Source organism: Sphingomonas sp. PAMC26645, assembly GCF_004795835.1.
In the GTDB taxonomy this organism is placed as follows: domain Bacteria; phylum Pseudomonadota; class Alphaproteobacteria; order Sphingomonadales; family Sphingomonadaceae; genus Sphingomonas.
Genome location: NZ_CP039249.1, coordinates 166498 through 392715, shown reverse-complemented (window position 1 = coordinate 392715; position 226218 = coordinate 166498). Strand labels below are relative to the sequence as shown.

Sequence of the window (226218 nt, the reverse complement as noted above, 5' to 3'; positions counted from 1 at the left end):
AATTGCTGTTCTCGCTGTTTGGCGCATTGGCGCAATATGAGCGTGCGTTGACACGCGAGCGGGTAATGGCAGGGCTGGCTGCGGCCAAACGCCGAGGACGCCAGGGTGGCCGACCGCCGATGATCGAGGCTGAAACGCTCGAACGGATTACTGCCGCGCTGGAGGGAGGGGCCAGCAAGGCGTCTGTCTGCCGAACCTTCAAGGTGCCACGCTCGACCTTGCTCGGCACGCTTGCGCGAATCGGCTGGACCGCGCCGGCCAAGATTTAACCGAACGTAGGGAGCGACCAGACCTCTACCGTTCCCAGAACCGCGGCAACTTAGTCTTACATCTTGATGCTCCGGCCCAATGGGGACCGTTTATCAGTACAAATGTAAGAAGCGGCTCAGGCGACGTCTGAGCAATGCCTCAGCTGGCATCCAGCGAAGTCGCGTCAACTATGGCTTGGAACTGACTCATAATTTCAGGATGCCTTGACGTGATGTAGCTCGCGACTTTGTCGTTGCCGATCAACCGCTTCAGGTAGCGCGACGACAGGACGAGTTCGAGGACGTCGTCGCCGAAATTGGAGTCCCGGGCGCGGAAATCGGCATTGAGCGTTTCGAGTTCACGTTCCATCCGCGCCATCTGTTCCGGCGTGACGCCGAGTATCTTCTTCGGCTGATCGGGTTTGGCGAGATCGCACTGACGGGTCGCGGCCAGGATCGCTCGAGCGTAACTGGCGGTGAAGTTGTTCATCGCCGCCATCATCTCGGCTGCAGCAAACTGCTTCTCCGGCTTCAGCTTACGAAGGATGTCGAAGACGACCGCGTTAACGTGCTTGTCCTTGAGTATCTCGACCGTATCGGAGGATATTCTGTCGAGCATGGTCCGTCGGCGGGCGACCAGCGTTTCGTCCATGCCCAACGCCGCTGCGATCATGGCGGCCGGTACTCCGCGATCGAGGGCACGCGTGATCATGTAGTGCTCCTGCACCGTAGCCAGACGGTTCACCCGCTTGTTGTAGGTGAAGGCTTCGTCGTCGTCAGCCACGATGCAAGAAGCCGACTCCACCGACGCCTCGCGCAGCGCATGCAGACGAAGATGGCCATCGAGCAGCATGTGCCGTCCGTTCCTATCGGCGACCGTCACGGCTAGTGGTTCGACGATGCCGATCTCACGCACCGATGTCGCGATGCGGACATAGCGCTTCGATTCGATTATCCGGACCGTCATTGGGCGGACCGGCAGGATCGCGTCGAGACGAAGGTCCAACACCTCGCGAGCGAACGATATCCGGATCGGATCTGTCACGTCGGGTCCCCGGCGATGCCCAAGCGCTGAGCGACAGGATGAGGGAGGCTGGCCAGGCCTTCGGCTCGAAGAAGCGTGACAAAATGTTCGTCCGCCAGCAGCTTGCCCATCGCGCCGACGATGAACGTGAGGCGTCCTTCCGTCAGCGTTGCCTTCTTCACCAGAAGTCGCTGGCGCTCGACCTCTTTTTGGTAGGCGCGGACGAGCGCAGCGGCGGTTGTGGGCTGGCTGCGTTTCGGTCCGGTTCGAACGGACTTGATGCCTTTGCCGATCAGGTTCCGCTGATCGACGATCCTCCGGATCGCGAGAACCTGAGCGCCCGGTAACGACCCCGCTTCGTACGCCTCCGTAAGAGCCCGCTGCACCTGCGCGTCGTCGGCACGGGCGATCTCGGCGGCGATGGTGTGTGGAATGACACCACGTTCAACGGAGTCCAGCAGCCGTTCCTCGCCTTTCTCAAGCAGGAAGTTGATCGTCCAGACGTACTCGGGGCTGAAGCCCACCTTCCGCGCTATCTCCGTATGGCTGTAGCCGCGCTGCCGTAGCACGCCCACTTCGCGGATCAGCTCGAGCGGGGACAGGTTGCGGCGCGCCATGTTCTCGACGAGACTCATCACGTAGCATTCGTCGCGCGTGGCTTCGATGACGATGGCTGGGATCGCGGTCGCGCCCAATTTGACGAATGCCTCCATGCGACCTTGCCCGCAGATCAGTTCGAAGCCTTGGCCGGTTGGTGAACGCCTGACCATGATGGGGCGCTTGAGTCCGACTGCGCGTATGCTTTCGACGAGCTCTTCGAAGACCTTCCGGTTGCGTACCCGTGGATTCAGCACTTCGATCGAGGCGATGGAGATGTCGATGATGTCGGGCGTCACAGCGCGTACTCCACGGCGTGACGGCGCAGCAGGTGGTACAGCGGCGAGAGGTCTTCGGCGCGATAAGCATCGAGCATGATGCCGTTGTCCTCTCCCATGCCAAAACGCGGCTCAGCACCGAGATCAATCCACGGAAGGAGATAGTGGTCCCGCACCGTCCTGTTGTCCGGCGCCAGGCGAACGATGACTGTGATGTCGGGCTGCAGACCAGCGTCGAGGCGGACCCGCCAGCGTAGCGATCCAGCGGCGGTCGTCCGGCATCGAGCGATAACGAGCGCGATCGTCACCTCGTGGTTGACGACGAGCAGATCGGTCGTTCCGTCGACCGAGACATGGCCGCCGACCGCTTCGATGCCCAAGACGGTGCTGGCGACCACCTCGGGGTGCATTAGGCGAAGCTGGCGATTGGTCTCGACGTAGCGGAAGTCGCGGTCGGGGGTGTAGCCTATCAGCTGGTATGCCCGCAGCAGGCTGCCGAACCGATGTCGATAGGCGGCCGTTGATGGCATCGACTCGACCTCGTCGATGATCATGCCCGACAGGACGCCTTTGGCGGAGAGCAGGTCCGACAGCATAGTCAGGAGATCGGAATCGGAGAAGCGCCGGGCGCGCTCAGCGAGGATCGTCTGCGCGGCTTCGAACAGCCCCGGATCGACGATCGCCTCGAACGCACCGGTCCGCCGGATCCACATGTCCGGTGGGTTCACCACGCGCTGCTTCTTCAGTTTAAAGGAGACGCGGTTGTAGACGTTGTTCCCAATGTACTTCTCGTTGCTCAGAATCTGCCTGACGACTGAGCGGGTCCATGACTTGCCCAGATCGGTGACGAAGCCTTCGCCGTTGAGGGCGGTCGCAATCTCGCGCTCCGACCTATGGTCCAGTACGAACCATCGGTATATCCGGCGCACCGTTTCGATCTCGACGTCCGGTCCCGGCACAAGGATGACGCGGTCCGTCTGGAGGCTCTTTTGTTCGCCGGCCGCGAGGAGCGTCTTGGGTTCGTTGCGCTCGTTCACAAGATGTCGACGCAGGCCGTATCCTGCGGGGCCGCCCTGCCGATAGCCCATAGTAATCAGGCGGCACTGCCCCGCGAAGACCTTCGTGGACAGCTCACGGCTGTATTCGCCGGCCATCATCCGTTTGACGGTCTTGATCACGTTCGCCTGGAAGCTGCCGTCGTTGTCGAACTGCTCAGCGCAGTAGTGGACGTGTATGCCGCGTTCCCGGCAGATGAATTCGTAGTAGGCGCTCTCGTCGGCGTCCTGGAAGCGCCCCCAGCGACTAATGTCGTAGACGAGGATCGCGTCGTAGTCGGCCTTGCCGCTCTGCACGTCGTCGATCAGACGTCTGAGCGCATCGCGCCCGGCGATGTTCAGTCCGCTGCGACCTTCGTCGGCGTAGGTGCGAACAATTTCGATGCCCCGCCTGGCGGCATATGCCGCAATCGCTTCAGCTTGGTTCTCGGTCGAGTACTTTTGAAGGTCGGTCGACATGCGCACGTACTGAGCGGCCCGCACCAGCTTCATGTCCGGAGGTTCTTCCCGCACCGCTTTTCCTGACGCTTGTCACGGGCGTGTCGCTCCCGTGTCCGACGGACGTCTTTCTATTCGCGGGAGGATGGAATGTCGTTGTCGGATAAGGACCGAAAACTTCGCGCGGGAGGCGGAAACAAGTTTCCCATTGATCCGGCCGCAGACACGGTGGCGTCGTTCGCCAGCGTCATCGCCGACGCGCTGCGTCGGGATTTCGGCACATCCCCAGCGAAGGTGAAGCATATCGCCCGCCTAACGGGAGCGAACGCGCGGACGGTGCAAAACTGGCTCTATGGGAGGAACGGTCCGAGCGGAGCGGGCCTGGTGGTGCTGATGCGCCATTCGGATGCGGTCATGCAAGCCGTTCTCGAACTCGCGGATCGGTATGAGATTCAACACGCAGCGAAGAGCGAGAAGCTCCGGGGGGAGCTGCGTTCACTGATCACGATGTTGCTGGAGTATCTCGGTCCGGAATGACGCGGATCCCGCAACGAGCATTGACGCGCTGTCGTTGCCAATCGCATCGACCCAATTCCGGGACTGTCGGGCGGAAATTGGTGGCGGCAAATAGTGGATGGCGCTCGCTCGAAGGCGGACGTCGAACCGCGCGACGAGTCGGGTGGCCAAAGCAACTGTGGAATTTCCGTCATTCGGCGTGTTTGACGGCTGAGGCGAGGCGAGTCCGATTCGGACACCCGCGCAAGCTCAAATCTGATCAGATCGCGTTAAGCGAGCGATTGGTGAGCGACGGCAAATCGGTGCGCGAATTAGCCAAGCTGTTCAAGGGCCACCATGCCGAGCTCTGACGGCTTTGACGTTGGCGGCATAATGCAGACTTTCCCGCAACCGACCTATCGGAAGGAATCCTATCTCAACCGCGCCGGACAAATCGGTGTCAAAAATCTCGCTGATCGGTCAAAAGCTCTGTCACTTGATTTTGACAGATCATGATATGTTCTGACGTGAGAGGGCAAGTTCTCGTGTCAAAGGACACGCGTCCCGCCTGAGCGGTCGAGGCAATCCCAAAACAAACGACGAGTTCAACGAGCACCTTGGCGCTTGATGATCCCTGCATGCGTCGACCGGCCGCTCGGTCGGGTAAGCGCCGTTTTGCACTCGGTCGAGTTAGGCGACACGGAAGCTGCTTGCTTGCTCGAATTCGCCTCTGGACATGAGTCCGCCGGTCACGATGCAAGACGCAGTCGGGATGCTCCACGCCGCCTTAGCGCTATGAAATTTGCCCACTGAAGCCAAAGCTAGGTGCTTAGATTGGATGAAACGCTCTCAGCCAGCGTTACCGATAGGGGGGGGGCATCGATTGTTCGACGTCGTTACTTTCACATGCTTGGGGCGCTGATATCCTGGCGTTCATTCCCTTGCGTCGCGCAGCGCTTCCAACTGAGCGAGTCTCACCGGATCGTCGGCTGCGAGCGCCTCTTCGAGATAAAAGTTGTGCGCTATATCTCGCACCACCCGCTGCGCCTCGCCGCTATATTCCTCGGCGATTGCGGCGAAAGCGTCGACCAGCTCGCGTAGAAAATCTTTATCTAAATTTTCGAGCTGGTCCGCTAGCGCTTCCATCATCGTGACGGCCGTATCGAGGTTTAGCTCATCTTCCTCGGCCAGCTCAAGAAAAACGACATAATCCGCAATGATGTGCGCGATCTGGGTAACTATCATGGTTTGACTACCCTTACCTTGATGTTGGTGACGTTCATCCTCTTTAGGAGCTTGAGAGCCTTAATCTTCTGCACAGGAGTAGGAACTTCCCATACTCCAATAAGGCGATGGTGTGCCAAGACTTCTGATTGTCGCGAAATCTGGGGCCGTGCACGTGGTGCGGTGACTATTTTCCATTTCCGGTCGATCACGTAATCGCCCTGGTAACCGGATTTGCCGTCAGCGCAGCACGGACGCCAGTCACCGTTCCCGCCCCGACATCGTAAAGCCCCTGGCGACTCCACCAACGAATTCGCCGACAGGGTTCGACTGGCTACCAGGCGGCGTCACCGGAGCGCGCGCGGGCGGCATTCCGACCGACCCGTGCTCTACCGATCTCCAGCCAACTCCCGCTAGCGGTCTCGCCTGCGACACTTTGGCTTTCGGGTGCGCTGCAGTCGGCGACCCGCGCCTTGGAGCGCGTCCGACATGGGAGGACGTGCGACCGTTCCCGGCGTTAGTCGCATCGCTGTTGCTTGATCCATCATGGCGTCCCGCGCCTGCGAAGGTAAACTGGCCGTCCGCCAAATCTTGCCATGGATTATAATTGAGTTCGAGACCGTCAGGACCCAGCGCCGATGGCACCTTGCCCGTCCGCAACCACCGCAAGAACGCGTTCCGCTCGCTACTGCCTGATGCCTGGACGATGCCATCCCCCGCTGTCTTTGCGGTGAGAACATCTGAGCAACGTTGTCCTACCAGCCGAGCGCGGCGCGAGCGGATCCTGGGATCCGTCTCGCTCGGTCGCGCTTCTGTGTAGCGTGGTGCCCGGAAGAGGACTCGAACCTCCACGACCTTGCGATCGCCAGCACCTGAAGCTGGTGCGTCTACCAATTCCGCCATCCGGGCACGGGGTAGGAGGGCGCCTCTAGGGGAGGGTCGCGATGCTTGTCAACACGCCTCTTGCTGGGGCAAGGGGTTATTCGTGATTGGCAGGCAAAACAAAGTGGACGGACGCGCGATGAACGACAAACTGGTGACGCTGATCGGGGGTGGCGGTTTCGTCGGCCGCTATGTCGCACAGGCGCTGCTGGCGACGGGCGCACGCGTCCGCATCGCGCAGCGCGATCCGCGGCAGGCGTTCTTCCTGAAACCGCTCGGCGGGCTCGGCCAGACGCAGTTCGTCGGTGCCGACGTCACCAAGCCCGAGACGATCGCGCATGCGGTGCACGGCTCTGACGTGGTGGTGAACCTGGTCGGCGTGCTCGCGGGCGATTTTCAGCGTGTCCAGGCGCTTGGTGCGCAGACGGTGGCGCAGGCGGCGGCGAAGGCTGGCGTAGGCGCGCTTGTGCACGTCTCGGCGATCGGCGCGGACCCAGAGTCGGCATCGGCGTACGGCAAGTCGAAGGGGCAGGGCGAGGCAGCCGTGCTGGAGGCGTTCCCCAACGCGACGATCCTGCGGCCGTCGATCGTGTTCGGTCAGGAAGACCAGTTCGTGAACCGCTTTGCCGGGATGATCGCCAAGGCGCCGGTCGTGCCGGTGCTGCGTGCGGGCGCGAAGTTCCAGCCGGTGTTCGTCGGCAACGTGGCGGACGCCGTGGTCGCAGCGGCATCGGATCCCGAGACGTTCGGCGGCAAGACCTTCGAACTCGGCGGCCCCGACATCATCACGATGGGCAATCTCATCCGCTGGATCGCCAAGACGATCGGTCGCAACCCTTCGATCGTCGAGTTGCCGGACTTTGCCGGGGCGCTGATCGCAAAGGGCGGTTTCCTGCCGGGCGCGCCGATCACCAAGGACCAGTGGACGATGCTGCAGACCGACAATATCGTCACTGGCACCGATGGCCTCGCCGCGTTCGGGATCGAGGCGACGCCGCTGTCGACGGTCGCGCCGGGCTGGCTTGTGCGCTTTCGCAAGGCGGGGCGGTTCGGTCGTCGCGCCGAGACGCATGCGGAAGTTCATGTCGCCTGATCCTGCGCGTGCTACCTACCCTTGAGACTGCCCTGACCTACCGCGCCGGAGCTCCCGCTTGACCGAACTTCTCACCGTCATCCTCCTCGGCATCGTCGAGGGGATCACCGAATTCCTGCCTGTCTCCTCGACCGGGCACCTGATCCTCGCGACGCGGTTGCTCGGCTATGATGCGGGGCGCTGGGAGGTGTTCAACGTCGTCATCCAGCTCGGCGCGATCCTCGCAATCGTCGTGCTCTACTGGCGGACGTTCTGGGCGGTCGGCATGGGGCTGTTGAAGCGTGAGCCGAAATCCTGGCTGTTCCTGCGCAACCTCGTCGTCGCGTTCATCCCGGCGGCGGTGATCGGCCTTGCGCTGCACAAGTATATCGAGGCGCTACTTGGGAACGCCGAGGTCGTTGCGATCGCGCTGATCGTCGGCGGCTTCGCGATCCTCGCGGTCGAGCGGTTCGCGCCGCGCAGCGACATCAGCGGCGTGGCGGACATCCCCCTGAAGACGGTAATCGGCATCGGCTTCCTCCAGTGCCTTGCGATGGTCCCCGGCGTCAGCCGCTCTGGTGCGACGATTCTCGGTGCGTTGGCGCTGGGCGTCGAGCGGCGCACTGCGGCCGAGTTCAGCTTCTTTCTCGCCATCCCGACGATGTTGGGGGCAAGCGCGCTCGAACTGCTGAAGAACCGCGATGCGATCGCGAGCGGCGGCGGGGTCGGGCTTGGCGCGATCGCGATCGGCGCTGCGGTGTCGTTCGTCGTCGCGCTGCTGGTGGTGAAGTGGTTCGTCGGCATCGTCACCAAGCACGGGTTCGTGCCGTTCGCCTGGTACCGGGTAGCTGCCGGCTCCGCCGCACTGGTCTGGCTGCTCAGCAAGTAGGACCGTTTCGGCCTCAATAAGCTTTGTTGAGAATTGTTCTTACATATCTTCGCCGATTTGATCGCTAAATACGGCAGCTATGCTGACTTACTGGTCGATTTTACGGTGACAAGCTTTCGACGGCGCAATAACGCGGCTGTCGGAGGCATGTATGGCGAACGATTCGATGCTAAAGTTTGTCGGGCGGGAGCAATCCTATCCGGCAAAGCGCGCCGCGGATGAGCGGCAGGAGGATTTCCGCGAGATCGCGCAGCGATACGCGGTCCAGCCTGCCGAGGAGCAGGCCGGGCGCTGTTCGCAGTGCGGCGTGCCCTATTGTTCGGTCCACTGCCCGCTGCACAACCATATCCCCGACTGGCTCCGGCTGACCGCGGAAGGGCGGCTGCGCGAGGCGTATGAACTCAGCAACGCGACCTCGACCATGCCCGAGATCTGCGGCCGCATCTGCCCGCAGGACCGACTGTGCGAAGGCAATTGCGTCATCGAATTTACCGGGCACGGCGCGGTCACGATCGGCTCGGTCGAGAAGTTCATCACCGACACTGCCTGGGAGAATGGCTGGGTCGAACCGCTGGTGCCGGGCAAGTCACGCGGCCAGTCGGTCGGCGTGATCGGTGCGGGACCCGCGGGTCTCACCGCGGCGGAATATCTGCGCGGGCATGGCTATGACGTGCACGTCTATGACCGCTACGACCGCGCGGGCGGGTTGCTCACCTATGGCATCCCCGGCTTCAAGCTCGAAAAGCCGATCGTCATGCGTCGCGTCGAGCGGTTGAAGGCCGCGGGCATCGTCTTCCACGAAGGCTTTGCGGTTGGTCACGATGCGAGCCTCGACGATCTGCGCCAACGCCACGATGCGATCCTGGTCGCGACCGGCGTCTACAAGGCGCGCGCGATGGACCTGCCCGGCGGCGGATCGAACGGTGTGGTCGCGGCACTCGACTTCCTCGTTGCGTCAAACCGCAAGGGTTTCGGTGACGCGGTCCCCGCATTCGACGACGGCAGCCTCAATGCGGAGGGCAAGGACGTGGTCGTGATCGGCGGCGGCGACACCGCGATGGACTGCGTCCGCACCGCAATCCGCCAGGGCGCCAAGTCGGTGAAGTGCCTCTACCGCCGCGACCGCGCCAACATGCCCGGCTCGCAGCGCGAAGTCGCGAACGCCGAGGAGGAAGGCGTCGAGTTCGTCTGGCTCTCCGGCCCGCAGAGTTTCGACGGCGGCGACGTGGTCTCGAGCGTCAAGGTGCGGAAGATGCGTCTCGGCGCCCCCGATGCGAGCGGCCGCCGCGCACCCGAACCCGATCCCACAGGCGATTATTCGGTGAATGCGGACCTGGTCATCAAGGCGCTCGGCTTCGATGCAGAGGACCTGCCGACCCTGTTCGCAACGCCGGAACTGGGAGTGAGCCGCTGGGGCACGGTGCTGGTCGACGGCAAGACGCTGATGACCTCGCTCGACGGCGTGTTCGCGGCGGGCGACATCGTTCGCGGTGCGAGCCTCGTCGTCTGGGCGATCCGTGACGGCCGCGACGTCGCCGCGACGATGCACAAATGGCTGAAGACCAAGGCAGCCAACGCGAAGGTCGCGGCATGAGCAACGAACAGGGTTTTCCGATGATCGATCAACGCGCCCGTCTCGCCGCTGAAGGCATGTACCGCCCCGAATTCGAGGGTGACGCCTGCGGTGTCGGCCTCGTCGCGGCGACCGACGGGCGCGCGTCGCGGCGTGTCGTGCAGTCCGCGGTCGATGCGCTGAAGGCCGTGTGGCACCGCGGTGCGGTCGATGCGGACGGCAAGACCGGCGACGGCGCAGGCCTGCACATCGACCTGCCACTGCGCTTCTTCGACGATGCGGTCGCCGCGTCGGGCCACAAGGTGCGCCCGAACCGTCTCGCAGTCGGCATGATCTTCCTCCCCCGCACCGATCTCGGTGCGCAGGAGGATTGCCGGACGATCGTCGAGAGCGCGATCATCGAGGCGGGCTACACCATCTATGGCTGGCGGCAGGTGCCCGTCGACGTGTCGGTGATCGGCCAGAAGGCGCAGGCGACGCGTCCCGAGATCGAGCAGATCATGATCGCCGGGCCATTGCCCGAGGAACAGGACGCCGCCGAGTTCGAGAAGACGCTGTACCTCGTTCGCCGCCGGATTGAGAAGCGCGTGATCGCCGCGCAGATCCAGGGCTTCTACATCTGCTCGCTGTCGTGCCGCTCGATCATCTACAAGGGGCTGTTCCTCGCCGAATCGCTCTCCGTCTTCTACCCGGACCTGTGCGACCAGCGCTTCGAGAGCCGCGTCGCGATCTTCCATCAGCGCTATTCGACCAACACCTTCCCGCAATGGTGGCTGGCGCAACCGTTCCGCTGCCTCGCGCACAACGGCGAGATCAACACGATCCGCGGCAACAAGAACTGGATGCTCAGCCATGAGATTCGCATGGCGAGCCTCGCGTTCGGCGACAACTCGGAGGACATCAAGCCGGTGATTCCCGCCGGCGCGTCCGACACCGCCGCATTGGACGCCGTGTTCGAGGCGATCTGCCGCTCGGGCCGCGACGCGCCGACCGCCAAGCTGATGCTGGTGCCCGAAGCCGCCAGCCCGGACATGCCGCCGGAACATACCGCGATGTACCAGTATCTCGCGAGCGTGATGGAGCCATGGGACGGCCCCGCCGCGCTGGCGATGACCGATGGCCGCTGGGCGGTCGCCGGCATGGATCGCAACGCGCTGCGGCCGCTCCGCTACACGCTGACGTCGGACGGCCTGCTGATCGTCGGGTCGGAGAGCGGCATGGTCGTCGTTCCCGAATCGACGATCGTCGCCAAGGGGCGGCTCGGGCCGGGCGAGATGATCGCGGTCGACCTCGACGAAGGTCGCCTGCTCCAGGATCGCGAAGTGAAGGATCGCATTTCCGGCGAGGCGGATTACGCCGCGATGATCGGCGAATTCCACACGCTTGCCGACCTGCCCTCGGTCGAGGACGCCGTGGTGCGCTACGACCGCGCCGAACTCGCGCGCCGTCAGGTCGCGGCGGGACAGACGATGGAGGACATGGAGTTGATCCTGTCGCCGATGGTCGAATCCGCCAAGGAAGCTATCGGATCGATGGGCGACGACACGCCGCTCGCGGTCATCTCCGACAAGCCGCGGCTGATCAGCCAGTTCTTCCGCCAGAACTTCTCGCAGGTCACCAACCCGCCGATCGATCCGTTGCGCGAGCGCCACGTGATGTCGCTCAAGACGCGGTTCGGCAATCTCGCCAACATTCTCGATGTCCGCGACCAGCGCGAGCGCGTGCTGGTGCTCGATTCGCCGGTGCTGACGGGCGAACATTGGTCGCGGCTGAAGGCGCATTTCGGGAATGCGGTCGCCGAGATTGATTGCACGTTCGACGTCGGTGGCGGCCCGGAAAAGCTTCGCGCGGCGATCCAACGGATTCGCAACGAGGCGGAGCAAGCCGTCCGCCAGGGCAAGAGCGAGATATTCCTCACCGACGAGGCGATCAGCGAAGACCGGGTCGGCATCGCTGGCGTGCTCGCGGTGGCGGCGGTGCACACACACCTCGTCCGCCGTGGCCTGCGCTCCTACGCGTCGATCAACGTCCGTTCGGCCGAGTGCCTCGACACGCATTACTACGCCGTGCTGATCGGCGTCGGCGCGACCACCGTGAACGCCTATCTCGCCGAGGCCGCGATCGTCGACCGCCAGTCGCGCGGGTTGTTCGGTGACCTCGACCTCGCCGAATGTCTCCGCCGTCACCGCGTCGCGGTCGAGGAGGGGCTGCTCAAGATCATGTCGAAGATGGGCATCGCGGTCATCTCGTCCTACCGCGGCGGCTATAATTTCGAAGCGGTCGGCCTGTCGCGCAGCCTGGTCAACGACCTGTTCCCCGGCATGCCCGCGAAGATCAGCGGCGAGGGCTATGCCTCGCTCCACGTCAACGCGACCGACCGCCACGAAGCCGCGTTCGATCCGGCGGTGGCGACCTTGCCGATCGGCGGCTTTTATCGCCAGCGCCACACCGGCGAGACGCACGCCTATTCCGCACAGCTGATGCATCTGCTCCAGACCGCGGTCGCGACCGACAGCTATACGAGCTATCTGCAATTCTCGCGCGGCGTGTCCGACCTGCCGCCGGTGTACTTACGCGATCTGCTCCAGTTCAACTTCCCCGCGGAGGGCGTGCCGGTCGACCAGGTCGAGGCGATCACCGAGATCCGCAAACGCTTCGTGACGCCGGGCATGTCGCTTGGCGCGCTGTCACCCGAGGCGCACGAGACGCTGGCAATCGCGATGAACCGGATCGGCGCGAAGGCCGTCTCGGGCGAGGGCGGCGAGGACAAGTCGCGCTTCGTGCCGTACGCGAACGGCGACAACGCCAACTCGTCGATCAAGCAGGTCGCGAGCGGGCGGTTCGGCGTGACGGCCGAATATCTGAACGCGTGCGAGGAGATCGAGGTCAAGGTCGCGCAGGGCGCCAAGCCCGGCGAAGGCGGCCAGCTGCCCGGCTTCAAGGTCACCGAGTTCATCGCCAAGCTGCGCCATGCGACACCCGGCGTGACGCTGATCTCGCCGCCGCCGCATCACGACATCTACTCGATCGAGGATCTCGCCCAGCTCATCTACGACCTGAAGCAGATCAACCCACGCGCACGCGTCTGCGTGAAGCTCGTCAGCTCGGCGGGTATCGGCACGGTCGCGGCCGGTGTCGCGAAGGCGCATGCCGACGTGATCCTGATCGCCGGCCATGTCGGCGGCACCGGCGCATCGCCCCAGACCTCGATCAAATACGCGGGCACGCCGTGGGAAATGGGGCTGTCGGAGGTCAATCAGGTGCTGACGCTCAACGGCCTGCGCGGTCGCGTGCGGTTGCGTACCGATGGCGGGCTCAAGACCGGTCGCGACATCGTCATCGCCGCGATCCTCGGCGCGGAGGAATTCGGGATCGGCACGCTGTCGCTGGTGGCGATGGGCTGCATCATGGTGCGTCAGTGCCATTCGAACACCTGCCCGGTCGGCATCTGCACGCAGAACGACGCGCTTCGCCAGAAGTTCGTCGGCACGCCCGAGAAGGTGATCAACCTGATGACGTTCATCGCCGAGGAAGTCCGCGACATCCTCGCGCGGCTCGGCGTGAAGAGCCTCGACGACGTGATCGGCCGCACCGAGCTGCTGCGGCAGGTCAGCCGCGGGGCGGAGCATCTCGACGATCTCGACCTGAACCCGATTCTGGCAAAGGTCGATGCCGACGATTCGCAGCGCCGGTTCAGCCTGTCGACGTTCCGCAACGAAGTCCCCGACAGCCTCGACGCGCAGATCATCAAGGATGCATCCGCGGTGTTCTCGCGCGGCGAGAAGATGCAGCTGACCTATTCGGTGCGCAACACGCACCGCGCGGTCGGCACGCGACTGTCGAGCGAGATCACGCGGAAGTTCGGCATGTCGACGCTGGCGGATAATCACGTGACGATCCGTCTGCGCGGCTCGGCGGGGCAGTCACTCGGTGCGTTCCTATGCAAGGGCATCACTTTGGAAGTCTTCGGCGATTCGAACGATTACGTCGGCAAGGGGCTCTCGGGCGGCACGATCATCGTCCGCCCGGCAGTAAGTTCGCCTTTAGCGTCGCAGGAGAACACGATCATCGGCAACACCGTGCTCTACGGCGCGACGTCGGGCCGGCTGTTCGCGGCGGGGCAGGCGGGCGAGCGCTTCGCGGTCCGGAACTCGGGCGCGATCGTGGTCGTCGAAGGCTGTGGTGCGAACGGGTGCGAGTACATGACCAACGGCATCGCAGTCGTGCTCGGCGCGGTCGGTGCGAACTTCGGTGCGGGCATGACCGGCGGGATGGCGTTCGTCTACGATCCTGACGGCGTGTTCGCGAAGCGCGCGAACCCCGAAAACATCACCTGGGACCGCGTGAAGTCGCTGCACTGGGCCGACGTGCTGCTCGACCTGGTCCGCGATCACGCGGACCATACCGACAGCAAATGGTCGAAGGGCCTGCTGGAAGATTGGGACCGCGTGGCTCCCCATTTCTGGCAGATCGTGCCGAAGGAAATGCTGACGCGCCTGAGCCACCCACTGGACGACAGCGCGGAGTTGGTAGCGGCGGAGTAACGCCAAACCTCACACCACCCCGGCGAAGGCCGGGGCCCAGTTGGGGGACGTCGCTAACGAAGGACGGCGCTTCGTTACCGCGACCTTTCCAACTGGGCCCCGGCCTTCGCCGGGGTGGTGTAGTAAGTTGGTTTCGCGCAGAGGCGCAGAGGACGCGGAGCTGTATCGTCCGGTACGGGCGCTCTGCACTTCAACGCGCGTTGCAGAAATGCGAGCTTCGCGACAAGCGCAACACCTCCGCGCTCTCTGCGCCTCTGCGCGAACAAATCTAATCGCCACAAACGCCACGCCACCCAACCCGCGCTAGTGACACACCCGCCCCCCACCGCCTAAACGGATGGCATGTGGCAGCTTTATCAATTCCCCCTGTGTCCCTTCTCGCGAAAGGTGCGCCTGCTGCTGGGCGAGAAGGGGGTCGGCTACGAACTGGTGCGTGAATCGCCCTGGGACCGTCGCGACGAGTTCATGGACATGAACCCTGCCGGCCAGACCCCGGTGATGGTCGACGCGTCGCGTGGCGTCGCGCCGCTGATCGATTCGATGGCGATCTGCGAATTCTTCGAGGAAACCGTCGAGAAGGCGGCAATGATCAACGGCACCGCGACCAACCGCGCCGAGATTCGCCGGCTGGTCACGTGGTTCGACACGCATTTCTACCGCGACGTGACCGGGCCGCTGCTCCACGAACGCATGGTCAAGCGTCTCGCGCACCGCACAGCCCCCGACGCGAAGGGCCTGCGCGAGGCGATGAAGGCCGCGGTCGGGCATCTCGACTATATGGATTACCTGCTCGATCACCGGAACTGGCTCGGCGGCGCGACGATGAGCCTCGCCGATCTGGCGGCCGCCGCGCAGATCTCGGTCACCGATTATCTCGGCGGGATCGACTGGAAGGGCCACGACCAGACCGCGCGCTGGTATCGCGGCTTCAAGAGCCGCCCGAGCTTCCGCCCGCTGCTGTCCGAACGGATGGAGTTGATCTCACCCCCGGCGCACTACGACAATGTCGATTTCTGACCAGATCGCGTTCGCGGACTTCGAGAAGGTCGACATCCGCGTCGGCACGATCGTCGAGGCCGAACCCTTTCCCGAAGCGCGCAAACCCGCGATCAAGCTGCGGATCGATTTCGGCGACGAGATCGGCGTGAAGCGATCGTCCGCGCAGATCACCGAGCATTATACGCCGGAGACGCTGGTTGGCCGCCAGGTCGCCGCGGTCGTTAATTTCCCGCCGCGCCAGATCGGGCCGATGATGTCCGAAGTCCTGACGCTCGGCTTCCCCGATGCGGATGGCAAGGTGGTGCTGATTTCGCCGACCGGCCAAGTCCCGAATGGGGGGCGGCTGTTTTGAACCGTCCGGTCGCCGCCTAACTCCGTTCTCCCGCGAAGGCGGGAGCCCAGGGTACCAGTCGAAACGCTCGTGGCTCCTGGACCCCCGCTTTCGCGGGGGAACGGTAGGCGAGGGGAGAATGCCCTCGATAGGCGCCCCTTACTGGCGCAGGTCGTTCTGCGTGATAGGCACGATCTTCACCTCGACGCGACGGTTAGCCGCCCGACCCGCATCGGTATCGTTCGACGCGATCGGCTGCGTTTCGCCGTAGCCGCGCGTGCCGATACGCGCAGTCTGGACGCCGTGGCCCGCCAGATAATCCGCAACCGACCGCGCGCGGCGTTCGGATAGCGTCTGGTTATACGCGTCGCTGCCGGTCGAATCGGTATGCCCGTACACGTCGATGTACGTCTGGTTATACTGCGACAGCGTATCGGCGACCTGGTCGAGCGTCCGCTGGAACTGCGGCTGCACGTTGGCGCTGTCATACGCGAAGGTGATGCCCGACGGGATGTTGAGCACCAGATCATCGCCCTGGCGGATCACCTGCACGTCGGTGCCTGCGGTGCGCGCACGCAGGTCGCGCTCCTGCTTGTCCATGTACGCGCCGATGCCCGCACCCGCGAGACCGCCGATGCCCGCGCCGAGCAGCTTCTCGGTCCGGTCATGCCGTCCACCGACCACATCGCCGAGCAGATAGCCGCCCAGCGCGCCGCCGATGCCGCCCAGTGCGGTCTTGGAGATCGTCTGGCGACCCGTCTCCGGATCGGTCGTGCAGCCGCTGGTGGCGATCAGTGCGGCAATCGCAGCACCCGCGAACATCTTGGTTTTCATAGATAATCTCCCTGAGACGTGATGGATGACGGCATTTCGCCCGATACCGCCGATAACCCGGTGTCACGACGATTGTTCCGCCTGCGCACTGAACCGAGCCTGACCATCTTCGCGGTCCGATGTCGAGTATGCGCCGCCTCGCACGCATCGACGGTTGTGCGACGACGCGTTGTCCTGCAAAGAGCGCCTGAGCCAATGGCACCGCTTCCCCCCTTCCCCTGGATCGACGTCGCGATCATCCTCGCGCTCGTCGCGTTGAACGGTGTGTTCGCGATGAGCGAACTCGCGATCGTCTCCGCGCGGAAAGCGCGGCTCGAGGCGATGGCGCGCCAAGGCAAGAAGGGCGCGCGCGCCGCGCTGGTGCTCGCCGCCGACCCCGGCAAGTTCCTCTCGACCGTACAGATCGGCATCACGCTGATCGGCATCCTCGCGGGTGCCTATTCGGGCTCCAGCCTCGGCATGCCGACCGCCGCGCGGTTGCAGGCGTGGGGCCTGTCCGCCTCGACCGCGGAGACCGCCGGGTTCGCGATCGTCATCGGCCTGACCACCTACGCCTCGCTCATCATCGGCGAACTCGTCCCCAAACAGTTCGCACTGCGCGCGCCCGAGGCGATCGCGTCGTTCATGGCGCCCGTCATGCGCTGGCTCGCGATCGGCACCGCGCCGATCGTGCTGGTGCTCGATTCGACCAGCGCGCTCATCTTCCGTGCGCTTCGGCTCAACCGCGAATCGGAAGAGCACGTCACCGCCGAAGAACTCCACATGATCGTCGCCGAGGCGTCGAAGTCGGGGATCATCGAGGAGCATGAGCGCTCGATCATCTCGGGCGTCGTCCGCCTCGCGGATCGCCCGGTCCGCGAAGTGATGACGCCGCGGACCGAGATCGACTGGCTCGACTGCGACTGGGGCTCCGACGAGATCCGCGAGACGCTGCTCGCATCGCAGCACACCCGCCTGCCGGTCGGCGAAGGCTCGATCGATACGGTCAAGGGCGTCGTCCAGGCGCGCGACATTGCCGCGGCACTGTTCCGCGGCGAACCGATCGACCTGCGCGCGCTGATGCGCAAAGCCCCGGTGGTGATCGACCAGATCGACGCGATGGACGCGTTGCTAGCGCTGCGCGAAGCCGAAGTGCCGATGGCGCTGATCCACGACGAATACGGGCATTTCGAGGGGATCGTCACGCCGGCCGATCTGCTCGCGGCGATCGCCGGCGAGTTCAAGTCGGACTCTGATCCGGACGATGCGCCTTCGGTCGTGGTGCGCGACGACGGCTCGCTGCTGGTGGCAGGGACGATGGCGGCGGACTCGCTAGCCGATCGCCTCGGTATCGACCTTCCCGAGGACCGGGATTACGCGACCGTCGCCGGGCTCGCGCTGTCGGTGTTCCGCCATCTGCCGGGCGAGGGCGAGAGCTTCGTCGAACAGGGCTGGAAGTTCGAGATCGTCGACCTCGACGGCCGCCGCATCGACAAGCTGCTGGTGAGCGAAGTCTAGGCTTGGTGCGGCGCGCGGAGGTTAGATCGAACCCGACGCTTCTACGCATGTACCATCCCGGCGAAGGCCGGGGTCCAATTGGCAAGGCTGCAGTAACGAAGCGCTACCCTAGTTTACTACGTCCCCCAATTGGGCCCCGGCCTCCGCCGGGGGAGGTGTTCGGGGTTAAGTTGCTTGCTTGCCTGGCTTGCGGAAGGCCCGCTGACCCCGCAATCCGTTCGTCCCGAGTAGCTGCTGAGCTCGTCGAAGCGGCGTATCGAAGGACAGGTTCGCGCGCGTAACCAATGCTTCGATACGAGCCCTCGATACGCTTCTGCGAAGCTACTCGGTCCCTACTCAGCACGAACGGGGAGGGGAGGACGACGGGCGAGGATTCGGCTCCGTCCCCTTCTACTGACCGGTTTCGGCCGCGGGCTTCGCATCAATCGCCGGCGTCTCGACCACCGGAGCCTTTTCAGGCACCTCCGAAACCGGCTTGGCCCCAGGCTCCAGATCGCTCGGCACGAAAGGCACCACGCTCGGCGGTGGCCCCGACATCCCCGCCGGATCGCCCTCGACCCGCCCGTGGAGGTGGTCGATCTCCGCCTGCCGCCGGTTGAGATAGAACGACCGCGTCGCCGCATACGGATCCGGCGAATTGTCGTGCAGGTCCTTCAGCGTCTGGTCGAACTCCGACCGGTGATCGAGCGCACCCAGGATGCCCGCCGGGATGGCGTACGCCGTGCTGGTGAACGGCTTGCCGACGGCGACCGGCAGGATCAGGCGATCGATCGCACCTCCCAGCAGGTCACGGATGGTCGTCGGCCCGACCAGCGGCAGGAACAGGAACGGGCCGTTCTTGACCCCGTAATAGCCAAGCGTGTTGGCGAACCCGTTCGACCGCCGCGGCAGGTGGAACGGTTTCTTCTTGGCGACGTCGAGCACGCCCGCCACGCCGATCGTCGTGTTGATCGCGAACCGCCCTACCGTCTCCGCCGCCTTGCCTGGCTTGAACTGGAGCAGGAAGTTCAGGAAGACGATCGGCTCGCGCAGGTTGTAGAGGAAATTGTGGATGCCGCGTCGAATGGGGCTCGGCACGGTCTTCTTGTAGGTCCGCGCGACCGGGCCGATCACCGCGTCGTCGACCTTCTGCGTCACCGCGAACGACTCGGCGTTGACCGCGCGCAGCGGATCGCCCGCAGTTTCCTTGCGGCCGGTGACGATAATGTCGTTGGGCGTCCGCTGGACGGGCGGAGTCCCCAACGGAGCGGGACCCACCGGCGGAATGTCCTGCGTCGGCAGCCCCTGGGCGAATATCTCGATCGCCGGAAGCGACGCGGTCAGCGCAAGCGGCGAAACCGCCATCGCCGCGACGGGCTGGAAGTCACCCGCGAACGGCGACACTACCGCGCCGGGCAGCGCCACGCTCGCACCGACGCCGGGCAACGCTATCGGCGCGGCCGTCACGTGAACGGGGGCAGCCGTCAACAGCATTGCGCTCATCGTTACCAGCATGTGCACTCATCGCCCTGTTATCGGCCGCTCTCCTACATCGAGATGCGACGCACCCGACATGCCCGTCGGCGCGCGTGGAGCATAGAGCCAATCGTCATCCGCGCGTGCGGATCGAGGTTAACCGATCGCGCCGCTATCCCGATCGAAACCGTTCCGCACGAGCCCGTAGCCTAGAGCTTGCCGAACACCGCCTCGAAGCCGGCCTTGTCGCCAGCCGCCAGCAACCGCGCCTGCTCGATCCAGCGATCGCGGCCCATCCGCCCGGTAAAGTTGCCAAGCTGCGCGTCGATGCGCTGCACTTCGCCGTCCGACAGCGCCGCCATCTCGCCGACCGTCGAAACGCCGAGCGCGCCGAGCTGTGCGGCAACTTTCGGCCCGAGCCCTTTCAACTGCGTGACGGGCCCCTCCGCATAGGATTGCGCCGGTGCTGCCGGTGCGATTGGAGCCTCTTCGGACGGAGCTACCGGTGCAAGGGCGGCAGTTTCGGTCGCCGGACTCGCGTCAAAAGGCGACGCAGCGGCGATCGGTTCGTCGGCCAGGCGATCGGGCGCTTGCACCGCATCGTCTTCGCGCGAAACAGGCACCTGTTCGGGTGCGCTGCTTAAGGGCGGTACAGGCGGGGTCGGCTCAGGCCGGGGCGGGGCACGCCGGACCGGAGCGGGGGGCGGCACAACCGGGGCAGCCGCGATTTGCGACTGCGCCTGCGATTGCTCAGCCTTGCGTTCCTGAACCGCGGGCTTTGCCGAAGCCGGCTCGGGCGGAACGCCGGCCTCCTCCGCGTTGGCGATCACGTCGCGCGACGCCTTCACGCGGCTGCGCTTGGCTTTGATGCCCCAGAGCAAGCCGATCACGACGAGGACCGCCACGACGGCGATGATCGTGAAGTGGATCGCGGTCAGCGTGGCAATGCCGTCGGGCAGCAGGCTCAGGCCCGAGGCGGAGGTCGCGGAAGTTTCGTTCATTCCCATACCGTAGCGTCACGCGCGAAGGGCGGCGAGACCTAATCGGCTGGCTCGTACCTGACGATCCTTCCCCGCAAGGGGGAGGTGTCGCCGAAGGTGACGGAGGGGGAGGAAACGGAACAGCGGTTTTGCCTACCTCCCCCTCCGTCTGGCAAGAGCCAGCCACCTCTCCCTGGCGGGGGAGGATCGAGACGCATCACCCGCGCCCGATCTCGCGCCAGCCGATGTCGCGTCGGTAGAAGCCTTCCGCGAAATCGATCGCCTCGACCGCGCGATAGGCGTTCGCCTGCGCCGTTGCGACGGTGTCGCCGGTCGCCGTCACCGCAAGAACGCGCCCGCCGGACGCGACCAACCCACCGTCCTCAAGCCGCGTGCCTGCGTGGAACACAGTGCCGCCTGCGGCCCGCGCGGAATCCAGCCCGACGATCGCGCCACCGGACTTGGGCGTGCCCGGATAGCCCTCTGCCGCCATCACCACCGTCAACGCGGTCTCGGCGCTGAACTGCGCAGGCGGCATCTCGCTAAGCCGCCCTTCTGCCACCGCCAGCATCGTCGCGAGCAGGTCGCCCTGGAAGCGCATCATCAGCACCTGCGTTTCGGGATCGCCGAACCGCGCGTTGTACTCGATGAGCTTGGGCCCCTGCGGCGTCAGCATCAGCCCCGCGTACAGCACGCCGCTGAAGGGCATGCGTTCGGCCGCCATGGCCGCCACCGTCGGCGCGACGATCTCGTCGATCGCGCGCTTCTCCAGCGCCGGCGTCAGCACGAGCGCGGGGCTGTACGCGCCCATCCCGCCGGTGTTCGGCCCGGTATCGCCCTCGCCGAGACGCTTGTGATCTTGCGCGGAGCCGAACGGCATCAGCGACACGCCGTCAGTCAGCACGAAGAGGCTCGCCTCCTCGCCTTCGAGGAATTCCTCGATCACCGCCTCGGCTTCGCCGTCCGCGAACAGTGCGTCGAGCGCGGCATCGGCTTCGGCAGCGCTGAACGCGATGACAACGCCCTTGCCGGCCGCAAGCCCGTCCGCCTTGATGACGACCGGCAACGAGAAGGTGCGGACGAGTGCGATATCCGCCTCTTCGCGCGTCCTTACGCGGACATAGCCCGCGGTCGGAATGCCGGCCCGTAGGCACAGATCCTTGGTGAAGCCCTTCGACCCCTCCAGCTGCGCCGCCGCCTTCGAAGGCCCGAACACCGGAACGTCCGCCGCGCGCAGCGAGTCCGCCAGTCCGTCGACCAGCGGCGCCTCCGGCCCGATCACGACCAGCCCGACGTCATGCTCCCGCACGAACGCCACCACCGCGCTATGATCCGTCGCATCGAGCGGCACGAGCGTCGCAACGCGCGCGATCCCGGGGTTGCCCGGCGCGGCATACAGCGTATCGAGGCCGCGAGATTGCACCAGCTTCCACGCGAGCGCATGTTCGCGCCCCCCCGAGCCCAGCAGCAGGACGTTCATGCCCGATCCCTTTTCCGATGAATTGTCCAGCGACATGGGGCGGCTGGTAGCCGAGCAAGTCCCCGGCGACAACGCACTCGCCATGTCGGTCGGCGAACTCGCCTTCACGCTGAAGCGGATGGTCGAGGGCGAATTTGGCCATGTCCGCTTGCGCGGCGAGATCTCGGGCTGGAAGCGTGTCGCCTCCGGGCATTGCTATATGTCGCTCAAGGACGACCAGGCGGTGATCGACGGCGTCATCTGGAAGGGCAATGCGTCGAGCCTCGCCTTCGTGCCTCAGGACGGCATCGAGGTCATCGCGACCGGCAAGCTCACCACCTATCCCGGCCGCTCGAAATACCAGATCGTCATCGAACGGATGGAGCTGGCGGGCGCCGGCGCGCTGATGGCGTTGCTCGAGAAATTGAAGGCGAAGCTGGCGGGCGAGGGACTGTTCGACGGCACGCGCAAAAAACGGCTGCCGTTCATGCCGAAGGTGATCGGCGTCGTCACCTCGGGCACCGGCGCGGTGATCCGCGACATTCTCCACCGCCTCGAAGATCGCTGCCCGACGCACGTCATCGTGTGGCCGGTCAAGGTGCAGGGCGAGGGCTCCGCCGCCGAAATCGCCGCCGCCGTCCGCGGGTTCGACGCGATCGTCCCCGGCGGCCCGGTGCCGCGCCCCGACCTCGTCATCGTCGCGCGCGGCGGCGGTTCGGTCGAGGATCTGTGGTCGTTCAACGAGGAGGTCGTCGTCCGCGCGGTCGCCGCCTGCACGATCCCGATCATCTCCGCCGTGGGGCATGAAACCGACACGACCTTGTGCGATTTCGCCGCCGACCTGCGCGCGCCGACGCCGACCGCCGCGGCCGAGATTGCGGTGCCGGTGCTCGCCGACCTGCGCCTCACGATCGACAGCCACCGCAACCGTACCGAGCGGTGTGCGCGCCGCCATGTCGAGCGCGGCCGCGAGCGGCTCGATGCGCTCGCCCGCCTGCTGCCGAAGCGCGACCATTTGCTCGGGCCGCAGCGCCAGCGCGCCGACGACTTCGGCCAGCGGCTCGACCGCGGTCTCGAACGTCGCCTGACCCTCGCGCGCGGCAGTCTCGATCGCTCGGGCGCAGCGCTGCGTCCCGCCACGCTGGAACGCAAGCTCGAAGCCAAGCGCGCGCAGCTCGACGCGACGTGGCGTCTCGTCCAGTCGCTCAACCCCGACGCGATCCTCGACCGCGGCTATGCTCGCGTCACCGCGCGGCCTGGCGGCGAAACGCTCGCCTCGGCAACGTCGGCGCGCGATGCTGGGACGCTGACACTCCACTTCCGCGACGGCGTGGTGGACGCGGTGACGGACACCGGCCTTGAGCGTCCGTCCGCCAAAACCTATGCTGCCCCCAAGGCGAAGCCCGCGTCCGACGCCGCGCCGCGCCAGCCGACCCTGCTGTAGAGAAGACCCGTCATGCTGATGTCCAACTCCGACCGCGCCGCGCGCCTGCACTATATGGCAAACGGTTTCCGCGTGCTCAGCCCCGGCGACCACGTCGCCTGCGCCGCGACTGGCCACCGCATCGCGCTCGAAGACCTGCGCTATTGGAGCGTAGCGCGCCAGGAAGCCTATTCCACCGCGACGGCTGCCAGCGAAGCGATGGCCCCACGATGATCCGCGCGGCGGTGCTTGTCCTGCTGGCTGCATCCGGTGCCGCCCAACAAGCACCGCCCTCGAATACCGCGTCCCAGTCCGCCTTCCGCTGGACCGGCACGCTCAGCCAGGGCGGGCTGATTCTCGGCACCGCCCCCGACGGCGCGCGCACGGCCATGCTCGATGGCAAGCCGATCGCGCTATCCCCCGATGGCCGCTTCATCGCCGGTTTCGACCGCGACGCGGGCCCGCAAGCGACACTGACGGCAACACTCGCCAACGGTCGTAGTGTCACGCAAAGCCTCACGATCGCGCCGCGCGCTTGGCGGATCGAGCGGCTGAACACACTCCCGAAATTCCCCGCGCCCGACCCGGTCTTCGCCAAACTGCGTCCGCCGGAACTCGCGCAGATCGTCGCCGCCCGCGCGCGCACCACCGACGCGCAAGGTTGGCGCCAGGCGTTCGCATGGCCGGCGACGGGCCGCATCTCCGGCCTGTTCGGCGCGCAACGCATCTATAAGAGTGAACCCGGCGGCTATCATTCAGGCACCGACATCGCCAAGCCAACCGGCGCGATCGTCACCGCCCCCGCCGACGGCGTCGTAATCCTCGCTGCGGATCACCCCTTCACGCTGGAGGGCAACCTCTTGATGCTCGACCACGGCATGGGCCTCAACAGCGCCTTCCTGCACCTGTCCCGCATCGACGTGAAACCCGGTGATCACGTTCACCAAGGCCAACCGATCGGCGCCGTCGGCATGACCGGCCGCGCCACCGGCCCCCACCTCCACTGGGCGTTACGATGGCGCGACGCCAAGCTCGACCCGATGCTGGTGGCGGGTGTGATGCGACCGTAGGTGACGAGCGCTCAGTTCACCCGTTTCGCCTTCACACCCGGCTGGCCGCCAACGCTTAGCTTGAAACTCCCTAAGGCACCGCGCTTGATGACGACTTTATCGTTTGCCCGTGGACGCCGCGCGATCGTGTAATCATCGGTCTGGATCCATCGCGCGCCATCGGCCAACTGGAAACTCCATCGGCCGGCGCCATCCACCGACGCACCGGCGAGAGTCGTCTCGATCTGCGGCAGGTCGTTGCCGTTGCCGAACAAGCCGGTATCGGGCAGCGTTATCCCAAACAGATTTCGGCGCGTCTCGCGAACTTGTTGCTGGTCGATGACGACGACCGCTTGATCGGCTTCCGCGGTATCCAGCGCCGCCACCGAGTGATCGAAGCAGGCCAGCCGCGCCAATGGTTCGGTCACGGTGCGGCATTGCGTGACGGCAACTAGCAGCGGGGACCGCTCCGCCTTGCGCGGCTTGGACGCCGCGGCCGCAGGATACTGCGCCATGATCAACGAGGTTGAAATTGCCAGAATCGTGATCCGCATGAGCGTCCTACCTCGTTAGCGAGAAGCGTCGGAATAGGCAGCGCCGGCCAGAGCGGCAAGTCCATCACGTGCAGCATGCCGTTACGGCATCGTCCCGAAATTGTGGCCATTGGGTAACATAACTGTCGTAATGCGACGAGTGGCGGCGATCCCGTAATTTTCTTTTGGACAAGGCACCTCTGACTTGCGAGATCGTCGTCAGCTGCGGTCGGGCGACCGCACAATAGATCGTATCGGCCGGAAACGTTCGCCGATATAAAAGGGATAGACCAACCATGCGAAACCATATGTTTCGGGACTGCCTGCTCGCATCGACGATGATCGCGGGTGCTGCGATTGCATTGCCCGCCTACGCGCAGACCACCCCGGCACCCGCGCCGCAGGGCGCGACGAGTGACGACGCTGCAGCATCGACCACGCCGGCGCTGTCCAACACGCCGAGCCAGGACCCAGCTGCTGCCGGTACGGCTGGCAGCGGTGACATCGTCGTCACCGGGTCGCGTATTTCGAATCCGAACCTGACGTCGGCCAGCCCGATCACCGTCGTTAACGCAGCCGAGATCAAGCTGCGCGGTTCCAGCCGCATCGAGGACGTGCTGAACAGCCTGCCGCAGGCTTTCGCGTCGCAGAGCTCGTCGGTCTCGAATGGTTCGAACGGCACTGCCACGGCCAACCTGCGCAACCTTGGCGATCAGCGCACGCTGGTGCTGGTGAATGGTCGCCGCCTGATGCCGGGCGATCCCGTCTCGACCAGCTCGGCCGCGGATCTTAACGTGATCCCGGCGTCGCTGATCAAGCGCGTCGACGTGCTGACCGGTGGTGCCTCCTCGGTCTATGGTTCGGACGCTGTCGGCGGCGTGGTCAACTTCGTCCTCGACGACCAGTATGAAGGCGTCAGCCTCGACACGACCGGCGGAATCTACAACCACAACAACCGCAGCAAGCGCTTCCAGGCGCTGTCGGCCGCCAAGGGTTTTCCCGCCCCGAGTGGTCAGGCCTTCGACGGTACGCAATTTGACATCAACCTGAAAGTCGGCGCCGGTACCAGCGACGGCCGCGGCCATGTCGTCGGCTATATGGGGTATCGTAAGATCGGCGCGATCTTGCAGGGTGACCGCGATTATAGCTCGTGCGGGCTGAACGTGCCTGCTGCCGGCAATGAATATGTTTGCGGCGGATCAGGCACTGGCTTCCCCGCCAATTTCACGCTTCAGGCGCGTGATGGCCTGCCGCGCAACCTGACGCTGGACAGCGCTGGTAACTTAATATCCGGTCAGTCGCTCTACAACGCCAATCCGCTGAATTATTATCAGCGTCCGGACAAGCGTTACACCGCCGGCTTCCTTGCCAACTACGAAGTTAGCAGCGCCTTCAAGCCGTATGCCGAATTCATGTTCATGGACGATCGCACCGTGGCGCAGATCGCGCCATCGGGCGACTTCAGCAACACGACCACGCTCAACTGCAACAACCCGTTGCTGTCCGCGGCCCAGGTCGCTTCCTTCTGCCGTGCGACGAACCTGCTGACCGACGCCGGCACAGTGGCAGGGACTACGGGTGTACCGGCGGCGGTATTCCTGAATCCTGACGGCAGCACCTACAATCGCGCTGCCGTCAACATTGGGCGTCGCAACGTCGAAGGTGGCGGACGTCAGGCCGATCTGCGCCACACTTCGTATCGCATCCTGGCCGGTGCGCGGGGCGATATCGGTAAGGGTGTCTCGTATGACGTCTATGGTCAGTTCGGCAGCACCATCTTCAACGAGGTATATCGCAACGAGTTCTCGATCACCAAGACGACCCGCGCGCTCGACGTGATCGCGGGCCCCGGCGGTGTTCCCACCTGCCGGTCGGTCGTTGACGGCTCGGACCCGACGTGCGTTCCGCTCAACATCTTCGGTGCGGCTCGGATCACGCCGGAAGCCCTCGCCTATGTGCAGCAGAGCGGCTTCCAACAGGGCCAGACCAAGGAGAAGATCGTCAGCGGCTCGCTGACCTTCAAGGGCAGCGAATACGGTGTGCAGTCGCCGTTCGCCTCCGAGGGCATCGCGCTGAACGTCGGTGCCGAATATCGCGAAGAGTCGCTGTCGCTCGAGGTGGATCAGGCGTTCCAGACGGGCGATCTCGCCGGCCAGGGCGGCCCTACCCTGCCGATCAGCGGCGGCTACAACGTGAAGGAGGCCTTCGCCGAACTCCAGGTTCCGCTCGTCAGCGATCGCCCATTCTTCCAAGAGCTGACGGTCAACGGTGGTTTCCGCTACTCGGACTACAGCACCGCCGGTTCGGTCACCTCATACAAGGGCGAACTGGTCTGGGCGCCGGTCCGCGACATCCGCTTCCGTGGCGGGTACAACCGCGCGGTGCGTGCGCCTAACGTGCAGGAGCTGTTCGTTGGCCAGTCGGTGCAGATCGACGGCGCTACCGATCCCTGCGCGGGTCCTGCCGTCGGCGGCCTCGTCAACGGCAACACCGCGGCGCAATGTGCCCTCACCGGCGTCACCGCAGCCCAGTTTGGCGGCATCGATGTCAACAGTTCCGATCAGTATAACGGCCTGATCGGCGGCAACCCGAACCTGAAGCCCGAGAAGGCCGACACGTTCACGGCCGGCGTGATCATCCAGCCAACGTTCCTCCCGGGCTTCACCGCATCGGTGGACGCGTTCCGGATCAAGGTGAAGGACATCATCGGTGTCATCGGTGCCGATACCATCATCAACCAGTGTCTTCAGACTGGCGACGCCGCGCTGTGCGGTGCGATCAATCGCGATGCTAACGGGTCGCTCTACCAGACCACCCGCGGCTTTATCGTCGATACCAACGTCAACGCCGGTTCGTTGACGACCCAGGGCATCGATGCGTCGCTCGGCTACACACTGCGGACGACCAATATCGGTACCTTCGCGCTCGCCGCTAACGGTACCTACACCGACAAGTTCGAGTCGGATAAGGCTGGCGCCAAGTTCGATTGCGCGGGTTATTTCGGTGCGCAGTGCGGGTATCCGCAGTCCAAGTGGCGCCACAGTGTGCGTCTGACCTATACCGCGCCGAGCGGCGTGGGCCTCTCCGGCAACTGGCGCTATCTCTCGAAGACGAAGTTCGAGAATACCAGCAGCAATGCCGATCTTGCGAACAGCTTCTTCCCGCTGGATGCGAGCATCAAGGCGCAGAGCTATTTCGACCTGGCTGCCACAGTGCGGGTTGAGGATAAGTTCACCTTCCGGGCCGGCGCGAACAACGTGTTCGACAAGTCGCCTCCGATCCTCAGCTCGACGGCAACGCCGATCGGCTCGTTCGGTAACGGCAACACCTATCCTGGCATCTTCGAAGGCGCGGGTCGCTATCTGTTCGTTGGTCTGACCATCGATATGTAATCGATCCTTCGGGACCGAAATTGGGGCGGCAGATCATCGATCTGCCGCCCCTTTTTTTGTTCGAAGATGAGCGTGTCAGGCGACTTGCAGCACCAGCTTCCCATCGCCTTCGTCGACCTTCACGGTCGAGCCGTCCTTCACCTCGCCGCGCAAAATCATGTCGGCGAGCGGGTCCTGTAGGTAGCGCTGGACCGCGCGCTTCAACGGGCGTGCGCCGTACACTGGATCGTAGCCCACCCGGCCGAGCCAAGCCCTCGCCGCATCGGTTGGGTCGAGGACGATCTTGCGATCCGCCAGCAGCTTGTCGACACGGGATACCTGGATATCGACGATCGGCGCCATGTGCGCCTGGCCGAGGCGGTGGAACAGGATCACCTCGTCGAGCCGGTTGAGGAACTCCGGCCGGAAGTGCGAGCGGACGATCTCCATTACCTGCGGCTCGACCGACGAGACGTCGTCGCCCTCCGCCATGTTCGCCAGATACTGGCTGCCAAGGTTCGACGTCAGAATGATCAGCGTGTTGCTGAAATCCACCGTGCGGCCCTGGCCATCGGTCAGCCGCCCGTCGTCGAGCACCTGCAACAGCACGTTGAACACGTCGCCGTGTGCCTTCTCGACCTCGTCGAACAGGATCACTTGGTACGGCCGCCTGCGCACCGCCTCGGTCAGCACGCCGCCCTCCTCGTAACCGACATAGCCCGGAGGCGCACCGATCAGCCGCGCGACCGCGTGCTTTTCCATGAACTCGCTCATGTCGATGCGGACCATCGCGCTGGGATCGTCGAACAGGAATTCCGCGAGCGCCTTGGTCAGCTCGGTTTTGCCGACGCCGGTCGGCCCGAGGAACAGGAACGAGCCCAGCGGCCGGTTCGGATCCTGCAACCCCGCCCTAGCGCGGCGCACCGCGGTCGAGACCGCCTTCACCGCATGCGCCTGGCCGATCACCCGCTTGCCGATCGTCGCCTCCATGGCCAGCAGCTTGTCGCGCTCGCCCTGAAGCATCCGCTCCACCGGAATACCGGTCCAGCGGCTGACGACACCGGCGATGTCGTCCGCGGTCACTTCCTCGCGCAGCATCGCGCCCTTGGTCGCGCCCGCCGCCTCGTCGAGTTGGCGCTGCAACCCCGGAATCGTCCCGTAGGACAGCTCGCCCGCCTTGGCGAGATCGCCCGAGCGCTGCGCCTGTTCCAACTCCAGCCGCGCGGCATCGAGCTGTTCCTTGACTCGTGCCTCGGCGTTGATCTTGTCCTTCTCGCCCTTCCAGCGCGTCGTCAGCTCGGCGGACTGCTCCTCCAGATTGACGAGCTCGCCCTCCAGCGTGTCGAGCCGGTCGACCGAGGCGTCGTCGGTCTCGCGCTTCAACGCCTCGCGTTCGATCTTGAGCTGCATAATCCGTCGGTCGAGGTTCTCGATCGCTTCGGGCTTCGACTCCACCTCCATGCGGATCCGCGACGCGGCCTCGTCCATGAGGTCGATCGCCTTGTCGGGCAGGAAGCGGTCGGTAATATAGCGGTTCGACAGCGTCGACGCGGCGACGATCGCGCCGTCGGTGATGCGCACGCCGTGGTGGAGCTCGTACTTCTCCTTCAGTCCGCGCAGGATCGAGATGGTGTCCTCGACGGTCGGTTCGCCGACCATCACCGGCTGGAACCGCCGCTGCAACGCGGGGTCCTTCTCGACGTACTTGCGATATTCGTCGAGCGTGGTCGCGCCAACGCAGTGGAGTTCACCACGCGCGAGGGCGGGTTTCAGCAGGTTGCCCGCGTCCATCGCGCCCTCGGATTTGCCCGCGCCGATCAGCTGGTGCATCTCGTCGATGAACAGAATGATGTCGCCCTCGGCGGCCTTCACCTCGTCGAGCACGCCCTTCAGCCGCTCCTCGAACTCGCCGCGATATTTCGCACCCGCGATCAGCGAGCCGAGGTCGAGCGACATCAGCCGCCGGTCCTTCAACGTATCGGGCACGTCACCATTGGCGATGCGCAGGGCGAGCCCTTCGGCGATCGCGGTCTTGCCCACGCCGGGTTCGCCGATCAGCGCGGGGTTGTTCTTGGTCCGGCGCGCGAGGATCTGGATGGTGCGGCGGATCTCCTCGTCGCGGCCGATGACCGGATCGAGCTTGCCGTCGCGCGCCGCCTGCGTCAGGTCGCGCGCGAACTTCTTCAGCGCATCATAGCGATCCTCGGCGCCCGCGGTGTCGGCGGACCGACCCTGCCGCAGGCCGTTGATCGCGGTGTTCAGCCCCTCGGGCGTCACGCCGCCAGCCTTCAAGGCCTTGCCCGCCGCGGTGTTGAGCGACAGCGCGAGCGCGACCAGCAGCCGCTCGACGGTGACGAAGCTGTCGCCCGCCTTGCTCGCGATCTGCTCGGCCTGATCGAGCACGCGCACCGCATCGTTGTCGATCCCCGGCGTGGTCTGCGCGCCCGAGCCCGACACGACCGGAATCTTCGCGAGCGCCAGATCGGTCTCCGATGTCGCACGCTTGGCGTCGCCACCCGCCGCCTTGATCAGCCCGGCGGCCATGCCCTGCTCGTCTTCCAGCAATGCCTTCAACAGATGCTCGGGGGCGATCCGCTGGTGGTTCATGCGGATCGCGACGGTCTGCGCGGATTGCAGGAAGCCCTTCGCGCGGTCGGTGAATTTGTCGATGTTCATGACGAATTCCTGTGGGATTGGTTCGGTGTTGGCCGAAAGATGGTGTTGTATTTGGGCAACACAAGAGGCGGGCGCAGGTCGGATGCTAGGGCCCGCGCGAGGCATCCGGAATAGCGTTTATTGTCGGTATCGAAGCGCCGCCGTCATCGCTATGTTCAGGTTCGCATGCTATATGCGGCGCGTGTCCACAGCGCTCCCCCATACCTACGCCATCGGCATCGAGCCGGCCGACATCGACTTCATGGGTCACGTCAACAACGCGAACTATCTGAAGTGGGTACAGGCTGCGGTGATCGACCATTGGCAGCGCCTCGCGCCCGCCGAGGCGGTGGCGGGGCACCTCTGGGTCGCGCTCAAGCACGAGATCACGTACCGCAAGCCGGCGTTTCTCGACGACGACGTCATCGCGACGGTGTTGCTCGAGAAGGTCCAGGGCGCGCGCGCGTTCTACGAGACGATCATCAAGCGCGGCGAGGACGTGCTCGCCGAGGTCAAGTCGAGCTGGTGCTGCCTCGATGCGGAGACGCTGCGCCCGTCGCGGCTGGCGAACAGCGTCGTCGAGCATTTCTTCCCGAAGACCGACCCTAAGGACTGACGGCGCTCGGGCGATCGACCCTTAGAAATCGATCGCCATGCCCTTCAGCTCCCAGTCGCCATAGCGCGTAGGATCGCGCGGCTCGGGGTCCTTGTCCGGCACGATCGCCTCGGGTTTCGGCACCGGCGTGTTCTTCGCGAGATATTCGGGTGGCTTAACGTGATCGGGGCGCTGGCCCATCGCGGCTCTCCGGATTTGCGTGTTGGCGTCGTAACCGCCACATGGGCCCTGTCGCGCCGCTTTGCCACAGCCGCCGCGCGACAAACCGAACGCGAAGGACCTTCATATGCCCGACTATACCCACGCCCCCGAGCCGCTCGGCGTCCCGACCCGACGCGCCGCACTCCGCCTGCTCGACGCCGTCCTGCGTCGCGGCGAGTCGCTCGAATCCGCGCTCCCCGCTGCGACCCGCGCGATCCACGGACCCGATCGCGGCCTCGCGCATGCGATCGCCGCCGAGACACTGCGTCGCCTGCCCGACCTCGACGCGATGATCGATTCGGTCACCAAGACCCACCTCCCCGACGATGCGAAGGCGCGGATGGCGCTGCGGATCGCGCTCGTCCAGGTGCTGATCCTCGGCACGCCCTCGCACGCCGCGATCTCGACAGTGTTGCCGCTGGTCGACGGCGGCCCGCGCAAACTCGTCCACGGCGTGTTCGGCACGCTGTTCCGTGCCAACATGCTGCTCCCCGAGGTACCGACGCTCCCCGCGCCGGTCGAACTGCGCTGGGAAGCCGCCTGGGGTGAGGAGATGGTCGACGCCGCCGGGCGCGCGATCGCGCAGGTGCCGCCGCTCGACCTGACGATCGCCGACCCGTCCGAGACCGAAGGCTGGCGCGAGAAACTCGGCGGCGAAAGCTTCATGCCCGGGCATCTGCGCCTGGGTGACCACGACTCGGTTCCCGACATGGCAGGCTTCGGCGACGGCGCGTGGTGGGTGCAGGACATCGCCGCCTCGCTCCCCGCGCGGTTGCTGGGGAAAGGGGAGGGCCATGTCCTCGATCTCTGCGCCGCGCCGGGCGGCAAGACGCTGCAACTCGCGAGCGCAGGCTGGACCGTCACCTCGGTCGACAATTCGCAGAGCCGGATCAAGCGCCTGCGCGAGAACCTCTACCGCACGCACCTGAAGGCCGAGGTCGTCAACGCCGACATCCTCGAATGGGCGCCTGCCGAGCCAGCCGACGCGATCCTGATCGACGCGCCGTGCAGCGCGACGGGCATCTTCCGCCGCCACCCCGATGTCCTCCACCGCGTCCGCCCGTCGATCATCGCCGAAACCGCGGCGTTGCAGGCGCGCATCTTCGCGCGGGCGGCGGACTGGGTGAAGCCCGGTGGCACGGTGGTGTACGCGACCTGCTCGCTCGAGCCGTCGGAAGGCGAAGCGCAACTCGACGCGTTCCTGTCCGCGCGCAGCGACTACACGATCGCCCCGGTAGACCAATCCGAACTCCCCCCCGGCATCACCCCCACGGAAACCGGCACCATCCGCACGCTCCCCGGCATGCTTGCCGACCAAGGCGGCTGCGACGGCTTCTTCATCACCCGCCTGAAGCGCAGCTAATAAATCCTCCCCCGCCAGGGGGAGGTGGCTGGCGCTTGCCAGACGGAGGGGGAGGGCGCGACACCGCAGGTTGCGAGTTCCTCCCCCTCCGTCACCTTCGGCGCCACCTCCCCCTGGCGGGGGAGGATCGACAGGGACTTCGCACCAACCGAATCCCGCGCTAGGACAATCCCATGCAACCCGTCCGCATCGCCCCCTCGATCCTCTCCGCCGACTTCGCCAAACTCGGCGAGGAAGTGCGCGCCATCGACGCGGCCGGCGCCGACTGGATCCACATCGACGTGATGGATGGCCATTTCGTCCCCAACATCTCGTTCGGCCCAGCGGTCATGAAGTCGGTCCGCGGCGTCACCACCAAGCCGTTCGACGTCCATTTGATGATCTCCCCCGTCGACGCCTATCTCGACGCGTTCGCGGAGGCCGGCGCCGACTGCATCACCGTGCATTACGAAGCCGGGCCGCACATCCACCGCTCGCTCCAGCACATCAAGGGCCTCGGCAAGCGCGCAGGCGTCGTGATCTGCCCCGGCACCCCCGCAAAGATGCTCGACTACCTCATGGACATGGTCGACCTCGTCCTCGTGATGAGCGTCAACCCGGGCTTCGGCGGCCAGAGCTTCATCCCGAGCCAGCTCAAGAAGATCTCCGCGATCCGCACGATGATCGAGAAGAGCGGCCGCGCGATCGATCTCGAAGTCGATGGCGGCGTCGACGCTGAGTGGGCGAAACGCTGCATCGAGGCCGGCGCCGACGCGCTGGTCGCCGGCACCTCGGTCTTCCGCGGCGGCCCCGATCGTTATGCCGCCAACATCGCCGCGTTGCGGGGGTGAACGAACCGCGTGATCCCGTGACCGATCCCGCCCCCGACGGGATCGACGAAGGCCGCCGCCTGATCCGTCTCGGCGGCGATAAGGGGCTGTCGCTCGCCGATCGCCTGGCCGAGCGCTTCCACCGCCTGACCTGGCGCACGCCGCTCCACACGCTGCGCCTCAAGGGTCGCTACCCGCTGAAGCTGATCGCGGTCCCCGAAGATCCCATTCTCGGCGACATCGCGCGCGGCACGATGCTGCTGGAGGGCGTCCTCTCGTTCCGCGGCGAGGCACGCGATATCGAGACGCTCGATCTTTCGAAGCCGCTCCCCAAACCCTTCACCGAGTACCTCCACAGTTTCGCGTGGCTGCGTGACCTGTCCACCGTCGCGACCCGCTCGCGCGGCGCACCGATCGCCGAATATCTCATGGGCCTCTGGCTGACCGCGCACGCCGACACGCAAGGCGGCATCGCGTGGCGCCCGGACATGTGGGGCCGCCGCATCCTCTCCTGGACCGCGCACGCGCCGCTGATCCTGTCGTCCTCCGATCAGATCTACCGCTCGAAAGTGCTCAACGCGCTCGCCAAGGGCGCACTCCACCTCGATCGCAACGCCGACAAGGCCTCGGCGGGTGCCCCGCGCATCGCCGCGTGGTGCGGCGTCGTCGCGGCTGGCCTCCTCATCCCCGGCGGCGAGCCGCGCCAGGCATTTGGTGAGGCAGGCTTGCTCCGCGCGCTCGGCACCGGCCTGTTCGACGATGGAGGCTCGGTCTCGCGCAGCCCGGCAATGCTGCTCGACTCGATCCAGCTGCTCACGCTGCTCCAGGAAAGCTACGCCGCGCGCAGCGCCGAACTCCCCGAGACGGTCGCGGTCACGCTCACGCGGATGGTCGCCGCGCTGCTCGGCGTCGCCCACGCCGATCGCGGCCTGTCGAGCTGGCAGGGTGGCGGCCCCGCCAGCGAAACGCAGGTCGCCGCGGTCATCGAAGCCAGCGGCGTCCGCACCCGCCCGCTCCGCCAGGCGCGCGACTGGGGTTATCAACGCCTTGCCGCCGGCACCGCGGTGCTGATCGTCGACGCCGCCCCGCCGCCGATCGCGCGCCTCGTCGAAGGCGGCTGCGCCTCGACGCTGGCGTTCGAGTTCTCGGACGGCCCGGCGCGGATCGTCGTCAATTGCGGCGGCGCACGCGCGGGCATCGCGCAACTCCCGCCCGCGATGGTCGAGGGCCTGCGCTCGACTGCCGCCCACTCGACGCTGACGATCGCCGACAGCAACTCGACCGCTATCCTCGCCGACGGCACGCTCGGCCGCGGCGTCGGCGAAGTCGAACTCAGCCGCCAGGAATCGGACGCCGCCAGCCGGATCGAGGCGAGCCACGACGGCTATGTCCGCCGCTGGGGCTTCCTCCACCGCCGCCAGCTGATGCTCACCGGCGACGGTCGCGAACTCCGCGGCGAGGACGCGCTGTTGCCGCAAGGCCGCAAGCGCCGCGCGGGCCTGTCGCTGTTCGCGATCCGCTTCCACCTGGGGGAGGGCGTGCAAGTCTCCCCCACCGCGGATGGCCTGGGCGCGATCCTCCGCCTCCCAGGCGGTCCCCTATGGCAATTTCGCTGCCGCGGCGGCGCGCTGGTCGTCGAGGACAGCGTCTGGATCGACGCCGACGGCCGGCCGGTCGCGACGCAGCAGCTGATGATCACGGGCGAAGCCGCGGCCGGCGGCGCGAGTGTGAGTTGGGCGCTTAAGAAGGCCTGACTGCCACACCATCGAGATTAGCGCGCCACCCCGGCGGAGGCCGGGGCCCAATTGGGAAACGTCGCTAACCGGGGACGGCACTCCGTTATTGCCACCTTTCCACTGGGACCCCGGCCTCCGCCGGGGCGGAACTACCTTTGTTGAGTGGATCGACAGAGCAGAGGAGCCCTGTTCCCCAACGTCAACCAACGCTAAGGCACCGCCGCACGGCGACCCCCGACGAAAGACCCTCATGACCAGCATCCCGATCAAGCGCGCGCTCCTGTCCGTCTCCGACAAGACCGGGATCGTCGATCTCGGCAAGGCGCTGGCCAGCCACGGCGTCGAACTCGTCTCGACCGGCGGCACCGCCACCGCCCTCCGCGCCGCCGGCTTGGACGTCCGCGACGTGAGCGAACTCACCGGCTTCCCCGAAATGATGGACGGCCGCGTGAAGACGCTCCACCCGATGGTGCACGGCGGCCTGCTCGCGGTGCGCGACGACGCCGGCCACGCCGCCTCGATGGCCGAGCACAAGATCGGCGCGATCGACCTCGTGATCGTCAACCTCTACCCGTTCGAGGCGACCATCGCGAAGGGCGCCGACCGCGACACCGTGATCGAGAACATCGACATCGGCGGCCCCAGCATGGTGCGCTCGGCGGCCAAGAACCACGCCTATGTCGCGATCGTCACCGACCCCGCCGACTATGCGCTCGTCTCCGGCGGCACGACGACACTCGACGACCGCAAGAAGCTCGCGGCCAAGGCCTTCGCCACCACCGCCGCCTATGATTCGGCAATCGCGACCTGGTTCGGCACGGTAGATCAGGCCGAGGAATTCCCCGCCACCCTGCCGATCACGCTCAAGCGCGGCGACACGCTCCGCTACGGCGAGAATCCGCACCAGTCCGCCGCCTTCTACACCGCAACCGGCAGCGTCCGCGGCATCGGCCAGGCCCGCCAGCTCCAGGGCAAGGCGCTCAGCTACAACAACCTCAACGACGCCGACGCCGCGCTCGAACTGATCGCCGAATTCCGCGACGCCGAACCCTCCGTCGTGATCGTCAAGCACGCCAACCCCTGCGGCGTCGCCACCGCAGCCACGCTCGCCGAAGCCTACGCCGCGGCGTTCGCCTGCGACACCGTATCGGCGTTCGGCGGCATCATCGCCGTAAACCGCACGCTCGACGCCCAAACCGCCCGCCAGATCACCGGCATCTTCACCGAAGTCGTCGTCGCCCCCGATGCCGACGAAGGGGCGATTGCGCTGTTCGCTGCCAAGAAGAACCTCCGCCTGCTGCTCACCGGCGACCTCCCCGATCCCGCGCGCCTCGGCTTGACGGCAAAGTCGATCGCTGGCGGCTGGCTCGTCCAGGGTCGCGACAACGGCACGCCGGGTGAGTTGAAGGTCGTCACCAAGCGCCAGCCGACCGAACAGGAACTGATCGACTGCCGCTTCGCCTGGACCGTCGCCAAGCACACCAAGTCCAACGCGATCGTCTACGCCAAGGACGGCAGCACCGCGGGGATCGGCGCGGGCCAGATGAATCGCCTCGAATCCGCGCGCATCGCCGCATGGAAGGCGAAGGACGCGGCAGAGAAGGCCGGCTGGTCCACCCCGCGCACGATCGGCTCGGCAGTCGCCTCCGACGCATTCTTCCCGTTCGCCGACGGCCTGCTTGCAGCGGTCGAGGCCGGGGCGACGGCGGTGATCCAGCCCGGCGGTTCGATCCGCGACGCGGATGTCATCGCGGCGGCGGACGAAGCCGGCCTCGCAATGGTCTTCACCGGCATGCGCCACTTCCGCCACTGAGTTCGAAGACCGCAACGCTTTAACCGTTCCCCCGCGAAAGCGGGGGCCCAGGACCACAAACGGCATCGTTCGTGACCCTGTTCTCCCGCTTTCGCGGGAGAACAGCAGGTGGGGTCGGCCTGCCTATTAATCGGGCACCCGCACCGCGCTGCACAAGTTTTAACCGCAAATTCACCTCTGCCCGCCCCCCGAACACACCCCACGCCTCCACACCGCAACTGGCACGCACATTGCGAGGCACCTCCCGTAACAAGGGGAAGGGGCGCGATGAAACTCGTCATTGCCATCATCAAGCCGTTCAAGCTCGACGAGGTGCGCGAAGCGCTCACCACGATCGGCGTGGCGGGCATGACGGTCACCGAGGTCAAGGGGTTCGGCCGTCAGAAGGGCCAGACCGAGATCTATCGGGGGGCCGAATACAGCACCAACATGGTGCCGAAGATCAAGATCGAGGTGGTCTGCGCCGCCAGCCTGTCCGACCGCGTGGTCGAGGCGATCCAGGCATCGGCGAACACCGGCGCGATCGGCGACGGCAAGATCTTCGTGCTCGACGTCGGCCAGGCAGTGCGGATCCGCACCGGCGAAACCGACGATTCAGCGCTCTGAGGGGGGACGAGATGAAGCATGATTTGAAGAAGGCCGCCGTCGCGGCTCTAGGGTTCGGCGCGACGATGATCGGAGCCGCACCCGCCTGGGCACAGGCCGCAGCCGCACCGGTGGTCGCGCCCGTCGTTGCTACCGTGAACAAGGGCGACACCGCCTGGATGATGACCTCGACGATCCTCGTCCTGATGATGATCCTGCCCGGTCTCGCGCTGTTCTACGGCGGCCTCACGCGGTCGAAGAACATGCTGTCGACCATGACTCAGATCGGTGCCGTCGCGGCGCTCGCGATGCTGATCTGGGTGATGTGGGGCTACACGCTGGCGTTCGGTCCGGACGTGACCAACCCGCTGCTCAGCAACTTCATCGGCAGCTTCGACAAGGCATTCCTGAAGGGCGTCACGCCCGCCTCGCAGGCGGCGACCTTCACGGCCGGCGTCGAGATCCCCGAATATGTCTTCATCTGCTTCCAGATGACCTTCGCCGCGATCACCATTGCACTAGTCCTGGGCTCGGTCGTCGAGCGCATGAAGTTCTCGGCGGTGATGGTATTCGGCCTGGTCTGGCTGACGATCGTCTATTTCCCGATCGCGCACATGGTGTGGGCATCGAGCGGGTATTTCTTCAAGGCAGGCGCACTCGATTTCGCCGGCGGTACCGTGGTCCACATCAACGCCGGCGTCTCGGCGCTGGTAGCCGCCCTGATCCTCGGCAAGCGTATCGGCTACCCGAAGGAGCCAATGGCACCGCACTCGCTGGTGATGACCGGCATCGGTACCGGCCTGCTCTGGGTCGGCTGGTTCGGCTTCAACGCCGGCTCGGCGCTCGAGGCGAACGGGTCTGCCGCACTCGCGATGCTCAACACCTTCGTCGCCACGGCTTCGGCTGCCTTGTTCTGGATGCTTGCCGAGAAGCTCTCGGGTCACAAGGGTTCGGCTTTGGGCTTCTGCTCGGGCATCGTCGCCGGCCTCGTCGCCGTCACACCGGCCGCGGGCAACTCCGGCCCGTTCGGCGCCATCGTCCTCGGCGCGATCGCCTCGCTCGTCTGCTTCATGGCAGTGTCGAAGCTCAAGCCGATGCTCGGCTACGACGATTCCTTGGACGCCTTCGGGATCCACGGCATCGGCGGCATGATCGGCGCGATCGGCACCGCGGTGGTCTACGCCCCGTCGCTCGGCGGGCCCGGCGCTGCGGACTATGCGATGGGCGCCAAGCTCTTCGTGCAGCTCCAGGCGGTGATCGTCACGATCATCTGGGCCACGATCGGCACCACGATCGCGATCTACGTCGCCAAGGCCGTCACCGGTCTGCGGGTGTCGCCGGAAGTCGAGCATGAGGGTCTCGACATCGGCGAACACGGCGAGCGCGCTTACAACTAATCGGTAGCGGGCCAGTCGAGCCCGCACCCACGACGTTCCTCCTGCGGACAACCTTAGCCCGGTGTGGAAACACACCGGGCCTTTTTTGTCCGTCGACCGAAGTGGTACTTCGGTCGAGTTTAGAGGGGTGGGCTAAACCACTTCGTACGGCACGGCGCCGCGGCGGTCGGGATCGACCCGGATCTCGCTGGCAGCCGGCGGAAACGCGCGCTGGTCGCAGTCGGTACGCAGGCAGATGCGGCATGACGACCCGATCGGCGTCGCAATGCCTCCGGTCCCCAGCGCGTCCGCATAGATGAACTCCGACGCGTTCGCCTCTTCGCACCCCAGCGCCACCGCATAGCGCCGCGCCGGTCGCGTGTACGTCTCGGACGGCTTCACCAGCCCCTTCGCCATCGAGACATAGCGGATCCCGTCGGTCGTCTCGATCAGCTGCGTCAGTATCCGGTCGGGGATCGCCACCGCCTCGTGGACGATCCACAACGGACACGCCCCCCCGAACCGTGCGAACTGCAGGCGCGTGGCGGAGTGCCGCTTGGTGATGTTGCCGGCCATGTCCACGCGGCAGAAGAAGAACGGGATGCCCAGCGCGCCCGGTCTCTGCAACGTCGAGAGCCGGTGACACGTCTGCTCGAAACTCGTCCCGAAGATCCGCCGCAACCGGTCGATGTCGTGGCGGACGCTCCGCGCCTCCGTCCGAAAGCGCGTATAGGGCATGACTATCGCCCCCGCCGCGTAATTGGTCAGCCCCGCGGTCAGCAGTGCGCGCGCCGTCTCCGACGCCATCTCCGACGCTGCGACGATCCCGCCGATGACGTCGCCGAACTCATGCCGTGCGACTTGGTGCGCGAGGGAGAAAATGGTGGTCTCGCCCGGCTGCGATCCGTCCAACTGCAAGGTCGCGCCATCGTAATCGCGCAGCGGTGCGGCAAGCGCGCCCGAGATCGCGACCGACACGCCGCGCGCGGCAAGCCTAGCCTCAAGCGACGCGATCCGGTCCGCCCCCAAAGTCTCGCCGATCTCCTCCGCCCGCCGGTCGAGCGCATCGACGTAATTGCCGGCCGCATGAAACCAGTCGCGCACGTCCTCCCACGGCAGCAACCCCGGCGCACCGGACCCCGCCACCAACCGGTCGTCCAGCGCGCGCAACTGCTCCTGCGCGCGCCGATACGCGTCGTGCATCGCGACGAGCCGCTGCGCCAACAATGGCTGGTGCTTCACCGCGCGCCGCACCGCGGTCTCGTCGAGCGCAGGTGCCTCCACACTAGTGTCCGACACCGCCTCCAGCGTCGCGATCAGCAACGCGGTATCGTCCGCCGCGTCGATGCTCCCCCAATCCGCCGGAAACTCGCGCGCCAGCGTGATCAGCACGCCCTCCGTGACCGGGCGGTCGCCATTCTCGATCTGCGAGAGATAGCTGACCGACAGGCCGATCCGCGCCGCCATCGCCGCCTGGCTGATTCCAAGGACGCGGCGCAGGTCGCGCAGGCGGTGTCCGACGAAGAGGCGACGAGCGGGCAAAGTCATATCCCCGCCTAGTTTGCAAACATGCCCCGGACAAGTTTGCAACATTGCATTTGCGCATCGCATCCCGCTCTGTGAAGGCAGTCAGCAGGACGGAGAGACGATGTCATCCACGATCGAAGAGCTTGAACGCCGCCGCGAAGCCGCCAGAGTCGGCGGGGGCCTCAAGCGGATCGCAGCGCAGCACGCCAAGGGTAAGCTCACCGCGAGGGAGCGCCTTGACGTGCTGCTGGACGAGGGATCGTTCGAGGAGCTCGACATGTATGTCGAGCATAACTGCGTCGATTTCGGCATGCAGGACCAGATGATCCCCGGCGACGGCGTGGTCACCGGCTCGGGCACGATCAACGGCCGCCTCGTCTTCGTCTTCAGCCAGGATTTTACCGTGTTCGGCGGCTCCCTCAGCGAACGTCACGCGCAGAAGATCTGCAAGGTGATGGACAGCGCGATGAAGGTCGGCGCGCCGATCATCGGCCTCAACGACAGCGGCGGTGCGCGCATTCAGGAGGGCGTCGCCAGCCTCGGCGGCTATGCCGAAGTGTTCCAGCGCAACGCGCTCGCGTCGGGCGTTGTGCCGCAGCTCTCGCTGATCATGGGACCTTGTGCTGGCGGTGCGGTCTACAGCCCCGCGATGACCGACTTCATCTTCATGGTGAAGGATTCAAGCTACATGTTCGTCACCGGCCCCGACGTGGTCAAGACGGTGACCAACGAAGTCGTGACGCAGGAGGCGCTTGGCGGCGCGGTGACTCACACCACCAAGACGTCGGTCGCCGACAACGCGTTCGAGAACGACATCGAGGCCTTGTTGGCCGCGCGCGACTTCTTCGATTTCCTGCCTGCGTCGAACCGTGAAGGTGTACCTGAGCGCCCGACTGCGGACGAATGGGACCGGATCGAGGAGAGCCTCGACACGCTGATCCCGGCGTCGGCGAACCAGCCCTACGACATGCACGAGCTGATCCGGAAGACCGTCGACGAGGGCGATTTCTTCGAGACGCAGCCGGCACACGCGGCCAACATAATCACCGGGTTCGGCCGGATCGAAGGCCGCACGGTCGGCTTCGTCGCGAACCAGCCGATGGTCCTCGCCGGCGTGCTCGACATCAACAGCTCGAAGAAGGCGGCGCGGTTCGTGCGCTTCTGCGATGCGTTCGAGATCCCGATCGTCACCTTCGTCGACGTCCCCGGCTTCCTGCCCGGCACCGCGCAGGAGCATAACGGCATCATCAAGCACGGCGCGAAACTGCTGTTCGCCTATGCCGAGGCGACCGTGCCCAAGATCACTGTCATTACGCGGAAAGCCTATGGCGGCGCGTACGACGTGATGGCCTCGAAGCACCTGCGCGGCGACCTCAACTATGCATGGCCGACCGCTGAGATCGCGGTGATGGGCGCGAAGGGCGCAGTCGAGATCATCTTCCGCGGCAAGACGCCGGAAGAGATCGCGGAACGTACCGCGGAATACGAGGCGCGCTTCGCCAACCCGTTCGTCGCCGCGTCGAAGGGCTTCATCGACGAAGTGATCCAGCCCCACTCGACCCGCCGCCGCATCGCGCTCGGCCTGCGGAAACTCCGCGGCAAGGCGCTGGAGAATCCTTGGAAGAAGCATGACAACATCCCGCTGTGATCCAGCGGCTTGTTGCATGATGGTAAGCACATTATCATGTCATGCGAAGGAGTCGTGACATGCAGACCGAACGCGTGACGTTTCTGACTACGCCCGACCACAAGGCCGCGCTCGATGCGTTCGCGGCGAACAGCGGCATGTCCGTCGGCCGCGTCGTGCGTGAGGCGACGATGCGGTATATCGCGACACCGGCATCGCGTGACGAGGAAGCCGCGTTGGCATTGCTCGCGCCGGAGATCGAGGCCGCTGTCGACGACATGAAGATGTCCATCCAGTCGATGCGGGAGAATATCGCGCGCACCTGCGCTGTGGTCGATGCGGTGTTGGCGGGCGGAAGGCCGTGAGTGCGGGTGAGAAAGCATTTGGCGTTTTCAAGACGATCCTGACGCTGAAGGATCAGCTCGATGGTCTCGATCGAGACGTCGCTCAGCTTGGCGGGCGGCTCGCGGGTCTTGCCGGTGCGCATGGTGATCTCCGCGATCGGGTGTCTCGCTTGGAAGGGGTGATCGAAGGCGCTGCAATGGCGGCGGCCCAGCAGCGGAGGATCGAGGGATGATCGCGTTTCTTCTGCTTCAAGCCGCAGCCGTGGCGGCACCTGCACCGACCTGGAAGCTCGCAGATCGCACCAATCAGGCGGGCGTGCGCAGCATCTCTGCATCGGTCACCGGCAATGACGGTCTGTCGCGCTTCGTCGTAAAGTGCGACGTGGCGTCCGAGCCGATCGTCTCGATCCAGTTCATCCAGCCGCAGCCGCTCGGGTCAGGCGCGGACAAACCCGTCGCGGTGCGCTTCGATGGCGGGCCAGCATTCACTTACAACTGGCAGTTTCCAGGCACCGGCACCTACGTCACCGATCCCGAGGCGATTACCAGGCTGACCACGTTTCTGGTAAAATCGAAGACGGTACGGGTCGAGACCACCAACGGCGCGAGCTTTGCGGTGCAGGCGAATTTCGTCGCGCCGACCAGTGATGCGATGATTCGGCAGGTGCTCGGTGTGTGCGGTTACACGCTAGGTGTCGTTCCCACGCCGCCACCACCGAAGGATGCGCAATGACACTGGGCCGCCTCAACCATGTCGGGGTCGCGACGCCGTCGATCGCGAAGTCGGTCGAGACTTATCGCCTGCTGCTCGGCGCGACCGCGATCGGCGAGCCGTTCGACCTGCCGGCACAGGGAGTGAAGGTGTGCTTCATCGATGCGCCGAACACGCAGATCGAACTGATCGAGCCGTATGACGAGAGTTCGCCGATCGCAGGCTTCCTGCGCAAGAACCCGGCAGGCGGGCAGCATCATGTCTGCTTCGAGGTCTCCGATATCGCCGCCGCGGTCGCCGACCTGAAGGCGAAAGGCGCGACTGTGCTGGGCGAGCCGCGGATCGGCGCGCATGGCACGCCGATCGTGTTCGTGCATCCTAAGGATTTCGGCGGCATGCTGGTCGAATTGATGGAGACGCCGGGCGATACCGGCGCGCACTAGGAGAGATCTGATGGCCGCGTACGAGCATATCCTGAGCGAACGGCGCGGCGACGTGCTGGTACTGACGCTCAACCGGCCCGACCGGCTGAACGCCGCACCGCCGGCGATGTTCGAGGAGTTGCGCGCGGCGCTGGGCGACCTAGATGGCGCGCGGGCGGTGTTGATTGCGGGCGCGGGCCGTGCGTTCTGCTCGGGCGCTGATGTCGGTGGTGGCGCGCTTGGTTCGGACAATCCGGGCGAGACGACGTTCGCGGCCCTGACCGGCAGCTACAATCCGACGATGACGGCGCTCGCCGACCTGTCGGTGCCGGTGGTGAGCGCAGTGCGCGGGCCGGCGGCGGGGATCGGCTGCAGCCTCGCGCTCGCCGCCGATTTCTGCGTCGCGAGCGAGACCGCGTATTTCCTCCAGGCGTTCGTGAATATCGGGCTGGTGCCGGACGGTGGCGCGTCGTGGATGCTGCCGCGGCTGATCGGCAAGGCGCGGGCGACCGAGATGATGATGCTTGGTGAGCGCGTGCCGGCGGCGAAGGCGCTCGACTGGGGAATGGTGCATAAGGTCGTCGCGGACGACGCGCTCGCCGCCGAGGCGTTCGCCTTGGCTGAGCGACTGGCGGCGATGCCAACGATCGCGCTCGGACTGATGCGCCGGGCGATTACCGCGGCGTACGAAACGGATTACGCAACCGCGATGCAGGCCGAGGCAGCCAACCAGCGCGATGCGCGCGGGTCTGCGGACTCGATGGAGGGCGGCCGCGCGTTCCTGGAGAAGCGCAAGCCGGTGTTCACGGGCAAATGACCTCCGCCTCCGACACCACCCCGGCGGTTATAGCCACCACCCCGGCGGAGGCCGGGGCCCAGTTGGGCAACGACCCATTGGCTGGTGCTGCGCTCAATTACTTCGACCTTTCCAATTGGGCCCCGGCCTTCGCCGGGGTGGTGTTTTAAGCATGACCGACAAGCCCGAATCCGCCCCAACCCTCGCAGACTGGCAGGCCGCCGCTACCAAGGAAGTCAAAGGCGCCGACCTCACCTGGCCGACCCCCGAAGGCATCGACGTCAAACCGCTCTACACCGCGGAAGACGTGCGCGAAGACCCCGGCCTCCCAGGCTTCGCCCCCTTCACCCGCGGCGTCCGCGCGTCGATGTACGCCGGTCGCCCGTGGACGATCCGCCAATACGCCGGCTTCTCCACCGCCGAAGCCTCGAACGCGTTCTACCGCCGCAACCTCGCCGCCGGCCAGAAAGGCCTGTCGGTAGCGTTCGATCTCGCCACCCACCGCGGCTACGACAGCGACCACCCCCGCGTCACCGGCGACGTCGGCAAGGCCGGCGTCGCGATCGACTCGGTCGAGGACATGAAGATCCTCTTCGACGGCATCCCGCTCGACAAGATGTCGGTCAGCATGACGATGAACGGTGCGGTGATCCCGATCCTCGCCTTCTTCATCGTCGCCGGCGAGGAGCAGGGCGTCGACCGGAAACTGCTCGACGGGACCATCCAGAACGACATCCTCAAGGAGTTCATGGTCCGCAACACCTACATCTACCCGCCCGAGCCGAGCATGCGGATCATCTCGGACATCTTCGGCTACACCAGCCGCGAGATGCCCAAGTTCAACAGCATCTCGATCAGCGGCTATCACATGCAGGAAGCGGGGGCGACGCAGCTCCACGAGCTCGCCTTCACGATCGCCGACGGCATGGAATACGTCAAATACGGCGTCGCGTCCGGGCTCGACATCGACAAGTTCGCCGGGCGCCTGAGCTTCTTCTTCGCGATCGGCATGAACTTCTTCATGGAGATCGCCAAGCTCCGCGCCGCGCGCGTCCTCTGGCACCGCGCGATGACGCAATTGGGTGCGCAGGACGAGCGCTCGAAGATGCTGCGCACGCATTGCCAGACAAGCGGCGTCTCGCTCACCGAGCAGGACCCGTACAACAACGTCATGCGCACGACGATCGAGGCGATGGCGGCGATGCTCGGCGGCACGCAGTCCTTGCATACGAACGCGCTCGACGAGGCGATCGCGCTGCCGACCGACTTCTCGGCACGGATCGCGCGCAACACGCAGATCGTGATCCAGGAAGAGACCGGGATGACCAAGGTCGTCGATCCGCTCGGCGGCAGCTATTATATCGAGAGCCTGACGCAGTCGCTGGTCGACGGCGCGTGGGGCCTGATCGAGCGGATCCAGTCCGAAGGCGGGATGGCGAAAGCGGTCGCGGCAGGCTGGCCCAAGGCGATGATCGAGGAAGCCGCGGCTGGGCGGCAGGCGCGCGTCGATCGCGGCGAGGACGTCATCGTCGGCGTCAACAAGTACAAGCTCGCCGAACAGGACTCGATCGAGATCCTCGACGTCGACAACGTCGCGGTGCGGGCAGGCCAGATCGAACGGATTGAGCGGGTCAAGGCCACGCGCGACGAAGCCGCGTGCCGGGCCGCGTTAGATGCCCTCCGCGAAGGCGCGCGAAATCCTCCCCGGAACGGGGAGGGGGACCATCCGCAGGATGGTGGAGGGGGCGTCCCACAAACGGACCCTCTCGCGGAAGCCCCCCTCCGTCAGCCTTCGGCCGACACCTCCCCGAATCGGGGAGGATTTGAGAACAATCTCCTCGCGCTCGCCGTCGACTGTGCCCGAGCCCGCGCCACGCTCGGCGAAATCTCGTCGGCGATGGAGGACGTGTTTGGCCGCTACGGCACGCAACCGACCCCCGTCTCCGGCATCTACGGCGGCGCGTACGAGGACGATGCCCGCTGGACCCGCCTCACCAATGGCGTCGAGGCCACCGAGCGCCGGCTTGGCCGCAAACCCCGCATGCTCGTCGCCAAGATGGGCCAGGACGGCCACGACCGCGGCGCCAACCTCGTCTCGTCGATGTTCGGCGACCTGGGCTTCGAGATCGTCCCCGGCCCACTCTTCCAGACTCCCGCCGAGGCCGCCGCGCTCGCGCTCGAAAAGGACGTCGATATCGTCGGTGCCTCGTCACTCGCCGCCGGCCACAAGACGCTGATCCCCGAGCTGATCGGCTACCTCCGCGAGGCGGGCCGCGCGGACATCAAGGTGATCGCGGGTGGCGTTATCCCCGCACAGGACTATCAGGCGCTGCGCGATGCCGGGGTCCAGGCGATCTTCGGCCCCGGCACCAACCTGATCCAGGCCGCCGAGGACGTGTTGAAACTCCTCGGCCACAACATGGCCCCGCAAGAGGAAGCCGCCGAATGACGACCACTACGCTGATGTCCCCCTCCCGCTCGCGGGAGGGGCTAGGGGAGGGCAGTGCCGCAAACACTGCCGCCGCCGCTTCCGGACAGCCCCTCCCCCGACCCCTCCCGCAGGCGGGAGGGGAGTCTAGAACCGACTGGACGCGCCCGGAAATCGCCGCGCTGTTCGACCTCCCGTTCGACGAACTCATGTTCCGCGCACAGACCGTCCACCGCGCGCACCACGCGATCGGCGAAGTCCAGCTCTGCACTTTGTTGTCGATCAAGACCGGCGGCTGTCCCGAGGATTGCGGCTATTGTTCGCAGTCCGCCTCGTCCGACTCCGGTCTCAAGGCGGAAAAGCTGATGGACGTCGACGCGGTCCTCGCCGACGCCGCGCAGGCCAAGGCCGCCGGCTCGCAGCGTTTCTGCATGGGCGCCGCGTGGCGCAACCCGAAGCCGCGCGACATGCCGAAGGTCGTCGCGATGGTCGAGGGCGTCCGCGCCATGGGGCTCGAGACGTGCATGACGCTCGGCATGCTCGACGCGGACCAGGCCAAGCAGCTCGCCGACGCCGGCCTCGATTACTACAACCACAACATCGACACTTCCCCGGAGAATTACGGCAACGTCATCACCACGCGGACCTTCGGCGACCGGCTCGAGACGCTGGCGAACGTGCGTGACGCTGGGATTTCGGTCTGCTGCGGCGGGATCGTCGGGATGGGCGAGACGCGCAGCGACCGCGTCGGCTTCGTCCACGCGCTCGCCACGCTGCCGCGTCACCCCGAAAGCGTCCCCGTCAACGCGCTGGTCCCGGTCAAGGGCACGCCGCTCGGCGACATGCTCGCTGGCACGCCGATGGCGCAGATCGACGATATCGAGTTCGTCCGGACGGTCGCCGTCGCACGCATCACGATGCCGCTGAGCATGGTGCGATTGTCTGCGGGCCGCGAGAGCATGTCCGAGGCGACCCAGGCGCTCTGCTTTATGGCCGGCGCGAACTCGATCTTCACCGGCGACAAGCTGCTGACCACCGGCAACGCGGGCGACAGCGCGGATGCGACGCTGCTGGCGAAGTTGGGGATGAAGCCGATGGTCGGCGCGGAGCCGATGCGGGAGGCCAAGACATGCTGCTGATTGCACTCCTGATGACTGCGGCTGCTCCGATGCAGTCGCAGGCGACGATGAACGCGTCCGCCGGTACGAGCTATGCTCGGGCGGATGCGGCAATGACTGCGCAGTGGAAGCGGACCTACGCCTATATGAAGGGTCGCGACGCGCAGGATGGGTCGCGCGGCGGCGGGTTCGGCTACGCGGCCGCGCTGCTGGAGAGCCAGCGTGCGTGGCTCAAGTTCCGCGATACGCAGTGCGTGATCGAAGGCGGGCAATATGCCGGCGGTTCGGCACAGGGCATGACGATTGCCGGGTGTCGGACCGACCTGACGCAGGCCCGCACGAAGCAGCTCAAGACGATGATTTGGTACCAATAACCAGTCCGCACCCGGACCGCGTCCGGCAAGACGGCACAGATTAGGGCGAGTGATGTTCAAGAAAATCCTGGTCGCCAATCGGGGCGAGATCGCGTGCCGCGTCATGCGGACCGCCAAGGCGATGGGCATCAAGACCGTCGCGGTCTATTCCGATGCCGACGCGCGCGCGCCGCATGTGCTGATGGCCGACGAGTCCGTCCGGCTCGGGCCGGCACCCGCCGCGGAAAGCTATCTCAAGGCCGAGCTGATCCTGCTCGCGGCCAAGGAAACCGGCGCGGACTGCATCCACCCCGGTTACGGCTTCCTCTCCGAACGCGAGAGTTTCGCGCTGGCGTGCGCCGAGGCGGGGATCGCGTTCGTCGGCCCGCCCCCCAACGCGATCGCCGCGATGGGCGACAAGATCGAATCGAAGAAGCTCGCCAAGGCCGCGGGCGTCAACGTCGTGCCGGGCTATCTCGGCGAGATCGACAGCACCGATCACGCGGTCGAGATCGCCGGCGGCATCGGCTATCCGGTGATGATGAAGGCGTCGGCCGGCGGTGGCGGCAAGGGCATGCGGCTCGCCTACAGCGAACAGGACGTCCGCGAAGGCTTCGAGGCGACCAAGCGCGAGGGGCTTGCCAGCTTCGGCGACGACCGCGTGTTCATCGAGAAGTTCATCGAATCGCCGCGCCACATCGAGATCCAGCTGATCGGCGACCAGCACGGTAACATCGTCTACCTCAACGAGCGCGAATGCTCGATCCAGCGCCGCCACCAGAAGGTCGTCGAGGAGGCGCCGTCGCCGTTTGTCACGCCCAAGATGCGGAAAGCGATGGGCGAGCAGGCGGTCGCACTGGCACAGGCGGTCGGCTATTATTCCGCGGGGACGGTCGAGCTGATCGTGTCGGGGGCGGATACGACGGGGGAGGGGTTCTACTTCCTCGAGATGAACACCCGGCTGCAGGTCGAGCATCCGGTTACCGAGGAGATTACCGGGCTCGATCTGGTCGAATTGATGATCCGGGTTGCTGCCGGGGAACCGCTCGGGTTCGGGCAGGATGACGTGAAGCTCAACGGCTGGTCGATCGAGAACCGGGTGTACGCCGAGGACCCGTATCGCGGGTTCCTGCCGTCGATCGGTCGCCTGGTGCGGTATAATCCGCCCCTCCCGTTCGCCCTGAGCGAAGTCGAAGGGCATGCCCCGAGCGAAGGTGCTTCGACTTCGCTCAGCACTAACGGGGAGGGGGTGGCGGAGTCCGCGGAACCCCGAGTCCGCGTCGACGACGGCGTCCGCGAGGGCGGCGAGGTCAGCATGTTCTACGACCCGATGATCGCCAAGCTCATCACCTGGGCACCCACCCGCGACGGCGCCATCGCCGCGCAGATCGCTGCGCTCGACGCGTTCGAGCTGGAGGGGCCGGGCAACAACATCGATTTCCTGTCGGCGATCATGCAGCATCCGCGCTTCCTGTCGGGCGCACTGACCACGGGCTTCATCGCCGAGGAATATCCCGACGGCTTCCACGGTGCGCCCGCCGACGCCGAACTGCTGAAGACGCTCGCCGCGGTCGCCGCCTTCGCCGCCACGGCAGAAGCCGACCGCGCCCGCCGCATCGACGGCCAACTCGGCAAGCGCCTCCGCCCGCCCGCCGACTGGTCGGTGACGATCGACAAGATCGACCACGCGGTGACGGTCTCGACCGACGGCATCATGGTTGATGGCGAAGACCTCGACCTGGCGCTCGAATATACGCCGGGCGACCGCATGGTGGTCGCAGACGGCCACGGCGCGGATGGCGACGAACACCTGACGATCCGCATCGCCAAGGCCCGCGCCGGCTTCAAGCTTACCGCGCGAGGGGCGAGCCACGTCGCCCGCGTGCTGCCGTCACGTGTCGCACCGTACACCGCGCACCTGATCGAGAAGGTCGCACCCGATCTGTCGAAGTTCCTGATCTGCCCGATGCCGGGGCTGCTGGTGCGGCTCGACGTAGCGGCAGGCGACAGGGTCGAAGCGGGGCAGGCGCTTGCCGTGGTCGAGGCGATGAAGATGGAGAACATCCTGCGCGCTGAGAAGACAGGGACGGTGAAGTCGGTCGCGGCGAAGACGGGGGATAGCTTGGCGGTCGATCAGGTGATCCTCGAACTCGACTGAACGACGCGCGGTCCAGATCTGCCCCAGCCAACGCCCATCCCGCCCCGTCATGCCGGGCTCGTTCCGGCATCCACCGTTCCGCAGGGTCGAGAGAGTTGAATGTGCGGGACGGTGGGTCCCGGCCTCCGCCGGGATGACGGAGGGGGAAGGGGCTGCTTTCCTGCTGGCAATCATGGCGCAGCGGACCGCACGTCTTGTTTCCCCGCGAAGGCGGGTACCCAGTCTGGGCTCCCGCCTTCGCGGGAGAACAAGCAGGGGCGGGAGACGACCGTGTCCTCGGGACGTGTCCCCCCAGAAACCCCACCCCGGCGGAGGCCGGGGCTCAGTTGGGAGCGGCTGATGACTAAAACCGACGCGCCGTTACTTCGACCTTTCCAACTGGGCCCCGGCCTTCGCCGGGGTGGTACATCGGTCGTCGGGTGGGGCGTGTGAGGGGCAGGCGCTCATTCTAAGGCACTGCCGAAAACAGAGGCAGAGGTGCCGGTACCCAAGCCCAACGCCACCACCCCTCCCGTTTCCGGCCCCACCGCTGTACAGCACCCCGGATGACCCTCCTCCGTTACCTCGCCGCGCTTCTCCTCCTAGTCACCGCGCTCCCCGCGATCGCGCAGGACGAGCCCAAGGTCGCGACCGTCGCTGCCAGCCTGACGCAAGCCTCTACCGAGCTCCAGGCGATCGACGACGCCACCCCCGCCGCGCGCGACGACAAGGCGCGGCAAGCCCTCCGTACCCGCGCGCAAACCGTGCAGACCACAGCCGCCGACGCCGTCCGCACGCTCACCCCCGAGATGGCCCTCGTCCAGGCGCGCGTCACCGAGCTCGGCGCCGCCACCCCCGGCGTCGTCGAGGCACCCGAGATCCGCGCGCAACGCAAGCTCCTCGCGCAGAGCCAGTCCGCGATCGACTCCGCGATCAAGCGCGCGCGCCTCATCGGGATCGAAGCCAAGCAGCAGATCGACGACATCGGCGCGGCCGAGGCGGAGGAACTCGGCCAGCAATTGTCCGAAAACACCGGATCGCCGCTGTCGCCGACGTTATGGGCGGCGATCGTGGATCATCTGCCGCGCGACACCGCGCGAATGATGCGGTTCGCCAATGTCGAGGTTCGCCAGTTCGGCGCACGGTTCGACATGCGCGCCGGCACCGGCCTGCTGATCGGAATCCTGACCGCGCTGGTGTTGATTGTGCCGTTGCGGCGCTGGCTGCACGGCGTCGGCCGGCGCTATGCGACCAACCACGCGCCCGGCGGTCGACTGCGCCGCTCGGCCTACGCGCTGTGGCTGGTGGTGATCGGCACCGCGCTGCCGGGCCTCGCCGCATGGGCGATCGTCGCGTCGCTGCGCTGGGCCGGGCTCGTCTCGCCTGCCTGGAGCCGGTTCGGCGCGCTCTTCGTCGGGATCTCGTGGTTCTGCGCGTTCGTGTCGTCGCTCGGCGGCGCGCTCCTGTTGCGTGGCCAGTCGACGTGGCGGCTGCTTCCGATCGGCGACCCGGCGTCCCAGGCGCTGCGGCCGTACACCTGGATGGCCGCCGGGCTGATCTTCTTCGGCCAGTTGCTGATCGCGACCAACACGCTGATCGGTATCAGCGCGCCCGCATCGAGCGCTGCCAATGCGGTCGTCGCGCTGCTGCACATCGTCCTGCTCGGCGCGATCCTGGTAACGCTCGGCCGGTTGCGCGCCGCCGCGCTGCCCGACCCGACGAAGCCCGCGCGCAACACGCTGCTCGCGATCGTCGCGACGCTCGTCTGGCTGGTGCTGGTCGTGACGCTGATCGCCGGGCTGATCGGCTATGTGAACTTCGCGCTGAAGGTCGCGACGTGGTTGCTGTGGGGCACGATCGTCGGTGCGTCGTTGTACCTGATGATGACCTTCACCGACGATGCGTGCCGGACGTTGCTGTCGAGCGGCAACCGTCTCGGGCGGTCGGCGAACAGCGGCTTCGGGGTCGACAACAAGACCGTCGACCAGATCGGCGTGCTGCTGTCGGCAGTGCTGCGGCTGCTGCTGATCCTGCTTGCAGTCGGCGCGGTGATGGCGCCGTTCGGGGCGGGCGTCGGCTCGGCGTTCGAGCTGTTCGGGACGGTCGCGAACGGCGTGACGATCGGCCAGGTCACGATCTCGCCGGGCGCGGTGCTGCGCTCGATCGCGGTGCTGTTCGTCGCGCTCGCGATCATGCGCGGGCTGCAGCATTGGCTGGTGAACAGCTATCTGCCGACCACCGCAATGGATGCCGGCGCGCAGAATTCGGTGATGATGGTCGCGCGCTACGCCGGGATCATCGCGGCGGTGCTGTGGGCGCTCGGCGCGCTCGGGATCGGCATGGAGAAGCTGGCCGTGGTGCTCGGCGCGCTGTCGGTGGGGATCGGCTTCGGCCTCCAGGCGATCACGCAGAACTTCGTCTCGGGCCTGATCCTGCTCGCCGAGCGCCCGGTGAAGATCGGCGACCTCGTCCGGATCGGCAACATGGAAGGCGACGTGAAACGCATTAACGTCCGCTCAACCGAGATCCAGGTCGCGGACCGCTCGACTCTGATCGTGCCGAATTCGGAGCTGATCACCAAGACGATCCAGAACATGACTCTGGCCGCGCCGATCGGCCGGATCCAGCTGCAATTCTCGGTGCCGCTTGAGGAGGATCTGGATGCGGTGCGGACGATGCTGTTCGCGGCATTCGCGGAGAAGCACGAGGTGCTCGACGATCCCGAGCCCAAGGTGTTCATCGATTCGATCGACGCCGGCCGCGCCAAGTTCAACTGCTTCGCGTACGTGGCGAGCCCACGCGACGCCTATCCGATGCGCAGCGAACTGCTGTTCACGCTGCTCCGCCAGTTCCGCGAGGCGGGGATCGAAGTCGGCTCGACCGCGACCAAGATGGAACTGGTCGGGGGCCTTCCCGACTTGCGCTCGGCGGACGAGCGCTCTGGCCCTGCCTGATCATTTCACCGAATAGGGAATCGAGATCGTATAGGCCGTGCCGGCTGCCATCGGCCCTTTCGGATTGAACTGGACCGCGGTGACCAGTCCCTGCGTCACCAAGTCGCCCGCGACGGGCTTGTAGCCCCACACGTTGTTGCCGCTGGCAAAGTCGACATCGTCGCCCGTGTCCGAAGGCGATGCATAGTTGAATTTCAGCCCGGTCGTGCCGGTCGTATCGCCAGCCTGCACGACCGCCCCCGACCCCGCGCCGTCGCCATCCAGCGCCACGCGCAATCCGGCGGGGGTAGGCAGCGTCACGGTCAGCGTATCGAGCGGTACGATGTCCGGATTCGCGATCTTGACGATCATACGCAATTTCGAACCGGGAATGGCCTTGGGATTGTTGGTCGACGCGGACGCCTCCCAGGTGGTTCTCTGCGATATCGAGACGATGGCGCCCATTTCAGCGACCGTCATCCGCATGCTGACGATCCCGCTTGCGCTGCCGGTATCGCTGAGCACGCAGACGTCGAGCCCGAGTACCTTGGCACCAAGCAACGTGCAGAACGACCAGTCCCACTTCACCTCGAAGCTGCCGGTATAGACGCCGGGTGCGAGGGGGGTCGTGCTTCGTGCCTTCAGGTAGAGCGGTACGGCGGCGCGCGTGTTGGTCAACAGCGATGTCGTGCCGTTGATGATGGTTCGCGGCGTGCCGGCGACCAGTTGGTTTTGCCCCCCTGAGTCCGCGGCCAGCAGATAAGTGGCGGTCGCGCCTGCAGGAGATTTCAATGTGTAGACCGTACCGGACTTGACTGTAACGACCAGACTGTCGCCACTCATCAAGGCCAGCAGCGGCGTGGAATTGCAGCCGAACGATCCGGTCATGGCCACGTACGGCATCGCCGATGGAAGCTTGTCGGTCGAGAACAATGCGGCTGGCGAAAAAGTGCCGAGGTCCACCGGCGGTACCGGTGGCGATCCTGCAGGTGGTGTTTGCGTTACGGCACATGCGGCCAAAGCGGGGGTTGCCATCAGACCGAGACAGAGTGCTACGACTCCGGCCAAGCGCCTGATAAAGCGTATTGGCCCCAATCGCCGACCGTGATCGATATTCACCGCGTACCTCGCACCATGCTCACGGCGTAGCGCTAGGCGCGCATTCGTTAATGCGTTTTGAAGAACCGGAAACGGGTGTTTTCGTGTGCCAAAACGGCAGGCGTCGGTCTTGCGAAGGCGCGTAAAACGTTCACAACACGGTGATGACGATCGCTCCTTCCATCGACGGCGCCTTATGAGCGCGCAGCCCCGCACGATCCTGATCGCGAGCGTCGCCACCGCCGCGCTTGCCGGGCTGTTGTTCGGTTTCGATACCGCGGTGATCGCCGGCGTCACCGGCGCGCTGAAGGCGAAGTTCGCGCTCAGCGAGGCGTGGCTCGGCTTCACCGTGTCGTCCGCGCTTTGGGGTACGCTGATCGGCGCGCTGTTCGTGGGCACGCTCGGTGATCGCTATGGCAGCCGCAACGTGCTGCGAATGCTCGCCTTCCTCTACGTCGTCACCGCGCTTGGCTGCGCGCTGGCGTGGAACTGGCACAGCTTCATCGGCTTCCGCTTCATCAACGGCATCGCGATCGGCGGCTCGTCGGTACTCGCGCCCGCCTATATCGCCGAGCTCGCGCCACCGGCACAGCGCGGCAAGATGGTCGGCGGCTTCCAGTTCGCGGTCATCCTCGGCATCCTGCTCGCCTATGTCTCGAACGCGGTCATCGGTTCGCTCGATCTCGGCGACGTCGAGTGGCGGTGGAAGCTCGGGATCGTCGCGGCGCCGTCGCTGGTGTTCTTCGCATTGCTGTTCCGCATTCCCAATTCGCCGCGCTGGCTGCTCGCCAAGGGCCGCGACGTCGAGGCGAAGCAGGTGCTCGCGCTGGTCGGCATGAGCCCCGACGTCGCGCGCGCGGACCTCGATGCGCCGAAGGGCGATGCGAAGCTCTCCTGGACGCGTCACCGCAAGCCGATCACGCTCGCGTTCCTGGTCGCTATGTTCAACCAGTTCAGCGGTATCAACGCGTTCCTCTATTACCTCAACGACATCTTCAAGGCGTCCGGCGGGAGCCTTTCGCCCGATCTCCAGGCGGTGATGATCGGGGTCGCCAACATGGTCTTCACGCTGCTCGGGATGCTGCTGATCGACCGGATCGGCCGTCGCACGCTGCTGCTCTGGGGCTCGGCCGGCATGACCGCGGCGCTCACCGTCGGCGGGCTGGCGCTGCTCGGCGTGCTGCCCAACTGGCTGCTGCTACCGTCGCTGATCGTCTTCATCATGTTCTTCGCGCCGGGCTCGGGCGCGGTGATCTGGGTCTATATCTCCGAGGTCTTCCCGCAGAACGTCCGCGCGCGCGGATCGAGCATCGGGTCATCGAGCCACTGGGGCTGGAACGCGGTGATCGCGCAGGTCTTCCCGATCGCTGCAGCATGGTCGGCAGGCGCCCCGTTCCTGTTCTTCGCCGCGATGATGGCGGTGCAGTTCGTGACCGTGTTCCTCTACTTCCCCGAGACCAAGGGCGTGCCGCTGGAGGAGATGGAAGCGCATATGTCGCGATAACCCGCGCTTGTGACGAAAGCACCGCCGAACCGGCACAATCCTGCGACAATTGCCGCCTAATCGGCATGCTCGATCATCGGGGTGGAACGGGTATGCGCAGTTTGGGTCTGGTTCTGGCAGTGAGCATGCCTGCAATGGTGGCCGCGCAACAGGCACCGTCGCGCCCCGCCGCCGCACCCGCCGCGCAAGCGCCCGAGCAGGACGAGGGCGGCGAATCCGAGGAGATCGTCGTCACGGGTTCGCGCAAGCTGCCGGGCGCGGTGATCGGCGATATCCCGCCAGACCAGACTTTGGGTCAGGCAGAGATCCGGTCCTACGGCGTCAGCACGGTCTCCGACCTGCTCAACGAACTCAGCCCGCAGACCACCAGCGGTCGTGGCAGCGGCGGCGCGCCGGTCGTGCTGCTCAACGGCCGCCGCATCTCCAGCTTCAGCGAAATTCGCGACATCCCGACCGAGGCGATCCAGCGCGTCGAGATCCTGCCCGAGGAGGTCGCGCTCAAATACGGCTACCGTGCCGACCAGAAGGTCGTGAACTTCGTCCTGCGCCGCCGCTTTCGCGCGGTGACCGCGGAGGCCGCCGACACGCAGGCGACCGAGGGTGGGGGCAATACCCCCAAGGGCTCGCTTGATATGCTCAACATCGCGCGCGATCGCCGGCTCAACCTGCACGTCGAATACACGTCGAGCGAGCCGCTCACCGAATCGCAGCGCGACATCCTCCAGCCTCAGCAGACCGCGAACAGCGGGCTCGGCGCGGATGGCAATGTCGTCGACCAGCGGCCGTTCCGCACGCTCCAGTCCGCGACCAGCACCTTCACCGCGAACAGCGTCTATGCGCGCAACATCTTCGGCAACATCGGCGCGACGATCAACGGCCGCCTAGAATCGACCGACAGCCGCAGCCTCAACGGCCTGCCCGTCGTCGCGCTGACGCCGTTCGGCAGCACCACGCCCGTCAATCGCGCGATCGAAGACGACGGCGTCCTGCCGCTGACCCAGCGCACCTCGTCGATCGCCGCGCATCTCGGCACCACACTCAACGGCGATATCGGCACGTGGCGCTGGAACGTGACGGGCAATTACGACCGCAGCGACACGCAGACCTTCACCGAGACCGGCGTCGACGCGAGCGCCTTCGCTGCCCGCATCCGCGCCGGCGATCCGACCGCGAACCCGTTCGGCCGGCTGAGCGCGAGCGACTTCGGCGCACTGCCCGGCAACCGCGCCTATGCGACACAGAGCACCGGTGAACTGGATGCGGTCGCGAACGGCACCCTGTTCTCGCTGCCCGCAGGCGCAGTCTCGACGACGATCAAGCTCGGTGCCGAAACCGCCGATTTCAAAAGCCGCTCGTACCGCACCGTCAATCTCCTCGGGGTCGATACGCAGGGACGGGTGTCGCGCGACACGGTCAATGGCCAGGTCAATGTCGACGTGCCGCTGACGAGCCGGTCGAAGGATGTGCTGCCGTTCCTCGGAACGCTGTCGGCGAACTTCAACCTCGCCGAGGATCATCTGTCGGACTTCGGCACGCTGCAAACACTCGGCTACGGCGCGAACTGGTCGCCGATCGAAGGCGTGCGCGTGATCGCATCCGTGACCGACACCGACGAGGCACCGACCGCGCAGCAGCTTGGCAACCCGTCGATCACCACGCCCAACGTCCGCGTGTTCGACTATGTGCGCGGCGAGACCGCGACCGTCACGACGATCAGCGGCGGCAATCCCGGGCTGGTCGCGGACAACAATCACGTCAAGAAAGTCGGGCTGACGATAAAGCCCTGGTCCGCCAAGGACCTCTCGATCACCGCCAACTATGTCGAGAGCCGGGTCGACAACCCGATTGCAGCCTTCCCCGCAGCGACGGCGGCGATCGAGGCGGCGTTCCCCGATCGCTTCCAGCGCGACGCCGGCGGCGCCCTGCTTCAGGTCGATCGCCGGCCGATCAATTTCGCGCGCAGCGATCGCTCCGAACTGCGCTGGGGGATCAACTTCTCGGCGCCGCTCAAGTCTAAGATACAGCGCGAGCTCGAGGCGTATCGTGCAGGCACCGGTCCCAACCCGTTCGAAGGCCTGCAACCGCCGGGCGGCTCCCGTCGTCCCGGTGGCGCAGGCGGCGATGGTCCGCGTGGCGACGGTCCGCGCGCGGGCGGCCCCGGCGCTGGTGGTCCCGGCGGCGGCGGCGGAGGCGGGCGTGGCTTCGGCGGACGCGGCGGGCAGGCCGGCGGCCGCATTCAGTTCGCGGTTTACCACACCTGGCACTTCACCGATCGCGTCCTCGTCGCAGACGGCGGCCCGAGTCTGAACCTGCTGAACGGCGACGCGATCGGCAACAGCGGCGGGCAGGCGCGTCACGAGCTGGAGGCGCAAGCCGGATACACCAACAACGGTCTCGGCGCGCGCATCTCCGCCAACTACGCGACCGGCACGCGCGTCAACGGCGGCACGATCGCCGCGCCCGAGACGCTCAATTTCGGCGGCCTCGCCACCGCCAATGCTCGCCTGTTCGCCGATCTCGGCCAGCGGCTCGAATGGGTGAAGGCGCATCCGTGGCTGCGCGGCATGCGCGTCAGCCTGTCGGTCGATAACGTCTTCAACACCCGCCAGCGCGTCACCGACGCGACCGGCACGGTGCCCAACACCTACCAGCCCGACTATCTCGACCCGCTCGGCCGCACCGTCCGCCTCAGCATCCGCAAACTGTTCTTCTAACGGGGCAAAGTCCGCCGCGGATCACTGGCTCAAGCGAACTGACAGCCGGACCGTCCGCGGTGCCCCCGGGAAGACCCACACCGGGCTGTACGAACTCTGCGCGAACCGGGCGTCGAACAGATTGTCGGCCTCGGCGCGCACCGACAGACGCCGCGAGACCGCGTATTCGACCGCCGCCTTGGCCTTCACATAGTCGGGCAGGACGAGCCCGCTCGTGTCGATCGCGCCCGCCCGCTTGCCTATGTAGCTGGCGCCAGCGCTAATTGATGGCCCACGCCCCTCGTCGTCGAGGAAGCGCCCAATCGCGAACACTGTCGCGGCATGTTCGGGCACGTTGAGCACGCGGTCGGTCGCGAAGATGCTGTCGTCGGTCCGCGCGCGCGTCCAGGCATAGTTGGCGACGACCTGCCAGCGTTTCGCGAGGCGCACCGAGGCGTCGAACTCGATCCCCTTGCTCGACAACTTGCCGACCGGCGCGAGAAAGTTCGGATCGACCGGATCGTTGGTCAGGATGTCGCGCTTGGCGATGTCGAAATACGTCACCGCAACGTCGACGCCCGGGAATGCGGCCGTGCCGCCGATCTCGTATCCCTTGCCACGTTCGGGTGAGAATCCCTGGTTGTCGCGCCCCGTGCCCGAGTTGAGCAGGAAGCTTTCGCCCCAGTTCGCATGGACCGCGAAGACGTCGCTCAGCGCGTATCGGCCACCCAGCCGGAAGTTCACCGGCTCGTCGACCGTTCGCCCGACCACGCCGGTCCGGTTGTTGTGGATCTGCTGGCGATACGCATCGAAGCGGACGCCACCCGTCAGCGTGAACCGATCGGTCACGTCCCACATGTCCTGCGCATACAGCGTGGCGGACCGCCGCGTCTCGTCATTGTCCGTGAACGGCGCCAGCGGCAGCGCCTGCCCGCCGTAAACCGGCGCGAACACGTCGATCGCATACGGGTTGGCCGCAGTCGGGTTCCGCCGCAACAGTCCCTCGTGATAGTCGAGCGTATAGCCCTTCACGCCGACGCTGGCACGGTGCGCGCCGAACCGTCCGGTCAGTTCCAGCCGCGCGGACAGGTCGTCGACGGTGTAGTCGCGCGCACGTCGCTGGCGCCACAGCGTCTGGCCGCCGACGAGCCGCGACTGGTCGGACGAGAACCCGCGGAGCGATCCCGTCCGCCAGGCCACGCCGCCATTGAGCGAGATACGGTCGTCGAGCCGCGCCTCGCCGGTCAGTTGATGACGCTGGTTGCGAAACCGCGTCGTGCCGTCGCCGGGCTCCCCGTAGAACCGCGACCGTGGCAGCGCGTTGGCGTCGCCGCCGATCGCCGGGATGCCGCGATCGAACGGCGCATCGAACCGCGTGATCTCGCCGACATAGGTCAGCCGAAGGCCATCGCGTGGCGCCCAGGTCAGCGAGGGCGCGACGACGCGGCGGCGCAACGGCACGAAATCGCGCCAGCCATCGCTGTCCTCGGTGGCGACGACGATCCGCGCGGCGATCGTGTCGGACAGCGGACCGGTCGCATTGATCTCGACCCGGCGCGTGTCGAACGAGCCATGGGTGAACGTCGCGGTCGCGCTGGGTGTGAAGCGTGGCGTCTTGCTGACGATGTTGACGCGGCCGCCCGGATCGATGTCGCCGAACAGCGCGCCGGCCGGGCCCTTCAACACCTCGATCCGCTCGGTCGTCGCCGGATCGCCCGGCGGCGCGAGGCCACGATTGGCGAGGAACCCGTCGACATAATATTCGGCGCCGCCGTCGGGCGTGCCGAGAAACCCGCGGATCGCGAAATTGTCGAGGAAGCCGCCGCGGTTGTTCTGGTTGCTGACCCCGCTGACGAGTTCGAGCGCGTCGCCGAGCCGGTACGTCCCCGCCGCGGTGAGCAGGTCGCGCTCGAGCGAGCGGCTGGATTGCGACATGCGTTCGGTGGCGAGGTCCGACGACAGGGTGCGATCCGCCCGTGTGCTGCGCGTGCCGAGAACGACGATCGTCTCGGCCTCGCCGTCGACCCGTCGTTCCTCGCGCTCCGGATCGCGGTCGGTCTTGTCCTGCGCCTCGGCAGTAACGGGGCAGGCGAGCAGCAAAAAAATGCTCGCGAAGGCGATCGATCGTGGACGCGTCGACAAAAATTGTTGCCTTCTCTGTGATGATGTAACATCGCGATTGACGGAGGTGCTTCGATCTTGTCAACCGTTTTAAGTCCGATACCCGACGTTGCCGGAACGCGAGCCTTGGCGTTCGATACCCCTGTGCAAGCTCCAACGGGCGCGCAGTCCAGGCGGTCGCGGATCGTCTCGGTCGATGCGCTGCGCGGGTTCGTCATGCTGCTGATGCTCGTCGATCACACCCGCGAACTCTTCTATTACCCTATGCAGGTGAGCGACCCGATGGCGTTGCCGGCGACGCCGCCGTCCCTGTTCTTCACGCGGCTCACGGCGCACCTGTGTGCGCCCGTCTTCGTGCTGCTGACCGGGCTCGCCGCATCGCTATACGCGGACTCGCGCGGCGGAGATGCCGGCGGCGGCAGGACAGCGGCGTCGTCGTTCCTGCTGAAGCGCGGGCTGTTCCTCGTCGCGCTCGAAGTGACGGTCGTCAATTTCGCCTGGTCGTTCGATCCCACCCCCGCGATCGTCTATCTCCAGGTGATCTGGGTGATCGGGCTGGCGATGATCGCACTGGCGGCGCTGGTCCATCTTCCGCGCATCGCCGTGCTCGTCCTCGGGCTGGCGATCGTGCTGGGCCACAATCTGCTCGATCCGATCACCTTCACGTCCGACCAGCCGGGCTATGTCGCCTGGAGCATGCTGCACGATCGCGGGTTTATCGACCTGCCGTTCGGCGCAAGGGCGCGGACGTCCTATCCGTTGCTGCCCTGGATCGGCGTCATCGCGCTTGGCTGGTCGATCGGGCCGTGGTTCGCGCGCCAGGTCGACCAAGACGTCCGTCGTCGTCGCCTGGTGATGACCGGCGCTGCGGCGCTCGCGCTGTTCGCGGTACTGCGCGCGCTGAACGGCTACGGCGAGCCGCTGCCGTGGCAGGCGGCCGCAACGCCGCTCGCGACGATCATGAGCGTTCTCAACCTCACCAAATACCCACCGTCCGCGGACTTCCTCCTGCTAACGCTAGGCATCGGCATGCTGCTTCTCGCGGCGTTCGAACGCACATCGGCGCGGTTGAACGGCGTGCTCGTGGTGTTCGGATCGGCGCCGTTGTTTTTCTATATCCTGCATCTCTATTTGCTCCACGGCGTGAACAGCCTGACCGGTGCGGTAACGGGCGGCGCGATCAAGGGGCTGGTCAGCGTCCCGAACGTCGCGTCGATCTGGCTCGTTGCCGCCGCCGCCGCCGTGCCGTGCTGGTTCGCGTGCCGGTGGTTCGGACAGTTCAAACGGACCCATACCGGCTGGTGGTGGCGATACCTGTGAGACGTCCCGGCGTACCAGCGCGGATCGCCTCGAAACTCGACGTATCTATCTGTTGCCCGGCGACAAAGCGTGGCTATGCTGCGACGATATCATTCTGAAACACGGGGTAATGTTCGCATATGGCTTTGAAAATGACCGCGCTTGCCGGCGTCGCCGCAATTGCTCTCGTCTCGCCCGCATCCGGTCAGGGCCAGCGCGCAGCGACCCCCGCGGCAAAGCCTGCACCGGTCGCGGACCTCGTCAAGTCGGTCGATATTCCCTACCAGCAGTTTACGCTGAAGAACGGCCTGCGCGTCGTCGTGCACACCGACCGCAAGGCGCCGGTGGTGGCGGTGTCGGTCTGGTATAATGTCGGCTCGAAGTTCGAACCTAAGGGCAAGACCGGCTTCGCGCATCTGTTCGAGCATCTGATGTTCAACGGCTCCGAGAACGCCCCCGGCGACTTCTTCGAACCGCTGAAACAGGTCGGCGCGACCGACTTCAACGGCACCACCTATTTCGATCGCACCAATTACTTCGAGACGGTGCCGACCGCGGCGCTCGATCGCGCGCTGTTCCTCGAATCCGACCGGATGGGCTATCTTACCGGCGCGATCACGCAGGGCGTGCTCGACGAGCAGCGCGGCGTCGTCCAGAACGAGAAGCGCCAGGGCGACAACCAGCCCTACGGCCTGACCCAGTACAAGATCACCGAGGGGCTGTTCCCCGCGGATCACCCGTACGGCCACACCACGATCGGCTCGATGGCGGATCTCGACGCCGCCTCGCTGCAGACGGTGAAGGACTGGTTCAAGGATCATTACGGCCCGAACAACGCCGTGCTGGTGCTCGCCGGGGACGTCGATGCGGCCACCGCCAAGCGGCTCGCCGAGAAGTATTTCGGCGGCATCCCGAAGGGCCCCGAGAGCATCGTCCCACCCGCGCCGATCCCGACCCTGCCGGCTCCGGTCAGCGAGACGATCAAGGACCGCGTCGCCGCCGTCATGGTCAGCCGCAACTGGGTGGTCCCCGGCCTGAACGACAAGGACGGCACCGCGCTCGACGTCGCGGCAGGGGTGCTCGGCGGCCTCGCCAGCAGCCGGTTCGACACCGCGCTGGTCAAGAAGGAGAAGCTCGTCGTCAGCATCTCCGCCTATAACCGCAGCTTCAGCCAGCTCGGCATGTTCGGCATCCGTGCGATCGTCCGGCAAGGCGTCGACCCCGCGCTCGTGTCGAAGCGCATCGACGAGATCATGGCGGACTTCATCAAGAACGGGCCGACCGCCGACGAAGTCAGCCGCGTCGCGACGACGACCGCGGCCAGCACGATGGAAGGGCTCGAGTCCGTCGGCGGGTTCGGCGGCAAGGCCGTGACGCTGGCCGAGGGCGCGCTGTATTCGAACGATCCGGGCTTCTACAAGAAACAGCTCCTGCAGCTTGCAGCCGAAACGCCCGCGAGCGTGAAAGCCGCTGCAGCCAAGTGGCTGTCGCGCCCGGCCTATTCGCTGACCGTCGTGCCCGGACCGCGCGATGCCTATGCCAATGCGGTCGTGCCGCCCAAGGTCGACGTACCGCCGGCCGCTGACGTGCCGTTCAAGGGTACGCGCGGGCCGCTGCCCGGCGTCGGCACGGTTGCCGGCCTCAGCTTCCCGGCGGTCCAGCGTACGCGCCTCGCGAACGGTATCGAGCTGGTCTACGCACAGCGCACGGCAGTACCGGTGACGCAGGCGGTGCTCAGCTTCGATGCGGGTGTCGCGGCGGACGTCCCCGGCAAGCTCGGCACGCAGCAGCTGACGCTGTCGATGATGGACGAGGGCACGCCGACGCGCGATTCGGTCGCGCTGGCCGAAGCCAAGGAGCGGCTCGGGGCGGAGATCGGCACGGGCGCTTCGAACGACCGGACCTTCCTGTCGTTGCAGGTACCGAGCGCCAATCTCGCCCCCGCGGTCGAGCTGTTCGCCGACATCGCGCAGAACCCGGCATTCGCCGATGCCGAGGTCGCGCGCGTCAAGAACCAGCAGCTCGCACAGATCGCGCAGGAACTGACCAGCCCGCAGGGACTGGCGACGCGCGTGCTGCCACCGCTGCTTGGGCCGAACTCGCCCTATGCCAAGGCACAGGGCAGTGGCGATCCGAAGGCGGTGGCGGCACTGACCCGCGCCGATCTGGTCGCTTTCCAGCAGGCCTGGCTGCGGCCGGACAAGGCGAAGATCTTCGTCGTCAGCGATCGTCCGCTCGCCGAGGTGAAGGCGGCGCTCGATGCGCGCTTCGGAACGTGGCGGCCGACCGGGGCGGCAGGCGTCAAGGCGTTCCCGGCGAGCGTGACGCCGTCCGCGCCGAAGATCGTCCTGATCGACCGGCCCGACAGCCCGCAGTCGCTGATCATCGCGGGCGTGCCGACCGGGCTGAAGGGCACGCAGGACCTGTTGCCGATCGCGACCGCGAACGATGCGCTCGGCGGCAGCTTCCTCGGCCGCGTCAACATGGACCTGCGCGAGAGCAAGCACTGGTCCTACGGCGTCTCGGGTCGCTTCCAGCAGTCGGAAAACGCCGCACCGTACATCCTGTCGGCACCCGTTCAGGCGGACCAGACCGGTCCGTCGATCGCCGCACTGCGCAGCGATATCGGCGCGTTCCTCGGCAAGGAGCCGATGACCCAGGCGGAGTTCGACCGGGCGATCAACGGCGCGATCCGTTCGTTGTCGGGTAATTTCGAGACGTCGGACGCGGTGCTGGGCGCGATGCAGCAGAACGATCTGCTCAAGCGACCCGACAATTACTACGCGACGATCACGCAGCGATACCAGGGCCTTAACCTGCCGCAACTCAACACTGCGATCCAGCAGGCGCTCGACCCGAAGAAGACGATCTGGGTCGTGGTCGGCGATGCGAAGACGGTGCGCCCGCAGCTTGACAGCATCGGCCTCCCGGTCGAGGTCATTCCCGCGGCGTCGGTAGCCGGCGCCAAATGATTTCAGGAGAGAGAGCAATGGCAAACGTCGATGGCAGCTGGGATTGCGTGGTCAAGTCGCCGCTGGGCGACCAGAAGATGACGTTGACCGTCAATAGCGCCGGCAACACCTTCACCGGTGCGGTGTCGGGCGCGATGGGCGGCATGGACGTCACCGGTGACGTCGATGGCGACACGATCACCTGGAAGCAGAGCATGACCGTGCCGATGCCGATGACGCTCGACTGCAAGGCGACTGTCGAGGACGACGTCCTCAAGGGCAGTGTCGCGGCCGGCGCCTTTGGCAGCTTCCCGCTGACCGGCACGCGGACGGCCTGATCGCCTGAATTGCTACGAGAGGGGCTCGTCTTTCCACACGGAAAGGCGGGCCTTTTTCTTTTTCAGTCCGGGAGGGAAGGAAGAAGAAAATGAAATCGACGACCCATCTGTTTGCCGCCTGCGCGCTCGCCGCGCTGACGACCGCGACAACCACCCCCGCGACCGCACAGAATTACGACGAACGCCCCGCCAAGATGGCGCCGCGCGACGTCGGCTATGACTATGTGCGCAAGGTCGTTGAGATCCCGATGCGCGACGGGGTCAAGCTCCACACCGTCATCATCGTGCCGAAAGGCGCGAAGGACGCGGGCATCCTGATGACGCGCACGCCCTACGACGCCGACGGCCAGACCAAGGTCGACAGCGGCACCTATGCCGGCATCCTCGAACACGGCGACGGCGCGGGCGACGTGATCGCCGCGGCGGGCTACATCCGCGTGATCCAGGACGTCCGCGGCATGCACGCTTCGGAGGGCATCTACATGATGAACCCCGCGCGCGCCGGCACCGCGCAGAACCCGACCAAGACCGACGATTCGACCGACACCTACGACACGATCGACTGGCTGGTGAAGCACGTTCCCGAATCGAACGGCCGCGTGGGGATCAGCGGGATCAGCTATGACGGCTTCCTGCCGCTGATGGCGCTGATCAACCCGCACCCCGCGCTGAAGGTGTCGGTGCCGATGAACCCGATGGTCGATGGCTGGCGTGGCGACGACTGGTTCCACAACGGCGCGTTCCGGGAGGGCATGATGCCCTACGTCCTCGGTCAGGAAGCGACCAAGGATGCCGGCACACCGTGGATCACCGACACCGCCGACGATTACGACTATTACCTCAAGGGCGGCTCGGCGGGCGCGATCGGCAAGGCGCAGGGGCTCGAACAGCTCGGCTTCTGGCGCAAGATCACGCAGCATCCTGCCTACGACGCGTTCTGGTCGACTCAGGCGATGGACACCGTGCTCGCCGGCCAGCCATTGAAGGTTCCGACGCTGATCGTCGGCGGCCTGTGGGATCAGGAGGATATCTACGGTGCGCCTGCGGTCTATCGCGCGCTGGAGCCCAAGGACACCGCCAACGACATGGTCTACCTGTCGATGGGCCCCTGGTATCACGGGCAGGAAGTGCGCGACGGCAGCGCGCTGGGGGCGATCAAATGGGATGCCGACACCGCCAAATGGTGGCGCTGGCACGTCCTCGCACCGTTCCTCGCACATTACCTGAAGAGCGACCAGCCGGCGATGGACGTCGCCCCGGTGACGATGTTCCAGTCGGGCCGCAACGAATGGCAGAGGCTCGAAAAGTGGCCGACCGCGCAGACCGCGGGCACGCCATTGTACCTCAAGCCCGGTGGCACGCTCGGGTTTCAGGCGGCCGGCGGTGCGGCGACGACTGCGGACTATATCTCCGATCCGGCCACGCCGGTCAGCTACCGCGTGCGCCCGACGCTGCCGACCTATGCGAGCGGATCGACGTGGAAACAGTGGCTGGTCGACGACCAGCGCGCGGTCTCCGGCCGCCCCGACGTGCTGACCTTCACCACCGATGCGCTCACCACGCCAACCACGATCGCAGGCGTTCCGGAGGTGAACCTCACCGCCTCGACCAGCGGCACCGACAGCGACTGGGTGGTGAAGCTCATCGACGTGTATCCGGACGTCTATCCCGGCGACAAGGCGATGGCGGGCTATCAATTGTCGGTGGCGATGGACATCTTCCGCGGCCGCTACCGTGAGGATCTCGCCGTGGCCAAGCCGATCGCGGCGAACGTGCCGCTCAAATACAAGTTCGCGCTGCCGACCACCAACCACGTCTTCCTGCCCGGCCACAAGATCATGGTGCAGGTCCAGTCGAGCTGGTTCCCGCTCTACGATCGCAATCCGCAGACCTTCGTCCCGAACATCTTCTTCGCGCAACCGAAGGATTACGTGAAGGCGACGCAGAAGGTGACGGTCGCTGGACCCGACGAAAGTTACATCAGCCTTCCGCTAATACGTTGATTAGTCTTGCATCATCCCGGACACGTGCCGGGATGATGTAAGGAAAACATCGCCCTGCATCCATCGTAATGTGGCAGCGTAACTGGTTCTTAGGAGGCCGTGGATCATAGGTCTGCGGCACAACAGACCGGATCGCCGATGAAACGCCTCCCCCTGATCGCGCCGAACCCGCCGCGGCTGAGCGAGCACCTCGATGCGCTGCGCCGCGTCGAGGCGTCGGGCGTGTTCAGCAACAACGGTCCCGAGGTTCGCGCGTTCGAGGCCGGCGTCACCGATAAGCTCTTCGGCGGCCACGGCGCCAGCCTCGCCGTCGGCAATGCCACGCTCGGGCTGATGCTAGCGATTCGCCACGCATCGGGGATGCGGACCGGTGGTCTGAACCCCAAGCAGGGCACGCTCGCGCTGATGCCCGCACTCACCTTCGCCGCGACCGCGCAGGCCGCGGCATGGGCGGGGCTGACGCCGTTGGTCTGCGACATCGACGCAAACGACTGGGGTGCGTGCGCGCTCGAGGAGGAGCGGCTGCTGCAACGCCACGGCGAGCGGATCGGCGTGGTCGTGCCGTACGCAACGTTCGGCAACGCGATCGACCTCGACCGCTACGTCCATTTCCAGCGGCGCTACGGCGTCGGCGTCGTGATCGACGCGGCCTCTTCGCTCGGCACGCTCGACGATTCGGGGCTCGGCTTCGGCGCGCGTGCGCCGTTCGCCGTGGTGCATTCGATGCACGCCACCAAGACGTTCGCGGTGGGCGAGGGCGGTCTGATCCACAGCGGCGACGTCGACCTGATCGCGACGCTGCGGTCGATGGGCAATTTCGGATTCGAAGGCAGCCGCAACGCGACTTTGCCGGGCATCAACGCCAAGCTACCCGAAATTACCGCGATCATGGCGCAGACCAAGCTGGCCGAGATCGACGCAATCGCCGACCACCGCGCCGTGCTGGAGGAAACCTACCGCGCAACGCTCCCCGACTTCCAGTTCCAGGCAGTGTCGGGCCGGCGTCGCTCAATGCAGTTCATGCCGGTGCTGCTCCCCGAGCACATCGCCCACCACCGCGACGCGATCGTCGAGGCGATCGAGGCGGACGGCGTCGGTTGCGGCCGCTATTTCAGCCCGCATCTCGGCGAACAGCCCTGGTTCCAGGCGACCGCGATGATCGAGCCCACCCCGGTCGCCGACAGGATCGCCGGGCGGATGCTGTCGCTGCCGATCACCGATGCGATGTCGGTTGCCGACGCGCGGCGCGCTGCCGAAGCGCTCGCGAACGCCTGCGCCGCGATCGTCCGGCCGTTCGACCGGCGTGCGTCGGTGCGAGGGGCGGGCGGCAAGATCGCGTCGGTCATCGTGATCGGCGGCGGCCCCGCGGGGACGGCGATGCTCACCTCGGCGACCAAGCGCGGCCTGCTCCCCGATCTCGCCGCGTCCGGGCTGATGGTGATCGAGCGCGGTAATGCGATCGGCGGCGGGCGGCTCGGTCGCTATGCGATCACGTCGGATTCGACCGCGCAGACCTTCCTGACCGCGGTCCGAGGCAACGTGCATCCCGAACTCGCGCGGCTGGTCGATCATCCCGCCGGACGCGCGGTCGCGGCGCACGAGGGCGCGCTGGGCGTGCCGTTGACCGAGGTCGGGCCATTGCTGCGCGCGACCGGCGACCGGCTGACCGATATCGTCCGCGCTAATGGCGGCGTCGTGCTGACCGGGCACGAGGCGTTGGGCGCAAAACGCGTCGGCGAAGGCCTGTGGAGCGTACAGGTCCGCCGCCTCGCCGATGGCCATGTCTTCGAGCAGCTCGCCCGTAACATCGTCGTCGCGACCGGCGGTCACCAGCCGATCGACCGGCTCGCCACGCAGCGGGTCGCGGGCGCCGGCTTGATCGAGCTGGCGAGCGGACGCCTGCTCCAGTCCGACGACGTGCTGACGACCGGCGGGTTCGAGAAGGTCGCCGATATCCTGACCGGCAAGCGCGCGCCGAAGATCGCGGTGATCGGCGGTTCGACCAGCGCGTTGACTACGATCGCGCTGCTGCTGAAGAGCCAGCCGCCGCTGCCGTTGGGGGCAGGGGCGATCACGTTGCTGCACCGCAGGCCGCTCCGCCCCTTCTATCATTCGGTCGAGGCCGCGCATGCCGAGGGGTTCACCGATTTCGGCGCCGACGACATCTGCCCGGTGTCGGGGTTCGTCTACCGCCTCGCCGGTTTCCGGCTCGAAGCGCGCGACCTCGTGCTGCGGATGCTCGGTATCGACGGCCGCGTACCCGATCCCCGCGTGGCGCTGCACCGGATCACGGGCGACGACGATGCGGTCGCACGGGCAGCAATCGCGGAAGCCGACCTCGTCATCGCGGCGCTGGGCTATCGCCCGATCGCGATGCCGCTCGCCGACCGCGATGGCGCGCAGATGCCGCTGGCCGCGCATGACGGAAAGCCGATGGTCGACCGCCACTGCCGGATCGTCGACGATCAGGGCGCGCCGATCCCCGGCCTGTACGGGCTCGGCCTGGCCGCCGGCTTCGTGCCCTGGGGTGCTCTCGGTGGCGAATCCAGTTTCTCCGGGCAAGCCAATGGCTTATGGCTCTGGCAGAACGACGTGGGGTTGATGATAATCGATCAGGTGATGGCATCGAAGGCACTGGCAGCAGCGTGACGTCGGACGACCGAATGGCTGATCCCGTCGTGAGCCCCGCCGTTAGCCCCGTCGTCAGCGTGGTCATGGCGGCGTATAACGGCGCCGGGTTGATCGAGGAAACGCTCGCCAGCCTGCAAGCGCAGACCTTCACCGATTTCGAGGTGATCGTCGTCGACGACTGTTCGACCGACGACACGCGCGAGGTGGTGCGCGCCTGGCGCGATCCCCGCGTCCGACTGGTCCAGATGGCGAAGAACGGCGGCCCGGTACTCGCCCGCAACCGCGGGTTTGCCGAGGCGCGCGGCCGCTACATCGCCGCGCTCGACCATGACGATATCTGCCGACCCGATCGCTTCGCCCGCCAGGTCGCGTATCTCGACGCGCATCCAGACACCGTCTTGCTGGGCACCGCCGCCGAACTCCTGACCGCCGGCGTGGTCGGTCCGTCCAGCTATGCGCCGACGACCACGCCCGCGCTGGTCGCATGGCTCACCTGTATCGAGAACCCGCTTGTCTGGTCGTCGACGATGATGCGGACGGAGGTGGCACGACAGCTCGACCCGGTGACGCGGCCGGAGCTCCTGTATGCCGAGGATTTCGACCTGTATCAGCGGATACAGCATTTCGGCGCGATCGCGCGGCTGGACGAAGCGCTGGTGCTGTACCGCGTCCATCCCGGCGGCGTCTCGAAGCGTTTCGTCGATACGATGGAGGCGGCCTCGGTCCGCGTCCTGACCGAACGCTACGCCCGGCTGTTCGACGATCGCGCGGAGCGGATCGCGCGCCTGATCATGCTGCACAACATGGCCAAGCGCCCGGTCCCCGATCGCGCCGCGCTGGCGACGCTGGGCAGTGCGCTGAGCGTCATCCAGGCGGACTTCCTGGCGACGCACGACTGTTCCGCGCATGACATCCGCCTGATCCGCTGGGAAACCGCGCGGCGCTGGGGCGATATCGGCCGGGCAGGGCTACGCGCCGGGACGGTCAGCCTGCAAGACGTGCTGGCCGTGCGCCCCGATCATCTCGGGCTCGGCTATGCCGGCGTCGAAGCGCTGTTGTGGTCGGGGCTCATCGGCGGCGTCAGGCGCGCACGCCGGAGAATGCAGCAGAGCCGCATGGCCCAGACCGCGGAGTAGCGCGGTCCGGGCCGGTATTTCAGACCTTGGCGGCGTAGATCATCCGGCCGGCACCGAGCCGTGCGAACACCTGGTCCAGATCGCGCTCGCCGACAGCGAAGCATCCCTGACTGCGACCGAGCATGCCGTGGCTCTCGATCATGTCCTTGTTCGCGTACCACGCCGAATGCACGACGATCGCACGATCGAGCGCATTGTCGTTGGTCGGATCGAGCCCGATCAGGCGCTGCGAGCGGCCATGCTTGCCGACGTAATAATCGTCGGTGACGAACGCGCCCTCGGACGAGGCGTTCGAGCCGAAGCGGTTCGAGAAGCGCTCCAGATACCCGGTGTGCGCCGGATCCGAGCCGCTGCCATGCGCGACCAGCAGCGACGTGCTGCGCCCGCTGGCGAGATCGATGAAGTGGAACCGCGGCTTGCCCGACGGCGCCGCGAAATCGGCGATCGCGATCCGGTCATGATGCTGGATGCGGCTGCCATGACGGCTCAGCGACGCCATTGCCTGACGCAGCAGGTCGGGACGGACCACCTTCGGCGACGTCAGTGCGACCGTCGTCCGCGGCAGCGGTGGCTGCGTCATCGGCTTCAGATCACGTGCGGTCAGCGGACGTCCGAGACGCGTCGTCGCCGACACTGCCCCCGGCACCACTAAAGCCCCCGCCAGTACCAAACCATTCTTCAGAAGCGCGCGTCGTTCGCGCACAAGACCTTGCTCGTCGTGCATCGATTTTCCCGAAATTGCCCCGTTTCTTGGAGACCCGTATAGCCGATTTTCCGTGAATATTCTGCAACCATTTCCACTGGTTGTGGGTCCGTTCCCTCGAACTACCCCGGCTTGGGGTCGGTTCGTCGACTCAATCCTCCGACGGCACGTTTTCAAGAATCGCGCGTTGGGCGGAAATATCGGGATTCGAGGACGGACGCGACGATGGGCAAGATGGCGAACGGGACGGCGCGGTCTTTCATGGCAATGGGGCTGACCTTTGCGATCCTCGCGGGCGCAAACCCCGCGCAGGCCGCATCGGCCGCCGCCATCGCGGCGATGCCGATTGAGCAGGCCGCGACCGAACTCTCGCCCAACCAGTTCGTCTGGAAGGACAATGGCTCCAGCGAACCCGTCAGCATCGTCGTCAGCCTGATGGAGCAGCGCGCGTTCGTCTATCGCGGGTCGACGATGATCGCGGCGACGACGATCTCCAGCGGCAAGGATGGCAAGGATACGCCGGTCGGCACCTATCCGATCCTGCAGAAGAACGCGGTCCACAAGTCGAGCCTGTACGACGATGCGTCGATGCCGTTCATGCAGCGGCTGACCTGGGACGGCATCGCGATCCACGCAGGCCGCAACCCAGGTTTCCCCGCCTCGCACGGCTGCATCCGCGTCCCGCTCGGCTTTGCTAAGCAGTTGTTCGGGGTGACGACGCTGGGGACGACCGTGACGGTGACGGACGATTTCGAGGGTGGCGTGATGCCGGAGGCGCCGGTCGCGGATCAAGAGACGGCGGTGGCGAATCTGCGCCAGTCGATCTCGCTGGAGCGGTGAGCAACGCGACCACGTCATCCTGACAAAAGTCAGGATCCAGAGTAACGGACCCTGGCGCTAATGGCTCTGGATCCTGACTTTCGTCAGGATGACGGGTGCCCCGAGATCGGAAGCCCAAGCTCGACCAATCGCGCGCGAAAAGCCGCCGCATCGGTAAACAGCACCGATTCGATCCCCAGCGCCTGCGCACCTGCAACGTTCGCCGCGTTATCGTCGACGAATACAGCGTCCTCCGCCGCCAGCCCGAATCGCTCCAGCGCCAGCCGATAGATCGCCGCATCCGGCTTCACCATCTTCTCCTCGCCCGACACGATCACGTCGCGGAACCGGTCGAACAGCTGTGCTTCACGCGCACGGAAGGGTGGCCAGAACTCGTGGCTGAAGTTCGTGATCGCGAACAGCGGTACGCCGGCTGCGTCCAGCTCCTCGACGATCTCGTGCATCCCGGCGATTCGCGCACCGATGCTCTCGTTGAATCGCGGCCCCCAGGCAGCGATCAAGTCGGCATGTTGCGGATGCAACGCGGCCAGCTCCGCCGAGGTGTCGGCGAAGTCGCGGCCAGCGTCATGCTGGAAGTGCCAATCGATCGTCACGACGTCGCGCAGGAACACGTCGAGCGCCCGATCGTCATCGATCAGGCGCTCGTACAGGATCCGGGGATCCCAGTCGTAAAGGACACGACCGACGTCGAAGATGACGGCCGTTATCAGGGCTTTAGCCCTGGCGTGCCTTAAAGCGACGGTTGGTCTTGTTGATGACGTAGGTACGGCCACGACGACGGATCACGCGGTTATCGCGGTGACGATCCTTGAGCGACTTCAGGGAATTGCGGATCTTCATGATCGATTCGCTTCTTTTCAAATCTAGGTGTGCGGAAAGACGGGATCGCCTAATGGCGGGGTGTGTCCAAGTCAAGCAACGGACACGCTCCTACCATCCGGGAACCCACTCGGCTGGTCGGAGCGTTACTATAGCGCAACATTCTAAGGAAGTCCCGATGGCGGTTCGTTCGATCCTGGTCCTGGCGCTGGCAAGCGCATCCCTCACCGCGTGCGCGACCGGCCCGTCGCTGCCGCCGACCGAGGTGCTGCGCTATCATCTTGGCGAGCCGATCGACCGCGGCACCATCGCCGTCCAGCCGTTGACCGCCGGTGGCCCCGCCAGCATCGAGTTCAAGACCTATGCCGCCGCCGTGCAGGGTCAGCTGCTCCAGGCCGGCTACAGCGTCCCCGCACCAGGCGCCAAGCCACTGCTGGTCGCCACCGTTGGCTTCACCCGCACCACGCAGGCAGGGCCACCCAAACAGTCGCCGATCAGCATCGGCATCGGTGGCGGCGGCTTCAGCGGCGGCGGTGGTCGTCGTGGCGGTGGTGGCGGCGTCGGGCTCGGCGGTGGGGTTGGTTTCCCGATCGGTGGCGGCGGGAGCACCGCGATCCTCGTCTCCGAGCTGTCGGTGACGATCAAGCGCACCGCCGACCAGTCGCCCGTCTGGGAAGGCCGCGCCCAGTCGTTCGCCGACGCCCGCAAGGAGGATGCGCGGACCGACATCCAGGCCGACAAGCTCGCCCGCGCATTGTTCATGGGGTTCCCCGGCGAGTCCGGTCGCACTATCCAGGTGAAATGAACGCGCAAACCATGAGCCCCGTCACCGTCAACGCAGCCTTCGATGGCGGCAACATCCGTGTTGTCGCCGTCGAAGGAGACCGAATCGACCTGGAGATCGTCACCGATTTCCAGTCCGATTTCTTCCAGTGGTTCTATTTTCGCGTGGCGGGGGCGGCCGGCCGCACGCTGACCTACCGCATCCTGAATGCGGGCAAGTCGGCCTATCCGTTCGGCTGGCCGGGCTACAAGACGCGTGCCAGCACCGATCGGCAGGCGTGGCGGATGATCGATACGCGCTATGACAATGGCGTGCTCGAATTCGCGTTCACCGCCGATACCGATCTCGCCTGGTTCGCCTATTTCGCGCCATATACGATAGAGATGCACGAGGCTCTGGTGGCGCGCACTGCGTTACTTCCGGGCGTTGCGCACCGCGAACTCGGCCAGTCGCTCGACGGGCAGGCGATCGATTGCTTCACGATCGGCTCGGGGCCGAAGCAGGTCTGGATCTACGGTCGCCAGCATCCCGGCGAATCGATGACCGAATGGTGGATGGAAGGCGCGCTGGAGCGGCTGACCGATCCGGCCGACCCGATTACGGCGGACCTGCTGGCAAAGGCGACCTTCAACGTCGTTCCCAACATGAACCCGGACGGCACGCGCCGGGGTCACCTGCGCACCAATGCCGTGGGTGTGAACCTCAACCGCGAATGGCACACGCCCACGCCGGAGAAGAGTCCGGAAGTCCTGTGCGTGCGCAACGCGATGGACTTGACCGGCGTCGACGTCGCGATGGACATCCACGGCGACGAGGCGATCCCGGCGAACTTCATCGCCGGTTTCGAGGGCATCCCCTCCTGGACCGACGCGCACGGCGAGAAATTCTACGAGTACGGCCGTCGTCTCGCGGCGCACACGCCCGATTTCCAGACCGAGAAGGGTTATCCCAAGTCCGCCCCGGGCTCGGCCAACCTGTCGATGTCGACCAACCAGCTCGCCGAGCGCTTCGGCGCGGTGTCGATGACGCTGGAGATGCCGTTCAAGGATCACGACGCCAACGCCGACCCCGAGTTCGGCTGGTCGCCCGAGCGGTCGAAACAGCTCGCGCATGCGATGCTCGAGACGCTCGCCGGCATGATCGACGAAATCTGACCCGATAACAACGGCTTGGCACGGTCCGGAGGCTTGGGTCCAAGCGCTGCGGACCGTGCGTTGGCCTAACCTTATCCTAACCTTTGAACCCTTCCGTTCAGTCCCGCCATCCCAGGAGCCCGAATGCCGACCCTAGTCCTGATCCGCCACGGCCAGTCCACCTGGAACCTCGAGAACCGCTTCACCGGCTGGTGGGACGTCGACATGACCGCCAAGGGTGAGGCCGAGGCCAAGGCCGCGGGCGAGCTGATGGCCGCCAAGGGCCTCGACTTCGACCAGACCTTCGTCAGCCTTCAGACCCGCGCGATCAAGACGCTCAACATCGCACTGGAGGCGATGGGCCGGCTCTGGCTCCCGGTCGAGAAGGACTGGCGTCTGAACGAGCGGCACTATGGCGGCCTCACCGGCCTCGACAAGGCCGAGACCGCCGCCAAGCACGGCGACGCGCAGGTCCATATCTGGCGCCGCAGCTTCGACGTCCCGCCGCCCGTACTAGACGACGGCAGCGAGTTCGACCTGTCCAAGGACCGCCGCTACGACGGCATCGCGATTCCCAAGACCGAGAGCCTGAAAGACACCATCGCCCGCGTCCTCCCCTATTGGGACGAGCGGATCGCCCCCGCGCTGAAGGACGGCCAGCGCATCCTCATCTCCGCCCACGGCAACTCGCTCCGCGCGCTGGTCAAGCACCTCTCCAACATCCCCGACGACGAGATCACCAGCCTCGAGATCCCGACCGGCCAGCCGATCGTGTATGAACTCGACGCCGACCTGAACGCCACCGACCGCTACTACCTCAGCGAGCGCTGACACCGCCCCGGAAGCGACACCACCCCGGCGAAGGCCGGGGCCCAATTGGAAAGGTGGCAATAACGGAGCGCCGTCTCTCATTGGCAACCTCTCCCAACTGGACCCCGGCCTTCGCCGGGGTGGTGCCGTTGTGAGAGGGTAGGGTGACCTTGTTGGTGGCCACCCACCAAAACATTGCCCTAGCCCCCCCACGTCGCTAGGCACGGCGCTCCTTGAACCAGGGGGCGATCGTGGCTCTAGTCGGCATCATCATGGGCAGCACTTCCGATTGGGAGACGATGCGCCACGCCGCCGAGACGCTCGACGCGCTCGACGTCGCCTACGAGACCAAGGTCGTCTCCGCACACCGCACCCCGCAACGCCTCTACGACTATGCGACCACCGCCGCCGACCGCGGCCTCAAGGTGGTGATCGCCGGTGCTGGCGGCGCGGCGCACCTCCCCGGCATGGCCGCCTCGATGACTCACCTCCCGGTACTCGGGGTACCCGTCGAATCGAAGGCGTTGAAGGGCATGGATAGCCTGCTCTCGATCGTCCAGATGCCCGGCGGCATCCCGGTCGGCACGCTCGCGATCGGCAAGCCCGGTGCGATCAACGCCGGCCTCCTGGCGGCCGCGATCCTCGCAACGTCCGACGACGCGCTGGCCGAGCGCCTCAAAGCCTGGCGCGCGGCACAGACCGACTCCGTCGCCACCGACCCCGCCTGAAAGACGCTGACATGACGCCGCTTCCCCCCGGATCGACCATCGGCATCCTCGGCGGAGGCCAGCTCGGCCGCATGCTCGCGACCGCCGCAGCCCAGCTCGGCTATCAAACGCACGTCCTCGCGCCCGACCAGGAGAGCGTCGCCGCGCAGTCCGCCTCGACCATGACGCGCGCCGACTATCACAACCGCATCGTGCTCGCCGACTTCGCCGACGCCTGCGACGTCATCACCTACGAGTTCGAGAACATCGCGGTCGAGCCCGTGGAATGGCTCGCAGACCGCGTCCCAGTCCACCCAAGCCCGCGCGCTCTCCGCGTCGCACAGGAACGCATCGGCGAAAAACGCTTCGTAGAGAGCGTCGGCGGCCGTCCTGCATCCTGGGCTGCGGTCGACAGCCTCGAAAGCCTGCAGGCGGGCCTGAAAGCGATCGGCGCCCCCGCCATCCTCAAGACCGCCCGCTTCGGCTATGACGGCAAGGGACAGGTCAAGATCGACACGCCCGAGGGCGCGCAAGCCGCCTGGGACACGATCGGCGGTCCCGCGGTGCTCGAAGCCTTCGTCCCGTTCGACCACGAGTTCTCGATCCTGATCGCCCGCGGACTCGACGGCAGCATCGCGCGCTACGATCCGCCACTCAACGTCCACCGCGATGCGATCCTCCGCCACTCGACCGTCCCCGCACCCGCGGCCATACTCGCCCAGGCCGACGAAGCCGCCGCGCTGGCCCAGCGGATCGCCGCCGAACTCGACTATGTCGGCGTACTGGCGTGCGAGTTCTTCGTCGGCGCCGACGGCCCGGTCTTCAACGAGATGGCCCCCCGCGTGCACAATTCCGGCCACTGGACGATCGAAGGCGCCGAATGCTCGCAATTCGAGAACCACATCCGCGCGATCTGTGGCCTGCCACTGGGCGCGACGACGCTGACCGGGCGCGAAGCGACGATGGAGAACCTGATCGGCGACGACGCGGACCGCTGGGCGGAGGTGTTGGCCGAACCCGGCGCGCACCTGCACCTGTATGGCAAGGGCACCGCGCGGCCGGGGCGGAAGATGGGCCACGTCACGCGGATCGTCCGCTAAAGGGCCACACGGGGGATACCCCATTCCCATTCGGCCCCCCTCCGTTCGCCCTGAGCGAAGTCGAAGGGTATGCCCCGAGCGGAGGTGCTTCGACTTCGCTCAGCACGAACGGAATTGGGGGGCAAGCTCGTGGCTCCCCAAGCGAAAATGCTTCGACTACGCCCAGCACGAACGGAATTTGGGGTCCAAGCTCGCGGCCTTGCAAATGAACCGGCAGCTTGCATCACAAGGTGAAAAAATGGTGCCCGGAGACGGGGTCGAACCGCCGACACTGCGATTTTCAGTCGCATGCTCTACCAACTGAGCTATCCGGGCACGTCCGGTCTGGGACCGGAGAAGCGTCCGACCTTGCGATCGGAAGGGCGCGTTTAGTCGGGGTCTTCGGCGCTGTCCAGCCCCGTTTGCGCAATTGATCGGCCGGGAATGCGATAGCCTTCGCCGAGCCACTGCAACAGGTCGCGGTCACGGTGGCGGCTCGAGCAGAACGGCTTGTACTCAGCCACCGCAGGCTGGTCGCAGATCGGGCATTTGACGCTTGTCATCGGGCACTCTCCAGTTCGTGGAAGACGCCCGTGCGGCGCGTGAGATCATCAAGCCAATCGGTCCGGGTCATGAGGCGTGCATGGACGGCTGTTGGCAGGGTGTGACGGCGTGAGGCAGTCGGCGGCGTGCGTTCGAGCGTGCGGAGCGATGCTCGGGCCATTGCACCGACAGGATCGGCGCGGAGGATCTCGGGGATCGACGCGCGGGGCCTTGGCCGGACGATCTGCAGGAAGCCAAACCCGTTCATCGCGGTGCGCTCGAACGGTTGCGGCAGCGATTCGTCGATCGCGTCCGCGACGGCGTTGCGTTGCGACTTGCCGGCGATCGTCGGGAAATCGATGCCGATCGAGCCGCCGATGCCATGTCGGCGGATCGCCCGCGCCACGCCATGCGCGGCGGCGACTGCGAGCGTATCCAGCGGCGGCGTGCCGTCGACATCGAACAGCGTCATCGCCGGCGTCGGCGACAGGCGGAGCGCGCCGAGCGGGAACACGATCTCGCCGCTCACAGCCTCGTCGAGCAGTTCGGACCAACCCGCTGCCTCCAGCGCATCAGGTTCGTGGGCGCGCGGGCTGCGGACGGGCAAACCGGTCGCCATGAGGCGCTCGTACAGCGTCGGGGCGGGGCAGGGCGGCAAGTCGCTGGGGACGGCCTTGGCGAGCTTCGCACGGCCCGCTTCGGGGAGGGCTTCTCGGACGATCTCGACGGTGAGGCTGGCGCCCTGCGTGATGCCGGGGGGGAGGTAGTTGATCAGCGCCTCGCCGCCGTCGAGCGTAACGCGACCGCGGCGGCCCGGCAGCAGTTCGACGAGCCGCGCGCGTGCGACGAGGCCGACCTTCAATGCCTCGGTGTCGAGTTCGATCGCAGCTTCGACAATCTGATCATCGTCCACCAGAGCCGCGCGCGCTTCGCCGATGCCGGCTTCGTAGAGCCATTCAGGCCCAGGTTCAGGCAAGCGCGACGCCCGCGGTCTTCAACAGCGCGCGCGTTTCGAACAGCGGCAGGCCGACGACACCCGAATGGCTGCCCGACAGGAAGCGGACGAACGCCTCCGCGCGGCCCTGGATCGCGTAGCCGCCGGCCTTGCCGAGGCCTTCGCCGCACGCGAGATAATCGTCGATCTCGGCGGGGGAGAGCGGCTTGAACGCGACGATCGTGTCGGCGATCCGCGTTCGCACCTTGCCGGTCGCGTCGATCACGCAGACCGCGGACAGGCAGTGATGGCGGCGGCCCGACAGCTTGCCGAGCAGGTCGCGCTGGATCTCGATCGTGTCGGCGGGGGGCAGGATGCGGCTGCCGAGCGCGATCGTGGTGTCGCCGGCGAGGACGATCTCGCCCTCCGCACGTGCGACAGCGCTGGCCTTCTCGACTGCGAGGCGAAGAGCATAGGCGCGGGGCGGTTCGGCCTTGCGCGGGCTCTCGTCGATATCGGGGGATTCCACGCGCGACGGCACGACGCCGAGCCGTGCGAGCAGATCGCGGCGGCGGGGCGAGGAAGAGGCCAGGACCAGCATTGGTGCCTCGTTATAAAAGCGGCAGGCGCCTAGGCACCCACGGGCTTATTTGAAGCGGTAGGTGATGCGACCCTTGGTCAGATCGTACGGCGTGAGTTCGCACAGCACCTCGTCGCCGACCAGCACGCGGATGCGGTTCTTACGCATCTTGCCGGCGGTGTGACCGAGAATCTCGTGGTCGTTTTCGAGCTGAACCCGGAACATCGCGTTGGGGAGGAGTTCCACCACGCGGCCGCGCATCTCGAGCAGTTCTTCCTTGGCCAAATATAATCTCTGAATTGGGGGAATTTCGGGACGAGCGCCCTTACCGCAAGTTCGCGAAAAAGGAAAGCACGGCCGAAGGCGGACACGGACGTTATGCCCGCACCCGCTTGCGTGTTCCGTATATCGGCCTTCGACAGCCATTGAACAAGAGCGACAGGCCCGGCTGCCAAACGTGCGCTATCACAACAAGCTCGGCTGGAGCGCGGTGGCCTCGCGCGCGGCACGCCGGAACGCAGCGCGGTCGACGTTGGGAATGCGCGGGCGCTTGCCTTGGAACAGGTCCGCCAGCGTCAGGATCTGGAGCTTCGGAAACGCCTCGTCAACGCCCGCGCGGTAGATGCCGACCGCGGCGGCGCGGCGCTCCATCTCTCGTGTCGGCTTGGCATTCATGATGAGGATGCCGATCGGCGCCTTCTCGCGCGCGATCGTCGCGGCGAGCGTTTCGACCATCGCAGTGTCCGGATTGAGCCCGCCCTTCACCGACACGATCGCGCGGTGCGTTACCATCTTGCCCGACGCGGGGTCGTGATCGTTGAAATAGATCAGCCCGTCGATCCCGCCATCCGCCCCCTTCTTCCTGCCGCCGAACGGCAGCGCGTCGACCATCGAGACGGCCCACCACTGGAACTGATATTTGTCGCGCAGCGCGAGATCATAGGCGGAAGCAAGATCCTTCGGCGTGCCCTCGACGGTGAAGGTGACGCCGGGAAACGCGTCTTTCATCCGTTTTTCGATCAGTGAAATGGCAAGATGCGTGACGTCGATCCCAATCCATTGCCGCTTGAGCTTTTCGGCTGCGTGGACCGCGGTGCCGCAGCCGCAAAACGGATCGAGCACGACGTCGCCTTCGTTCGACGACGCGGCGATGATCCGCTCCAGCAACGCGGACGGTTTCTGCGTCGGATACCCCAGACGCTCCTTCGACGACGCATTGATGATCGGAATATCCCACCAGTCGCCCAGCCTGACCCCCTCCGCGAGATAGATACGATAGGGTTCGGCGTCCTTGCGCTTCTGCCAGCGGAACCAGCGGCCATCGCCGTCCTGACGATAGTGCGAGTCCTTCTTGCCTGAGGTCTCGCCATACGGAATGCGGATGTCGTTGAAGCGCCGCTGGTCGGTCTTGCCGTAGAACAGCAATGTGTCGTGGAGCCGCTGGAACCGGTTGCTGGCCGCGGTGTAGCGCCGGTAGCACCAGACGATCTCGTTCGCGATCTGGCGCTTGCCGAAGATCGCGTCGAGCAGGAGTTTCAGGTAATGGCTCGCGGTCGGATCGCAGTGGAGATACAGGCTGCCGGTCGGCTTCAGCACGCGGTGCAGCTCGAGCAGCCGCACCGCCATCATCGCCAGATACGCCATCATGTCGTTGTCGCCGAGGAACCCGCGCATCGCGTTGAGCAGGTCGAATGCCTTGGTGCTACCGCTCCGGGCAACCTGGTCGAAGGCGTCCTCGGCGGTCTCGTTCCAGTGCCAGGTGTCCTCGAACGCCTCGATCTGCGCGTTCGACGATTTGCCGTCGGGTTCCTTGAACAGGATGCCGTAATTAGCGTTCGAATTGAACGGCGGGTCGAGGTAGATCAGGTCGACGCTCTCGTCGGCGATCTCCTTGCGCAGGACGGCGAGGTTGTCGCCGTAGAAGAGGTGATTCTCAGGACGGTTCCGCATTCGGTGATGATGCGGAGACAAAACTGCGTTCGTCCAAACAAGATGCATCCACAGTCGGCGTATATGCTCCGTTATGGAGTTTTGGCGGGCAGTATCCGTGCGTTATGCTGGATTGTACTTCGTCAGGAATGCACCCATTGCCTTCAGAAATTCGAGCCGGTCCTCGCCGCGCGTGAAATGATGATCGCCGAGCGGTTGCTCGATATACTCGAACGACTTGCTCGCCTCCTTGAGTGCCGCTGCCATCATCCGCGATTGCTTCACGGGCACGCGCTTGTCCTCCTTGCCGTGCAGCATCAGGATCGGGATCGAGAAGGTCTGCGCACCGAAACGTGGTGAGACGCTGCGATAATCGGGCGCTTGCTTCTTCAACCAGTCGCCGCGGGTCTTGCCGTACAGGAACTTGCCGTCATACCGCTGCATCGCCTGCAGATCGGACACGCCGGCATAGGAGATCGCGCACCGATAGGGTGCCGCGTCGCCGATGCCGTTCCGCTGCGCCGCGCGCATCGCCGCATAGCCGCCATAGGACGCGCCTGCCATGCAGACGCGCTTCGGATCGGCGATGCCCTTCTTTGCAAGATCGACGATCGCATCGTCGAGATCGTCCTGCATCTTCAGGCCCCATTGCCCCTCGCCGAGCTTGGCGAAACTGGTGCCATACCCCGATGACCCACGGTAATTGGGCTGGACGACGGCATAGCCCATCTCCGCCAGATATTGCGTCCACCAGTCCCAGTCTTCTGAATCGCGCGCGAACGGGCCGCCGTGCGGCAACACGATCAACGGCAGGTTCTTCGGGCTATGTCCGCGCGGCAAGGTCAGCAGTGCCTCGATCTCGACGCCGTCGCGTGCCTTGTACCGGATCGTCGACACCGGCGACAATGTCCGCGCCTTGAGGTCGCTGTTCTGCCACGAATAGCGCTGCATCGATCCGTTCGCGGGATCGTAGAAATACAGAGCCCCCGCCTGCGACGGCGAGCCGACCTGCACCAGGAACTTCGACCGGGTGCGGTCCCACGAGACGATGCGCGCGCGTCGCTCGCCGACCGCCTTGTCGACCGCGTCCTGGATTTCCTTCAGCTTGGGGTTCAGCCAGACAATATGGCCGAAGCGATCGGTGACGGTGATACCGTCGATGTCGTCGCCAGTAGCGTTCTCGACCACACCATCGACGTCGTAGCCATCCGCGCCGTACAGCTTCTTGCCCAGCTTCAGGTCGGGCAGCGATACCTCGAACACCTCGTCGCGACCGCCGGAATCGTCCGTCGCGATGGCCGTGCCGTCGGCGCGGAACGTCACCGGGATGACGATATCCTGCTTGCCGCGGGCCGATGCGATGACCTTGAACGGATCGCGATTGGCGCTGCGATACAGAAGCGAGCCTTTGCGGGTGTCGTCCTCGTACCGATAGCCTATCCGGACGACGCCCGCGCCATCCGCATACCAGTCGAAGACGTTCGTCTGGCTGCCGGCGACGGTCTTGGTCTTGCCGGTCGAGAGATCCACCTCGGAGACTGAGGGATACCATTGGCTTTCGCTTTCGATCCCGGTCTGGCGCGACAGCAGGACACGCGGCGTGCCGTCGCGCGCCGCCCACAGGATTTCGTCCGCGCGGACACCTGAATTGTTCCAGTCGATCCGGTTGATCTTGGTCATGTCGGCTTTGACGCCCAGCGTGCGCGTGACGTAGATTTCCTCGCCGTACAGCATGTCCTGCGATCCGATGCCGACCGCGAGCCAGTCGTCACCGACCCAGCGCCACCAATTGATGTCGACCGTCGCCCCGACCTTGATCGCGGCGAGCTTGCCACCGGGAAACAGCGGCGCGACGACCAGCACCTGGACGCCGTCGATCGCCATCTTCGCGGCGATACGCCTGCCGTCGGGCGAGAGCTTCGGATTGGCGATGCCGGGCAGTTTGGCGAAGGTTTCGACCGGCACCCGGTCCGAGAGCGTGGCGTTCGCCTTCGGCGCGGAGGCGGGCGGTGGCGCAGTCTGCGCGACCGCGATCGTCGGTATCATTGCACCGGCCAGCAGGCTCATACGCCACGTCATTATCAGTCCCCCCGGCCATTCCCCAACGACCGTTTGCGCAGAGTATCGCGTTCGGTAGCCGGCACAAGAGGAGGCTGCAGCGGATCAGTGCAACACCGAGGTCGATCGGACTGAGTGGAAATTGCGCACGCGGCGCACAGCCTTGTTATCGCGCGGGAATGGATGGCAAATATTGAAGTACCGGGCGGTGAATGGATCGCAGAGCGACTAGCGTAACTGGCCGATCGGCGATCCAGTTCAGTTCACCCCACTCCGCCGCCGGCCAGAGCCGCGAGCAACAGCAGTGCCACGATGTTGGTGATCTTGATCATCGGGTTCACCGCGGGGCCTGCAGTATCCTTGTAAGGGTCGCCGACGGTGTCACCGGTGATCGCGGCCTTGTGCGCTTCGGACCCCTTGCCGCCGTGGTTGCCGTCCTCGATGTACTTCTTGGCGTTGTCCCACGCGCCGCCACCGCTCGTCATCGAGATCGCAACGAACAGCCCGGATACGATCACGCCGAGCAGCATCGCGCCGAGCGAGGCGAAGCCGGCAGCCTGGCCCGCAACCGCGGTGATGATAAAATACACGGCAAGTGGTGACAGCACCGGCAGCAGCGAGGGGATGATCATCTCGCGGATCGCCGCCTTGGTGACGAGGTCGACCGTCCGTGCGTAGTCGGGGCGGCTGGTGCCCAGCATGATGCCGGGGTTGTTGCGGAACTGCTCCCGGACTTCCTCGACGACGGCGCCAGCTGCGCGACCCACTGCGGTCATGCCGAACGCCCCGAACAGATACGGGAGCAGCGCGCCCAGCAGCAGGCCGACGATCACGTACGGGTTGCTGAGGCTGAAATCGACCGTGACGTCGGGGAAATACGTCGCAAGATCGGTGGTGTACGCACCAAACAGAACGAGCGCGGCAAGTCCAGCCGAGCCGATCGCATAGCCCTTGGTGACCGCCTTGGTCGTGTTGCCGACCGCGTCGAGCGCGTCGGTCCGCTGGCGAACATCATCGGGCAGCCCCGCCATCTCGGCGATGCCACCCGCGTTGTCGGTAACGGGGCCATAGGCATCGAGTGCGACGACCATTCCGGCCTGAGCAAGCATCGCCGTGGCCGCAAACGCAATGCCGATGATCCCCGCCAACTGATACGCGACGATCACCGCCACGACGATGACCAGCGTAGGCAGCGCGGTCGATTCGAGGCTGATCGCGAGGCCTTGAATGACGTTGGTGCCGTGACCGGTCTCGGACGCCTTGGCGATCGACTGGACCGGGCGGTGGTTGGTGCCGGTGTAATATTCGGTGATCCACACGATCAAACCGGTGACGACGAGCCCGATCATCATCGACCAGAACAGGTCCATGCCGGTGAAGCTCTGCGTCAGTGACGGCGCGGCCTGCGTGGTCAAATCGTCGGTCGCGGGATCGAGGAAGCCAGCGCCGCCGATTACGCGGTGAAGGTCGCCGAGCACGTACTGCGTGGCGAGATAGATCGCCGGGATCGAAAGGATCGTCGAGGTGAAGAAGCCCTTGTACAGCGCCCCCATGATGCTGCCGCTGCCGAGCCGCACCATGTACGTGCCGATGATCGAGGTGACGATGCACACCCCGCCGACCAGTAGCGGGAGAGTCATCAGCCGCATCAGCTCGGCGCCGCTCGCCTGAATCAGCAGCGCGATCGAGATCATCGTGACGCCCAAGGTGACGACGTAGGTCTCGAACAGATCGGCGGCCATGCCCGCGCAGTCGCCGACGTTGTCGCCGACGTTATCCGCGATGACGGCGGGGTTGCGGGGGTCGTCCTCCGGGATGCCGGCCTCGACCTTGCCGACCAGATCCGCGCCAACGTCCGCCGCCTTGGTGAAGATGCCGCCGCCAAGCCGTGCGAAGATCGAGATCAGCGAGGCGCCGAACGCGAGTGCGGTGAGCGCCTCGACGATGATCCGGTCGTTGGGCGCATGGCCTGCGGGTCCGGTCAAATACCAGAAGAACGCGCTGATCGCGAGCAGGCCGAGACCCGCCACGAGCATGCCGGTAACCGCGCCCGATCGGAACGCCAGCGTCAGGCCGGCCTGCAGCGATGTGCGCGCAGCTTCGGCGGTGCGGACGTTGGCGCGGACCGAGATGTTCATGCCGACATAGCCCGCAACGCCCGACAGCACCGCGCCGATGACGAAGCCGATCGTCGAGATATAGCCAAGTGTGAAGAGTAGGATCGCTGCGACGATGACACCGACGATCGCGATCGTGGTATATTGGCGGCCGAGATAGGCCTTGGCGCCTTCCTGAATGGCGGCGGCGATGTCCTGCATCTTCTCGTTGCCGGGGGAGGCGGCGAGCACCTGTCGACTGGTGACGAAACCATATAGGACGGCGATGACGCCGCAGATCATGGCCAAATAGACGGTCGTCATACGGCGCTATCCCTCTTGTCAGGTCCTCTCCGGTCCCGGCTTTGCCGAGTCCCGATGTAAGGAACTTATCAGTGCAGGGGCATTGCGCAAGTTATCCTCTGGGTTGGTGTTCGTAGCCTAGACTTGGCGGGAGCGGGACGGGTTTGCCGCAGTCGTGAAGGGTAAGCCCCGAACCGGCTGAGAACGCGCCGATCCGCGTGGCGTCGGTAAGGAAATCTTGCGGTGCAGCAAAAAGGAGTTGGTAGTCGTCGCCCGCGGTGGCTGCGGCGAGCCGGTCGCCGGAGAAGGTGCGATAGGCGTCGGAAAGGGGAATGCGCGCTAGGTCGATGCGGACGGCGAGGTTGCTGGCGAGCGCCATGCGGGACGCGTCGATGAGCAGGCCGTCGGACACGTCCATCATCGCATGGACCTGGGGACCGAGGATGCGGCCGTCGCCGAGCCGTGGCTGTGGGCGCCGGTACGCGGCGAGGAGTTCGGCTGGGCCTTGTGCACCGAGTGCGATCGCGAGCCCAGCGCTAGCGTCGCCGATCGTGCCCGTGACGTAAAGCGCGTCGCCGTTGCGTGCGCCATTGCGAGCAGGGGCGGCGGCATCGCTGCCGAACGCGGTGACGGTAAGGACGCGGGGGGCGTTCGGGGGAAGCGTCACGGTGTCGCCGCCGATGATGCGCGTGTCGAAGGCCGTCAGGGCTTCCGCGAGCCCTTCGAGAAACGCGCGGTCCCACGCATCGTCACCAAGCGGGTAATTGAGGAGGATGCCTTCGAGTCTAGCGCCCTTGGCGGCCAGATCGGAGAGGTTGGTCGCGACCAGCTTCCACGCGATGTCCTGCGCAGGGTCGGTCGGCAGGAAATGCACGCCTTCGACCAGCGTGTCGGTAGTGACGACGAGCGGGCCCACGTCGAGCAGCGCGGTATCGTCGTTCAGACCACGCGCCGCCGGATGCAGCGGGAGGCGGCGCAAAGCAGCAATAAACTCGGCCTCAGTCACTCTCTGCTCCCTCTCCCCTCCGGGGAGAGGGCTGGGGTGAGGGGCCGTTCCGGGCGCCGCACTGCTTGGCAGCCCCTCACCCCGACCCTCTCCCCGGAGGGGAGAGGGAGTCCGTCAGGCGCGCACTTCCTTCGCGATGCCATCAAGCAGCCCGTTCACGAAGCCCGATTCCCGCTTGTCGTAGAACGCATGCGCCACATCGACATACTCGCTGATCACCGCAGCGACCGGCACGTCCTTGCGCGCCAGCAGCTCATACGTACCAACGCGGATAATCGCCTTCATCGGCTTGTCGAGCCGGGCGAGCGTCCAGCCCTTGGCCAGCTTGCCCTCGATCAGCACGTCGATCTCGCCGGCGCGCGCGTTGGCGCCGGTCACCAGATCGTCGAAGAAGTCGACATCGGCCTCGGCATATTCGACGTCTTCGATCGTCGCGCCAAGCCGGTGCTGGTGGAATTCGTTGAGCAGGACGGGCATCGCGGTGCCCTCCATCTCGTGCTGGTAAGTCGCCTGGACGGCGGCGAGGCGAGCGGCGGCACGCGCCTTGGTGCGGGGGGCGGTTCGAGTCATAAGCGGTTGCCTGTAGGCGTGGTGCGGCGGTGTGTCAGCCCTTTGCGTCTCGGACGGAACGGGAAGAAGGCTTGTTCACGCGGAGGCGCGGAGATGTTGCGTGCGGCGCAGCCGCTTCGATCTCTTCATCCGCCGATGATTGAAGGTCCGCTACGCGGCAAGGTCGACACCTCCGCGTCTCTGCGCCTCCGCGTGAACCAATCTAACTGTTGAGTCGCAGCCGCAAAGCCACCGATTTTGCGTGCGCAGGGAGCCCTTCGGCGTTGGCCAGTGCAACGGTCGCAGGGCCGAGTTCGCGCAGGGCTGCTTCGTCCAATGCCAGGAAACTGGTGCGCTTCATGAAGTCGAGCACCGACAGTCCGCTGGCAAATCGCGCGCGGCGGCCGGTCGGGAGGACGTGGTTCGGCCCGGCGACGTAATCGCCGATCGCTTCCGGCGTGTAGCGGCCAAGGAACACCGAGCCGGCGTGACGGATCCGGTCGAAGAAGCCCTGCGGATCGGGGATCGCCAGCTGGAGATGCTCGGCGGCGAGGCGGTCGACCAGCGGGATCGCGTCCGCCAGGGTGTCGACGACGACGATCGCGCCGTTGGTGTCCCAAGCAACGCGCGCAACGGCTTCGGTGGCGAGGTCGCGCAACTGGCGGTCCACGGCGTCCGTCACCTTGTCGGCGAACGCTGCGTCGTCAGTGAACAGGATCGACTGCGTGGTCGTGTCATGCTCAGCCTGGCTGAGCAGGTCGGCGGCGGTCCATTCGGGGTCGTTGAGCGCGTCCGCGACGACGACGATCTCGGAAGGGCCCGCGACCATGTCGATGCCGACGACGCCGTAGACCTGGCGCTTGGCCTCGGCGACCCAGGCGTTGCCGGGGCCGGTGATCACGTCGACCGGCTCGATCCGGCCTGCGCCGTACGCGAGCGCTGCGACAGCCTGCGCGCCACCGACTCGCCAGACTTCATCGACGCCCGCGAGATGTGCGGCGGCAAGGACCAGCGGGTTGATCTGGCCATCCGGTGTCGGCGTAACCATCGCGAGACGGCCGACGCCCGCAACCTTGGCGGGGATCGCATTCATCAGCAGCGACGAGGGGTAGGCGGCGCGTCCACCGGGGACGTAGATGCCGGCGGCATCGACGGGCAACCAGCGTGCGCCGAGCCTTACGCCAGCAGAGTCGACCGAGTCGCTGTCGAGCGGCCGTTGTTTCTCGTGATACGCGCGAATGCGAGTGGCGGCGAGTTCGAGCGCGGTGCGCAGGTCCGGATCGAGCGCCTCGAACGCGGCCTTGCAGTCGGCGGCGTCGATCTGCCAGCCCGTGGCTTCAAGGTCGTGGCGGTCGTGCTTCTGCGTGAGGTCGCGGAGTGCGGTTTCACCGTCGCGGCGGACGGCCGCGATGATCGCGGCGACGTCCTGTGTGACGCCCGCGTCGGATTCGCGGCGATCCTCGACGAGTGCGGTGAAGCGGGTGGCGAATTCTGCGTCGGTGGTGTTGAGGCGGATCACATTCCCCTCCCGCTTGCGGGAGGGGTCAGGGGAAGGAATGACATAGCCTCGCATGGTGCGATCGGGGCGGGCGTGCCCTCCCCCGACCCCTCCCGCAAGCGGGAGGGGAGCAGAAGGTCGGCCATCATGCTGCGATCTCCTGGGCTTCGACCGCGCGACGGAACGCCTCGACCAGCGGAACCACCCGGCTGCGCGTCTTCATCGCAGCGCGGTTGACCACTAGGCGGCTGGTGACTTCCATGATCGTCTCGACCTCCACCAAGCCGTTTTCCAGCAACGTGCGGCCGGACGACACGAGATCGACGATCCGCGGTGCCAGCCCCAGCGTCGGCGCCAGTTCCATCGCGCCGTTGAGCTTCACGCACTCCGCCTGGACGCCCCGCGACGCGAAATGCGCCGCCGTCACATGCGGGTATTTGGTCGCGACGCGGACATGGCTCCAGCCGCGCGGATCGTCCTGCGCGGCCATCTCGGCAGGTTCGGCGACCGACAACCGGCAATGCCCGATGCCAAGATCGACCGGCGCGTAAAGCTCCGAATAGCCGAACTCGGCGATCACGTCCGACCCGACGATGCCGAGTTGCGCCGCACCGTGCGCAACGAACGTGGCGACGTCGAACGCGCGCACCCGGATCAGCGAGATCGCTGGATCGTTGGTCGCAAAGCGCAACGCACGCGAATTCTCGTCCGAGAACGAAGCTTCGGGATGCACCCCCGCGCGCGCGAGTAACGGCAGGGCCTCGGCGAGGATGCGTCCCTTGGGGACGGCGATAATGATCTGAGAATCTGGCACGCGCCGGGCTTTACGGGGGGGGCTTGGCGGGTGCAACAACCTGCGCATGGCAAATGAACCGGCTAACCGTGCGGCGTTCGACATCCAGGCGGGCTATTGCACCGCGATGGACGCGCCCATCACGGCTCGCGTCTGCACGGCGCTGACGGACGCGCTCGACCGCAAGAGCGAGACGGGCCGGCGGGTGCTCGACTGGCCGGGCGAGCCGGTCGCCGATGCGCTGGCGCTGCGGCTGGTGGGCGGGTTGCATGCACTCCACCGCGCGGGCGTCGATCCGCACTTGTCGGCGGTGTTCTCGGGCGCCAAGACCGACCCGGCTTCGGTCGAAATGACGCTGAACGCAACGCTCACCATTCATGATGCGGCGTTGCTGCCCTGGCTCGACGGGCCGCCGCAGACCAACGAGGCGGCACGGTCCGCGGGGATGATGACCGGCATACTGCACCTCGCCGAGCGGTACGGGCCGCGGTTCGAGGTGCTGGAGATCGGATCGAGCGCGGGGCTGAACCTGCTGATTGATCGCTATCGGTTCGACCTTAACGGCGTGAATGCCGGGCCATCGGCATCGCCGGTGACGATCCGCCCCGAATGGCGTGGCGCGCCGCCGCCAAGCGCCCCAGTCGAGATTGAGTCGACACGCGGCGTCGATATCCACCCAGTCGACGTCGCCGACCCGGTCGCGGCGGCGCGACTCGAGGCGTATGTCTGGGTCGATGCGGTCGAGCGACAGGCGCGGCTTGCGGCCGCGATCGCCATGGTGCGCGCGGGCGGCGTCGATCTGGTCGAAGGCGATGCGGCGGACTGGGTCGAGGCGCGGTTGGCCGAACCGCAGCCGGCGGGGACGACGCGTGTCCTGATGCATTCGGTGGTGTGGCAATATCTGCCGCCGGCGTCTCGCGAACGGATCCGGGTGGCGATGGATACGGCGGGGGCTCGGGCGACGGCGGAGAGGCCGCTCGGCTGGGTGATGATGGAGCCCAACCGCGACCTTCACCGGCACGAAGTTCGTGTCCGCGGTTGGCCGGGCGATCGGGCGATGGAGCTGGTCGCGCTGACGCACGCGCATGGCGCCTGGGTCGAGGGATTGTCGCCGCCGTACGAGACGCGCGATTATGTCATGCGACGTGGAGCGTACGAGAAGGACTGAGGCGCCGGATACGAGTGCGGCCCGGGATCGCTCCCGGGCCGCCCAAACTTGGTAGAAGGTCTTAGTAGAAGAAGCCGTTGTTGACCTGCACGACGCGGCCGGAGCGCGTGTCGACCAGGACGACGTCGCGGCCGTAGCGGACCCAGCGCTGATAGCCGTAGGCCGGGCGCGACAGGCGGTAGGTCTGGTAGTCGTTCACCCAGTAGTTGCGGCCATAATATTCCGGCGCGAACCGGTATCCGACGCTGACAGGGCGATAGCGATAGCCGCGCGGGCCGGCATAGGCCGGACGACGATAGAGGTTGCCATGCGTGCGCCGATAATCGCGCCAATCCTCGCGCGCCTCGCGGCGGTCTTCGCGCAGCTCCTGGCGGGCTTCGCGGACATCGCCGCGGTCGCCGTAGCGGCGTGCACGATCGAGGTCGCGACGGCTCTCGCGGATTTCGCGCTGGTCGCGACGGACTTCGCCATAGCTCTGCGCGGTCGCGAAGGTGGGGACGAGGGTGGCGGCGGCTACGGCCGCAAGGATCATCTTACGCATGACTGCTCTCCTGTTTCGACGCCGGATCAACGGCATGGACAGGCTTTTGCTCCCGCCGCGCTGAACGATCGCCGAATGCGCTGGTCAGGATTCAGACAGGTGGACGGTTCGGGATTACATGCGGAAATATGCAGCGGGATACGCCCCCCCCCGGCGAAGGCCGGGGTCCAATTGGAGAGGTTGCAGTAATGTAGCGCTGCCCAGAGTTACGGCCGTCCCCCGATCGGGCCCCGGCCTTCGCCAGGGGGGTGTCCTAGCCAAAGGGTACGTACTTCGCTGAGCGATGGTCGTGTCAGACACCCCAACGGCGCATCGCCGCGATCACCGCATCGGGCTTTTGCCACGGCACGAAATGCCCCGCGTCGATCTTCTCGATCGTGAGGTCGGGCACATACTCGGCAAGGTCGAGCTGGCTCGGCAGCAGCGCGCTGTCCTGCATGCCCCAGATCACCAGCACTGGCATCGCGGTCGGCGGAAACGGTGCATCGAGGAAGGCGGGGCGGGGCGGGGTCTCGTCTATTTCGGGCACGACGATCGCGCTGGCGCGGTACCAGTTGAGCATGCCGGTAATCGCGCCGGGCTGGCCCCATTCGTCGAGATAGGCGGCCTTGTCCTCGGCCATAGCGGCAAGATCGGCGTGTTTCGAGAAACTGGTGTCGAAGAAGGTTTCGAGCCCGATCGACTCGATGTGCTTTTCGAGATCGGGGTTGCGGAAGGCGCGGATATACTGGCTGGCGGCGCGCTGTTCGAGGTCGTCGAACATGGTGCGCTGGAAGACGAGCGGGTGCGGCGCGTTGATAATGACGAGCTTCGCGATGCGCTCGGGGTGGCGCAGCGCCGCCATCCAAGCGACCGCGCCGCCCCAGTCGTGGCCGACCAGCGTGAAGCGGTCGATCTTGAGGTGATTGGCGAGCGCGATCAGGTCGGCGACGATCTTGTCTGGGGTGTAGCTGTCGACGCCTTCGGGTTTGGAGGAGCGCGCGAAGCCGCGTTGGTCGGGGGCGATCACGTAATGGTCGCGGGCGAGGTCCGGGGCGATGTCGCGCCACGTGCGGTGCGATTCGGGGAAGCCGTGGAGCAGGATGATTGGCGGGGACGCGGGGTCGCCGCTGATCGCGATGTCGAGTTCTACGCCGGTGGATAATGGGATGCGTTGTAGTGTCATCGTTCCCCTCCCGCTGGCGGGAGGGGTTAGGGGAGGGCCTACCCGTCGCGCTGCCTGCTGGTCATGCCCTCCCCCGACCCCTCCCGCAAGCGGGAGGGGAGCAGAAGGTGCGTTCTCCCCTCCCGTGCGCGGGAGGGGCCGGGGGTGGGCTCGCGGCCAGTTTCAAACGGAGCGGGCGGCGATAGCGCGTGCCCACCCCTACCCCCTCCCGCAGGCGGGAGGGGAGGAGTCATGGATAGCTTACCGTTTTCGGGATCGCGGGGATTTCGATCCATTCCTTTTCGTCGCCGGGTACTTTGGGGAAGTTGCCCGCGTTCCAATCGCGTTTCGCCTGCTCGATCCGGTCACGGCTCGAGCTAACGAAATTCCACCAGACGTGGCGCGGTGTCGTGAACGCATCGCCGCCGCATAGCATCGCGCGACCACCATGCGCGGATCGCAGCGTCGCCGAGATACCGGGCCGCAGCACGTACAGCACCTGCGGCTCCAGCTTCACGCCTTCCAGCGTCGCCTCGCCCATCGCGAGGTAGATCGCGCGCTCTTCGGCCGCGGCGTCGATCGGCACGCTCGCGCCCGGATCGAGCGCGATGTCGGCGTAGATCGTCCCCGAATAGGTCGTCGTCGGCGCGGTCTGGCCCCACAGACTCCCCATGATGATTCGCGAGCGTGCGCCGTGCGCCTCGATCGTCGGCAGCTGTGCCTTGGTGGCGTGCTCGAACGCCGGGTCGATCTCCTCGACCGCCTCGGGCATCGCCAACCAGGTCTGGATACCCGACAGGTTCGGCCCTTCGGCGCGCTCGTCGCCGGGCGAGCGCTCGGAATGGACGATGCCGTGGCCCGCGGTCATCAGATTGACCGCGCCGGGCTCGATTCGCGCCTGCGTGCCGAGCGAATCGCGGTGGTCGATCGCGCCGTCGAACAAGTATGTGACGGTCGACAGGTTGATGTGCGGATGCGGCCGCACGTCGATGCCTTGGCCGACATCGAGATGAGCCGGGCCCATCTGGTCGAAGAACAGGAACGGCCCGACCATCGTCCGTTCCTTGTTCGGCAGCGTGCGATGGACTTTGAACCCGCCGAGATCGTGCGTCGACGGCAGGATGGTCTGGAGGACGAAATCATCGAGCATGGCGTTATCCCTTGGCAGGTTCCGTGGCGTCGAGCAGTTCGACCAGGTCTGCTGGATAGAGCGTTTCGTGGAAGCCCGCGATGTCGTTTCGGGAAAACCAGCGGTGACCGACGAGCAGTTGCTTCTCCTGTTCGGTGAGATTGCCCGCCTTCACGTCGCAGCTGTCGACGTCGATCCGGAAATAGCGTTCGTCGGCGGTGACCTCCACACCTTCGAAGGTCCGGAAGTCGACGACGCGGCGCGCGACTTCGGGGCCGCAGTCGATGTCGAGGCCGACTTCTTCCCAGAGTTCGCGGCGTGCTGCGGCGGCGTAGCTCTCGCCGGGATCGACTGCGCCGCCGGGAGTGCACCAGAGTGGCGGGAGGTCGGTCGGCGTGAAGCGGAACATCAATACGCGATCCTGGCCGTCGACAAGGAGGATGCGCGCTGCTGGGCGTGGGGTCCTCATAGCCCGGTGCACCACCCCGGCGAAGGCCGGGGCCCAGTTGGAAAGGCCGATATGGTGGCGGGCAGCCCGTCGTTACCCCTGACCCCCAACTGGACCCCGGCCTTCGCCGGGGAGGTGTTGGTTGGCGAGGTGCTGAGTGTTAGAACACTGCCAAGCCTCATTCGGCATCCAGTTCCGGATAGGCACGGAAGATGCCGTCGGTGTTGAAGGCGAGGCGGCGGTCGCTTTTCAGATAGGCCTTGATGCTGGGCAGTTCGGCGACCTGATCGCGAATCCGGACCAAATTCGGATAGTCGGGTTCGAGCGTCTTCATCCGCTTCGGGAACATGTACCGCAGCCCCTCGATCACCTGAAACAGCGACGTATCGGCGTAGCTCCATTTGTGATCGATCAGCCAGTCGCCCGCATTCGCCTGCGCTGCATCCTCGAAATGGCCGAGATACTTCGGCATCCGCGCCTCGCGAAACTGCTTGGCGGCACGCGCGGCCTCGGGTTTCTGGTCGTCGTAATAGTCCATCATCGCGACCGGATGATGGACGTTGTGGACCTCCGCGACGAGGTCGGCGATCGTCAGCTGGAGCTGGTTAAGCCACAGCCGGTCCGCCATGTTCGACGGCGCGAGGCCGTGACGCTCGCCTAGATACATCAGGATGTTGGCGACCTGCGCGATCACCAGGCCGTCGAGCTCCAGATACGGCGGCGCGAGCGGCGGCCGTCCGGTACGGTCGTTCAGATCGGCGAGCAAACCCTCTTCGCCTACGCCACGCGCGCAATCCTCATACGCGATCTCGGCACCTTCGAGCGCGAGCCGGACGAACTCGCCGCGGCCTTGCAGCGAGGGCCAGTACCAGAGCTTGTACGCCATCAGATTTCCCCAGGCGCGCGGGCCTTGATGGCGAGCGCGTGAATCTTCGTGCTCAACAGTTCGGCGAGCGCCTGGTTCACGAGCCGCTGGCGGGCGACGCGATTAAGGCCTTCGAACTGCGGGGTTTCTACCTCGACGCGAAAATGCGTTTCACCGGTACCGTCGTCGCCCATATGGCCGGCGTGAAGCCCGCTCTCGTTGACGACGGTCAGCTGCGTCGGGGCGAGTGTCGCGGTGAGGCGGGCGGTGATCTGGTCCTGTACGGAGCCGGTGGCGAGGTCTGTCATGCTCCCTATATAGCCCGTTTTGGAAGCGCGGGGAGCCGGTGGCGGACGACGATCGAAAAGAGCGGAAAGAACGCCCCAGCCCACGGTTTCACGGCCGCGTGGAAGGGACGGGTCGCGTCTGCATGTGGCGCGACTGCGAGGAGCCCGGCGAATTTCGTGCGCCCCCGCTCGAAGGACCGAGCGAAGGCGGACCGCCGCAGTTCCGCTGGTTCTGCCTCGAGCATGTCCGCGCGTTCAATTCGGGGTATAATTTCTTCGACGGCATGACCGCGGACGAGATTCACTACGCGCAGCGCCCGTTGGCGGGCTGGGAACGCGAAACGCGCGCGTTTGCGCATGGCGGCGGCGACACCCCGCCGAAATGGGCGGACTTCGCCGACCCGATCGATGCGATCGGTGCACGCTTCGGCGAGCGGATGGCGGCGGCGCGCAAGGATGGCCGCGTGTTGTCCGACGGCGAACGGCGCTCGTTGCGCGTGCTCGGACTAGGAACGGACACTGACCGCACCGCACTCCGTAAACGCTACAGCGAGTTGGTCCGCCGCTATCACCCCGATCGCAACGGCGGCGACCGCGCGCATGAAGCCGAGTTGCAGAAGGTGATCGCGGCCTACCAGCACCTGAAGGGCGCGACCGCGTTTGCCTGAAGGATCGGGAATGTGATCCATACTTACTCTGATCGATATTTCACGGCGCGCCATCCGGAACCGCACGGCTGGCGAGCGGTTCGTCTAACTCTTCCGGTCAATCGCCCGACCAATCGTACAGCGGCGGTTGAGTAACTGCCCGCGCTTGGCCTAGAGCTACCGGGAACACGAGGCCAACATGACCGATATCCCGAATACCCAGCCAGATAGCCGCGAGACCACGATCCTCGACGCCCCCGACCGCATGGTGAAGGTGCGCGAGATGTTCGGGATCGATTCCGACATGGAAGTGCCGGCCTTCTCCGAAGCCGATGAGCGCGTGCCCGATCTCGATCCGGCGTACGTCTTCGATGCCGACACCACGCTCGCGGTCCTTGCCGGCTTCGCGCATAACCGTCGCGTTATGGTCCAGGGCTATCACGGCACCGGCAAGTCGACGCATATCGAGCAGGTCGCGGCGCGCCTTAAATGGCCGTGCATCCGAATCAATCTCGACGCGCACATCAGCCGTATCGACCTGATCGGCCGCGACGCGATCGTGCTGAAGGACGGCCAGCAGATCACCGAGTTCCGCGAGGGCCTGCTGCCCTGGGCGTTGCAGACGCCGACCGCGCTCGTGTTCGACGAGTACGACGCGGGCCGCCCGGACGTGATGTTCGTGATCCAGCGCGTGCTGGAAACCGAGGGCAAGCTGACGCTGCTCGACCAGAACCGCGTGATCCGCCCGAACCCGTGGTTCCGCCTGTTCGCGACCGCCAACACGGTGGGCTTGGGCGATACGAGCGGGCTGTATCACGGCACGCAGCAAATCAACCAGGGCCAGATGGACCGCTGGAACATCGTCGTGACGCTCAACTATCTGCCGGCCAAGGTCGAGGCGCAGATCGTGCTCGCCAAGTCGGGCGAATACGACAAGCCCGAGGGCAAGAAGACCGTCGAGAACATGGTCCGCGTCGCCGACATGACGCGCAAGGGCTTCGTCAACGGCGACATTTCGACCGTGATGAGCCCGCGTACGGTGATCACCTGGGCACAGAACGCGCTGATCTTCGGCGACGTCGGCTTCGCGTTCCGCCTGTCGTTCCTCAACAAGTGCGACGAGGCGGAGCGGCCGCTGGTTGCCGAATATTACCAGCGCGTGTTCGGCAAGGATCTCCCCGAGAGCGTGGTGGGCAAGGCCTAAACCTTTGGCCAACGAAACCCCTCTCGATCGCTTCAAGGCGGTTCTTGCCGGCACCGCGCGTGCGATCTCGGAGGAGCCGGAGGTCGAACTCGCCTTCACCGCGGACGCACCGACGCAGTCGGGCAAGCACATCAAGGTGCCTATGCCCGCGCGGGCTCTGCCGTTGGAGCAGGTGGCCGAAGCGCGGGGTTTTGCCGACGGTTTCGCACTGCGGTTGAAGCACCACGACATCGCGCTGCATAATCGTGCGGCGCCGGTCGACGCGGTGGCGCGCGCAGTGTTTGACTCCGTCGAGACTGCACGAGTCGAGGCACTCGGCTCGCGTGGTTATGCCGGCATCACCGAGAACCTAGAAAGCGCGCTCGACGTGCGGCTGCGGGCGGATCCCATTACGCGCGCGCGCAATCGCGACGAAGTGCCGCTGTCGACCGCGCTCGGCCTGATGGTGCGCGAGCGGCTGACCGGGCAGGAATCGCCCGCGATCGCCGCACCCGGTCTCGCGCTGGTGCGTGAGTGGATCGAGAGCAAGACCGATCTCGACGCGCTCGCCTATGCGCTTGACGACCAGAAGGCGTTCCAGGGTCTTGCGCGTAAAATGCTGCAGGAACTCGAGCTGGTCGAGGGCGACCAAGTCCCCGAGGAGAGCGACGAAGGCGGCTCCGAGGACGAGGGCACCGACGAGCAGCAGCAGGACGAGGGCGACGAAGGCGACGACCAAGGCGAGGACGGCCAGGGCGAAGTCGAGGCGCGCGGCGAACAGTCCGAGCAGCAGAATGAGGAAAGCGACGGCCAGGAGCAGAGCGACGAGTCGATGGACGACATCGACGGCGAGCCCGGTGACGATGGCGAGGAAGGCATGCAGCCGGTCCGCCCGAACCGCCCCTTTGCCGATATGGGCGGCGCGTTCGACTACAAGCCTTGGACGACGCAGTTCGATGAGGTGATCGCCGCCACCGAGCTATGCGACGCCGACGAACTGGCGCGGCTGCGCGGCTATCTCGACCAGCAACTCGTGCACTTGCAATCAACCGTGTCGAAGCTTGCCAATCGGCTCCAGCGGCGGCTGATGGCGCAGCAGTCGCGGTCGTGGGATTTCGACCAGGAGGAGGGTATCCTCGACGCGGCGCGGCTGGCGCGCGTGATCGTCAACCCGACTCTGTCGCTGAGCTACAAGGCCGAGCGCGAGACCGATTTCCGGGACACGGTTGTGACGTTGCTGATCGACAATTCCGGATCGATGCGCGGCCGCCCGATCTCGATCGCGGCGATCAGCGCGGACATCCTCGCGCGCACGCTGGAGCGCTGCGGCGTGAAGACCGAGATCCTCGGCTTTACCACGCGCGCGTGGAAGGGCGGGCAGTCGCGCGAAACCTGGCTCGCCGCTGGGCGTCCGCCGCAGCCGGGGCGGCTCAACGACATCCGCCACATCGTCTACAAGCGCGCGGACGAGCCGTGGCGCCGCGCGCGCAACTCGCTCGGCCTGATGATGCGCGAGGGGTTGCTGAAGGAGAATATTGACGGCGAAGCGCTGATGTGGGCGCATGCACGCCTCGTCGCGCGGCCCGAGGAACGTCGCATCCTGATGGTGATCAGCGATGGCGCGCCGGTCGACGATTCGACGCTCAGCGTGAACTCCGGTTCGTATCTGGAGCGCCATTTGCGCCAAGTGATCGGCTGGATCGAGAGCAAGTCGCCGGTCGAACTCGTCGCGATCGGCATCGGCCACGACGTCACCCGCTATTACGCGCGCGCCGTGACGATCATGGACGTCGAGCAGCTTGGTGGCACGATCATCGAGCAGTTGGCCTCGCTGTTCGATACCGAATGATCCGCGGGTGACCGCGGGCGGTGGCATTACGGCGCCCGCGGGCGGGTTCCACGGACCCGTCAAGCGCTCGATCACGATTGCAGGCCACCAGACGTCCATCAGTCTCGAACCCATCTTCTGGCAAGCGCTGGAGGCCGCTGCGGTGCGTCTTGCCTTGCCCTTGTCTGCGCTGGTCGCAGAGATCGACGCGATACGCATCTTAGCCGAAAATCCCCCCAATCTCGCTAGCGCCTTGAGATCATGGCTGTTCTCAAACGCCCCATGAGAATTAGTCGCAATAGCGTTGACAGTGAAAACGACTCTCAATAGCGAACCCGCAACAATAAGGGGTTTCGCATGTCTGGTCTCTCGTCGCGTTCGTCCGCCGCGCCCGCATTTCTGGCGCTCTCGTGCGTAGGGTTCATTGCCAGCGCACCAGCCTACGCCGCCGATCGCCCAGCTGAATCGGCAAAGGTCCACGCGGCCGACGACCAGGAAAAACAGCTCAACCGCGACGAAATCGTCGTCAACGGCAAGACCGTCCCCGCGACCACGCTGGAGAGCCCGAAGGCAACGCGCAGCCTGCTCGACACGACGCAGACGGTCACGATCATCGGCGACCAGACGATCCGCAAGCAGAACCTGCTCACCTTGCGCGACGTGCTGCAGACGATCCCCGGCATCACCTTTGGTGCGGGCGAAGGCGGCGGCGGATACGGCGACAGCATCAACCTGCGTGGCTATTCCGCCAACAACGACATCACGATCGACGGCGTCCGCGACAGCGCGCAGTACAGCCGCAGCGAGACGTTCAACCTGCAACAGGTCGAGGTCTATAACGGCGCGAACAGCGTGTTCGGCGGTGGTGGATCGGTCGGCGGCACGATCAACCTCGTCACCAAGCGTCCGCAGGCGGAGACGCTGACGGTCGTGTCCGGCGGCGTCGGCACCGACGATTATTATCGCACCACGCTCGACTCGAACGTCCGCGTCAGCGACCTCGTCGCGGTCCGTCTCAACGCAGTCGCGCACAAGAACGACATTCCCGGTCGCGATGTGGAGAGCAACAAGCGTTGGGCCGTCGCCCCGTCACTGATCGTCGGCGTCACCGGCCCGACTAGCCTGACGCTGCAATATCTGCATCAGGAGGACGAGAACGTCCCCGTCTACGGCGTGCCGTACTTCCGCAATGCGGTGAACAATGGACCGCTGCCGGGCGCCGACAACTCGGCCTATTACGGCATCCGGAACCTCGACAAGCAGGACATCACCGTCGACCAGGCCACCGCCACGGTCAGCCACAGCTTCTCCGACAAGGTCTCGATCCGCAACCTCAGCCGGTGGCAGCGCGTTCAGCAGGACTCGTTGACCAGTGCACCGCAGGCCCCGAACCCGAACGGGTTCTGCCTTTCGACCGGGTTTCAGCCGATCGCTACGTCCAACGTGTCAACGACACCGCTAGCCTGCACGCCCGCGCAGCAGCTTGGATCCTACATCCCAAGCGGCCCGCGCGGTTTCGTGCGGAACCAGGAAAACCAGATCCTCTATAACCAGACCGATCTCCGCTCGGTGTTTGATACCGCTGGGCTTGAGCATACGCTGGTGCTCGGCGCGTCGGTCTCGCAAGAAGATTACACGATCGTCACGGGCAACACGCTGCGTACCGCGGACGGTACGACGGTCGCCCAGCAGCCGATCAATCTCGCCAATCCGAACACCGACTATACCGGGGCGTTCAACTTCATCGAATCGGGCCGGTCGCAGGGTACGACCAGCAACGCCGCCGTGTACGCGTTCGATACGATCAAGATCATTCCGCAGATCGAGGCGAATTTTGGCCTGCGCTACGAACACGCCAAGGGGACCTTCCGTGCGGATACTTTTTCGACGGCGGTAACGATCCCCGCGACTCTCGGCACCTATACCCGCGGCCTGAACCAGACGAGCGACGAAACGCTGTTCTCGTACCGCGGCGGCATCAATTTCAAGCCGATCGAGACGGTCAGCCTGTATGCGTCCTACGGCAATTCCACCACGCCAACCTCGGCGACGGTGCGGCTCGGTTGCGGGACGCTGATCGGGACGCCAGCTATCGGCGGCGCGGGGGCGGGTACGGTCGATCCGTGCGACGTGCAGCCTGAAAAGGCGGTCAACTACGAGATCGGCGCGAAGGCCGACCTGTTCGGGCGCAAGTTGCAGCTGACTGCCGCACTGTTCCGCAACGAACGCACCAACTACCGCGTCGCCACCAACGACCCGATCGTGACGACGCTTGGCGTCACCGATGGCCGGTCGCGCGTCGACGGCATCGCGCTGGGTGCCAGCGGCAGCGTGTCGAGGGCCTGGTCGATCTTCGCCAACTACACCTATCTCGATGGCAAGGTGTTGCAGAGCGTGTCGAACTTCTGTCTCGACAATCCGGGTACGCGAAGCACGACGGTCACCACTCCGACGACGATCACGACGACGATCACCAATCCGTGCGGCAACTCCGCAGCGGTGCTCGATCCGCAGAAGGACCAGCAGCTCACCAACACGCCGAAGCATTCGGGCAGCCTGTTCACTACCTACACGCTGCCGTTCGGTCTCCAGCTCGGCTACGGCCTGACCTATCAGGGGGCGTTCGCGCTCAACAACAGCGCGCTGGCCACCCCGCTCGCGCCGACGACCGCAGTGACGCCGGTCTTCCATTCGGCGGATTACCTGACGCATCGCGCGTTCCTGTCCTACACCGTCGGCAACGGCCTGACCGCACAGCTCAACGTGCAGAACTACACCAACGAGAAATATTACACCGGCATCCGCAACAATGGCTGGGCGACGCCGGGCGAAGCGCGCTCGGTGCGGTTGACGCTGTTCTACAGTTTGTGAGGCTTGGCGGCGATGCGGGCAGTTTGCCGGTATTGCCGCCGCATTCTAGGGTGAGGCCATGTTGATCGCGATCCCCGATGTCCTCGATGCGGCTGGCGTCGCCCGTGTCCGCACGCTGATCGACCACGCCGAGTGGATCGACGGCAACGCCACGTCGGGGCCACAAAGCGCGCTCGCCAAGCGCAACGAACAACTGCCCGAGGACTCTGCCGCCGCGCGCGAGGCTGGCGGGATGGTCCTCGACGCGCTCGGCGGGTCTGCGCTGTTCGTGGCGGCGGCGCTCCCGCTGAAAGTATTCCCTCCCTTGTTCAACCGCTACGCCGGCGGACAGGATTTTGGGCTGCACGTCGACAACGCGATCCGGATGAAGCGCGGCACCGACTTCCGCATCCGCAGCGACCTGTCCGCAACGCTCTTCCTAGACGACCCGGCGACGTACGATGGCGGCGAGCTGGTGATCGAGGACCAGTTCGGGCCGCAATCGGTCAAGCTGCCGGCCGGGCATATGGTCCTCTACCCCGCCTCCAGCCTGCACCGGGTGACGCCAGTCACGCGCGGGGTACGCACCGCGTCGTTCTTCTGGCTGCAGTCGATGGTGCGCGATGACGGTGCGCGGCGGATCCTGTTCGATCTCGACCAGGGCGTCCAGGCGGTCGCGGCGGCGCAGGGGCAGGGCGATCCGGCGACGGTGCGGCTGACGGGTGTGTATCATAACCTGCTGCGCCGCTGGGCGGACGCCTGACTTCTGCTCCCCTTCCTGAAAGGGAGGGGCAGGGGGTGGGTCGGCTTCCGCATATCCAGACGCCGCGACCAAAGCCGGCCTACCCACCCCTAACCCCTCCCTTCCAGAGAGGGGAGCATGTTGCCTATGTGGAAGGGTTGTGGACTTGAACCGGCCCCCCATGCCACGCTCCGAACACGGGGGAATGCAATGAGCAAGCTGGCGATGCGGCGCGCGTGGTTCCAGGTCCACAAGTGGATCGGGCTGGTGCTGGCGATCCTGATCATCCCGCTGTCGCTCAGCGGCGCGGCGCTGGTGTGGCATGACGCACTCGACCGGATCGTCGATCCGGCGCGCTATGCGGTCTCGGGGAGGACCGTGATCGGGCCCGACAGCTATGTCGCGGCGGCGCGCGCTGCGTTGAAGCATGGCGAGCGGATCGCGACGCTGACGATGCCCGACGACGGCGGTCCGGTGGTTGTCGCGGCCAGTTCGGCCAGCGCGCCGACCCGGCCCGGTCCGCCGCAGCGGACGATGGTCTATCTCGATCCGCCGACCGCCCGCGTACTCGAGGTGTCGCCGTCGAACGGCGGGCTCGTGCGGTTCCTGCATGTCCTTCACGGAAGCCTCCAACTGCCCGGCGTCGGGCGTTCGATCGTCGGCTGGATCGGCGTGGCGATGATGGTGTCGTGCTTTACCGGGCTGTGGCTGTGGTGGCCGACGGTCGGGAAGTGGACGCGCGGGTTCCGGTTCCGGCGACACCGCGACGTCGAGACCAACCTGCATCACCTGTTCGGCTTCTGGATCGCGCTGCCGTTGTTCGTGCTGTCGCTGACCGGCGCGTGGATCTCGTTCCCGCAGGTCTTCGGAAAGCTCATCGGCGAGACGTCGCGGCCGAGAGGCGGTCCCGATCGCGGCGCGATGATGCGCGCGAAACCGCTGGCGTCGCCCGCGCAGCCTCTCGCGGTGGCGATCGGCAAGGCGCGCGGTATCGTCGATAATGCGCCGTTGCGGAGCATCACCTGGCCGACCGACCTCAGCGCGGACTGGACGGTGACGTTTCAGGGCGGCGGCGCGCCGATCGGGGTGAAGGTGGCGGACGACACCGGCGGCGCGACCGCGGCGCCGGCGCGGCCTCAGGGCGGCGTGGCGCGGTGGATGCGGCGGATCCACGATGGCACCGACATGGGTGCGCTGTGGCAGGTGATCATCTTCCTGGGCGGGATATTGCCCGCGGTACTGGCGGTGACCGGAGTGATCATGTGGTGGCGCGCGCGGAAGTGGAAGGCGGAACTGGCGGCGCGACGGGCGTAGCCTGTCCCTCGCCCCTCCGGGGAGAGGGAAGGAGGAGCCTCTTGGCGACGGAAGGGTGAGGGGTGGTTGGGATATATGCCCTGAGCCTCACGCCCCTCACCCTCCCACGCGCAAGAGCACGCGGGCCCCTCCCTCTCCCCGCAGGGGCGAGGGGTTAAGTTACCGCCCCAGCAACACCCGCGCCTGCCCGGCGATCTGCGCCAGCATCGCCGCATTCGGCACCGCCGCATGGCGCGCACGGTCGATTACCGCCTTGAACTGCGCCACACGCGTGGCGTTCGCGAGCAGCCAGGCCTCCACCGCACCTTGCGGATCCTGCGCCCCACGGCACGCGAGAAACTCCAGCCGCAACTGCTGGAAATCGCGTGCCAGCCCGGCGACCAGCAACCGCTCCCACGGATCGGTCGGACTGATCCGCGCGGCATTCGCCTGCGCCCAATCGAGCCCCAGCGCCTGCCCAAGATGCGTGAACGCCCGCGTCACCACCGCCTCATCGAGCGACATCCGCTCGCCGAGGTCCGCCAACCCGACCGCGCCGTCCATCTCGAACAGGCGAACGACCTTGCGCACCAGATCGCCCGGCGCACCGACCGCTTCGAGCTGCCCCGCGATGCGACTGCTCTGCGCGCTCGCCTCCTCGAGCAGCAACGCCGCAGTCTGGCTGTCGAGCTGCGTGATCCCCTTCGCCAGCCGCGCTAGTACGTCGCCGGGCACGGCGCCCGGTGCAGACACGCGCAACAGGTCGGCGATCTGCGAGCGCGTCGCCACGGCCACCTCGTCGAACAGCGCGATTCGCGCAGCCTCGGGCATTACGGCCGTCTCGATCTCCGCCCACAAGGCCGGCAGGTCGAACAGGCGCTCGGCGACGACGAACATCGCCGCGATATCGCCCATCGCCGCGCCTTCCTCTTCCGCAAGCTCGAACGGGTAGAGGATGCCCAGCCGGTTGACGATCCGGTTGGCGAGCTTCGTCGCGACGATCTCGGGCCGCAGCCGATGCTCGTCGATCGCCGTCTCGAACCGCGCGCGCATCGCCGCCGGGAACGCGGCGTGCAGGTCGGGCTTGAGCGCGTCGTCCTTGGCGATGTCGCTATGCTCGATCGCATCCTGCAACCCGAGCTTGGCGGTCGCCAGCAGCACCGCCAGTTCGGGACGCGTGAGCCCCAGACCATCCTGCCCGCGACGCAGCAGGATATCGTTCGACGCCAGCCCCTCGACCGCACGATCTAGCCTGCCGCCGCCCTCGAAGATCTCGATCACGCGCACATAGCTCGGCACCGCGACAGCGCCGTCCGCCTCGGCGATCGACAGCGCCAGCGTCTGGAGCCGGTTGTCCTCCAGCACCAGGTGCGCGACGTCGTCGGTCATGCTGGCGAGCAGCGTGTTGCGGTCCTCATAGTCGAGCCGCCCCTCGATCATCTCGCGGTTGAGTGCGATCTTGATGTTGACCTCGTTATCCGAGCAGTCGACGCCCGCCGAATTGTCGATGAAGTCGGTGTTGATCCGCCCGCCGCGCGCCGAGAACGCGATCCGCGCCGCCTGCGTGACGCCCAAATTCGCGCCCTCGCCGATCGCGATCACGCGGAGATCCTCGGCGTTGACACGCAGCCGGTCGTTGGCCGGATCGCCGACCGCGACGTTCGCCTCCGACGCCGCCTTCACATAGGTGCCGATGCCGCCGAACCAGAGCAGGTCCGCCGGCGCCTTGAGGATCGCCGAGATCAGCGCGCCCGGCTCCATCTCGCTAACCGTCACGCCGAGCGCAGCCTGCACCTGCGGCGACAGCTTGATGACCTTGGCGGTGCGCGCGAACACGCCGCCGCCCTTCGAAATCAGGCTGGCGTCGTAATCCGCCCAGCTCGACCGCGGCAGCGCGAACATCCGGTTGCGCTCTTCCCAGCTGGTCGCTGGATCGGGATCGGGATCGAGGAAGATGTGGCGGTGATCGAACGCCGCGATGACCTTCAGCGTCTTCGACAGCAACATGCCGTTGCCGAACACGTCGCCCGACATGTCGCCGCAGCCGACCACGGTGATGCTCTCGCTCTGCACGTCGAGGCCGCGCTCGGCGAAGTGCCGCTGGACGCTCAGCCATGCGCCCTTGGCGGTGATCCCCATCGCCTTGTGGTCGTAGCCGACTGAGCCACCGGAGGCGAACGCGTCGCCGAGCCAATAGCCGCGTTCGAGCGCCAGAGCGTTCGCCACGTCGCTGAACGTCGCGGTGCCCTTGTCGGCAGCGACCACGAAATACGGGTCCTCGCCGTCGAGGATCGTCACGCCGTCGGGATGCACGACCTTGCCCTCGACGATGTTGTCGGTGATCGACAGCAAGGTGCGGATGAATATCCGGTAGCTCTCGGTGCCCTCGGCCAGCCACGCATCGCGGTTCGACGGGGCGGGGAGTTGCTTTGGATAAAAGCCACCCTTCGCGCCTGTCGGCACGATGACGGCGTTCTTGACGCGCTGGGCCTTCATCAGCCCAAGGATTTCGGTACGGAAATCGTCGCGACGGTCGGACCAGCGCAGGCCGCCACGCGCGACCGGACCCGCGCGCAGGTGGATACCTTCGACGCGGGGTGAATAGACCCACACTTCGCGCCACGGCACGGGCGCGGGGAGGCCGGGGATCAGATGGCTGTCGAGCTTGAACGCGAGCGCCTCCGACGCGGCGGGCGTGAACGCGTTGGTCCGCAACGTCGCCGCGATCAGGTTGCGATACGCACGCAGGATACGGTCGTCGTCGATCGCGGTAACCGCGTCGAGCCCGGCTTCGATCGCCTGGTCCGCTTCGATCGCGTTGCCGGGATGATCGGGGTGGTGGACCGCGGTGAAGCGCGCGATCAGGGCAGCGGCGACCTTCGGTGCACGCCGCAACGCATCGACCACGGTAGTCAGCCCGTACGGAAGCCCCGCCTGGCGCAGATACCGGAACCACGCACGGAACAGCACGATCGCCTCGGGACGCATCCCGAGTTCGACGATCAGCCGGTTGAACGCATCGTTCTCGGCCGCGCCTTCCAACACTGCGGCGATCGCGCCTTCGAGCACGGGCGCGTCGCTCTGCTGCGCCGCGTCGTTCGCCTCCAGCACGAAGTCATGCACGAACGGCACGCTGTCGTCGCGCAACCGCGTCGGCAGTTCGCCGATCACGCGGAAGCCGAAATTCTCCAGCACCGGTACGGCGTCCGACAGGGGGAGGGCGCCACCCAGCTTGTAGATTTTCAGCTGAGGATCGGTGCCGGCTTCACCCGGAACCAGACGCACGCCACGCGCATCCGCATCGCCCAGCGCGGCGATGCGCTGGATATCCTCTGCGGCCTCGGCAGGCGTGCTGAGGTTGCGGTAGTTCTGCGGGAACGCCGCCGCCCATTTGAGGGCAAGACGTGCCGCACGCGGCGGTGGCAACGTCTCGACCAGTGCGGCCTCGACGTCCGACACCCAACCTCGCACCATCCGCTGCAAGCGGAGGGCGAGCGGCGCGGCGTCGGGCATCCGGCCATCGCCGCGCAGGTCGAGCGTGTAGCGGATCATCGCTACCTCGCCGTCCTCCAGCGCGATCGACCAGTTCAGCACGCTCGCATTCGCCGCTTCGGCCAGCATGTCGCCGATCGCGACGCGACGACTGGTGGTAACGTCGTCTCGCGGCAGCCACACGAACCCGAACAAATGACGTCCGAGCGCGGACTCGACCAACACGAGCGCTGGCCTCGGTCGATCCGCGATGCTCATCGCAGTCAGCGCCAGATCCTCCAGCGCATCGGGTGCGAACGCGATCACCAGATCATGCGGCAGCGCAGTGAACGCGTGGGTCAACGCTTTGCCGGCATGACCGCGCGGATCGAACCCGAACTTGGCCTTCATCGCCGCAAGACGCGTGCGCAATACCGGCACGTCGCGCGGCATCGCGGCAAGCGCAGCACTCGTCCACAGCCCACTGTAGATCGACAGCCCGGCGACCGTCGCGCCCTCCATCACCGGCACCACGACGAGGTCGAGCGGCACGGCGCGGTGCACGGTCGAGATCAGGTTCGACTTCAGCAGTAGCGGCGCGTCGTTGCCCGCCTCGAACCATTTGATCGCCAGCCCGCGCGAGGCTTCGGCAAGGATCGGCACACGGTGTTCGTTGCGCGCGATACCGAGCGCGGCGTGACCGCTCCCGTCACGATGCCAGATCTGATGCCCGAGCAGAGTCAGATGTCCATTGAGGAACCACTGCAACAGAGCGGCACCTTCGCCTTCGGGCAGCTTCGCGATATCGTCGTCGAGCGCCGCCTGCATCGCGCGCCAGTCGGTCACCGCCGCACGGACATCGGCCAAAACAGCCGTGAGGTCCTCGATCAGCCCGCGACGGTCACGCGCATCGGCGCGCTCCATCTCCAGGTAAATCATCGATTCGGGCCGACCTGCACCCTGGCCGTCCGCGTCGATCGCGTGCAGCATGCCGTCGGGCGAACGCGTCGTGCGGACGACGGGGTGGATGATCCGATCGACCGCGATGTCCTGCGCGCCGATCGCCGCCGCAATTGAATCGACCAGGAACGGCATGTCGTCGTTGACGATCGCGAGCCGCATCCGCCGCCGCGTATCGTCCGCGCTGATCGGCTCGATCGCGATCGCCGGCGCACCGTCGTCGCGGTGCGCGGCGGTCGCGGCGACGAACGCCGCGGCCTGCGCGACCTCGCTCGCCCCGAAGTCCCTCAGTTCGCCCGGAAGGGCCCGTTCGGTCAACCGGCCTGCAAGGGTCTCGGTGAGCGTGTTCAACGATTGGTTCGCCATAGGTCAGGGCCTATGCGCCCCCCGTTCGCCTATCTCAACCCTTGTGGCAGATGCGAAGAATAATGCTGCAGCGCACCTAAAACGCGGATCGCTCCGCGGCTTCGATCGCCGCCAGGTCGCTGCCGAAGCCACTCAGAAAGCTTGCGAAACCGCCTGCCGGCACCTGATGCCGCTGGGCGTGTCGCAGCGCCGTCGCGAACGTCTCCAACCTGGCGGCCTCGAAATTCGCGCCAAAGACGATCGCAACGATCTGCATCATCGCGTCCGCCCCACCCGGCACGCAGGCAGCAGAGAGAATCGCCGTGAAATCATCGCTCTCCTGCTCGGCAGACACCGCAAGATCATGCGCCCGACCCAGCGTCCTGTGGAGCGCCATCCGACTGCGCGCCTCGGCTGCGCGGACCTGCGCCGCGCTCTCACGCGCCATCGCTAGTTGGTCGCCGAGCGGGCCGACAAGCACATAGTCGGCGGGCAGAGGATCGTCCAACACCAGTTCCTGCACAGGCGTCGGCTCGTCAGGCAGGACGTCAAAGCCGCCGCTCGGCCCATCCGCCCACACCTGCGCGGTCGCGCCCGAGCCATACGAGGTTGCGTGAACGGCGGCATCTAGCTCCGCCGACAGTGCAGCCTGCAAATCAGCGTCCGCGAGTTCCTTCCAATTGATGACGCCGTAAATGAAATCGATCGTCACTCCGCCAGACGCGAACGGCATCAGGATCCCGCGGTACAGCGTCGTCCGCCCCCGGCTGCTGACGAATTCCGCCTCGAAGCCGATCGGCGCGCGATTGGCGATGATCTGGAGATAATGATCGGTCAGCCGCGACAGCAGCGACCGGCTCGGCACGTCCGCGATCGTCGCGATCGGCCCCTCAAGCCCGCATTCCTCGCGCAGCGCCCGCCCGAGATACGCGATCTTCGGATCGCCCATGCCATGACTGAAATCGAGCAGCACGCTGTGCGGTCCGAAATCGGTGATTGTCTCGGGCTCGAGATCGGCGATCGACGGGTAGGGGCGATCCTTCAACAGCGATACCCAGTGATTATAGGCGCGCACGTGCATCCGCCGTTCGTCGCCGCCGAGATCGAACATCACGTCGTTGACGCCCGCATCGGTCGAATCGCGCACGCCGGCGTCCGCGGTCGCCCGTGACGCATCCCGCGCTAGCGCCACGCTATCCGCGCCTGCCGCGCGTCCATCCTCTACGCTGCGCGCCGTCGTCATGCCCAAAGATCCCCGTATCGTCGCCCCGCTTGTGCACCGCGCTTGGTAAACACAGAGTAAACTCGCAAACCGCTTGTCAGCCCGCAAAACCGCTGGTAGTTGCCGCCCCCTCGACCGGATACATCCGTCGTCGGGCCGCTTTAGCTCAGCTGGTAGAGCATCGCATTCGTAATGCGGGGGTCACAGGTTCGAGTCCTGTAAGCGGCACCATTTTTCCAAGCGACAAGTGCTTGTTTTACCTCACATTTTTTTCACTCCAGCCTGTGCTGCGGTGTTTGCCTGTTCGGTGCGGGTTCGGTGCAATGCACCGGGGGCAAGCCGTTCGAGGTCGGCTAAAATGCCGGTCAGTGCGGTGACGACGCTCGGAAATTCCCCGATCGCGTAGACCTCGGTCTGACTGCCGTCGCTGTGACCCATGAAGCCCTCTAGGTCCCACTTCGTAGCGCCGCGGTTGCGCGCGAGGGTCGCGAGACTGTGGCGCAACAGGTACGAGCGCCACTCGCGGCCCTTCGGCAGTCCGAGCTTCGTAAGCATCGTGTCCCATGCCCGGTCGACGTCCTGGACGGGACGGCCGTGGTAGTTGACCAACCAGCCGCGGCCGGCGCGCTCTTCCGGCTTTAGATCCATGAACGTTGCGTATTCGGCGCGCAGCCAGCGATCGAGCGGTGGGAGGACGGGCACCAAAGCCCGGTGCTTCTTGTTCTGCGTCCTGCCCTGCGGGTTTAGGTCGATCGTCGGCGCACCTGGCCACCACTGCTCACGGTCGGGCGCGACGTTGATGTCCACAACGGCACCGGGGCGAGCGAGCGTGCAGATCGAGCCGACGAGGAATGCGTGTAGCGATCCGCGCTGGCGACCTGGCTCGGCCGCGTAGGAAAGCATCTGCGCCAGCTCTTCGATACCGATCCGCGTGCGCCGTTTGCGCTGCACCTGGCGTGCGGGGAGGGGCTTGTAGATCGGGCGCTTGTCAGAGCGGGGCGGCTCCGCGTTGGCCGCGTGATTCAGTACCGCGATAAGCTGCGCGATCGACGCTTCGGTCGCAGCTGGCGATCGTGCGCGCGATACAGTGACGTCGCCCTTCCCGTTTCGCCATTCGATCGGCTGCTGCTTGGACCAGGCGCGGAACGCGTGAACAAACACAGACGCGCATGCCACCGCACAAGTCGTTGCGTGACCAAACCGGCCTTCCGCCCCTAACGCCTGCTCCGCATCAAGAAACGCGACGACGTGGGCCAGTCGGCTCGCGATCGTATCGGCTGACGCACGCGTATTGCCCCACTCGATTTTATAGTCGGCAATAGCATCGGTCAGAAGGTACGCATTCGCCTGAGCCAGCGTTTGCCCGCATGCCTGGCAAAATGCAGGTGCCTCGCCTTTGTCAGCCAAGTATAGCTTATCGAGAAATAGGATTGCAGCTGCCAGATCTACTGTACCCGTTGACGTGCCGCGTTCACGTCGCGTGCTTGCGTCGTACCACCAGACATAGAGGTTAGGGCTGCGCTGGCTTCCATCTGCGAGCTGGTTGAACCCGAGCCAGTATTTCCCACGCTGGTAGAGCGGCGGATTGCGTCGCGACATTGTGACTGTTCTTTCAACTGTTTGGCTACTGCGCGATTGATGATGTCGAAGAGGCCGAGGCTTCCGAGAAGGTCGAGGTCGGGGGACTCGATCCGAAGACCTTTCCCCCGCTCGGCAGCACGGGTCATTTTCCCAGCCAGCTTGACGAGTGACGGAGCGTTCACTGGATCACCTCGTATTCCGCGATGTCGAAAGGGTTGCCCGAGCGTCGCCAATTGCAGCCGCCCTTGCCGTCTGCGGCCCAGCCTGGCGGGCTCATGGGGTTGGGATCGGTTGCGCCTTCGCCACCGTGTTCCAGCCGTACGCGAACGCGTTTGCCGATCGCCTCGCTTGGAAGGTATCCGGGGTTGCGCTTCACCACCCGTACTCACCTGCGTCCTCGCAGGAGGCGCACTGAGAGTGGAAGTCGATGCGCATGACCGGTTCGCCGCAGATATCGCAGGGCGAGCTTTCAAGGCCGTTCGCAATCGGCCGGAAGGCCAGAACGTCGTGCCAGCGGACTTGGCTGGCATAGGTCGAGGGTGCGAGTTCGCCGGAAAGGCTCACCGTCGTCACGCGAACCTGGCCGTCGATCGCTGGCAGCGAGAACGGATCGACACGGCTGAAGCTCATTGCATCGAGGTAGGTTTGCAGCGGCCATTCCATGCCGTCCGCGCGGATGGTCGCGGTCATGAGCGGCGCTCCGCATACCCGAGGGTATCGAGCGCCCGCGCAACCAGGTGCCAAACGTGCAGGCGCAGGCGGGCATGGCGAATGACCTTGCCCTCGCGCTGGACGGTGCCGGCGAGCATGGCACGGTGCAGCGTCACCGCGTCGCGCCCGCGGAGGCTACGCGCGCGGTAGTCGGCGTGCTGACCGTTGGCAGTGGTGCCAATGTTGTCGATCGTCATCCGCGCAAGTTCCGAAACCTGCCCGTTGACGGCTGACCAAAGCTCTACGCGGATGACGATCATCGTCCGACGCCCTCCCCGTTCGACTTGACATCGACGACGGCGCGCAGCTTGCGAGCGTGAGTAAGGAAGAGTTCGGCGCGCTCTTCGAGCGCCGCTGCCGTTGCCCTGACCTCACCATCGGACACGCCGCGTTCCGCGTTCATTTTATAGTTCAGCGCGCGAACGGTGATGCAGAGTTCGTCCGCCAATCGGCCTTTGCCGAGCAACGTCGCGGCACCTTCCAGTCCAGCCATGCGCAACATGGCGATTGGGAGGCCCCGCTGTTCCCGGATTGGGGAACAGTTCGTCGGCTGTGATGATGGCTGAGACTGGCGAGCTTCGAGGGGAGCGGCGCTGATCATCATGGAGATCCTGTTGGTGCGAGGGGATCGAGCGGTCGCGCCAGCGGCCGTTCTTGTAGAAAGCGTTTCGCCAAGAGCGGCGAGCGGGTCAGAACATGGGCGGGGGGCGTCGCTGGATCGGGTGGAGATCCTTGGCGAGGCAGAGGACTGCCTGTCCGTCGTCGAAGCGGACCGAGGCGAAAGCCTTGCGGACGGCGAGGACGTCGCACTGCTTTCCGGTGCGGCCGAGCCCTTGGAAGAGGGCACGGTCGCCGCCACAGACTGCGACGTCGCCCACGTCACTGGTTCCACCACATGACGACAGGCAACCACGTCAGCGCCGCGGCGACGGGCCAGAGGACTGGACGCAGCCGGCGAGTGCAGGCGGCGATTGCCTTACCGCCGACCATGGGGCTGCGCTCCAATCAGCGGTGTGAAGCTCGGCTCGATATGACCGAGGGCAAGCCGGCAGATCCGGCTCCACTGCGGCGCAAGCGATGCGCGCAGCGAACCGATTGCCGTCGCGCCTGCGCTGCCGAACACGGTCAGCACCAAGCCTGTGAGGACATCGTGCAGCATCAGCGACGCCGATCCGACGTGCCGGCGACGAGCATGACGATCGCGACGGGGATCCAGATGACCGCGAACAGGATCGCCAGGACGATTTTGGCGATGCGGCGACGGCGCATGGCGCGCTCGAGCTGCGTCGCGCTGGTTGCGACGGCGATCACTGGCAGCACTCCACCGGCGCTGTGTCGGGCAGGCATGCGGTGCAGGCAGTATCGGTCGCCCAGGCGCACGCACCATGCTCGTCACTGGTGCAGGGATCCCAATGGCTGCAACCGCAGCCACGGCAGATGCTGGGGTGGCTGTCGACCGGATCGGTAGCGAGCTGGCGGTAGACGTCCGGATCAAACGGGAAGACGCTGCGAAGGGCTTCCAGCGTCTCGGGGTGACGTGCCGTATTGCCAGGCGTTTCCAGCACGTAGATCAGGTCGAGCGCAGGTGCGACCTCGTCGGCGTTCCGCGCCAGCATGCCGGCGACCTCCTTGATCGACATGCCAGCCGCCTCACGGCGCAGGCGGATGTACGCTGCAGGCGTCAGGGCCGCGGCGCTGGCGGTCGCGGCGCGCTCGCCTCGCTGCATCGGCATCGTAAACGTACGCGGGAAAGCGTGCATCATTGGGCATTCCTTTCGGCAAGGGGGTAGCGGTGCCGGAAGCAGGTGCTTCCGGATGGCGGGGGGATGGTTCAGGACGTTTGCGGCCGAGGCCGCGGGGATCAGGTCAGGGAATTAGCCAGGGGAAGGCGCGACCTCCGCCGCGTCGGGCTGATCGTCGTTGGCAGGCACCCGCTGGTCATCGTTCGCGGGCTTTGAGCGCCACTGCCCGTGCGGCAGGATCGCTTCCGTGATCGCGGGGTTAGGCTTCATGCTCGGCCGCACCGTCCGGAAGATGCCGAGCTGCGCCACGAAGGTGTGTTGGCAATCGGCATCTTGGCAGACGTAACGGATCTCGCGCGTGAACACGTCGAGCTGGACGGAGTCGTATGCGATCGAGCGCGTCAGGCAGTGCGGGCACACCGTTGCGGGTACGCGTGGCGTGTAGTTTCTCTTCGTCTTAGTCACTGATGGGTCCCCCCGGATTTCCCTGCGCTGGCCCGGATGGCTGGACGGAGGAAACTGGCGAGGCGCCGTCGTAGCGGGCGCGCAGCACGCTCAACCTGTTGCGCCTCGACCAGCGCGCGATGGATCTCGCGCGAGGAAGCGCCGGGTTGAGCGGCATGAAATAGGGCTTCGGTGGCTTCAGCAGCCTCGCGAACAAACGCGGCCGACTCGGTAACAAGACTGCGGCGGCAAGCGTCTGCGTCGTTCAGCGCGCTCTCAAGCTGCTGGGCGAAGGCATCACGGAATGGCGCATCCTCACCGCCCGCAAGACGGTATGCACGATCGAAAGCGAGTGCGAGTTCAAGGGATGGCAGTGTGCCCGTGTCCTTGTTACCCCAGTCGTAGATCGTGCTTTTCTCATACGTGCGGCCTGCTGCAGCGATTGCGACACGCACGGTCTCGTTTATGCCAAGTGCTATTCGCACTGTCGTCATAGCATCCGCGAACGTGTCTGGAACGCGAGGCTTGGTCATCGCACGGCCTTCGACTGGAAAAGTGCAGGGCGATTACAATCGACCGATGCGTCAGACGTGCGGTACGGATGCGGCATGGTGCTAGCAGGAAGAGGTGGGCGGCCGATGCTGGTCAGTGCGACAGCAGCGTCTTGAGGTATCGCGCGATCGGGCCAGTTGGCCGGCACACGAAACCAAGCGGCGAACTTTTCGAGATTGCCTACCGAGAAGGTTTTGCCTTCCCGCAGACGATTGAAGAATGCGCCGCTGTTAACGACGATCGTCGCCACGCGGGAGAGCGATTTACCACCCCAGCGAACGACTTCGGCGTCGTACGAATCAGCGATCGTTCGCAATGCGTTCTCGTATGCTGCGCTCATAACGCATACTTACGTCACGTATGCAGCACGCGTCAACGTAAATATTCCGCATGTCATGCGTTACGCCATGCGTCATGAGTGCAGCATGAGGAAGAACGTACCTGACGTCCTGAAGGAACGGCTATCGGCAAAGATTGCCGAGAAGAATATGTCGGCGCGTGAGGTCTCGATCGCGGCGTTGAACAAGCCGGATGCGATCCGTGCGATACTCGCAGGCCACATGCCCGGCCTCGACCGATTGGACGCTATCGCAGAGATCCTAGACACCACGTCGGATTGGCTGCTGGGACGTGACCAGGGCATCGAGCGAACCATTCCTGAGGACGGCAACACGTCCGAAGCAGCGTTCCGACGTCTGCCAAAAACGCTGCCTATCTACGGCAGCGCTTTGGGAGCCGATCTGTCATTCCCAGATGGAAACGGGATCGTAGTAAATGTGGAGCAGACCGAGGTTCACATGGCTGCACCAACGGATTTCATGGCTCGGCCGATCGGCGTCACAGGTAGGCCCGACCTCTACGTCGTACTCGTTTCCGGGCATTCAATGGAGCCGCGGTACGATTCGGGACGGCGCGTGCTGGTTGATCCGAAACGATCGCCCGGTGTTGGCGACGACGTCGTCGTGCAGCTGCGCGGCCCAACGTTCGACGGGGAAGAGATCCGGCATGTGCTGATCAAGCAGCTCGTCCGTCGCCGGCCTGGCGTCGTCGTCTTGCGGCAGTTCAATCCGATCGTCGAATTCGAAGTGCCGAACGAGCAAGTTTCGTCAGTCCATCGCGTGATGCCCTGGGACGAGGCGCTAGGCTTTTAATTTACCGGGGGGATTTAATGGCAGACGTTGGCCCAGCGCTTGGAGCGCTAAGCTTCATCGTGTTTATTATCGGAGCGATACTGTTCTTTGTCGCAAAGGGGAGGCGTCCCCTCGCAAAGAAGCTGTTGCTAGGCGGTGCCGTAGTCTTCGTTGCTGCTCTCATCATGACACCAACGCCACCCCCGACGCCTGCATCTACGCCTGCCGGCACCAAGACCGTTGCGGTCGCGCCCACCAAACCGACGATCGACCAAGCTTCTGCAAAGCCTGTGGCGGCGGTCGACCCAAAGCCTGGCCTAATCCGCCAGTACAAGGCAGTTATCGATACCGTCCGGCCGTGCGATGCCGCATTTAAGGATTTGGCTGGAGCGAATAGCAGTCAATTGGCTTTGTACCAAGCCTCGAAGGTTGGGCACGACGCGTGCGGCACGAGTTCCAAAGCAGTCGATGCCTTTGAGGTTCCCGAAGGTCTCTCTGATAAGGTACAGGTCACACAACGTAAGGCGCTAGCTACCTGTGCTACTGCATACCGGTTTCGCGAGCGCGCGTTCGGCAAGGCTATGGAAATGGCCGATAGCGGAGACATCCGCCCCTCGAGAATGACTGAAATGCAGGAAGACTTTAAGACTGGCGAAGTGGGCGTATTGCTTTGTGTTAGCCAATTAATACAGGCGGCGGGTGAGGCGGGTATAAAGCCAGACGATTTAAAATCTTAGCGGGGTGGCCGGATCAGGCGGCTTCGAGCTTCAAACCTGTTACATAACCTCGATCACCAAAGGTGTGGGTTACTTCGGCGACCAGCCAGGCTGTCGCGTCGATCGCGGCTTTATAGCCTGTGACGGTTGCTTTCGTCTCCGGATGTATATCGGGGCGACCAAGCGCGAGCGTCAGCGATAGCGAGACTGGTTCGCGGCCGGCGCGACCACTTGCCGCATGCGCAGCGGCTTTAGCGTCGGCCTCGTTCGCGTAAACGCGAGCTATCGACTTCGCCCCCTCCGTCTTGCCGGCGACAACGTGCTGGCGTTTGCCCGATTTGCGATCGTGCCATGTTGCCTTAACGCCGGGGACGTCCTCGCGCTTCTGCCGGCTGAATTGGTGGGCATCGCCGTCGCGCCTGGCGATCGTGACGGTCGCGATCGGCTTGCCCGTCGTGGTGACGCCAGCAGATATTGGTGAGAAAATCAGCACGCCGCGCGCGATTTTTGCAACTGCGCCCCGTTCGCGGCCGAGCCGGCGCAGAAAGGCCAGATCGCTCTCGCGGTTCTGTGCTTTTGTCGTGATGGCTATGCTGGCGAGACTGGCGGCGCAGCGGGGAGTGAGATGGTGGCGCTGAGCGATCTCCGTCACGATCGCACCCAACGTCGTACCATGCCAGCCCTTCTCCCGGCGCGTCTTTAGATCGCCGGTGAAGTCGGCCGAGCGCGCACGGATAGTCACGAGGTCGGGTGGGCCGCCATGTGCCACCTCGTCGACGATGAACCACCCTTTGTCGACCAGGCCCGCGGTCACTTCGCTGCCCTGCTTCCAGCCAAGCCATACGTGGATCTTCGCCCCAGTCGGAGGCAGCGCCACAGCACCGTCAGTATCGTCGATGATGAGGTCGAGCTGGTCGGCTTCCTCACCTCGCTTTTCGCTTATTCCGAGCGATACCAGGCGACGACGCGGGGGACGCCCGTTCGGCTGCGGCACCTTGCCTTCCAGAACAGGCGTGATGTCCGTGCCGTCAACAACGACGCGAACGGCTGCGATATTCGAGATCATGCGACGTCGCTGTCGACGCGGAGCAGGTCGATCGAGAAGTCGATCTGTCGCGGCGTGCCATCGGGAAAGAACACTTTTCCCCGATCGTCGATACCGGTGATGACGTATGCGCCGTAAACGTAGCCGCGGCCGTCGACCAGCGACCATGCGTCGCCGGTGTCAGCCATGCGGCGCAGCTCGTCGAGCGAAACAGCTCCGTCTGCGATTTCCCGGTACACCGTCCCGGGCAGGCCGATCGTCTCGACGCCAGGACCCGTAAATTGCGTGGCGTCACGCGCACCGATCCGCGGCGAGGTCGCGTGCCGCCAGTCGGCGCGGCGGGCGATTTCGTCGAATGCCAGTGTGTCGATCGAAAAGGTGAAGAGGCCAAGCGCGAGCAGCATCAGACGGTCTCGTAGTCAGGGGTGTCGGCAAAAGCGGAACGCCCACGCGCATCCGATTCACGTTCACGACGATCGAGTTCGTCAGCAACCGCGCGGCCAACGGCCTCGGCGTCTTGCCCTGGCTGTTGGTAGATCTGAATTACGTATGAGCGCGAAGGTGCTGCGGAAACGCCAGGTGACGAGGATCCGCGCCCGGCCGCGCCCGGCGATGTGGCTCCTGCCATTGCCATCGTCGGCGCGATCGTACCGATCGCCATGGCGGAAGTCAGGCGACGCGCGACCGTGCCAACCCGGCGGAGCGGCTGGCGCTCGCCTTGGGCGATACCGCCGGCGAGGCCCTCCATCATATACCCGCCCAGGCCGGCGAAAACTCGGCTGGGGGAATGGATGCCAAGCACCGACTTGAAGGCGTTGATCGCTGCCATGCCTAGCGCTTTCACACGCCCAACGAGCCGTCCTGGCGACAGCATCGTCAAGAGCCCGTCCATCAGGAACCGACCCACCGCAGGCCCCCAAGCGGCGATGTAGTTCCCGGCTGCAACGAAGCCTGCTCGAAGCGTTCCCCAGAACGTGAACCAGGCGGCGGTGATGCTGTCCCAGTGGTTGAACGCCGCGACGACCAGCGCCACGGCCCCGGCGATGGCCGCTATTGCGCCGACGATAGGCAGAAGCGGAAGAGCTGCGATGCCGCCTGCAACCCCGAGGGCGATCAGACCGGCGTTCAGGATCGCGATCGGTCCCATGATGGCGGCAATCGCAATGCCGCCTGCAGCAAACAGGAAGAACAATCCCGCCAGTACGCCAGTGGCAATAAGGACATTCTTCGTCAGCTCCGGGTGACGAGTCGCGAACGCCTGCATGCGGAGCGCGATAGCACCGAGGCGAAGCGCGCCCGTTTTCACCACCGGCAACAGCGACTGCCCAAGGGTGAGACTTACGGCTGCGAATGAGTTTTTGGCTACCTCGGCCATACCCTTGGCCGTGCTGATCCGCGAGGCAAACTCGGCGGTCATCGAGCCCGCGTATTTGCTACGATTGCCAACAAGGTCGAGGCGCTGCTTTACGCCGTCGAGGTTCGTCAGCAGGGGCGCGATGGCGCCGACCGATTCGGTGCCGAAAATCTCGCTTAGGATGCTGGCCTGTTTATCTTTGCTGAGCGCGCGGATCTTCTCCAGCACTGTGATGATTGTCCCGCTCGCGTCGACCTGCATCGACTTCGCAAGCTTGGTCGCATCCAGTCCGAGAGTGTTAAGTGCCTTGCTCTGCGACTTACTAGCCGCGCTGCCCTTGGTAAGGTTCAGCAGCAGACTCTTGATGCCGGTTGCGGCAACCTCTTCTTCGACGCCGATCGAGTTCAACGAGGACGCCAGCGCGGATACCTGCGGCGCGGCGATGCCGGCGACTTCCCCAAGTGGCCCGATGCGCGTGATAATGCCGGCGACCGTTGTCGCCTGACCTCCGAACTTGTTCGTCAGGGCGTTGACACGGTCCCCAAGTGCCTCGACTTCCGGCTGTGTCATTTTAAACGCCTGACGCCATTTCGCCATCGTACTGCCAGCATCTTCGGCGGTCATGTCGAACGCGATGCCCATGCGTGCCGCGGCGTCAGTGAATGCTACCAGGTCCTCTGCCTGACTGGGCAGCGGCCGACCGAATTTGTCCATGCCAACGCCGGCCGCACCGGCAGCAGCGGCGATGCTGGAAAGCTCGACCGCTGTCATGGGCATGCGGGTGCTGAGCCCGACCAGCTTGTCGGTCATCATCTGGAGCTGCGGACCGGCCATCCCGGTCACCTTGGCAACGCCAGCCATTCCTTCCTCGAGATCCATGGCACCGGAGGCAACGCCGATCAGCGGAGCCGCAACCGCTATGCCTGCAGTAAGCGCTGCGGCCCCGCCGGCAGCGACACCACCAGCGCGGTCCTGAATACCACTGAAGCCAGCGCGTGCCGCTGCCATCCGCCGCTGGCGATCGGCGAGACGGCCGACGCGGCGTTCCTGCTCAGCAATCTCTTCGTTCGTCTGTCGCGCCCGGTCACGCAACTCGCGCTCATGACGCGCCAAGTCACCGGTTGCTATACCGGCCGCGCGGAGGCGATCTCGCAACGTCGATAGTTCGCGCGTTTCCGAGTGATGTTGCTGTTCGAGCTTCTGCGCCTCGGTTCGCGCTCGCGTGAACTCGCGTGTCAGTGCGCGGCTGGGATTGGCGGTCTGCGCGAATTCCCTGCCGAGCGCAGTGGCGCGGGACCGAGCGTGGTCCAATTGGGCGCTAGTAGAGGCCAGACCGGCCTTCAGGCTGCGAAAGCTGCCGATGTCGGCCTGCGCGCGGTCAATTCCTTTGAGCTGCTCTCTGGCGGCCTTGAGGCCCTGAGCTGCCTTGACCGAGCCTCCCGCAATCTCACGAAGCGGGCGACTGGCGCGGTCGCCGGCTTCGAGCAGCATACGGATGCGGAGGTTGCGGTCCATCGGTCAGCGATCCTTTTGGCGGCGTTCCAGGGCCTGCGCCCGCCAGCCGATCAGCTCGGCAACGCCCATGTCGTTCATCGTCGGCGGACCCCATCCCCAGCACTCGGCAAGGTCCGCCATAATGTCTTCTATTCGGGCTGGAAGGCCGCCTGCTTCACGGCCTTCGGCAGCAAAAAATCCACGATCTCACCACCGAGCTGCACGAAGTCCGCCGGATCCATGACGGCGATATGCTCCTTGTGCAGGATCGGCATCGTGATACGCGGCGCGATCTTCTCGATCTGGGTGTAATCGCACCGACTGATCGTTGCGGAGATGTCGACGCCACGCAGCTCGCCCGCGCCAGGCCGACGAACTTGAATCTCCGTGCCGGCCGGATGCACGACCTGGTCGTTGACGGTGATGTCGGCGTCCAGCTTGAACGAGGAAAAGCGTTTGCCAGTGGTGACGGTATTCTGGTCGGTCATTGTACGATTCCTGTCAGGACTTGGTCGGTGGCTGGGTAAGCGCGCCGGGGCGACGGCGCGGCCGGCGGATCGCGGTCACGCCGCTACAGGCCCATTGCAGCGCGATGCTCGGCCATCAGGTCGACGCCACCGACGATCTCGATCATGCCCAGGACATCGATCTCGACCTCGACGACGCCGTTCCACGTCAGCTTGAAGTAGCTGAGCTGGCTCTTAACCTTGAACTCGGTATCCTCGCCGGGCTTCCATTCGCCCATGTCGATCTCTTCGTGCCGGCCGCGCGTAACGATCTCGACGACGTCGACGGCACCGCTATCGTCGTCCTGGAACGAACCGACGAAGCGCTGCTGCACGCCAGCGAGATTGAGCATGCCGTGCTGGCGCAGGATCTGCCGCATGGGACCGCCGTAAACCGCCTCCATTTCGAGCGGCTCGCCGCCCATGTCGACCTTGACCGCGCGACCCATGCCACCGGCACGGTATTCCTCGAATTTGCGCGCGAGTTTGGGGGGCGTGATCGAGACGGTTTCGCCGATGAAGGCTTCGCCGTCGTTGAACATCATCGTCTGCTTGAGCTTGCTGGGGAACGCCATCGCGTCGACCTTTCGTGCGTGAGGTGGGTTTAGTTGCCGGCGACCAGGCTGGTGAAGTCGGCGAAGAACTCGTCGGAGATCTCCTGCTCGATCCCGAGCGCCTCCAGCGGCGGTACGAAGGTGTAGCGGTAGCCAATGAGAAGCTTGCCAGCCTTCAGCTGATCGACCGGGTTCTTGGCCCCGTCGAACAGCGCGACGGCACCGAGGATACGGCCGGCGCGCTTTTCCTGTCGGAACTTCTCGTTGATCTGCTCAACGATGTCCTTCGCCAGGCTGGGCAGCAGCGGCTTGTCCATCGCCCACACGAGGCCGAGCGCGACGGTGTCGGCAAGGATCTGCGCGGTGCGGCAGGCGCTTTCAAACACGAAGTCGCTGGCGGGTGCGGCGCAGGTGCGGTTGCCCCAAAAGCGCAGTTCGCCCGCGATACGCACGACGGTGACCAGCTGGGACGCGTTCAGGACGTTCGCGTCGCAATCGGCGTCCTGAATATCGAACGTGACATCTGCAGCCAGGCCGTCGACCTCCGGCAGCGCGACGTTCGACAGCGTCTTGTGCCAGCCCTGCGTCTCGTCGATCGCGGCGCGTGCGCCCATCGCGACGGCCGCGACCGGCACGCCGATGCTTGCACCGTCCGCGCCGTAGGGGGCGGTTACGCTGGGCCAGAGCAACGTCAGCTCGCGCGCGTCGGAGAACAGGGCGCGGTGGGCGATGGCCTCGCCGCGATCGTTGCCGATGGCATACGCATAGACGCGGGCACGGAGCCGCTTGGCGACGGTGACCATTGCCTTGGTCACCAGCTCGCCTTCGAGGCCGGGTGCGCCGATGATTCGGGGATGGAGGTTCAACTGCGCCGAGGCGGTCAGCAGCGCCTGCATGCCGGTCTTCACACCAGCGACGTCGGCACCGATGACCGCGGTCGCGGTATCGGCCGGCGTAGCACCAGGTGCGACGCGCACGACGACGATCGGCGCGTCGACTTGGCCGGCGATGGCCTTCAGGGCGGCGCGCAGCGTGCCGTCCGCACCGGCCTTCTCAATCGCGTCGTCAATGTTCGTGACCGCGACTGCGGTGTCGAGCGGGAATGCGCCGGCAACCGCGGCAGGCGCGGTGGCGATCAAGCCGATGACGGCGGTGGCAACGGTGACGATCGCGCGGCGCGAGGTCTTTACCTCGTTGACGTTGATCCCGTGGAGGAAGCTCATGTGCGGACCTTTCAGGCGAGCGCCGACAGGGCGCGGACGGTGGACGAATGGGTGAAGGCGGGCGCGCCGGGCACATCGGTGCGACGGCCGGTGATGGTGAGGACGGCCGACTGCGGCAGTTTTCCAGGCGAAAGCACGACACGCGAGAGCCGCGCGCGGCCTTCCTGACGGAGCAGCGCATGCGCTGCGGCGGCAATGATCCGGACGCGGCCGACTTCGTTGTTTGGCTGGTCGATTAGCTTGGGGATTTCCGAGCCATAATCGCGCCGGCCGCAGCGCGTGCCGATCGGCGTTTCAAGGATGTCGTCGATCGACTGCCCGAGGTGATCTGTGCCGGCTAAGCGCGCGCCGGTATGGCGATCCATACCAATCACTGCGGCTTCCCCGAAAGCCCGCCGCCCGGCTGGACGCCAAGATGTACGTGATTCTTGAGGCTTTTACCTGCACCAATGACGTCGGTGTCTGCGGCGATCGTGCCGGTCGACTTGATGTCCCCGTCGACCGTCAGGTCGCCTTTGAACACAAGGCCGCCATCAGCATCGACCCGCAACGTCGCGCCGGCCGGAAGGATAGCCGTCAGAGCGTGCGCCTTCGGATCGTAACCGATGCGTGCGCCGTCCTCGTATTCGGTTAGCGTCGATTCGTCGGTCGCCGGGTGCGGATGGGCGTCGCTCGATAGGCTGCCGATGATGACCCCGCGCGCCGTGTCAGCCTCGGGGGCAAGCACCATGACCTGTTCGCCGATCGTCGGCGGCGACCAGGTGCGCGTGGATCCGGCGCGGCTCGCGAGCCATGGAATATCGCCAGTCGTCAGTTCGTCCGCGAATTGTACGCGCGCTGTTGCGGCAGAGTGGTCGACCGATACGACCACGCCTTCGCGCACGAGATCGCCAATGAGGCGCTGGGTATCGGCATGTTCGGCCATAGCGGCGACCATGCGCGGGACGTGATGAGAGGCGAGGTCCCGCTCTTGTAGAAAACGTTTCTACAAGAGCGGGACGCCACCTTATGGAATGATGACGAACCCTGCCGACGTCGACGCCACGTTGACAGTCGCGCCATTCGGGATCGTTACCGTGCTACCGGCCGTCTTGTTCTTCAGGATGATAGCGAAGCCACCGGTGGTCGAGTTGGTGATCCGCTGAGCGGGTCCACCCTCCGGAAAAATGATCGAGCGAACTGCTGTCAGTGACCCACTCGTCCGAATCGTCAGGTTGCGGGATGCAAGCATGTGGGGGACGCTGTCGAGCAAGGTCGCATCGACGGAAAAATCGCCGATCGTGTACGTGTTCGTCATAAAGTCGAACCCGTAAGTGCTGCGAATACTTCCTCGAATGAAGTTCTTCTGCGCCAACCCAACCTTGATCGTATCGCTACCCGCGTTTTGGGATTTCGACACTGTATAGGTTCCCAGCCCACCCGTACCGGTGCCGTCGAGCGCCTTGATCTCGGTCAGTGCGTCGATGACGTTGCCAAACAGCTTCTGCCCGACACGTAGCGGGATGCCCGACCAGGCGGTGACCGTCAAAGTCGTACCGGTGATGCTCCCGGTGATGGTGGCTTCAGCCTGCCCGGCGCTCAGCGGCTGACTCGGATACAGCGTCGACGGCGTATAGAGGATGCCGTTGATCGAGTTGCCGGTGGTGTCCGCACCGTAGAAGTTCGTCAGCTGGAACGGGCTCGTCGAGCGGGCATGGCTAAGCGACAACCCTTCCCACTCGTTGAAGGCCGACGCGCCGCCATGTGCCGCCTCACTGCGGACCTGCAGCGTGTAAGCCCCATCGCAGTCGTACGCATCATTGCTGCTCTTGCAGAGAGTGCTGCCGGCGTACGTCACGTACCCGCGCCCCGTCGAGCCGGCAGACAGCTTGAAGCGATTGCCGCGTGTCTGCAGGCCCTGCTGATACCAGAAGCGCACCTCGCGGCAGGTGCCATCGTCTGCGATACAGTTCTCGACGATGTTGCCGGTCATCTTCCGTGAGCGGTCCAGCTCGGCGTTGGCGGTCAGAGAGATTGCCGCGCTCGGCGTCAACGAGTTGGCAACGTCCCGCATGTTCGTGATCTGCACGCTGATATACGAGTTGCATATCCCGACGCCCTCGACACCGCAGGTCATATTGTTGTCGAGACGGGTGGCGACGCGAATGCGGTTCATCCAGCCGGTGCCCGAAAATGCCATGCCGTAGAGAGGCGAAATCAAACCAGTGTTTTTGATAGAGCCCCCGTTCCACTCAAACGTATCGATGCGGGCGACAGCGTCGTTAGGGTACTTCTGGTTGGTGCCTGGGATGGTCAGGGTGTTAGGATGAACCGACAGCTCGGCCCCCATGCGGCCGGCCGCAAGGATATGGCAGTCGTTGAACTTGACCTGTTCGACGTACTCGCCGTCAATGTCAGCCACGAACTTCAAGGCGTTGGCGTTGGCCTTCGCGATCGAGAAGGTGCAACGATTCATCGTCATGTTGCGGATCGCACGATGGATGCCGCAAACCAGCGCATAGGTCGCCTCGTCAGCCAGCGACTCGTAGGTCGAGACCCAGTTGATGTCGTAGAAGTGTAGGTCTTCGATGCTGAGAAACTCGAGCAACTTCAGGACGCTGCAGGTGATCGTTGTCCCACCCGGCGCACCCCAGACTTCCGTCTTCTTGACGCTGACACGCAGGCTGTTCGGCCCGATGTCATAGTACGCCCGATCGAGGACGATCGGGCTGACGCCGGGCGTATTGAGCAGTTTGGTAAGCGCGGCATAGTTCACCGCCTGGGTGGCATTGGTCCCCGCGCCGAGCGCCCCGGCACGCTGCGAGATACTGATAAGAGCGTCGTTCGTGAGCTTGGCTAGTGCGCTAGTCGACGTCAAAGCGTCCTGGCGCGCTACTTCAAGGTCGCGAGATAGTGCTTCGGCCGAGGCCGCTGCGGCAATCCGGTTCGCTTCGACCATGTTCTTATTCGCAGGCGCGGCCCGATCGCCGAGATCCGCGTAGCCTGGCGCCGCTGCGATCCGCTCATAGCGGCGCATTTCCCCGGTTTCATCGCTACAAAACGAGTCGCCGATGTCGAACGCGTCGACGCCAGCGGCCAAAGTCTTTTTGTAGTTCTCCGCTGGAAGAAGGTCGAGATCGGCGATGATCGTCCGACGAATACGAGCGGTGGTATCAAGATAAGCCACGTATTAATCCTTAAAGCTGGGTCCCGACGACGGTGCCGCCATTGTCTGCTGCAGGACGTCCGACACTGATGCGCATCGAGCCCGCCGCATCGACCCAGACGAACGTGCCTGGCTGGATCTCAAGCGGCCGTTCCCAGCTGGTCGCCATCCGCACATGGGCATCGTTCGTGAAGGCGATCGGCGACCCTGTCGCGACGCCGTTGTCGAACATGTTGATCTGCATGGTCCCGTCGGCGAGCTGGATTAGCTGGCCCTCAAGCCCGATGCCCTTGATGAACGACAGCTTGGTGTTCGTGCCCAGAGCTGCGCGCAGGACGATATCGAGATCACCGTTGCTGCTGACGAACTCGACCAGGCCGTCGACCTTCAGGCCAGCGTTCGCCTCGATCGGGCTGTTGAACCGCAGCTTGCGTTCGCCGTCGCTCGCCCCAGTAATCAGGGTCGAATTATTGACGTCGTAGACGACACCGGTCCGCATGTTGCGGCCGGTCACGTCGCGGATCCTCGTCAGGGTTTCGGTGCTGACGTTCGCGTAGACCGCCTGCGTCATCCGGCGAGCATCGCCGACGCGGGTATCCTTTGCGCGGATGTCTGCAATCGTGAGATCGCCCCCCGTACCGAAGACGGTAATCGCCGAACTCGACGCGTCACGGATGGCGGCATCACCGCCGACCGTCAGACGACCGACGTTCTGGATGTCCATATCGGTGACGGATCCGCCGCACGACTCCAGGCGAATGCCGGCGTCACGACCGCCAACGATCGAACCGCCTCCAATGTTGACGCGCTCGAAGCGCGAGACGTGGATCCCCGGCCCACCGAGGTCGCTGCGGATGATAGGTTTGGACACGATGAAGTCGGCGAGGCCCGTCACGCGATCGGCGTCACGCGCAGGCCCTGCATGGATCGCGTTAGGGCCGATCAGGAAGTGATCGGTCGTATCCTCGTAGGTGTTCTCGATCTGGGGCTGGTCGATGTGCACGCGGTCGAAACCGAAGCAATCGATCGTGCCCTGCCAGATCTTCGGATGCACGAGACTAAGGCGACCGAGTTTGCCGGGAAACTTGAAGTCCGGATAGCTGGTGTAGAAGTTACCGCTCGCGGCATACGCGCGGCGCAGGTGGATCCGGCGCGCTGCCGCCTCCGCGCTGGTCGCTCGCCACCTAGGCGTGCGCTCGGGCGGCGATACACCGATGCGAAAGTCGAACTGCTCATGTGCAGCCCAGAAGTCCTGCACAACGTCGACGATCTCGCCGACCTCCAACGTGACCGCGCCGACCCAGAAGCCGTCACCGCTATACCGATTCCCGATAAGGCGAACGACGTTCGTCGCCGCGTTGACGCCCTGGCGGAACAGGTTTTCAAATTCGTTGTATTCGACGAGTAGATCGCGGGCGAAGTCATACTCGACGCCGTCGCGGCGTCCGCCGGTCGTGATGCCGTCGCCACGCGCATTGCGAAACGCGCACCGGCGCGCGGAGATCTTCTTAGCGAGAAGCAACGCAACCAGGTGACCGTGCTGAAATACGTCAGCGCCGGCATCGCCACCGCCAAGGTCGGTACCGCCCGATGCGTTCCAGGTCTGCGCGGCAATGTTGCCGTCGAGGATCAGGTTCTCAAGGTGGACGCCTTCGATGAAGTTGCCTTCCCAGAACCGGTCGGAGAATAGCCCACCTGGGTTATAGTAACCGCCTGCCATCTTGAACGTCGGGCGCGAGCCTGGTGCCGCACCCACGAGGGCTACGCTCGATCGCAGCTCGACCAGGCCCCGATTGAAGTCGCTATTCGGCGAGCGATGGAAGTCGCCGCCCATCTTGTACGTGTACCGATCGCTGCCGCAGTTGATGCGGCCGACCTTCCATGATGCGGCACTATCGACGGCCTCGGCGATCGAATCCGTGTCGTTCGTCTCGCCATCGCCTTTGGCAACCTCCCAAAGGTTGATACCGTTGTTACGCAGGGATGACCGAGTTGCGAACGCGACGTACAGGCGCGCTGTTGCCCCGCCGCGGATCCAGAGTTCAAGCCCGCTGTCATTGCCGCGGACGTAGAAGCCCTCGCCGTCATTGGTAGCAGCGATCCCGTCTGCGACGGTGTCGTAGATACCGTCACCGAGCGCCACCAACGCCGCTAGCGCTGCGGCCTCGGCACCATCTCGCGCGGCCTCGGCGAGGTCCACGGCCGGCATCGCAGCCGCCATAGCAAGGGGGCCAACGGCGATGCCCTTGGTCTTGCCGGCATCCTCCAAGTCGGCAACCACGACCAGCTCGTTGCCAGTGGGATTTACGAGCCGCTGGAGTTGGGTGATCTTTGCCATGTTACCGTCCTGTCGTGCGCCAGCGGAAACCGCCGGCTGCGTCGGTGCTGGATGCGTCGTCGGACTGCAGGAACACGGTCGCGCCGGTCAGGCTGATCGCGACTTCCTGCACCTGGTGGCAGCCAAATGAATTCTGTGTCGGGTTGCGGACCGTGCCGCTGACACCGAAACATTCGGCGACGAACGGGATCGGAAAGACGATATTGAACGCCTGTTCACTGGGGATGTTGACGTCGAACAGGCCCCATTGCTCGATGAAGCCGTCTGACCAGATCCGAAAGCCGCTCTGAGCCGACAGGCGGCTGTCGACAACGTAGACGAAGCCCGCACTAGCCATGGCCTGCGGTGTTACTGCAACGTCGCCCGCGGCACCGGCGCGGAGCTGCTCGCGACTTGCCGCATCGACCGTATAGGTCCGGTTTGTGTCGTTGCGCCCGCCGCCCTTGACCAGGCCACTGCCGTAGGCAGTGCGAGCGGCGAGACCATCCAGCGCCTGGCCGGTCGCACCGATCGCGCCGTTGAGCGTCGTGTTGAACGCCGCGATCGCGTCGTCCACCGTCTTCTTGATCGCGTCAACGGCCGTGGCGATCATCGTCTTTACGACTGCGCCGGTTGTTACACGTCGGACGTCGCCGGCATTGGCCTGGTCGATCGTCGCGAGTTCCACGACTCCTAGCGTTTCCGTCGTCGCCCGCGGGTTGAGGAAATTTGTATTGCCGAACGTCAGCTTGTCGATCGCCGACGTCGGAAACGCCAGATCAAGCGGCATGCGCAGCGTGTTAGCCGGCGACTTCTCCACGATCGGCGTCGACTGCCCATAGGCCGCGAGCAACGTACCGTCTGCCAGGAACAGGCCGAACCCGCGCACCGTATAACCGACTGGGGCATCATCCTGCATGACCAGGTGGGCGGTGTTGTCGCCGATGGCATCGCCCGAAATGTTCTGCACCCGGCGAAACTCACCGGGGAGCGCGGTGAGCGTGGGCGCGGCGAAGAACTCCTGGGCGGTAAGACCGATCGCGGCAACCGTCAGGTCGATCGGTGCGCCAACCTGAGCCGCGGCGAAGCGCTCTATGCCGACCTTGGTCAGAATGAGATTGAGTGCGGTCATGGGGCGGTGTCCAGAAAGGTGCCGTCCGCGGCGTCGAGAAGCGGTTCGCCGTCGTGCGTCTGAAGGTAGAGATCCCACGCGGGGGACGTGTCAGCGACCAGCGCCGTGTCCTGCCGTGTCTCGATGAAGGCTCGCGCTACGCCTTGCACGCTTACCGAGCCCGCGACCGTCAGTGCCTGGACCAGCGTCATGTGTTCGCGCAGCGGTTTCACGCGGGAAACCTCACGGATGATCGCCTCAGCAAAGGCCGCGGTCGATCGACGCCCGCCAGGCGCGGTGCCATCCGCCATTACGAGCGGTACGATGACATCGAAGGTGTTGGGCGCGCGCCGCGGTTCGGCCTGGTGCCATTCCACCAACTCGGCCAGTTTGTCGAAGCGAGACAGGACCGTTTCTACGGAGAGACGCGTTCCCTTGATCCGGTGGAATGCGAGCGAGTTCGCGACCGCGTCGCGCTTGTCCTCCTCCGACCAATCGCCATCCCAGCTGTCGACGGACAACCCCCAGGCCAGCCAGGGCAACAGATCCGCGGGGCAGGTTTCGGCAACGTCGATGACGTCGACAGGCGTGACAACGTTGCCGGCGCGAACACCGGCTTCCAACGCCCGTTCCAGCCCGGTTGCGTTGGGTGGCAGCAGACTAGTCGTCATAGCCGCCATGGGTGATCGAGGCGGACGTGCAGAGTGCTGCTTGGGTGCGGTCGCAAATGACGTCTGCGGCCGGCGCGAGGATCTCGACGCGTTGCACGCCGGGAACCGTGAGGGCGGCATTGATGCCCGACAGGGTAACGTTGCGACCCAAGCGCCGTGAATCGATTAGGTAGGTATCGAGTCGTACGCGTGCCGTCGCAATCAGCAGCGCAGGGTCTGGACCGGCGAACGTCCACATCCGCGCGTCGATCGCGAAGCGACGCTGCGTTGCAGCCGCGACGGTGACCAGGTCGCCTACTGGTCGAACGGCAGGATCGTTGACGATGTCGCGCACGGCTTGAACCAGAGCTTCGGGCGCGGTGCCATCGCCCGATCGTGAGAGGACGGTGACGAGCACTTCACCGGGTGCCGGCGAAATTGCGCTTGCGTCGAGGACTTCGGTGCCGGCGTCCTTCGCCCGTTTGACGTAGGCCAGCTCGGGGCCAGCTGCGGCGAAGCCTTCCGGACCGAGGACGACGCGCGCGCGGAAGCTATCGTCGTCCTCGTAGACGATCGCTGCGCCGGTCGTGGCGTTGGCCGGCGTGACTGCGAGACGTGCTACGCCGATCGCCGCGCCAATATGATCGAGCGTGGCACCGGTGGCGTACGCGACCAGGCGGCCGACCAGGCGTTCGTTGAAGTCCTGACGCAGTAACAGTTCGTCATAAGCCGCGACCTGCAGCACCTTCATGGCGGGATCGCTGTCGACGGTCGCGTCGAAGTCCGGAAAAAGTGCCTGCATTCGCGCGACCTTGCGCGCAAGGATCGTCTCATAGTCGAGCTGCTCGACGACCGTCGGGGGATCGAGCTTCGATAGATCAACGATGGCGGTGGTGACGGTCATGGCGCTGGCCATGTCGTCGGCGCGGCAACGGCATGGCTATGGCGCGCTCTTGTAGAAACGCTTTCTACAAGAGAGATGACGTCGAGTCATTTACCGGCCCGGAACTCAAATCCAACCTAGCTGGGCGCGATCTGGGCGAGAATGAGATCGAGGATCCGTTGCTGTTCGGCTTCCGTCAGGCCGAGCAGCACGCGTCGGGCGTAACGTACCTTCGGCTGACCAGGTGCCGGGGCGTCCGACAGGCCGGCCTGGTGAATGCTGGCGATCCGCGATGCGCGACCGCCGAAGCCGACCCAAACTTCGTCGCCGTTGCCGCCCGCCTTCAGGCTCTTTGCCATCCGCAATTTGCGGAACATCTTCTGCTGGCGAAGCTTGCCTTTCTTCCGCCCGCGATCGGGCTTGGGGCGGCGCGGGGCGAACGCCGCGTTCTCGGGATCGCGCTGGGCAGCGATACGGTCCGACTGGCTCTTGCGGATCTCGCGGCCGATCGAGCGCATCAAGCGTGCGCGTTCGGGCGCGGCGGTACGCACCAGCAGATCGCGGACGAGCTGCTCGATCGGCGCGAAGTCGTTCATCGCGTAACGATCTCGACCATGCCGGTGCCGTCCTCGATCAGGCCGGCCCATAGGTTGGTGCCGGTCGGGACGCCGGCAAAGGCGTCGTTCATAACCGGTTCGGGTAGATGCGTGACCTTGAGACCGTTCGGCTGTTGCTCGACGCGGACCAGCTCGGTCAGGTCGATCGAGATCGTGATGTCGCACGTCTCCGCGTCGAGCAGCTCCGATTCAAACGTGAACGGCTTGCGGTCGCCCTTCTCGAATAAATCGGGCTGGTTTGCAGCGATCCATGCAAGGATTGGCACCAAGAGGTTGTCGACCTTGCCGGTGTAGTCTTGCACCCACACCGAAGCGGTGTAAGAATACTCGAACGATAGCGATCCTGCGCGCACGGCCACATCGCCCTTATCGACGAAAATCTCCATCAACTCCGGACTGTTCCTAATTTCGGGAACAGATGCGAGTAGATGCTTGCGCAAGCTGTCGAGCTTTTTCATCGACCTGGCGTCTGCTCGATCGGTGCAATGTCGGTCACCCGCGAGAAGAACTCTGTCATCGCCTCCTCGATCTCCGTAGCTGACGACCCAGCGAGAATGAGGCGTTGCCGCTCTCCTTCCATCAGGAGAACGGACCCATCCCGCTCATAGTGGATTTCGCGTTCCATCTCATGCCACCCTGAAAAAGCCGAGAGCGTAGGCCCGCGACGTTACTTCGGAAAATATCGCAGCAGTCATGTCAGGGAACACCCCATAGGTATTCGTGACGGCCAAATGCATCTGACTGTTCGCAGCGCCTGAGGACACGTTGGCCAGCGTCTGCGATCCGATCATTGCACTCATCCAGGTGCTGGTATCGACCATGACACTGAAAACTGTGCCGGCGTTGTCGGTCTGACAGGCAAACCAGTAGGTCCCCGGTTCCAATGTGACGTTGCCGGGCAAGGCCGCGGATACGACCGCAGCCGCAGCCGTGGTCAACCCTGTAACGGACGCCAGCGGCGCTCCAGTGGGTCGCCCTGTGCCACCGTTGTGAGCATAGATAGCCAGTCCAAAGGACCCACCTGACGCTGCGGTGGTCACCCGCGCGGCCAAGGCCGATAGCGTAATGCGCTCGTATAACTGGAAGGGGATCATTCTGACGGCGGTGTTTAGGCCGCTATTGCCAGAGCCGAGTGACGCGCCCGGAATGAGGGCGTACCAATTCCCACTGATGTAGCCAGGCCAGCCGTCCATAGAGAGCTTTATCCACACGGCTGCACCGACCGCGGGTGACCTGCAAAAAAACATTTCTGCGGTAACGGTGTTGAGCCAGCGAGAGCCAGCGACATAACCCTGCGTGAGATCGGCCGCGGCCGTAGGATCGACGGTAGCGATGTTTGAGCGCGGCGCGGGCGGTGAGATCATCGTCATATTTTAGCGCTCCCGTGCGTAAACAGGGGTGCTGCTGGACGTGCAAATGATCGAGATCGCGCCGGTCCCGCTGTAGTTATCCGGCGTCTCGTAAAGCTGACCACCTGCTATGAGCAGGCTATGATAGTCCGCTGTCGCGGCGGTCGTTCCGTTGATGTAGCAGGACGCACCCGACTGAGGCTGGATCGAAAATCCACGACGGTTTGCGTTCGCGGCAATCAATATGGTGGCCGACGTGCCGACGATCGCGCCGCGATCCACGGCAGGACCACGATACAGCGAGTCGACCACTACCGGATTGGCAACGGTGCCGAATGCGGCTCCAGCACCATCCTGCAGCTTCGCGCCGAAGGCCGAATTTCCAACAACTCCTCCGGCCTGAAACGGCGAGCCAAGTGCCGACAGAATGTTGTCCTGCCTGGCGGACGTCGCCGCCCCCGCCGGCAGCGGCAACATTGCGGCGCTGATCGGCTGCGTCGCCGGCAAATTCGACACAACGACGTTCCAAGTTCCGGATTGGGTGACAGAATGCGTGCCTACCGTCAGCGTGCCAACGAGCGCCGTCCGAATGTCGGTCAGTAGCCAGTTCGTCGAGCCCGATACGGGTGAGGTTAGCGCGCCAATACGGTCGCGGATCGCTTGCTCCGCAGTAATCTGCGTCGTCTGGTTCAATGCCGAAGCATCGCCAGAGCCGCCCCCACCAGATCCGCCGGAGCATCCAGAAATACAGCGGACTGGAAGGCCGTGAGCATCGTCTACCGGAGTCGCGGCGTTGTGCAGCGAGCCATAGGCTATTGCCTCCAACACTGTAATGCTCTGGTCGTTATTAACAGGTTTGCCTTGCGCGAATGCTGTCCCAGAAATCAGGCTCAATACAGCGGCAGCGGTAGCTACAATGATCTTCATGTTAGTCTTTCCGAGCTGCGGGGCAGGTACCCGGCACGTTCCAGTTAACCAGGCGGTCGGCGCGATCGGCGTTGCCGGCGAAGGCACGGGCGAGGCGGATAATGCCGGCACGGATCTTGGTCGGGATCTGCGCGATCAGCGACGGATCCTCCGGCAGGCCCTCGGGGCGCGTAGCGCACGTAAGAAGCTCTGCCGGGGGCGTGTCCTTCACCTTCACCAGGATCGGCGCTGGGATGACCGCTGGCGGGACGTCAGCGTGCCGGGCGCAGGCCGGCAACGCCGTTAACAGCGCGAAACCAATCGCTATCGACAAGATTCGTCCGTTCAGCTTGTGCATCTGCCATCTCCATTCGTTGTGCGGCCGAGCTTGCTGCCTCGGCAGCAGCGCGCGCGGCGCGGGTGTCGTCGTTCTGTCGGGCGTCGTGATCGGCCATCGCCTGCGCGAGCGTGGCGGCGGTGAGCTGGTCGCTGTCGCTTTTGAATTTCACCAAGCCGGCGACCGTTTGTGCGCACCGGACACCGCGTGCGGTGTTACCCATTGCGGCGAAGTCCGCGCCCGATCCGGCGCAGATCAACTCGGCGCGGTGCCGCAGGTCGTCGCGATCGGCGCTGACCTGGCGGTACTGGACGTACAGCCAGGCACCGACCGCGGCGACGGCGAGCAGGACGAGGAAGAAGGCCTCGGCCTTCACCTTGGCGAACAGGTTGCGGATCATCGGGGCAGCTCCTTCAGGCAGAGGTCGCGCTCGGCGCGGCGACGGCGGTCGAGGCCGCGCACGACCTGGCCACCCGCCTTGTTCCACATCAGGAAAGCATCGCAGGCACCACGCCAGTTGCTGGCGTTGAAGCGCCGCGCGACGGTGGATCCACAATACCCGCCGGTGCCGATGTTATAGGCGAGGCTGATTGCGGCCGAGAGCTGGTTGGGATGCGAGCGCAGGATTGGCGTGCAGGCCAAGACCGGTTCAGCGTGGCGGATGAGAGCCGCTTCCTCGCGCAGCTCACAACCGGCAACCGTCTCGACCATGCCGGGCTTCACGCCCAGCGTCTCGCCGCCGCAGATCGTCCACACCTTGACGATGTCCTGGTATGCAACGAGGCGCGGCGTGCCGCCCGACTCCCATCCGGACACGAACGGGGTCACGATCAGCGCTGCGGCCGCGCCGATTACGCCGATCAGCGTTTTGGGGGGGAGCTTCTTCGCGGGAGTAGGGGGTGGTCCGTAACCGGGCATTACTTGGGGTCCTTTCGCGGGATAAGCGCGAGCAGCCGCTCGCTAAGCTTGCCGGGCAGTTCGGCGAGGACGGCGCTGCAGCCGGCAATGAAACCGGGGGCGCCCTTGAAGGCGACCATGGCGACGAGAAAGCCGATCGCCTGCGACACGAACGGGTGCATGCCGAACATCGCGTTGGCGGCGTTCGTGACAAAATAGCTGACGACGATGCCAACCCAGACCTGCGCGATCCGCTGGCCCCAAGTGAGGCCGGTTTCGACAAGTAGGCTGACGACAGACCCGAGGCCGGCGGGGACCAGACTGATGACGAACGCCATCAGCCAGGTCCCGAAGTCGTGAAGTAGATCCTTCATACGGTCAGTCCCACAGGTTGAGGACATCGGTGCGAACGGCGGTTGCCGGTGCGGCGATGGCGGGGAGGTTGATTGGCTGACCCTTCGGCAGGATCGAGCCGAGGCCGGCGACGCCGGGGTTGGCTGCAAGCACGGCGGGCAGATCGGCCGGCCCGAGGTTGCGTTCGCGCCAGATCAGCGCGTCGAGCGTGTCGCCGTCGCGCGCACGGACCATGTCGAGCGACGCGGTCATATGAGTTCGACTGTCGTGCGCGTGACGCCCAGCATGTCGCGGATCGCGTGGATTGAATCGCGACGCAGCTCGGTGACGCTCGGGTCGAGATCCTCGGCTTTGCGCTGCCCGGCGCTGGTCAGATCCACGTCGCGATAGCGCTCGACGACTTCCGCCTTTGCGGCCGTGAAGACGGCGCGCTGGTAGAGGAGGACGAGCGTGTTGATGCCGTCGATCGTCGAGATAGATCCATCCGACAGCCGCACGTCGTCAAGCTTCCGGGTGCCGGCTGCGCGGTGGCTCAATGCCCAGGCGGCGAGATCGCGATAGACCGCGAGCATCGCTGCTATCAGCGCCTCGCGGGCGCGATCTGGCGTCACCGCGTCGCGGATCCGATGCTGCTTGCGAAACACGGCGGGATCGATGTCGGGAAAGAACCCGTCGTTGACGATCAGCGCCGGTGCGGGCGTGTCCTCATCCGGCAAGACGGTTGCGATCAGGCCGGTCACAGCGACACGCTGGCGACGACGTCGAGCGCCTTACCCCCCAACAGCACACCAAGCCCAATCGCGCACCAGGCGTAGCGGCGGGGCGAAAGCTCGATCGGTCGGTCGCACTTCCGTGCGACGATCATGACGAATCCGCCAAGCAGCGTGATCGCGACGGCTGCGACCAACGCGACGACGCCTACGAAGGCGATCAGGGAGCTGACGAGGAAGTCGGCCATCGAACGGTCCTAGAAATTCACGGGGGTGGGGATCAGGTCGATCGACGGCCCTGCGGCCCGGAGGCCTCCCGTCTCGCGTGATCCGTCCCCGAGCGCCGGGGGCGAGCTTGATCAGCCGGCGGTGTCGCCGGCCTGTGTTTCGGTGCTGGCGTTCGCATCTGCGGGGACACCGGGAGAGGGGTTCGCGTCGAAATTCTTGATCACTGCAGCCTTCGCTTTTTCGAGGCCGCGCAGCATCGTCTTCACGCCGACACGTTCGTTCTTGTCCTGTGCGCGGGTGAGTACGGCCATGGCGCGCTCGATCGTCGGCACGATCGCGTCGCCAGTCGCCTCACCGGCTGCACGCACCAGCTCGGCACCGATCGCCTTGAACAGCTTGGCCTTGGGTTCGTCGTGCATGTCGATCCCGTCCGTCAGCAACTCGACGGCCTCCAGCACGTACAACGGGAATGCTTCGCTCCGGGCCTGTGCCCGCAACGCCGCGTCCGCGATCTCTTCCAGAACCAGTGTCGCGGCGTCGCGTACAAAGTGCTTAGGCATGGGGATTGAAAAGCGGAGGACGAAACTCGCCAGCATCAGGCCGCGCGTCCAGTCGCCAACGTCCAGGCACCAAACCATGATGCTCGGCAGGACATCGTCAGCGCCGGTGGGGTCGAGTTGCCGACCCTCGACACGACGGCCGGCGTCCAGCAGCCCGTCACACCAGGCCTGATATTCCGGAAGCATCTGGCGCTTGGCGGCGACCTTCAGCTCTTTGGATTTGATCTGTTTGAGGCGTTGGCGATCATGGCGGAAGCGCAAAGCAACGGTCGCGGCATTGCGGGCGGCCGGCGTATTGCCGGTGGGAATAGGGAGTTGGTCCGCCGCGGCCGATGGTACGACCGCGGCGGTACGGGTGTGCCCGCCCCCGGATGCAGGAGCAGACGCCGCTTTCATGGCGAGGATTTGTTCCTGGCGTCGAGCGAAGCTCATGGCGTGTCCTGTGGGGGCGGGAACGGGGGAAAGGGTTAGCCGCCAGCCGGCGCTGGCGCGGCCGGGGCTTTGCCCATGACGATGTTCTCGATCAGCACCGCCTTGCCCATGTCCTCGACGACATAGGCGTGGTTGACGCTCTCGTAGTTTTCGATCTGGTCGCGCTTGGCGTTGTCCTCGATCTTGCGACGCTCGGTGCCGATCTGTTCATAGACCGACAGGTTGGCGAGCGTGGTGATGAGGATGGCGTTCTTGGGGAACTTCGGTACGCGGACCGCGGTCAAACCGCCGATCTTTTTGTCGGAAAGCAGGACGTCGCGCGCGAGCTGCTCGGTCGCCTTGTCGCCGGATGCGTTGACGATCGAGAAATACTTGTCGTTGACGAGCGTGCGGCCGACGATGACGACCAGGTCGGTATCCTCGCGGTAATTTTCGTCGAGCAATTCGATGCCGGCGAACACCAGTGCGTCGATGTTGACGTAGTCGACCTCGGAGCCAACCTCGCCAGCGCCGACGTAGATCGCGCCCGCCGCGGTCACTACGCCGTCATCGTTGCGCGTCTCCGCCTTCAGCTCGCCGCCTGCGGCGTGGCGCTCCGGGGCATCTTCGCGGATGTGCTGGAGCCAGCCCTTGTTGACGTCCTGGAGCAGCGGATACTTGGTGGCATCGGTGGTCTTGGCGACGAATACGCCGTTGAAACCGATCGTGATGATGTCGACGGCCTTGGCGCTGATGATCGCGTCGCGCAGCAGGGTCTGGAAATTCGGCTGATGCGCCCAGGCGTCGAGGGTCTCGTACCGAACCAGCGTGTCGAAGTCGGTCTTCTCGCAACGGTAGCGCGTCTCGTCGAGATCGCCGGGGTAGCGCGGCTCGCGATCCTTGGTCCGGGTATCCGTGCGGCTGGCGATCGTGCCCTTCACGCCGACGCCGACCTTGTCGCCTTCCTGTGCGACCACCGGAATGATGTTGATCTTCGACAGGAAGTCGCTGGACGTTTTTAGCTTGGCGCGCAGCGTCTGCGCCACCGACGGCAGCACCTCGAACTGGCGGCTGGGATCAGCGACGTTGTTCAGCTTGCCGATCTGCTGAGTGTAGGCGTTGTACTTGTTACGGGTTGCGTTGAGCATCGGGGCGGTTCCTGTGAAGGCTGGGCGGTCGGGGCGGGTGGCTGACGATCAGCAGTCGGTAACGGCGTCGTCACCGCCGCCCGACGCTGGCGAGCGCGAGAAGCCCGGCTGTTCGGTGTTCGTGAGCTGCGTCTTGAGCGTCGCGAAATCGCGCTGGTAGGCAGTCTGCGCCTCCGTGATCGGCTTGAGCGCGGCCGTCACGACGCCGGTGACGATCGATTTGATATCGGAAGCGAACGATGCCGGATCGAAGTTGTCGTTGGCCGGCTTGGGCTTCGGCTCTTCGATTTGCTTGTCGGGCTCGGCCGTCTTGAACTTGGCCATGACGGAGGCGAACAAACGATCGACGATGCTATCGACCTTCTCGTCATCGGCCTTCTTGGCTTCGAATTCGATGGTGACCGCGTCCGCGGCCGACGCGAATACGGTGCCAGGCGCGCGGTGCGAGAACTGCAGGCGCTGCGTACCGATCGACGCGGGCGTGTCGGTGAACGCCAGGCCGATGATGCCGAACTTGCCGCTGCCGGCATAATTGGGGGTGAGTTCGACCGAAGGGTATGGCTTCTGGTCGGCCTTAGCGAGGGCGACGAGCTGGTCGTTGCCTTCGACGGTCGTGTAGAGCGCGCGGCGCTTTTCCGTCTTGCCTGCGATGACGATGTCGTCGGTCTTCGCTTCGAGCGCGACTACGTCGCCATAGCCGTTGAACGGGGGCTCGGGGCTGTAGCCCGAGACATGCTCGATGTTGATCCGCGGGCTGTACGTGGCCGGCGCGAACGTCGCGACGCACTCGTCGATCATTTCGGCGGTGACCTTGCGGCCATCGCTGATGGTTTCGCCTTCTACGAAGGAGCGGAACGGCTTGCTCTTGGTGCCCATGGCGGCTGGTCCTCGGTTCGATCGGTTGCGGCGCGCCAAGCGCCCGTTAGCGAGGTCGAACAGGGACCGAATACGGTGCCTTCCTCAAGCGGGTGCTCTTGTAGAATGACTTTCTACAAGAGCCGTGGGGGGCGGCGTGCGTACCAGCGTGGCTAGGCTGGCGATGCCATGTCGATCCTTGCCGACCCCCTTAGCCTGCCCGTCGAGGAACGGATCCGCGCGGCGCGCAGCCTGTACTGGCGCGGCTGGAGTCTGTCGCAGATCAGCACCGAGCTGGACGTCAAATACGACACGGTAAAAAGCTGGGCGCGCCGGCACAACTGGGACGATGCGCCGTCGATCCGCAAGCTGGAGGACTGCCTTGAGACGCGCCTGATGGTGCTGATCTGCAAGGTTCCAAAGCTCCAGGAAGACTATGTTGAGTTGGACGCACTACGCCGCCAGGTCGAAAGCCTGGCGAAGGTGCGCCGCTATGAAGCGCCCGGCGGTCATTCCGGCGATCTGAATGACCGGGTCGCGAACCGCAACACGGGCGAGAAGAAGAAGGCGAAGAAAAACCACTTCACCGCCGACCAGGCGGCCGAATTGAAGGCGATCTTCCTCGACCAGTTGTACGGCTATCAAGAGGCGTGGTTCGACGCGATGTCGTTCCGTACGCGCATGATACTGAAGTCGCGGCAGATCGGCGCAACCTACTATTTCGCCTTTGAGGCGTTGATTGACGCGATCGAAACCGGTCGCAATCAAATATTCTTGTCAGCGTCCAAGGCGCAGGCACACCAGTTCCGCAGCTATATCGTAAGCTTTGCAAAGCTGGTCGGCGTAAGCCTGACCGGTGATCCGATGAATATCACATCGGATTTACGGCCTGCTGAAGAGGCTGCAGCCGAGCTACACTTCCTCGGTACAAACTTCCGTACTGCACAGGGCCGTCACGGCAACTTCTACTTCGATGAATTCTTTTGGGTTCACAGTTTTGAGGAGTTGAACAAGGTCGCGTCGGGCATGGCGACGCACAAGAAGTGGCGCAAAACCTACTTCTCGACGCCGTCGACGATCGCGCACGCGGCTTACCCGTATTGGACGGGCGAGCGTCGGAATCGGCGACGTGCCAAAGCCGAGCGCGTCGAGATCGATGTCAGCCACGCCGCGCTGAAGAACGGCGCGCAGGGGCCGGATCGCATCTGGCGGCATATCGTCACGATTACCGACGCCGAGGCGGCCGGGTGCGACCTGTTCGACATCGACGAGCTGCGCGACGAATATGCACCGGACGAGTTTGCCAACCTGTTCGACTGCGACTTCGTCGACGACAGCCTGTCCGCGTTCCGGTTCAACGACCTGATCAAATGCGGCTGCGACTCCATGGAGGACTGGACCGACTTCAATCCGGAGGCCGCACGCCCGTACGGCGAGCGTCCTGTTTGGGCCGGCTACGATCCGCAAAACAGCGAGAACGGCGATAATGCGTCGCTGTCGATCATGGCACCGCCGTTGGTCCAGGGAGGGCCGTTCCGGTTACTCGAAAGGCATTCCCTCCGCGGTCTCGACTTCGAACAGCAGGCCACCTTCATCCGGGGCATTCTGTCTCGCTACAATTGCACGTTCCTTGGCATTGATGCGTCGGGCGTCGGCGCCGGCGTCTACCAGCTGCTCGCCAAACCCGATGCCGGGATCAAGGGCGTCACCAAGATCGAATATTCGCTCGAGGTGAAGGCGATGATGATCATGAAGGCGCAGAACGTGATTTCGCGCGGGCGGATGGCGTTCGATGCGAGCTGGCTCGATGTCGTTTCGTCCTTCGTCTCGATCAAGAAAACGCTGACCACCAGCGGCCGGAACGTCACGTTCAAGGCCGGCCGGGGCGGCGACGACGGCCACGCGGATCTCGCCTGGTCGATCATGCACATTCTCAACAACGAACCGCTCGACGGCCGCGAAGCGCCCAAGTCGACTATGGAGATCCTATAATGGGCAAGGCACGTCGCATGGGCCGTCACGAGGCCGACCGAGCCGGGGCGATCGTCACCACGCCAGAGAAGTCGACGTCGGTAGCGGCGTTTTCGTTCGGGGATCCCGAGCCGGTGAACAGCCGGCGCGAGATCCTCGATATGCTGGAATGCCCGCATAACGGCCGGTGGTTCGAACCGCCGATCAGCGTCGATGGCCTGGCCCGATCGTTTCGCGCGAGCCCGCATCATAGCTCGGCCATCCTTCTGAAGCGCAACCTACTGGTGCGGTCGTTCATGCCGACGCCGTGGCTGTCGCGCGGTGCGTTCGAAAAGCTGGTGTTCGATTATCTGGTGTTCGGCTTCGGCTTCGTCGAGCAGCGCCGGAGCGTCCTTGGCGGACTGATGCGGCTCGATCATTCCCTGGCTAAATTCACACGTCGGGGGATCGAAGAGGGCCGGTATTTCTTCGTGGAAAACCTAGCGACCGAGTTCGAGTTTCGACCTGGCAGCGTCATTCAGATCATGCAGCCCGACATCAACCAAGAGATTTACGGCGTGCCAGAGTATATCTCCGCGCTACAATCCGCGTTGCTCAATGAAGCCGCCACCCTGTTTCGCCGTAAATACTATCTGAACGGTAGTCATGCAGGTTTCATCTTACATGCGACCGGTGAATTCTCGGATGGTGACGTCAATGCGATCCGCGACGCGCTGAAGCGGTCGAAGGGGCCGGGCAACTTCCGCAATCTCTTCGTCCACCAGCCTGGCGGCAAGGATGGCGGTATCAAGATCCTGCCGATCGCCCAGGTCGGCGCGAACGACGAGTTCATGGGGATCAAGAACGCAACACGCGACGACGTACTGGCAGCGCACCGCACGCCACCCGTGCTGCTGGGCATCGTGCCGGCGCAGGGATCGACGCTCGGCAAGCCCAGCGAGGCGGTCGATATGTTTTTCGAGCTGGAGATCGAACCGATCCAGGCGCGCCTGTTGGACATCAACGAGGCGGTGGGCGTCGAAGCGGTCGCGTTCGCGCCGCGGAAGGCACCGGCACCAGCCAGCTAAGGTTTCACGTCCGGCATAGCCGGGCGGGGGATGTCGGGGTGGAGCCCGGCAAACCGACGAGGATCACTCTCGCCACGACCATCGGCCACCGGCCGTCCCGCACCCCGCGATTCGCGAGGTGCGGCACTTATGACGCGAGAACGTAAAGTGAACACTCTAAATCTTATTCGGCCCGTCGCACCCGCTGCGGGATATATTGGCGGCAAGCGCAATCTGGCATCGCGTCTGGTCGCGATGATCGAGCGCGTCGACCATGACGGCTCTGCCGAGCCCTTCGTTGGGATGGGCGGCGTCTTCCTTCGCCGCCGATCGCGGCCGAAGGTTGAGGTCATCAACGACGTGTCGGGCGACGTCGCGACGTTCTTCCGCGTGCTGCAGCGGCACTACCCTTACATGATCGACATGCTGCGGTTCCGCATCGCCAGCCGGGCAGAGTTCGAACGGCTGAAGGCGCAGCGCGCCGCCCCGCACCCGCCCTGCGAGGCGACTGGCTTGCGGCCGGCTGGGGAAGGGATACATTGGCCAGATGGACCAAGCACCCGATCTCAACGACGCACTCGCCCGGCTGAAGGCGTTCCGTTTGACATGGAACCCCGGCGACATCATCGACGAGCAGAGCGGTCTGTCGGCCGACGACATCGATACGCTGATCAGCTTTGTCGATGACTTCCCGTCGAGTGACTGATCAGCTCCGCAAGCGTGTCTATACGATCGCGCCCGACCCGCTGAAGGTTGTGACCGCGGTCGATCATGATCTAGGCCCCGACGTGATCGTGCAGCTGCGCAGCGAGCGCGGCCGGATCCTCAACGCGCGGATCGATGTCGAGGCAGCTCGTGTCCTGGTCCATTTCAAAAGCGGCGTTAGCGAATACCTGCGGCTGGTGATCATTGGCTAATCGGACGGCCGCACCGCGCACGTTCACTCCCGACCCGAAGAACGAACACCGCGTGACGGTGTTTGGTGAGCCGCGGGGGCCGTGGCGGGATAGTTTTGCCGAGGCGAAGTGGGACGCGATCCAGCAGCACCTGGCGAGCTGGGACGGCGAGGCGCGCGAGCATTTCCTCGCCGTGCCGGTCGCGATCGAGAAACGGCCGCGGCCTGCCGTCGACGAGTAGTCGGTCGGCCGGTTCGATCACGAGCGCTGCGCCCACGCGCCCGACTTCTTCAGCTGTAGGCATATCGCGTTGAATGCCGCGCCTACACCCTGCTCGCGGCCAATGACGTTCTCTTGGCTGCTGGACTCCCAAAATCCGGTGAGCGGCCAGCGCTCGGGGCAGTGGGGTAGTAGGACGCGGAGCGCGAGGCGGGTGGGCACCGTGTCGACCTTTGCCGTGCCAGCCTGGTCGACAGCGGCGCGCAAGATCTGAACCGCGAGGTCGACTGTGATTCGGTGATGCCGTTGCATCCGGCCATCTGGAACGAACGAGGAACATTCCGCAAGGGGCGGGGCGGTGATGACAGACCCGCCCGCGGCCGGCGGGCTCGGCCTCTGGCGACTGACGAAATAAAATTACGCGAAAGAAAATTACAAAATCGACGAGGCCGGCCCCGCCGCCGCCCCGATCTTGCCACCCCGAGAAACACGCTTTTCCCCCCGCCTCGCCCGCGGTCTTTTCGTGTCGCAAAAGGTGCGATCGAACGACCTGCGGAAACTGGCCTAGGTCCTAGGCCGCGTCGCGGTATTTGGGGCTCATACGCCGGTGCAGTTCGGTGCAGATCGCGGTCTCGCAACGGGGGCGACGTATCTTGGCAGAATGGCACCGAATTTGCGCATCCTCCCCAGGATGCACGGGACGGCGCAAGCCGGCACGCTCACCCGCGGTCGCTGGATGATGAACCCGTTGGGTTCGGGGCCTCGGGGGCTTGGTGGAGCTTCAAACTGCGCACGCCATAGGCGTTCCTTTTATATTTAGATCTTACAGGGCCTCTGTGTGACCGCTCGGCGGATTTGCACTATCAACAGAAGCGCGGACGCGGGCGAGGATAGCGCGCAGCTCGGGGCTCTGGACCTCTGCGATCACGTCGTCGACCGTCGCGGTGTCCAGCTTCTTCTGTCGGGCGAGCTTCTCGGCAACAGCGCGGACGAACTCGCTGGGCTTGCGGAGCATGCGGCGAACGCACTCACGCACCGAGGGCGGCTGTAGCAGGATGAAGGCGTTCGAGATCTGCTCGCTTTGTTGTTCGTCAGGCAAGGCGTCTTCGATCGGCACGCAGCGGCGGATCCAGTCGAGGAAGCCACAAGCCTTCAACCGGGCGACGGCTTCCACCACCGCACTACGGGACTTGTGTATCTTATCGGCAATCCACTGGTAGGTCGGGTCCAGTCGGCCGTCCTTGCGCCCACGCAGGCGAAGCAGGCAGCGCAGCACGTCGAGGCCGATCCCCCGAGGGCACCGTTGCGCTTACCCGGCAGCTTGGTTTCATGCTCGAACGCTTCGGCCGCGCGCATGCGCGCGTTGTGTTCGTCCTTTGGAAACGTGTTGTGCGTGCGCCAGAGCGAAACCTCGGTACCGCCGGCATTCTTACTGTGGCGGCGAACGTGCGAGTTTGAGCGGGCACGGTCGCGAACGCCTGTGGTGATTTCGCTAAACGAGCGGGCGATATTGCTCGCGCCGGAGGATGCGCGGGGGAACGTGGCGGCGGGCAGTGAATTCGACATCGTGTCGGCTCCCGAAGGAAGTCGATGGCAGGCAATCGGCCGGCGCTGGAAGCGCCGGAATTGCGGGGCTCGATGTCACTTGGTTTTCGGTGCGTTTTCGGTGCAGCCCGTTTTCACCAACGGTTTTCTGCGGTTCCTACGCCTCGGTCTAGGTGCCTAATCCTCGCGAAAACGCCGGGAAACCGGACTATCGGTTTCGTTCGTAATGCGGGGGTCACAGGTTCGAGTCCTGTAAGCGGCACCACCTACTTTATGGCACGTCCACAAGGGAACTGCGGCGGCTGAGGCTGATAGGCCTTTCGGCTGGGTAGCCGTTTGGGTCCTGTTTGGGGCGCTTTGGGTAGGAGAACGGGCTCGACCCACGCTATACCTGTGGTCCATCGCCGTTGGGTTTCAGTTCACCCGCCGCTAAGCGCGTCAGCTATCGCTTCGAGGGGTACTGCGAGGGCCTGATAACAACAGATTGCCGCGTAGTACGCGATTCCTGCGCCGCCGATGACGATGCAGACGAATTGGAACGCCGTTGAGCGCTGCCGATTTCGTTCGGCCTGCTGGATCGCGCATCGGCCTGATTCTTTCCGCTTCAGGGTACGCCGGTCGGAGGTCGCCGGGCGGCTCTTAAGCACGGGTTCGTTCACGAGGGCGGCTATGCTGACGGGGTCCTGCGTCCGCACGCCAAAGCGACTTCCACCCTGCCAAACTACTCTGCCGATGATCACGAGTGTCCCACGGCGAATGTCGACGTACGTGCCGATGGGCGGCGGGCTCGTGCAAGAGATGAGCAAGCCCTTGTCAGACACGTCATGAATGCACCCATTCGACCAGTTACCGCTTACATTCAGGCGACATGGCACGGAGAGTTCTTTCGAATGTAGCGACATTTATCAGACCCACCGCCCCGCCGATCATGATCGGTATATTAACGCGAGCGTGGTTCCAATCAGGGTAATGTCCTGAGCTGCCATTTTACTAAGAAAAATTCGATCCATATCCGATGTAATGGTACCACTTACTTTAGGGTATCTCCACAAGGTAACAGCGGCGGCTGAGGCTGAACTGTCTTTCCGGTGGGCGGCCGTTTAGGTCCTGCTTGGGACGCTACGGGTACGCGTGACCCGAGCGACGCCTTGCGTGTCGTCGCGCAACTACCGGAGGGTACGCCCGCTGAAGGGCTTGCGGTGACGTGGCCTAACGCCGCCGGACTGTTCTACATGAGCGATGACAAGAACGAGACTAGGCTGGAAGAGGGGCCGGTCATCGGGGAGGTGAGCATCGTGCGAGAAGCCGACAGCAAGGGGCTGGCGACGTTCGTCGTGAAGGCCGGTGGGCCAAACAGCTACCGCTTCACCTACCACCCGAGCGACGTCGAGCCGTTCGACTTTCAAGCCAGGGCGTTGGACGCGGGGACGGATGTGCTGGAGGTTGAGCTTGGAAGTGCGTCTGCAAAGCTGCATCGCGTTCGGGATTGAAAGCTGCAAGCCGCACCACCTTCTTTGTGGCGCTTCCAAGGGGAACGGCGGCAGCTAAAGCTGAAAGACCGTCCGGCGGGGCTGTTGCTTGAGCCTTGCTTGGGGCGCTTTTGATAGGGAAGTGGGGCGACCCTTGCCATCCCTACTCCATTCGCCAACGGATATAATCCGACTTCTGGTTGTTGCCGACATTCAGTGATTCGTCGTCCAGCACCATGTTCCGCGGAAATGAAAATTCCGGATCGGCCGAGACGTCGGAATACGTGATCAAAGTGTTCCTACACTGATCCACATAGGATCTTGGCTAGCTTTAAGTTCGTCCAGCATTCTCTTTGCACGTGACGTCATCGCTCGATTTGGGGTGTAAACGATGCCTTCTTTGCCTTTAAATGTCCCCAAGAAATCTTCTGCAACGAGTGCGGAGATAACGCGTCTTGCAACCTTATTGTGCCTTCCAGCTTCAAACCCTCTGAGAAGCGCTTCCTCTTTCCTGCCTGTCCCGGGCTGAAAGAATGTTTTCTTTAGCACAACAACAAGTACCTCATGGCTTGAGCCAAGTCCGGCATCTCTAATTCGACTCATTGTGCGAACCGAATCAAACTCTTCCACTGAGTTATCTGAAAGCCAACTCGGTAATCCAGCTGTTGAAGAAACTCCTGACACCTTGGTTATCAACGAGTCATTGATCGCTAATCCGATCGGAACATCAGCTGGTAAAACAAGCTCCTCGATCGTGCAGGACGTTAGAATGACATTACTAATTATGGCACCTTCAAGGTCGAGTTGCGATATGGCTGCATCCTCGACGTGAAGTCCACCGAAGTCGACGATCTGTTTTGAGCGCGCTGAAGATGCAATAATATCGGCCGCTAATACTTTGTTTGATGACTTCGCTGATTTTAATGCAAGGTTAATATATCCACCTACGCTCGTAACAATCTCTCTTGCTAAAACCTCTTGGCCAAGTGCGTGAAGCGGATTAGACCACTTAACATCTATAAACTTTCTTTTCGTCGAGTCGTCTGCATCCACAATTCTCGAGACTCCTACAGCACGGAGGCCATCGAGAATGTAGGTATCTATAAATCGCCGATCAGCCGAGTCTTGATCAATGCGTCCCAAGCTCGGGAGGCGCTGTAGCATTACAGAAGCGTTCTCCACCGGTAGCGCTCCGCGAATGCTCTCGAAAGCTTCTTGTAATTCTCTTGGAGACACCAGAGATATTTGAGATATCGAACATACAAACCAAATACAATATATCGGGCCAGGAGATTAAATGCATTGCTAGTGCGGAATGGAGCCAAGGCACGGGCTTCGCAGAGTACGGGGCACATATAAGTGATGGCGGCAGCGTGATGTTGGAATACGCACAAGACTAAGCTTATTCAGCTAATCACCTATTATAAATCTGCCCTGGGCCTCTGCGATCAGTTCGCGGGGGCCTTTTTCATAACTAAATCAGGAGACGATATATGCTATCACTCGTTACACGCGCCGCCGTCGAGACTGCCATCCGAAACCCCTCACTTGATCCCGACCTCCGTAACCTACTCGCTATCCGAGCATCGCAGCTGGCAGACGATACAGAACCGGACATCGAACTCGGCGACCTTGCCCACTTCCACGCCGTCGAGGCGGGAGACGGGATGATAGAGGTAAAGGCGGCCCTCGGGTTCGCCGTCGATATCAACCTCGTGGATGGCGTTGCGTTTGGCCATTCCGATTTCGTCCCGTCATGGGAATGGATCGAGCATCACGTTGGCTACTTCGAACTGGCCTTCGTGCTGTCCGACGATGGCTTTGGACATATTCTGCTGGTGCCTGACCAGCTGGGCGTCGACCCGCGTCTTTTAGACCTCTGCAAATCTTACGCTTCCTGACCGATCCAACCAAGACCCGCCGCATCCAGCGGCATCGCAGCATCCTTCGGGGTGCTTTTTTTATGCCAGAAGGAAGCCACCATGCTCTCACTTCACGATGAAGCAACAATGCAGGCCGTTTTGGCACTGCCGATCGATCCCCACCTGCGCGCGTTACTAACTACCCGGATTATCCATTACGCAGCCGCCGGGGTGGGTTCCCTGACGCATATTGTCGTGGTCCAACCGGGCGATACTGCCGCCGTCATTATGCGGGAGATCGGGCTTTATCCGACAACCAGCCCCATCGACGGTACCCATTTCGGATCGACGGACTTCCACCCCTTCTGGGACTGGCTGCAAGACGAGGGCGGCTGGTTCGAGATGATCGTGACCGTTGGCGATACCGGCTTTGCGTACATCCTACTGATCGAGAATGCCGAAGGGGTCGATTCCAATCTCCTCGCTTTGTGCAACGCGCACGTCAATCAAAGGAACAAACCATGAAAATCATTGGCATACTGCTACTCGCGGGGATCGTCCTCAACGTTCTTCAGGCGGCGTTATCAGTTCTGCTCGTCGTCGGCTTGATCGGCCTCATCGTTGGGATATTGCTTCGTCCGGCTGAGACGTTCGGCCTGCTCGCCTTCGGCATGCTTGCCAGCCTTCTAAAGACGCACCCGGTAGGGTGCATCTGGATAGGCAGCCTCACGCTCATCATGATGATGCTGAAGCGCGACCGGTCAGTGATCACGCGCCCGCCAGTTCGCGTTCAGATCAGTCAACAAACGAATGTTGCCGTACTACCGGCGGTGGGGGGAGGGGGCGGCAACCCAAGCCAGGGCTAGGTCGCCGACATCATCAGGTCTCTCGCAGCAAATGGGCTCGGTGGGGGGAGGGGGCGGCAAAACTGAGACATCGCTACCGGTCAACGGCGGCAGCCACACTTGCCAATAACGGTAACCGCCTCGTCATCGGTAGGGCGGATCGCGCCGGAGGCGGTAAGATTAAGATCTTGGCGGTTGGTGATGCGGTAGCATACGGTCCAGATAGGTTCCTTCACAGCTCGTGCCTTACAGTGACATCAACGGTAAGCCTCAGCGCACTAGCTAAATTTCTTACAGCATGAACCTTTCACCCGTCTGAGCATTATGTCGGCGTTGGCTAGTCGCTGTCCTATTGAAGGACCGGCTAATCGCCACGGCACTACTAGCTTTTTAAGCGCCCTCTTCAGTCGTCCGCTCCGGCGGATGTGAACCCGCGCACTGCTAGTAGCTTTCACCCTACCCGATTTGAACTCGGCTCGACCAAGTTTCGCAGCCGAAAGCCGTGAGAGTTTTATGGATAGCGTTCAAGCTAGAACCCCAACTATGTCCCAACGTGTATGCCCTGCGGACATAATTATTGATGTCAGTGATACTGGAACCGTACCGATCCAAGTGACTGAGGATCAAAACGCTACGACCGAGGCATCGCAGGCGCTCGCAATCGGACGGCAGGTCACCGGCAGGGTATCGAAGATCAATCGCCGCTTGGAAGCGAGTGACTTTCCCGACTGTCCCGTTGGAACATCGAGCCATCTGCCGACAACCATAGAAAATCTGGAACACATACTTAGAGCGTTCGATGTTACTGTAAGGTACAATGAGATAAAAAAGAGAGTAGAGATTCTTGTACCAAATCTTGAAGGGACAGCAGATAATCGCGATAATGCGACGCTAACAGCAATAATAAGCCTGGCTTCGCTGCACGGCTTATCAGTTGGCCAAATATCTTCTTATGTTGAAGCCATTGGTGACCGGAACGCTTACAATCCGGTTAAGGATTGGATTATGTCAGTCCCGTGGGACGGATGCGACCGTCTTACTGATTTCTGCGGTACGGTCGTGGCCCAAGACGACTTTTCAGTAGATCTGAAGAATACCCTGATCGAGAAGTGGATGCTCAGCCTTGTAGCAGCCGCGCTCAGCAAGCATGGGTTTTATGCGCGTGGCGTCCTGACGTTACAAGGCGGCCAGGGTATAGGTAAAACTACCTGGGGGATGAAGCTCGTATCAGATCCCGGCTTGCGAGATCAATTCGTGAAGCTGGGACATCATCTCGATGCGGGTAACAAAGACTCTGTCTTGGCGGCTATCACGCACTGGATCGTCGAAATTGGCGAACTCGATAGCTCTTTCCGTCGGGATGTTGCTCGTCTGAAAAGCTTTATTACCGGAAACTCTGACAAGATCAGGAGGCCGTACGCGAAGGCGGAGTCAGAGTATGGACGGCGCACGGTTTGCTTTGCAACGGTCAACCAGAAAAACTTCTTGGTGGATGAAACTGGAAATAGCCGGTTTTGGACCATTCCTGTCACCAGCCTAGATTATAACCATACAATAGATATGCAGCAAGTTTACGCGCAGCTTGCCGTTAGATATAATGACGGGGGCGAATGGTGGTTGTCTGAAGGCGAGGAAGCTTTGCTGACTACTAGCAATCTCAACTACAGATCGATTAATTCTATACGTGACATTGTTTTGGACGCCCTAGACACATCCTTGGCCGGAGATGCTGGGAATGAATATATGTCCGCTAGCGAACTTCTGAGGCGGCTTGGAATCGCTGTACCTACCAACCCGCAGAGTAAGGATTGCGGCACGGTGCTGCGAGAGATTTGCGGCGAACCAAAGCGGGTCCACGGCGGAGACAAGTGGCGTGTCCCGTTAAAGCGTGCCGAACCGTTGCTGAAGCCGCGCATGGGGCCAAAGCAGCCTCCCGTTGGAGACGCGTTCTAGCGTAGCGGCCGGCACCTTCGGACGGGGGGGTGGCTACTCCGTCCGTTTCCCTCCCCCTGCCCCCACTGCTGCTGGCGCTCGGAAGGCAGGCTCGCTCGTGGCCCTGCCAATTGGATGTACCCAATAGGCATCCAGGCAGGCCCACTCAGCGACGTTTTGTTCGAACGGGCACCACTGCCTGCCGCATCGCTTCTCCATCCCACGGGAGCTCTAAGCCGATCGCGGTTTACGCACACAAATAAGGAAACCAAATCATGCCCAAGGCAAAGCTTGATAATACATTCTGCCTCACCGCCTTCTGCCCAGAAGGCAAATCTAAGGAAACATTCTACGATACGATAACGACCGGTTTCGTCCTGGAGGTAAGATCCTCCGGGGGTAAGACCTATTACATGCGATACAACGACAAACATGATCGCCAGCGCCAGCACAAGATTGGTGTGTTCGGAGACATTACCTTCGATCAAGCCCGCAAAGAGGCGAAACGGTTGCGATCAGAGATTACTTTAGGCGGAGATCCGGCGGCCGTGAAGGAGGACGTCAAAGCTGTCCCGACCTACGCGGAGCTGGCCGTTATGCACCTCGCGCATGCCAAAACCTATCAGCGGAGCTACGATACAACGGAAATGTATGTCCGCAGGCACATTCTGCCGCGCTGGGGGAAGGTTCGGCTGACGGAGATTCGGCAGCAGGACGTCGCACAATGGCTGGCGCTGAAAGCGGGGGAGGGGCTTGCGCCCGCAACCGTTGAGAAGATTCGGGTGACGTTCGGACGTTCGTTCTCTCTAGCCCTGACCTGGGGCACGCCTGGTGTCACCCGTAATCCAGTCGTTGGTATTCGTCGTCCGGCCATCAACAACGCTCGGGAACGTTTTCTAAGTGTCGAAGAGGCGCGGCGGCTGCAGAAGGCGGTGGCGGCGTCGCGCAACACGCTGCTGCCTGCTATTGTCGGCTTGCTGTTGCTGACCGGCGCGCGGGTCTCTGAACTGCTTAATGCCGAATGGCAGCACGTTGATCTTGAACGCCGCGCGTGGCTCATCCCGACTTCCAAAACTGGAAAGTCCCGTCACGTGCCGCTTTCCCAGGCGGCGATCGGCATTATTGAGCAGTTGCCTCGGGTCGGCCGGTGTCAGTATCTTTTGCCCAACCCCGTTACGCTCAAGCCTTTCACGACGATCAAGCACGCTTGGCAGAAGGCTAGGGATGATGCGGGTCTGCACGACCTGCGGATACATGATCTGCGACATTCAGCGGCGTCGTTCATGATCAATAGCGGCGTCGACCTGTTCGCTGTTGGGAAGGTGCTCGGTCATGCCTCGTACCAGTCAACCCAGCGGTATTCTCACCTAGCCAACGACACTCTCCTTGCTGCGGTCGAAGCGGGCGCGGCGAAGCAGAAGATCGATTGGAACCCTGCGGTCTAGACCCCCATCCCGATCCATTCGCTAGCGCGCTGCTGGTGGGTGGGTCGGGCATCCTCCTGATCTTTTTTTGGTTTCCCGTTGGGTCGCCAATAATCATATTTGAAGGCGAGTAAGATGATTGACACGAACAAGGCTACCTCCCCCTGGAATATCACCATCCCGGACATCGCGGTTAGGCCGATCCCAGCCACGCCCATCATCTCCAAGCGGATGTCGGATGAAGACTTTGCCAACTTCACGCTGGGGGTTGAGGAAATGCTCGAAGACTGCGCCGACGCGAACTCCAACGAACGGTTGGTGAACGTCATCACGGCATGCATCGGGGCGGGTTTCACCACTGCGGGCGCCATCATCGCAACGTCGATGACCTTTGGTTTCAGCCGCGGGCACGTCGGAGCGGTGCTGAGCGGTAGCACTGCTGGGAAGTCGAAGGTGCCTAACTGGCGTCGCGACGCGGAGAAGCAGTACAGCTTGGCCTCCTAACGTCCCGGGCACGAGCATCCGATCGGCCACAGGTTGAATGCTCGGGCTGCCGAACGGGCGTGCGCATTACCTGATGATGCCCACAGGCCCCCGCGCGTTGCGTTCCGGTCCCAGGATCGGATGGTCGAACTAGCTACATTTCCCCGATCCATGCGCTGGCGCTTTGCCGGATGTGTGGGTCGGGGAATCATCCCATTATTTTTCGGCTTTTCGTACGTCGGGGCCGATCGACTGAAAGCACGATCATGACAGACACGAACACCGTTGACGCTACTCGCGAAGCTCGAACAGCAGCGCTTGAAGCCAAGCTCAAGCCCTTCATCGTTCAGGTACGCAATGAGCTTGCATCGCACGGCCCAAGGGCGTCGAAAGCCGACTTGGCAACTATCCTGATCCTCGAATGCCTTGAGGCTGGATATAGGACTGAATACTGGATCGAACGCATCGCCCGCGTTCTGCCGCTACGGGCATCCGATGTGCTGTCGACGCTCAATGAGAAGTCTGGACCCGATGGGCTCTGGGATTGTGATGAGAACGAGCGTTACAGTCTGCCCGTCACCTGAAGCCGCGATCGACCCTGACATCGAATTGTTCCATCCTGATAAGCCAGGAGGCCTCTGTAACGGCACTTCGCGCAACGGGGTCGGTTCGGCTCCGTACGTCCCAAGTATGCCTGCCGGTAGGCGTGAGCTTCTAAGTCGCCAACGGGCCGATCGATTGAGGACTGCCGCCGCTCATCGTCATAAGTTTACAATTCGTTACTCGGTCATGGACATTCCACGGAGAATGGCGGTTCATGATCCGGAGGTCGGAGCCGACTCCAATGACAGGCGCATGTCCAGCGTTGTTCGAAAAGATCGTCCTGCGCGTGTAATCGCGTGAACCGCATTGGCTCTGTTCCGCATCATATACATGCGGAAGGACGGTAACGGACCGGCGAGGTTGGAGAGCCTCCCCATTTCCCCTTCTGACGACCGTACTTCGATATCAGAAGCAACCGTTAGCACGTTGACTCAATTTGCATCATGCCCCATTTGTTCTCAAGGAACTCGCACCCGAGTCGATGCGCAATGACGCTGAACTGCTGTCTCAGACGCACCATCTGATCGCGGAATTCTTGCCCGAACTACGGCCTGCGGAGATGCAGACGGTCTACTTCCAGTGCATGGAGGACGGCCCCGAAAGCTTGCTGGCACCGATCGAGGCCGAGTTCCCTAAGCGCGGCCTGTCGCCCCATGCGATGACGTTCGGTTGATGGCGAGCGTGATAACCGCTGAACGGATCGCGGACCTGATCGAGCAGGCTCCGGGCTGGGCTCTCGTGGCGCTTACGGTGTCGCAGGAGCGGCTGAGGGCTGATGCACGACGGGAAGTTGCCGAGCACGTCGACAGTGCCCTCGACCAACCGATCGACGTAGAGGCGGGGCTGCTTCGTTTGCCGCTGTGAAACAGTTGAATGACGGCGGACGGCCGGAGCTTCGGCAACAGGGTCCGGACTGTTGCCTAACGTCCAGATCGCATTCTGGATTGGCATCAGGCTCCCTCCTGTTAGTCGTCGATGGCAATCAGCGCGCCAACTTCGCCGTACAACCCGGCAATCGCCTCCTGCCCGGGATGATCCGCTAACAGGGCAATGTTGAACGCCGCGCAATGGCGAAGGTCGGCCATCGACATGTAGGCTTTGTGGACGAAATTTGCAGTCAGCTCCTCGCCATAGGTGCCATACTGCAAAACCTCGGCAGCAGCGCTGTCGGATAGGAAGCGCTGATACAGCTCAATGATGACGGGCTGCATATGACCTTCGATATTGCGCACCTCGCGCATCATCTCACTTATTTCCTCATCGATCGCTTGCTGGTCGTTGAAGAACACGGTGCCGGTAGGGTGAGCGATCTTGTTGCGCCGCTTCACGAACTTAGCGAACTCGCCAACCTGGGTATTGCTGCAGCCGATTAACTTGAGGAAACGAAATATCTGAGACTCTCTAAGCTTCTCATAGAACTTGAACGGGCTATCACACTCGGTTATCTTAGACTCGTCCTCGGCGCGAAAGCCGACCATGGCCATGTGAAATACATCGGGCCGGGCCAGCCTTATCTGCCAGATAGAAAAGCTGACGAAACTCATATAGAGTAGGTGGAAGGCTAAGCTGGCGAATTCGTAGCGGCCCTGCTGGTAATTGCTCTCGAACGCCGACCAAAGGAACTGCAAGTAGCTCTGCTCGTTCGCTGCTGCCATCGAATAAGGCAGGTATTCGTTGAGTTCGAGCGCCTCGTCCATCAGGCGACTGCCTCCTTGGGGGCAGCCTCTCTGGCTCCGCCCCAAACGCTGGCGATGGCCTGTTTAACTTTCGTTTCAAAGCGGGTTATGAGCTCCCGGTTTGCGGCGACGAGCGTCTGCTCGGCCTCAATTTCGGCGGCGATGGATTGCTGGGTTTTGAGCGGCGGGAGCGGAATTTTGATCTTTTCCAAATTCCCTTTCGTGATGTGCACCAAGCCGACGCCCCCGTGCAGATTATCTTCCACCTCTTCCACGGCTGCGTTGAGGATGTGCAGCATGAAAGACTTCACAGTTTGCGATTCGTCAAGCAGCACACGGAAGATATGTTGATTGAGGATCGCCTTTGATCCGTTCCAGATATGCGCACCAAAAGAAGTTCCTCGCGACCCAGACCACGAGAAGAGCAGTTCACCCGGCTCAACAATGAACTGTGACTTCACGTCCCCAGAGTAGTAATTTAAGTTAGCGGATGGGCTGTTCAAATTTTGAATCCGTATAATAGGTAGTCCGCCACCGTCTTCCGATTCCCAGTCAGAAGGCTTGAAGGCTCGTCCATTGATAAGCCGGCAGCAACTACCAATCTCCACCATCGGCCAGGCCGCATCAACGGGAACGCGGGGGTGGTAGCTTTCGAGGACGGCGCGGGCGCCGTCGATGACCTTCTGATACCCTTCGATCTGTGCGACAATTTCACGTTGAACGTTCAGAGGCGGGAAGGGAACTTGAACCGCAGCAACGATACTACTGTTGAGATTGTTGACTACCCCACCCGTTGCTTGCCTCACAAACTGATCATAGACAGGCTGCGATCCCAAAATGTGATACAAGTAGTCTTGGTCTATATCATTAGCCCTAGGACGAAGCAGCAGCCATCCATCATGAATGCAACCATCCGTTGCCATTATGTATGGCCGTCCAAAGCTCATGGAATTGGACAGGAGAAAGTCACCCGGTTTCACATAACGTGATTTTTTTGCTCCTTCGGGGCTGACTTTCTCTTTTGTCTTGCTGATAAACTTTCTGCCCATCTGAGCATCGCCGATCTTTATCCAATTTACTCCGTCCGACGCTGTCGTCATGAAGTCTTGGATAGGGCGGGGTGACGCACCCCGCGCAATCTCACAAAGATCCCCGATTGCAACCATGGGCCAATGAGCTGATTGCTGAACGTCGCCTCGATACCTTTCCCCGGTAAGATTAAAATCTCCACCTTCTGCAATCTTCGCCTTTGCCACCGCATGACCTATCGAAGACTCGAGCACCTCGCCCTCGCCCTCGCCCTCGCCGCGACGCGCCGCCGCCAGCCAGGCTGCGAGCTCCGCCTTCACCTGCGACAGCTGACTGCCCTTTACAGCGCGCCGCTGGCTCCCAAGGCCGAAGCCGTCATTTTCCACCTTGAAGAAGGCAATGCTGGCGCTGGCCTTTGCCGCCGCTCGATCTAGGATAAGGATCGATGTCTTCACTCCCGAATAAGGATTGAATACGCCAGCGGGCAGCGAAATAACGGCGGCGAGGTAGCGGCCCTCAACCAGCATTCGACGCAACTCGCAGTAAGCGCTCTGGCCCTGGAAGATGATGCCCTCTGGCACGACGATGGCGGCGCGACCATTCGGGGTGAGATGTTCGGCCATATAGTCAACGAACAGAACTTCGCTGCGTTTCGACGCGACTTGAAATCGGTTGTGTGGCTTTATCCCACCCTTCGGTGACATGAACGGCGGATTGGCCAGGATGACGTCGGCCGTCTCACCCCATTTGTCATCGCTGGTTAGCGTATCATATTCCTCCACCTTGGGATCGGCAAAGCCGTGGAGATAGAGGTTAACCAGACTTAAGGGACACATAGTCCTTGATGTATTCCGGGATGCCCCTGCGCCATTCATTGGGGACCGCACGCAGATCGGACGTCCGGAAGCGGGGGTTGACGTTGAGTGCGGCAAAATGGCCGTCGTCGATGGTTTTGCGGACGCTGGCGTCCTTGATGTAGGCCTCGAAATAATAGCGCATCTGGGCGATGCGATCGGCCTGTTCAGGCTTCTGATCGAGCAGAAATTTCTGGAATTCGTCGTCGATCAGCTCGTCCTTGGATTTAAAGCGCGGGATGTGGCCGAATGCCTTCTCGACGATTTCGCGTACTGTAAGACGGCGGTCCAAACCGGCCGCGCGTCGCAGCTTTTCAAGGCTGAAAAACTCATCCGGCTTGTCGAACAGATGCTCGATCACCCGACGGGTTGCGGCTTCCCAATTCTGCTGTTCGACCATTGCGCTCAGCGCCGCATCGGCGAGGGCCATGTCCTCGAACTTCTGGAAGAGCTCGCGGTCCACGCGCATACCCTCGATGCCGATCTGCTGCTCGTTGTGGCTTGCGATGGCATCGGGCTGGAAAGTCTCGAAGCCCTTGAATGTCCGCGCCGGGGACTGGACGCCCGACGCAAACGGCTCCGCACCGATCTTAGGCAGCCGAAGTTCTTCGTTATAGTTGAATTTTTCCTCAAAATATTCGCAATTGGCAAAAAAATCGAACAGGCGGAACTGGGTCTTTTCGAGCCCGGCGAGCTCCGCCTTGCGCACGGGGTCTCGCATCTCCTGTGCGAACCAATGTTTGCGAGTGCCGCGTCCTTTCATTTGCACGAAGTCCGAAGGGCTGAAGATCGGCCGCATCATCGCCAGGTTCAGAATGTCTGGGCAATCGTAGCCAGTCGTCATCATGCCGACGGTGACGCAGACCCGCGCCCGTGAGGTGACATAGCTTTCATTGAAGTTGCTGCGCCCGGCAAGGTTATTATTGGCGAACTGCACTGTCATGGTCTGCGCGTTCATGACTTCGCTGGTGACCTGCATTGCGAAGTCAGATTGGTATCTTCCAGGCCATATTGCTTCGGCCATTTCGTTCAGAACCTGAGCAACCTTGGCCGCATGGTTCTGGCTCACGGCGAAGACGATGGCCTTGCCGAACTCGCTCGTCACCGGATCGTGCAGGCCGTGCTTGAGGAATGTTTCGCAGAAAACATCGTTGGTGGCATCAGCGAAGAACTTCTTCTCGAAGTCCTTCCCGGCGAACGCTTCCTTGGTTTCGTTCCCGTTGTCGTCCGTTGTTTCAACTACAAACCCCTCATCTGAGAGCAGCTGGGTCGTGATCTCGGTTCGGGCGTCAATGACATAGGGGTTGATCAGGAATCCCTCCCGCACGCCGTCCACCAGCGCATAGCGGAAAGTCGGGTCGTTGCCTTCGCATCCGAAGATTCGATACGTGTCCAGCATCAGCCGGCGTTCGGTATCCCGAGGATCGCGTGTTGCCATGCTGCTTTTTGATTGCTTCAGGTAATCCTTGGGTGTGGCGGTGAGGCCGAGCTTAAAGCCAACGAAATATTCGAACACTGCGCGGGCGTTGCCGCCGATCGAGCGGTGCGCTTCGTCCGAGATGACGAGGTCGAAATCTGTCGGGGCAAAAAACCGACGGAATTTATCGTTGAACAGCAGTGACTGGACGGTCGTGACCACGATATCTGCTTTGCGCCAATCCCCGCGCCGCTCTTTGTAGATTACACAAGTAAAATCGTTCTTAAGCAGGGCCTTGAACGCTTTGTCCGCCTGTACCTCCAGCTCTATGCGATCGACCAGGAACAACACCCTGCGCGCATTGCCGGTTCTCAGGAAAAGCTTGATGATCGCCGCTGAGGTAAGCGTTTTGCCGGTGCCAGTTGCCATTTCGAATAGAAAGCGCACGGCTCCCTTATTCGCGGCGCGCTGGACAGCATGGACCGCTTTCTTCTGATAATCTCGCAAAAACCGCAGCTTAGTTCTCTCGATGAAAGCCGGACGTTCGGCCTCGTTCTTCCATCCGGCTTCGTTTAGGTATCCGGGCATCTGGGTGAGGGCGATATAATCGCGATCAACGACCTCGCTGGACAAGCGTTCGGCGTCAGGCTGGAAGGCGTGATGATCCCTGATTTCGGCTTGGCTTGGAAACTTAGTGATTACGCTCGGGTTGCCCTGCTTCAAGTCCCAGAGATAATGGATGTTGCCGTTAGAAAGAATTACGAAGCGAGCATTTTGCTCCCGCGCGTATCGGCGTGCTTGCTCTTTAGCAGAAAGCGGATTTTTCGCCTCAGACTTGGCTTCGAGTACGATTAGGGGGCGGCCATCCTGATCAAGTAGCAGAAAGTCGATGAACCCGTTTTTGGTAGTCTCGAAATCTTCGCCAAGAGCGTTGATCTGCATTTCGGTGATTTTTGTGTTCGGCTCCAACACGATATTGGCGTGCCCCATCGCGTCGTCCAAGAAGCGCCATCCGGCCTCCTCAAGTAGCCGATTTATCTTAATCCTAGCCGTAGCCTCGTTGGCTTTCACGAAGTTCCCCGCTTCCGTTCATCGCTCATTCGTTTTTCCGGTAGGGGTAGCTTGGGAGCATGCACAGCGAAATTAGGCCCTAAACCACGTTTTTCGACAGCGACGAGTTAGTTTGCTTACTATTCCACAACCTTGCACTGTCGATCAGCGCCGAAGCAGGCCGCCGCCTTCAACCGGCGCAACTAGCTACGATGTTTTAGAAAAATGGGATCGCGATCGGATCATGATCGGTGCCGAAGTGGGGACCCTTAGGCTCTATAGGCTAGACGCAGACCCGATGGTTTAGGCGAAACCTGTCGGGGTCCAGCTTCGGCGCCGGTCCACAGTCGTCGCCTAAAAGAGTCGTTCGAAGGCGGTCGGTTCTGCGGCTAACAAGCGCCGCAACATCTGATTGGCGTAGAACATGTCCGGGCTGGCCTGCTGCGGCAGCACAAGCGTTGTGTAGTCCGGCGCCGCCTTGTCGAGCGTGAACGTCACCAACCCTACGCCGTGGATCGAGCAAAGTGCCTTAAGTCGGCCCATGTCGTCCTCGCCGGTTGTACTGGGCACGACAATGTAGCTCTTGTGGCTGAACAACCGATACGCGACGGCCTGCCCGAACGCGACCACGGGCTGGTTGGGGTCGATCTTGATCTCCGCCGACACTATCTGTGGCTCGAACTTGAGCATGTCCTGAGTGCGTGGCTTGAGCACCCCGATCACGTCTGGGGTTCCCCACTTACCCCTTAGAACACTGCCGCCCAGCGCCACCGCGGCGTTCACCTCCTCCGCTACGTCGACAAGCCAATCGGCGAAGCTCTGATAAAAGTCTGCTTCGACATACGTCACGAGCGTGTGGTCGGCTGTCTCAACCTGCACCGGTGTCTGCGCAACGGCCTCGTCCTGTGCAATTGCCGCACTATCTCCGGCATCGCTCAACTCAGCCCAGCGGTACGTCCCCTTCGCGATTTTCTCGATACGGCCGTCCGTCTTCAGCAGGTTATGTATGCCGCCATGAATGCTGTTCTGCGGCGTCTCCGGGCTCGTTTGCACGACAGCCTTTAATAGCTCGCTCCAGCGAATGCCGCCGTGTGCACCCTGCAGCACGGCTATAGCCTGTTCCTGTATCTGCTTTCGGTTCAGCTTCGGCACGTAGCCCCCCTTCGTTGCAGCCACATCAGCCACTTTGCCGACAGTTGCGTTTCGATGCGGCAAGTGCAAGCTTGCCCAGACAGGGAGCAGATAGCTGGATCGTCTAAAACTCCGGTTGATACGCGATCTGGGCGACTGCCTTGGTCGCGTCGCCCCGTTTCAGGTATTTGCCCAACAGCGTTCCCTTTCCCGCTTCCAGATTTTCTGACCGATACAGTTCGACCCGTTTGTCGGTCGTGGTCGTAAGCCGGAAAAGCCGCCCGCTCACTCGACAGAAAACGTCCTTGCTCCCTTGCTGCGGCGTCCACTTGCAGTCCGCGCCAGACAGAAGGCGTTGCTCGGCGGCGGCCGCTTCTGCTTCCCTGAGTTGTCGAAAATGCGCGTCCTGTTCCAGGCGAAGTCGCTCTTCCTCCTTCTCGATGTGATCCCGCAACACGCCAACGATGGCGGGCATCTCGGTCCCCAGCGCCTTCTCAGCTCCGTAAACGGCGAGGCAGCCCTCTTGCAGTTCATCGCGCGGGTACTCGCTGTAGCGTTCATCAGCGAAGGCCTTCAGGCGTTGCTCCACGTCGCTGAACGACAGCTTCGGCCCTTCCATGCGGTTTAGATGGTCCTGCAGGTCGCCGATCGGGATCCAGCAGGCGGTGGCGGACTCGACGAGCTGCTCGCGAGGACCGTTCCACTTCGTCCAGGCCGAGTTACCCCGATCGAGCTTCTTGACGATGTCCTGCGCCAGCTTGATCAGCATGTAAGGGTCTTTGATGTGCCGCAGAGATGGACTCTTCACGTAATCGAACAGCAGCCGCTTGACGGTATCGACGCGATCATCATCCAGCATCTCATTCCTCCAGATTCATTGGCCGAGCATGGCAATGGCGATGGGGCAGGCACTTCTGAGTTGATGGTGGAGATCTGCGTACGCCGTCCGAAGTTTCATTATCTCGGTCTTGAACAATGATTTCAACTGCCGAGTTGCTATCGCGTTTTGAAGTGCGGTTGCGACACTTCCGCTAGGAGCATAGATGCCGGGGTCAAGCGCATGAAAGTCGACCTGCTCAAGATCCGCGGCTTCATCTACCACAGGTGATAAGTTCCTATGCGGCGGCGGCGCCTGTAAGAGCAGATGATCTCAAGATTGGCCGAGCTGACGTCGAACGTTCTCTCCGCTTGCGGGTAGGCACCACCAGGATCCTCAGTTAGGGCCTGGTTACCCCTCTAATGATAATCCGAGCTCTGACGGCTGACCGATCTCGGCGTGCTGCTGAAGACGGGCCATGCCACATGCAGCGAGCAGCTGGTCCGATAGGAGCGACGCTGCATCTACGTCGAGCGTCGCAACTACGCCAGGCGCCTCGATGAGCACCATCCCCTCGCTTGCTGAGATGCGAAAGGCCTGATGCTTGAGAGCTTCTGTCACTGGGTTTCTCCAATAACTGGCCAACGGCCGTTGGGGCCGCGCCGCTCCGCGGTGGTTGATATTCGTCAGCACAATTGCTCGCGTTGATCATGATGAAGAAGGGCCGGATTGGGAAACGTAGTCCGCAGCTAGCTAGAACGGTCGCACTAAACCCGTCAGCGTGACAGCTACTTCCACCCCGCCTCCACCAGCAAGGCCTCGATCATCGCAGCATCCAACGGTTCGGCAAACTGGCAGCCCGAATTGTACTCGTCTGCCCATTTCACTGTTGCCGAAACTCGTCCTACCAACGGGCGGGTCAACCAGATGACGGAACCGACCTTAAGTGCGGAGTACGTCCTGAGCCGTGCACCACTGACTGAAATATCCGAAACTCGGCACAACGTGCGACGCAAGCCATCAAGCTCAGCATCTAAGCCGATCGCTGATCGGGCCGCGCCACGCTTAACTGTCTTCGCGGCTTCGAAATCTGCGCTGAACATAATACTTGTTAGGCCAGCACACCTGCCATTTCCATATCATATAGCAGGACGGAATGTTTCAGCGATGGAGAGGGGCAAGGTCGAGCTTGAACCCCCTGCCCTCGCCACTAGGCCTTCGAACGCCGTCCTGCTGTTATTCTTCAGGTCCACTTCTGAAGTGTCGAGGTCAATGTCCTCACCGGGGTTCCCGCCACCTGCACTCGAACCACTGCCGTGAACTTCCCCGGTCTTGTTATCGATGTAGGCGCGCTTGCCGGCTTCTGGCGGGATGTCGCGTCCGTCTGCAGCTTTGTCGGCACCGGCGTTGCGAGCACCGTCACGGTTCTGCAAGTGGCGCTCCGCTGCATGGTCGGCGCTGTCGTACTCGTCGCCAGAATAGCCTTCGCCCTTGCCGAAGCCATCCTCGGTCCGGTCTGCAGCCCCCGATTTTACTCGAACATTGTCGCTAGGCTTCGGCGTGCTGTCGTCCGTCATGGCAACCTCCAAATCTGGTAGGCAGCCAACGCGCGACGAGCGGAAAGCTCCGCAAAACTGATGAAGGGTTTGTAAGTTGACCGACGCGGCCGTCGGCATAGCATTTAGGTTGCCCATCAGGGGCAAGGAGACCTTCCACATGCGCAATATGCTATTCGCTGCCGCCTCGCTGTCGTTGCTTATCGGTGCGCCGTCGATGGCCGCCCCATGCAAGGACGCCAAGGGCCGCTTCGCCAAGTGCCCGAAAGCGCCAACCAAGACTGTCCGGTGCAAAAGCGCGAATGGCAAGTTCGCGAAGTGCGGCACGGCTGGAGCCAAGCCTGTCTGAACAAACCGGCGCGGATCGATATGCCCGCGCCGGCTCTATTACTTCTTTATAGTGACTGGCGTCGCTACCGGGACAACGGCGGCGGGAGCTACGACCATCGGCGCGGCTGCCCCAGAGAATGCAACCGACACATCCTCGTCGATGAATGCAGTGACAGGCGTACCCAGCGGTATGTTCGCGCTGGTTCCAGTCATAAAGAACCCTGCGATCGGGATGATGACGAGCGACCCGACCACGGCTGCGGTTCCCGTGGTGCCCTTATCGTCCAGTTGGCCGGACATCCGGATCTGTCGACCGTTGGCGCGAACGTAGAGCACACGGCCGTTGATACGGCCCGACTTGCCCCACATGCCCTTGTTGCGGACCTCGGTGACTTCACCGGTTGCAGGACTGCCTGCCGGTATCACCACGTTGCCGTCGATCATCACGTTCTCAGCGGTCTCAAGCTGGAAACGCTGCCCGACCTTCAGTTTCTTGCCGAGTGTCGTCAGCGGTTCGCTCATTTTAAGCGGAACCGAGGTGCCAGCGCGTAACGTACCAGAGGTCGTCGCTGCGGTCGTCACTGGCGCGGTCTGCGCCTGAACCGCAGGCGAAGACATGGTAAGCGCGCACACGAACGCGCCAACTGTATATTTCATTTAAACAACCCCTCCTGATTCGGCCTCCCCAGGCCGATAAACAAACCGAAGTCTTTCTAATCTAAGGGGTCAACCTAAACCCAGACGGATCTGGTTATTTGTATTTAAAAGACGCTTTCCGCGGGCAAACATAGATCGGCTCTGCCGCCGTCGCGGAGCACAACGGAACAAATCACTTCCACGGGACTTCAACCTGCCTAGTTCATAACGAACGACAGGGGATCGAAAAATGAAGAAGGCATTCGTTATCGCAATGGCAGCCGGGCTTGTCTCGCTGTCGGCATGCAACTCCAGCCCACGTGAACAGGCAGCAGATAACATCGAGTCCAACACCGAGGCTGTCGCAGATAACCTGGAAGACGCTGCGGACAACGTGAGTAACGACGCGGCCGAAGCGAGCCTCGAGAACAAGGCGGATGCCGTCCGTGCAACCGGTCAGAACCAAGCTGACGATATGCTGACGAACGATCCCGACACGAACCTGTCGAACGGTATCTAGTTTCACGAGTCAGAACGAGCCGCTCCCAAGCACAGCTCGAACTGGAAGGGCGCCCGAGGAAACTTGGGCGCCCTTTTCGTATGGCAGTCCGCCGGTGGAAGGCGTGTTCGCGCCAATAAGAATAGGTCCGCAGAATATTGCTTTCGATCTCTGCAATGGCTTGGCTGATAGCGAGCAAATCGCGAATCCGATCGAGTAAAATCCCAGCTGGGCGCTGTTGGCGCTCACGGCCGTAGGAGCGATTAGGCAGACGCCCGAGAGGCGGGGTTGTCGAACAAGTCTACAGCGCAATCTATCAGTCGCTCGATATCGAGGTAAGGCAGCCTCCTCTGCCAGTATAACTTTTGGGCATGGCGCTACGCTGGGCAAGGTTCTGGCGATGCTTGTCCTCGTGGCCGGTCTGGATCATGACGATAATTTATAGGGGAAGGGCGCGCATGAAGCGGTTGATGATGGCTGTCGCGTTGGGGCTTGCAATGCCGGTAGCAGCGCGGGACTTGTCGGTCCCGACGGACAAAGGCTGGAAGCATGCCGAGACAGGGTTGATACTAATGCCGCAACTGGCTGAAATGTCGCGTACCGCGCTCACCGATGCGACGCAGACTGAGCATGATGTAGCCGCGCAGTACGAGACGCCGGATAAGAACGCTTTTGCTACCATCTACCTTTTTCACCCCGCGATAGCTGACGTCAGCTTTTGGTTCGACCGATCGCAAACGGCGCTGGAAGCGCGAGACCTTTTCAAGAACGCGTCGCCTGCAACCGCCGATCCGATCGCTTTCGCCGTCGGCGGCGCACGGGCAGCGTCGTCGTTGCGCCAGGTCTATGCAACACCTGCGGGTCAATACCGGAGCACCGCGCTCTCAGTCGTGCCGGTCGGTGATTGGATCGTCAGCGTTCGAATGAGCGCCAAGACACTGACCGCTGAGCAACTGGACGCACGTCTTCAGCAGGTGATTGCGGCCATCCGTTGGCCTCAAGCCGTTGGCGCCGAAGCGCCCGCCGCCGCGCCGTTGAAAGGATGTGCGACGCCGCTGACATTCGGTAAGGCGAAGTTGGCCAAGCCAGACGGGGCTGATCTGCTGATGTCTCTGATGGGAAGCAGTCTAGCGGCCAAGAAGAATGCGGAGGCGAAGTCCGAACCTTTGGTTCGTACGACTTGGTGTCGCGATGGGGACACGCGAACGGAATACGGAATGTACCGATCAGATGGCGCTTCAAGCGGCTACGTGCTCGCGTTGTACGATGCTGGTCGTGTCGTTAGCGTGTATCCGTCCATCATGGGACAGATCAATAAAACCGGATTATATTCGGTTTCTCTGGAAGACGTCGAAGGGACGGTATCAGCTTTCCAGTCTTTTACCGCGTTGCCATCGCCTAATCAGGTATGGAGTTTGATCAACCACGGCCAACGCACCGGTACGAAAAATGGTAATCAGCTGACGATGAGTTCCAAAGCATTTTCGAGCTGAGCGTAATCAGACATGTGCAAACGCGATCAATCAGCGGCGCCGTGACATCGAACGTTGGGTATCTACATCCTGAAGGAATGAGGGATGAACCGATGTCCCCATCAACTGCATCCGCGGGCGCGACCCAAACGTAGATCGCCGTGAAGCGCTAGATACGTCACTCGTGGAGAAACGAATGATAAACGCAGATCGCGAATTCGATTTTATGATCAGCGACGGTGGAGTTCCGGGAGTCTTCCTCCCGCGTTATACGGTGATCCAGGGGAGGCTATCAAAGGCCGCTTATGAGCGTCTTATCGGGAATTGCGAAGGCTTGGGCGACCAAGAGCAGGAACGCGTCGTTCAGCGTGCCGTTGAACGGCGATACAGGATCAACGGAGCAATCACCCAACTGTCCGATGTGAAACCGTCCGATATTACCGCGGCGATTAGAGCAGACCACATCGGCGAACGTAGCGCGGGATAGCGGATGGGCGGTCGCCCCCGGCGTGCGAGAGTTGACGCGATAGCCTATGGCTTGATCACGCGTCCGGGTCTCGCCGGTCACGATCGCGGTCAAGCGACATAGCGGCGGCGGACGTCTGACCATCGACGTAAATTTCCCACAAGATCAGGCCCTCTGCGTTGGTTACAGACACGTTCCAGGGGCGAGAACCCCAGAACACTTCAGGGGCGTCTTGCATCATCTGGCCGCAGGTACGGATCGCCTCTCGACGGGCTTCCGCATAACCGGGAAACTCTATCCCCTCGTCGTCGGTGGTCCGTATGTCGGTCTCGGTATGGAAGTAAAAACGGGGCACCGCGATCTCCTATCCACTGTTAACGCAACTGCCCGTTCATGGTGCCGGGGTATTGTCACAGATCAACGTGGTTGATCCTGAATGGGTTCGGACGCTTCGAATAAGACCTGTGTCGCGCATTTGCACCGAAGCAGCAGCTTCTGTTTTGACCCATATATTTACAATCTGCTAATCAACGGTGGACCTTCACGACGCATTGCCTGTTTAATGCATAGTGGTCAGGGCCAACTCCGATGACAGGCGCACGCCCAGCGTTGTCCGAAAAGACTGTCTTGCGCGTTTACCGCGTGAACCGCATTGGCTCTGTTCCGCATCATAATCGTGCGGAAAGGCAGTAATGGGCTGGGGAGGTTTTCGGGCCTCCCCTTTACCCTTGGCGCACACACAAGAGTTGATGGCGCAGGTCCGGCCTGGAGGGCTAGGCCGAACATTGACACGGCCGCCGCTGCGTTCCACCTTGTTCTCATGGAACATGCACCCGACGCGGTGCGCCATGGCGCTGAACCGCTGTCTCAGACGCACCATCTGATCGCGGAAATCTTGCCCGAACTACGGCCTGCGGAGATGCAGACGGTCTACTTCCAGTGCATGGAGGACGGCCCCGAAAGCCTGTTGGCGCCAATCGAGGCGGAGTTCGCACGTCGTGGCCTTTCACCCCATGCTATGACGTTTGGTTCATGGCGAGCTTGATCACCGCTGAACGGATCGCAGACCTGATCAAGCAGGCTCCGGGCTGGGCCCTTGTGGGGCTTACCGTGCCGCAGGAGCGATTGAGAGCTGACGCACGACGGGAGGTTGTCCGGCACGTCTACAGCGCCCTCTACAGGCCGATTGGTATTGAGGTGGGGCAGCTACGTTTGCCGCTTTTCACCACGATCCAACCATAAACTTAAATTGGTAAGCAGTGCCGTTAAGGATTTTCGGCTACGTAATTACCATGCGCCAAATGTTTGCACGGTTGGGCTATTCGCCGCTCGGTCCGGCGCTGCTAGGCATCGCTTATTTTGCATTGGCCGTGTTGTCGCTGGTCGTAGCGCGGGGGGCTCATGGAATAGCCGCAATCTGGCCGCCTAGCGGCATTCTATTGGCAACGCTGCTCATCGTGCCCCGGCGTGCCGTCTGGCGGTTCGCGATGGCTGCGATCGTTGCAAGTTTGGCGGCGAACCTTCTTGAAGGATCCGGATTCCGCGTCGCTGCGGGGTTTACCGCTGCCAACGGGATCGAGGCATTGGTTGCGACGGTGATGCTGAGGCGGCGAGGTGGGCGGCGGATATCTTTTATCGATCCATCAGGCTTGTCCACATTCTTTATCGCGACGTTGATCGCCGCATCGGTAAGTGCAGGGCTGGCGGCCTGTATTTCTCCCCAGCCAGGCCGGGAATTCATGCTCGCTTGGCTTAGCACGGTATGGCTGGGCATGTTGCTCGTGACGCCGCTATTGTTTGCGATATTCGAAATAGCTGTCTCTGCGAAACGGGCGGTGTCCGGCCGTGAAACTCTGAACTTGGCAGGAATCGTTGTGTTGACGGTCGTCGCGACCGGTACGACGTTCTATCAAAGCCAATATCCGATGCTGTTCGTGCCGATGATGGTCATCGTGATCGCAGTCCTGCGCGGCGGCATGCTCGGCGGGGTCATCAGCATTATCGTCGTTGTGATGCTCGGATCGCTGGCGCTTTGGTTGGGCTCGGGACCTATCTTCCTGATCCGTGCGTCCCATGAATCGCGTATTCTGTTTTTTCAGTTCTACCTTTTGTCGCTGTTCGTTTCCGCGCTCCCGATGGCAACGCTTCTTGCCGCCCGCGATCGCTTAAGGATCAATCTTTCGGAACGTGTCCGTCTGCTCGATCAGGCTGAGGCGGTCGCGCACATCGGGCATTGGCGTATCAATCCCTCCGATCAGGCGATCTACTGGTCGCCTGAGGTATTCCGCATTCATGGTCTGCCGGAGGGCCAACCGCCAGCATTGGATCAGGCCATTGATCTGTATCACCCAGCTGACCGGGGGCGTGTGTCGGAGGCTGTAAAACGCGCCCTTACGGATGGTCGGCCGTTCGCGTTCGAAGCCCGGCTGGTTCGTTCCGACGGCGCCATTCGGCATGTCGAGACGCAGGGTGAGCGAGTGTACTCGTCGAGAGAGGATGCGATCGGACTATTCGGTTTGATCCGCGATGTTACAGAGCAAATCGAAGCGCGACGGGTCCTCAGCGATGCTCGCGACGCAGCCGATCGGAGCGCTGAGGCTGCGATGTTACTCGCTTCAACCGATGCCTTGACCGGTCTCGCGAACCGGCGGCGTATTGTCGAATATCTCGATGACAAATTGAGGGGCGCAGCCGCCGGTGAGGCTCAGCCTTCGATCGTCTTATTCGACATTGATCACTTTAAGTTCGTCAATGATCGCTACGGACATGATATCGGCGACGAGGTTCTCAAACGGGTCGCGTCGGCCGCCGCTGAAGGGCTGCGAAACACTGACCTTATCGGTCGCTACGGGGGGGAGGAGTTCGTTATCATCCTACCCGGAACCGACGCGAGCTCGGCGTTGCAGATCGCCGAACGCGTCCGAGCCAAGGTTGAAGCCTCTCAGCATGAGGGGCAACCGACGGTTACCGTCAGCCTTGGCATTGCCTCAACTGGCGGCGAGGATACCAGTCATAGTATTCTCAAGCGTGCCGACGTGGCGCTGTACGAAGCAAAAAGTGCAGGCCGAAACCGATTGCGCTTGGCTTCATGAACCAAAAGGCTAACCTGATAACGCATCAGTAACAAATAGTCGTGTATGCATAAGGTCCATCTGTAAGGGGAGGGGGAAATGCCTTTGACGATGGAGCAGATGCGACTTGTAACGCGCAGCTACGCCCAGATATCGAGTTCCCCGCATCCTTATTCCGAAATATTTTATTATCGACTACTGCTGAACCACCCCTTTGCACGCGCACTTTTTCCTGACGACATGACGCATCAGATATTTGTTTTCTCAAAAACTATTGATGTTCTGGTTGAGAATGTTGCGAATCTTACGCGACTAAGGCCGACGTTGACGGATCTGGCGAAGAAGCATGTCAAGTACGGCGTTAAGGCATACCAATATGCTGCGGTCGGAACGGTATTGATCGATACATTTGCAGAGCTCTTGGGAGAGGATTTCACCCGTGAAGCCCGTGAGGCTTGGGAGTTGGTCTACGCCGAAACTGCGGGCGTTATGATCTCCGCAGCGTATCCTGAAAACTAGACGACGCGCGGCAGAAGCTCAGGGGATAAATCTTTATACGCGCGAAAGGCATACATCCTTTCGGTTGGGGTTTAAGGTCAATGCCCTTTGTATAAGCGCTGAAGCGGGGACCCATGCGTTCGTGGTACAAACGCGTTAAACCGGAGGATAAGGTTAATTAGAGGTGCAGCCTGGCGCCAAGCCGGAAACCCTGATGCCTGAAATCTGTCAACCTCTACAATTGCTTACGACAGATTCTATCGGGATGCTGCCTAGATATTTATTCGCATGGCGACTTTACGATATTATCCAAGTTCAAGCGCTGCATTATTCGGAGTAGCACTTTCATCTAACCTGTGTTAATTTATAATATTGTCATCGACTATGCCGCGAGCACGATGACGACAGGGGGGTATAACTCTCGCTTGCAGAGCCGAGTGCCTGCCATGATCCCCAAATATGACATAGAATACAGCTTGGTGCGCGAGGCTGAAGAACGGCTCGCTGCGAAAAATGCTGCAGATGATACCGCTCGGGTAGCACATGCCGAATTGGCTGACCGCTACGCAGATCGCGCATGGTCCGCGCGTGAGGCTCGGTGCGAAGACGGCCTGAAATGCTGATGTTGCAACGTGCCCTCCTGGACGCCAACCCTGCGCACCCGCTGCTCATGAAGCTCGAGCAGCACGCGACGCTTCCGCCTGAGGACCGAGATTTGCTGAGCAGGATGCTGGCTGACATCCGGACGTTCGATGGCCGTCGTGATATTATCCGGGTCGGCGACAATCCCGAGTTTGTCCATCTAGTGATAGACGGATGGGCGTGCCGCTATTCAATTGTCGATGACGGTCAGCGACAGATCACCGCGTTCCTTGTCCCAGGCGATTTTTGTGATGCGCACATCATCATGCTCGGCCAGATGGATCATAGCATCGGTGCGCTGGGCCAAGCGAGGGTGGCGTTCATATCGAAGGATTTGATGGCCGAAGTCGTGGAGCGCCCAGGTCTCACGCGGGCATTGTGGTGGGCAAGCCTCGTCGATGAAGGGGTCTTAAGGGCTTGGCTCGTCAACATGGGGCGCAGGGACGCCTCCGACCGCGTCGCCCACCTCGTATGCGAGCTGCACGCCAGGTTACTTAGTGTTGGCATGGGCGGCAACAACACCTTCGAGATGCCCCTGACGCAAGAGGATCTCGGCGATGCCCTTGGTCTCAGCCCGGTTCACATCAACCGAGTTGTTCGACGCCTTCGGGAGCGCGGGCTCATGACGTTTTCAAACCGGAAGATCGTCATCCAGGATATCGAAGCGCTGAAACAAGAGGCCGGTTTCAATCCGCGTTACCTTCACCTGAAATAACCGCCCGCCGCGATCTATCCAAATGATGATGCTCTTGGTTTCATCTCGATGCAGCGCTGCCGGTTAAAGGACTCAAATGATGAACTTTCCCTGGAAAGAGAACGCTACGCTGGTGCGTATGGCCGCCGCCGGTCAATCGGACGATCAGTCATCCGAAATATTATTCGAAGGTACGTTGCTGGCGCTCGCCAAGAAGGTTCAGGCGATGAAGCAGCTTGATCGTCGCGGTCTGCGCCTGTCGCTGCCCGATCGGCTTATCCGCCCGCACACCTTCCAAGACGGCGCTTTGACGGCATTGATTGACAACATCCCGCGCGGTTAGGGCATAGGCTGGGAGGCAGGAGGTCCGCACCATGACGATTACGTTGATAATGGCGGAGAGTGACGGCGAGGATCACGGACGACGGGCGGACTCGTACGCAGGGCAATGCCCCTTCAGCTTCCAGGAGGGCAACCTACGGACTGCGTGGTTCCGTGGGTTCTCCAAGGGGCGATCCGCTACCGCTGGGCCCTTGGAGGCCTCAAGCACTCTCAGTGTAGCCGAGTGTGATGCGCTGATTGAACGGCTGAGGGTGCTGGGGATCGGCAGGTGACGTGTAGGTGTTCGACGTTTTGGTGGGGCTTGTTGAGCTTCGACGCCGTTTACCGGTTCGCATCCGGGAAGATCGCCAACGTAGCTGCGCCGCCAGCATTACCGTCTGGTAGCCGGGTATAGCGCAGGTCGATTTTTTGGCTTTTCCCAAGCCAAAGCGCTTTCGCTAGGAAGCGGCCGATCGGCGGTCTCAGTCCAAACTGGGAAGCGGCTGGGTGCCGCCGCCGGGGCACAGGATATAGGTCCATAAGTACCTATAATTGTTTGGTTATTCCCCGTGCGTCACTAGCCTTCGTAATGCGGGGGTCACAGGTTCGAGTCCTGTAAGCGGCACCATCCTATTAAATCGCTGATATCTTTGAAACTAGTCCGAACCGCCATTTACCGATCGGACAATGGCGGCCGGATTGTAGTGGCGCGGTCCGATCTTGCGGTATCGTTCAATGTCGCCTGTTGATCTCTCCGGAATTTGGCCCCTCCGTGGGTTGGCGGATCACTGAAGACAGGGGCTGTCACCGCGGGTGGACGATCTTGCCGATGATCGCGCACGATGTTCAGCGTCAACTCGATACGTCGCAAGGGACATGTGTCGTGCCACGCCTTCCTGCCGAAAACTGCCAACCGCTGAGTTCGATGCTGGTCAAAGGTCCACAGCAGGGGGGGCGGTGCTGCTGCGTATCACGAGTTCGTGTTGGAGTGTAACCTGCTGCGAAGGGCTTTCGACGCCACGGAGGATGTCGACGAGCAGATCGACGGTGCGGCGGCCGATCATGCCTTTGGGTTGGGCGATCGTCGTCAGCGGGGGCTGAAAATAGCGCGCGAGGGGAAGATCGTCGAAGCCGATCACCGAGACGTCCTTCGGGCATTTGAGCCCTGCGTCGCCGATCACGCTGAGCGCGCCCATCGCCATCTCGTCGCTGAAGCAGAAGATCGCGGTGACGTCGTTGTCGATCAGGTCGCGCGTGTGGCCGATGGCCGAGCCGGCGGAATAGTCGCCGATCCGGATGGAGAGACTGTCGCGCAGGCCGGCGCGGGTCGCGGCGTCGATCGCGCCGGCGAGGCGATCGCGGCTGATCGGGCTGATCTGCGGGCCGGTGATCATGCCGATCTTGCGGTGGCCGAGGTCGATCAGGTGCTGGATCGCGTCGGCGCTGGCGGCGGCGTTGTCGATGTGGACGCTGGGGACACCAAGGTCGGCGCTGTATTCGCAACCGTTGACGATCGGTGCCGCAGTCCCTTTGCGCGACAGCAATGGCGCGAGGCTGGCGGGCAGGCGGTGGCCGAGGAAGATCAGCCCGTCGACTTCGCGGCGCGAGAGCATGTCCGCATATTGGTCCTCGACCTCCGGATCGTGCCGCGTGTCGCCGACCACGACCGAATAGCCGGCGTCACGTGCAGCTTCTTCGGCGCCACGGATGACGCTCGCGAAGAACGCGTTGGAGATGTCGGGGACGGTCAGCAGGATCTTGGCGGCACGCAACGTCCGCAAGCTGCGTGCGGCGACGTTGGGCGTGTAGCCGGACTCGCGAACGACCTGCAGGACACGTCGCCGCGTTTCTTCGGACACCTGTTCGGGGCGGCTGAGAACGCGCGAAACCGTGGCGGTCGAGACGCCTGCGAGAGCGGCCACTTCGATGATCGTCGGCATAAGGCCGTCATGTATCCGGTCGTGGACAGTGTCGATCTATATCCGATGTAATCCTTTACATTCGATTGGGGGCTCCGTAGCTTCATGTCCGACAAGCAGTAAAACTGCGATCGGAGAGGTGGCGAATGGCCGTTGCGGACACTGCACAATATTCAACAGACGTCGCGCAGCCGGGTGGTCTGCTGACAGGCCGCCTGAGCGCGATGATGTTCATGCAGTTCTTCGTGTGGGGCGCCTGGACCGTCACGCTTGGCCTCGTCATGCAGACCGTGGGGATCGGCAACCTCATCGGCAACGCGTTCTCGGTCGGGCCGATCGCGTCGATCGTCGGGTCGTTCCTGCTCGGCATGGCGGCCGCACGGTATGTCAGCCCGCGGATGCTGATGGTCATCCTGCACCTAGTAGGCGGCGTGCTGTTGTTCGTTCTGCCGTCGCTGGTCACGCCGGAAAACGGCGGCACTTTCGTCTGGCTGCTGCTCTGCTACATGATCCTCTACATGCCGACGGTCGGTCTCGCGAACACGATCGCGCTGAAGAGCTTCGGCGAGCGGACCGACAAGTTCCCGTTCGTCCGTGCGTTCGGTACGCTCGGCTGGATTACGGCGGGTCTGATCATCGGCTCGACAGGGCTGTCCGCGAGCCCCGAGATCTTCCGCGTCGCAGGCGTGGTGTCGATCGCGCTCGGCCTCTACAGCTTCACGCTGCCGAACGTGACGGCGGATGCGCCCCGCGACGAGAGCGTGCTCCGCCAAGTGTTGTGCGTCGAGGCGTTCGGGTTGCTCCGCCAGCGCTCGTTCCTGATCTTCATGACCTGCGCGACGCTGATCTCGATCCCGCTGGCGATGTATTACGCCTATGCGTCGCCCTATGTCGGCGCGACCGGCATCAATAACGTCGGCGGCACGCTCGCGATCGGGCAAATGTCCGAACTCGTGTTCATGTTCTCGATGCCGTGGCTGTACCGCCGGTTCGGCGTGAAGCCGCTGCTGCTGGTCGGCATGGCGGCATGGGCGTTGCGCTACGCCTTGTTCGCGATCGGCGATGGCGGATCGTCGTTGTGGGCGGTGTATCTCGGCGTCGCCCTTCACGGCGTGTGCTATGATTTCTTCTTTGTCGCCGGCGCGATTTACACCGGCACGATCGCCACGCCGAAGGGTGTGAATGCGCAGGCGCAGGGCATGCTGACGCTGTTCACCTACGGTGTCGGGATGCTGCTCGGATCGCAGATCGGTGCGCTGTTGTATGCGCAATTGCCCGCATCGCCGACCATCGCCGACTGGCAGCATATGTGGTGGTATCCCGCGATCGCCGCGGCAGTGATCGCGCTGCTGTTCCAGTTCACGTTCCGCGACGACACCAGGAAGATCGCAGCATGACCGGCATGAAGGGCCCCGGGATATTCCTCGCCCAGTTCCTTGGCGACGAAGCGCCGTTCGACACGCTCGACGGTCTGGCGGAATGGGCGGCGGGGCTCGGCTATGTCGGCGTCCAGATCCCCTGCAACGCGCAACTGATCGACCTGAAGCTCGCCGCCGAGAGCAAGACCTATTGCGACGACCTTCGGGGTAGCCTTGCCAAGCGCGGCATCGAAGTCACCGAGCTGTCGACGCATCTGCAAGGACAGCTGGTTGCGGTCCATCCGGCGTATGACACGCTGTTCGACGGCTTCGCGCCCCCCGAGGTCCACGGCAAACCTGCCGAGCGCCAGCTCTGGGCGGTCGAGCAGGTGAAACTGGCGGCGAAGGCGAGCGCCAATCTCGGCCTGTCCGCGCATGCGACCTTCTCCGGCGCGCTGGCATGGCCGTACGTCTACCCCTGGCCGCAACGCCCCGCCGGGCTGATCGAGGAGGCGTTTGCCGAACTCGCGCGCCGGTGGACGCCGATCCTCGACGTTTTCGAGGAAGCTGGCATCGATTGCGCGTTCGAGGTGCATCCCGGCGAGGACGTCCATGACGGCGCGACCTGGGAGCGGTTCCTGACGGCCGTCGACAACCATCCGCGCGCGCGCCTCCTGTTCGATCCGTCGCATTTCGTGTTGCAGCAGCTCGACTATCTCGACTTCATCGACCGCTATCACGACCGGATCTCGTGCTTCCACGTCAAGGATGCCGAGTTCAACCCGAACGGTCGCACCGGCGTCTATGGCGGCTACGAGAACTGGGTCGATCGCGCCGGCCGGTTCCGCTCGCTCGGCGACGGGCAGGTCGATTTCTCCGGCATCTTCAGCAAGATGGCGCAATACGGCTATGACGGCTGGGCGGTTCTCGAATGGGAGTGTGCGCTCAAGCGGTCCGATGACGGCGCCCGCGAAGGTGCGCCGTTCATCCGCGATCACATCATTCGCCTGACCGAACACCCGTTCGACGACTTCGCCGCCAGCGGCATCGATCGCGTCGCTATCCGCAAGCTGCTCGGACTGTCGGAGGAGCAGGCATGAGCCGTCTCCGTCTCGGCATGGCCGGCGGCGGGGAGGGGGCCTTTATCGGCGCGGTCCACCGGATGGCGGCGGCGCTCGACGGCGATTGGGACCTGGTGGCGGGTGCGTTCAGCACCGATGGCGGGCGCAATACGCGCACCGGCGAGCTGCTCGGTCTCGATCAGCAGCGCGTCTACCGGTCGCTTGAAGCACTGATCGCGCACGAACGCACATTGCCCGCGGATGAGCGCATCGAAGCCCTAGCGATCGTCACGCCGAACCACCTCCACGCGCCTATGGCGATCGCCGCGCTCGACGCCGGCTTCCACGTGTTCTGCGAAAAGCCGATGGCGATGAGCGTCTTCGAGGCCGAGGCGATCGCCGCCGCCGCCAAGGCGAGCGGCCGCCAATTCGCGCTGGCGTTCACTTACAGCGGCTATCCAATGGTCGAAGAGGCACGCGCCCGCGTGGCCCGTGGCGATTTTGGCGCGATCCGGTTGGTGCAGGTGGAATATCTACAAGGCTGGCTCAGCCAACCAATCGACACCGACGGCAACAAGCAGGCCGAGTGGCGCACCGATCCCGCCCGCGCGGGGCTCGGCGGCTGCCTCGGCGACATCGGCACGCACGCGTTCCAGCTTGCCGAGCATGTCTCAGGCCTGTCGGTGCAATCGGTCTCTGCGGACCTCACCACGCATGTCGAGGGCCGCCGGCTCGACGACGACGTCAACGCACTGCTCCGCTTCGAGGGCGGCGCGCGCGGCGTGCTCAAGGCGAGTCAGGTCGCGGCGGGAGAGGAGAACGGGTTGCGGCTGCGCATCCACGGCGAACGCGGCGGGCTCGACTGGTCGCAGTTGGAGCCGAACACGCTGACATTGCGCTGGCTCGATCGTCCGGCCGAGATCGTACGGACCGGCGGGCCCGGCATGCTCGACGCCACCGCCACGCTGGTGCGGACCCCAGCGGGGCATCCCGAGGGCTATATCGAAGCCTTCGCCAACCTCTACCGCGCATTCGCCTCGGCGATCCGCAGTGATAGCGACAAACGCTGGTTTCCGGGCGTGACCGATGGCCTGCGTACGATGCGGTTCATCGAAGCGGTGATCGCCAACGCCGCATCGGACCAGAAATGGACTTCAGTAAATCCGGGAGAGAATGAATGAAGTTGCTCATGGCCTTGGTCGCGGGAAGCATCGCGGCGGTTGCGGCGGTCACGATATCCGTGCCGACCACCGCGCAATCGACCGCAGCCTCACCCCCGGCGTTCGCAGCTTGCCGCGCCTGCCATACCGTCGTGAAGGGCGGCCGCAACGGCATCGGCCCGAACCTGTACGGCGTGGTCGGCCGTGCCGCCGCCGCGACACCCGGCTTCAACTATTCGGCTGCGCTGAAGGCGTCGAAGCTGCGCTGGGACGAGCAGACGCTCAACGAATATCTGACCGCACCCCAGAAGAAGGTGCCGGGCACGCGCATGCCGATCGCGACCCCCGATGCCGCCAAGCGTGCTGCGATCATCGCGTACCTGAAGGCGGAGGGCGCGAAGTGATCGCGCCGTGCGCATGACGCTCTCGCGCCGTACCCTGCTCGCCGCCGGTGCCGCGGCATCGCTGGTCCCCGCCGGGATCGCCGCCCAGCGCCGCGGCAGCAATGCCGCACGGTTCTCGCTCGGTTACGCGCCGCACGAGGGCAGCTTCGCCAGTCGCGGCGGACGGATCGAGCAGATCGCCTATGCCGCCGACCAGGGGTTCACCGCCTGGGAGGACAATGAGGCGGCAACGCGGTCGGTCGCCGAGCAGGAGCAGATGGCCAAGGCGCTGGCGCAGCGCGGCATGACGATGGGCGTGTTCGTCGCCAGTATGCCGAAATGGGCGAAGTCGCGGCCGCTCCTCGGCGCTAACGACGGCGCCGAGCGCGAGGCTTTCCTCGCCGATATCCGCGCCTCGCTCGACGTCGCCAAGCGGCTGAATGCAAAGCGGATGACCGTCGTGACCGGCTTCATGGACCCGAAGGTTCCGGTCGATATCCAGACGGCGCGCGTGATCGACGTCATGCGCCGCGCGGGCGATATCGTCGCGCCGTCGGGCACGGCGATGGTGATGGAGCCGCTCAACACGCGGACCAACCATCCCGGCGTCTACATGCAGACGATCTCGCAGGGCTATGCGGTCGCGCGCGGGGCCAACAGCCCGGCGGTGAAGATCCTCGCCGACCTGTATCACGAGCAGATCCAGTCGGGGAACCTGATCCCGACGCTGGCCACCTGCTGGAGCGAGATCGGCTATATCCAGTTCGGCGACAATCCGGGTCGCAACGAGCCGTCGACCGGCGAGATCAACTTCGCCTCGGTCGTGAAGTGGCTGAAGGCGAAGCGCTACACCGGCGTGATCGGCATGGAACACGGCAATTCGATCGCAGGCCGCGCAGGCGAGGATCGCCTGATCGCCGCCTACCGCGAGATCGACGCAGCATGAAGGGGATGGGGATGAAGACGGTGGTGATGGCGAGCGTCATCGTGGCGCTGGCGGGGCCAGTTGCGGCGCAGGATAAGCCCGGCTTCAAGGACACGCCGATGCTGCCGGGCGGCCAGTGGCACGTCCATGATGCCGACCGCCCCGCGCCGGTCATCGTCGCCCCGGCCGCGACCCCCGGCGGTCCGCCCGCCGACGCGGTCGTGCTGTTCGACGGACGCTCGCTCGACGCATGGAAACCCGATCGCATCGCTTGGCCGATCGCGAACGGTGTCCTCACGATCCCCTCGCGCGCGAAAAGCGGCGGCGAGAACAACCTCGTCTCGAAACAGAGCTTCGGCGACGTGCAGATGCACCTTGAATTCCGCTCGCCCAACCCGCCGACCAAGACATCACAGGATCGCGGCAACAGCGGCATCTGGTTCATGCAGCGCTACGAACTGCAGATCCTCGATGGCTCGCAGAACCCGACCTACGCCGATGGCACCGTTGGCGCGGTCTACGGCTGGAAGCCGCCGCTAGTGAACGCCGCGCGCCGGCCCGGCGAGTGGCAAACCTACGACATCGTGTTCGAGCGCCCCCGCTTCGCTGCCGACGGCAGCCTGCTCCGCCCGGCCTACGTCACCGCGTTGCTTAACGGCGTGCTCGTCCAGAACCACCAGGCGATGCTCGGCACCACCATCTGGCGCAAGGTGGCCAGTTACACCGCGCACGCCGATGCCGCACCGATCCAGCTCCAGGATCACGATTCACCGGTGTCGTTTCGCAACATCTGGGTCCGTCCGTTGACCCAAGCGGCGATTGCGCAGGACCTGAAGAAGGACGGTAAATGATCGACCGCAGAACAGCACTCGCCGGTGTCGTCGCCATGTTCGGCACGGCTTTGTATGCGCCGATCGCACGCGCCGCCGGGATCGCTGCAACACCGGGCGCCGCGGCGGGGATCCCCGTCATCAGCGAAGGCCCGCCAAGTGTCGCGGTCTTCACGGCCCCTCAGCGCGCGCTGATGACCGCGCTCAGCGAACGCGTGCTGCCGACCACCGATACGCCAGGCGCGATTGCGGCCGGCGTCCCCGCGTTTATCGAAAAGTTGCTCGCCGATTGGGCTGCGCCCGCTGATCGGGTGCCGATCCTCGCCGGCCTCGACGCAATCGAGGCGCGAAGCTTGGCGGACTACAAGGTCCCCGGCGCAAAGGCGACCGCGGCACAGCACGACGCGCTCCTCACGCTGGCGATGAACGACCAGATCCCGTCCGGCGGGGTCTTCTTCGAGGCGTTCCGCCAACTCGTCGTCACCGGCTATTACACGTCGGAAATCGGCATGACGCAGGAGCGCGAATATTTGCCCGTGCCGGGCGAGTATAACGGCGCATTCCCCTATTCTCAGGTCAACAAGGTGTATTCCGCATGATCCTCAGCCGTAGAAACCTGCTTGCCGGCTCCGGCGCGGTCGCCGCCCTCGCGTTCGTCCCGACTGCCTCCGCGGCACAGTTGAAGGCGATCGGCCTGCAACTCTACACCATCCGCGACATCTTCTCGAAGGACCCGTTCGGTACGCTCGGGCAGGTCGCGAAGATCGGCTACCGCGAGGTCGAATTTGGCGGTGGCGGCTACGAGGGCATGGACCACGCGCAGCTGCGCCGGACGATGGACAAGCTCGGCCTGACCGCGCCGTCGGTGCATATCGGTTACGACGCGCTACTCCAGCGGTTCGACCAGTCGGTTACGATGGCCAAGACGCTCGGCGCGACCACGGTCGTGCTCCCGTACATGACCGACGAGCATCGCAACGAGGCGGGCTGGACCGCGGCGCTGCCGAACTTCAACCGGTTCGCGACCGACCTGAAAAAGGCCGGGCTGGGCTTCGCCTATCACAACCACGATTTCGAGTTCACCACCAAACCGGGCGGCGTCAGCCTGTACGAGCGGCTGCTGAAAGAGACCGATCCCGCGCTCGTGAAGCTCGAGCTCGATCTCTACTGGGCGCTGCATGCCGGCGAGAACCTGACGACGCTGATCGAGCGTCTCTCGCAGCGGATCTACGCCTATCACGTCAAGGATATGCGGCCCGATCGCAGCATGGCGGCGGTCGGTGCGGGGACGGTCGATTTCGCCGCGCTGTTCCAGCTGAAGGGCAGCGCCGGCGTTCGGCATTTCTACGTCGAGAACGACCAGGCCCCCGCGCCGTACCTGCCCGACATCACCACGAGTTTCCGGACGTTGCGCGCGCTTCGGTTCTGATCGGCCGCTTCTGAACGGGCGCGTTTCTTACAGGATATTAGGAGAGGAAGATCATGGCCGAGACCAACAGGTTCGACGCGATCGTAATCGGTTCGGGCGTCAGCGGCGGTTTCGCTGCGAAGGAATTGACCGAGAAGGGCCTCCGCGTCCTGATGCTCGACCGCGGCAAGATGGTCGAGCACGGCGAGGGCTACACCTATGACGGCAAGCCCGCCTACGAGGTCCCCGCGCGTAACATTATGCCCAAGCCATTGGTGGACAGCGACTATTTCATCGCCAAGCACGGCTATGTCCAGCCCAGCAACCGCGAGTTCCACAACGACGACCGGCTGAACCCGTACGCCTATGACGAGGGCAGCAAATTCTACTGGATCCGGCCGGGCGCGGTCGGCGGCAAGTCGCTGATCTGGGGCCGCTGGTGCTTCCGCTGGAGCCCGGAGGATTTCGAGGCGAACAAGCGCGACGGCCTCGATGGCGACTGGCCGATCCGCTATGACGACGTCGCGCCGTGGTACAGCTATGTCGAGAAATACATCGGCGTGTCCGGCTCGCGCGAGAACCTCGCCTATTTGCCCGACAGCGAGTTCCAACCGCCGATGCCGATGAACGTCGCCGAGAAGTGGCTGAAGCAAGGTCTCGAATCCAAGTTCCCCGGCCGCAAATTGATCAACACGCGGCTGTCGAACATGACAGAGGACAAGCCCGACCAGAACCGCACGAAATGCCAGTTCCGCAACCAGTGCGGCAATGGCTGCTCGTTCGGTGCCTATTTCTCAACCCAGGCGGTGACCTTGCCAGCCGCGCGCGCGACCGGCCGCCTGACGCTCAAGTCGGACTCCGTCGTCACGAACCTCGTGTACGACGCGACACGCAAAAAGGTCACCGGCGTCAGCTACATTGACGCCAAGACCGGCAAGGCGGAAACGGTCAACGCCGATCTCGTCTTCCTATGCGCCTCGGCGATCGCGTCGACGCAGATCCTACTGAACTCGCGCGCGCCGGGCAGCGACCGCAGCTATTTCGACGAGAGCGGAACGCTGGGCCGCTATGTGATGGACCACATCTTCCGCGTCGGGATCGAAGGCGACATCCCCGGCATGGAGGAGTTCATCGAATTCGGTCGCCGTCCAGGCGGCGTCTACGTGCCGCGTTTCCGCAATATCGGCGGCGACGAGGGCGTCGGCTTCAAGCGCGGCTATGGCTATCAGGGCAGCGCGTATCGCAACCCCGCCGCGCCGGTCGGGTTCGGTGCATCGATGAAGCAGGGCATGCGCAAATACGCGCCTTGGCGCTTCAGCATGGGCGCGTTCGGCGAGTGCCTGCCCTATGCCGACAACAAGGTTTCGCTGCACGCCAGCAAGGTCGACCGGTTCGGCGTGCCGCTGGTCCGCTTCGACGTCCGCTTCCGCGACAACGAACTGAAGATGATGACCGATGCGCGGGCGCAGGGCGAGGCGATGCTGAAAGGTGCAGGGCTCACCAACGTCAAGAGTTCGGAGAGCGAGCACGTCCCCGGCGACGCGATCCACGAAATGGGCGGCGCTCGCATGGGCCGCGACCCACGCACCTCGGTGCTCAACGAATGGAGCCAGGCGCACGCCGCCTCGAACCTCTACGTCACCGACGGCGCGCAGATGGCGTCGATCTCGTGCGTGAACCCGTCGCTGACCTTCATGGCCCTGACCGCACGCGCCGCCGATCATGCGGTCAAATCGCTTCGGAAGGCCTAGGCGCTAGGCGGGCAAGCTGCTCACGCGTCGTCCCCACCGCGGTTCATGACTGGCGCTTGGCGAGGCAGGGATAAACCCTGTCCACCAGGCGCCAACCGAACCATTCTAGCAGGGTAGCGCCCGTACGATTATTTCGCTGCCCCGCCGCCGGCAGCGATCCAGGCGTCGATCTTGCGTTCGAGCACCGGCATCGGCAGCGATCCGGTATCGAGCACCTGCGCATGGAAATCACGCGGATCGAACTTCGCGCCGAGTGCCGCCTGCGCCTTCGCTTTGGTCCGCGCGATCGTCAGCTGACCGATCTTGTACGCCAGTGCCTGCCCCGGAATGGCGATGTAGCGCTCTACCTCGGCAGTCGCATCGGTCCGCGCCATCGGCGAATTGGCGAGCATGTAGTCGATCGCCTGATCGCGCGTCCAACCCTTGGCATGGATGCCGCTGTCGACCACCAGCCGCATTGCGCGCAGCATCTCGTCGTTCAGCCCGCCCATCCGCTGATAAGGATCGGTCTCCATGCCGAGTTCCTTCCACAGGCTTTCGGCATACAGCGCCCAGCCCTCGACATACGCGGTGTTGCCACCGAACCGCATGAAGGCTGGCAGCGCGGTGTTCTCCTGCGCGAGACTGATCTGGAAATGATGCCCCGGCACGCCCTCGTGCAGGAACAGCGTCTCCATCTCCCACATGTAGCGCGAAGGCAGGTCGTAGGTATTGTAATAGAATACCCCGGGCCGCAGGCCGTCAGGCGTTCCGCCCTGATACGAGCCACCGGCCTCGGTCTTTTCCTTGAAGGCTGGGACCGGGCGGATCTCGAGCGCGGTCTTCGGCGTCAGCGAGAATTGCTCGGGAATGCGCTGGTCGATGCGCTTCTCGATCGCACGATAGCCGTCGCGCAACTGGTCGACCGAACTCGGCTGGAACTGCTTGTCGGTGCGCAGGAAGGTGAAGAAAGCCGGTAGATCGCCCTTGAACCCGACCGCCTGCTTCTGCGCCTCCATCCCCTTCAGAATCCGCGCGACCTCGGACAGGCCGAGCTGGTGGACCTGCTCGGCGGTCATCGGCAGCGTGGTGTTCTTGCGGATCAGATACGCATAATAGGCATCGCCCTCGGGCAGCGCGGACAGGCCTACCGTGTCGCGCGCAACCGGCAGATACGTCTTGGCGAGAAAGTCCCGCATCCGCTGGTGCGCAGGCGTGATGACATTGCGGATCTGCGCCGCATAGGCCGCCTTCAGTCGCGTCTGGTCGGCCGCCGAGATCGACGCGGGGAAGGTCTTCACCGGGCCGTAGAAGGTCGATCCCTCGACACCTTCGGCGATGAGGTTGTCGAACTCCTGGATCATGTTGGTCACGACCAGCTTAGGCTGGACGATCCTGTCCTTCATGCCCTGGCGGAACAGCCCGATCGCGCGGTCCAGCACCGCGGCATATTGCGCGTTGCGCTTCAGGTTGTTCTCATAGTCGACGAGCGTCTTGAACGGCGCTGCGCCCTTGCCCGATGCGAGGTCGGGATAGAAGGTCTGGAACCCGTTGAAATGGTCGATCGGCAGGTCGCGCTCGACCCTGACGATTGCGGGGGCGTAGCCGGCAAGGTCGGTCTCGTTGCGCGTCTTGAACACGTCGTACGCGATCTGGTCGGTCGCGGTCAGCTTCGTCCGGTCGATCGTCTTGAGCGCGGCCAGATCATGCTCGATCGCCGCGCGTTCGGCGGCCAGATACGCATCGGTCAGATAATCGCCGAGCCGGTCCGCATAGCGCAAATCGCCGCGGAAGATCCCCTCGATCGGATTGCGTTTCAGGCTCGCCTCGTCGCTGTCGTAGAACACCCGCTTGAGCCGCGCATCGTCCGCACTCTCACCGGGCTGCGCGACGGGAGGCGGCAGCGCCTGCGCACTCGCCGCGGCGCTGCAGACGGTCGTGGACAGGAAAGCGGCAAGCAGCAGTTTGACGGACAACGCGTGTTCCTTTGGATGCGATGACACGGGGTAGGATGCGGCAGGATTTCCCGCAAGCGCCGCCCGTGTCCGCTCGAACTGCAACGAGCGGGCGCGCTCAGGAGGCGGCCTCTGTGCTGACGCGGACCGACCAACATGAGGGTCCCGCCGCGGCTTGATTATAGCCTGACGCCAATAAGGCGGAGCCTGGCCGAAGCGTTGGCTCCGCTATGCGCCTATGGGACCGAAAACATGGCGGAGGTCACGCGCGTGTTCGCCGAACGCGACAATTGGCAGCGCAAGGCAGGCTGATCACCGTTCGCGCCGCGCTTAGTCCGCTTCGGCGCGGCGCGGCAGTTTCCAGTTCGGGCGGACGAAATGGCAGGTGTAGCCGTTCGGCTTGCGCTCGAGGTAATCCTGGTGCTCGGGCTCGGCCTCCCAGAAATCGCCGACCGGGGAGAGTTCGGTCACGACCTTGCCCGGCCATAGGCCCGATGCCTCGACGTCGGCGATCGTCTCCTGCGCGACCGCCTTCTGATCGTCGTCGGTGTAGAAGATCGCCGAGCGGTAGCTCGCGCCGCGATCGTTGCCCTGCCGGTTGACCGTCGTCGGGTCGTGGATCTGGAAGAAGAATTCGAGCAGCGTGCGAAAGTCGGTGCGTGCCGGATCGAAGACGATCTCGATCGCTTCGGCATGGTTGCCGTGGCGGCGATACGTCGCATTGGCGATGTCCCCGCCCGAATAGCCGACGCGGGTCGAGACCACGCCGGGCAGCGCGCGGATCAGGTCCTGCATCCCCCAGAAGCATCCGCCGGCGAGTACCGCGCGTTCGGTCCGGGCCGGAACTTCCTCGACCTGATCGAGATACGCGGCATAGCCTTGCGCCACCATCTCTTCGCGCGGGACGAAGCGCAACGCTGCCGAATTGATGCAGTAGCGCAGGCCCCCACGGCTTCTCGGACCGTCCTTGAAGACGTGACCCAGGTGACTGTCGCCATGCGCCGAACGAACTTCGGTACGCGGGATCAGCATCGACCAGTCGCGCCTGGCCTTGACGTTCGCCGGTTCGATCGGCCGCGTGAAGCTCGGCCAACCGCAACCGGACTCGTATTTGTCGGCGCTGGCGAACAGCGGCTCGCCCGAGACGATGTCGACGTAGATCCCCGCGTCCTTGGTGTGCAGCAACGCACCGGAACCGGGGCGCTCGGTCGCATTCTCCTGCGTCACCCGGTATTGTTCGGGCGTCAGCGCGGCGACGGCATCTTCGGTCTTGTGGTAACTGGTCATGGCGGCACTCCGTTGACCGGAATGTGGTGTGCCGTCATCTCGCTGTCGAGATGCGGGCAGGCACCGCCGCCCTGCGATCAGCGCTGTTTCTTGGTCAGGGTCGCGGTGAAATCGGGATCCTTGTTCGCGACCCAGTCGACGAACTTGCGCACCGCCGGGTCGGCCAGCAGTCCCTCGACGTCCATGCCGTGGCGTTGCAGCTCGGAATTGGTGAAGTTCGCGGTCAGCGTCTGCTGGCAGATCGGATGCATCGGCACGACGTCGCGGCCGCCCCGGCTCTTGGGGACGGGATGGTGCCAGACGATGGTCTTGCCGGTCGGGCGACCACATAGCCAGCACGCGACGATCGCAACGGGCGCGTCCTCCTCGGCCTGCGGATCTTCATAGGGACCGTGTTTCGAATGTTTGCGCGCCATGCGTCTGTCTCAAGTCCCGATGATTGCGACGCCTTCCTTAGCGGGGCGGGCGCCGTTGCGACAGTCGGCTGGTGCCGGCCGCGCACGGCAGGGCAAAGCGACCCGCGGCGTTCGAACGTTCATCGGGGCGACCTTGATCAAGCAATGTCGCGAGCTATTACGCGAACAGTAATCGGCAAAGACCGGCGAACAATCGTGAACCGCGGTAGAATATCCGAGGAGTAGGTATGAGGCCGAATAATATTAAATGGTTTGTTCTCACCGGGATAGCGGCATTCTTCGGCGTGATATTCGGCATGACGGGGGCGCAATCCTTGTCCGGCGGCGCGGCGGTCGTGATCTTCGGGGGGCTGTTCGTCGCCGCCACCGCGTTCGTGATCTGGTCGCTGTCCGGCAACAGGGTCGGCAAGACTGCGCCGCCTGCCGTTATTGCGGACGCGCGGACGCTTCGGCCGGCTGCGGGTAGCGCGCGGATCTATGTCGTGCGGCGCGCTTCATGGGTGGCATGGCCGGTATGAAAATCGACATCCACGGCGTCGCGTCGGGGCAGATCCGGATGAACCAATTCGTCATGGCCGAGGTCCCGCCCGGCACGTACACCGTCGAGACCGCAATGGCGCGCAACGGCATCAAGCCGTCGAATTCTCAAACCACGTTGTCCGTGCAAGGCGGCGACGTCGTGGTGATCCTGGCGATGCTGAAGGTCCAGTCGCTGCACTCGACTACCACGCAAGAGCAAATCGTCGGCACGGAAGCGCGAACCGCCGTCGCCACGACCAAGATGATCGAATGGACCAACCGATCGGCTTCGGTCGCATAGCCATGTGAAGGTGCTGTCCCGCGAAGCCTCCGGCTCGCGTCGCTCGGCAGCACGGCGCGCTGGAAACTGTCGTTCCCCGCAGGCGCGTCAGCTCACCGCACCAGCGAGCACGTCGACGGTCGTACCGAGGGGAGCCACCAGCGCCTGGTAACAGGACATGGCCGCGAAGCAGGCGATACCCGCGCCGATGATCGCCAGGCAGACGAACTGGAATGCCGATGCGCGGCGTTTGGTACGGTCGGTCTGCTCGACGATCCGCCGGGCGGACTGTTCGCGCTTCATCGCGCGGCGGTCGGCGTCGGCGGCGGGGGGGCGATGTTTCAGGACGGGTTCGCTCAGCAATGCAGCCAGGCTGACCGGATCCTGCGTCCGGACGCCGAAGCGGCTGCCACCGTTCCACACCACGCGACCAATGATGACGAGGGTCCCGCGGCGGATGTCGACATAGGTGCCGAGGATCGGCGGTTCGCTGCTTGATACGAGCAGGCCCTTGTCGGACACGTCATGAATGCATCCGTTCGACCATTTGCCGCCGACATTCATGCGACAGGGAACCGAGAGTTCCTTCAAAGCGCGCAATTCTCATCCGATCTGGTTGGATCATCGTCCAGAATGCGTATCCCGGTGTCGAAGCGCACCCAATCCGGGAAATATACCGAGACGCGTCATGCATTGCCGACAGCGCCGAGGATGGCGCATCGAGACCGGTCAGCGCGCATCGACCGAATAGCGGTCCCAGCATTCCAGCGGCCGCCGACCGCATCGCCCGAATCCACATCAAGCTTACCCATCCGGTGGTCCGATCGACCGCGGGGATTACCGTGCGAGCGCGATCAACTGGGCGATGCCGTTGGTGCCGGTCTTCGCGACGATCGCGGCACGGTGATCCTCCACCGTCTTCGGGCTGATGTCGAGCGCGGCGGCAATCGCCTGGTTGTTGTGGCCCTTCACGAGCAGGTCGAACACCTGGCGCTGCCGCGGCGTCAGCCCCGCGGTCCGTGCGAGTGCGGAGCGTTGCGCCTTTGACCAGGCGACGCCCTTGGCGATGGCGGCGAGCAACCGGTCCTCGTCGATCGGCTTTTCGAGATAGTCGAGGCCGCCATAGCGACGCACCGAATCGACTGCGTTGGCGGTCGTCGGCCACGCGGTCATGAAGATGATCGCGACCGCGGGGTCGAGTAGTCGGACGCGATCGGCAAAGTCGAACCCGTCGATCTCGCCCATCATCACGTCGGTGACGATGCAGTGCGCCGGGGCGCGCTCGTACACCTCCAGCAACGGGGCCGGATCCAAGAACGGTTCCGCGACATGACCGTGACGGCGAAGCAGACGTGCGACCGCAGCGCCAAGGTCCTGGTCGTCATCGACGACATACACCATGCCACACGCCGTATCGGTCATTCGGGCTCTCCAACGAGCGGAAGGGCAATGGTCGCGCGCGTTTGCCCCGCCGTATCGGTGATGCGCGACAGGGTGCCACCATGCGCCTCGACGATCGCGCGGGCGACGAGGATGCCGACGCCCATGCCGGGTTGCTCGGGGCGGGTCGGGCGCGATCCGTTCACGACCACCAGCTCCACGCCTCGGTTCGTGCGCGTCACGCCGAGCGTCACGGTGCCGTTGCCACAAGCCTGGACCGCGTTGCGCACCAGGTTGACGATCGCCTGCGCCAGCTCGACCTCCTGCGCGAGGATGACGAGGTCGGGCGCAACGGCGTCGATCGACAGCGTGACACCGTGCGATTTCGCCTCGGGCCGGGCCAGCGCCGCGACGGTGTCGATCAACGTCGCGAGCGGCAGGGGCGTCGGCACGTCGACCGTCCGTCCGCCGAACCGCCGGAGCCGGCGGACGAGCGTTGACAATGCGGCGGCCTTGCGATCGATCAGCGCCGCGGTGGTCGCGATCTCGACATCGGCCGAGACGGTCAGCTCGTGCAGATGCTTGGCCTCGATCGCCAGCGTCGAGAGTGGCTGGCTGATCTCGTGGATGACCGCCACCGACATTGCCCGCAACGTCTTCAACCGTTCGGCCTGGAACAACAGGCGATCACGGCGTTCCAGGTCGACGCGCACCCTGGCCTGTGCGTCGGCGAAGCTGCCGGCGAGATACCCGACGACCATGATCGAGGCGAGGCTCATGTGCAGCGCGAGGCGCCCGCCCATGTCCATCGGCATCGCGGTTTGCGGCAGGACCATCGCCGCGACGACGACGATCGCCAGCCAGCTCGCCAGTCGCCCGAACCGCAGCCCGATCCACGCGACCGCGAGCAGGACGGGGGTATGCGGCGTGCCCAGGCCGATCCGCGCGAGCAGGATCTCGATCGCGAACGACGCGACCAGGATCACCACGGCCTCCGCGACCGACGCCATGCTCGGGCGTCCGGGCCGCAACGCGCTGCCCGTCGCAAGGTCCGCCACCCAGAGCAGGGGCGGTGCCAGCAGCAGGACGCCGAGCAGGTCGCCGACGACGAACCCGGTCAGCGACGTCACCGTCTCGCGCAGTCCGGACACGCCGGTGAGATCGGGGCGTAGCAACGACCAGGGCAGCGCGGTCAACGCAGCGGCGGCGGGCGCGCCGACCGAGGCGAGGCCGAGCGGCATCGGCGCAACGCTCATGCTCGTCTGCGCACGATCCGCCATCGTCCGGACCAGCAGCACGATCAGGCCATAGACCAGCGGCGGACGGATCACGCCGATCAGCGCGGTCAGCCATCCCGCCGACCGCGGATCGATCACGCCGGTGCCAATCTGCACGAGGATCTCGGTCACGATGATCGCAACGGTCAAGCGCGGCCCACGCCGCCACAGCAGCGCAATGCGGAAGCCGGCAGCGGGATACAGCAGCGAATAGAAACCGCGCCCGCCCCATTCGGCGGCGATATGATGCGCCGCCAGGAACGCGAGCGCATACCCGACCAGCCAGGGCAGGTCGGCGACCGTCGGCAGGACGGTAGTGGCGCGGGAGGGGGTATGGGGCTCTACGAAGGGCTTGGCGAGCGTCGTCATCACGGCCTCCCTGCCAGATCGAAACGCCGCAGCCTATCCGGGCGTATCCCGGAATGCGATCCTAGGCGGAAGGTGGCACGCCGCGATCGCTCGGCGGCAAGTCCCAATAGGGCGGATCGCCGAACGAGCCCCTGAGGCTCAGCGTCAGGGCAGCGATCTTCGCTGATGCGCTGCGCTCTCGCGGATAGGCGATGTACAGTTCGGCACCCTCGGCCGCGCAGCCGATATCGATCCTGACCAAGGCCCCGGTCGCGACATCGGCATGTGCGAAGAACGTCGGCAGCAACGTGATGCCCAGACCGGCGCGCGCCGCGTCGCGCATCACTAGGCCATTGTTGACGCGTAGCGCGGCGCGCGGTCGCACGACGGTCCACCCGTCGGCGCTCGCAAAACGCCAGTCGGCATCGCGGTTCGCGTAGAGAATGCCGCAATGCGCTTCGAGGTCGGCAACGCTTTGCGGCACGCCGTGCTGCGCGAGGTAGGCGGGCGAGGCCAGGAGGATGCGCTGGCTGGTGGCGAGCCGCTTGGCGACCAGCCTGGTGTCGGCGATCGTGCCGTGGCGAATGACCGCGTCGAAGCCGTCGGCCGCCGCATCGACGAAGCGGTCGTCGAGTTCGAGCGTCAGGTCGATGCCCGGATGGTCGGCGAGGAAGCGACAGATTGCTGGTCCGAGATGCAGCACGCCGAAGCCGACCGGCGCGGACAGGCGCAGCGGCCCGACCAGCGTGCCACGCCGTGCCGCCATCTCCGCGGCGCCTTCCGCTGCCTCGTACAGGATCCGCTGCGCGCGCGGCAGGAAGGTCTGGCCGTCCTCGGTCAGCGACAGCTTGCGCGTCGTGCGTTGGATCAGGCGCGTGTCGAGCAATCGCTCCAGCTCCGCCAGTCGTTCGCTGACCACCGATTTGGCGTTGCCCAAGCGCCGCGCCGCCGCGCTGATCGACCCCGCTTCCGCGGTGGCAACGAACGCCGCAATACCGTCGAGCTTCATCATCGTTCGACAATCCCGGAAGGCGGTTTCGGCTTTTGCCGGCTAGTGCGAACGGTGCTCGCGCGGCACGCTCCTGTCCAGTTGCAGCGGCAATGCTGCCCAGGAGCACCGCGATGTTACGACATGCCGCTGCCGCCATCCTGGCGATACTCGTCGCCACGCCCGCGCTGGCACAAGTTCAGCCGTTCCCACCCGGCTTCACCGAACGCGATGTCGTGACGAACGGTACGACGATCCATGTGCGCGCGGGGGGCCACGGTCCGGCGGTCCTGTTGCTGCACGGCTATGGCGAGACCGGTGACATGTGGGCGCTGCTCGCCGCCGATCTGGTGCGCGACCACCTGGTGATCGTTCCCGACCTGCGCGGCATGGGCCTCTCATCGAAACCGGCGGGCGGGTACGACAAGTCGACGCAGGCAGTCGACATGGTCGGTGTGCTCGACGCGCTGCAGATCGATAGGACCGATCTGGTGACGCACGATATCGGCAACATGGTCGGCTATGCCTTCGCCGCCCGGAACCGTGACCGAGTTACCCGGTTCGTCCTGATGGACGCGCCCTTGCCCGGCATCGGGCCGTGGGACGAACTGCTGAAGAACCCGCTGCTCTGGCATTTCCGGTTCGGCGGTCCCGATATGGAGCGGCTCGTCGCGGGTCGCGAGCGCATCTATCTCGACCGGTTCTGGAACGAGTTCTCGGCGTCACCGGCGAAGTTCAGCGAAGCCTCCCGCGTTCATTATGCCGCGCTCTATGCCCGGCCCGGCGCGATGCACGCGGGCTTTGCGCAGTTCGCCGCGTTCGACCGCGACGCAGCGGACAATGCCGGCTTCGTCGCGGCGGGCAAGCTGACCATGCCGGTGCTTGCCATCGGTGGCGCCAAGTCGTTCGGGCCGATGATGGCGACGGTAATGCGGTTCGCCGCGAGCGACGTGACGCAGGTGGTGATCCCGGACTCGGGCCACTGGCTGATGGAAGAACAGCCTGTCGCGACGATCTCAGCCGTACGCGGGTTCTTGGACACCAAACGATAAGGACGGGTAGGCGTCGATCTTCGCGTACGTACTTCCCAGCCGAGTCAGTCGGCCTCGTTCGACCGATCGTCAGTCATGCCTGCAGAATTGGCGCGTTACGAGCGTCACTGCATCGCCGAACGGTCCCCTGCAAGTGCTCGCCGCAGCGCCGCGACCTCCACGTTCAGGGCTGCGAGTCGATCCTGCGTCATGCCGGACCGCTCGACGATCAGCGGGCCAAGACACCCTGTCTCCGCCCACCGCGCCCTGCCGGTCTCAGTTAGACGTACGCGCACCTGTCGTTCGTCGGCGGGATTGCGGATGCGCGTGACCAGCCCCGCCGCCTCCAGCCGTTTCGCCAACGGCGTGATCGTGCTCGGTTCGAGTGCCAACCGTTCGGCGATCGCGCCGATCGAACAGCCATCCTCCGCCTCGTTGAGCGTCTGGAGGACGAGAAACTGTGGATAGGTGATGCCGAGCCGGTCGAGCACGGGCTTGTACGCGCGATTTATCGCGATCGTCGCGGCATAGAGCGAAAAGCAGAGCTGGTCGTCGAGGGGCAGGGGATCGGACACGGCAGGCTCCTTCACGCTCGACCGTACATAAAATTGCTTATCGCGGCAAATCTTACTGGACTTCGGTACCGCCACATCATAGATCGTTATCGCGATAAGCAATATGGAGATTTCAGCATGTCCGTCGATGTAAAATACACCACCGAAGCTACCGCAACCGGCGGCCGCGACGGCCATGCACGGTCGCAGGACGGCCGTTTCGACGTCGCGCTCTCGACGCCGAAAGAACTGGGCGGCGCAGGCGGCGACGGCAGCAACCCCGAGCAGCTGTTCGCAGCCGGCTATTCCGCGTGCTTCATCGGCGCACTGAAGGTCGCTGGCCAGCAGTTGAAGGTGAAGCTGCCCGACGACGTCTCGGTCACCGCGAAAGTCGGTATCGGCCCGCGTTCGGCTGGCGGTTTCGGGATCACCACCGACCTGACCGTGTCGCTGCCAGGCATCGACCGCGCCGAAGCGCAGCGTCTGGTCGATGCCGCACACGAAATCTGCCCCTATTCGAACGCCACCCGCGGCAACGTCGATGTCGGCCTGACGCTCGCCTGAAGGTGAAGCCCTGACGGTCGGGCGGCACGTCCGCTGCCCGACCGTCTTTAATTGGCAGCAAGACCAAGTCGCTGACGTCGAGCGGCCTCTAAGTCACGTCCCATGCGTGTTGACATTGATGGTCACGGCTCCGATGTAACTTGCATGTACGCTCCTGCGACACATAAGCGTTTTCTCGACCATTCGGGTCAACTCGCCGCACGCGGTTAGCCCGAGCTCGCGGCTGTTCGCCGTTCGAGTTCGGGCTTTATTCGATCTGAGCTTTGGGACGTGCTCTGCGCGCCCATGATCTCGAGTAAACGGAAACCGCACAGTGTCGGAACAGAACCCTGATAAAGATAGTCGCCCTTTGGCGGATCATGACGTCGAACTGCAGGATCGCGCCTCGCAGCCCTTCCTTAGAATGAGGCCGAAGCATTTTTTCTCGAACCAGTTCGAACTGGAGATCGTCGAAAACTATTCTGCCGATGATGGCGATCGTCGCGCTCGCAAGCAGCCGAACTGGTTGAACCGCTTCATCGACGTGAATCTTATCCTAATGATCCTCGTGATCGGCGTGCCAATCCTGTTATATTGCATTGTCGCGTCGGCGAAATAGGCGTCGGACTCGCGGTACAGGACTGTTCGTCACGATGTCGCGGGCAGTCCGCGAGCGAGAGGGTCGCCGGCGACCTTCCGCAAAATCCGTGCCGATAAGCAAGTAACGCTAGTTACCCACCGGACTTCCGCGCCGCCTATCCATGATAGGTAAGGATGCAATACGCTTAATGCGGCGTGATATTACCGTGTTGCGCGCGCGATGCAGCACGTTTCATAGATTTGATCATCTACTCCGACATCTACCGAGCGGGGCCGGAGTAGCGACGAAGCCCAGCCAGTATCAGTCAAGCCGATTATATTTATGTCGGACGATGAACAAAATGTAATGATGCACGTATGTTAAACACCTGGTGTTCAATTTCATACAAATATAGTAGGCGCCTGCCAGCAGGGGTGCATTACGAATTCAAGGACATACCGTGACCGATACACTTAATACAGTCGAGCTCGCCGCCGAACTGACGGCAGCATGGCTTGCCAACCCCAATACGCGCACTGCGGCCGACGACGTGCCTGCGTTCCTCGTCGCGATGCATTCGGCCGTCGAGAAGCTGGTCGGCAATGGCGAAGCGGAGCCCGAGGCAACAGCACAGCCGACGTCCGAGCCAGCCGTTTCGGTCCGCAAGTCGCTGGCATCGCCCGATCACATCATCTCGATGCTCGACGGCAAGAAGTACAAGACGCTGCGTCGTCACCTGTCGACCAACGGCATGACGCCGGAGCAGTATCGCGAGCGCTTCAACCTGAAGTCCGACTATCCGATGGTCGCCGCGACCTATTCGGAAGCGCGCCGTGCGATGGCGAAGTCGATCGGGCTTGGTCGCAAGGCAGGTGCAACGGTTGAGAAGGCGTCGGAAGACGCAGTGAAGACCGTTCGCAAGGGCGGCAAGGCAGCGCTTGATGCCGCCAAGAAGACGCTCGGCAGCGAGGATTGAGATCGGCGAGGGGGGAGGGCGTCGTCCTTCCCCTCTCCCCTTCACGACGGCCAGTTACGCGCTATGCGCGCCGGCCGTCCTCGACCAACGCCTGCGCTAAAAGCGCGCGGATCGCACGCAGCGCCGGTATCACCGGCTCGATTGTGTCGGTCGTGACCGGCATTGTCTTTTCGGCCGCAAGCAGTCGCTGCACGCCGCGGACGGTATAACCTTCGCGGTTGAGCAGCGTATCGATGCGCCGGACCAATACCGCATCCTCGGCACGGTAATAGCGCCGGTTCCCCGCGCGCTGCAGCGGCCGCAACTGCGGAAACCGGGTCTCCCAATAGCGCAGGATATGCTGTGGCAGGCCGGTCTCACGCGAGAGTTCGCCGATCGTCCTGAACGCAGCGCCCGCCTTGCCCGGCCCCGCCGTCGCTATGCCCACGGCACCTAAGGATGTGCTGCCGTCGTCGGAACCGGGATCGCCCGCTACGTCGATGTCGTCCGTAAAATCGCCACCGGAAGTATCGGCGTCATCGGGCATTACAGAATCAGTCGGCGCCGACGATGCGCTCACGCATCATCTGGCTCGCGCGGAACGTCAGGACGCGACGCGGTGCGATCGGCACCTCGATGCCCGTCTTCGGATTACGGCCGACCCGCTCGCCCTTGTCGCGGAGTACGAACGTGCCGAACCCCGAGATCTTGACGTTCTCGCCTTCGGACAGTGCGCCGCACATCTCGGAAAGAATCTGTTCCACGATCTTCGAGGAATCCGCACGCGACAATCCCACCTCGCGGTGGAGGGACTCGGCCAGATCGGCGCGCGTCAATGTACCGGTCATCGTCATTCGCAAGCTCCCAGTCTCGGCGCTTCTCTACACAAGCAGGATCGCGACCGGAAGAACTTTTGTTCTACAAGTGAATCGATCTCTTTCTACGAGATTAGAAGCGGATAACCGCCGCGCCCCAGGTAAACCCGCCGCCCATCGCCTCGAGTACGACGATCTGGCCTTGTCGGACACGTCCATCGCGCACCGCGACGTCGAGCGCGAGCGGCACGGAGGCGGCCGACGTGTTGGCATGCTGGTCGACGGTGACCACCACCTTGCCCGCCGCGAGGCCCAGTTTGCGCGCGGTCGCGTCGAGGATCCGCGCGTTCGCCTGATGCGGCACGACCCAGTCGACCTGATCCGAAGACAAGCCAGCCATCGCCAGCGACTCGGTCATCACCGAAGCCAGGTTGGTGACCGCGTGGCGGAAGACCTCGCGGCCCTTCATGCGCAGCTTGCCGACGGTGCCGGTCGTCGAGACGCCGCCGTCGACATAGAGAAGCGCGTTGTGACGGCCGTCCGCGTGCAGCTTGGTCGTCAGGATGCCGCGACCACCTTCGTCCGCGGTCTCCTGCGCCTCCAGCACGATCGCGCCGGCGCCGTCGCCGAATAGCACGCACGTCGTCCGGTCTTCCCAGTCGAGGATGCGGCTGAACGTCTCGGCGCCAATCACCAGCGCGCGCTTGGCGACGCCGCTGCGGATCATGCTGTCGACCACCTGCACCGCGTACAGGAAGCCCGAGCAGACCGCCGCCACGTCGAACGCGACGCAATCGTTGATGCCGAGCATAGCCTGCACCTTGGTGGCGCTGGCGGGGAAGGTCTGGTCGGGGGTCGCGGTGGCGAGAACGATCAGGTCGATGCTGTCGGCTTCGATCCCCGCCGCCGTCAAAGCCGCGCGGCATGCGTCGGCGGCCAGTGTCGCGGTCGTCTCGCCTTCGCCGGCGATGTGACGGAAGCGGATGCCGGTGCGCTCGACGATCCACTCGTCGCTCGTATCGACCTGCTCCGCCAGCTCGGCGTTCGAGACGCGACGCGCGGGCAGGGCGGAGCCGGTGCCGATGACGACCGAACGGATCATGCCGCCTTCTCCACGCTGCCAAGATCATCGGCGATCCGCCGCACCAGATCGTTTCGCACCATCTTGGCGGCATTGCCGATCGCCGTCGCGACGCCGCGCTCGGTAGCGCCGCCGTGGCTCTTCACGACGATGCCGTTGAGCCCGAGGAATACCGCACCGTTGTGATTGTTGGGATCGAGGTGATCGCGCAGCAACTCGGTCGCCGGCCGTGAGATCAGGAAGCCGAGCTTCGACCGCACCGAACTGCGGAACGCGCGCTTGAGCAGGTCGGCGACGAATCGCGCGGTGCCCTCGGCGGTCTTCAGCGCGATGTTGCCTGAGAATCCGTCGCACACGACGACGTCGACCTCGCCGCGCGACAGGCGGTCGCCTTCGATGAAGCCGTTGAACTGCATGTCGACAGCGGGCGTCGCACGCAGCTGGGCCGCCGCATCACGGATCTCGTCCGTACCCTTCATGTCCTCGCTGCCGATATTCAGCAGCGCGACGCGAGGATGCGGGATGTCGAGCGCGGTGCGGGCATAGGCGGCGCCCATGATCGCGAACTGGACGAGGTTGCGCGCGTCGCATTCGGTGTTCGCGCCGAGGTCGAGCATCACCATGTCGGTGTCGCCGAGCGTCGGCAGACGCGCCGCGAGCGCCGGCCGGTCGATCCCGGGCAGCATCCGCAACGACAGCTTCGCCATCGCCATCAGCGCGCCGGTATTCCCCGACGACACCGCAGCGGCGGCGCGACCCTGTTTCACCAGGTCGATCGCGATGCCCATCGAGGTCTTCTTGGCACGCCGAATCGCCTGGGTCGGCTTGTCGCTCGACCCGACGACTTCCGGCGCGTGGACGATCTCCGAATGCTGCGATAGGTTCGGATGAGCCTTCAGCCCCTCGCGAATCGCAGCTTCGTCGCCGACCAGCAGGAAGCGCATGCCCTCGAATTGATGACGCGCGCGAGCGACACCGGCGAGCATCACTGCCAGCCCGTCATCGCCACCCATCGCATCGACCGCGATCCAGCCGCTGTCGGGCATCGCTTATCCTTCGTTCAAGTTAGAGGTTCCGGACGGAAGCCTCAGCCCTCGATCGAGAGGATTTCGCGACCGTTATAGTGACCGCACGAACCGCACAGGTTGTGCGGACGCTTCAATTCGCCACAGTTGGGGCATTCCTGGAACGACGCGATCGTGAGCGAGTCGTGGCCACGGCGCATGCCGCGCTTGGAGGGCGAGGTTTTTCTTTTGGGGACGGCCATTTCGGCACCTTGTTCAATCTAAAGGTCGGGGCTCCGAGTACGTCCGGACACAGGACACAGGCAACCGACAAGAATGCCGGCCGCCTGAAGCAACCCATGCGGCCTGACGCTCGCGAAGCGTGGCGCTATAGCGATTTCACCCCGCGTTGCAAGCTTCCGCCCCCCACGTTGCAACCCTTGATCTCGAGTGGCAGGGCGTGCGCCTGACAAAAGACCTGATATTCGAGGGGCAACGCCGTGATATTACCCGTAACGCTGACGATCGCCGCGGCTGCCGCCGTCGTCAACCTGTGGCTCGCCTTCCGAATCGTGCCGATGCGCGTGAAGGAAAGCGTGCTGATCGGCGACGACGGCAACCACCGCCTGCAGGCGCGGATGCGCGCGCATGCCAACTTCACCGAATATGCGCCGTTCATCCTGATCCTGATGGGGCTGATCGAGCTCGCCGGTGGATCGACGCTATGGCTGTGGATCGCCGGCGCGGTGTTCGTGATCGCGCGAATCGCTCACGCGTTTGGGATGGACCGGACGACGTCGAGCGTGCCGCGGGCAGGGGGTGCGTTGGCGACCTGGGCGCTGATGGCGGTGCTGGCCGGATGGGCGCTGGCGATCGCATATCAGGCGAACGCGGTGCCGGCCGCGAAGACCTTCCAGGTCGTGCCGTCGGGCGGCCGGGCATGAGCGCGCTTCGCTATCTTACCGCTGCCGCGCTGCTGACCGCGTCGCCTTCAGTGGCGCAAGTTTCGCCAGAGCGGTTGTCCGCCGACGTGAAGACGCTCGCCTCCGACTCGTTCGAGGGCCGTGCGCCCGGAACGCCGGGTGAGACCAAGACGATCGCCTGGCTGATCGCGCAGTTCAAGGCGATGAAGGCGCAACCCGGCGGCCCGAACGGCAGCTGGACGCAACCCGTGCCGCTCGTCCACACCCGGATGGGCGCGGGCACCGTCCGCGCCGGCGACACCGCGCTCGTTCAGGGCCGCGACGTCTATCTCAGCACCGTCCGCGGCGTCGACCGCGTCGCGATCGCCAACGCACCGATGGTGTTCGTCGGTTACGGCGTCAGCGCGCCCGAGCGCGGCTGGGACGACTTCAAGGGCCTCGACCTCAAGGGCAAGGTCGCGGTGTTCCTCGTCAACGATCCCGATTTCGAGGCGGTCGCCGGCGACGATGCGAAGGGCAAGTTCGGTGATCGCCGGATGACCTATTACGGCCGCTGGACGTACAAATACGAGGAAGCCGCGCGACGTGGCGCGGTCGGCGCGCTGATCGTCCACGACACGGCGGGCGCTGGTTACGGCTGGAACACGGTCACCGCCCCTGCCGGCGAGAATTACGATATCGTCCGGAAGGATCCCGAGTCGCGGGTGATGCTCCAGGGATGGCTGGAGGGCGGTGCGGCGACCCGGTTGTTCGCAAGCTCGGGCCTCGATCTGGCGGCGTTGCGCAAGGCGGCGCGGCGGAGCGACTTCCGTCCGGTCGCGCTGAAGCAGGCGTTCACCACCGACCTGCCGGTCAAGCACGACACCGCCGTAAGCCAGAACGTGCTCGCCAAGCTGCCGGGCACCAGGCACGCGGACGAAGTCGTGATGTTCGGCGCGCACTGGGACGCGTACGGCATCGGTGCGCCCGATGCGCAGGGGCGCACCATCCGCCCCGGCGCCAACGACGACGGCCTCGGCGTGGCGGGCGTCCTCGAACTCGCGCGCAACTTCGCCAAGGCCCCCCGCACCGATCGCAGCCTCGTCTTCGCGCTGTGGAGCGGCGAGGAGCGCGGGTTGCTCGGGTCGGAGACCTATGCGGTGAACCCAGTCTATCCGGCCGCCAAGACGGTCGCCAACCTGACGCTGGACATCCTCCAGACGGCAGGCCCTGCCAAGGACGTCATGCTGGTAGGGGCGGGCCAGAACAGTCTTGAGGAGATGCTCAGCGATGCGGCGAAAGCGCAAGGCCGCGTCGTGACGCCGGAAGCGCTCCCCGAACGCGGGCTGTTCTACCGCGCCGACCATTTCTCGGTCGCACGGCGCGGCGTGCCGACGCTGTTGCTGATGGCGATCAGCGGCGCACCCGATCTGGTCAAGGGCGGCCGGACCGCGGGGCAGGCGTGGCTCGACGGCTATATGAAATGCTATCACCAGACGTGTGACGCGTGGGGTGTGGACTGGGATCTGCGCGGCGCGGCGCAGGACGTGGACCTGTTCAAGACGATCGGCACGAAGCTGGCGAACAGCCGGTTGTGGCCGGAATGGCGCGATGGGTCGGAATTCAAGTCTGTGCGGGCTCAGACGGTGGGGGAGCGGCAGTAGAAGGTCGCCTTCACACCCCAGTACCACCCCGGCGAAGGCCGGGGCCCAATTGGAAAGGTTGCTGTAACGGAGCGCCTCATCCGCCAATCACCGTCCCCCAATTGGGCCCCGGCCTTCGCCGGGGTGGAGTGATTGTGATGGACGCGTTTCTTCTTGTTCTCCCGCGAAGGCGGGAGCCCAGGGTTACAGGCACTGCCGCTTGGTACCCTGGACCCCCGCGTTCGCAAGGGAGCAGGAGGTTTCGCGGGGGAACGGTAGCAATCTACCCCGCCAGCGCCCGATCGCTAACGAACATATTCGTCGCCCGCTCATGCGCAAACGTGCTCGCCGGCCCATGCCCCGGAATGAAGCTCGTATCGCTCCCCAGCGGCCACAGCTTCTCGACGATCGACTTCACGAGCGTCTCGTGATTCCCTCCAGGCATGTCCGATCGCCCGACCGACCCCTGGAACAGCACATCCCCCACCTGCGCGAACTTCGACGGCGCGTGGTGGAAGATCACATGCCCCTCGGTATGCCCCGGCGTCTCGTACACATCGAGCACAAGGTCGCCGACCGACACCGTATCACCCTCGACCAGCCACCGGTCGGGCTCGAAATTCACGCCGGAGATCCCGTATTTCGGCCCGCCCTGATCGAGCCGTTGCAACCAGAACCGGTCCGCCTCGTGCGGCCCCTCGATCGGCACGCCGAGATCGTTCGACAGCCGCTTCGCACCGCCGGCATGATCGATATGCCCGTGCGTCAGCAGGATCTTCTCGACCGTGACCCCCGCCTGTTCGACCGCCGCCATGATCCGCGGCAGGTCGCCGCCTGGATCGATCACCGCCGCCTTCATCGTCGCGGTGCACCAGATAATCGTGCAGTTCTGCTGGATCGGCGTGACGGGCACGATGGCAGCACGGAGCGGGGGCGCAGCGCGGAGGGGAGGATTTGTCATGCCCTCGAAATAGGATAGCGCGTCCGTTGGAGCAATCGCCGCTTGCGGTTTGCCTCGCGCTCCGTGCAACAGTCGCGACGATGTGGACCGCGCCCTTCGTTTTGCTCGATGACGCCCGCGAGGGGGGGGCGCCTGCGCGATTGTACCGCGATCCCGTCCGGATCGTCCGCGCCGATACGCTCGCCGAAGTCCGCCCCGCATTCGACGCCCTCCGCGACGCCCGCAAGGAAGGGCTGCACGCCGCCGGCTACCTCACCTACGAAGCCGGCGCCGCCCTCGCGTCGAGGCCGGTCGACGTCCGCACCAAAGGCCCGCTGCTCTGGTTCGGCCTGTTCGCCGACTACCAGACGATAGCGCCCGAAGACGTCGCCGCGTTGCTCCCCGACCCCGCAGGCGCGTGGACCGGCGCACCGCAGCCGCTGATCGACCGCGACACCTACGACGCCAGCCTCGCGCGCGTGCTCGACCTGATCGCGGCGGGCGACATTTACCAGGCCAACCTTACCTTCGCCGCCACCGTCCCGTTCGTCGGCGACCCGCTCGCGCTCTACGCCCGGCTGCGGCGCCAAGCGAAGGCGGGATACGGCGCGCTGATCGACACCGGCGAGACGAGCTTCCTGTCGCTCTCCCCCGAACTCTTCTTTGCGCTCGACGGCGTCACGCTCACCTGCCGCCCGATGAAGGGCACCGCACCGCGAGGCGACACGCCCGATGCTGACCGTGCGCTCGCCGAGGCGCTCGCGTCCGATCCGAAGCAGCGCGCCGAAAACCTCATGATCGTCGACCTGATGCGCAACGACCTGTCACGCGTCGCCACCCAGGTCGCGGTCCCCGACCTGTTCACCGTCGAGACCTATCCGACCGTCCACCAGATGACCTCGACCGTCACTGCGACGCTGAAACCAGACTGCGACGCGGTCGACGTCCTGACCGCGCTGTTCCCCTGCGGATCGATCACCGGCGCCCCGAAACAGCGCGCGATGGAAGTCATCGCCGAAGTCGAGCACGCGCGCGTTCGCGGCATCTACACCGGCGCGATCGGTCGCTTCGACGCGAACGGCGATGCTATCTTCAACGTCGCGATCCGCACATTGGCGATCCAGGACGGCGCGGCGACGATGAGTCTCGGCTCGGGCATCGTCGCCGACAGCGCAGCCGACGCCGAATGGGACGAATGCCACGCGAAGGGCGCGTTCGTCACCGCCGGCCAGCACCGCTTCGATCTGATCGAGACGATGGCGTTCGATCCCGACGACGGCCTGACTCGCCTCGAAGCGCATCTCGCGCGGATGAAGGCGAGCGCCCAGGCCTTGGGCTTCACCTTCGACCGCCACACCGCGCGCAACGAACTCCAGGCCGCCACCTTCCGGTTGCGCGGACCCCGCCGCATCCGCCTGCTGCTCAGTCCGTCCGGCGCGATCGCGATCGAGGCGGCACCGCTCCCGCGCTCGCCTGCGCAAGTTACGGTCGCGATCGTCCCGCTGCCAGTCGCCGCGACCGACTTCCGCCTCCGCCACAAGACAAGCGCCCGCGCCTTCTACGACGACGCGCGGAAAGCCGCCGGGACGTTCGAGGTGGTGTTCGAGGACGTGAATGGCTTCCTCACCGAAGGCAGCTTTACCTCGTTGTTCGTCCGACGTGGCGAACGCCTCGTGACACCGCCGCTACGGCATGGCCTGCTCCCCGGCATTCTCCGTGCCGACCTGCTCGAATCGGGCCGCGCAACCGAGGCGCCCCTGACCCGAGCCGACCTGACCGCCGGGTTCTTCATCGGAAATGCAGTCCGCGGGCTCATTCCCGCCATCGTTACGGTTGCGAATTCGACCGATCGGCGCGTATAGCGCCCGCGAATTCCGCGGCGACGTTCGCGGACAACCGCAAAGGTTACACCATGCACGCATCCGCCGCGCTCGGCCGCATCAGTCCCTCGCCGACGCTCGCGATCACGTCGCGCGTTCTGGAACTGAAGCGCGCAGGCGTCGACGTGATCGGCCTCGGTGCGGGCGAACCCGATTTCGACACGCCGGACTTCGTGAAAGAGGCGGCGATCCAGGCGATCCGCGATGGAAAGACCAAGTACACCAATGTCGACGGCACGATCGAGCTGAAGCAGGCGATCGTCGCCAAGTTCGCGCGCGACAACAACCTCACCTACACCACCGATCAGATCAGCGTGAACGTCGGCGGCAAGCACACCCTGTTCAACGCGATGGTCGCGACGATCGATCCGGGCGACGAAGTCGTCATCCCCGCGCCGTACTGGGTCAGCTATCCCGACGTCGTGCAGTTCGCCGGCGGCGTGCCGGTGATCGTCAAGGCGGGCCCCGAGGTCGGCTACAAGCTCGATCCGGCGGCACTCGACGCGGCGATCACGCCGAAGACCAAGTGGGTGATCCTCAACTCGCCGTCGAACCCGACGGGGGCCGGCTACACGATCGACGAACTGAAGGCGCTCGGCGCGGTTCTGGCGCGGCATCCACACGTCTGGATCTTCGCCGACGATATGTACGAGCACATCGTTTATGATGGCTTCAAGTTCGCGACGATCGCCGAGGCATGCCCCGAGCTGTTCGAGCGCACGCTGACCGTCAACGGCTGCTCGAAGGCCTATGCGATGACCGGCTGGCGGATCGGTTACGGCGCAGGCGCATCGTGGCTGATCAAGGCGATGGCCAAGCTCCAGTCGCAGTCGACCTCGAACCCGTGCTCGATCGCGCAGGCGGCGGCCGTCGCCGCCCTTAACGGCGAACAGTCCTTCCTCGCCGAGCGCAACACCGCGTTCCAGGGCCGCCGCGACCTCGTCGTGTCGATGCTCAACGAGATCGACGGCATGCACTGCCCGACGCCGGAGGGTGCGTTCTACGTATACCCGTCGTTCGCCGAGCTGATCGGCAAGACGACGCCGAACGGCCGCCTGATCGACACCGACGAGGCGATGGTCGGCTATCTGCTCGACGATGCCATGGTGGCCGTCGTCCAGGGCGCCGCGTTCGGCCTCTCGCCGGCGTTCCGGATTAGCTACGCCACCTCGGACGCGTTGCTCCGCGAGGCCTGCTCGCGCATTCAGGCGGCCTGCGCCGCGCTGAAATAACGCCGGCAACATTCGAGACACGCGGCGACATCTTCCGGCAACCCTGCCGGGCGATGCCTGCTGCACGATGAACGCATCGGCCACGGCGCGTTAATCGAGAGTTTCTAAAAACGACATTGTGGTTGACCGGCATCTCTACGACATGCCGGTCCGTAACTGACGCTGACCTATCCGGTCGGCGCCATCACTGGGTTTCATTGGGATCGCATCATGCGCAGCATCGTAAAGTCGAGTTTCTTCTGGCAGTTCAGCGGCGGTTTCGTCCTCGGCGCCATCGGCTTGCTCGCACTCCAGCCCGCCGAAGCCCGCCAGACCTTCGCCAGCCATTTCGAGCACAGCGTCTCCGCCACCGCGCGATAAATGCCCACTTGGTAACTGCAACGATGGCCTAGCGAAGCGCAAGCGCAACCCCATGTATCAAAGCATGAAAAAGCCGCTTCTCGCCACGCTCGCCGCCATCGGTATCGCCGGTGCGTTTATTGCCACCGGCACCGCGCAAGGCGCCCGCGCCGTCGTCATCCCCGCCGTCAAGACAGACCTTCCCGCCGCGCCCGGTATTCAGACCGCGGTACTCGCGGGCGGCTGCTTCTGGACGATGGAAGCGGTGTTCGAGCATGTGAAGGGCGTGAAGGCCGTCACGACCGGCTATGCCGGCGGCACCAAGGCGACCGCGACCTACGACCAGGTCTCCGCCGAGACGACGAAGCATGCCGAAGCCATCAAGATCGCCTACGATCCCCGCGTCGTGAGTTACGGTACGCTGCTCCGCGTCTATTTTTCGATCGCGCATGATCCGACGACGTTGAACCGGCAGGGCCCGGACAGCGGCACCAGCTATCGCTCGGCGATCTTCCCGCAGTCGCCCGCGCAGGCACAGGTCGCGCGGGCTTACATCGCGCAACTCGGTGCCACGCACGCGTTCTCCGGGCCAATCGTGACGAAGCTGGAGACGGGGACGTTCTATCCGGCCGAGGCGTATCACCAGAATTTCTACGACCGAAACCCCACACACCCGTATGTCGTGATGTGGGACAAGCCGAAGGTAGCCGCTTTCCGCGCGGCGTTTCCGACGATTTCTAGCTGAATTCGGTTAGCGGGGCCCCCAGTAGATTACTGGACTTAAGTAGCTTGTTTCCCCGCGAAGGCGGGGACCCAGACTGGGCTCTCGCCTTCGCGGGAGAACAAGGAGGGATGAGGTGATGTTTCGACAGGGAAGTATCGCACCCGCTCCGGGGTGACGATAGGAACCTTAGGCCGCAACCGGAAACCGCAGCATCCGGTCCGCCACCGGCACCATCGCCTCGGCCCCAACCCCAACCGCACGCACGATCTCCGGATGGTCCACGTCCAGCCCGCCCGTCAGCGACCCGAACGCCGGCAGGATCAGTTTCGTCGACGTCGCCACGAAACACCGCCGCGCCACCTGCTTCCCCCGCACGCGCAACCGAAGCTTCGGATGGAAATGCCCCGACAGCTCCGGCCGCGTCTCTGCCCGGTCCGCTTCATGCCGCAGCACCAGTCCATCGACGACCACCTCGTCTACCACCTCCCCGCCACACCGATCGAGGATCGCCGGATCGTGATTGCCCGTGATCCACGTCCACCGCGTCCCGTCGGTCATCGCCCGCAGCATGTCCTGCGCGCGCTGCGGCAGCCGCTCGCACCCGTCGCTATCGTGGAAGCTGTCGCCGAGGCACCAGACTTCGCGCGCGCCCGTTGCCGCGACCAGCGTGGTCAGATCGGCCAGAGTCGCGATCGAATCATACGGCGGCAGCATCTGGCCGCGCTTGGCGAACCAGCTCGCCTTCTCGAAATGCAGGTCGGCGACCAGCAGCGCACGCCGCTCCGGCCAGAACAGCGCGCCTTGCGCCAACGCCAGAAGCGCATGCCCGCCGAACGAAAAGGGAACCATTTCCTCGCCATGCCGGTGCACGCCGTGTGAATCAACCCGCCATAGCCCCAAACCAGCAGGACTTGCGCATGCCCCCAATCGGCGTAAAGCGCGCCGTCCCCTCAGGAGGAGCGCTCTTCGCGCCATGACGTCCGTCGCCGGAACACCCCAAACTGCCGCTGTACCGGAAACGCCTGGCGATCTGTCAGCGGCGCATCTGCATCCGCACCCCGCACTCGCCGCGCTGACCGTCGGCGCGATCGGCGTGGTGTTCGGCGATATCGGCACCAGCCCGCTCTACGCGTTCCGCGAGGCACTCGGCCAGACGTCCGCAGGCGGCATTGATCCGACCGAAATCCTTGGCGTGCTGAGCCTCGCGCTCTGGTCGCTGTTCCTCGTCGTCACCGTCAAATACGTCATCTTCCTGATGCGCGCCGACAACCAAGGCGAGGGCGGGGTACTCGCGCTCGCTGCGCTCGCCCGTCGCGCGCTCGGCATGCGATCGCGGATCGCGATCGTGCTCGGCGCGGCGGGGGCGTCGCTGTTCTACGGCGATGCGATCATCACCCCGGCGCTGTCGGTGCTGTCCGCCATGGAAGGCCTGCGGACGATCCCCAGCGCCGCGCACATCTTCAACGAAGGCGTCGTCCGCGCGCTGACGATCGCCATCCTGATCGGGCTGTTCCTGATCCAGTCGCGCGGCACGGCGCAGGTATCGAAGCTGTTCGGCCCGGTCTGCATCCTCTGGTTCGTGGCGATCGGTGCGCTCGGCATCTGGCATATCGCCGACGAGCCCTCGATCGTCCGCGTGTTCCTGCCGACCTACGGCATCTCGTTCCTCGCCACGCACGGCGTCACCGGGCTGTTCGTGCTCGGCGCGGTGTTCCTGACCGTCACCGGCGCTGAGGCGCTGACCGCCGACATGGGCCATTTCGGCAAGCTGCCGATCCGCATCGGCTGGTTCTTCCTCGTCTTTCCGGCATTGGCGCTCAACTACCTGGGCCAGGGCGCGTTCGCCTTGTCGCGGCTAGAGGATGCGGCGGCGCGGGGCGTGCCGTTCGTCAACCAGGACTGGTTCTTCCTGATGGCGCCCGAGTCGCTGCGTCCGGCGCTGATCATCCTCGCCGGCTTCGCGACCGTCATCGCCAGCCAGGCGGTCATCACCGGCGCGTTCTCGCTGACGCAGCAGGCGATTCAGCTCGGCCTGCTCCCGCGCCTGCGCATCCGCCAGACCTCGGCGGTGTTTGCCGGCCAGATTTACCTGCCCGCGATCAACTGGCTGTTGCTGATCGGCGTGCTGGTGCTCGTGATCCAGTTTAAGACGTCGTCGGCGATGGCCGCCGCGTACGGTATCGCGGTGACCGGCACGATGGTCGTCACCACCTTGCTCGCGTACATCGTCGTCCGGCACCGCTGGAACTGGTCGCGCCCGCTCGCGCTAGCGGCGATCCTGCCGTTCTTGACGCTCGACCTGATCTTCTTCGGCGCGAACATCCTGCGCGTGATCGAGGGTGGCTGGGTACCGCTGGTCATCGCCGCCGCGATCGGGCTGATCATCTTCACCTGGGTGCGTGGCAAGAAGATCGTCAGCGCGTTCGAAAAGCGCCAGAGCATCCCGCTAAGCGATCTGGCCTCGGCGCTGGAAAAGCGTCCGCCCGAGCGCGTGTCGGGGACGGCCGTGTTCCTGACCGGCAACCCGCACGCGACGCCGGGCGCGCTGCTGCATAACCTCAAGCACAACAAGGTGCTCCACGAGCGCAACCTGATCGTCAGCATCCGCACCGCGGATCGTCCATTCGTCGAGGAAGCGTCGCGCGCGAAGGTAGAACGCGTCGACGACAATTTCTCGATCGTCGTGCTGACCTACGGGTTCATGGAATCCCCCGACGTGCCCCGCGATCTCGGCGTCGGCAACAAGACCGAACAGCTCGGGCTCGACCCGATGCGCACCTCGTTCTTCATCGGCCGCAACACGCTGAAACCCGACGCGGAAAAGGGCATGCCGCCCTGGCAGGACCGGATATTCCTGTTCCTGCAACGCAACGCCAGCGATCCCACCGACTTCCTGAAAATCCCCCCCGGCAAGGTGCTAGAACTAGGCGAACAAGTCACCGTCTAAACTCCCTCGCCCCTACGGGGAGAGGGAAGGGGCCCGCGGCACTTGCCGTGGGAAGGGAGAGGGGCGTTGGGATGCGTCGTCTCGAGCCCCAAGCCCCTCTCCCTTCCGTCGCCTAAGGCTCCTCCCTCCCTCTCCCCGAAGGGGCGAGGGAAGGCCTCGTTACCCAGCGAACGCCTTCACCAACCCGAACAGATAATCCCGGCTAACAAAACTCCCTCGCCCCTCCGGGGAGAGGGAAGGGGCCCGCGGCGCTTGCCGTGGGAAGGGAGAGGGGCGTTGGGAGTCACCGTCCCGAGCTTCACGCCCCTCTCCCTTCCGTCGCCTAAGGCTCCTCCCTCCCTCTCCCCGAAGGGGAGAGGGAAAGGACGTTCACCCAGCAAACGCCTTCACCAGATCGAAGAGGTAGTCGCGGCCGTCATACAGGGAATTCACACGAATTCGCTCGTTGAGGCCGTGGATGCCGCCCATGTCCTTGTCGATGAAGACGCCCGGCGCGCCGTAGACCGGGATCCCGATCGCCTCGAAGAAGATGCCGTCGGTCGCCCCGGTCGACATCAGTGGGAGAATCGGCAGGCCGGGGAAGTGCTTCGCCGCCACCTTGGTCACCGGCCCCATGATCTTCGGGTCGAGCGTCGGCGGGATCGCGGTGGGCCGCACCGGCTGGTTCGCCGTCACCGTCACCTTCGCCCCCGCCAGTTCCTTCAGCTTGGCGAGCGTTCCCTCCACCGTCTCGCCCGGAAAGATCCGGCAGTTGATGTTCGCGGTCGCGCGCTGCGGCAACGCGTTCTCCGCGTGACCCGCGTTCAGCAACGTCGCCACGCAGGTCGTGCGCAACGTGGAGTGCATCGCCTTGTCGCGACTGACGATCGCATCCGCCGCCTTGTCCTCCGGATTGGCGAGCAGCTTCGTGATCGCATCCCCCATTTCGCCCGGCATCGCCTTCGCGCTGGCCGCGAAGAACGCCTTGGTCGTGTCGGTGAACTTCACTGGGAACTCGTAGCCCTGGACGGCCTTCACCGCATCGGCGAGCTCGTAGATCGCGTTCTCGGGGATCGGCTGCGAGCTGTGCCCGCCCGGGTTGGTGGCGAGGAACGTGTAGTTCTGCGCCGCCTTCTCGCCGACCTGGATCGCCAGCAGCTGGCGCTTGCCATTGTCGTCGATCCGCCCGCCGCCGCCCTCGTTCAACGCGAACTCCGCCGCGATCAGGTCGGGCCTCGACTTCGCCAGATACTGCGCGCCGTTCCACGCGAAGGTCGTCTCCTCGCCGCAGGTCAGCGCCAGCTTGATCGTCCGCTTCGGCTTGTACTCGCTCGTCTTGAAGCGGATCATTGCGTCGGACCAGATCGCCGCCTGAGCCTTGTCGTCGACGGTGCCGCGCGCGTAGTAATAGCCGCCTTCCTCGATCAGCTTGAACGGATCGCGCACCCAATCCTCGCGCTTGGCCTCGACCACGTCGAGATGCGCGAGCAGCAGCATCGGCTTGATCGACGCGTCCGACCCCTTCAGCACCGCGACCAGCCCGCCGTCCTTCGGGTGCTCGGGCACCGAGAAATAGGTTATGTCGGCATCGGCATAGCCCGCGGTCTTCAGACGCGCCCCGATCTGTGCCGCGGCCTGCGTGCAACTGCCCGCGGACAGAGTCGTGTTGGTCTCGACCAGCTCTTTGTAGAGCCCGAGGAACGCCTTCTGGTCGGGCCGCGACTGCGCCTGTGCGGAAAGCGCCGTTGTCACGGGGGTCGTCAGGATTGCCGCCGTGAGTAGCCAGCCAGTTGCGCGCATCGTCATCCCCTTTTTCGTTTTCGGCGGGAGAGTTGCAGCGAACGCACCAGGACGCAACCTCAGCGGCGCAGCTCGCCACGACGGCGCGTCTCGCGCGGCAAGGTGAGCCGTACCTCGCGGTTGGCAAAGTCGATGTCGACGCGGCGGAACAGTTGCAGCACGTCCATCCCGAGCAGCATCGCGGGCCGCTCGGCAAGGCCGAACAGGCGGAAAGGCGGTGCGTCGACTGCGGTGAACGCCACGGGCAGGTCGCCAAGCGTCAGGCTGCCGATCGTGACGCGGTCGATCGTCGTATAGTCGGCGATCACGGTCTCGCCAGTGACCCCGGTCAGCGACACGGGCTGCGACGCCCCCGCGCTGCCCAGCCCCTTGCGCGTCACCTTCCGGCGGAGCGCGGCATTGGCCATGCTGACCGAGGTGCCGGTGTCGAGGATCACGCGGATGCGGATGCCGTTGCAATAGGCGTCGGTGACGACGAGCTGCCCGAACAGGCTGCGCGCCCGGATGACGATCTCGTCGGGCCCGGCGCGCTCGCGGCTCTGCCGTTTGCGCGAGGGTGTGACGGTCATCGTGTTGGTGTCGAAGTCGATTCCTACCGCGTGGGCCTGCAACGCATCGATTCCGAGCAGCCCGCGCGCGCCGAGATTGATCGCGCTGATCGCCGGCGCCTCGATCGCCGCGCTGCCGATCACGCTGACCTTCAGCGAGGGGATGACGACGGTGCCGATGGCGCTCGATCCGGTCATGCCGGTCACGCGGACGATGCGCCCCGGCGCCAAGCCTAGCGTTGCTGCGAGTTCGCGCGCGATGACGGTCCGTTGGGCGCCAGTATCGACGACGAACGCGAACGGTCCTGCGCCGGCGATCGTGACCGGCACCGTCATCCGGGCCTGGTCGTCACCGAACAGAAGCGTGGCGGGGTCTGGTTCTGCTGCCGATGCTGCGCTGGGCGAAGGTGCAGCATTATCGCGTGGAGAGGCTGCGTCCTGAGCGCTAGCCTGGGCGGCAATGGCTAGCAGTAGAGGGGCTAGCCACCTGCGCATGCTGCAAATGCTGCGCCTGATTTGGTGGATACGCAACGGTCGTTGTTAGGAACGGACGACGCTATAAACCGTACCACCCCGGCGGAGGCCGGGGCCCAATTGGGGGACGTTGCTAATGGAGGGCAGTGCTCCGTTACGACCACCTTTCCAATTGGGCCCCGGCCTTCGCCGGGGTGGTGCCGTTTCAGCGGGGTGAGGCGCCCTCAATCCGGCCGCATAGCATCCGCGATCATCGCCTCCGCCTCGATCAACAACGCGTCGTCCGAACTGTTCGTCGAGATCTTCTCGCGCCCGATCAGCGTCAGCACCGGCACCGCGAGCGGCGTGACCCGCTCCAGATCGACATGCACCATCGTCGCCGCCGCACGGTCGAGCAGCGACGCCAAACGCCCGACATCGGTCATCCGCGCGCGCGCATCCGCCCACGCCGCTTCCAGCAGCAGATGCGTCGGCTCGTATTTGCGCAGCACGTCGTAGATCAGGTCGGTCGAGAACGTCACCTGTTTACCGGTCTTGCGCTTGCCCGGATGCTGCCGCTCGACCAGCCCGCCGATCACCGCGACCTCGCGGAACGCGCGTTTGAGCAGATGCGATTGCTGCACCCATTCGACGAACTCATGCTCGAGGATATCCGCCGAGAACAGCGACGCCGGGTCGGTGATCTTCTCCAGCCCGTACACCGCCAGCGCATAATCATTGGCGACGAAGCCGAGCGGTTTCAGCCCCTGCGTCTCCATCCGCCGCGTGATCAGCATGCCGAGCGACTGGTGTGCGTTCCACCCCTCGAAACTGTACGCGACCATGTAGTGCCGCCCCTCGCGCGGGAACGTCTCGACCAGCAGCTGGCCGGGCTCGGGCATGACCGAGCGATACGCCTGCATCTCCAGCCATTCGCGCACGTCGTCGGGGAAGCGCGCCCAGTCGCCGGGATGCGCGAGGAACCCGCGAACGCGGTCGGCAAGGTTGGTCGACAGCGGCATCCGGCTGCCGCCATAGGTCGGAATCCGCGCGGGTTTCGATGTCGCGCGCACGACTAGGTCCTCGAGGTCGATCTTCATCACCTCGAGGCTGAGCCCTGCGAAGAAGAACGTATCGCCGTGGCTCAACTGCGCCGCGAATGCCTCCTCGACGCGGCCGAGCACGCGGCCATTGCCGAACCGCACGTTGAGCATCGTCGCCTCGACGATGATGCCCGCGTTCAGCCGATGCTGGCCGATGAATTTCGGATGGCTGACCCGCCACGTCCCGTCCGCATCCTTCGTGAGCCGCTTGAACCGGTCATACGCCTTCAGCGAATAGCCGCCGTCGCTGATGAAGTGCAGCACCCGTTCGAACGTCTCGGTCGGTAGCGCGGAATAGGGGAGCGCCGAGCGGATCTCGTCGAGCAGATCCGCCTCGCGAAACGGCGCCGCGCATGCGCACGCCATCACGTGCTGCGCCAGCACGTCGAGCGCACCGACGCGGAAGATATCCGCATCGAGCTCGCCCGCCTCGACCGCGTCGAGCGCCGCGCGCGCCTCCAGATATTCGAAGCGGTTTCCCGGCACGACGATCGCCTGCGACGATTCGTCGAGCCGGTGGTTGGCGCGCCCGATCCGCTGCAACAGTCGCGACGATCCCTTCGGCGCGCCCATCTGGATCACGCAATCGACATTGCCCCAGTCGACCCCAAGATCGAGGCTGGACGTCGCGACCAGCGCGCGGAGTTTGCCCTCGGCCATCGCGTTCTCGACTTTTCGCCGCGCCTCCTTGGCGAGGCTGCCGTGGTGGACGCCGATCGGGAGGTTGCCCGAGTTCACCTTCCAAAGATCCTGGAAGATGAGCTCAGCCAAGCTGCGCGTGTTGCAGAACACGATCGAGGTCTCGTGCGCCTCGATCTCCGCCATCACCTGCGCGGCGGCATAGCGGCCCGAATGTCCCGACCATGGCACGCGGCCCTCGGGCAGCAGGATCGCGATGTTGGGATCGGCGCCCGCCTCGCCGCGGATCATCGCGACCTGGTCGATGTCGCCGTCGGGCGCGAGCCACGCGCGGTAGCCGTCCGCATCCGCGACCGTCGCCGACAGCGCAACGCGGCGCATCCCCGGCGAGATCGTCTGCAACCGCGCCATGCACAGCGACAACAGGTCGCCGCGCTTGCCGGTCGCGAACGCGTGCACCTCGTCGACGACGATCGTGCGGAGGTTCTCGAACATCGTGATGCTGTCGGGATAGCTCAGCAAGAGCGACAGGGACTCTGGGGTCGTCAGCAGGATCTGCGGTGGCTTGACCCGTTGCCGCGCCTTGCGGTCCGACGGCGTATCGCCGGTCCGCGTTTCGACGCGAATATCGACGCCCATCTCGTCGATCGGCGTCAGCAGGTTGCGCTGCACGTCGACCGCAAGCGCCTTCAGCGGCGAGACGTACAGCGTGTGGAGCCCGTTGGTCGGCGCCTCGATCAGCTCGGCGAGCGTCGGCAGGAACCCCGCGAGCGTCTTCCCCGCCCCGGTCGCCGCCACCAGCAGTGCGTGATGCCCAGCACGGCCTTCCGCCAGCATCTCCAGCTGATGCCGCCGCGGCCGCCACCCGCGCGTCGCGAACCAGTTTTCGAGGGGAGGGGGGAGGTCGCTCACGGCCTGTTCACGCATCATCGTCATATGGGGGCGTTGCGCCGCACCGCTATGGACGCGGCGCAAACGGCCGGCACACTGCCAAGGCTCTCTTTATGAAAGACGATCGGTGACGCTTCTTCGCTTCTTGCTGCCACTGCCACTGCTCGCTTTTCTTCCCTTCGCCAACGCCAGCGCCGCGACCAAGTCCTTCCTCGGGGCAGGCGGTATGGTCCGGCTGTCCTACCCGTCTGCGCTCACCCCCACGCGCAACTTCGCCGGCCGCGCCCTTATGAACGCCGGTTGGCGCCAGGTCTGGGACGGCAGCCCGGTCGGTCGCGGGGTCGGCATCGTCCGCTTCTGGCAGGTCGCCAAGCCGAGCGACGGCCAGGGCCAGGTCACAGAAATGGTGCAGGTCGGTTTCAGCCGCAGCGCCGCGGTCGTCGCGACCTGCGGCACCGCGGGGCTGAAGTCGGGAAGCGGTCGGCGCCTGCCCAACCGGATGCTCGGCGGCCACCGCTGGACGGTCTATGCCAACGGCGACGCGGGGATGAGCCAACAGGTCAACGCAACGAACCTGCGCACCGTCGTCGACGGCACCTGCTACGCGATCGACCGCGTCACCTACGCGGTTAAGGCGGCAGCAGCGCCGGCACGCAACGCGCCGACCCAGGCGGTAGCCGCAGCCCAGATGGACGCGATCGTCGCGACGATTAAAATAGGCCGCCGCCGCTAATCCGGCGCCCGTCGCTGGGATCCGAAACCGGCGGCATTCCGCAGGTACTTCCGCTTCGGAGTACGGGAGCAAGCTCGGGGGCTCGTACCGTCTAGCGGTCGAGCCGATCGCCGATCTTCGCGCGATTGCTGCTCCAATACAGGTACATAGCGCGGCCGATGATCGTCGTCGTCGGCACCATCCCGACGCCCTGTTGCTCGAGCGGCACGCGACTGTCTGCGGAGCGATCGCGATTGTCGCCGAGCACGAAGAGATGGCCCGGCGGGACGGTGACCTCGCTCGCGTCGTCGAACAGCGACGCATCCGTGTCCAATATGCGATGGCTGGATCGCTCGCCCAGCAGGCGTTCCGTCAGGATCGTCGCAGGATGTCGGCCTTCGATATCGTCGACCATCACCCTGCCTTCGGTGTGCTGCGCGACCGGGACCCCATTCACGATCGGCAGGCCAGCGCGCATCGCGATCCTGTCGCCCGCGATCGCCGCGATCCGACTGACCCGGACGCTGTCGGCCGCCTGGAAGACGATCACGTCGCCGCGTTTCGGTGGCCCATGCCAGCGCATGTCGACGACGAACTTGTCACCGCTGCCGATCGTCGGCGCCATGCTGTCGGACGGTGCGAAGAACGGCTTGTAGAAATGGTGCATCATCGGCGGCACGCGTTCCCAAAGGCCCAGCACGACCACGACGATCAGCGCCAGCGCATACCAGCGAGACCACCAAGGTTTGGGGCCGCGAAGCCTGCTTTTGCGCCATGTGAGCATGATCGGCACGACGTAAACGGCACCAAGCAACGCGATGACCAGCACCAGCGCCGCTACCGCGACACCGTAACCTGAGATGGGAATGTGCCCCAACCCGAACGTCACGAGTGCGGCGAGTGCGAACTGCGCCATGAAAGTCAGCGCCGCGCCGCGCCGCGCCGATCGCCGACGCGGATCAGCCCGAGTCCGGGCAAGATCAGGTTGAGCGCGGCGACGCCGACCCGTGCTGGCACGCTTCGCCGGTCGACCGGGTTTTCTATCGTATCGTTTATGCGACATCCCCCCGGTGAGCGCGCGCATCGTACGGGACACTGGGCGCGAGACAATGCTGGCACCGCACGCCCGGTTCACGCGTAGTACTGGCATGGCAAAACTCGGCGACTGGCTCGAACCGCATCCGCACGGCATCCTCGTCAAGCCGATCGACGCGTGGATCGACCCCTCGATCCCCACAGCCAAGGCACTCGTTACGCACGGCCATGCCGATCATGCCCGCGGTGGCCACGAGGCCGTTTGGGCCACGCCTGAGACGCTCGCGATCATGGATGCGCGCTATGGCCCGCAAGCCGGCAACCCGGTCGCATATGGCGAGACGATCCGCATGGGAGAGGTGGACATCGGCTTCGTGCCTGCCGGTCACGTCCTCGGCTCCGCACAGATCGTGCTCGACTATCGCGGCGAACGGATCGTCGTCTCGGGCGATTACAAACGCCGCTCGGACCCGACCTGCACCCCGTTCGAACCCGTCAAATGCGACGTCTTCATCACCGAAGCCACGTTCGGCCTGCCGGTTTTCCGCCACCCCGACACCGGCGACGAGATCGACAAGCTGATCGCCGCCCTCCACGCCAACCCCGATCGCTGCGTCGTCGTCGGCGCCTACGCGCTCGGCAAGGCGCAACGCGTGATCGCCGAACTCCGCGAACGCGGGCATGAAGCGCCGATCTACATCCACGGCGCGTTGCAACGTCTCTGCGACCTGTATGCCGAGCACGGCGTCAGGCTCGGCGAACTCCTCCCTGTCGCCGATGCGAAGAAGGCGGACATGGCGGGGCATGTCGTGATGTGCCCGCCCGGCGCGCTCAACGATCGCTGGTCGCGGCGGCTGCCCGATCCGATCACCGCGATGGCCAGCGGCTGGATGCGTGTCCGGGGCCGTGCGCGCCAGAAGAACGTCGAACTGCCGCTGATCCTCAGCGATCATGCCGACTGGGACGAACTGATCGCTACGCTCACCGAGATCGCGCCCCGCGAGGTATGGGTCACGCACGGCCGCGAGGACGCGCTGGTCCACTGGTGCATGACCCGCCAGATCAAGGCACGCGCGCTCGCGCTGGTGGGGTTCGAGGACGAGGACGACTGAGCCCTTGCGCTTTGTGGAGGCTGCGGCAGGATAGGGTATCGCTTCTGTCGCAAGGATATCCCGTGGCCCGTTCGACCAAGTTCGCCGCTCTGTTGCTGCTCGCGCTTTCCACCACCGCCGTCGCGCAGGACGCGCCGAAGAAGGACAAGTCCGAGACCAACGCCGACCGGATGAAGGCCGAGGCGGAGGCGGACTACGCCAACGCTCCCATCGCCGAGCAGGAGGTCAAGTCGAAGGGGCGCGTCACCGTCGGCGGCAAGTCGCTCGGCTATACCGCGACTGTCGGCACGCTGACGCTGCGCGATACCGAGGGCAAGCCGACCGCCAGCCTGTTCTACACCGGCTACACGCTCGACGGCGTGAAGCCCGGCACCAAACGCCCAGTGACGTTCTTCTACAATGGTGGGCCGGGCTCACCCAGTTTCTGGCTGCACATGGGCTCGTTCGCGCCGGTTCGGCTGCGCACGGCCAACCCCGAATACATCAAGCCCGCGCCGTACGATTTTGGTCCCAATCCCGACACGTTGCTCGACAAGACCGACATGGTGTTCATCGACGCAGTCGGCACCGGGTATTCGCGGCCGCTCGGCGATACCAAGCCCTCCGCGTTCTACGGCGTTGACGAGGATGCCGACGCGTTCGCCAAGGGCATCCTGCGCTACGCTACCAAGTACGGTCGCTGGAACAGCCCGAAGTTCCTGTTCGGCGAAAGCTACGGCACCACGCGCTCGGGTGCGCTCGCATACCAGTTGCAGGATCGCGGGATGGCGCTCAACGGCGTCGTGCTGCTGTCGTCGATCATGAATTATGGATACAGGCAGCCTGGGCTCGACGAGATCTACCTCAACTATCTGCCGAGCTATGCGGCGAGCGCGTGGTACCATAACCGCCTCCAGAACCGCCCTGCCGACGTCGCCACCACGGTCGCCGAAGCGCGTGCATTCGCGACCGGGCCGTACGCGGCGGCGCTGTCGAAGGGGCAGACGATCTCGGATGCGGAGCGCGATGCGGTCGCCAACCGGATGAGCCAGCTGATCGGCATCTCGCCCGACTTCATCAAGCGCGCCAACCTGCGCATCGATCTCGCCCGCTTCCAGAAGGAACTGTTGCGCGATCAGCGGCTGACGCTCGGCCGGTTCGACTCGCGCTACACCGGCGTCGACAGCGATGCGGCGGGCGAGCGGCCCGAGGCCGATGCGTCGGACACCGCGATCGCCGGCGCGTTCATCGCCACGTTCAACGATTACGTGACGCACACGCTCGGCTACAAGACCGAGATGCCGTACCGCCTCAGCGCGCGTGACGCGCCCGGCTGGACGTGGAACTGGAAGCACGATGCGCCGGGTCGTGGCGGCCAGTCGCAGAACAACCCGAATACCGCGGTCGACCTCGCCGCGGCGATGCGTGAGAATCCGTATCTCAACGTGCTGTCGATGAACGGCTATTACGACATGGCGACGCCATTCTTCGGGACGGAGAACGATCTCGGGCACATGATGCTCGACCCGTCACGGCAGCGGAACCTGGCGTTTCGCTATTATCCCGCGGGGCACATGACGTATCTCAACCCCGAGGCGCTGCACCAGATGAAGGCGGACCTGGCGCGCTGGTATGATCAGGCGATCGGCGAGGCGCGTAGCGCAACGCCACCGGGTGGCGCGAGCGTGTCGGGGGCGGGGGACTCGGGGCAGGTTCCGAACTGAGCCATTCCTGAGTACGCCACCCCGGCGAAGGCCGGGGCCCAGTTGGGAAACGTAGCTGAGGGATGTTGCGCGTCGTTACTTAGGACCCTCCAACTGGGCCCCGGCCTCCGCCGGGGTGGTGCTCTCTTTCGAAACGTAATCCTCCCACCCACGCGCAACGCCTACCGAACCCCCTCCAGCGCTTTTGCACGCCGCCGCTGTACCGAACTTCCGATCCCGAGCGCCTCGCGGTACTTGGCGACGGTCCTGCGCGCGATGTCGAAGCCCTTCGCGTTGAGCAAATCGACCAGCGTGTCATCCGACAAGATCTTCGCACCCTCGGTATCGATCAGCGCCCGGATCGCCGATTTCACCGCCTGCGCCGATACTGCCTCGCCGCCGTCCGCGGACTGGATCGCGCTCGTGAAGAAGTATTTCAGCTCGTACAGCCCGCGCGCGCACGACACGTATTTGTTGCTCGTCACGCGGCTGACGGTCGATTCGTGCATCTCGATAGCGTCGGCCACCTGGCGCAGCGTCAGCGGGCGGAGATGCGCGACGCCCTTCAGGAAGAACGCCTCCTGCTGCTTCACGATCTCGGTCGCGACCTTGATGATCGTCCGCTGGCGCTGGTCGAGCGCCTTCACCAGCCAGTTCGCGCTCGCGAGGCAATCACTCAGCCAAGCCTTCGACGCCTTGTCCTGCTGCCCGCCCAACAGCTCGGTATAATAGCTGCGGTTGACCAGCACGCGCGGCAGCGTGGTGGCGTTGATCTCGATCGCCCAGCCCGCCTTGGTCCGCGCCACGAACAGGTCGGGCGTCACCGACTGCGCCGGTTCGCCCCCGTATCGGCACCCCGGTTTCGGGTCATAACCGCGCAGTTCGCGGATCATGTCGGCCATGTCCTCGTCGTCGACATCGCACATCCGCTTCAGCCGCGTCAGTTCGCCGCGCGCAAGCAGGTCAAGGTTGTCGATCAACCGCGCCATGCAAGGGTCGTAACGGTCCGCCTCGCGCGCCTGCAATGCGAGGCATTCCGATAGATCGCGCGCACCGACGCCGGTCGGGTCGAACGTCTGGATCGTCGCCAGCACGCGCTCGACGCGGACCAGCGGCACGCCGAGCCGGTTGGCGATGTCGAGCAGCGACACGGTCAGGTATCCCGCCTCGTCGATCTGGTCGATCAGATGCGCGGCGATGAACGCGTCTTCGTGCGGGATGGCAGGGCCGGCTTGGGCAAGCAGGTGATCCGCGAGGCTGAGGCTGGTATCGGCGAACGCGTCGAGATCGGGGCCGTCCTCGCCGCCTGCGCCGCCCGCGCTCGCGCCGGTCATCGACAGCGCGCCGTCCATCCCGCTGCCGCCGTCGGCGACGCTGTCCTGCTGGTGGCTTTCGGTGGCGTAGTCGACGTCGAGCGTCGGTTCGTCGCCGCTACCCGTACCGGAGACCAATTCGTCGGCGGCGACGCGTTCGTCGCGGACTTCGGGGGCGGGTTCGCGGTCGGGCGCGTCGCTATCCTCGGCGGCGCTGGCTTCGAGCAACGGGTTGCGCTCGACCTCCTCGGCGATGAATCCCTCGATCTCGAGGTTCGACAGCGCCAACAGCTTGATCGCCTGCTGGAGCTGCGGGGTCATCACCAGCGACTGCGACTGGCGGATGTCCAGGCGAGGGGCGAGGCTCATGCCACCCCGTCCGTTCGTGCTGAGCGAAGTCGAAGCACCGGCTCACGCGGCAGCCCTTCGACTTCGCTCAGGGCGAACGGAGAAAGGGGCGTATCCATCGGCTTAAAGCGAGAAGCCTTCGCCGAGGTACAGGCGCCGGACGTTGGCATCCGCGACCAGTTCCTCGGGCGAGCCGGAGAACAGCACCCGGCCGTCATAGATGATGTACGCGCGGTCGACGATTTCCAGCGTCTCGCGGACGTTGTGGTCGGTGATCAGCACGCCGATGTCGCGGCGCTTCAGATCCTTCACCAGGTCGCGGATGTCGGCGATCGAGATCGGATCGATGCCCGCGAACGGCTCGTCGAGCAGCATGATCGACGGATCCGCCGCCAGCGCGCGCGCGATTTCCGCACGCCGCCGCTCGCCACCCGACAGCGCCATCGCCGGTGCAGCACGGAGCCGAGTCAAACCGAACTCCTCCAGCAGCGTATCAAGTTTCCGCTGGCGCGCCGCCTTGTCCGGCTCGGACAGCTCCAGCACGGTCAGGATGTTCTTCTCGATCGTCAGCCCGCGGAAGATCGACGTCTCCTGCGGCAGATAGCCCAGGCCCAGGATCGCGCGTCGGTACATCGGCAGCTTCGTGATGTCCTCGCCGTCGAGCATGATGCGGCCCGAATCCGGCTTCACCAGGCCCATCACCGAATAGAAGCACGTCGTCTTGCCCGCGCCGTTGGGCCCGAGCAGCCCGACGACTTCACCGCGCCCGACCGACACCGACACGTCGGTCAACACGACGCGCTTGTCGTAGGACTTCGCGATCGAGACGACCTGGAGCCCGTTGTTCACCGGAGGCTCGGAAATCGGGGCGACGTCCTCGATCGGGGGCAGCGTGGTGGCGTCCATGGGATCAGGCCCTCGCAATAATCAGTCGCCGAACACTCGGCGGGGGTTTGGCAGGAAACATGCAGGAGCGCGCCGTTCGAGGGAAGCCCTCGCGACATGCTCACACGCTCAGTTGCGCTTGGGGACCGAGAACGTACCGGTCACGCGGCCACCGGTCTGCGTAACGGTGCCTCCACTCGCTGCCGATCCGCCAGCGCTGCCGCCGGCGACCGACGACCCGTCAATCACCGAACGCCCGGTGTCGAGGTTCATCGTCAGGCGCCCGCCGTTCACGGTGTTCCCCGCCTGCGTCAGCGTGACCGCGCCGAGCATCGTGATGACGCGCCGGTTGAGATCGTAGATCGCATACTGGCTTCGCGCGGTCTGGTCTGGACGCTTGACGATCACGCCTCCCGACGCGTCGAGCCGCGAGACTTGCGGGTTCCCGCCGATCACCTGGCCGGTATACGCCACCGTCATTCGCGCCGAGTTCAGCGTCATCTCGGCCTGCTTAACCGCGACGTTGCCCGACAGGATCGCGCGGTTCGCCTTGTCCTGCAATTCGATATGATCCGCGCCGAAATTGATCGGGGCGTTGGAGTTGTGCGGTTGCTGCGCGACCGTGGTCGTGGAGAGCAAAAGGGCAGACAAGCCGGCAAGGATGTGGGGAGCGCGCATGGCGGCTATTTCGGCCCTCTGGGGATGATCCGCAAGCGCGCATTGCCATCGAGCGTCACGGTCCGCTCTTCCAGGTTCGCGCGCAGCTTGTTCGCGCTGAACGTGCCCTGCTGGACGGTGCCGGTCGCAGCCCCGCCGCTTTCGAGCGTACGCGCCTTCATGTCGATCGTCGCGTTGGTGGTCTTCAGGTCGTAGCCGCCTGCTGCGGTGGCGTTCAGCGGCCCGAACAACTGCACCTTCTCGGTGTCCATGTCGTAGCGGCCGGTGTTCGCCTTGATGTTGGCGGGGCCGTCGGTCAGCTGGATCTGCGCGGCGAGCTGATTGAGCTGGACGATCGGCTCGGCCGAGCTCTTCTGGATCGCCGAGGCCGCGTCGAGCGTGAATGCCTGGCCCTTCGTGTCCTCACCGCGATAGCGCGCCACCTGCGTCTTCATCCGCTCCTGCGCGACGTCGACCTTGTTCTTGTCGAGCAGGAACGACACGTCGCCGCCCGCGGTGAGCGGTGCCATCACCAGGAACGCCGCCAGCACGCCGATCGCGGTCGGCAGCCCAACACGGGCGATCGCCACGAACCGATCGTGGCTGCCACCGGGCGCAGCCCAGTCCTGGCGCGCGGTCCGCACGCGACGGGCGACGGGGGAGGGCGGCGGAACTTCGATCATGCGTGTGCGAAAATGTCGATTTCGGGCCAGCCGGCAATATCCAGCGCGGCACGAGTCGGCAGGAAGTCGAAGCAGGCCTGCGCGAGCTCCATCCGGCCTTCGCGAATCAATCGCTTGTCGAGTTCGGTCCGCAGCCGGTGGAGAAAGCGGACGTCCGACGCCGCGTAATCCTTCTGCGCCTCGGACAGTTCGGGGCTGCCCCAGTCGGACGACTGCTGCTGCTTCGAGATGTCCTGGCCGAGCAGTTCGCGGACGATTTCCTTGAGACCGTGACGATCGGTGTAGGTCCGCACCAGCCGCGATGCGATCTTGGTGCAATATACCGGTGCCGCGACCACCCCGAGATAATATTGGACCGCCGCGATGTCGAACCGGCCGAAATGATAGAGCTTCACGCGCGCCGGATCGGCCAGCAGGGCCTTCAGGTTCGGTGCGTCGTAGCCGGCACCCGCGGCGAATCGGACGAGGTGCTCGTCGGGCCCGCCATCGGAAAGCTGGACGAGGCACAACCGGTCGCGGGGCGTGATCAGCCCCATCGTCTCGGTATCGACGGCGATCGCGGCGCCGGCCGCGAACAGGTCGGCGGGAATGTCGCCTTCGTGGAGATGAACTGTCATGCGCCGGCCGTAGCCGCCCGAAGCTTAACGCTCAATGCCTCTATATGCGTCACCGATCCAAATCAGGCGACAAGAAGGCTTTGCGATCGTTGATGCGACGAGTCGTGGCTGGCGCGCGACACTTGCGCCAGTATCGATCCAAATCGAGCGTCCTCGGATCAGAATCTATTCGCGACGGCTTGTATTTTGCGCTAAGGGTCCCCTCAAGGCGCAAAAGGTTTCGCGCTGGAAAACCTGCGTTCGTCGTCCGGCACAAGGGTTTTGAGAAATTTGCGGGCGAACCGGGAAGACGAACAGAGCTTATGGGTTTCGATAAAGGTGGCCGCGGGAACCGTGGCGGGCGTGGCCGCGACAAGCGCGACAGCTTCGGCGGCGGCGACAACGAGTTCGGCGGCGGCAGCAGCTTTGGCGGTGGCGGCGATCGGTTCGGCGGCGGCGGCGGTAGCAGCTATGGCGGCGGCGGTGGCTCGAGCTACGGTGGCGGCGGTGGCAGCAGCTACGGCGGCGGCAGCAGCTTCGGTGGCGGCAGCGGCGGCGGCGGCGGCGGTTACCGCGGCGGCGGCGGTGGCGGCGGCTTCTCGGGCGGTGGCGGCGGCGGCGGTGGCCGCGGCATGCCTCCCCAGGTTGTCGGCGAAGGCACGGGCGTCGTAAAGTTCTTCAACGCGCAGAAGGGCTTCGGCTTCGTCGTTCGCGATGACGGCGGCGAGGACGTGTTCGTCCACATCAGCGCAGTCGAGCAGGCCGGCATGGTCGCTCTCGCCGAGGGTCAACCGCTCGGCTTCACGCTCGTCGATCGCGGCGGCCGTATCTCGGCAACCGACCTGAAGATTGACGGCGAGCCGATGGCCGTCACCGATCGCGGCCCGCCGCGTGACCGTGATGCCGGCCCGGGCGCGCCCCGTGGTGGCGATCGCGACCGTGACGGTGGTGCAGGTGGCGCACAGCGTCAGCTTACCGGCGAGAAGGCGACCGGTACGGTCAAGTTCTTCAACGCGATGAAGGGCTTCGGCTTTATCCAGCGCGACGACGGACAGCCTGACGCATTCGTCCACATCTCGGCCGTCGAGCGCGCCGGCATGTCGACGCTGAACGAGGGCGACAAGCTCGAGTTCGAGCTCGAAGTCGATCGTCGCGGCAAGTACGCAGCAGTGAACCTGAGCGCAGGCGGCTGATAGCTGTCTGACCCAGAACGCTGATCGTACCGTGTTCGGTAGGATAATGATTGCGGCCGGTTTCGCTTTGGCGGGACCGGCCGTTCTCGTTTCATCGTCTTCGCTGTCGTCCGCGGCGCAGGCCGGGCAGAATGCTGTCTCAGCTCCGCGCGAGCCGACCCGCGTGCCGGTGTTCTCGGCGACGATCGTCGCGCGCTACCCGCACGATCGCACGGCATTCACCGAAGGCCTGCTCTGGCACGACGGTGCGCTGTACGAGAGCACGGGGCAGGAGCGGCAATCCGACGTCCGCCGCGTCTCGCTCAAGGACGGCAAGATCCTTGCCAAGGTGCGAATCGACCCCGCACAGTTCGGCGAAGGCCTTGCACTGTGGAAGGACCAGCTCGTCAGCCTCACCTGGCATGACGGCATCGCGCACCGCTGGGACGTCCGCACGCTCAAGCCCAAGGGGCAGAACCGCTACACCGGCGAAGGCTGGGGCCTGACCAGCGACGGCGTCTCGCTGCTCCAGTCCGATGGCAGCCCCGACATCATCGTCCGCGATCCGCTCACTCTGGCCGAACGCAAGCGCGTGGCGGTGACGATCGACGGTCGCCCGTTGCGAGACATCAACGAGCTCGAATATGTCCATGGCGCGCTGCTCGCCAACGTATGGCACACCGGCTTCCTCGTCCGCATCGATCCCGCCTCCGGCAAGGTGATCGCGGTCATCGACCTCCGCCCGCTGGTTGCCGAGATCGCCGCGACCGATCCCGAAGCGGTGCTCAACGGTATTGCCTGGGACGCGAAGGCCGACCGGCTGTTCGTGACGGGCAAATACTGGCCGACGCTCTTCGAGATAAAGATCGCCGCGAAGCCGCAATAGTCGGCGAGCGAGTCCGGGCCACCGACACCGCACCCCGACTTGTTCTTCCGCGAAGGCGGGAGCCCAGACTGGACTCCCGCCTTCGCAGGAGAACATGGAGGGTCGCCGGCCGTCTCGTGAACGCAGTCTTCAACCGCTGCAATCAGAGTTCCGTCATCCTGACGAAAGTCAGGATCCAGAGCCACCAGAGCTATCCTGTTTTACCCCGGATCCTGACTTTCATTAGGATGACGAAGGGCGTAGTCAGGCGCGCCTTTCTGGAGGGGGTCGCTTCGTAGATGGTGAATTCCGCTAGAACCCCCGTCCAGCCCCCGGCGCGACCGCACGGATCGCCGCCAGCACATGCCGCAGCAACCCATCCGCATCGTGATGGATATTATGCCCCCCCGGCATCCCGACTTTCCGCGCGTTCGCGGTCGTCAGCAGCGGACACAGGCTGTCCGTCTCCTCCAGCCCATAGATGCACGTCACCGGTGCCCAGGTC

The 226218-nt window shown here is 64.4% G+C and carries 221 protein-coding genes, 3 tRNA genes and 2 pseudogenes (2 of these 226 cut by a window edge); 108 read left to right on the top strand and 118 right to left on the bottom strand.

Annotation, left to right across the window (positions count from 1 at the left end; all coding sequences use genetic code 11):
- Nucleotides 1–269 carry the 3' end of a recombinase family protein gene (locus E5673_RS01945; protein WP_136188733.1) on the top strand. Its footprint begins 316 nt before the window's first position, so only the last 269 of its 585 coding nucleotides appear in the window; its start codon lies beyond the left edge, outside the window; its stop codon occupies nt 267–269.
- A 139-nt stretch (nt 270–408) separates the two neighbouring features.
- On the opposite strand, the gene E5673_RS01940 is transcribed toward E5673_RS01945, so the two are convergent.
- The 3 genes from E5673_RS01940 to E5673_RS01930 are packed head-to-tail and all read right to left on the bottom strand — an operon-like array spanning nt 409 to nt 3694.
- Complete coding sequence (locus E5673_RS01940) at nt 409–1254, bottom strand: plasmid partitioning protein RepB C-terminal domain-containing protein (RefSeq protein WP_210731791.1); 846 nt, start codon at nt 1252–1254, stop codon at nt 409–411.
- A gap of 35 nt (nt 1255–1289) precedes the next feature.
- Nucleotides 1290–2168, bottom strand: a complete 879-nt coding sequence (locus tag E5673_RS01935; protein ID WP_136188732.1) for a plasmid partitioning protein RepB C-terminal domain-containing protein — start codon at nt 2166–2168, stop codon at nt 1290–1292.
- Nucleotides 2165–3694: a recombinase family protein gene (locus tag E5673_RS01930; protein WP_247599522.1), complete on the bottom strand. Its 1530-nt coding sequence runs from the start codon at nt 3692–3694 to the stop codon at nt 2165–2167. Before E5673_RS01930 ends, E5673_RS01935 begins: the two co-directional genes overlap by 4 nt.
- A gap of 96 nt (nt 3695–3790) precedes the next feature.
- Here E5673_RS01930 and E5673_RS01925 point away from each other — a divergent pair, with 96 nt between their 5' ends.
- A complete protein-coding gene (locus E5673_RS01925) occupies nt 3791–4177 on the top strand; it encodes a hypothetical protein (protein ID WP_136188731.1) in 387 nt (128 codons plus the stop codon).
- Between the two features lie 891 nt (nt 4178–5068).
- Here the strand turns inward: E5673_RS01925 and E5673_RS01920 are convergent.
- Entirely contained in the window at nt 5069–5380 is a 312-nt protein-coding gene (locus tag E5673_RS01920) for a hypothetical protein (RefSeq protein WP_136188730.1), read from the bottom strand.
- 801 nt (nt 5381–6181) lie between these two features.
- Nucleotides 6182–6268: transfer RNA gene (locus tag E5673_RS01915), tRNA-Leu, on the bottom strand.
- Nucleotides 6269–6380: 112 nt separating this feature from the next.
- Here E5673_RS01915 and E5673_RS01910 point away from each other — a divergent pair.
- The 6 genes from E5673_RS01910 to E5673_RS01885 all read left to right on the top strand — a co-directional run bounded on the left by E5673_RS01910 (nt 6381) and on the right by E5673_RS01885 (nt 15670).
- Nucleotides 6381–7334 carry a complex I NDUFA9 subunit family protein gene (locus E5673_RS01910; protein ID WP_136188729.1) on the top strand — a complete coding sequence of 318 codons (954 nt, stop codon included), beginning with the start codon at nt 6381–6383 and terminating at the stop codon, nt 7332–7334.
- 58 nt (nt 7335–7392) lie between these two features.
- A complete protein-coding gene (locus E5673_RS01905) occupies nt 7393–8202 on the top strand; it encodes an undecaprenyl-diphosphate phosphatase (RefSeq protein WP_136188728.1) in 810 nt (269 codons plus the stop codon).
- Between the two features lie 151 nt (nt 8203–8353).
- A complete protein-coding gene (locus tag E5673_RS01900) occupies nt 8354–9796 on the top strand; it encodes an NAD(P)-dependent oxidoreductase (RefSeq protein ID WP_136188727.1) in 1443 nt (480 codons plus the stop codon).
- The gene (gltB, locus tag E5673_RS01895) at nt 9793–14319 is read left to right on the top strand and encodes a glutamate synthase large subunit (RefSeq protein WP_136188726.1); all 4527 of its coding nucleotides are present in this window, start codon (nt 9793–9795) and stop codon (nt 14317–14319) included. Before E5673_RS01900 ends, gltB begins: the two co-directional genes overlap by 4 nt.
- 342 nt (nt 14320–14661) lie before the next feature.
- Entirely contained in the window at nt 14662–15336 is a 675-nt protein-coding gene (locus E5673_RS01890) for a glutathione S-transferase family protein (RefSeq protein ID WP_056054264.1), read from the top strand.
- Complete coding sequence (locus tag E5673_RS01885) at nt 15323–15670, top strand: tRNA-binding protein (protein WP_136188725.1); 348 nt, start codon at nt 15323–15325, stop codon at nt 15668–15670. Before E5673_RS01890 ends, E5673_RS01885 begins: the two co-directional genes overlap by 14 nt.
- A 138-nt stretch (nt 15671–15808) precedes the next feature.
- Here E5673_RS01885 and E5673_RS01880 read toward each other — a convergent pair whose 3' ends face one another.
- Nucleotides 15809–16483 carry an OmpA family protein gene (locus E5673_RS01880; protein ID WP_120300741.1) on the bottom strand — a complete coding sequence of 225 codons (675 nt, stop codon included), beginning with the start codon at nt 16481–16483 and terminating at the stop codon, nt 15809–15811.
- Between the two features lie 195 nt (nt 16484–16678).
- On the opposite strand from E5673_RS01880, the gene E5673_RS01875 reads away from it, so the two are divergent.
- Nucleotides 16679–17980 carry a hemolysin family protein gene (locus tag E5673_RS01875; RefSeq protein WP_136188724.1) on the top strand — a complete coding sequence of 434 codons (1302 nt, stop codon included), beginning with the start codon at nt 16679–16681 and terminating at the stop codon, nt 17978–17980.
- Between the two features lie 390 nt (nt 17981–18370).
- Here the strand turns inward: E5673_RS01875 and E5673_RS01870 are convergent, their stop codons facing one another.
- The 3 genes from E5673_RS01870 to purD all read right to left on the bottom strand — a co-directional run bounded on the left by E5673_RS01870 (nt 18371) and on the right by purD (nt 21895).
- On the bottom strand, nt 18371–19474 hold the full coding sequence (locus E5673_RS01870; protein ID WP_247599521.1) for a VacJ family lipoprotein: 1104 nt from the start codon (nt 19472–19474) through the stop codon (nt 18371–18373).
- Nucleotides 19475–19644: 170 nt separating this feature from the next.
- Nucleotides 19645–20436, bottom strand: a complete 792-nt coding sequence (locus E5673_RS01865) for a hypothetical protein (RefSeq protein ID WP_136188723.1) — start codon at nt 20434–20436, stop codon at nt 19645–19647.
- Between the two features lie 196 nt (nt 20437–20632).
- Nucleotides 20633–21895 (bottom strand): phosphoribosylamine--glycine ligase, encoded by a 1263-nt coding sequence (gene purD, locus E5673_RS01860; protein ID WP_136188722.1) that lies wholly within the window; start codon nt 21893–21895, stop codon nt 20633–20635.
- Between purD and xseA the strand changes: the two genes are divergently transcribed.
- From xseA to E5673_RS01845, 3 genes are read left to right on the top strand one after another with little or no spacing between them, the layout of a single operon-like run.
- Nucleotides 21894–23318, top strand: coding sequence for an exodeoxyribonuclease VII large subunit (xseA, locus tag E5673_RS01855; RefSeq protein ID WP_136188721.1), 1425 nt, complete (start codon nt 21894–21896; stop codon nt 23316–23318). The two genes, purD and xseA, sit on opposite strands and share 2 nt — an antisense overlap.
- Nucleotides 23319–23330: 12 nt before the next feature.
- Complete coding sequence (locus E5673_RS01850) at nt 23331–23531, top strand: DUF2093 domain-containing protein (protein WP_136188720.1); 201 nt, start codon at nt 23331–23333, stop codon at nt 23529–23531.
- Nucleotides 23528–24367 carry a M23 family metallopeptidase gene (locus E5673_RS01845; RefSeq protein WP_136188719.1) on the top strand — a complete coding sequence of 280 codons (840 nt, stop codon included), beginning with the start codon at nt 23528–23530 and terminating at the stop codon, nt 24365–24367. Before E5673_RS01850 ends, E5673_RS01845 begins: the two co-directional genes overlap by 4 nt.
- Nucleotides 24368–24378: 11 nt before the next feature.
- On the opposite strand, the gene E5673_RS01840 is transcribed toward E5673_RS01845, so the two are convergent.
- Complete coding sequence (locus tag E5673_RS01840; RefSeq protein ID WP_247599520.1) at nt 24379–24900, bottom strand: hypothetical protein; 522 nt, start codon at nt 24898–24900, stop codon at nt 24379–24381.
- A gap of 275 nt (nt 24901–25175) precedes the next feature.
- On the opposite strand from E5673_RS01840, the gene E5673_RS01835 reads away from it, so the two are divergent.
- Complete coding sequence (locus tag E5673_RS01835; RefSeq protein ID WP_136188718.1) at nt 25176–28271, top strand: TonB-dependent receptor; 3096 nt, start codon at nt 25176–25178, stop codon at nt 28269–28271.
- Between the two features lie 75 nt (nt 28272–28346).
- Here E5673_RS01835 and clpB read toward each other — a convergent pair whose 3' ends face one another.
- Nucleotides 28347–30926 carry an ATP-dependent chaperone ClpB gene (gene clpB / locus E5673_RS01830; RefSeq protein ID WP_136188717.1) on the bottom strand — a complete coding sequence of 860 codons (2580 nt, stop codon included), beginning with the start codon at nt 30924–30926 and terminating at the stop codon, nt 28347–28349.
- Nucleotides 30927–31107: 181 nt separating this feature from the next.
- On the opposite strand from clpB, the gene E5673_RS01825 reads away from it, so the two are divergent.
- Nucleotides 31108–31521, top strand: coding sequence for a thioesterase family protein (locus tag E5673_RS01825; protein ID WP_056064733.1), 414 nt, complete (start codon nt 31108–31110; stop codon nt 31519–31521).
- A gap of 21 nt (nt 31522–31542) precedes the next feature.
- Here the strand turns inward: E5673_RS01825 and E5673_RS01820 are convergent, their stop codons facing one another.
- Nucleotides 31543–31701 carry a DUF1674 domain-containing protein gene (locus E5673_RS01820; protein ID WP_107963485.1) on the bottom strand — a complete coding sequence of 53 codons (159 nt, stop codon included), beginning with the start codon at nt 31699–31701 and terminating at the stop codon, nt 31543–31545.
- Between the two features lie 106 nt (nt 31702–31807).
- Here E5673_RS01820 and E5673_RS01815 point away from each other — a divergent pair, with 106 nt between their 5' ends.
- The 6 genes from E5673_RS01815 to E5673_RS01790 all read left to right on the top strand — a co-directional run bounded on the left by E5673_RS01815 (nt 31808) and on the right by E5673_RS01790 (nt 39425).
- Nucleotides 31808–33085 carry a transcription antitermination factor NusB gene (locus tag E5673_RS01815; RefSeq protein ID WP_136188716.1) on the top strand — a complete coding sequence of 426 codons (1278 nt, stop codon included), beginning with the start codon at nt 31808–31810 and terminating at the stop codon, nt 33083–33085.
- Between the two features lie 173 nt (nt 33086–33258).
- A complete protein-coding gene (gene rpe / locus E5673_RS01810; RefSeq protein ID WP_136188715.1) occupies nt 33259–33915 on the top strand; it encodes a ribulose-phosphate 3-epimerase in 657 nt (218 codons plus the stop codon).
- Between the two features lie 17 nt (nt 33916–33932).
- On the top strand, nt 33933–35648 hold the full coding sequence (locus E5673_RS01805; RefSeq protein WP_247599519.1) for a heparinase II/III family protein: 1716 nt from the start codon (nt 33933–33935) through the stop codon (nt 35646–35648).
- 232 nt (nt 35649–35880) lie between these two features.
- Nucleotides 35881–37443: a bifunctional phosphoribosylaminoimidazolecarboxamide formyltransferase/IMP cyclohydrolase gene (gene purH, locus E5673_RS01800; RefSeq protein WP_136188714.1), complete on the top strand. Its 1563-nt coding sequence runs from the start codon at nt 35881–35883 to the stop codon at nt 37441–37443.
- Nucleotides 37444–37710: 267 nt separating this feature from the next.
- On the top strand, nt 37711–38049 hold the full coding sequence (locus E5673_RS01795; RefSeq protein ID WP_056053652.1) for a P-II family nitrogen regulator: 339 nt from the start codon (nt 37711–37713) through the stop codon (nt 38047–38049).
- An 11-nt stretch (nt 38050–38060) separates the two neighbouring features.
- The gene (locus tag E5673_RS01790) at nt 38061–39425 is read left to right on the top strand and encodes an ammonium transporter (protein ID WP_136188713.1); all 1365 of its coding nucleotides are present in this window, start codon (nt 38061–38063) and stop codon (nt 39423–39425) included.
- Nucleotides 39426–39557: 132 nt separating this feature from the next.
- Here the strand turns inward: E5673_RS01790 and E5673_RS01785 are convergent, their stop codons facing one another.
- Nucleotides 39558–40952 carry a helix-turn-helix transcriptional regulator gene (locus tag E5673_RS01785; protein ID WP_136188712.1) on the bottom strand — a complete coding sequence of 465 codons (1395 nt, stop codon included), beginning with the start codon at nt 40950–40952 and terminating at the stop codon, nt 39558–39560.
- 100 nt (nt 40953–41052) lie between these two features.
- Here E5673_RS01785 and E5673_RS01780 point away from each other — a divergent pair, with 100 nt between their 5' ends.
- The 11 genes and pseudogenes from E5673_RS01780 to E5673_RS01730 all read left to right on the top strand — a co-directional run bounded on the left by E5673_RS01780 (nt 41053) and on the right by E5673_RS01730 (nt 53822).
- Nucleotides 41053–42579: an acyl-CoA carboxylase subunit beta gene (locus tag E5673_RS01780; protein WP_136188711.1), complete on the top strand. Its 1527-nt coding sequence runs from the start codon at nt 41053–41055 to the stop codon at nt 42577–42579.
- Between the two features lie 59 nt (nt 42580–42638).
- Nucleotides 42639–42923 (top strand): hypothetical protein, encoded by a 285-nt coding sequence (locus tag E5673_RS01775; protein ID WP_136188710.1) that lies wholly within the window; start codon nt 42639–42641, stop codon nt 42921–42923.
- Nucleotides 42920–43135, top strand: a complete 216-nt coding sequence (locus tag E5673_RS01770; protein ID WP_133020237.1) for a hypothetical protein — start codon at nt 42920–42922, stop codon at nt 43133–43135. Before E5673_RS01775 ends, E5673_RS01770 begins: the two co-directional genes overlap by 4 nt.
- On the top strand, nt 43132–43635 hold the full coding sequence (locus E5673_RS01765; RefSeq protein WP_136188709.1) for a hypothetical protein: 504 nt from the start codon (nt 43132–43134) through the stop codon (nt 43633–43635). Before E5673_RS01770 ends, E5673_RS01765 begins: the two co-directional genes overlap by 4 nt.
- Nucleotides 43632–44057: a methylmalonyl-CoA epimerase gene (gene mce, locus E5673_RS01760; RefSeq protein WP_136188708.1), complete on the top strand. Its 426-nt coding sequence runs from the start codon at nt 43632–43634 to the stop codon at nt 44055–44057. The genes E5673_RS01765 and mce overlap by 4 nt, the downstream gene beginning before the upstream one ends.
- 10 nt (nt 44058–44067) lie before the next feature.
- Entirely contained in the window at nt 44068–44853 is a 786-nt protein-coding gene (locus tag E5673_RS01755) for an enoyl-CoA hydratase-related protein (RefSeq protein WP_136188707.1), read from the top strand.
- A 151-nt stretch (nt 44854–45004) separates the two neighbouring features.
- Nucleotides 45005–47281 (top strand): methylmalonyl-CoA mutase, encoded by a 2277-nt coding sequence (scpA, locus tag E5673_RS01750; protein ID WP_136188706.1) that lies wholly within the window; start codon nt 45005–45007, stop codon nt 47279–47281.
- Between the two features lie 128 nt (nt 47282–47409).
- Nucleotides 47410–48399 (top strand): annotated as a pseudogene (gene bioB, locus E5673_RS01745) (biotin synthase BioB); the annotation flags it as partial.
- Nucleotides 48390–48752 carry a lysozyme inhibitor LprI family protein gene (locus tag E5673_RS01740; protein ID WP_136188705.1) on the top strand — a complete coding sequence of 121 codons (363 nt, stop codon included), beginning with the start codon at nt 48390–48392 and terminating at the stop codon, nt 48750–48752. The pseudogene bioB and the gene E5673_RS01740, both read left to right, overlap by 10 nt.
- Nucleotides 48753–48804: 52 nt before the next feature.
- Complete coding sequence (locus E5673_RS01735; protein ID WP_136188704.1) at nt 48805–50889, top strand: acetyl/propionyl/methylcrotonyl-CoA carboxylase subunit alpha; 2085 nt, start codon at nt 48805–48807, stop codon at nt 50887–50889.
- 545 nt (nt 50890–51434) lie between these two features.
- Nucleotides 51435–53822 (top strand): DUF3772 domain-containing protein, encoded by a 2388-nt coding sequence (locus E5673_RS01730; RefSeq protein WP_136188703.1) that lies wholly within the window; start codon nt 51435–51437, stop codon nt 53820–53822.
- On the opposite strand, the gene E5673_RS01725 is transcribed toward E5673_RS01730, so the two are convergent.
- Nucleotides 53823–54764 (bottom strand): protein CsuE, encoded by a 942-nt coding sequence (locus E5673_RS01725; protein WP_136188702.1) that lies wholly within the window; start codon nt 54762–54764, stop codon nt 53823–53825. It lies immediately after the preceding gene.
- Between the two features lie 331 nt (nt 54765–55095).
- Between E5673_RS01725 and E5673_RS01720 the strand changes: the two genes are divergently transcribed.
- Both E5673_RS01720 and E5673_RS01715 read left to right on the top strand, forming a co-directional pair.
- Nucleotides 55096–56403 (top strand): sugar porter family MFS transporter, encoded by a 1308-nt coding sequence (locus E5673_RS01720; protein WP_136188701.1) that lies wholly within the window; start codon nt 55096–55098, stop codon nt 56401–56403.
- Nucleotides 56404–56528: 125 nt separating this feature from the next.
- Nucleotides 56529–59117 carry a TonB-dependent receptor gene (locus E5673_RS01715; RefSeq protein WP_247599518.1) on the top strand — a complete coding sequence of 863 codons (2589 nt, stop codon included), beginning with the start codon at nt 56529–56531 and terminating at the stop codon, nt 59115–59117.
- A 21-nt stretch (nt 59118–59138) separates the two neighbouring features.
- On the opposite strand, the gene E5673_RS01710 is transcribed toward E5673_RS01715, so the two are convergent.
- Nucleotides 59139–61238, bottom strand: coding sequence for a TonB-dependent siderophore receptor (locus E5673_RS01710; RefSeq protein WP_247599517.1), 2100 nt, complete (start codon nt 61236–61238; stop codon nt 59139–59141).
- 123 nt (nt 61239–61361) lie between these two features.
- Here E5673_RS01710 and E5673_RS01705 point away from each other — a divergent pair, with 123 nt between their 5' ends.
- The 6 genes from E5673_RS01705 to E5673_RS01680 all read left to right on the top strand — a co-directional run bounded on the left by E5673_RS01705 (nt 61362) and on the right by E5673_RS01680 (nt 71575).
- Nucleotides 61362–62537 (top strand): heparan-alpha-glucosaminide N-acetyltransferase domain-containing protein, encoded by a 1176-nt coding sequence (locus tag E5673_RS01705; RefSeq protein WP_247599516.1) that lies wholly within the window; start codon nt 61362–61364, stop codon nt 62535–62537.
- A gap of 119 nt (nt 62538–62656) precedes the next feature.
- On the top strand, nt 62657–65488 hold the full coding sequence (locus E5673_RS01700; RefSeq protein ID WP_136188699.1) for a pitrilysin family protein: 2832 nt from the start codon (nt 62657–62659) through the stop codon (nt 65486–65488).
- Between the two features lie 17 nt (nt 65489–65505).
- On the top strand, nt 65506–65805 hold the full coding sequence (locus tag E5673_RS01695; RefSeq protein ID WP_056063904.1) for a hypothetical protein: 300 nt from the start codon (nt 65506–65508) through the stop codon (nt 65803–65805).
- Nucleotides 65806–65894: 89 nt separating this feature from the next.
- Nucleotides 65895–67808 carry a CocE/NonD family hydrolase gene (locus E5673_RS01690; RefSeq protein WP_136188698.1) on the top strand — a complete coding sequence of 638 codons (1914 nt, stop codon included), beginning with the start codon at nt 65895–65897 and terminating at the stop codon, nt 67806–67808.
- Nucleotides 67809–67946: 138 nt separating this feature from the next.
- Complete coding sequence (locus tag E5673_RS01685; RefSeq protein ID WP_136188697.1) at nt 67947–70457, top strand: DegT/DnrJ/EryC1/StrS family aminotransferase; 2511 nt, start codon at nt 67947–67949, stop codon at nt 70455–70457.
- Between the two features lie 14 nt (nt 70458–70471).
- Entirely contained in the window at nt 70472–71575 is a 1104-nt protein-coding gene (locus E5673_RS01680) for a glycosyltransferase family A protein (RefSeq protein WP_136188696.1), read from the top strand.
- Nucleotides 71576–71594: 19 nt separating this feature from the next.
- Here the strand turns inward: E5673_RS01680 and E5673_RS01675 are convergent, their stop codons facing one another.
- A complete protein-coding gene (locus E5673_RS01675; protein ID WP_056063892.1) occupies nt 71595–72299 on the bottom strand; it encodes a murein L,D-transpeptidase catalytic domain family protein in 705 nt (234 codons plus the stop codon).
- 204 nt (nt 72300–72503) lie between these two features.
- On the opposite strand from E5673_RS01675, the gene E5673_RS01670 reads away from it, so the two are divergent.
- A complete protein-coding gene (locus E5673_RS01670) occupies nt 72504–73118 on the top strand; it encodes a L,D-transpeptidase family protein (RefSeq protein WP_247599515.1) in 615 nt (204 codons plus the stop codon).
- Between the two features lie 83 nt (nt 73119–73201).
- Here the strand turns inward: E5673_RS01670 and E5673_RS01665 are convergent, their stop codons facing one another.
- Both E5673_RS01665 and ykgO read right to left on the bottom strand, forming a co-directional pair.
- Nucleotides 73202–73828, bottom strand: coding sequence for an HAD family phosphatase (locus E5673_RS01665; protein WP_136191286.1), 627 nt, complete (start codon nt 73826–73828; stop codon nt 73202–73204).
- A gap of 4 nt (nt 73829–73832) precedes the next feature.
- Entirely contained in the window at nt 73833–73958 is a 126-nt protein-coding gene (ykgO, locus tag E5673_RS01660) for a type B 50S ribosomal protein L36 (RefSeq protein ID WP_003046794.1), read from the bottom strand.
- A gap of 157 nt (nt 73959–74115) precedes the next feature.
- Between ykgO and E5673_RS01655 the strand changes: the two genes are divergently transcribed.
- The 5 genes from E5673_RS01655 (at nt 74116) to E5673_RS01635 (ending at nt 78471) form a co-directional block, all read left to right on the top strand.
- On the top strand, nt 74116–74742 hold the full coding sequence (locus E5673_RS01655) for a DUF4136 domain-containing protein (RefSeq protein ID WP_056063889.1): 627 nt from the start codon (nt 74116–74118) through the stop codon (nt 74740–74742).
- A complete protein-coding gene (locus E5673_RS01650; protein WP_247599514.1) occupies nt 74739–75875 on the top strand; it encodes a M14-type cytosolic carboxypeptidase in 1137 nt (378 codons plus the stop codon). The genes E5673_RS01655 and E5673_RS01650 overlap by 4 nt, the downstream gene beginning before the upstream one ends.
- 123 nt (nt 75876–75998) lie before the next feature.
- On the top strand, nt 75999–76685 hold the full coding sequence (gpmA, locus tag E5673_RS01645; RefSeq protein WP_056063882.1) for a 2,3-diphosphoglycerate-dependent phosphoglycerate mutase: 687 nt from the start codon (nt 75999–76001) through the stop codon (nt 76683–76685).
- 251 nt (nt 76686–76936) lie between these two features.
- A complete protein-coding gene (gene purE, locus E5673_RS01640) occupies nt 76937–77392 on the top strand; it encodes a 5-(carboxyamino)imidazole ribonucleotide mutase (RefSeq protein ID WP_060525860.1) in 456 nt (151 codons plus the stop codon).
- Nucleotides 77393–77403: 11 nt separating this feature from the next.
- On the top strand, nt 77404–78471 hold the full coding sequence (locus tag E5673_RS01635) for a 5-(carboxyamino)imidazole ribonucleotide synthase (RefSeq protein ID WP_136188695.1): 1068 nt from the start codon (nt 77404–77406) through the stop codon (nt 78469–78471).
- Between the two features lie 239 nt (nt 78472–78710).
- Here the strand turns inward: E5673_RS01635 and E5673_RS01630 are convergent.
- From E5673_RS01630 to hisG, 12 genes are all read right to left on the bottom strand, one after another.
- A tRNA-Phe gene (locus E5673_RS01630) sits at nt 78711–78786 on the bottom strand.
- A gap of 53 nt (nt 78787–78839) precedes the next feature.
- Complete coding sequence (yacG, locus tag E5673_RS01625; RefSeq protein WP_136188694.1) at nt 78840–79013, bottom strand: DNA gyrase inhibitor YacG; 174 nt, start codon at nt 79011–79013, stop codon at nt 78840–78842.
- On the bottom strand, nt 79010–79969 hold the full coding sequence (locus E5673_RS01620) for a ribonuclease (protein WP_136188693.1): 960 nt from the start codon (nt 79967–79969) through the stop codon (nt 79010–79012). The genes yacG and E5673_RS01620 overlap by 4 nt, the downstream gene beginning before the upstream one ends.
- Nucleotides 79962–80528 (bottom strand): nucleoside triphosphate pyrophosphatase, encoded by a 567-nt coding sequence (locus tag E5673_RS01615; protein WP_136188692.1) that lies wholly within the window; start codon nt 80526–80528, stop codon nt 79962–79964. Before E5673_RS01615 ends, E5673_RS01620 begins: the two co-directional genes overlap by 8 nt.
- A gap of 45 nt (nt 80529–80573) precedes the next feature.
- On the bottom strand, nt 80574–80792 hold the full coding sequence (gene infA / locus E5673_RS01610) for a translation initiation factor IF-1 (RefSeq protein WP_031441079.1): 219 nt from the start codon (nt 80790–80792) through the stop codon (nt 80574–80576).
- Nucleotides 80793–80972: 180 nt separating this feature from the next.
- Complete coding sequence (locus tag E5673_RS01605) at nt 80973–82457, bottom strand: site-specific DNA-methyltransferase (protein WP_136188691.1); 1485 nt, start codon at nt 82455–82457, stop codon at nt 80973–80975.
- A 102-nt stretch (nt 82458–82559) separates the two neighbouring features.
- Nucleotides 82560–84515, bottom strand: coding sequence for a S9 family peptidase (locus tag E5673_RS01600; protein ID WP_136188690.1), 1956 nt, complete (start codon nt 84513–84515; stop codon nt 82560–82562).
- Between the two features lie 242 nt (nt 84516–84757).
- Entirely contained in the window at nt 84758–86914 is a 2157-nt protein-coding gene (locus E5673_RS01595) for a sodium-translocating pyrophosphatase (protein ID WP_136188689.1), read from the bottom strand.
- Between the two features lie 91 nt (nt 86915–87005).
- Entirely contained in the window at nt 87006–87899 is an 894-nt protein-coding gene (gene thiL / locus E5673_RS01590) for a thiamine-phosphate kinase (RefSeq protein ID WP_136188688.1), read from the bottom strand.
- A 114-nt stretch (nt 87900–88013) separates the two neighbouring features.
- A complete protein-coding gene (nusB, locus tag E5673_RS01585; protein WP_056488135.1) occupies nt 88014–88469 on the bottom strand; it encodes a transcription antitermination factor NusB in 456 nt (151 codons plus the stop codon).
- Nucleotides 88470–88671: 202 nt separating this feature from the next.
- Complete coding sequence (hisD, locus tag E5673_RS01580) at nt 88672–89967, bottom strand: histidinol dehydrogenase (RefSeq protein ID WP_136188687.1); 1296 nt, start codon at nt 89965–89967, stop codon at nt 88672–88674.
- A gap of 124 nt (nt 89968–90091) precedes the next feature.
- The gene (hisG, locus tag E5673_RS01575) at nt 90092–90760 is read right to left on the bottom strand and encodes an ATP phosphoribosyltransferase (protein ID WP_243693365.1); all 669 of its coding nucleotides are present in this window, start codon (nt 90758–90760) and stop codon (nt 90092–90094) included.
- A gap of 46 nt (nt 90761–90806) precedes the next feature.
- Between hisG and E5673_RS01570 the strand changes: the two genes are divergently transcribed.
- A complete protein-coding gene (locus E5673_RS01570) occupies nt 90807–91907 on the top strand; it encodes a DUF2332 domain-containing protein (RefSeq protein ID WP_136188685.1) in 1101 nt (366 codons plus the stop codon).
- Nucleotides 91908–91968: 61 nt separating this feature from the next.
- On the opposite strand, the gene E5673_RS01565 is transcribed toward E5673_RS01570, so the two are convergent.
- The 6 genes from E5673_RS01565 to E5673_RS01540 form a co-directional block, all read right to left on the bottom strand.
- A complete protein-coding gene (locus tag E5673_RS01565) occupies nt 91969–92448 on the bottom strand; it encodes an RcnB family protein (RefSeq protein WP_107955433.1) in 480 nt (159 codons plus the stop codon).
- Between the two features lie 292 nt (nt 92449–92740).
- Nucleotides 92741–93613 carry an alpha/beta hydrolase gene (locus E5673_RS01560; protein ID WP_136188684.1) on the bottom strand — a complete coding sequence of 291 codons (873 nt, stop codon included), beginning with the start codon at nt 93611–93613 and terminating at the stop codon, nt 92741–92743.
- Nucleotides 93614–93842: 229 nt separating this feature from the next.
- Nucleotides 93843–94742: a pirin family protein gene (locus E5673_RS01555; RefSeq protein ID WP_136188683.1), complete on the bottom strand. Its 900-nt coding sequence runs from the start codon at nt 94740–94742 to the stop codon at nt 93843–93845.
- Between the two features lie 4 nt (nt 94743–94746).
- Nucleotides 94747–95190 carry an NUDIX domain-containing protein gene (locus E5673_RS01550; protein ID WP_136188682.1) on the bottom strand — a complete coding sequence of 148 codons (444 nt, stop codon included), beginning with the start codon at nt 95188–95190 and terminating at the stop codon, nt 94747–94749.
- A 157-nt stretch (nt 95191–95347) separates the two neighbouring features.
- Entirely contained in the window at nt 95348–96055 is a 708-nt protein-coding gene (locus E5673_RS01545; protein WP_136188681.1) for a glutathione S-transferase, read from the bottom strand.
- Nucleotides 96055–96342 carry a BolA family protein gene (locus E5673_RS01540; protein ID WP_093398431.1) on the bottom strand — a complete coding sequence of 96 codons (288 nt, stop codon included), beginning with the start codon at nt 96340–96342 and terminating at the stop codon, nt 96055–96057. The genes E5673_RS01545 and E5673_RS01540 overlap by 1 nt, the downstream gene beginning before the upstream one ends.
- A 122-nt stretch (nt 96343–96464) precedes the next feature.
- Here E5673_RS01540 and E5673_RS01535 point away from each other — a divergent pair, with 122 nt between their 5' ends.
- The 7 genes from E5673_RS01535 (at nt 96465) to E5673_RS01505 (ending at nt 104885) form a co-directional block, all read left to right on the top strand.
- Nucleotides 96465–96989, top strand: a complete 525-nt coding sequence (locus E5673_RS01535) for a J domain-containing protein (RefSeq protein ID WP_136188680.1) — start codon at nt 96465–96467, stop codon at nt 96987–96989.
- A gap of 178 nt (nt 96990–97167) precedes the next feature.
- Nucleotides 97168–98172 carry a cobaltochelatase subunit CobS gene (cobS, locus tag E5673_RS01530; RefSeq protein WP_056052421.1) on the top strand — a complete coding sequence of 335 codons (1005 nt, stop codon included), beginning with the start codon at nt 97168–97170 and terminating at the stop codon, nt 98170–98172.
- Nucleotides 98173–98176: 4 nt separating this feature from the next.
- Nucleotides 98177–100000 (top strand): cobaltochelatase subunit CobT, encoded by a 1824-nt coding sequence (gene cobT / locus E5673_RS01525; RefSeq protein ID WP_136188679.1) that lies wholly within the window; start codon nt 98177–98179, stop codon nt 99998–100000.
- 7 nt (nt 100001–100007) lie between these two features.
- Nucleotides 100008–100265 carry a ribbon-helix-helix domain-containing protein gene (locus E5673_RS01520; protein WP_210731789.1) on the top strand — a complete coding sequence of 86 codons (258 nt, stop codon included), beginning with the start codon at nt 100008–100010 and terminating at the stop codon, nt 100263–100265.
- Nucleotides 100266–100336: 71 nt separating this feature from the next.
- Nucleotides 100337–102850 carry a TonB-dependent receptor gene (locus tag E5673_RS01515; RefSeq protein ID WP_136188678.1) on the top strand — a complete coding sequence of 838 codons (2514 nt, stop codon included), beginning with the start codon at nt 100337–100339 and terminating at the stop codon, nt 102848–102850.
- Nucleotides 102851–102908: 58 nt separating this feature from the next.
- On the top strand, nt 102909–103592 hold the full coding sequence (locus E5673_RS01510; RefSeq protein ID WP_136188677.1) for a Fe2+-dependent dioxygenase: 684 nt from the start codon (nt 102909–102911) through the stop codon (nt 103590–103592).
- 189 nt (nt 103593–103781) lie between these two features.
- Nucleotides 103782–104885, top strand: a complete 1104-nt coding sequence (locus E5673_RS01505; RefSeq protein ID WP_136188676.1) for a PepSY-associated TM helix domain-containing protein — start codon at nt 103782–103784, stop codon at nt 104883–104885.
- Nucleotides 104886–105044: 159 nt separating this feature from the next.
- On the opposite strand, the gene E5673_RS01500 is transcribed toward E5673_RS01505, so the two are convergent.
- Complete coding sequence (locus tag E5673_RS01500; protein ID WP_136188675.1) at nt 105045–109661, bottom strand: NAD-glutamate dehydrogenase domain-containing protein; 4617 nt, start codon at nt 109659–109661, stop codon at nt 105045–105047.
- Between the two features lie 76 nt (nt 109662–109737).
- Nucleotides 109738–110883 (bottom strand): hypothetical protein, encoded by a 1146-nt coding sequence (locus E5673_RS01495; protein WP_136188674.1) that lies wholly within the window; start codon nt 110881–110883, stop codon nt 109738–109740.
- 134 nt (nt 110884–111017) lie between these two features.
- Between E5673_RS01495 and E5673_RS01490 the strand changes: the two genes are divergently transcribed.
- Nucleotides 111018–111093, top strand: a tRNA-Thr gene (locus tag E5673_RS01490).
- A gap of 30 nt (nt 111094–111123) precedes the next feature.
- Here the strand turns inward: E5673_RS01490 and E5673_RS01485 are convergent.
- The 12 genes from E5673_RS01485 to E5673_RS01435 form a co-directional block, all read right to left on the bottom strand.
- Nucleotides 111124–112269 carry a hypothetical protein gene (locus E5673_RS01485; RefSeq protein WP_247599512.1) on the bottom strand — a complete coding sequence of 382 codons (1146 nt, stop codon included), beginning with the start codon at nt 112267–112269 and terminating at the stop codon, nt 111124–111126.
- Nucleotides 112270–112621: 352 nt separating this feature from the next.
- Entirely contained in the window at nt 112622–112819 is a 198-nt protein-coding gene (locus E5673_RS01480) for a hypothetical protein (RefSeq protein ID WP_136188672.1), read from the bottom strand.
- Nucleotides 112816–113133, bottom strand: coding sequence for a hypothetical protein (locus E5673_RS01475; RefSeq protein ID WP_136188671.1), 318 nt, complete (start codon nt 113131–113133; stop codon nt 112816–112818). The genes E5673_RS01480 and E5673_RS01475 overlap by 4 nt, the downstream gene beginning before the upstream one ends.
- A complete protein-coding gene (locus E5673_RS01470; RefSeq protein ID WP_136188670.1) occupies nt 113130–113414 on the bottom strand; it encodes a hypothetical protein in 285 nt (94 codons plus the stop codon). The genes E5673_RS01475 and E5673_RS01470 overlap by 4 nt, the downstream gene beginning before the upstream one ends.
- Nucleotides 113411–113758 (bottom strand): hypothetical protein, encoded by a 348-nt coding sequence (locus E5673_RS01465; RefSeq protein ID WP_136188669.1) that lies wholly within the window; start codon nt 113756–113758, stop codon nt 113411–113413. Before E5673_RS01465 ends, E5673_RS01470 begins: the two co-directional genes overlap by 4 nt.
- Before the next feature lie 85 nt (nt 113759–113843).
- A complete protein-coding gene (locus E5673_RS01460) occupies nt 113844–114032 on the bottom strand; it encodes a hypothetical protein (protein WP_136188668.1) in 189 nt (62 codons plus the stop codon).
- Nucleotides 114033–114130: 98 nt separating this feature from the next.
- A complete protein-coding gene (locus E5673_RS01455) occupies nt 114131–114313 on the bottom strand; it encodes a hypothetical protein (protein WP_136188667.1) in 183 nt (60 codons plus the stop codon).
- A complete protein-coding gene (locus E5673_RS19535; RefSeq protein WP_168711545.1) occupies nt 114313–114465 on the bottom strand; it encodes a hypothetical protein in 153 nt (50 codons plus the stop codon). Before E5673_RS19535 ends, E5673_RS01455 begins: the two co-directional genes overlap by 1 nt.
- The gene (locus E5673_RS01450; RefSeq protein WP_136188666.1) at nt 114462–114917 is read right to left on the bottom strand and encodes a hypothetical protein; all 456 of its coding nucleotides are present in this window, start codon (nt 114915–114917) and stop codon (nt 114462–114464) included. The genes E5673_RS19535 and E5673_RS01450 overlap by 4 nt, the downstream gene beginning before the upstream one ends.
- A gap of 111 nt (nt 114918–115028) precedes the next feature.
- Complete coding sequence (locus E5673_RS01445) at nt 115029–115361, bottom strand: ogr/Delta-like zinc finger family protein (RefSeq protein WP_056063797.1); 333 nt, start codon at nt 115359–115361, stop codon at nt 115029–115031.
- Entirely contained in the window at nt 115358–115873 is a 516-nt protein-coding gene (locus E5673_RS01440) for a hypothetical protein (RefSeq protein ID WP_136188665.1), read from the bottom strand. The genes E5673_RS01445 and E5673_RS01440 overlap by 4 nt, the downstream gene beginning before the upstream one ends.
- Entirely contained in the window at nt 115870–116232 is a 363-nt protein-coding gene (locus E5673_RS01435; protein ID WP_136188664.1) for a hypothetical protein, read from the bottom strand. The genes E5673_RS01440 and E5673_RS01435 overlap by 4 nt, the downstream gene beginning before the upstream one ends.
- A gap of 85 nt (nt 116233–116317) precedes the next feature.
- Here E5673_RS01435 and E5673_RS01430 point away from each other — a divergent pair, with 85 nt between their 5' ends.
- Complete coding sequence (locus E5673_RS01430) at nt 116318–117043, top strand: XRE family transcriptional regulator (protein ID WP_168711544.1); 726 nt, start codon at nt 116318–116320, stop codon at nt 117041–117043.
- Between the two features lie 17 nt (nt 117044–117060).
- Nucleotides 117061–117759 (top strand): hypothetical protein, encoded by a 699-nt coding sequence (locus E5673_RS01425; protein ID WP_136188662.1) that lies wholly within the window; start codon nt 117061–117063, stop codon nt 117757–117759.
- Nucleotides 117760–117772: 13 nt separating this feature from the next.
- Here the strand turns inward: E5673_RS01425 and E5673_RS01420 are convergent, their stop codons facing one another.
- The 29 genes from E5673_RS01420 to E5673_RS01285 all read right to left on the bottom strand — a co-directional run bounded on the left by E5673_RS01420 (nt 117773) and on the right by E5673_RS01285 (nt 140413).
- Nucleotides 117773–118804 carry a contractile injection system protein, VgrG/Pvc8 family gene (locus E5673_RS01420; protein WP_136188661.1) on the bottom strand — a complete coding sequence of 344 codons (1032 nt, stop codon included), beginning with the start codon at nt 118802–118804 and terminating at the stop codon, nt 117773–117775.
- Complete coding sequence (locus E5673_RS01415; protein ID WP_136188660.1) at nt 118801–119187, bottom strand: phage tail protein; 387 nt, start codon at nt 119185–119187, stop codon at nt 118801–118803. The genes E5673_RS01420 and E5673_RS01415 overlap by 4 nt, the downstream gene beginning before the upstream one ends.
- The gene (locus E5673_RS01410) at nt 119187–121652 is read right to left on the bottom strand and encodes a phage tail tape measure protein (RefSeq protein WP_136188659.1); all 2466 of its coding nucleotides are present in this window, start codon (nt 121650–121652) and stop codon (nt 119187–119189) included. Before E5673_RS01410 ends, E5673_RS01415 begins: the two co-directional genes overlap by 1 nt.
- Before the next feature lie 3 nt (nt 121653–121655).
- Entirely contained in the window at nt 121656–121772 is a 117-nt protein-coding gene (locus E5673_RS01405; RefSeq protein WP_210731788.1) for a GpE family phage tail protein, read from the bottom strand.
- Nucleotides 121773–121780: 8 nt separating this feature from the next.
- Nucleotides 121781–122119, bottom strand: a complete 339-nt coding sequence (locus E5673_RS01400; RefSeq protein ID WP_136188657.1) for a phage tail assembly protein — start codon at nt 122117–122119, stop codon at nt 121781–121783.
- Nucleotides 122120–122202: 83 nt separating this feature from the next.
- Nucleotides 122203–122712, bottom strand: coding sequence for a phage major tail tube protein (locus E5673_RS01395; protein ID WP_136188656.1), 510 nt, complete (start codon nt 122710–122712; stop codon nt 122203–122205).
- A gap of 29 nt (nt 122713–122741) precedes the next feature.
- Entirely contained in the window at nt 122742–123914 is a 1173-nt protein-coding gene (locus E5673_RS01390; protein ID WP_136188655.1) for a phage tail sheath subtilisin-like domain-containing protein, read from the bottom strand.
- 11 nt (nt 123915–123925) lie between these two features.
- Complete coding sequence (locus tag E5673_RS01385) at nt 123926–124279, bottom strand: GPW/gp25 family protein (protein WP_348769880.1); 354 nt, start codon at nt 124277–124279, stop codon at nt 123926–123928.
- A gap of 5 nt (nt 124280–124284) precedes the next feature.
- Nucleotides 124285–124839 carry a phage baseplate assembly protein V gene (locus tag E5673_RS01380; RefSeq protein ID WP_136188653.1) on the bottom strand — a complete coding sequence of 185 codons (555 nt, stop codon included), beginning with the start codon at nt 124837–124839 and terminating at the stop codon, nt 124285–124287.
- A gap of 81 nt (nt 124840–124920) precedes the next feature.
- Complete coding sequence (locus tag E5673_RS01375) at nt 124921–127080, bottom strand: hypothetical protein (protein ID WP_136188652.1); 2160 nt, start codon at nt 127078–127080, stop codon at nt 124921–124923.
- Nucleotides 127081–127090: 10 nt separating this feature from the next.
- Nucleotides 127091–129397, bottom strand: coding sequence for a hypothetical protein (locus tag E5673_RS01370; RefSeq protein WP_136188651.1), 2307 nt, complete (start codon nt 129395–129397; stop codon nt 127091–127093).
- 1 nt (nt 129398) lies between these two features.
- Complete coding sequence (locus E5673_RS01365; protein ID WP_136188650.1) at nt 129399–130508, bottom strand: hypothetical protein; 1110 nt, start codon at nt 130506–130508, stop codon at nt 129399–129401.
- On the bottom strand, nt 130505–131158 hold the full coding sequence (locus E5673_RS01360) for a phage tail protein I (RefSeq protein WP_136188649.1): 654 nt from the start codon (nt 131156–131158) through the stop codon (nt 130505–130507). Before E5673_RS01360 ends, E5673_RS01365 begins: the two co-directional genes overlap by 4 nt.
- The gene (locus E5673_RS01355; RefSeq protein WP_136188648.1) at nt 131148–132041 is read right to left on the bottom strand and encodes a baseplate J/gp47 family protein; all 894 of its coding nucleotides are present in this window, start codon (nt 132039–132041) and stop codon (nt 131148–131150) included. The genes E5673_RS01360 and E5673_RS01355 overlap by 11 nt, the downstream gene beginning before the upstream one ends.
- Before the next feature lie 116 nt (nt 132042–132157).
- Complete coding sequence (locus E5673_RS01350; RefSeq protein ID WP_136188647.1) at nt 132158–132616, bottom strand: phage virion morphogenesis protein; 459 nt, start codon at nt 132614–132616, stop codon at nt 132158–132160.
- Complete coding sequence (locus tag E5673_RS01345) at nt 132613–133095, bottom strand: phage tail protein (RefSeq protein WP_136188646.1); 483 nt, start codon at nt 133093–133095, stop codon at nt 132613–132615. The genes E5673_RS01350 and E5673_RS01345 overlap by 4 nt, the downstream gene beginning before the upstream one ends.
- Nucleotides 133092–133262 carry a hypothetical protein gene (locus E5673_RS19530; protein ID WP_168711543.1) on the bottom strand — a complete coding sequence of 57 codons (171 nt, stop codon included), beginning with the start codon at nt 133260–133262 and terminating at the stop codon, nt 133092–133094. Before E5673_RS19530 ends, E5673_RS01345 begins: the two co-directional genes overlap by 4 nt.
- A 1-nt stretch (nt 133263) precedes the next feature.
- On the bottom strand, nt 133264–134007 hold the full coding sequence (locus E5673_RS01340; protein WP_136188645.1) for a hypothetical protein: 744 nt from the start codon (nt 134005–134007) through the stop codon (nt 133264–133266).
- Nucleotides 134008–134010: 3 nt separating this feature from the next.
- Nucleotides 134011–134913: a hypothetical protein gene (locus tag E5673_RS01335; RefSeq protein WP_136188644.1), complete on the bottom strand. Its 903-nt coding sequence runs from the start codon at nt 134911–134913 to the stop codon at nt 134011–134013.
- A 1-nt stretch (nt 134914) separates the two neighbouring features.
- Complete coding sequence (locus E5673_RS01330; protein ID WP_247599511.1) at nt 134915–135124, bottom strand: hypothetical protein; 210 nt, start codon at nt 135122–135124, stop codon at nt 134915–134917.
- 40 nt (nt 135125–135164) lie between these two features.
- Nucleotides 135165–135629, bottom strand: coding sequence for a hypothetical protein (locus E5673_RS01325; protein WP_136188643.1), 465 nt, complete (start codon nt 135627–135629; stop codon nt 135165–135167).
- Nucleotides 135626–136147 (bottom strand): lysozyme, encoded by a 522-nt coding sequence (locus tag E5673_RS01320; protein WP_056063741.1) that lies wholly within the window; start codon nt 136145–136147, stop codon nt 135626–135628. The genes E5673_RS01325 and E5673_RS01320 overlap by 4 nt, the downstream gene beginning before the upstream one ends.
- On the bottom strand, nt 136147–136500 hold the full coding sequence (locus E5673_RS01315; protein ID WP_136188642.1) for a hypothetical protein: 354 nt from the start codon (nt 136498–136500) through the stop codon (nt 136147–136149). The genes E5673_RS01320 and E5673_RS01315 overlap by 1 nt, the downstream gene beginning before the upstream one ends.
- Nucleotides 136501–136504: 4 nt before the next feature.
- Nucleotides 136505–136732, bottom strand: coding sequence for a tail protein X (locus tag E5673_RS01310; protein ID WP_136188641.1), 228 nt, complete (start codon nt 136730–136732; stop codon nt 136505–136507).
- The gene (locus E5673_RS01305) at nt 136729–137220 is read right to left on the bottom strand and encodes a head completion/stabilization protein (RefSeq protein WP_136188640.1); all 492 of its coding nucleotides are present in this window, start codon (nt 137218–137220) and stop codon (nt 136729–136731) included. Before E5673_RS01305 ends, E5673_RS01310 begins: the two co-directional genes overlap by 4 nt.
- A complete protein-coding gene (locus E5673_RS01300) occupies nt 137217–137438 on the bottom strand; it encodes a hypothetical protein (RefSeq protein WP_136188639.1) in 222 nt (73 codons plus the stop codon). The genes E5673_RS01305 and E5673_RS01300 overlap by 4 nt, the downstream gene beginning before the upstream one ends.
- Before the next feature lie 111 nt (nt 137439–137549).
- Nucleotides 137550–138410: a phage terminase small subunit gene (gpM, locus tag E5673_RS01295; protein ID WP_247599510.1), complete on the bottom strand. Its 861-nt coding sequence runs from the start codon at nt 138408–138410 to the stop codon at nt 137550–137552.
- Between the two features lie 35 nt (nt 138411–138445).
- Nucleotides 138446–139537, bottom strand: coding sequence for a phage major capsid protein, P2 family (locus E5673_RS01290; protein WP_056063722.1), 1092 nt, complete (start codon nt 139535–139537; stop codon nt 138446–138448).
- Between the two features lie 48 nt (nt 139538–139585).
- Nucleotides 139586–140413: a GPO family capsid scaffolding protein gene (locus E5673_RS01285; RefSeq protein WP_136188638.1), complete on the bottom strand. Its 828-nt coding sequence runs from the start codon at nt 140411–140413 to the stop codon at nt 139586–139588.
- Between the two features lie 168 nt (nt 140414–140581).
- On the opposite strand from E5673_RS01285, the gene E5673_RS01280 reads away from it, so the two are divergent.
- The 6 genes and pseudogenes from E5673_RS01280 to E5673_RS01260 all read left to right on the top strand — a co-directional run bounded on the left by E5673_RS01280 (nt 140582) and on the right by E5673_RS01260 (nt 144546).
- Nucleotides 140582–142384, top strand: a complete 1803-nt coding sequence (locus E5673_RS01280) for a terminase family protein (RefSeq protein WP_136188637.1) — start codon at nt 140582–140584, stop codon at nt 142382–142384.
- Nucleotides 142384–143430: a phage portal protein gene (locus tag E5673_RS01275; protein ID WP_247599509.1), complete on the top strand. Its 1047-nt coding sequence runs from the start codon at nt 142384–142386 to the stop codon at nt 143428–143430. Before E5673_RS01280 ends, E5673_RS01275 begins: the two co-directional genes overlap by 1 nt.
- Nucleotides 143431–143559: 129 nt before the next feature.
- Nucleotides 143560–143886 (top strand): annotated as a pseudogene (locus E5673_RS01270) (DNA adenine methylase); the annotation flags it as partial.
- 70 nt (nt 143887–143956) lie between these two features.
- Nucleotides 143957–144115, top strand: a complete 159-nt coding sequence (locus E5673_RS19525) for a hypothetical protein (protein WP_168711532.1) — start codon at nt 143957–143959, stop codon at nt 144113–144115.
- Nucleotides 144108–144326, top strand: a complete 219-nt coding sequence (locus E5673_RS01265; protein ID WP_136188636.1) for a hypothetical protein — start codon at nt 144108–144110, stop codon at nt 144324–144326. Before E5673_RS19525 ends, E5673_RS01265 begins: the two co-directional genes overlap by 8 nt.
- A complete protein-coding gene (locus E5673_RS01260; protein WP_136188635.1) occupies nt 144319–144546 on the top strand; it encodes a hypothetical protein in 228 nt (75 codons plus the stop codon). The genes E5673_RS01265 and E5673_RS01260 overlap by 8 nt, the downstream gene beginning before the upstream one ends.
- 17 nt (nt 144547–144563) lie before the next feature.
- Here the strand turns inward: E5673_RS01260 and E5673_RS01255 are convergent, their stop codons facing one another.
- Together E5673_RS01255 and E5673_RS01250 are read right to left on the bottom strand one after the other, a co-directional pair.
- Entirely contained in the window at nt 144564–144791 is a 228-nt protein-coding gene (locus E5673_RS01255) for a hypothetical protein (protein WP_247599508.1), read from the bottom strand.
- A gap of 556 nt (nt 144792–145347) precedes the next feature.
- Complete coding sequence (locus tag E5673_RS01250) at nt 145348–145800, bottom strand: hypothetical protein (protein WP_136188633.1); 453 nt, start codon at nt 145798–145800, stop codon at nt 145348–145350.
- A gap of 1468 nt (nt 145801–147268) precedes the next feature.
- Between E5673_RS01250 and E5673_RS01240 the strand changes: the two genes are divergently transcribed.
- Nucleotides 147269–147559 carry a hypothetical protein gene (locus E5673_RS01240; protein ID WP_136188631.1) on the top strand — a complete coding sequence of 97 codons (291 nt, stop codon included), beginning with the start codon at nt 147269–147271 and terminating at the stop codon, nt 147557–147559.
- Between the two features lie 267 nt (nt 147560–147826).
- Here the strand turns inward: E5673_RS01240 and E5673_RS01235 are convergent, their stop codons facing one another.
- Nucleotides 147827–148591 (bottom strand): hypothetical protein, encoded by a 765-nt coding sequence (locus tag E5673_RS01235; RefSeq protein ID WP_136188630.1) that lies wholly within the window; start codon nt 148589–148591, stop codon nt 147827–147829.
- Between the two features lie 440 nt (nt 148592–149031).
- Here E5673_RS01235 and E5673_RS01230 point away from each other — a divergent pair, with 440 nt between their 5' ends.
- The 9 genes from E5673_RS01230 (at nt 149032) to E5673_RS01190 (ending at nt 155551) form a co-directional block, all read left to right on the top strand.
- The gene (locus tag E5673_RS01230; protein WP_136188629.1) at nt 149032–149439 is read left to right on the top strand and encodes a hypothetical protein; all 408 of its coding nucleotides are present in this window, start codon (nt 149032–149034) and stop codon (nt 149437–149439) included.
- Between the two features lie 81 nt (nt 149440–149520).
- Nucleotides 149521–149925, top strand: coding sequence for a hypothetical protein (locus tag E5673_RS01225; protein WP_136188628.1), 405 nt, complete (start codon nt 149521–149523; stop codon nt 149923–149925).
- On the top strand, nt 149922–150266 hold the full coding sequence (locus tag E5673_RS01220; protein ID WP_136188627.1) for a hypothetical protein: 345 nt from the start codon (nt 149922–149924) through the stop codon (nt 150264–150266). The genes E5673_RS01225 and E5673_RS01220 overlap by 4 nt, the downstream gene beginning before the upstream one ends.
- Before the next feature lie 522 nt (nt 150267–150788).
- Entirely contained in the window at nt 150789–152198 is a 1410-nt protein-coding gene (locus tag E5673_RS01215) for a VapE domain-containing protein (protein ID WP_168711541.1), read from the top strand.
- A 254-nt stretch (nt 152199–152452) separates the two neighbouring features.
- Nucleotides 152453–153622, top strand: a complete 1170-nt coding sequence (locus E5673_RS01210) for a site-specific integrase (RefSeq protein ID WP_136188625.1) — start codon at nt 152453–152455, stop codon at nt 153620–153622.
- Between the two features lie 114 nt (nt 153623–153736).
- Entirely contained in the window at nt 153737–154105 is a 369-nt protein-coding gene (locus E5673_RS01205; protein ID WP_136188624.1) for a hypothetical protein, read from the top strand.
- A 245-nt stretch (nt 154106–154350) separates the two neighbouring features.
- Nucleotides 154351–154668: a hypothetical protein gene (locus E5673_RS01200; RefSeq protein WP_136188623.1), complete on the top strand. Its 318-nt coding sequence runs from the start codon at nt 154351–154353 to the stop codon at nt 154666–154668.
- Between the two features lie 500 nt (nt 154669–155168).
- A complete protein-coding gene (locus E5673_RS01195) occupies nt 155169–155360 on the top strand; it encodes a hypothetical protein (RefSeq protein WP_136188622.1) in 192 nt (63 codons plus the stop codon).
- On the top strand, nt 155360–155551 hold the full coding sequence (locus E5673_RS01190; protein WP_136188621.1) for a DUF6771 family protein: 192 nt from the start codon (nt 155360–155362) through the stop codon (nt 155549–155551). Before E5673_RS01195 ends, E5673_RS01190 begins: the two co-directional genes overlap by 1 nt.
- Before the next feature lie 101 nt (nt 155552–155652).
- Here the strand turns inward: E5673_RS01190 and E5673_RS01185 are convergent, their stop codons facing one another.
- The 7 genes from E5673_RS01185 to E5673_RS01155 form a co-directional block, all read right to left on the bottom strand.
- Nucleotides 155653–156384 carry a hypothetical protein gene (locus tag E5673_RS01185; protein ID WP_136188620.1) on the bottom strand — a complete coding sequence of 244 codons (732 nt, stop codon included), beginning with the start codon at nt 156382–156384 and terminating at the stop codon, nt 155653–155655.
- Nucleotides 156384–158228: a restriction endonuclease subunit S gene (locus tag E5673_RS01180; protein WP_210731787.1), complete on the bottom strand. Its 1845-nt coding sequence runs from the start codon at nt 158226–158228 to the stop codon at nt 156384–156386. The genes E5673_RS01185 and E5673_RS01180 overlap by 1 nt, the downstream gene beginning before the upstream one ends.
- Nucleotides 158206–160665 (bottom strand): DEAD/DEAH box helicase family protein, encoded by a 2460-nt coding sequence (locus E5673_RS01175; protein WP_210731786.1) that lies wholly within the window; start codon nt 160663–160665, stop codon nt 158206–158208. Before E5673_RS01175 ends, E5673_RS01180 begins: the two co-directional genes overlap by 23 nt.
- Nucleotides 160666–161067: 402 nt before the next feature.
- Nucleotides 161068–161865, bottom strand: a complete 798-nt coding sequence (locus tag E5673_RS01170) for a hypothetical protein (protein ID WP_136188618.1) — start codon at nt 161863–161865, stop codon at nt 161068–161070.
- A gap of 103 nt (nt 161866–161968) precedes the next feature.
- Nucleotides 161969–162703, bottom strand: coding sequence for a hypothetical protein (locus E5673_RS01165; protein WP_136188617.1), 735 nt, complete (start codon nt 162701–162703; stop codon nt 161969–161971).
- A 746-nt stretch (nt 162704–163449) separates the two neighbouring features.
- Nucleotides 163450–163764, bottom strand: coding sequence for a PilZ domain-containing protein (locus tag E5673_RS01160; protein ID WP_136188616.1), 315 nt, complete (start codon nt 163762–163764; stop codon nt 163450–163452).
- A 36-nt stretch (nt 163765–163800) separates the two neighbouring features.
- Nucleotides 163801–164238: a hypothetical protein gene (locus E5673_RS01155; RefSeq protein ID WP_136188615.1), complete on the bottom strand. Its 438-nt coding sequence runs from the start codon at nt 164236–164238 to the stop codon at nt 163801–163803.
- Between the two features lie 139 nt (nt 164239–164377).
- On the opposite strand from E5673_RS01155, the gene E5673_RS01150 reads away from it, so the two are divergent.
- A complete protein-coding gene (locus E5673_RS01150) occupies nt 164378–164566 on the top strand; it encodes a hypothetical protein (protein WP_136188614.1) in 189 nt (62 codons plus the stop codon).
- Nucleotides 164567–164604: 38 nt separating this feature from the next.
- On the opposite strand, the gene E5673_RS01145 is transcribed toward E5673_RS01150, so the two are convergent.
- Nucleotides 164605–165069, bottom strand: coding sequence for a hypothetical protein (locus E5673_RS01145; protein ID WP_136188613.1), 465 nt, complete (start codon nt 165067–165069; stop codon nt 164605–164607).
- A 364-nt stretch (nt 165070–165433) separates the two neighbouring features.
- Here E5673_RS01145 and E5673_RS01140 point away from each other — a divergent pair, with 364 nt between their 5' ends.
- Nucleotides 165434–165703, top strand: a complete 270-nt coding sequence (locus tag E5673_RS01140) for a hypothetical protein (RefSeq protein ID WP_136188612.1) — start codon at nt 165434–165436, stop codon at nt 165701–165703.
- A 437-nt stretch (nt 165704–166140) separates the two neighbouring features.
- Nucleotides 166141–167175, top strand: coding sequence for a hypothetical protein (locus tag E5673_RS01135; RefSeq protein ID WP_136188611.1), 1035 nt, complete (start codon nt 166141–166143; stop codon nt 167173–167175).
- Nucleotides 167176–167446: 271 nt separating this feature from the next.
- Here the strand turns inward: E5673_RS01135 and E5673_RS01130 are convergent, their stop codons facing one another.
- Together E5673_RS01130 and E5673_RS01125 are read right to left on the bottom strand one after the other, a co-directional pair.
- The gene (locus E5673_RS01130; RefSeq protein ID WP_136188610.1) at nt 167447–167734 is read right to left on the bottom strand and encodes a hypothetical protein; all 288 of its coding nucleotides are present in this window, start codon (nt 167732–167734) and stop codon (nt 167447–167449) included.
- On the bottom strand, nt 167697–167975 hold the full coding sequence (locus E5673_RS01125) for a hypothetical protein (protein ID WP_136188609.1): 279 nt from the start codon (nt 167973–167975) through the stop codon (nt 167697–167699). Before E5673_RS01125 ends, E5673_RS01130 begins: the two co-directional genes overlap by 38 nt.
- A gap of 677 nt (nt 167976–168652) precedes the next feature.
- Here E5673_RS01125 and E5673_RS01120 point away from each other — a divergent pair.
- From E5673_RS01120 to E5673_RS01100, 5 genes are all read left to right on the top strand, one after another.
- Nucleotides 168653–168862 carry a DUF6771 family protein gene (locus tag E5673_RS01120; protein WP_136188608.1) on the top strand — a complete coding sequence of 70 codons (210 nt, stop codon included), beginning with the start codon at nt 168653–168655 and terminating at the stop codon, nt 168860–168862.
- Between the two features lie 50 nt (nt 168863–168912).
- Nucleotides 168913–170712, top strand: coding sequence for a sensor domain-containing diguanylate cyclase (locus tag E5673_RS01115; RefSeq protein ID WP_136188607.1), 1800 nt, complete (start codon nt 168913–168915; stop codon nt 170710–170712).
- Between the two features lie 78 nt (nt 170713–170790).
- Nucleotides 170791–171210: a globin domain-containing protein gene (locus tag E5673_RS01110; RefSeq protein ID WP_136188606.1), complete on the top strand. Its 420-nt coding sequence runs from the start codon at nt 170791–170793 to the stop codon at nt 171208–171210.
- Nucleotides 171211–171805: 595 nt separating this feature from the next.
- Entirely contained in the window at nt 171806–172546 is a 741-nt protein-coding gene (locus E5673_RS01105) for a Crp/Fnr family transcriptional regulator (RefSeq protein ID WP_136188605.1), read from the top strand.
- Nucleotides 172547–172622: 76 nt separating this feature from the next.
- Nucleotides 172623–172868, top strand: coding sequence for a hypothetical protein (locus E5673_RS01100; RefSeq protein ID WP_136188604.1), 246 nt, complete (start codon nt 172623–172625; stop codon nt 172866–172868).
- A gap of 910 nt (nt 172869–173778) precedes the next feature.
- Here the strand turns inward: E5673_RS01100 and E5673_RS01095 are convergent.
- Nucleotides 173779–174786: a LacI family DNA-binding transcriptional regulator gene (locus E5673_RS01095; RefSeq protein ID WP_136188603.1), complete on the bottom strand. Its 1008-nt coding sequence runs from the start codon at nt 174784–174786 to the stop codon at nt 173779–173781.
- Nucleotides 174787–174911: 125 nt separating this feature from the next.
- Between E5673_RS01095 and E5673_RS01090 the strand changes: the two genes are divergently transcribed.
- Genes E5673_RS01090 through E5673_RS01050 form a run of 9 tightly spaced genes read left to right on the top strand, consistent with a single transcriptional unit; the run spans nt 174912 to nt 183641 of the window.
- A complete protein-coding gene (locus tag E5673_RS01090; RefSeq protein ID WP_136188602.1) occupies nt 174912–176162 on the top strand; it encodes an MFS transporter in 1251 nt (416 codons plus the stop codon).
- A complete protein-coding gene (locus tag E5673_RS01085) occupies nt 176159–177223 on the top strand; it encodes a sugar phosphate isomerase/epimerase (RefSeq protein ID WP_136188601.1) in 1065 nt (354 codons plus the stop codon). Before E5673_RS01090 ends, E5673_RS01085 begins: the two co-directional genes overlap by 4 nt.
- Nucleotides 177220–178365, top strand: coding sequence for a Gfo/Idh/MocA family oxidoreductase (locus E5673_RS01080; protein ID WP_210731785.1), 1146 nt, complete (start codon nt 177220–177222; stop codon nt 178363–178365). The genes E5673_RS01085 and E5673_RS01080 overlap by 4 nt, the downstream gene beginning before the upstream one ends.
- Nucleotides 178362–178748: a c-type cytochrome gene (locus E5673_RS01075; protein WP_136188600.1), complete on the top strand. Its 387-nt coding sequence runs from the start codon at nt 178362–178364 to the stop codon at nt 178746–178748. The genes E5673_RS01080 and E5673_RS01075 overlap by 4 nt, the downstream gene beginning before the upstream one ends.
- A 13-nt stretch (nt 178749–178761) precedes the next feature.
- Entirely contained in the window at nt 178762–179673 is a 912-nt protein-coding gene (locus E5673_RS01070) for a TIM barrel protein (RefSeq protein WP_136188599.1), read from the top strand.
- Nucleotides 179670–180503: a DUF1080 domain-containing protein gene (locus E5673_RS01065; protein WP_247599507.1), complete on the top strand. Its 834-nt coding sequence runs from the start codon at nt 179670–179672 to the stop codon at nt 180501–180503. The genes E5673_RS01070 and E5673_RS01065 overlap by 4 nt, the downstream gene beginning before the upstream one ends.
- A complete protein-coding gene (locus E5673_RS01060; protein WP_136188598.1) occupies nt 180500–181081 on the top strand; it encodes a gluconate 2-dehydrogenase subunit 3 family protein in 582 nt (193 codons plus the stop codon). The genes E5673_RS01065 and E5673_RS01060 overlap by 4 nt, the downstream gene beginning before the upstream one ends.
- On the top strand, nt 181078–181911 hold the full coding sequence (locus tag E5673_RS01055; RefSeq protein WP_136188597.1) for a sugar phosphate isomerase/epimerase: 834 nt from the start codon (nt 181078–181080) through the stop codon (nt 181909–181911). The genes E5673_RS01060 and E5673_RS01055 overlap by 4 nt, the downstream gene beginning before the upstream one ends.
- 53 nt (nt 181912–181964) lie before the next feature.
- Nucleotides 181965–183641 (top strand): GMC family oxidoreductase, encoded by a 1677-nt coding sequence (locus E5673_RS01050; protein ID WP_136188596.1) that lies wholly within the window; start codon nt 181965–181967, stop codon nt 183639–183641.
- A gap of 128 nt (nt 183642–183769) precedes the next feature.
- Here E5673_RS01050 and E5673_RS01045 read toward each other — a convergent pair whose 3' ends face one another.
- Nucleotides 183770–185596 (bottom strand): DUF885 domain-containing protein, encoded by a 1827-nt coding sequence (locus E5673_RS01045; protein WP_136188595.1) that lies wholly within the window; start codon nt 185594–185596, stop codon nt 183770–183772.
- Nucleotides 185597–185731: 135 nt separating this feature from the next.
- On the opposite strand from E5673_RS01045, the gene E5673_RS19520 reads away from it, so the two are divergent.
- Nucleotides 185732–185887: a winged helix-turn-helix transcriptional regulator gene (locus E5673_RS19520; RefSeq protein WP_168711540.1), complete on the top strand. Its 156-nt coding sequence runs from the start codon at nt 185732–185734 to the stop codon at nt 185885–185887.
- 18 nt (nt 185888–185905) lie between these two features.
- Here the strand turns inward: E5673_RS19520 and E5673_RS01035 are convergent, their stop codons facing one another.
- On the bottom strand, nt 185906–186862 hold the full coding sequence (locus tag E5673_RS01035) for a bifunctional methionine sulfoxide reductase B/A protein (protein ID WP_136188594.1): 957 nt from the start codon (nt 186860–186862) through the stop codon (nt 185906–185908).
- Nucleotides 186863–186939: 77 nt separating this feature from the next.
- Nucleotides 186940–187278, bottom strand: a complete 339-nt coding sequence (locus E5673_RS01030; protein WP_107955498.1) for a hypothetical protein — start codon at nt 187276–187278, stop codon at nt 186940–186942.
- A gap of 227 nt (nt 187279–187505) precedes the next feature.
- Between E5673_RS01030 and E5673_RS01025 the strand changes: the two genes are divergently transcribed.
- Both E5673_RS01025 and E5673_RS01020 read left to right on the top strand, forming a co-directional pair.
- Nucleotides 187506–187796, top strand: coding sequence for a hypothetical protein (locus E5673_RS01025; RefSeq protein WP_136188593.1), 291 nt, complete (start codon nt 187506–187508; stop codon nt 187794–187796).
- Nucleotides 187784–188098: a hypothetical protein gene (locus tag E5673_RS01020; RefSeq protein WP_136188592.1), complete on the top strand. Its 315-nt coding sequence runs from the start codon at nt 187784–187786 to the stop codon at nt 188096–188098. Before E5673_RS01025 ends, E5673_RS01020 begins: the two co-directional genes overlap by 13 nt.
- A gap of 87 nt (nt 188099–188185) precedes the next feature.
- Here E5673_RS01020 and E5673_RS01015 read toward each other — a convergent pair whose 3' ends face one another.
- From E5673_RS01015 to E5673_RS01000, 4 genes are all read right to left on the bottom strand, one after another.
- Nucleotides 188186–188641 (bottom strand): PilZ domain-containing protein, encoded by a 456-nt coding sequence (locus E5673_RS01015; RefSeq protein ID WP_107955500.1) that lies wholly within the window; start codon nt 188639–188641, stop codon nt 188186–188188.
- Between the two features lie 273 nt (nt 188642–188914).
- The gene (locus tag E5673_RS01010; RefSeq protein WP_136188591.1) at nt 188915–189499 is read right to left on the bottom strand and encodes a response regulator; all 585 of its coding nucleotides are present in this window, start codon (nt 189497–189499) and stop codon (nt 188915–188917) included.
- Nucleotides 189496–191103 (bottom strand): HAMP domain-containing sensor histidine kinase, encoded by a 1608-nt coding sequence (locus E5673_RS01005; RefSeq protein WP_136188590.1) that lies wholly within the window; start codon nt 191101–191103, stop codon nt 189496–189498. Before E5673_RS01005 ends, E5673_RS01010 begins: the two co-directional genes overlap by 4 nt.
- Before the next feature lie 61 nt (nt 191104–191164).
- Nucleotides 191165–192094, bottom strand: coding sequence for a LysR family transcriptional regulator (locus E5673_RS01000; protein ID WP_136188589.1), 930 nt, complete (start codon nt 192092–192094; stop codon nt 191165–191167).
- A 110-nt stretch (nt 192095–192204) separates the two neighbouring features.
- Between E5673_RS01000 and E5673_RS00995 the strand changes: the two genes are divergently transcribed.
- On the top strand, nt 192205–193122 hold the full coding sequence (locus E5673_RS00995; protein ID WP_136188588.1) for an alpha/beta hydrolase: 918 nt from the start codon (nt 192205–192207) through the stop codon (nt 193120–193122).
- Between the two features lie 104 nt (nt 193123–193226).
- Here E5673_RS00995 and E5673_RS00990 read toward each other — a convergent pair whose 3' ends face one another.
- Nucleotides 193227–193676 (bottom strand): MarR family transcriptional regulator, encoded by a 450-nt coding sequence (locus E5673_RS00990; protein WP_210731784.1) that lies wholly within the window; start codon nt 193674–193676, stop codon nt 193227–193229.
- A 117-nt stretch (nt 193677–193793) separates the two neighbouring features.
- On the opposite strand from E5673_RS00990, the gene E5673_RS00985 reads away from it, so the two are divergent.
- From E5673_RS00985 to E5673_RS00975, 3 genes are all read left to right on the top strand, one after another.
- The gene (locus E5673_RS00985; protein WP_136188586.1) at nt 193794–194219 is read left to right on the top strand and encodes an organic hydroperoxide resistance protein; all 426 of its coding nucleotides are present in this window, start codon (nt 193794–193796) and stop codon (nt 194217–194219) included.
- 313 nt (nt 194220–194532) lie between these two features.
- Nucleotides 194533–194817, top strand: a complete 285-nt coding sequence (locus E5673_RS00980) for a hypothetical protein (RefSeq protein WP_136188585.1) — start codon at nt 194533–194535, stop codon at nt 194815–194817.
- Between the two features lie 421 nt (nt 194818–195238).
- On the top strand, nt 195239–195754 hold the full coding sequence (locus E5673_RS00975) for a MucR family transcriptional regulator (protein ID WP_056490139.1): 516 nt from the start codon (nt 195239–195241) through the stop codon (nt 195752–195754).
- A gap of 61 nt (nt 195755–195815) precedes the next feature.
- Here the strand turns inward: E5673_RS00975 and E5673_RS00970 are convergent, their stop codons facing one another.
- The 5 genes from E5673_RS00970 to rpmF all read right to left on the bottom strand — a co-directional run bounded on the left by E5673_RS00970 (nt 195816) and on the right by rpmF (nt 198896).
- On the bottom strand, nt 195816–196175 hold the full coding sequence (locus E5673_RS00970) for a MerR family transcriptional regulator (protein WP_247599708.1): 360 nt from the start codon (nt 196173–196175) through the stop codon (nt 195816–195818).
- Between the two features lie 112 nt (nt 196176–196287).
- Nucleotides 196288–196587 carry an integration host factor subunit alpha gene (locus E5673_RS00965; protein WP_056063634.1) on the bottom strand — a complete coding sequence of 100 codons (300 nt, stop codon included), beginning with the start codon at nt 196585–196587 and terminating at the stop codon, nt 196288–196290.
- A 94-nt stretch (nt 196588–196681) separates the two neighbouring features.
- Nucleotides 196682–197650: a beta-ketoacyl-ACP synthase III gene (locus E5673_RS00960; RefSeq protein ID WP_136188583.1), complete on the bottom strand. Its 969-nt coding sequence runs from the start codon at nt 197648–197650 to the stop codon at nt 196682–196684.
- The gene (gene plsX, locus E5673_RS00955) at nt 197647–198675 is read right to left on the bottom strand and encodes a phosphate acyltransferase PlsX (RefSeq protein WP_056054397.1); all 1029 of its coding nucleotides are present in this window, start codon (nt 198673–198675) and stop codon (nt 197647–197649) included. The genes E5673_RS00960 and plsX overlap by 4 nt, the downstream gene beginning before the upstream one ends.
- A 41-nt stretch (nt 198676–198716) precedes the next feature.
- Nucleotides 198717–198896, bottom strand: coding sequence for a 50S ribosomal protein L32 (rpmF, locus tag E5673_RS00950; RefSeq protein ID WP_056054400.1), 180 nt, complete (start codon nt 198894–198896; stop codon nt 198717–198719).
- A 237-nt stretch (nt 198897–199133) separates the two neighbouring features.
- Between rpmF and E5673_RS00945 the strand changes: the two genes are divergently transcribed.
- Together E5673_RS00945 and E5673_RS00940 are read left to right on the top strand one after the other, a co-directional pair.
- Nucleotides 199134–199577 carry an MAPEG family protein gene (locus E5673_RS00945; RefSeq protein WP_136188582.1) on the top strand — a complete coding sequence of 148 codons (444 nt, stop codon included), beginning with the start codon at nt 199134–199136 and terminating at the stop codon, nt 199575–199577.
- Nucleotides 199574–201199: a M28 family metallopeptidase gene (locus tag E5673_RS00940; RefSeq protein WP_136188581.1), complete on the top strand. Its 1626-nt coding sequence runs from the start codon at nt 199574–199576 to the stop codon at nt 201197–201199. The genes E5673_RS00945 and E5673_RS00940 overlap by 4 nt, the downstream gene beginning before the upstream one ends.
- A gap of 262 nt (nt 201200–201461) precedes the next feature.
- On the opposite strand, the gene E5673_RS00935 is transcribed toward E5673_RS00940, so the two are convergent.
- Complete coding sequence (locus E5673_RS00935) at nt 201462–202139, bottom strand: MBL fold metallo-hydrolase (RefSeq protein WP_136188580.1); 678 nt, start codon at nt 202137–202139, stop codon at nt 201462–201464.
- Between the two features lie 80 nt (nt 202140–202219).
- Between E5673_RS00935 and pabB the strand changes: the two genes are divergently transcribed.
- The 4 genes from pabB (at nt 202220) to msrA (ending at nt 206314) form a co-directional block, all read left to right on the top strand.
- Complete coding sequence (pabB, locus tag E5673_RS00930) at nt 202220–203980, top strand: aminodeoxychorismate synthase component I (RefSeq protein WP_136188579.1); 1761 nt, start codon at nt 202220–202222, stop codon at nt 203978–203980.
- A gap of 50 nt (nt 203981–204030) precedes the next feature.
- Complete coding sequence (locus tag E5673_RS00925) at nt 204031–205230, top strand: pyridoxal phosphate-dependent aminotransferase (protein WP_136188578.1); 1200 nt, start codon at nt 204031–204033, stop codon at nt 205228–205230.
- A 210-nt stretch (nt 205231–205440) separates the two neighbouring features.
- Nucleotides 205441–205590, top strand: a complete 150-nt coding sequence (locus tag E5673_RS19515) for a hypothetical protein (protein WP_165895481.1) — start codon at nt 205441–205443, stop codon at nt 205588–205590.
- 64 nt (nt 205591–205654) lie between these two features.
- Nucleotides 205655–206314 (top strand): peptide-methionine (S)-S-oxide reductase MsrA, encoded by a 660-nt coding sequence (msrA, locus tag E5673_RS00920; RefSeq protein WP_136188577.1) that lies wholly within the window; start codon nt 205655–205657, stop codon nt 206312–206314.
- A 165-nt stretch (nt 206315–206479) separates the two neighbouring features.
- Here the strand turns inward: msrA and pdeM are convergent, their stop codons facing one another.
- On the bottom strand, nt 206480–207142 hold the full coding sequence (gene pdeM, locus E5673_RS00915; protein ID WP_136188576.1) for a ligase-associated DNA damage response endonuclease PdeM: 663 nt from the start codon (nt 207140–207142) through the stop codon (nt 206480–206482).
- 124 nt (nt 207143–207266) lie between these two features.
- Here pdeM and E5673_RS00910 point away from each other — a divergent pair, with 124 nt between their 5' ends.
- Nucleotides 207267–209240, top strand: a complete 1974-nt coding sequence (locus E5673_RS00910; protein ID WP_136188575.1) for a potassium transporter Kup — start codon at nt 207267–207269, stop codon at nt 209238–209240.
- Nucleotides 209241–209609: 369 nt separating this feature from the next.
- On the opposite strand, the gene E5673_RS00905 is transcribed toward E5673_RS00910, so the two are convergent.
- The 3 genes from E5673_RS00905 to E5673_RS00895 all read right to left on the bottom strand — a co-directional run bounded on the left by E5673_RS00905 (nt 209610) and on the right by E5673_RS00895 (nt 214698).
- Nucleotides 209610–211019: a M20/M25/M40 family metallo-hydrolase gene (locus tag E5673_RS00905; protein WP_136188574.1), complete on the bottom strand. Its 1410-nt coding sequence runs from the start codon at nt 211017–211019 to the stop codon at nt 209610–209612.
- Nucleotides 211020–211078: 59 nt separating this feature from the next.
- Entirely contained in the window at nt 211079–211903 is an 825-nt protein-coding gene (locus E5673_RS00900; protein ID WP_247599506.1) for an aspartyl protease family protein, read from the bottom strand.
- A 362-nt stretch (nt 211904–212265) separates the two neighbouring features.
- Entirely contained in the window at nt 212266–214698 is a 2433-nt protein-coding gene (locus tag E5673_RS00895; protein ID WP_247599505.1) for a ligase-associated DNA damage response DEXH box helicase, read from the bottom strand.
- Nucleotides 214699–214780: 82 nt separating this feature from the next.
- Between E5673_RS00895 and E5673_RS00890 the strand changes: the two genes are divergently transcribed.
- Nucleotides 214781–215386: a hypothetical protein gene (locus tag E5673_RS00890; RefSeq protein WP_136188571.1), complete on the top strand. Its 606-nt coding sequence runs from the start codon at nt 214781–214783 to the stop codon at nt 215384–215386.
- A 91-nt stretch (nt 215387–215477) separates the two neighbouring features.
- Here the strand turns inward: E5673_RS00890 and lepB are convergent, their stop codons facing one another.
- Nucleotides 215478–216281 carry a signal peptidase I gene (lepB, locus tag E5673_RS00885; RefSeq protein WP_168711539.1) on the bottom strand — a complete coding sequence of 268 codons (804 nt, stop codon included), beginning with the start codon at nt 216279–216281 and terminating at the stop codon, nt 215478–215480.
- A gap of 232 nt (nt 216282–216513) precedes the next feature.
- On the opposite strand from lepB, the gene E5673_RS00880 reads away from it, so the two are divergent.
- Both E5673_RS00880 and E5673_RS00875 read left to right on the top strand, forming a co-directional pair.
- Entirely contained in the window at nt 216514–217512 is a 999-nt protein-coding gene (locus E5673_RS00880; RefSeq protein WP_136188569.1) for a ligase-associated DNA damage response exonuclease, read from the top strand.
- A 62-nt stretch (nt 217513–217574) separates the two neighbouring features.
- On the top strand, nt 217575–219215 hold the full coding sequence (locus tag E5673_RS00875; RefSeq protein WP_247599504.1) for a peptidase S10: 1641 nt from the start codon (nt 217575–217577) through the stop codon (nt 219213–219215).
- Between the two features lie 161 nt (nt 219216–219376).
- Here E5673_RS00875 and rpoN read toward each other — a convergent pair whose 3' ends face one another.
- The 5 genes from rpoN to E5673_RS00850 all read right to left on the bottom strand — a co-directional run bounded on the left by rpoN (nt 219377) and on the right by E5673_RS00850 (nt 223697).
- A complete protein-coding gene (gene rpoN, locus E5673_RS00870) occupies nt 219377–220876 on the bottom strand; it encodes an RNA polymerase factor sigma-54 (RefSeq protein ID WP_136188567.1) in 1500 nt (499 codons plus the stop codon).
- Between the two features lie 102 nt (nt 220877–220978).
- Nucleotides 220979–221761 (bottom strand): LPS export ABC transporter ATP-binding protein, encoded by a 783-nt coding sequence (gene lptB, locus E5673_RS00865; RefSeq protein WP_056063598.1) that lies wholly within the window; start codon nt 221759–221761, stop codon nt 220979–220981.
- A 108-nt stretch (nt 221762–221869) separates the two neighbouring features.
- On the bottom strand, nt 221870–222418 hold the full coding sequence (locus tag E5673_RS00860) for an LptA/OstA family protein (RefSeq protein ID WP_136188566.1): 549 nt from the start codon (nt 222416–222418) through the stop codon (nt 221870–221872).
- Nucleotides 222419–222423: 5 nt separating this feature from the next.
- A complete protein-coding gene (lptC, locus tag E5673_RS00855) occupies nt 222424–223080 on the bottom strand; it encodes an LPS export ABC transporter periplasmic protein LptC (RefSeq protein WP_136188565.1) in 657 nt (218 codons plus the stop codon).
- Nucleotides 223077–223697, bottom strand: a complete 621-nt coding sequence (locus tag E5673_RS00850; RefSeq protein ID WP_056063589.1) for a ribonuclease D — start codon at nt 223695–223697, stop codon at nt 223077–223079. The genes lptC and E5673_RS00850 overlap by 4 nt, the downstream gene beginning before the upstream one ends.
- A 302-nt stretch (nt 223698–223999) precedes the next feature.
- Here E5673_RS00850 and E5673_RS20140 point away from each other — a divergent pair, with 302 nt between their 5' ends.
- Entirely contained in the window at nt 224000–224869 is an 870-nt protein-coding gene (locus E5673_RS20140; RefSeq protein ID WP_056490084.1) for a cold-shock protein, read from the top strand.
- Nucleotides 224870–224972: 103 nt separating this feature from the next.
- Complete coding sequence (locus E5673_RS00840) at nt 224973–225734, top strand: glutaminyl-peptide cyclotransferase (protein WP_281727899.1); 762 nt, start codon at nt 224973–224975, stop codon at nt 225732–225734.
- A gap of 291 nt (nt 225735–226025) precedes the next feature.
- Here E5673_RS00840 and E5673_RS00835 read toward each other — a convergent pair whose 3' ends face one another.
- A protein-coding gene (locus E5673_RS00835) for a virulence factor (RefSeq protein ID WP_247599502.1) crosses the window boundary here: on the bottom strand, nt 226026–226218 show its 3' end. Its footprint extends 581 nt past the window's final position; 193 of the gene's 774 nt are visible here — the last part of the coding sequence; its start codon lies off the right edge, out of view; it ends in the stop codon at nt 226026–226028.

What these genes read in the sequence shown, in the direction of transcription:
- E5673_RS01180 (WP_210731787.1), bottom strand. Translation starts at nt 158,228, where the DNA reads ATGTGTCCCTTAAGTCTGGTTAACCTCTATCTCCACGGCTTTGCCGAT.
- E5673_RS00910 (WP_136188575.1), top strand. Translation starts at nt 207,267, where the DNA reads ATGACGTCCGTCGCCGGAACACCCCAAACTGCCGCTGTACCGGAAACG.
- E5673_RS01195 (WP_136188622.1), top strand. Translation starts at nt 155,169, where the DNA reads ATGCGCAATGACGCTGAACTGCTGTCTCAGACGCACCATCTGATCGCG.
- E5673_RS01360 (WP_136188649.1), bottom strand. Translation starts at nt 131,158, where the DNA reads ATGACGACTAGTCTGCTGCCACCCAACGCAACCGGGCTGGAACGGGCG.
- E5673_RS00900 (WP_247599506.1), bottom strand. Translation starts at nt 211,903, where the DNA reads ATGACGGTGCCGGTCACGATCGCCGGCGCAGGACCGTTCGCGTTCGTC.
- E5673_RS00860 (WP_136188566.1), bottom strand. Translation starts at nt 222,418, where the DNA reads ATGCGCGCTCCCCACATCCTTGCCGGCTTGTCTGCCCTTTTGCTCTCC.
- E5673_RS19515 (WP_165895481.1), top strand. Translation starts at nt 205,441, where the DNA reads ATGCGCAGCATCGTAAAGTCGAGTTTCTTCTGGCAGTTCAGCGGCGGT.
- E5673_RS01560 (WP_136188684.1), bottom strand. Translation starts at nt 93,613, where the DNA reads ATGACACTACAACGCATCCCATTATCCACCGGCGTAGAACTCGACATC.
- E5673_RS01555 (WP_136188683.1), bottom strand. Translation starts at nt 94,742, where the DNA reads ATGCTCGATGATTTCGTCCTCCAGACCATCCTGCCGTCGACGCACGAT.
- E5673_RS01430 (WP_168711544.1), top strand. Translation starts at nt 116,318, where the DNA reads ATGAGGAAGAACGTACCTGACGTCCTGAAGGAACGGCTATCGGCAAAG.
- E5673_RS01865 (WP_136188723.1), bottom strand. Translation starts at nt 20,436, where the DNA reads ATGAACGAAACTTCCGCGACCTCCGCCTCGGGCCTGAGCCTGCTGCCC.
- nusB (WP_056488135.1), bottom strand. Translation starts at nt 88,469, where the DNA reads ATGACTCGAACCGCCCCCCGCACCAAGGCGCGTGCCGCCGCTCGCCTC.
- plsX (WP_056054397.1), bottom strand. Translation starts at nt 198,675, where the DNA reads ATGCCCGACAGCGGCTGGATCGCGGTCGATGCGATGGGTGGCGATGAC.
- E5673_RS01595 (WP_136188689.1), bottom strand. Translation starts at nt 86,914, where the DNA reads ATGACGACCGTCTATTTGGCCATGATCTGCGGCGTCATCGCCGTCCTA.
- E5673_RS01285 (WP_136188638.1), bottom strand. Translation starts at nt 140,413, where the DNA reads ATGGGCACCAAGAGCAAGCCGTTCCGCTCCTTCGTAGAAGGCGAAACC.
- E5673_RS01540 (WP_093398431.1), bottom strand. Translation starts at nt 96,342, where the DNA reads ATGACAGACCTCGCCACCGGCTCCGTACAGGACCAGATCACCGCCCGC.
- E5673_RS01685 (WP_136188697.1), top strand. Translation starts at nt 67,947, where the DNA reads ATGAAACGCCTCCCCCTGATCGCGCCGAACCCGCCGCGGCTGAGCGAG.
- E5673_RS01085 (WP_136188601.1), top strand. Translation starts at nt 176,159, where the DNA reads ATGACCGGCATGAAGGGCCCCGGGATATTCCTCGCCCAGTTCCTTGGC.
- E5673_RS01115 (WP_136188607.1), top strand. Translation starts at nt 168,913, where the DNA reads ATGCGCCAAATGTTTGCACGGTTGGGCTATTCGCCGCTCGGTCCGGCG.
- E5673_RS01850 (WP_136188720.1), top strand. Translation starts at nt 23,331, where the DNA reads ATGCTGATGTCCAACTCCGACCGCGCCGCGCGCCTGCACTATATGGCA.
- E5673_RS01635 (WP_136188695.1), top strand. Translation starts at nt 77,404, where the DNA reads ATGACGCCGCTTCCCCCCGGATCGACCATCGGCATCCTCGGCGGAGGC.
- E5673_RS01720 (WP_136188701.1), top strand. Translation starts at nt 55,096, where the DNA reads ATGAGCGCGCAGCCCCGCACGATCCTGATCGCGAGCGTCGCCACCGCC.
- E5673_RS01230 (WP_136188629.1), top strand. Translation starts at nt 149,032, where the DNA reads ATGCTATCACTCGTTACACGCGCCGCCGTCGAGACTGCCATCCGAAAC.
- E5673_RS01145 (WP_136188613.1), bottom strand. Translation starts at nt 165,069, where the DNA reads ATGAGCGAACCGCTGACGACACTCGGCAAGAAACTGAAGGTCGGGCAG.
- rpoN (WP_136188567.1), bottom strand. Translation starts at nt 220,876, where the DNA reads ATGAGCCTCGCCCCTCGCCTGGACATCCGCCAGTCGCAGTCGCTGGTG.
- E5673_RS01080 (WP_210731785.1), top strand. Translation starts at nt 177,220, where the DNA reads ATGAGCCGTCTCCGTCTCGGCATGGCCGGCGGCGGGGAGGGGGCCTTT.
- E5673_RS01900 (WP_136188727.1), top strand. Translation starts at nt 8,354, where the DNA reads ATGGCGAACGATTCGATGCTAAAGTTTGTCGGGCGGGAGCAATCCTAT.
- E5673_RS01700 (WP_136188699.1), top strand. Translation starts at nt 62,657, where the DNA reads ATGGCTTTGAAAATGACCGCGCTTGCCGGCGTCGCCGCAATTGCTCTC.
- E5673_RS01795 (WP_056053652.1), top strand. Translation starts at nt 37,711, where the DNA reads ATGAAACTCGTCATTGCCATCATCAAGCCGTTCAAGCTCGACGAGGTG.
- E5673_RS01025 (WP_136188593.1), top strand. Translation starts at nt 187,506, where the DNA reads ATGAGGCCGAATAATATTAAATGGTTTGTTCTCACCGGGATAGCGGCA.
- E5673_RS01650 (WP_247599514.1), top strand. Translation starts at nt 74,739, where the DNA reads ATGAACGCGCAAACCATGAGCCCCGTCACCGTCAACGCAGCCTTCGAT.
- E5673_RS01185 (WP_136188620.1), bottom strand. Translation starts at nt 156,384, where the DNA reads ATGGACGAGGCGCTCGAACTCAACGAATACCTGCCTTATTCGATGGCA.
- E5673_RS01500 (WP_136188675.1), bottom strand. Translation starts at nt 109,661, where the DNA reads ATGGCGAACCAATCGTTGAACACGCTCACCGAGACCCTTGCAGGCCGG.
- E5673_RS01930 (WP_247599522.1), bottom strand. Translation starts at nt 3,694, where the DNA reads ATGAAGCTGGTGCGGGCCGCTCAGTACGTGCGCATGTCGACCGACCTT.
- E5673_RS01340 (WP_136188645.1), bottom strand. Translation starts at nt 134,007, where the DNA reads ATGACGATGATCTCACCGCCCGCGCCGCGCTCAAACATCGCTACCGTC.
- E5673_RS00985 (WP_136188586.1), top strand. Translation starts at nt 193,794, where the DNA reads ATGTCCGTCGATGTAAAATACACCACCGAAGCTACCGCAACCGGCGGC.
- rpmF (WP_056054400.1), bottom strand. Translation starts at nt 198,896, where the DNA reads ATGGCCGTCCCCAAAAGAAAAACCTCGCCCTCCAAGCGCGGCATGCGC.
- E5673_RS00995 (WP_136188588.1), top strand. Translation starts at nt 192,205, where the DNA reads ATGTTACGACATGCCGCTGCCGCCATCCTGGCGATACTCGTCGCCACG.
- E5673_RS01425 (WP_136188662.1), top strand. Translation starts at nt 117,061, where the DNA reads ATGGCAGACGTTGGCCCAGCGCTTGGAGCGCTAAGCTTCATCGTGTTT.
- E5673_RS01605 (WP_136188691.1), bottom strand. Translation starts at nt 82,457, where the DNA reads ATGCGGAACCGTCCTGAGAATCACCTCTTCTACGGCGACAACCTCGCC.
- E5673_RS01920 (WP_136188730.1), bottom strand. Translation starts at nt 5,380, where the DNA reads ATGATAGTTACCCAGATCGCGCACATCATTGCGGATTATGTCGTTTTT.
- E5673_RS01470 (WP_136188670.1), bottom strand. Translation starts at nt 113,414, where the DNA reads ATGATCGTCATCCGCGTAGAGCTTTGGTCAGCCGTCAACGGGCAGGTT.
- E5673_RS01775 (WP_136188710.1), top strand. Translation starts at nt 42,639, where the DNA reads ATGCAGACCGAACGCGTGACGTTTCTGACTACGCCCGACCACAAGGCC.
- E5673_RS00925 (WP_136188578.1), top strand. Translation starts at nt 204,031, where the DNA reads ATGCACGCATCCGCCGCGCTCGGCCGCATCAGTCCCTCGCCGACGCTC.
- ykgO (WP_003046794.1), bottom strand. Translation starts at nt 73,958, where the DNA reads ATGAAGATCCGCAATTCCCTGAAGTCGCTCAAGGATCGTCACCGCGAT.
- E5673_RS01415 (WP_136188660.1), bottom strand. Translation starts at nt 119,187, where the DNA reads ATGCTGCTCGCGCTTGGCCTCTTCACCTTTTCGATCGACACACTGGCA.
- xseA (WP_136188721.1), top strand. Translation starts at nt 21,894, where the DNA reads ATGCCCGATCCCTTTTCCGATGAATTGTCCAGCGACATGGGGCGGCTG.
- E5673_RS00895 (WP_247599505.1), bottom strand. Translation starts at nt 214,698, where the DNA reads ATGACGATGATGCGTGAACAGGCCGTGAGCGACCTCCCCCCTCCCCTC.
- E5673_RS01140 (WP_136188612.1), top strand. Translation starts at nt 165,434, where the DNA reads ATGAAGAAGGCATTCGTTATCGCAATGGCAGCCGGGCTTGTCTCGCTG.
- E5673_RS01150 (WP_136188614.1), top strand. Translation starts at nt 164,378, where the DNA reads ATGCGCAATATGCTATTCGCTGCCGCCTCGCTGTCGTTGCTTATCGGT.
- E5673_RS01345 (WP_136188646.1), bottom strand. Translation starts at nt 133,095, where the DNA reads ATGAAAAAGCTCGACAGCTTGCGCAAGCATCTACTCGCATCTGTTCCC.
- E5673_RS01785 (WP_136188712.1), bottom strand. Translation starts at nt 40,952, where the DNA reads ATGACTTTGCCCGCTCGTCGCCTCTTCGTCGGACACCGCCTGCGCGAC.
- E5673_RS01735 (WP_136188704.1), top strand. Translation starts at nt 48,805, where the DNA reads ATGTTCAAGAAAATCCTGGTCGCCAATCGGGGCGAGATCGCGTGCCGC.
- E5673_RS01215 (WP_168711541.1), top strand. Translation starts at nt 150,789, where the DNA reads ATGTCCCAACGTGTATGCCCTGCGGACATAATTATTGATGTCAGTGAT.
- E5673_RS01450 (WP_136188666.1), bottom strand. Translation starts at nt 114,917, where the DNA reads ATGATGCACGCTTTCCCGCGTACGTTTACGATGCCGATGCAGCGAGGC.
- E5673_RS01670 (WP_247599515.1), top strand. Translation starts at nt 72,504, where the DNA reads ATGGGCAAGATGGCGAACGGGACGGCGCGGTCTTTCATGGCAATGGGG.
- lptC (WP_136188565.1), bottom strand. Translation starts at nt 223,080, where the DNA reads ATGATCGAAGTTCCGCCGCCCTCCCCCGTCGCCCGTCGCGTGCGGACC.
- E5673_RS01320 (WP_056063741.1), bottom strand. Translation starts at nt 136,147, where the DNA reads ATGCCCGGTTACGGACCACCCCCTACTCCCGCGAAGAAGCTCCCCCCC.
- E5673_RS01435 (WP_136188664.1), bottom strand. Translation starts at nt 116,232, where the DNA reads ATGAGCGCAGCATACGAGAACGCATTGCGAACGATCGCTGATTCGTAC.
- E5673_RS19525 (WP_168711532.1), top strand. Translation starts at nt 143,957, where the DNA reads ATGGACCAAGCACCCGATCTCAACGACGCACTCGCCCGGCTGAAGGCG.
- mce (WP_136188708.1), top strand. Translation starts at nt 43,632, where the DNA reads ATGACACTGGGCCGCCTCAACCATGTCGGGGTCGCGACGCCGTCGATC.
- E5673_RS01475 (WP_136188671.1), bottom strand. Translation starts at nt 113,133, where the DNA reads ATGACCGCGACCATCCGCGCGGACGGCATGGAATGGCCGCTGCAAACC.
- E5673_RS01925 (WP_136188731.1), top strand. Translation starts at nt 3,791, where the DNA reads ATGTCGTTGTCGGATAAGGACCGAAAACTTCGCGCGGGAGGCGGAAAC.
- E5673_RS01100 (WP_136188604.1), top strand. Translation starts at nt 172,623, where the DNA reads ATGATGAACTTTCCCTGGAAAGAGAACGCTACGCTGGTGCGTATGGCC.
- pabB (WP_136188579.1), top strand. Translation starts at nt 202,220, where the DNA reads ATGTGGACCGCGCCCTTCGTTTTGCTCGATGACGCCCGCGAGGGGGGG.
- E5673_RS00940 (WP_136188581.1), top strand. Translation starts at nt 199,574, where the DNA reads ATGAGCGCGCTTCGCTATCTTACCGCTGCCGCGCTGCTGACCGCGTCG.
- E5673_RS00965 (WP_056063634.1), bottom strand. Translation starts at nt 196,587, where the DNA reads ATGACGATGACCGGTACATTGACGCGCGCCGATCTGGCCGAGTCCCTC.
- E5673_RS01880 (WP_120300741.1), bottom strand. Translation starts at nt 16,483, where the DNA reads ATGAAAACCAAGATGTTCGCGGGTGCTGCGATTGCCGCACTGATCGCC.
- E5673_RS01315 (WP_136188642.1), bottom strand. Translation starts at nt 136,500, where the DNA reads ATGAAGGATCTACTTCACGACTTCGGGACCTGGCTGATGGCGTTCGTC.
- E5673_RS01390 (WP_136188655.1), bottom strand. Translation starts at nt 123,914, where the DNA reads ATGAGCTTCCTCCACGGGATCAACGTCAACGAGGTAAAGACCTCGCGC.
- E5673_RS01155 (WP_136188615.1), bottom strand. Translation starts at nt 164,238, where the DNA reads ATGACGGACGACAGCACGCCGAAGCCTAGCGACAATGTTCGAGTAAAA.
- E5673_RS01495 (WP_136188674.1), bottom strand. Translation starts at nt 110,883, where the DNA reads ATGACGACGGCGCGCAGCGTAGAGGATGGACGCGCGGCAGGCGCGGAT.
- E5673_RS01755 (WP_136188707.1), top strand. Translation starts at nt 44,068, where the DNA reads ATGGCCGCGTACGAGCATATCCTGAGCGAACGGCGCGGCGACGTGCTG.
- E5673_RS01550 (WP_136188682.1), bottom strand. Translation starts at nt 95,190, where the DNA reads ATGAGGACCCCACGCCCAGCAGCGCGCATCCTCCTTGTCGACGGCCAG.
- E5673_RS01105 (WP_136188605.1), top strand. Translation starts at nt 171,806, where the DNA reads ATGCTGATGTTGCAACGTGCCCTCCTGGACGCCAACCCTGCGCACCCG.
- E5673_RS01035 (WP_136188594.1), bottom strand. Translation starts at nt 186,862, where the DNA reads ATGACCAGTTACCACAAGACCGAAGATGCCGTCGCCGCGCTGACGCCC.
- E5673_RS01160 (WP_136188616.1), bottom strand. Translation starts at nt 163,764, where the DNA reads ATGTTCAGCGCAGATTTCGAAGCCGCGAAGACAGTTAAGCGTGGCGCG.
- pdeM (WP_136188576.1), bottom strand. Translation starts at nt 207,142, where the DNA reads ATGGTTCCCTTTTCGTTCGGCGGGCATGCGCTTCTGGCGTTGGCGCAA.
- E5673_RS00850 (WP_056063589.1), bottom strand. Translation starts at nt 223,697, where the DNA reads ATGACAGTTCATCTCCACGAAGGCGACATTCCCGCCGACCTGTTCGCG.
- E5673_RS01545 (WP_136188681.1), bottom strand. Translation starts at nt 96,055, where the DNA reads ATGGCGTACAAGCTCTGGTACTGGCCCTCGCTGCAAGGCCGCGGCGAG.
- E5673_RS01135 (WP_136188611.1), top strand. Translation starts at nt 166,141, where the DNA reads ATGAAGCGGTTGATGATGGCTGTCGCGTTGGGGCTTGCAATGCCGGTA.
- E5673_RS01350 (WP_136188647.1), bottom strand. Translation starts at nt 132,616, where the DNA reads ATGAACGACTTCGCGCCGATCGAGCAGCTCGTCCGCGATCTGCTGGTG.
- E5673_RS01405 (WP_210731788.1), bottom strand. Translation starts at nt 121,772, where the DNA reads ATGGCGGACCTTGCCGAGTGCTGGGGATGGGGTCCGCCGACGATGAAC.
- E5673_RS01840 (WP_247599520.1), bottom strand. Translation starts at nt 24,900, where the DNA reads ATGCGGATCACGATTCTGGCAATTTCAACCTCGTTGATCATGGCGCAG.
- E5673_RS01875 (WP_136188724.1), top strand. Translation starts at nt 16,679, where the DNA reads ATGGCACCGCTTCCCCCCTTCCCCTGGATCGACGTCGCGATCATCCTC.
- clpB (WP_136188717.1), bottom strand. Translation starts at nt 30,926, where the DNA reads ATGAACATCGACAAATTCACCGACCGCGCGAAGGGCTTCCTGCAATCC.
- E5673_RS01410 (WP_136188659.1), bottom strand. Translation starts at nt 121,652, where the DNA reads ATGGACCGCAACCTCCGCATCCGTATGCTGCTCGAAGCCGGCGACCGC.
- gpmA (WP_056063882.1), top strand. Translation starts at nt 75,999, where the DNA reads ATGCCGACCCTAGTCCTGATCCGCCACGGCCAGTCCACCTGGAACCTC.
- E5673_RS01715 (WP_247599518.1), top strand. Translation starts at nt 56,529, where the DNA reads ATGCCTGCAATGGTGGCCGCGCAACAGGCACCGTCGCGCCCCGCCGCC.
- E5673_RS01005 (WP_136188590.1), bottom strand. Translation starts at nt 191,103, where the DNA reads ATGACGACGCTCGCCAAGCCCTTCGTAGAGCCCCATACCCCCTCCCGC.
- E5673_RS01740 (WP_136188705.1), top strand. Translation starts at nt 48,390, where the DNA reads ATGCTGCTGATTGCACTCCTGATGACTGCGGCTGCTCCGATGCAGTCG.
- E5673_RS01695 (WP_056063904.1), top strand. Translation starts at nt 65,506, where the DNA reads ATGGCAAACGTCGATGGCAGCTGGGATTGCGTGGTCAAGTCGCCGCTG.
- E5673_RS01165 (WP_136188617.1), bottom strand. Translation starts at nt 162,703, where the DNA reads ATGCTGGATGATGATCGCGTCGATACCGTCAAGCGGCTGCTGTTCGAT.
- E5673_RS01420 (WP_136188661.1), bottom strand. Translation starts at nt 118,804, where the DNA reads ATGATCTCGAATATCGCAGCCGTTCGCGTCGTTGTTGACGGCACGGAC.
- E5673_RS01200 (WP_136188623.1), top strand. Translation starts at nt 154,351, where the DNA reads ATGACAGACACGAACACCGTTGACGCTACTCGCGAAGCTCGAACAGCA.
- E5673_RS01780 (WP_136188711.1), top strand. Translation starts at nt 41,053, where the DNA reads ATGTCATCCACGATCGAAGAGCTTGAACGCCGCCGCGAAGCCGCCAGA.
- cobS (WP_056052421.1), top strand. Translation starts at nt 97,168, where the DNA reads ATGACCGATATCCCGAATACCCAGCCAGATAGCCGCGAGACCACGATC.
- E5673_RS01680 (WP_136188696.1), top strand. Translation starts at nt 70,472, where the DNA reads ATGGCTGATCCCGTCGTGAGCCCCGCCGTTAGCCCCGTCGTCAGCGTG.
- yacG (WP_136188694.1), bottom strand. Translation starts at nt 79,013, where the DNA reads ATGACAAGCGTCAAATGCCCGATCTGCGACCAGCCTGCGGTGGCTGAG.
- scpA (WP_136188706.1), top strand. Translation starts at nt 45,005, where the DNA reads ATGACCGACAAGCCCGAATCCGCCCCAACCCTCGCAGACTGGCAGGCC.
- E5673_RS01055 (WP_136188597.1), top strand. Translation starts at nt 181,078, where the DNA reads ATGATCCTCAGCCGTAGAAACCTGCTTGCCGGCTCCGGCGCGGTCGCC.
- E5673_RS01440 (WP_136188665.1), bottom strand. Translation starts at nt 115,873, where the DNA reads ATGACCAAGCCTCGCGTTCCAGACACGTTCGCGGATGCTATGACGACA.
- E5673_RS01065 (WP_247599507.1), top strand. Translation starts at nt 179,670, where the DNA reads ATGAAGGGGATGGGGATGAAGACGGTGGTGATGGCGAGCGTCATCGTG.
- E5673_RS01675 (WP_056063892.1), bottom strand. Translation starts at nt 72,299, where the DNA reads ATGCACGACGAGCAAGGTCTTGTGCGCGAACGACGCGCGCTTCTGAAG.
- E5673_RS01505 (WP_136188676.1), top strand. Translation starts at nt 103,782, where the DNA reads ATGAGCAAGCTGGCGATGCGGCGCGCGTGGTTCCAGGTCCACAAGTGG.
- gpM (WP_247599510.1), bottom strand. Translation starts at nt 138,410, where the DNA reads ATGAGCTTCGCTCGACGCCAGGAACAAATCCTCGCCATGAAAGCGGCG.
- E5673_RS01095 (WP_136188603.1), bottom strand. Translation starts at nt 174,786, where the DNA reads ATGCCGACGATCATCGAAGTGGCCGCTCTCGCAGGCGTCTCGACCGCC.
- E5673_RS01205 (WP_136188624.1), top strand. Translation starts at nt 153,737, where the DNA reads ATGATTGACACGAACAAGGCTACCTCCCCCTGGAATATCACCATCCCG.
- E5673_RS01730 (WP_136188703.1), top strand. Translation starts at nt 51,435, where the DNA reads ATGACCCTCCTCCGTTACCTCGCCGCGCTTCTCCTCCTAGTCACCGCG.
- E5673_RS01020 (WP_136188592.1), top strand. Translation starts at nt 187,784, where the DNA reads ATGGCCGGTATGAAAATCGACATCCACGGCGTCGCGTCGGGGCAGATC.
- E5673_RS01465 (WP_136188669.1), bottom strand. Translation starts at nt 113,758, where the DNA reads ATGATGATCAGCGCCGCTCCCCTCGAAGCTCGCCAGTCTCAGCCATCA.
- E5673_RS01190 (WP_136188621.1), top strand. Translation starts at nt 155,360, where the DNA reads ATGGCGAGCGTGATAACCGCTGAACGGATCGCGGACCTGATCGAGCAG.
- E5673_RS01090 (WP_136188602.1), top strand. Translation starts at nt 174,912, where the DNA reads ATGGCCGTTGCGGACACTGCACAATATTCAACAGACGTCGCGCAGCCG.
- E5673_RS01655 (WP_056063889.1), top strand. Translation starts at nt 74,116, where the DNA reads ATGGCGGTTCGTTCGATCCTGGTCCTGGCGCTGGCAAGCGCATCCCTC.
- E5673_RS01815 (WP_136188716.1), top strand. Translation starts at nt 31,808, where the DNA reads ATGCCCGACTATACCCACGCCCCCGAGCCGCTCGGCGTCCCGACCCGA.
- E5673_RS01455 (WP_136188667.1), bottom strand. Translation starts at nt 114,313, where the DNA reads ATGCTGCACGATGTCCTCACAGGCTTGGTGCTGACCGTGTTCGGCAGC.
- E5673_RS01765 (WP_136188709.1), top strand. Translation starts at nt 43,132, where the DNA reads ATGATCGCGTTTCTTCTGCTTCAAGCCGCAGCCGTGGCGGCACCTGCA.
- E5673_RS01570 (WP_136188685.1), top strand. Translation starts at nt 90,807, where the DNA reads ATGGCAAATGAACCGGCTAACCGTGCGGCGTTCGACATCCAGGCGGGC.
- rpe (WP_136188715.1), top strand. Translation starts at nt 33,259, where the DNA reads ATGCAACCCGTCCGCATCGCCCCCTCGATCCTCTCCGCCGACTTCGCC.
- msrA (WP_136188577.1), top strand. Translation starts at nt 205,655, where the DNA reads ATGAAAAAGCCGCTTCTCGCCACGCTCGCCGCCATCGGTATCGCCGGT.
- E5673_RS01280 (WP_136188637.1), top strand. Translation starts at nt 140,582, where the DNA reads ATGTCGATCCTTGCCGACCCCCTTAGCCTGCCCGTCGAGGAACGGATC.
- E5673_RS01515 (WP_136188678.1), top strand. Translation starts at nt 100,337, where the DNA reads ATGTCTGGTCTCTCGTCGCGTTCGTCCGCCGCGCCCGCATTTCTGGCG.
- E5673_RS01385 (WP_348769880.1), bottom strand. Translation starts at nt 124,279, where the DNA reads ATGGATCGCCATACCGGCGCGCGCTTAGCCGGCACAGATCACCTCGGG.
- E5673_RS01535 (WP_136188680.1), top strand. Translation starts at nt 96,465, where the DNA reads ATGTGGCGCGACTGCGAGGAGCCCGGCGAATTTCGTGCGCCCCCGCTC.
- E5673_RS01010 (WP_136188591.1), bottom strand. Translation starts at nt 189,499, where the DNA reads ATGACCGATACGGCGTGTGGCATGGTGTATGTCGTCGATGACGACCAG.
- E5673_RS01870 (WP_247599521.1), bottom strand. Translation starts at nt 19,474, where the DNA reads ATGCTGGTAACGATGAGCGCAATGCTGTTGACGGCTGCCCCCGTTCAC.
- E5673_RS01075 (WP_136188600.1), top strand. Translation starts at nt 178,362, where the DNA reads ATGAAGTTGCTCATGGCCTTGGTCGCGGGAAGCATCGCGGCGGTTGCG.
- E5673_RS19520 (WP_168711540.1), top strand. Translation starts at nt 185,732, where the DNA reads ATGAGGGTCCCGCCGCGGCTTGATTATAGCCTGACGCCAATAAGGCGG.
- E5673_RS01370 (WP_136188651.1), bottom strand. Translation starts at nt 129,397, where the DNA reads ATGGCAAAGATCACCCAACTCCAGCGGCTCGTAAATCCCACTGGCAAC.
- lepB (WP_168711539.1), bottom strand. Translation starts at nt 216,281, where the DNA reads ATGGCGCAGTTCGCACTCGCCGCACTCGTGACGTTCGGGTTGGGGCAC.
- E5673_RS01355 (WP_136188648.1), bottom strand. Translation starts at nt 132,041, where the DNA reads ATGACCGTCACCACCGCCATCGTTGATCTATCGAAGCTCGATCCCCCG.
- gltB (WP_136188726.1), top strand. Translation starts at nt 9,793, where the DNA reads ATGAGCAACGAACAGGGTTTTCCGATGATCGATCAACGCGCCCGTCTC.
- E5673_RS01565 (WP_107955433.1), bottom strand. Translation starts at nt 92,448, where the DNA reads ATGCGTAAGATGATCCTTGCGGCCGTAGCCGCCGCCACCCTCGTCCCC.
- E5673_RS01120 (WP_136188608.1), top strand. Translation starts at nt 168,653, where the DNA reads ATGGCGAGCTTGATCACCGCTGAACGGATCGCAGACCTGATCAAGCAG.
- E5673_RS01290 (WP_056063722.1), bottom strand. Translation starts at nt 139,537, where the DNA reads ATGCTCAACGCAACCCGTAACAAGTACAACGCCTACACTCAGCAGATC.
- E5673_RS01790 (WP_136188713.1), top strand. Translation starts at nt 38,061, where the DNA reads ATGAAGCATGATTTGAAGAAGGCCGCCGTCGCGGCTCTAGGGTTCGGC.
- E5673_RS01060 (WP_136188598.1), top strand. Translation starts at nt 180,500, where the DNA reads ATGATCGACCGCAGAACAGCACTCGCCGGTGTCGTCGCCATGTTCGGC.
- E5673_RS00935 (WP_136188580.1), bottom strand. Translation starts at nt 202,139, where the DNA reads ATGACAAATCCTCCCCTCCGCGCTGCGCCCCCGCTCCGTGCTGCCATC.
- E5673_RS00960 (WP_136188583.1), bottom strand. Translation starts at nt 197,650, where the DNA reads ATGATCCGTTCGGTCGTCATCGGCACCGGCTCCGCCCTGCCCGCGCGT.
- E5673_RS01050 (WP_136188596.1), top strand. Translation starts at nt 181,965, where the DNA reads ATGGCCGAGACCAACAGGTTCGACGCGATCGTAATCGGTTCGGGCGTC.
- E5673_RS01615 (WP_136188692.1), bottom strand. Translation starts at nt 80,528, where the DNA reads ATGCTGGTCCTGGCCTCTTCCTCGCCCCGCCGCCGCGATCTGCTCGCA.
- E5673_RS01835 (WP_136188718.1), top strand. Translation starts at nt 25,176, where the DNA reads ATGCGAAACCATATGTTTCGGGACTGCCTGCTCGCATCGACGATGATC.
- purE (WP_060525860.1), top strand. Translation starts at nt 76,937, where the DNA reads ATGGGCAGCACTTCCGATTGGGAGACGATGCGCCACGCCGCCGAGACG.
- E5673_RS01310 (WP_136188641.1), bottom strand. Translation starts at nt 136,732, where the DNA reads ATGACCGCGTCGCTCGACATGGTCCGTGCGCGCGACGGCGACACGCTC.
- E5673_RS01015 (WP_107955500.1), bottom strand. Translation starts at nt 188,641, where the DNA reads ATGAATGTCGGCGGCAAATGGTCGAACGGATGCATTCATGACGTGTCC.
- E5673_RS00905 (WP_136188574.1), bottom strand. Translation starts at nt 211,019, where the DNA reads ATGCGCGCAACTGGCTGGCTACTCACGGCGGCAATCCTGACGACCCCC.
- E5673_RS01335 (WP_136188644.1), bottom strand. Translation starts at nt 134,913, where the DNA reads ATGAAGATCATTGTAGCTACCGCTGCCGCTGTATTGAGCCTGATTTCT.
- E5673_RS00880 (WP_136188569.1), top strand. Translation starts at nt 216,514, where the DNA reads ATGGCAAAACTCGGCGACTGGCTCGAACCGCATCCGCACGGCATCCTC.
- lptB (WP_056063598.1), bottom strand. Translation starts at nt 221,761, where the DNA reads ATGGACGCCACCACGCTGCCCCCGATCGAGGACGTCGCCCCGATTTCC.
- E5673_RS01690 (WP_136188698.1), top strand. Translation starts at nt 65,895, where the DNA reads ATGAAATCGACGACCCATCTGTTTGCCGCCTGCGCGCTCGCCGCGCTG.
- E5673_RS01885 (WP_136188725.1), top strand. Translation starts at nt 15,323, where the DNA reads ATGTCGATTTCTGACCAGATCGCGTTCGCGGACTTCGAGAAGGTCGAC.
- E5673_RS01400 (WP_136188657.1), bottom strand. Translation starts at nt 122,119, where the DNA reads ATGACCGACCAGAATACCGTCACCACTGGCAAACGCTTTTCCTCGTTC.
- E5673_RS01225 (WP_136188628.1), top strand. Translation starts at nt 149,521, where the DNA reads ATGCTCTCACTTCACGATGAAGCAACAATGCAGGCCGTTTTGGCACTG.
- E5673_RS20140 (WP_056490084.1), top strand. Translation starts at nt 224,000, where the DNA reads ATGGGTTTCGATAAAGGTGGCCGCGGGAACCGTGGCGGGCGTGGCCGC.
- E5673_RS01210 (WP_136188625.1), top strand. Translation starts at nt 152,453, where the DNA reads ATGCCCAAGGCAAAGCTTGATAATACATTCTGCCTCACCGCCTTCTGC.
- E5673_RS01510 (WP_136188677.1), top strand. Translation starts at nt 102,909, where the DNA reads ATGTTGATCGCGATCCCCGATGTCCTCGATGCGGCTGGCGTCGCCCGT.
- E5673_RS01365 (WP_136188650.1), bottom strand. Translation starts at nt 130,508, where the DNA reads ATGACCGCACTCAATCTCATTCTGACCAAGGTCGGCATAGAGCGCTTC.
- E5673_RS01275 (WP_247599509.1), top strand. Translation starts at nt 142,384, where the DNA reads ATGGGCAAGGCACGTCGCATGGGCCGTCACGAGGCCGACCGAGCCGGG.
- E5673_RS01030 (WP_107955498.1), bottom strand. Translation starts at nt 187,278, where the DNA reads ATGGCGCGCAAACATTCGAAACACGGTCCCTATGAAGATCCGCAGGCC.
- E5673_RS01220 (WP_136188627.1), top strand. Translation starts at nt 149,922, where the DNA reads ATGAAAATCATTGGCATACTGCTACTCGCGGGGATCGTCCTCAACGTT.
- E5673_RS01910 (WP_136188729.1), top strand. Translation starts at nt 6,381, where the DNA reads ATGAACGACAAACTGGTGACGCTGATCGGGGGTGGCGGTTTCGTCGGC.
- E5673_RS01845 (WP_136188719.1), top strand. Translation starts at nt 23,528, where the DNA reads ATGATCCGCGCGGCGGTGCTTGTCCTGCTGGCTGCATCCGGTGCCGCC.
- E5673_RS01600 (WP_136188690.1), bottom strand. Translation starts at nt 84,515, where the DNA reads ATGACGTGGCGTATGAGCCTGCTGGCCGGTGCAATGATACCGACGATC.
- E5673_RS01110 (WP_136188606.1), top strand. Translation starts at nt 170,791, where the DNA reads ATGCCTTTGACGATGGAGCAGATGCGACTTGTAACGCGCAGCTACGCC.
- E5673_RS01890 (WP_056054264.1), top strand. Translation starts at nt 14,662, where the DNA reads ATGTGGCAGCTTTATCAATTCCCCCTGTGTCCCTTCTCGCGAAAGGTG.
- purD (WP_136188722.1), bottom strand. Translation starts at nt 21,895, where the DNA reads ATGAACGTCCTGCTGCTGGGCTCGGGGGGGCGCGAACATGCGCTCGCG.
- E5673_RS01000 (WP_136188589.1), bottom strand. Translation starts at nt 192,094, where the DNA reads ATGATGAAGCTCGACGGTATTGCGGCGTTCGTTGCCACCGCGGAAGCG.
- E5673_RS01395 (WP_136188656.1), bottom strand. Translation starts at nt 122,712, where the DNA reads ATGGCGTTCCCCAGCAAGCTCAAGCAGACGATGATGTTCAACGACGGC.
- E5673_RS19530 (WP_168711543.1), bottom strand. Translation starts at nt 133,262, where the DNA reads ATGGAACGCGAAATCCACTATGAGCGGGATGGGTCCGTTCTCCTGATG.
- E5673_RS01325 (WP_136188643.1), bottom strand. Translation starts at nt 135,629, where the DNA reads ATGATCCGCAACCTGTTCGCCAAGGTGAAGGCCGAGGCCTTCTTCCTC.
- E5673_RS01380 (WP_136188653.1), bottom strand. Translation starts at nt 124,839, where the DNA reads ATGGCCGAACATGCCGATACCCAGCGCCTCATTGGCGATCTCGTGCGC.
- E5673_RS01300 (WP_136188639.1), bottom strand. Translation starts at nt 137,438, where the DNA reads ATGGCCGACTTCCTCGTCAGCTCCCTGATCGCCTTCGTAGGCGTCGTC.
- E5673_RS01820 (WP_107963485.1), bottom strand. Translation starts at nt 31,701, where the DNA reads ATGGGCCAGCGCCCCGATCACGTTAAGCCACCCGAATATCTCGCGAAG.
- E5673_RS01070 (WP_136188599.1), top strand. Translation starts at nt 178,762, where the DNA reads ATGACGCTCTCGCGCCGTACCCTGCTCGCCGCCGGTGCCGCGGCATCG.
- purH (WP_136188714.1), top strand. Translation starts at nt 35,881, where the DNA reads ATGACCAGCATCCCGATCAAGCGCGCGCTCCTGTCCGTCTCCGACAAG.